Origin of the sequence: Streptomyces pacificus (assembly GCF_011766325.1) — a bacterium.
In the GTDB taxonomy this organism is placed as follows: Bacteria; Actinomycetota; Actinomycetes; order Streptomycetales; family Streptomycetaceae; genus Streptomyces; species Streptomyces pacificus.
The window spans coordinates 288,358-519,043 of sequence record NZ_BLLG01000001.1 but is presented as its reverse complement, the minus strand read 5'-3'; the positions used below and the strand labels follow the sequence as shown (position 1 = coordinate 519,043).

170 protein-coding genes, 7 tRNA genes and 2 pseudogenes (2 of these 179 running past the window's edge) are annotated in these 230,686 nt (G+C 72.9%); 60 read left to right on the top strand and 119 right to left on the bottom strand.

The window, feature by feature from the left end; genetic code table 11:
• The 3 genes from SCWH03_RS02120 to SCWH03_RS02110 all read right to left on the bottom strand — a co-directional run.
• Positions 1 to 111, bottom strand: partial view of a DUF3145 domain-containing protein gene (locus tag SCWH03_RS02120; RefSeq protein WP_173260975.1) — the 5' end (the start) only. It extends 384 nt beyond the left edge of the window; only the first 111 of its 495 coding nucleotides appear in the window; it begins with the start codon at positions 109 to 111; its stop codon lies beyond the left edge, outside the window.
• Positions 112 to 982: 871 nt separating this feature from the next.
• Positions 983 to 1,861, bottom strand: a complete 879-nt coding sequence (locus tag SCWH03_RS02115; protein ID WP_173260973.1) for an EI24 domain-containing protein — start codon at positions 1,859 to 1,861, stop codon at positions 983 to 985.
• 427 nt (positions 1,862 to 2,288) lie between these two features.
• A complete protein-coding gene (locus SCWH03_RS02110) occupies positions 2,289 to 3,308 on the bottom strand; it encodes an NADP-dependent oxidoreductase (protein WP_173260971.1) in 1,020 nt (339 codons plus the stop codon).
• Between the two features lie 89 nt (positions 3,309 to 3,397).
• Between SCWH03_RS02110 and SCWH03_RS02105 the strand changes: the two genes are divergently transcribed.
• Complete coding sequence (locus SCWH03_RS02105; RefSeq protein ID WP_173260969.1) at positions 3,398 to 3,838, top strand: MarR family winged helix-turn-helix transcriptional regulator; 441 nt, start codon at positions 3,398 to 3,400, stop codon at positions 3,836 to 3,838.
• 329 nt (positions 3,839 to 4,167) lie between these two features.
• Here the strand turns inward: SCWH03_RS02105 and SCWH03_RS30055 are convergent, their stop codons facing one another.
• Complete coding sequence (locus SCWH03_RS30055) at positions 4,168 to 4,977, bottom strand: SCO2400 family protein (protein WP_443098652.1); 810 nt, start codon at positions 4,975 to 4,977, stop codon at positions 4,168 to 4,170.
• Positions 4,978 to 5,114: 137 nt separating this feature from the next.
• Here SCWH03_RS30055 and SCWH03_RS02100 point away from each other — a divergent pair, with 137 nt between their 5' ends.
• The 7 genes from SCWH03_RS02100 to SCWH03_RS02070 all read left to right on the top strand — a co-directional run bounded on the left by SCWH03_RS02100 (position 5,115) and on the right by SCWH03_RS02070 (position 12,917).
• On the top strand, positions 5,115 to 5,684 hold the full coding sequence (locus tag SCWH03_RS02100; protein ID WP_173260968.1) for a hypothetical protein: 570 nt from the start codon (positions 5,115 to 5,117) through the stop codon (positions 5,682 to 5,684).
• A gap of 193 nt (positions 5,685 to 5,877) precedes the next feature.
• Positions 5,878 to 6,915 carry a rod shape-determining protein gene (locus tag SCWH03_RS02095; RefSeq protein WP_173260966.1) on the top strand — a complete coding sequence of 346 codons (1,038 nt, stop codon included), beginning with the start codon at positions 5,878 to 5,880 and terminating at the stop codon, positions 6,913 to 6,915.
• Between the two features lie 557 nt (positions 6,916 to 7,472).
• A complete protein-coding gene (locus SCWH03_RS02090) occupies positions 7,473 to 8,954 on the top strand; it encodes an acyl-CoA synthetase (RefSeq protein ID WP_254076521.1) in 1,482 nt (493 codons plus the stop codon).
• Positions 8,947 to 10,311, top strand: coding sequence for a carboxyl transferase domain-containing protein (locus SCWH03_RS02085; protein WP_173260964.1), 1,365 nt, complete (start codon positions 8,947 to 8,949; stop codon positions 10,309 to 10,311). Before SCWH03_RS02090 ends, SCWH03_RS02085 begins: the two co-directional genes overlap by 8 nt.
• Positions 10,312 to 10,607: 296 nt before the next feature.
• Complete coding sequence (locus SCWH03_RS02080; protein WP_173260962.1) at positions 10,608 to 10,859, top strand: DUF6400 family protein; 252 nt, start codon at positions 10,608 to 10,610, stop codon at positions 10,857 to 10,859.
• The gene (locus tag SCWH03_RS02075; protein ID WP_173260960.1) at positions 10,843 to 11,088 is read left to right on the top strand and encodes a hypothetical protein; all 246 of its coding nucleotides are present in this window, start codon (positions 10,843 to 10,845) and stop codon (positions 11,086 to 11,088) included. The genes SCWH03_RS02080 and SCWH03_RS02075 overlap by 17 nt, the downstream gene beginning before the upstream one ends.
• 539 nt (positions 11,089 to 11,627) lie before the next feature.
• Complete coding sequence (locus SCWH03_RS02070) at positions 11,628 to 12,917, top strand: S8 family peptidase (RefSeq protein WP_173260958.1); 1,290 nt, start codon at positions 11,628 to 11,630, stop codon at positions 12,915 to 12,917.
• A gap of 362 nt (positions 12,918 to 13,279) precedes the next feature.
• Here the strand turns inward: SCWH03_RS02070 and SCWH03_RS02065 are convergent, their stop codons facing one another.
• Complete coding sequence (locus SCWH03_RS02065; RefSeq protein WP_173260956.1) at positions 13,280 to 14,020, bottom strand: SDR family NAD(P)-dependent oxidoreductase; 741 nt, start codon at positions 14,018 to 14,020, stop codon at positions 13,280 to 13,282.
• Between the two features lie 300 nt (positions 14,021 to 14,320).
• Here SCWH03_RS02065 and SCWH03_RS02060 point away from each other — a divergent pair, with 300 nt between their 5' ends.
• On the top strand, positions 14,321 to 14,500 hold the full coding sequence (locus SCWH03_RS02060) for a CsbD family protein (RefSeq protein ID WP_173260954.1): 180 nt from the start codon (positions 14,321 to 14,323) through the stop codon (positions 14,498 to 14,500).
• A 2,047-nt stretch (positions 14,501 to 16,547) separates the two neighbouring features.
• Here the strand turns inward: SCWH03_RS02060 and SCWH03_RS02055 are convergent.
• The 10 genes from SCWH03_RS02055 to SCWH03_RS02010 all read right to left on the bottom strand — a co-directional run bounded on the left by SCWH03_RS02055 (position 16,548) and on the right by SCWH03_RS02010 (position 26,387).
• Positions 16,548 to 17,303, bottom strand: a complete 756-nt coding sequence (locus tag SCWH03_RS02055; RefSeq protein ID WP_173260952.1) for a TIGR03943 family putative permease subunit — start codon at positions 17,301 to 17,303, stop codon at positions 16,548 to 16,550.
• Positions 17,300 to 18,439: a permease gene (locus tag SCWH03_RS02050; RefSeq protein WP_371872592.1), complete on the bottom strand. Its 1,140-nt coding sequence runs from the start codon at positions 18,437 to 18,439 to the stop codon at positions 17,300 to 17,302. The genes SCWH03_RS02055 and SCWH03_RS02050 overlap by 4 nt, the downstream gene beginning before the upstream one ends.
• 343 nt (positions 18,440 to 18,782) lie before the next feature.
• A complete protein-coding gene (rpmF, locus tag SCWH03_RS02045; RefSeq protein ID WP_173260950.1) occupies positions 18,783 to 18,953 on the bottom strand; it encodes a 50S ribosomal protein L32 in 171 nt (56 codons plus the stop codon).
• Between the two features lie 316 nt (positions 18,954 to 19,269).
• Positions 19,270 to 21,204, bottom strand: a complete 1,935-nt coding sequence (locus tag SCWH03_RS02040) for an AMP-dependent synthetase/ligase (RefSeq protein WP_173260948.1) — start codon at positions 21,202 to 21,204, stop codon at positions 19,270 to 19,272.
• A 501-nt stretch (positions 21,205 to 21,705) separates the two neighbouring features.
• Positions 21,706 to 21,927, bottom strand: a complete 222-nt coding sequence (locus tag SCWH03_RS02035; protein WP_173260946.1) for a hypothetical protein — start codon at positions 21,925 to 21,927, stop codon at positions 21,706 to 21,708.
• On the bottom strand, positions 21,927 to 23,414 hold the full coding sequence (locus SCWH03_RS02030; RefSeq protein ID WP_173260944.1) for an FAD-dependent oxidoreductase: 1,488 nt from the start codon (positions 23,412 to 23,414) through the stop codon (positions 21,927 to 21,929). The genes SCWH03_RS02035 and SCWH03_RS02030 overlap by 1 nt, the downstream gene beginning before the upstream one ends.
• Positions 23,415 to 23,683: 269 nt before the next feature.
• Complete coding sequence (locus tag SCWH03_RS02025; RefSeq protein ID WP_173260942.1) at positions 23,684 to 24,430, bottom strand: ferric reductase-like transmembrane domain-containing protein; 747 nt, start codon at positions 24,428 to 24,430, stop codon at positions 23,684 to 23,686.
• 1,555 nt (positions 24,431 to 25,985) lie between these two features.
• Positions 25,986 to 26,059, bottom strand: a tRNA-Ile gene (locus SCWH03_RS02020).
• A 177-nt stretch (positions 26,060 to 26,236) separates the two neighbouring features.
• Positions 26,237 to 26,309: transfer RNA gene (locus tag SCWH03_RS02015), tRNA-Asn, on the bottom strand.
• Between the two features lie 5 nt (positions 26,310 to 26,314).
• Positions 26,315 to 26,387: transfer RNA gene (locus tag SCWH03_RS02010), tRNA-Asn, on the bottom strand.
• A 252-nt stretch (positions 26,388 to 26,639) separates the two neighbouring features.
• Here SCWH03_RS02010 and SCWH03_RS02005 point away from each other — a divergent pair.
• The 4 genes from SCWH03_RS02005 (at position 26,640) to SCWH03_RS01990 (ending at position 32,693) form a co-directional block, all read left to right on the top strand.
• Positions 26,640 to 26,939, top strand: a complete 300-nt coding sequence (locus tag SCWH03_RS02005) for a YtxH domain-containing protein (protein ID WP_173260940.1) — start codon at positions 26,640 to 26,642, stop codon at positions 26,937 to 26,939.
• 266 nt (positions 26,940 to 27,205) lie between these two features.
• On the top strand, positions 27,206 to 28,645 hold the full coding sequence (locus SCWH03_RS02000) for an FGGY family carbohydrate kinase (RefSeq protein ID WP_173260938.1): 1,440 nt from the start codon (positions 27,206 to 27,208) through the stop codon (positions 28,643 to 28,645).
• A 389-nt stretch (positions 28,646 to 29,034) separates the two neighbouring features.
• A complete protein-coding gene (locus SCWH03_RS01995) occupies positions 29,035 to 30,768 on the top strand; it encodes an ABC transporter ATP-binding protein (RefSeq protein WP_173260936.1) in 1,734 nt (577 codons plus the stop codon).
• Positions 30,768 to 32,693, top strand: a complete 1,926-nt coding sequence (locus SCWH03_RS01990; RefSeq protein WP_173260933.1) for an ABC transporter ATP-binding protein — start codon at positions 30,768 to 30,770, stop codon at positions 32,691 to 32,693. The genes SCWH03_RS01995 and SCWH03_RS01990 overlap by 1 nt, the downstream gene beginning before the upstream one ends.
• A gap of 102 nt (positions 32,694 to 32,795) precedes the next feature.
• Here the strand turns inward: SCWH03_RS01990 and SCWH03_RS01985 are convergent.
• From SCWH03_RS01985 to SCWH03_RS01960, 6 genes and pseudogenes are all read right to left on the bottom strand, one after another.
• A pseudogene (locus SCWH03_RS01985) lies at positions 32,796 to 33,989 on the bottom strand (RNA polymerase sigma factor); the annotation flags it as partial.
• 284 nt (positions 33,990 to 34,273) lie between these two features.
• Positions 34,274 to 36,181, bottom strand: a complete 1,908-nt coding sequence (dnaG, locus tag SCWH03_RS01980; RefSeq protein WP_173260930.1) for a DNA primase — start codon at positions 36,179 to 36,181, stop codon at positions 34,274 to 34,276.
• A gap of 9 nt (positions 36,182 to 36,190) precedes the next feature.
• Complete coding sequence (locus tag SCWH03_RS01975) at positions 36,191 to 37,459, bottom strand: NAD(P)/FAD-dependent oxidoreductase (protein ID WP_173260927.1); 1,269 nt, start codon at positions 37,457 to 37,459, stop codon at positions 36,191 to 36,193.
• Positions 37,460 to 37,685: 226 nt separating this feature from the next.
• Entirely contained in the window at positions 37,686 to 39,026 is a 1,341-nt protein-coding gene (locus SCWH03_RS01970; RefSeq protein WP_173260925.1) for a deoxyguanosinetriphosphate triphosphohydrolase, read from the bottom strand.
• Positions 39,027 to 39,064: 38 nt separating this feature from the next.
• Positions 39,065 to 40,174, bottom strand: a complete 1,110-nt coding sequence (locus SCWH03_RS01965; RefSeq protein ID WP_173260923.1) for a sirohydrochlorin chelatase — start codon at positions 40,172 to 40,174, stop codon at positions 39,065 to 39,067.
• A gap of 119 nt (positions 40,175 to 40,293) precedes the next feature.
• Positions 40,294 to 40,995 carry a hypothetical protein gene (locus tag SCWH03_RS01960; RefSeq protein WP_173260920.1) on the bottom strand — a complete coding sequence of 234 codons (702 nt, stop codon included), beginning with the start codon at positions 40,993 to 40,995 and terminating at the stop codon, positions 40,294 to 40,296.
• Positions 40,996 to 41,648: 653 nt separating this feature from the next.
• Between SCWH03_RS01960 and SCWH03_RS01955 the strand changes: the two genes are divergently transcribed.
• Positions 41,649 to 43,892: a molybdopterin oxidoreductase family protein gene (locus SCWH03_RS01955; protein ID WP_173260919.1), complete on the top strand. Its 2,244-nt coding sequence runs from the start codon at positions 41,649 to 41,651 to the stop codon at positions 43,890 to 43,892.
• Between the two features lie 48 nt (positions 43,893 to 43,940).
• On the opposite strand, the gene cutA is transcribed toward SCWH03_RS01955, so the two are convergent.
• Complete coding sequence (gene cutA / locus SCWH03_RS01950; protein ID WP_173260917.1) at positions 43,941 to 44,273, bottom strand: divalent-cation tolerance protein CutA; 333 nt, start codon at positions 44,271 to 44,273, stop codon at positions 43,941 to 43,943.
• A gap of 205 nt (positions 44,274 to 44,478) precedes the next feature.
• Positions 44,479 to 45,048, bottom strand: a complete 570-nt coding sequence (locus tag SCWH03_RS01945) for an NADPH-dependent FMN reductase (RefSeq protein ID WP_173261409.1) — start codon at positions 45,046 to 45,048, stop codon at positions 44,479 to 44,481.
• A gap of 273 nt (positions 45,049 to 45,321) precedes the next feature.
• Here SCWH03_RS01945 and soxR point away from each other — a divergent pair, with 273 nt between their 5' ends.
• Together soxR and SCWH03_RS01935 are read left to right on the top strand one after the other, a co-directional pair.
• Positions 45,322 to 45,777: a redox-sensitive transcriptional activator SoxR gene (gene soxR, locus SCWH03_RS01940; protein ID WP_173260915.1), complete on the top strand. Its 456-nt coding sequence runs from the start codon at positions 45,322 to 45,324 to the stop codon at positions 45,775 to 45,777.
• Positions 45,778 to 46,229: 452 nt separating this feature from the next.
• A complete protein-coding gene (locus SCWH03_RS01935; protein ID WP_173260913.1) occupies positions 46,230 to 46,733 on the top strand; it encodes a GVDTG sorting domain-containing protein in 504 nt (167 codons plus the stop codon).
• 248 nt (positions 46,734 to 46,981) lie between these two features.
• On the opposite strand, the gene SCWH03_RS01930 is transcribed toward SCWH03_RS01935, so the two are convergent.
• Positions 46,982 to 47,761: a sulfite exporter TauE/SafE family protein gene (locus SCWH03_RS01930; RefSeq protein WP_173260911.1), complete on the bottom strand. Its 780-nt coding sequence runs from the start codon at positions 47,759 to 47,761 to the stop codon at positions 46,982 to 46,984.
• Between the two features lie 192 nt (positions 47,762 to 47,953).
• Here SCWH03_RS01930 and SCWH03_RS01925 point away from each other — a divergent pair, with 192 nt between their 5' ends.
• From SCWH03_RS01925 to nirD, 3 genes are read left to right on the top strand one after another with little or no spacing between them, the layout of a single operon-like run.
• Complete coding sequence (locus tag SCWH03_RS01925) at positions 47,954 to 49,180, top strand: NAD(P)/FAD-dependent oxidoreductase (protein ID WP_173260909.1); 1,227 nt, start codon at positions 47,954 to 47,956, stop codon at positions 49,178 to 49,180.
• Between the two features lies 1 nt (position 49,181).
• A complete protein-coding gene (gene nirB, locus SCWH03_RS01920) occupies positions 49,182 to 51,692 on the top strand; it encodes a nitrite reductase large subunit NirB (RefSeq protein ID WP_173260907.1) in 2,511 nt (836 codons plus the stop codon).
• Complete coding sequence (gene nirD / locus SCWH03_RS01915) at positions 51,689 to 52,036, top strand: nitrite reductase small subunit NirD (RefSeq protein ID WP_173260905.1); 348 nt, start codon at positions 51,689 to 51,691, stop codon at positions 52,034 to 52,036. Before nirB ends, nirD begins: the two co-directional genes overlap by 4 nt.
• 149 nt (positions 52,037 to 52,185) lie before the next feature.
• Here nirD and SCWH03_RS01910 read toward each other — a convergent pair whose 3' ends face one another.
• The 6 genes from SCWH03_RS01910 to SCWH03_RS01885 form a co-directional block, all read right to left on the bottom strand.
• Entirely contained in the window at positions 52,186 to 53,244 is a 1,059-nt protein-coding gene (locus tag SCWH03_RS01910) for an ArsR/SmtB family transcription factor (protein ID WP_254076497.1), read from the bottom strand.
• Between the two features lie 518 nt (positions 53,245 to 53,762).
• Entirely contained in the window at positions 53,763 to 56,471 is a 2,709-nt protein-coding gene (gene ppdK / locus SCWH03_RS01905; RefSeq protein WP_173260902.1) for a pyruvate, phosphate dikinase, read from the bottom strand.
• A gap of 423 nt (positions 56,472 to 56,894) precedes the next feature.
• Entirely contained in the window at positions 56,895 to 58,040 is a 1,146-nt protein-coding gene (gene dusB / locus SCWH03_RS01900) for a tRNA dihydrouridine synthase DusB (protein ID WP_173260900.1), read from the bottom strand.
• Positions 58,041 to 58,240: 200 nt separating this feature from the next.
• Entirely contained in the window at positions 58,241 to 58,486 is a 246-nt protein-coding gene (locus SCWH03_RS01895; protein WP_173260898.1) for a DUF6158 family protein, read from the bottom strand.
• A gap of 138 nt (positions 58,487 to 58,624) precedes the next feature.
• Positions 58,625 to 58,840 (bottom strand): DUF6243 family protein, encoded by a 216-nt coding sequence (locus SCWH03_RS01890; protein ID WP_173260897.1) that lies wholly within the window; start codon positions 58,838 to 58,840, stop codon positions 58,625 to 58,627.
• A 360-nt stretch (positions 58,841 to 59,200) separates the two neighbouring features.
• The gene (locus SCWH03_RS01885; RefSeq protein ID WP_173260895.1) at positions 59,201 to 60,583 is read right to left on the bottom strand and encodes a glycine--tRNA ligase; all 1,383 of its coding nucleotides are present in this window, start codon (positions 60,581 to 60,583) and stop codon (positions 59,201 to 59,203) included.
• 456 nt (positions 60,584 to 61,039) lie between these two features.
• Between SCWH03_RS01885 and SCWH03_RS01880 the strand changes: the two genes are divergently transcribed.
• From SCWH03_RS01880 to SCWH03_RS01865, 4 genes are all read left to right on the top strand, one after another.
• On the top strand, positions 61,040 to 62,032 hold the full coding sequence (locus tag SCWH03_RS01880) for a metal ABC transporter substrate-binding protein (protein WP_173260893.1): 993 nt from the start codon (positions 61,040 to 61,042) through the stop codon (positions 62,030 to 62,032).
• Positions 62,033 to 62,082: 50 nt separating this feature from the next.
• Complete coding sequence (locus SCWH03_RS01875) at positions 62,083 to 62,853, top strand: metal ABC transporter ATP-binding protein (RefSeq protein WP_173260891.1); 771 nt, start codon at positions 62,083 to 62,085, stop codon at positions 62,851 to 62,853.
• Positions 62,850 to 63,761, top strand: coding sequence for a metal ABC transporter permease (locus SCWH03_RS01870; RefSeq protein ID WP_173261405.1), 912 nt, complete (start codon positions 62,850 to 62,852; stop codon positions 63,759 to 63,761). The genes SCWH03_RS01875 and SCWH03_RS01870 overlap by 4 nt, the downstream gene beginning before the upstream one ends.
• Before the next feature lie 64 nt (positions 63,762 to 63,825).
• Positions 63,826 to 64,236, top strand: coding sequence for a Fur family transcriptional regulator (locus tag SCWH03_RS01865; protein ID WP_173260889.1), 411 nt, complete (start codon positions 63,826 to 63,828; stop codon positions 64,234 to 64,236).
• Positions 64,237 to 64,474: 238 nt separating this feature from the next.
• Here the strand turns inward: SCWH03_RS01865 and SCWH03_RS01860 are convergent, their stop codons facing one another.
• The 8 genes and pseudogenes from SCWH03_RS01860 to leuA form a co-directional block, all read right to left on the bottom strand.
• Positions 64,475 to 65,314, bottom strand: coding sequence for an isoprenyl transferase (locus tag SCWH03_RS01860; RefSeq protein WP_173260887.1), 840 nt, complete (start codon positions 65,312 to 65,314; stop codon positions 64,475 to 64,477).
• Positions 65,315 to 65,450: 136 nt separating this feature from the next.
• A pseudogene (gene recO, locus SCWH03_RS01855) lies at positions 65,451 to 66,194 on the bottom strand (DNA repair protein RecO); the annotation flags it as partial.
• A gap of 72 nt (positions 66,195 to 66,266) precedes the next feature.
• Positions 66,267 to 66,599: an ArsR/SmtB family transcription factor gene (locus SCWH03_RS01850; RefSeq protein WP_109293577.1), complete on the bottom strand. Its 333-nt coding sequence runs from the start codon at positions 66,597 to 66,599 to the stop codon at positions 66,267 to 66,269.
• Positions 66,600 to 66,746: 147 nt separating this feature from the next.
• Positions 66,747 to 67,121, bottom strand: a complete 375-nt coding sequence (locus SCWH03_RS01845; RefSeq protein ID WP_173260885.1) for a hypothetical protein — start codon at positions 67,119 to 67,121, stop codon at positions 66,747 to 66,749.
• A gap of 201 nt (positions 67,122 to 67,322) precedes the next feature.
• Complete coding sequence (locus SCWH03_RS01840) at positions 67,323 to 69,620, bottom strand: tetratricopeptide repeat protein (protein ID WP_254076496.1); 2,298 nt, start codon at positions 69,618 to 69,620, stop codon at positions 67,323 to 67,325.
• A 169-nt stretch (positions 69,621 to 69,789) separates the two neighbouring features.
• Positions 69,790 to 70,758 carry a class A beta-lactamase gene (gene bla / locus SCWH03_RS01835; protein ID WP_173260881.1) on the bottom strand — a complete coding sequence of 323 codons (969 nt, stop codon included), beginning with the start codon at positions 70,756 to 70,758 and terminating at the stop codon, positions 69,790 to 69,792.
• 741 nt (positions 70,759 to 71,499) lie between these two features.
• Positions 71,500 to 72,219, bottom strand: coding sequence for a TerB family tellurite resistance protein (locus SCWH03_RS01830; RefSeq protein WP_173260879.1), 720 nt, complete (start codon positions 72,217 to 72,219; stop codon positions 71,500 to 71,502).
• Between the two features lie 171 nt (positions 72,220 to 72,390).
• Positions 72,391 to 74,160, bottom strand: coding sequence for a 2-isopropylmalate synthase (gene leuA / locus SCWH03_RS01825; RefSeq protein WP_173260877.1), 1,770 nt, complete (start codon positions 74,158 to 74,160; stop codon positions 72,391 to 72,393).
• Between the two features lie 321 nt (positions 74,161 to 74,481).
• On the opposite strand from leuA, the gene SCWH03_RS01820 reads away from it, so the two are divergent.
• Both SCWH03_RS01820 and SCWH03_RS01815 read left to right on the top strand, forming a co-directional pair.
• On the top strand, positions 74,482 to 75,570 hold the full coding sequence (locus SCWH03_RS01820) for a M4 family metallopeptidase (protein ID WP_254076495.1): 1,089 nt from the start codon (positions 74,482 to 74,484) through the stop codon (positions 75,568 to 75,570).
• Between the two features lie 116 nt (positions 75,571 to 75,686).
• A complete protein-coding gene (locus tag SCWH03_RS01815; RefSeq protein WP_173260875.1) occupies positions 75,687 to 75,953 on the top strand; it encodes a protealysin inhibitor emfourin in 267 nt (88 codons plus the stop codon).
• 211 nt (positions 75,954 to 76,164) lie between these two features.
• Here the strand turns inward: SCWH03_RS01815 and era are convergent, their stop codons facing one another.
• The 17 genes from era to hrcA form a co-directional block, all read right to left on the bottom strand.
• A complete protein-coding gene (gene era / locus SCWH03_RS01810) occupies positions 76,165 to 77,121 on the bottom strand; it encodes a GTPase Era (RefSeq protein WP_173260873.1) in 957 nt (318 codons plus the stop codon).
• Between the two features lie 352 nt (positions 77,122 to 77,473).
• Entirely contained in the window at positions 77,474 to 78,532 is a 1,059-nt protein-coding gene (locus SCWH03_RS01805) for a WxL protein peptidoglycan domain-containing protein (protein WP_371872591.1), read from the bottom strand.
• Positions 78,533 to 78,591: 59 nt separating this feature from the next.
• Complete coding sequence (locus SCWH03_RS01800) at positions 78,592 to 79,929, bottom strand: WxL domain-containing protein (protein WP_173260871.1); 1,338 nt, start codon at positions 79,927 to 79,929, stop codon at positions 78,592 to 78,594.
• 334 nt (positions 79,930 to 80,263) lie between these two features.
• Positions 80,264 to 80,617 carry a cytidine deaminase-like protein gene (locus SCWH03_RS01795; RefSeq protein WP_173260869.1) on the bottom strand — a complete coding sequence of 118 codons (354 nt, stop codon included), beginning with the start codon at positions 80,615 to 80,617 and terminating at the stop codon, positions 80,264 to 80,266.
• Between the two features lie 203 nt (positions 80,618 to 80,820).
• On the bottom strand, positions 80,821 to 81,174 hold the full coding sequence (locus SCWH03_RS01790) for an MmcQ/YjbR family DNA-binding protein (protein WP_173261398.1): 354 nt from the start codon (positions 81,172 to 81,174) through the stop codon (positions 80,821 to 80,823).
• A gap of 8 nt (positions 81,175 to 81,182) precedes the next feature.
• Positions 81,183 to 82,451: a hemolysin family protein gene (locus SCWH03_RS01785; RefSeq protein ID WP_173260867.1), complete on the bottom strand. Its 1,269-nt coding sequence runs from the start codon at positions 82,449 to 82,451 to the stop codon at positions 81,183 to 81,185.
• The gene (gene ybeY / locus SCWH03_RS01780) at positions 82,448 to 82,945 is read right to left on the bottom strand and encodes an rRNA maturation RNase YbeY (RefSeq protein ID WP_173261396.1); all 498 of its coding nucleotides are present in this window, start codon (positions 82,943 to 82,945) and stop codon (positions 82,448 to 82,450) included. The genes SCWH03_RS01785 and ybeY overlap by 4 nt, the downstream gene beginning before the upstream one ends.
• A 14-nt stretch (positions 82,946 to 82,959) precedes the next feature.
• Positions 82,960 to 83,991: a PhoH family protein gene (locus SCWH03_RS01775; RefSeq protein WP_173260865.1), complete on the bottom strand. Its 1,032-nt coding sequence runs from the start codon at positions 83,989 to 83,991 to the stop codon at positions 82,960 to 82,962.
• A 403-nt stretch (positions 83,992 to 84,394) separates the two neighbouring features.
• A complete protein-coding gene (locus SCWH03_RS01770; RefSeq protein WP_173260863.1) occupies positions 84,395 to 85,504 on the bottom strand; it encodes a carbohydrate kinase family protein in 1,110 nt (369 codons plus the stop codon).
• Positions 85,505 to 85,930: 426 nt separating this feature from the next.
• Complete coding sequence (locus tag SCWH03_RS01765) at positions 85,931 to 86,932, bottom strand: adenosine deaminase (RefSeq protein WP_173260861.1); 1,002 nt, start codon at positions 86,930 to 86,932, stop codon at positions 85,931 to 85,933.
• Positions 86,933 to 86,962: 30 nt separating this feature from the next.
• The gene (locus SCWH03_RS01760; protein ID WP_173260859.1) at positions 86,963 to 87,871 is read right to left on the bottom strand and encodes a ribonuclease Z; all 909 of its coding nucleotides are present in this window, start codon (positions 87,869 to 87,871) and stop codon (positions 86,963 to 86,965) included.
• Between the two features lie 27 nt (positions 87,872 to 87,898).
• On the bottom strand, positions 87,899 to 88,258 hold the full coding sequence (locus SCWH03_RS01755; protein ID WP_173260857.1) for a histidine triad nucleotide-binding protein: 360 nt from the start codon (positions 88,256 to 88,258) through the stop codon (positions 87,899 to 87,901).
• 419 nt (positions 88,259 to 88,677) lie between these two features.
• Positions 88,678 to 89,268 (bottom strand): hypothetical protein, encoded by a 591-nt coding sequence (locus tag SCWH03_RS01750; RefSeq protein ID WP_254076494.1) that lies wholly within the window; start codon positions 89,266 to 89,268, stop codon positions 88,678 to 88,680.
• Between the two features lie 399 nt (positions 89,269 to 89,667).
• Positions 89,668 to 90,399, bottom strand: coding sequence for a 16S rRNA (uracil(1498)-N(3))-methyltransferase (locus SCWH03_RS01745; protein WP_173260856.1), 732 nt, complete (start codon positions 90,397 to 90,399; stop codon positions 89,668 to 89,670).
• Positions 90,396 to 91,469: a nitronate monooxygenase gene (locus SCWH03_RS01740; protein WP_173260854.1), complete on the bottom strand. Its 1,074-nt coding sequence runs from the start codon at positions 91,467 to 91,469 to the stop codon at positions 90,396 to 90,398. The genes SCWH03_RS01745 and SCWH03_RS01740 overlap by 4 nt, the downstream gene beginning before the upstream one ends.
• Positions 91,470 to 91,746: 277 nt before the next feature.
• The gene (gene dnaJ / locus SCWH03_RS01735) at positions 91,747 to 92,883 is read right to left on the bottom strand and encodes a molecular chaperone DnaJ (RefSeq protein ID WP_173260852.1); all 1,137 of its coding nucleotides are present in this window, start codon (positions 92,881 to 92,883) and stop codon (positions 91,747 to 91,749) included.
• Positions 92,884 to 93,900, bottom strand: a complete 1,017-nt coding sequence (hrcA, locus tag SCWH03_RS01730; RefSeq protein WP_173261392.1) for a heat-inducible transcriptional repressor HrcA — start codon at positions 93,898 to 93,900, stop codon at positions 92,884 to 92,886.
• Between the two features lie 221 nt (positions 93,901 to 94,121).
• On the opposite strand from hrcA, the gene SCWH03_RS01725 reads away from it, so the two are divergent.
• Both SCWH03_RS01725 and SCWH03_RS01720 read left to right on the top strand, forming a co-directional pair.
• Positions 94,122 to 94,844 (top strand): MBL fold metallo-hydrolase, encoded by a 723-nt coding sequence (locus SCWH03_RS01725; protein WP_173260850.1) that lies wholly within the window; start codon positions 94,122 to 94,124, stop codon positions 94,842 to 94,844.
• A 10-nt stretch (positions 94,845 to 94,854) separates the two neighbouring features.
• Positions 94,855 to 95,691: a DUF3097 domain-containing protein gene (locus SCWH03_RS01720; RefSeq protein ID WP_173260848.1), complete on the top strand. Its 837-nt coding sequence runs from the start codon at positions 94,855 to 94,857 to the stop codon at positions 95,689 to 95,691.
• 104 nt (positions 95,692 to 95,795) lie between these two features.
• Here the strand turns inward: SCWH03_RS01720 and hemW are convergent, their stop codons facing one another.
• From hemW to lepA, 3 genes are all read right to left on the bottom strand, one after another.
• Entirely contained in the window at positions 95,796 to 97,028 is a 1,233-nt protein-coding gene (gene hemW, locus SCWH03_RS01715) for a radical SAM family heme chaperone HemW (protein WP_173260846.1), read from the bottom strand.
• 354 nt (positions 97,029 to 97,382) lie between these two features.
• Positions 97,383 to 99,272, bottom strand: coding sequence for an AMP-dependent synthetase/ligase (locus SCWH03_RS01710; RefSeq protein WP_173260844.1), 1,890 nt, complete (start codon positions 99,270 to 99,272; stop codon positions 97,383 to 97,385).
• 251 nt (positions 99,273 to 99,523) lie between these two features.
• Positions 99,524 to 101,395 carry a translation elongation factor 4 gene (gene lepA / locus SCWH03_RS01705; protein WP_173260842.1) on the bottom strand — a complete coding sequence of 624 codons (1,872 nt, stop codon included), beginning with the start codon at positions 101,393 to 101,395 and terminating at the stop codon, positions 99,524 to 99,526.
• Between the two features lie 281 nt (positions 101,396 to 101,676).
• On the opposite strand from lepA, the gene rpsT reads away from it, so the two are divergent.
• Positions 101,677 to 101,943: a 30S ribosomal protein S20 gene (rpsT, locus tag SCWH03_RS01700; RefSeq protein ID WP_173260840.1), complete on the top strand. Its 267-nt coding sequence runs from the start codon at positions 101,677 to 101,679 to the stop codon at positions 101,941 to 101,943.
• A 716-nt stretch (positions 101,944 to 102,659) separates the two neighbouring features.
• Here rpsT and holA read toward each other — a convergent pair.
• Both holA and SCWH03_RS01690 read right to left on the bottom strand, forming a co-directional pair.
• A complete protein-coding gene (gene holA, locus SCWH03_RS01695; RefSeq protein WP_173260838.1) occupies positions 102,660 to 103,646 on the bottom strand; it encodes a DNA polymerase III subunit delta in 987 nt (328 codons plus the stop codon).
• Positions 103,647 to 103,883: 237 nt separating this feature from the next.
• Positions 103,884 to 104,129, bottom strand: a complete 246-nt coding sequence (locus SCWH03_RS01690; protein WP_173260836.1) for a hypothetical protein — start codon at positions 104,127 to 104,129, stop codon at positions 103,884 to 103,886.
• A gap of 407 nt (positions 104,130 to 104,536) precedes the next feature.
• Here SCWH03_RS01690 and SCWH03_RS01685 point away from each other — a divergent pair, with 407 nt between their 5' ends.
• Positions 104,537 to 104,992, top strand: coding sequence for a pyridoxamine 5'-phosphate oxidase family protein (locus SCWH03_RS01685; RefSeq protein ID WP_173260834.1), 456 nt, complete (start codon positions 104,537 to 104,539; stop codon positions 104,990 to 104,992).
• A gap of 9 nt (positions 104,993 to 105,001) precedes the next feature.
• Here SCWH03_RS01685 and SCWH03_RS01680 read toward each other — a convergent pair whose 3' ends face one another.
• The 5 genes from SCWH03_RS01680 to leuS all read right to left on the bottom strand — a co-directional run bounded on the left by SCWH03_RS01680 (position 105,002) and on the right by leuS (position 113,968).
• The gene (locus SCWH03_RS01680; protein WP_173260832.1) at positions 105,002 to 107,515 is read right to left on the bottom strand and encodes a ComEC/Rec2 family competence protein; all 2,514 of its coding nucleotides are present in this window, start codon (positions 107,513 to 107,515) and stop codon (positions 105,002 to 105,004) included.
• Entirely contained in the window at positions 107,512 to 108,171 is a 660-nt protein-coding gene (locus tag SCWH03_RS29745) for a ComEA family DNA-binding protein (protein ID WP_173260830.1), read from the bottom strand. Before SCWH03_RS29745 ends, SCWH03_RS01680 begins: the two co-directional genes overlap by 4 nt.
• 865 nt (positions 108,172 to 109,036) lie before the next feature.
• The gene (locus SCWH03_RS01670; protein WP_173260829.1) at positions 109,037 to 109,882 is read right to left on the bottom strand and encodes a DegV family protein; all 846 of its coding nucleotides are present in this window, start codon (positions 109,880 to 109,882) and stop codon (positions 109,037 to 109,039) included.
• 198 nt (positions 109,883 to 110,080) lie between these two features.
• Positions 110,081 to 110,902 (bottom strand): hypothetical protein, encoded by an 822-nt coding sequence (locus SCWH03_RS01665; protein ID WP_173260827.1) that lies wholly within the window; start codon positions 110,900 to 110,902, stop codon positions 110,081 to 110,083.
• 174 nt (positions 110,903 to 111,076) lie between these two features.
• On the bottom strand, positions 111,077 to 113,968 hold the full coding sequence (leuS, locus tag SCWH03_RS01660) for a leucine--tRNA ligase (protein ID WP_173260825.1): 2,892 nt from the start codon (positions 113,966 to 113,968) through the stop codon (positions 111,077 to 111,079).
• A gap of 626 nt (positions 113,969 to 114,594) precedes the next feature.
• Between leuS and SCWH03_RS01655 the strand changes: the two genes are divergently transcribed.
• On the top strand, positions 114,595 to 116,244 hold the full coding sequence (locus SCWH03_RS01655; RefSeq protein ID WP_173260823.1) for a hypothetical protein: 1,650 nt from the start codon (positions 114,595 to 114,597) through the stop codon (positions 116,242 to 116,244).
• On the top strand, positions 116,241 to 117,827 hold the full coding sequence (locus tag SCWH03_RS01650; protein WP_173260821.1) for an NADH-quinone oxidoreductase subunit NuoF family protein: 1,587 nt from the start codon (positions 116,241 to 116,243) through the stop codon (positions 117,825 to 117,827). Before SCWH03_RS01655 ends, SCWH03_RS01650 begins: the two co-directional genes overlap by 4 nt.
• A gap of 73 nt (positions 117,828 to 117,900) precedes the next feature.
• Here the strand turns inward: SCWH03_RS01650 and SCWH03_RS01645 are convergent.
• The 9 genes from SCWH03_RS01645 to SCWH03_RS01605 form a co-directional block, all read right to left on the bottom strand.
• A tRNA-Ala gene (locus SCWH03_RS01645) sits at positions 117,901 to 117,973 on the bottom strand.
• 142 nt (positions 117,974 to 118,115) lie between these two features.
• Positions 118,116 to 118,349: a hypothetical protein gene (locus SCWH03_RS01640; protein WP_173261390.1), complete on the bottom strand. Its 234-nt coding sequence runs from the start codon at positions 118,347 to 118,349 to the stop codon at positions 118,116 to 118,118.
• A gap of 3 nt (positions 118,350 to 118,352) precedes the next feature.
• Positions 118,353 to 118,514, bottom strand: a complete 162-nt coding sequence (locus tag SCWH03_RS01635) for an IS1 family transposase (protein ID WP_173260820.1) — start codon at positions 118,512 to 118,514, stop codon at positions 118,353 to 118,355.
• Positions 118,515 to 118,755: 241 nt separating this feature from the next.
• Positions 118,756 to 118,828: transfer RNA gene (locus SCWH03_RS01630), tRNA-Ala, on the bottom strand.
• 302 nt (positions 118,829 to 119,130) lie between these two features.
• Positions 119,131 to 119,790 carry a histidine phosphatase family protein gene (locus tag SCWH03_RS01625; RefSeq protein WP_173261388.1) on the bottom strand — a complete coding sequence of 220 codons (660 nt, stop codon included), beginning with the start codon at positions 119,788 to 119,790 and terminating at the stop codon, positions 119,131 to 119,133.
• On the bottom strand, positions 119,787 to 120,221 hold the full coding sequence (gene rsfS / locus SCWH03_RS01620; RefSeq protein WP_173260818.1) for a ribosome silencing factor: 435 nt from the start codon (positions 120,219 to 120,221) through the stop codon (positions 119,787 to 119,789). The genes SCWH03_RS01625 and rsfS overlap by 4 nt, the downstream gene beginning before the upstream one ends.
• A gap of 325 nt (positions 120,222 to 120,546) precedes the next feature.
• On the bottom strand, positions 120,547 to 122,370 hold the full coding sequence (locus SCWH03_RS01615; RefSeq protein ID WP_173260816.1) for an LCP family protein: 1,824 nt from the start codon (positions 122,368 to 122,370) through the stop codon (positions 120,547 to 120,549).
• 19 nt (positions 122,371 to 122,389) lie between these two features.
• Positions 122,390 to 123,010, bottom strand: a complete 621-nt coding sequence (nadD, locus tag SCWH03_RS01610; protein ID WP_173260813.1) for a nicotinate-nucleotide adenylyltransferase — start codon at positions 123,008 to 123,010, stop codon at positions 122,390 to 122,392.
• Between the two features lie 38 nt (positions 123,011 to 123,048).
• Positions 123,049 to 123,210, bottom strand: coding sequence for a hypothetical protein (locus SCWH03_RS01605; RefSeq protein WP_173260811.1), 162 nt, complete (start codon positions 123,208 to 123,210; stop codon positions 123,049 to 123,051).
• Between the two features lie 282 nt (positions 123,211 to 123,492).
• Between SCWH03_RS01605 and SCWH03_RS01600 the strand changes: the two genes are divergently transcribed.
• Entirely contained in the window at positions 123,493 to 124,617 is a 1,125-nt protein-coding gene (locus SCWH03_RS01600; RefSeq protein ID WP_173260809.1) for a M48 family metallopeptidase, read from the top strand.
• Here SCWH03_RS01600 and SCWH03_RS01595 read toward each other — a convergent pair.
• Positions 124,602 to 125,702: an SCO2583 family membrane protein gene (locus SCWH03_RS01595; RefSeq protein ID WP_173260807.1), complete on the bottom strand. Its 1,101-nt coding sequence runs from the start codon at positions 125,700 to 125,702 to the stop codon at positions 124,602 to 124,604. The two genes, SCWH03_RS01600 and SCWH03_RS01595, sit on opposite strands and share 16 nt — an antisense overlap.
• 84 nt (positions 125,703 to 125,786) lie before the next feature.
• Between SCWH03_RS01595 and SCWH03_RS01590 the strand changes: the two genes are divergently transcribed.
• Positions 125,787 to 125,933, top strand: a complete 147-nt coding sequence (locus SCWH03_RS01590; protein WP_173260802.1) for a hypothetical protein — start codon at positions 125,787 to 125,789, stop codon at positions 125,931 to 125,933.
• A gap of 44 nt (positions 125,934 to 125,977) precedes the next feature.
• Here SCWH03_RS01590 and SCWH03_RS01585 read toward each other — a convergent pair whose 3' ends face one another.
• The 10 genes from SCWH03_RS01585 to rplU form a co-directional block, all read right to left on the bottom strand.
• Positions 125,978 to 126,586, bottom strand: coding sequence for an SCO2584 family spore wall biosynthesis protein (locus SCWH03_RS01585; protein ID WP_173260800.1), 609 nt, complete (start codon positions 126,584 to 126,586; stop codon positions 125,978 to 125,980).
• 66 nt (positions 126,587 to 126,652) lie between these two features.
• The gene (locus SCWH03_RS01580) at positions 126,653 to 127,936 is read right to left on the bottom strand and encodes a glutamate-5-semialdehyde dehydrogenase (RefSeq protein ID WP_173260798.1); all 1,284 of its coding nucleotides are present in this window, start codon (positions 127,934 to 127,936) and stop codon (positions 126,653 to 126,655) included.
• A 286-nt stretch (positions 127,937 to 128,222) separates the two neighbouring features.
• Positions 128,223 to 128,789, bottom strand: coding sequence for a DUF8830 family protein (locus SCWH03_RS01575; RefSeq protein ID WP_173260796.1), 567 nt, complete (start codon positions 128,787 to 128,789; stop codon positions 128,223 to 128,225).
• A gap of 141 nt (positions 128,790 to 128,930) precedes the next feature.
• Positions 128,931 to 130,058 (bottom strand): glutamate 5-kinase, encoded by a 1,128-nt coding sequence (gene proB, locus SCWH03_RS01570; protein ID WP_173260794.1) that lies wholly within the window; start codon positions 130,056 to 130,058, stop codon positions 128,931 to 128,933.
• Positions 130,059 to 130,290: 232 nt separating this feature from the next.
• Positions 130,291 to 132,441 carry a hypothetical protein gene (locus SCWH03_RS01565; RefSeq protein WP_254076493.1) on the bottom strand — a complete coding sequence of 717 codons (2,151 nt, stop codon included), beginning with the start codon at positions 132,439 to 132,441 and terminating at the stop codon, positions 130,291 to 130,293.
• Positions 132,442 to 132,595: 154 nt separating this feature from the next.
• Positions 132,596 to 134,095 (bottom strand): bifunctional cytidylyltransferase/SDR family oxidoreductase, encoded by a 1,500-nt coding sequence (locus SCWH03_RS01560; RefSeq protein ID WP_173260790.1) that lies wholly within the window; start codon positions 134,093 to 134,095, stop codon positions 132,596 to 132,598.
• 189 nt (positions 134,096 to 134,284) lie between these two features.
• On the bottom strand, positions 134,285 to 136,390 hold the full coding sequence (locus SCWH03_RS01555; RefSeq protein WP_173260788.1) for a glycosyltransferase family 4 protein: 2,106 nt from the start codon (positions 136,388 to 136,390) through the stop codon (positions 134,285 to 134,287).
• Between the two features lie 564 nt (positions 136,391 to 136,954).
• Positions 136,955 to 138,391 carry a GTPase ObgE gene (gene obgE / locus SCWH03_RS01550; RefSeq protein ID WP_173260786.1) on the bottom strand — a complete coding sequence of 479 codons (1,437 nt, stop codon included), beginning with the start codon at positions 138,389 to 138,391 and terminating at the stop codon, positions 136,955 to 136,957.
• A 179-nt stretch (positions 138,392 to 138,570) separates the two neighbouring features.
• Positions 138,571 to 138,825: a 50S ribosomal protein L27 gene (gene rpmA / locus SCWH03_RS01545; RefSeq protein ID WP_109293632.1), complete on the bottom strand. Its 255-nt coding sequence runs from the start codon at positions 138,823 to 138,825 to the stop codon at positions 138,571 to 138,573.
• A gap of 14 nt (positions 138,826 to 138,839) precedes the next feature.
• Positions 138,840 to 139,160 carry a 50S ribosomal protein L21 gene (rplU, locus tag SCWH03_RS01540; protein WP_173261386.1) on the bottom strand — a complete coding sequence of 107 codons (321 nt, stop codon included), beginning with the start codon at positions 139,158 to 139,160 and terminating at the stop codon, positions 138,840 to 138,842.
• 572 nt (positions 139,161 to 139,732) lie between these two features.
• On the opposite strand from rplU, the gene SCWH03_RS01535 reads away from it, so the two are divergent.
• The 5 genes from SCWH03_RS01535 (at position 139,733) to wecB (ending at position 147,372) form a co-directional block, all read left to right on the top strand.
• A complete protein-coding gene (locus SCWH03_RS01535; RefSeq protein ID WP_173260784.1) occupies positions 139,733 to 140,329 on the top strand; it encodes an acyltransferase in 597 nt (198 codons plus the stop codon).
• A gap of 589 nt (positions 140,330 to 140,918) precedes the next feature.
• The gene (locus tag SCWH03_RS29570; RefSeq protein ID WP_272491038.1) at positions 140,919 to 142,421 is read left to right on the top strand and encodes a D-glucuronyl C5-epimerase family protein; all 1,503 of its coding nucleotides are present in this window, start codon (positions 140,919 to 140,921) and stop codon (positions 142,419 to 142,421) included.
• Positions 142,422 to 142,715: 294 nt separating this feature from the next.
• Complete coding sequence (locus SCWH03_RS01525; RefSeq protein ID WP_216854702.1) at positions 142,716 to 144,098, top strand: glycosyltransferase; 1,383 nt, start codon at positions 142,716 to 142,718, stop codon at positions 144,096 to 144,098.
• A complete protein-coding gene (locus SCWH03_RS01520) occupies positions 144,095 to 146,272 on the top strand; it encodes a glycosyltransferase (protein ID WP_173260778.1) in 2,178 nt (725 codons plus the stop codon). The genes SCWH03_RS01525 and SCWH03_RS01520 overlap by 4 nt, the downstream gene beginning before the upstream one ends.
• On the top strand, positions 146,269 to 147,372 hold the full coding sequence (gene wecB, locus SCWH03_RS01515; protein WP_173260776.1) for a non-hydrolyzing UDP-N-acetylglucosamine 2-epimerase: 1,104 nt from the start codon (positions 146,269 to 146,271) through the stop codon (positions 147,370 to 147,372). Before SCWH03_RS01520 ends, wecB begins: the two co-directional genes overlap by 4 nt.
• A gap of 165 nt (positions 147,373 to 147,537) precedes the next feature.
• Here the strand turns inward: wecB and SCWH03_RS01510 are convergent, their stop codons facing one another.
• The 18 genes from SCWH03_RS01510 to SCWH03_RS01425 all read right to left on the bottom strand — a co-directional run bounded on the left by SCWH03_RS01510 (position 147,538) and on the right by SCWH03_RS01425 (position 176,352).
• Positions 147,538 to 148,821, bottom strand: coding sequence for a nucleotide sugar dehydrogenase (locus SCWH03_RS01510; protein WP_173260774.1), 1,284 nt, complete (start codon positions 148,819 to 148,821; stop codon positions 147,538 to 147,540).
• A gap of 4 nt (positions 148,822 to 148,825) precedes the next feature.
• Positions 148,826 to 150,451 (bottom strand): glycosyltransferase family 2 protein, encoded by a 1,626-nt coding sequence (locus tag SCWH03_RS01505; RefSeq protein WP_173260766.1) that lies wholly within the window; start codon positions 150,449 to 150,451, stop codon positions 148,826 to 148,828.
• The gene (locus SCWH03_RS01500) at positions 150,448 to 151,989 is read right to left on the bottom strand and encodes a glycosyltransferase family 4 protein (protein ID WP_173261384.1); all 1,542 of its coding nucleotides are present in this window, start codon (positions 151,987 to 151,989) and stop codon (positions 150,448 to 150,450) included. Before SCWH03_RS01500 ends, SCWH03_RS01505 begins: the two co-directional genes overlap by 4 nt.
• Positions 151,990 to 152,032: 43 nt before the next feature.
• Positions 152,033 to 153,055, bottom strand: coding sequence for a Gfo/Idh/MocA family protein (locus SCWH03_RS01495; RefSeq protein WP_173260763.1), 1,023 nt, complete (start codon positions 153,053 to 153,055; stop codon positions 152,033 to 152,035).
• Positions 153,052 to 154,170, bottom strand: coding sequence for a DegT/DnrJ/EryC1/StrS family aminotransferase (locus SCWH03_RS01490; RefSeq protein WP_173260762.1), 1,119 nt, complete (start codon positions 154,168 to 154,170; stop codon positions 153,052 to 153,054). Before SCWH03_RS01490 ends, SCWH03_RS01495 begins: the two co-directional genes overlap by 4 nt.
• A gap of 333 nt (positions 154,171 to 154,503) precedes the next feature.
• Positions 154,504 to 158,523, bottom strand: a complete 4,020-nt coding sequence (locus SCWH03_RS01485; RefSeq protein ID WP_173260760.1) for an Rne/Rng family ribonuclease — start codon at positions 158,521 to 158,523, stop codon at positions 154,504 to 154,506.
• Positions 158,524 to 158,758: 235 nt separating this feature from the next.
• Positions 158,759 to 159,547, bottom strand: coding sequence for a TIGR03936 family radical SAM-associated protein (locus SCWH03_RS01480; protein ID WP_173260758.1), 789 nt, complete (start codon positions 159,545 to 159,547; stop codon positions 158,759 to 158,761).
• 726 nt (positions 159,548 to 160,273) lie between these two features.
• A complete protein-coding gene (locus tag SCWH03_RS01475; protein WP_173260756.1) occupies positions 160,274 to 162,199 on the bottom strand; it encodes a TIGR03960 family B12-binding radical SAM protein in 1,926 nt (641 codons plus the stop codon).
• Between the two features lie 80 nt (positions 162,200 to 162,279).
• A complete protein-coding gene (locus SCWH03_RS01470) occupies positions 162,280 to 164,013 on the bottom strand; it encodes a CYTH and CHAD domain-containing protein (RefSeq protein WP_173260754.1) in 1,734 nt (577 codons plus the stop codon).
• A gap of 355 nt (positions 164,014 to 164,368) precedes the next feature.
• Entirely contained in the window at positions 164,369 to 165,568 is a 1,200-nt protein-coding gene (gene rodA / locus SCWH03_RS01465; protein ID WP_173260752.1) for a rod shape-determining protein RodA, read from the bottom strand.
• 3 nt (positions 165,569 to 165,571) lie between these two features.
• Positions 165,572 to 167,740, bottom strand: a complete 2,169-nt coding sequence (gene mrdA, locus SCWH03_RS01460) for a penicillin-binding protein 2 (RefSeq protein WP_173260750.1) — start codon at positions 167,738 to 167,740, stop codon at positions 165,572 to 165,574.
• A 19-nt stretch (positions 167,741 to 167,759) separates the two neighbouring features.
• Positions 167,760 to 168,425, bottom strand: a complete 666-nt coding sequence (gene mreD / locus SCWH03_RS01455; RefSeq protein ID WP_173260749.1) for a rod shape-determining protein MreD — start codon at positions 168,423 to 168,425, stop codon at positions 167,760 to 167,762.
• Positions 168,426 to 168,442: 17 nt separating this feature from the next.
• Positions 168,443 to 169,513 (bottom strand): rod shape-determining protein MreC, encoded by a 1,071-nt coding sequence (mreC, locus tag SCWH03_RS01450; RefSeq protein ID WP_173260747.1) that lies wholly within the window; start codon positions 169,511 to 169,513, stop codon positions 168,443 to 168,445.
• 261 nt (positions 169,514 to 169,774) lie between these two features.
• The gene (locus SCWH03_RS01445) at positions 169,775 to 170,794 is read right to left on the bottom strand and encodes a rod shape-determining protein (RefSeq protein ID WP_173260745.1); all 1,020 of its coding nucleotides are present in this window, start codon (positions 170,792 to 170,794) and stop codon (positions 169,775 to 169,777) included.
• 324 nt (positions 170,795 to 171,118) lie between these two features.
• Positions 171,119 to 171,529, bottom strand: coding sequence for a nucleoside-diphosphate kinase (ndk, locus tag SCWH03_RS01440; protein ID WP_173260743.1), 411 nt, complete (start codon positions 171,527 to 171,529; stop codon positions 171,119 to 171,121).
• Positions 171,530 to 171,644: 115 nt separating this feature from the next.
• Positions 171,645 to 172,007 carry a DUF4233 domain-containing protein gene (locus SCWH03_RS01435; protein WP_173260741.1) on the bottom strand — a complete coding sequence of 121 codons (363 nt, stop codon included), beginning with the start codon at positions 172,005 to 172,007 and terminating at the stop codon, positions 171,645 to 171,647.
• 4 nt (positions 172,008 to 172,011) lie between these two features.
• Positions 172,012 to 173,526: a bifunctional tetrahydrofolate synthase/dihydrofolate synthase gene (gene folC / locus SCWH03_RS01430; RefSeq protein ID WP_173260739.1), complete on the bottom strand. Its 1,515-nt coding sequence runs from the start codon at positions 173,524 to 173,526 to the stop codon at positions 172,012 to 172,014.
• Between the two features lie 177 nt (positions 173,527 to 173,703).
• Positions 173,704 to 176,352, bottom strand: coding sequence for a valine--tRNA ligase (locus SCWH03_RS01425; protein ID WP_173260737.1), 2,649 nt, complete (start codon positions 176,350 to 176,352; stop codon positions 173,704 to 173,706).
• A 141-nt stretch (positions 176,353 to 176,493) separates the two neighbouring features.
• Between SCWH03_RS01425 and SCWH03_RS01420 the strand changes: the two genes are divergently transcribed.
• Positions 176,494 to 177,441: a hypothetical protein gene (locus SCWH03_RS01420; RefSeq protein ID WP_173260735.1), complete on the top strand. Its 948-nt coding sequence runs from the start codon at positions 176,494 to 176,496 to the stop codon at positions 177,439 to 177,441.
• A gap of 166 nt (positions 177,442 to 177,607) precedes the next feature.
• Here the strand turns inward: SCWH03_RS01420 and clpX are convergent, their stop codons facing one another.
• The 5 genes from clpX to SCWH03_RS01395 form a co-directional block, all read right to left on the bottom strand.
• The gene (gene clpX / locus SCWH03_RS01415; protein WP_173260733.1) at positions 177,608 to 178,885 is read right to left on the bottom strand and encodes an ATP-dependent Clp protease ATP-binding subunit ClpX; all 1,278 of its coding nucleotides are present in this window, start codon (positions 178,883 to 178,885) and stop codon (positions 177,608 to 177,610) included.
• A gap of 143 nt (positions 178,886 to 179,028) precedes the next feature.
• Positions 179,029 to 179,712: an ATP-dependent Clp protease proteolytic subunit gene (locus tag SCWH03_RS01410; protein WP_017944895.1), complete on the bottom strand. Its 684-nt coding sequence runs from the start codon at positions 179,710 to 179,712 to the stop codon at positions 179,029 to 179,031.
• Between the two features lie 83 nt (positions 179,713 to 179,795).
• On the bottom strand, positions 179,796 to 180,401 hold the full coding sequence (locus SCWH03_RS01405) for an ATP-dependent Clp protease proteolytic subunit (protein WP_173261382.1): 606 nt from the start codon (positions 180,399 to 180,401) through the stop codon (positions 179,796 to 179,798).
• 402 nt (positions 180,402 to 180,803) lie between these two features.
• Positions 180,804 to 182,258, bottom strand: coding sequence for a trigger factor (tig, locus tag SCWH03_RS01400; protein WP_173260732.1), 1,455 nt, complete (start codon positions 182,256 to 182,258; stop codon positions 180,804 to 180,806).
• 192 nt (positions 182,259 to 182,450) lie between these two features.
• Positions 182,451 to 182,527: transfer RNA gene (locus SCWH03_RS01395), tRNA-Pro, on the bottom strand.
• Between the two features lie 286 nt (positions 182,528 to 182,813).
• Between SCWH03_RS01395 and SCWH03_RS01390 the strand changes: the two genes are divergently transcribed.
• Positions 182,814 to 182,887, top strand: a tRNA-Gly gene (locus tag SCWH03_RS01390).
• A 303-nt stretch (positions 182,888 to 183,190) separates the two neighbouring features.
• Here SCWH03_RS01390 and SCWH03_RS01385 read toward each other — a convergent pair.
• Positions 183,191 to 183,385 carry a hypothetical protein gene (locus SCWH03_RS01385; protein WP_109293662.1) on the bottom strand — a complete coding sequence of 65 codons (195 nt, stop codon included), beginning with the start codon at positions 183,383 to 183,385 and terminating at the stop codon, positions 183,191 to 183,193.
• A 399-nt stretch (positions 183,386 to 183,784) separates the two neighbouring features.
• Between SCWH03_RS01385 and SCWH03_RS01380 the strand changes: the two genes are divergently transcribed.
• On the top strand, positions 183,785 to 184,990 hold the full coding sequence (locus tag SCWH03_RS01380) for an acyltransferase family protein (RefSeq protein WP_173260730.1): 1,206 nt from the start codon (positions 183,785 to 183,787) through the stop codon (positions 184,988 to 184,990).
• Here SCWH03_RS01380 and SCWH03_RS01375 read toward each other — a convergent pair.
• Together SCWH03_RS01375 and SCWH03_RS01370 are read right to left on the bottom strand one after the other, a co-directional pair.
• The gene (locus SCWH03_RS01375; RefSeq protein WP_173261380.1) at positions 184,938 to 185,351 is read right to left on the bottom strand and encodes an HD domain-containing protein; all 414 of its coding nucleotides are present in this window, start codon (positions 185,349 to 185,351) and stop codon (positions 184,938 to 184,940) included. The genes SCWH03_RS01380 and SCWH03_RS01375 overlap by 53 nt on opposite strands.
• Positions 185,352 to 185,502: 151 nt before the next feature.
• Positions 185,503 to 186,645, bottom strand: a complete 1,143-nt coding sequence (locus SCWH03_RS01370; protein WP_173260728.1) for a PP2C family protein-serine/threonine phosphatase — start codon at positions 186,643 to 186,645, stop codon at positions 185,503 to 185,505.
• A gap of 106 nt (positions 186,646 to 186,751) precedes the next feature.
• Between SCWH03_RS01370 and SCWH03_RS01365 the strand changes: the two genes are divergently transcribed.
• Entirely contained in the window at positions 186,752 to 187,981 is a 1,230-nt protein-coding gene (locus SCWH03_RS01365; protein ID WP_173260726.1) for a GNAT family N-acetyltransferase, read from the top strand.
• A 181-nt stretch (positions 187,982 to 188,162) separates the two neighbouring features.
• Here the strand turns inward: SCWH03_RS01365 and SCWH03_RS01360 are convergent, their stop codons facing one another.
• The 3 genes from SCWH03_RS01360 to SCWH03_RS01350 form a co-directional block, all read right to left on the bottom strand.
• The gene (locus tag SCWH03_RS01360; RefSeq protein WP_173260724.1) at positions 188,163 to 188,990 is read right to left on the bottom strand and encodes an Fpg/Nei family DNA glycosylase; all 828 of its coding nucleotides are present in this window, start codon (positions 188,988 to 188,990) and stop codon (positions 188,163 to 188,165) included.
• A complete protein-coding gene (locus SCWH03_RS01355; RefSeq protein ID WP_173260722.1) occupies positions 188,990 to 189,484 on the bottom strand; it encodes a ribose-5-phosphate isomerase in 495 nt (164 codons plus the stop codon). Before SCWH03_RS01355 ends, SCWH03_RS01360 begins: the two co-directional genes overlap by 1 nt.
• 164 nt (positions 189,485 to 189,648) lie before the next feature.
• A complete protein-coding gene (locus SCWH03_RS01350; protein WP_173260720.1) occupies positions 189,649 to 190,245 on the bottom strand; it encodes a biotin transporter BioY in 597 nt (198 codons plus the stop codon).
• 322 nt (positions 190,246 to 190,567) lie between these two features.
• Between SCWH03_RS01350 and SCWH03_RS01345 the strand changes: the two genes are divergently transcribed.
• Positions 190,568 to 192,115 carry an amino acid permease gene (locus SCWH03_RS01345; protein ID WP_254076491.1) on the top strand — a complete coding sequence of 516 codons (1,548 nt, stop codon included), beginning with the start codon at positions 190,568 to 190,570 and terminating at the stop codon, positions 192,113 to 192,115.
• Between the two features lie 260 nt (positions 192,116 to 192,375).
• On the opposite strand, the gene SCWH03_RS01340 is transcribed toward SCWH03_RS01345, so the two are convergent.
• The gene (locus SCWH03_RS01340) at positions 192,376 to 193,011 is read right to left on the bottom strand and encodes a mycothiol-dependent nitroreductase Rv2466c family protein (RefSeq protein ID WP_173260718.1); all 636 of its coding nucleotides are present in this window, start codon (positions 193,009 to 193,011) and stop codon (positions 192,376 to 192,378) included.
• Between the two features lie 182 nt (positions 193,012 to 193,193).
• On the opposite strand from SCWH03_RS01340, the gene pepN (SCWH03_RS01335) reads away from it, so the two are divergent.
• The 6 genes from pepN (SCWH03_RS01335) (at position 193,194) to SCWH03_RS01310 (ending at position 206,474) form a co-directional block, all read left to right on the top strand.
• Complete coding sequence (gene pepN, locus SCWH03_RS01335; RefSeq protein WP_173260715.1) at positions 193,194 to 195,785, top strand: aminopeptidase N; 2,592 nt, start codon at positions 193,194 to 193,196, stop codon at positions 195,783 to 195,785.
• 323 nt (positions 195,786 to 196,108) lie between these two features.
• Positions 196,109 to 197,113: a hypothetical protein gene (locus tag SCWH03_RS01330; protein ID WP_173260713.1), complete on the top strand. Its 1,005-nt coding sequence runs from the start codon at positions 196,109 to 196,111 to the stop codon at positions 197,111 to 197,113.
• 279 nt (positions 197,114 to 197,392) lie between these two features.
• Positions 197,393 to 200,722: a S8 family serine peptidase gene (locus SCWH03_RS01325; RefSeq protein WP_173260712.1), complete on the top strand. Its 3,330-nt coding sequence runs from the start codon at positions 197,393 to 197,395 to the stop codon at positions 200,720 to 200,722.
• 201 nt (positions 200,723 to 200,923) lie between these two features.
• Entirely contained in the window at positions 200,924 to 201,952 is a 1,029-nt protein-coding gene (locus tag SCWH03_RS01320; RefSeq protein ID WP_173260710.1) for an aspartate-semialdehyde dehydrogenase, read from the top strand.
• 303 nt (positions 201,953 to 202,255) lie between these two features.
• Complete coding sequence (gene pepN, locus SCWH03_RS01315) at positions 202,256 to 204,826, top strand: aminopeptidase N (protein WP_173260709.1); 2,571 nt, start codon at positions 202,256 to 202,258, stop codon at positions 204,824 to 204,826.
• A gap of 418 nt (positions 204,827 to 205,244) precedes the next feature.
• Positions 205,245 to 206,474, top strand: a complete 1,230-nt coding sequence (locus tag SCWH03_RS01310) for a S8 family peptidase (RefSeq protein ID WP_173260708.1) — start codon at positions 205,245 to 205,247, stop codon at positions 206,472 to 206,474.
• A gap of 483 nt (positions 206,475 to 206,957) precedes the next feature.
• Here the strand turns inward: SCWH03_RS01310 and SCWH03_RS01305 are convergent, their stop codons facing one another.
• From SCWH03_RS01305 to SCWH03_RS01295, 3 genes are read right to left on the bottom strand one after another with little or no spacing between them, the layout of a single operon-like run.
• Positions 206,958 to 207,200, bottom strand: coding sequence for a hypothetical protein (locus SCWH03_RS01305; protein ID WP_173260707.1), 243 nt, complete (start codon positions 207,198 to 207,200; stop codon positions 206,958 to 206,960).
• A 20-nt stretch (positions 207,201 to 207,220) separates the two neighbouring features.
• Positions 207,221 to 209,473 carry a 4-alpha-glucanotransferase gene (malQ, locus tag SCWH03_RS01300; RefSeq protein WP_173260703.1) on the bottom strand — a complete coding sequence of 751 codons (2,253 nt, stop codon included), beginning with the start codon at positions 209,471 to 209,473 and terminating at the stop codon, positions 207,221 to 207,223.
• A complete protein-coding gene (locus SCWH03_RS01295) occupies positions 209,474 to 209,734 on the bottom strand; it encodes a hypothetical protein (RefSeq protein ID WP_173260700.1) in 261 nt (86 codons plus the stop codon).
• A gap of 256 nt (positions 209,735 to 209,990) precedes the next feature.
• Between SCWH03_RS01295 and SCWH03_RS01290 the strand changes: the two genes are divergently transcribed.
• Complete coding sequence (locus SCWH03_RS01290) at positions 209,991 to 212,921, top strand: glycoside hydrolase family 84 protein (protein WP_173260698.1); 2,931 nt, start codon at positions 209,991 to 209,993, stop codon at positions 212,919 to 212,921.
• Positions 212,922 to 213,065: 144 nt separating this feature from the next.
• Here the strand turns inward: SCWH03_RS01290 and SCWH03_RS01285 are convergent, their stop codons facing one another.
• A complete protein-coding gene (locus tag SCWH03_RS01285) occupies positions 213,066 to 213,602 on the bottom strand; it encodes an HNH endonuclease (protein WP_173260696.1) in 537 nt (178 codons plus the stop codon).
• Positions 213,603 to 213,917: 315 nt separating this feature from the next.
• On the opposite strand from SCWH03_RS01285, the gene SCWH03_RS01280 reads away from it, so the two are divergent.
• The 10 genes from SCWH03_RS01280 to SCWH03_RS01235 all read left to right on the top strand — a co-directional run.
• Positions 213,918 to 214,973 carry a mechanosensitive ion channel family protein gene (locus tag SCWH03_RS01280; RefSeq protein ID WP_173260694.1) on the top strand — a complete coding sequence of 352 codons (1,056 nt, stop codon included), beginning with the start codon at positions 213,918 to 213,920 and terminating at the stop codon, positions 214,971 to 214,973.
• Positions 214,974 to 215,493: 520 nt separating this feature from the next.
• Complete coding sequence (locus SCWH03_RS01275) at positions 215,494 to 217,221, top strand: RICIN domain-containing protein (RefSeq protein WP_173260692.1); 1,728 nt, start codon at positions 215,494 to 215,496, stop codon at positions 217,219 to 217,221.
• A 618-nt stretch (positions 217,222 to 217,839) separates the two neighbouring features.
• On the top strand, positions 217,840 to 219,147 hold the full coding sequence (locus SCWH03_RS01270; RefSeq protein ID WP_173260690.1) for a 6-phospho-beta-glucosidase: 1,308 nt from the start codon (positions 217,840 to 217,842) through the stop codon (positions 219,145 to 219,147).
• A gap of 41 nt (positions 219,148 to 219,188) precedes the next feature.
• Positions 219,189 to 220,337: an N-acetylglucosamine kinase gene (locus SCWH03_RS01265; protein ID WP_254076518.1), complete on the top strand. Its 1,149-nt coding sequence runs from the start codon at positions 219,189 to 219,191 to the stop codon at positions 220,335 to 220,337.
• 427 nt (positions 220,338 to 220,764) lie between these two features.
• The gene (locus SCWH03_RS01260; RefSeq protein ID WP_371872588.1) at positions 220,765 to 222,195 is read left to right on the top strand and encodes a GlnX family signal transduction membrane protein; all 1,431 of its coding nucleotides are present in this window, start codon (positions 220,765 to 220,767) and stop codon (positions 222,193 to 222,195) included.
• 23 nt (positions 222,196 to 222,218) lie between these two features.
• A complete protein-coding gene (locus SCWH03_RS01255) occupies positions 222,219 to 223,496 on the top strand; it encodes a glutamate ABC transporter substrate-binding protein (protein ID WP_254076489.1) in 1,278 nt (425 codons plus the stop codon).
• A 146-nt stretch (positions 223,497 to 223,642) separates the two neighbouring features.
• Entirely contained in the window at positions 223,643 to 224,929 is a 1,287-nt protein-coding gene (locus tag SCWH03_RS01250) for a coiled-coil domain-containing protein (RefSeq protein WP_173261374.1), read from the top strand.
• Positions 224,930 to 225,041: 112 nt separating this feature from the next.
• Complete coding sequence (locus tag SCWH03_RS01245; RefSeq protein ID WP_173260686.1) at positions 225,042 to 228,062, top strand: serine/threonine-protein kinase; 3,021 nt, start codon at positions 225,042 to 225,044, stop codon at positions 228,060 to 228,062.
• Positions 228,063 to 228,147: 85 nt separating this feature from the next.
• On the top strand, positions 228,148 to 229,749 hold the full coding sequence (locus tag SCWH03_RS01240) for a PP2C family protein-serine/threonine phosphatase (protein WP_173260684.1): 1,602 nt from the start codon (positions 228,148 to 228,150) through the stop codon (positions 229,747 to 229,749).
• A gap of 151 nt (positions 229,750 to 229,900) precedes the next feature.
• Positions 229,901 to 230,686 carry the 5' portion of a vWA domain-containing protein gene (locus tag SCWH03_RS01235; protein ID WP_173260682.1) on the top strand. The gene runs 573 nt beyond the window's last position, so 786 of the gene's 1,359 nt are visible here — the first part of the coding sequence; its start codon is at positions 229,901 to 229,903; its stop codon lies beyond the right edge, outside the window.

Genomic DNA, 230,686 nt, shown 5'->3' with positions numbered 1-230,686 from the left:
GATCCAGTCGAGCTGGACCCGTACGCCGAGCACGCCCGCGACCGCCCATTCGACGTGCGGGCACAGCGCGCGTGGTGCGGAGTGGACGTAGAGAACGCCGCGTGTCGTCACCGGGACCTCCAGTGTGGGACGAGGACCACCCTCCCACCGGCCTCAGTAAACGACATCAAGTACGCGATCCCCCCAGGAAGCGGGAGAGGAACGGCATATGACGTGATGTGACTTACTGGGGTCGGCGAACCGGGTGCCTCTGGTTCGACGTGGGCAAAGCTACCGTGCGACCGGGCCCGGTTGTGTCGGACCGCCCCTCGCGGGCCCCGTACGCACCAAGCATTCACCCGCCAGGACGCCTTGGAGGCAGGCACACGCGTGAAATCCCGCGGCGCGCCGTCACCGATGCCGTGGCCCCGGACAGTGGCGATCACTGCGGGACACACCGCGGCCTGCGCATCCGCGCCTCGGTGCCGGATGTCCGCGCCGCGGCCCGGGAGGTCTGCTCCTCGGTGCCGAGGCGGGGACCATGGGGGCCGGTCGCGTCCGGTCACGGCAGCGGGAGAGCCCCCCGCGCCCGGAGACTGCGCAACAAGTCCCCGTCGGAGCACGGCGCCTGACTGCTGCTCACCCGGTTCCCTCAGGCAGGCCGGGTGCCCCGTGCCGCGTCGTCGAATCCGTCCGGGCACATCCGGGAGGGGAGGGCGGCCCTCCGCCCTGCGATGCGCACACACCGGACGCCGCAGACCCCACGTCCTGCGGGCGGACGGAGCACTCTCGCCACGCGCCCCGGGTGCCTCGTCAGGCGACGTACGCCGCGTCGCGACGCCGCACGACCGGCACGGCGACTCGCGGCGTCACCGAATCAACCGGGGCCGAATCAACCAAGTGGGCACACGCCGAGGCCGACGAGGTCGATCCGGCGCCTTGTGATGCACCACACCGCACGCCGCGCCGCGCCTTGACGGGCAGACCCCGCCCGGCACGGCACTCAGAAGCGGGCCTGGTCCTTGCCGAGGTCGTACGGCTCGGCGGGCCGGCTCTGGTCGCGGTTGGCGTACGGGTCCTGGTCGTCCCGCTGCTGTACCCGGGAGCCGGGCTCGGAGTCCGGGTGCCCGGTGTCCTCCGCCCCCCGGTCCTCCACCAGGTCGCGCACCAGCAGCGTGGCGCCCGCGACCGCGCCCGGCATCAGCAGCACCGCGACGAACGGGACGAGGAAGGCCAGGGCCAGCGGGACGCCGAAGCCGAGGGTGAGCATGCGCCGGCCGCGCAGAAGCGCGAGACGCTCCTTCAGCTCCATCCGCCGCCGCTGGAGGGCCACGGCGGTGAGCTCCTCGGCGAGGAAGAAGCCGGTGACGCAGAAGCCGAGCACGGGGACGACGGTCTGACCGAGGACCGGGACGAACCCGAGCGCGAAGAGCAGCACGCCGAAGGCCGCGACACGGACCACGATCCGCAGGCTGTCTCGTGCGGAGATCCACAGCTCGCGCCAGAGCGGCAGCCCGGTCCGCGGGACCTCACCGCCCTCGGCCCGGTCGACGGCTTCGGAGAGCGACTCGTAGAACGGCTGGCCCACCAGCAGGGTCACGGCGGTGAAGGTGACGACGGCGAGGAAGAGGCCGAACACCCACACCAGCGCCGTCAGAAAGCCGCGGAACCCGCCCTGCCACGGCGACTGCCAGTCGTCCGCGAACGGTGTCGCCCAGCCGACCAGGTCGTCGGCACCGTAGGCGAGCCCCACGAGGGCCGCGGCGTACAGCACAAGGGTGATCAGTCCGGGCAGCAGTCCGATACCGAACCACCGGCCGTGCCGGCCGACCCACTGCTGCCCCTTCACCAGATAGCCGAAGCCCGCACCCAGATCACGCATGCGGCATACCCTATACGGGGCCGGAGCCCCCGGACATGGGCGTGTGGGGGCTGGAACCGGAGCCCCGTACGAGCCGGGCGCGGTGCAGGGACCGGGCGTGCGGCCGGAGCGCGGCGCCGGGACCGCCGGCTTCCCCGGGTCCAGCTCGGCGGATGTGCCCGTCCGGTGTCCGATGTCCGGTGTCCGGCACATGGCACCCGGGCACCGGCACCGGCCTGCGCGACGACACGGCTGACGGCACGCTGCCCGGAGGGCGGAGCCCCCGGTCCCTGTGAACGGCTTGTCTTGGTCGACTGCCGGTTCTCCCGGGGCTCCGCTCCTTATATCCGGTTATCCGTGGTATCCGTGGTATCCGGGTACCCGGCGAAACCGCAGCCCTGCGAACCCCGGACGAACCCAGCTGTCCGCAAGCCGAACGGCCTTGTCGCTAGCGGGGGAGCGAGACGACCATCTTGCCGGTGTTCTCGCCGCGCATGAGGCCCAGGAACGCTTCGGCACCGTTCTCGATGCCCTCCACGACGGTCTCCTGGTACTTCAGCTCGCCGGAGCGCAGCCAGCCGCCGACATCGCGTACGAACTCGGGCTGCATGGCCTCGTGGTCGCTGACCATCATGCCCTGCAGACGCAGCCGCTTGCCGATGACCATGGCGAGGTTGCGCGGGGCCGGGGTGGGCTCGGTCGCGTTGTACTGCGCGATCATCCCGCAGAGGGTGACGCGGCCGTGGACGTTGAGCGAGGAGATCGCGGCCTCCAGGTGCTCGCCGCCGACGTTGTCGAAGTACACGTCGATACCGTCGGGGGCGGCGGCCTCCAGTTGTTCGGCGACCGGGCCGTTCTTGTAGTTGAAGGCGGCGTCGAAGCCGTACTCCTCGACGAGGAGCCTGACCTTCTCGTCGGATCCGGCCGAGCCGATGACGCGGGAGGCGCCCTTCAGCTTCGCCATCTGGCCGACCTGGTTGCCGACGGCGCCGGCGGCGCCCGAGACGAAGACCACGTCGCCCTCCTTGAAGGAGGCGACGTCGAAGAGGCCCGCGTAGGCGGTCATTCCGGGCATGCCGAGCACGCCCAGATAGGCCGAGAGGGGGGCGACGGAGCCGTCGACCTTGGTCGCCTGGCGGGCGTCGACCTCGGCGTACTCGCGCCAGCCGAGGAAGTGCAGAACGTGGTCGCCGGGGGCGAAGCCCTCCGCGCCGGACGCGACGACCTCGCCGACCGCACCGCCTTCCATGGGCTGGTCCAGCTGGAACGGCGGCACATACGACTTCACGTCGTTCATACGGCCGCGCATATAGGGGTCGACCGAGAAGTGCAGGTTGCGGACGAGGATCCGCCCCTCGCCCGGTTCGGCCACCGGGGCCTCACGCAGGGCGAAGTCGGTCGGCTCCGGCCAGCCGTGGGGACGGGCGACGAGGTGCCATTCGCGGCTGGTCGCGGGCAGTGCGGACATGTTGGGGGCCTCCTAGAAATGCTTGATTTTCTGAAACAATCATGCGAGTAAATATTTAAGATTGTCAAGTAACTCGGTACGCTGACGGCATGTCCACCCCCCGCAGCGACCCACTGGCCCTGGAAGTCGTCGATCTCATCGGCACCGTCGTGGCGCGCTACCACGAGGAGTACGCGGAGGCCGCGACCCGCCACCACCTGACCGTCGCACAGGCCAGGGTCCTCGCGCTGCTGGCCACGGAGCCCGCCGCCATGCGCAGCATCGCCCGGCAGCTGAGGTGCGAGCCGTCGAACGTCACCGGGATCATCGACCGGCTCGAGGCGCGTGGCCTCGTCGAACGCCTGCCGGACCCGGTCGACCGCCGGGTGAGGATAGCGGCGGCCACGGACGAGGGCCACCGGACGGCCCGCGACCTCGGTGGGGCCCCGAGTTTCGCGCGGGAAGCACTCGCGGAGCTGTCGGCGGAGGAGCTCGGCACGCTGCGGGACCTGCTCAGGCGGATACCGGGCTGCGGCGGGACCGACGTGTAGGCACCTGCCTACGCCCGGGAGGCAGGCCGGGCTCCCCCCGGATCCGCGAGCTCCACGGCCTGAACGGCCGGAGGGCCGCGAGGCCGGGCCGGGGCCACGCCGCCGGGGCCGCGACGCCGGATCCGGGGGCCGGCACTACCGGCAGCGGACGGGCCCGGTGCCCATGCCGCGCGTCCCTCCGGCGGAGGGGCACCCGCGGCGGGTCGGATGCCGTCGGGCGCCCGGCCGAGTGCGGGCAACCGGCCGACTGCCGACTGCCGGCACCGCGACTGCCGGCACCGCGGCTTCGAGGACCATGGCTGCCCGCACCACGACCGCGCACACCGCGGCTATGAGCACCAGAAGATGAGCCGGCAGGTCCTCGTCGGCGTCGGGGACGGCACCGGCTCCGCGGGGGACTGAGGAGGCGGGGACGAAGACGAGGGTTCCTGTGCGTGCGAGGGCTGCCGCGAAGACGAAGGCTGCCGCGAGGGATCCCCCGTCGGGGTCGGGGACGGGCTGCCTTCGCCGCCCGGACCGGGCTGGACCGGCGCCGACTCCACCGATTCTTCGGGCGGCTCCTCGGGCGGCTCCTCAGGCGACTTCTCCGGCGGTTCCCCCGACGGCTGGGAAGCCTCACCCGTCGGCCTGATGCCGCCCCGCCCGCCCGACCCGGTCGGGTGGGCCGCCGCGGGAGCCCCGCTCACCTCGCCGGGCCCCGGCTGCGGTTCCGCACCGCCGGTCGGCCCGGGGGTGTCGTCCACCTCCGGCGTGCCCTGCTCGCGCACCTCGACGGAGGTGCCGTCACCGCGGCCCGACGACTCCCCGGCCAGTTCCGCCAGGCTCAGCGCGCCCGCGGCGAGCGCCAGCCCGAACGTCCCTATGAGCACCTTCCGCCCGCGCCTGCGGCGCGCCCTGCGGGCACCTGCCGCCTTCCGGGCACCCACCGCCCTCCGCATGCCCCCCGCCTTCCGGGTATGGCGGCGTCCGGCCGGCGGCCGGCCCTCGCCGGTGTGCGCACCGCCCGGTTCGACGACGGCATCGCCGTCCGCCGCGGCGGAGGCGGGCGGGAAGGGCTGCAGCTCCTCGGCCGGAGTACCGCACCCGGCGCAAGCCAGGGCCCCGTTGAGGTGTCGGCGACACCGGTGGCAGTAGTCCATGACCCCCGGAGCGTAGGCACGATGTGACCTCTGAGGTAGTCGTGACCGTGAGGATCCTGTGTGGAGGTTGCGTCTCCTCGGCACCTCGACCGGCCGAGGCATGCGCGGTGGCCGCTCCATACGGGCACGATGAGGGCATGGACACCTGGGGACCGCGTGCGTTCCAGCTCGTCCTGCTCCGCCGGATGGCCGACCACCAGCCGGAGCTGGTCGAGGAGGCACGCCGTGAGCTGGGCGCGTCGGCCGCCCAGATGCGCGAAGCGAACCGCCGCTGGCAGGCGGCCGTCCGCTCCCCGCGCACCCGCGGGGCCCTGTCCCGGTATCGCTCCGTGCTCGGTGAGCCCGAAACCTCGGAGCGCCGCAGGATCGGCGATCTGGAGTGCGAGGCGCTGCGGTGGCGCCTGCCTCTGTGGCCGGACCTGCGGTTCGAGGTGCTGGCCGGACCGGGCGGAGCCGTCTGGAACGAATGGCTGGTACGGGCACCGGGGGCCACCGGTCCCCTGCTGTGCACGGCTGACGACCTGCGCCCCTGGTGCTGCACGGTCGACGAAGTCGCCGCCGCCTTCGGCCCGGTACGGCCGATGGAGGGCAGTGCTCCCTCCCGCTGGCGGCTCGCGTTCGGCCTCCCCGACGGGCGGGCGTGCGTGGCGGAGTTCACCTGGGGCCTGCTGCAACGCGTGGCGTACAGCCCCTCACAGAGCCCCTGACAAGGGTCCTTTCGAACCCCTTCCCTGGCACCTTCCCTGGCACCTTCCCGGGCTTCTGGCACGGCGCCGCTCCCAGGCGCCGCACCGGGCCCGCCGCCCTGCCACGTCCACCCCCGACCGGCTCAGCACAGCGCGCGCGACGCGCCCGGTGATCGCAGGATGCGAGGAGGGAACCGTCTCGGGAGGACCTGCCATGACCGTCAGTCTTGAGCAGTTGCGCCGCTGCCATGTCGCCGTCGATCTGGGCGCGGCGCGGACCCGGGTCTATGTGAAGGGCGCAGGGCTCGTCGTCGACCAGCCGAGCGTCGCCGCCGTCAACATCCGCAACGGCGCCCTCATCGCCGTGGGCGAGTTCGCCGAGCAGATGACCGGCCGTACCCCCGACTACATCCGGGTGACGCGCCCGGTCTCCGGCGGCACCGTCGTCGACATCGACATGGCCCAGCGGATGCTCCGCCATCTGCTCGGCGAGAAGCTCCGCCGGCAACTGCGCCGCAAGCCGCGGCTGCGCGCCGCCGCCTGCACTCCGCACGAGGCCGACCCCCTCGCCCAGCGCGCCACCGTGGAGACGCTGGTGGGACTCGGCGCGCGCCGGGTGGAACTGGTCGACACGCTGATCGCCGCAGCCGTCGGCTGCGGACTCCCGGTGGAGCAGCCGACCGCCACGATGATCATGATGTGCGGCGCGGCCACCACGCAGGTCGCCGTACTGTCCCTCGGGTCCATCGTCACCGCGGCCCGTATCCCGGTCGGAGGCGAGGCCGTGGACCATGCCGTCATCCAGCACCTGCGCCACCAGCACGAACTGATGCTGCCCAGCCAGTCCGTACGCCCCCTCCAGATCGCGCTCAGCGAGAACGGCCTCACCCCCCAGGGCCCCTCCACCACCGAGATCCACGGCCGGGACGTGGCGACCGGACTGGCACGCTCGGTACGGGTCGACACCGCGGCAGTCCGGGACGCGATCCACACACCGCTGACCGCGGTACTCGACAGCATCGGGAGAATCCTGCGCGACTGCCCGCCCGACCTGGTCGCCGATCTCGGCGACCGCGGGATCATGATGGTCGGCGGCAGCGCGCTGCTGCCCGGTCTCGACCAGATGCTGCGGGACTCTACCGGGATGCCGGTCCATATCGCCGAACGGCCCGATGTGTGCGCGGTGCAGGGGCTCGGGGAGATGATGGAGGGCAACATCGCCTCGATGGTCCTCTCCCCGCTCACCACCTGATCGTTCCTGTTCCTGTTCCTGTGTCTGCTCCTGCTCCTGCTCCTGCTCCCTGAACGCGAACGGGAACCGGAACGGGGTGCAGCGTGTGGCCGCTCGCAGGGCGGGCCGAGCCGGAAGGCCACGGTGGACGCCCCCGGTGCCGAAACGGCGGATGCCCGTACCACATGTGCGGCAACGACCCGTGCCCCGACCACAGGTGCCGGACGCCACCACTGGCGAACGCGGTGCCGCCGGGCCCAGCCGGAGAGGCCGGGTGCCACCGAGACGGGTGATGGACCTCCTGAGCACTCCCGCCGGGGACGAAGGCTCCATCGGAGGCGACGGCAGCGGCCCGCGGCTTGTTACGCACGGGTAGGCCAGCACGGGGAGAATGGCGGGACCGCGGGCGCCCGCGACCCGGCCCGTGCGGAAGCAACTCCGAAGGAGGACGACCGGTGAGTGCTCTCTTCCCTGCCCTGGCGGCGGCCGCGCACGCCCTGGACGGCACAGCCGTCCCGAACGGAACGACCGCCACCAACACCCCAGCCCCAGCCCCAGCCACAGCCACAGCCACAGCCATCCCGAACGGAACGAACGGCGCAGCCGTCACGGCCGCCGCGGACGGCGGCATAGGGCGCCGGCCCGCGCTGCGCTTCGGCGACCGAGAGCTGACGTACGGCGCCCTCGCCCGCGCCGCCGGGGCTACGGCGGAGCGGATCTCCGGGGCGGACCGCGTCGCGGTCTGGGCCACGCCCACGCTCGAGACAGCCGTCGGGGTGGTGGCGGCACTGCTCGCGGGCGTGCCCGCCGTACCGCTCAACCCCCGCACGGGAGAGCGGGAACTGGCCCATATCGTCGAGGACGGCGCCCCGCGCCTGGTGCTGGCCGGCCCGGACGACGAGCTGCCGCCCGTGCTGGCGGCCCTGGAGCGGATCGACATCGAGACGGCGGTGCCCGAGGACGCGGCCGGGAACAACGACCGGGCCCTGCCCGCCGAGCCCGGCCCGGAGACCGCGGCGCTGATCGTCTACACCTCGGGGACCACCGGCCCGCCCAAGGGCGCGGTGCTGCCGCGCCGGGCGATCGCCGCAACCCTGGACGCGCTGGCGGACGCATGGGCGTGGACCGGCGACGACGTCCTCGTCCAGGCACTGCCGCTGTTCCATGTGCACGGGCTGATCCTCGGCGTGCTCGGCCCGCTGCGCCGGGGCGGCGCGGTGCGGCACCTCGGGCGCTTCTCGGCGGACGGCGTGGGGCGGGAGCTCGGTGCCGGGGCGACGATGCTCTTCGGGGTGCCGACGATGTACCACCGGCTGGCGGAGGCGGTGGGCAGCGACCCGGAGCTGGCCATGTCCCTCGGTCGCGCCCGGCTGCTGGTGTCCGGGTCGGCGGCGCTGCCCGTCCACGACCACGAGCGGATCTTCGCTGCCACGGGCCGGCGGGTCGTCGAGCGGTACGGGATGACCGAGACGCTGATGAACACGAGCGTCCGGGTGGACGGCCGGCCGTCTCCCGGATCGGTGGGGCTTCCGCTCCCCGGGGTGCAGCTGCGGCTGGTCGAGGAGGACGGGACGGAGATCACCGCGCTGGACGGCGAGACGGTCGGCGAGATCCAGGTGCGGGGACCGAACCTGTTCAGCGGCTATCTCAACCGGCCCGACGCGACCGCGGCGGCGTTCGACGGCGACTGGTTCCGCACGGGCGACATGGCGGTCCGGGCCGCGGACGGCCAGGTGCGGATCGTCGGTCGCAAGGCGACGGACCTGATCAAGAGCGGCGGCTACAAGATCGGAGCGGGTGAGATCGAGAACGCGCTGCTGGAGCACCCGCAGGTGCGGGAGGCCGCGGTCACCGGCGAACCGGACGACGACCTGGGCGAGCGGGTGGTGGCGTGGGTGGTGCCCACCGACCCGGCCAGCCCGCCGTCCGGGGACGAGCTGGCCGGGCATGTCGCGTCCCAACTCGCCCCGCACAAACGCCCGCGGACGGTCCGCTTCCTCGACGCCCTGCCCCGCAACGACATGGGCAAGATCATGAAACGGTCCCTCTCCCGTGGCTGACGCGTCGACGGCGCGCGAGGCGGTGGCCCTGGCCTCCGACGCCTTCGAGGAGCACCCATCGGCCGCTGCCGGGGACTCCTCCGGTGACGGCGACGGCCCGCTCAGGTGGGCCGGCTATGCGCGGGCGCGGGAGAGGGCCGCGGCGCGGACCGGCGAGCAGGAGTCCGTCGTGTGGGGGACGGCGGACATCGGTGGCCGGCGCGCGGTGCTGGTGTCGTTCGAGTTCCGGTTCCTCGGCGGGTCGCTGGGCCGGCGGACCGGGAATCTGCTGGAGGAGGCCTACGCCCATGCCCGCGCCGCGCGGCTGCCACTGGTGTCGCTGGTCGCCACCGGGGGCAGCCGGATGCAGGAGGGCATGGTCGCCCTCGGCCAGCTCCACCGGGTGGCGCGGGCGTCCGCGCTGATCCGCGCGGCCGGTCTGCCGCAGATCGCGGTGCTGCGCGACCCCGCCACCGGCGGCGGCTGGGCCACGCTCGGAGCAGGCGCGGACGTGGTCCTCGCACTGCCGGGAGCACAGGTCGGGTTCGCCGGCTCCCGGGTCAGGCCACCGGACGCGGACCCGTCGGCGTACACGGCCGAGGGCCAGCTCGCAGCGGGGCACGTCGACGCGATCGTCCCCCGGGACCGGCTGCGGCCGGTGCTGTCTCTGTGGCTGCGGCTGCTGGCGGGCGGCACCGTGGAGCCGGTGCCGGGTGGGGCGCCCGTCCCGCCGCCGGGGGCCCTTGACGGGGCGCCCGGCGCGGCGGCGACCGGCTGGGAGGCGGTGCGCCGGGCGCGGGCGCCGCAGCGGCCCCGTGCCCGGGCGTATCTCGACGCCTGGTTCGACGAGCGGGCGGATCTCCACGGCGACCGGTGCGGTGGTTCGGACCCGGGAATGATCTGCGGATTCGGGCTGCGCGAGGGGCGGGTGGTGGCGTACGCGGCCCAGGCCGGGACCGCTACCAGGCCGGCCGGGTACCGCACGGCGGCCCGGCTCATCCGGCTCGCCGACCGGTTGGGCATCCCGGTGCTCACTCTCGTGGACACCCCCGGTGCCGCGAACGACGCCGAGGCCGAGCGGGCCGGGGCGGGCGCGGCCATCGCGGACGTCTTCGCGGCGGTGGCGTCGGTGCGCGTGCCGGTGACGACCCTGGTGATCGGCGAGGGCGGTTCCGGCGGGGCGCTGGCGCTGGCCGCCCCGGGCAACACCTGGGTCACCCCCGACAGCTACTTCTCGGTCATCGCGCCCGAACTCGCCGCCGCGATCCTCAAACGCGCCCCGTCCGACACAGCGGCCACCGCCGACCAGCTCCGGCTGCGGCCGCGGGACCTGGTGGAACTCGGGGTGGTACGGGGGATCGTGGCACGGGCCGAGTGATCCCCGCGGCCGGCACGATCCCTGTGCGGCGTGCGGCGGTGCGCCGCAGCCGTCAGTGGCGCGGGGACGGGACATGGCACCGTGGCGGGGCGGCCCCGCCCCGGCGGTCGGAGCGGAGCCGACGGAGCCGACGGAGCCGGCCGGCCGGCGGGGCGGACGGGGCGGCCCCGTCGGCCCCGTCCCATGAGGTACCTCACAGCAACTTAGGTAAACCTTCCCTGAAGCTCGGCTCTCTGGTAGACGTGGCAGTCGGCCCGCAAGGGCACCGCACCGCAGCACCACCGGAAGTGTCACTGATGGACCAGGACCGTTCACCCGACCTCACGCCGTTCGAGATCGACCTGACCTTCGAGGAGGCCCGGCGCAGGGCCGAGGTGGTGGCCGCGCTGGGGCCCGGCTGGGACCCGGTGGCCACGCTGGAGGGCGAGGAGGCCGCGTACACGCTCCTCTACTCCGGTCTCGACGCCGAGCAGCAGCGGACCCACGCCATGCTCGTCGCCGCGGGTGTCCTGCCGGAAGGAGGCCCGGGACGTGGGCCTGCCCATTGACCCGCAAGCGGATATCGCCCGCCGCGCCTGGCTGCCCTGCCCCGCCTGCGACGACGCACGCGACTGCGCCACCTGCGCGGACCGGCGCAACTGCGGCGACCACTGGCGCTACCTCATCTCCAGCCAGGGCACGGTGGTCCATCTGCAGTGCCCCGGCTGCACGCATATGTGGTCCGTCGACACCCGCAGGCGCGCCGCGCGCCCGGCGGGTGACCCACCGCCCTGCTGAACCCGTACCCTCACACACCCTGTGGCGGGGCCCGCATCCTTGCCTCTCTCGCCTCTCTCGCCCCGCTCGCCCCGCTCGCCGCCACCGTTGCCGCGCTCCCCTCGCCCCTCCCCCACCTCGCGGCCCGGCCCCCGGCCCCTCCTCCGCCTCCCCCTCCCCCTCCTGCTCGGCCTTCCCCCTCCTGCCTCGGCCCGCTCGCCCCTCTGCCGGTGCCCCCTGCCGGCATGCTCCCGGGACGGTCTGCCCGCGCACTCCCGCGCCGGCGGTACGGCGGCCAAGCCGCGCCGGGAGGACGCCGGGCGCACGACGGAGCACAGGGCGCACGGAGGGATGTGAGCCGGATGGCGGCGGCCGCGGACGCTCCGGACATATGACACAGCTATAGGGATGACGGATCGTCAGCAATCCGGTGACCCTCCGGATGTCGGACAGGCGGGCGCCCCGGGAACTGCTAGCTGTGGGCGCCGAACGCCTCGACATGGCGGAAGAGGGCCGACGGAACCGGTCGGCCCCTTCGGTTCCCTCAAGAAGGGTCTGGGATGCCCACCATCTTCTGCGCTGTGCTGCTCGGCCTCGCACTCGCCGCCGCTCCGGGCCCCTCCGCGGCCATCGACCCGGCCGGCCTGGCCGGCCGGACTCACGGCCAGAACCAGGGGGAAACCCGCAGCGAGACCGCCGGGCGGTACATCGTGACGCTCAAGGACGCCCCCACCGTCAGCAGCGCCGAGGCGGCCGTGAACACGGCAGTCGTGCGGGCGGCATCCATGGGCGCCACGGTGCTGCACGTCTACCGGCACGCCCTGCACGGCTACGCGGCGTCGATGACCGCGTCTACGGCGGCCGCCGTCGCGGACGGGCCCGGGGTCCGCTCCGTGGAGCCCGACCGCCCGGTGCGGATCGCGGCCCAGTCGGTGCCGACCGGCGTGGACCGGGCGGAGGCCGATCTGAGCCCGACCGCCGCGATCGACGGGAAGGACACCCGGGTCGACGCCGATGTGGCGGTCATCGATACCGGTATCGACGCGGACCATCCGGATCTCGACGTGTACGTGGCCGGAGGCAAGAACTGCTGGCTGCCGAACATGCCGCAGGAGGACGGGCACGGTCACGGCACACATGTGGCCGGCATCATCGGCGCCCTCGACAACGGCACGGGAGTGGTCGGCGTGGCACCGGGCGTACGGCTCTGGCCGGTCCAGGTGTTCAGCCCGTTCGGCTCCGGTAGCACCTCGAGCGTCATCTGCGGCATCGACCATGTCACCGAGCACGCCGACGAGATCGACGTCGTCAACATGAGCCTGAGCGGCGCGGGCAGGGACGACGGCGACTGCGGCAGGACCGACGCCGACGCCATGCACCGGGCCATCTGCAACTCGGTCGCAAGGGGCGTCACCTACGCGGTAGCCGCGGGCAACGACCACGCGGACGCGGCCGGTTTCGTCCCGGCCGCGTACGACGAGGTGATCACGGTCAGCGCTCTGGCCGACCTCGACGGCGAGCCGGGCGGCCTCGGCGCCTCCACGTGCCGTACGGACCGGGACGACACCTTCGCGGACTTCTCCAACTACGGCCGCGACGTGGACCTGATCGCCCCCGGCGTCTGTATCCGCTCCACCTACCCGAACGGCGGCTACGCCACCCTGTCCGGCACCTCCATGGCCACCCCGCATGTGGCGGGCGGGGCGGCCCTGTACCGCGCGACCCACCCCGGCGCCTCCCCCGCCGAGGTGAAGGCGGCCCTGGTGAAGTCGGGCGGCATGGACTGGACGTGGCCGTCGGAGGACCGCGACGGGATCAAGGAGCCGTTGCTGCAGCTCCGCTCCTTCTGACCCGCCGGGCCGGGACACGCCGACCCGCCGGGCGGGGCGCGCGTGGCCTCCGGGACCGTCCGGGCCGCAGGCCGAGCCGCTCCGTGCCAGGAGACCGTGACCGTGTCGCCTGACCCGAAGCCGGTGGTCGGCGCAGACACCCACCGGGGTGCGAGGTCGGCGCGGATGTGCGGGCCGCGGACGGGGCCGGGGTGACCAAGGAGCCACCGGTTGCTGCGGAGCCACCACCCGCAGGCCCGCATACCCGCCTGCCCGTCCACCCGCAGGCGCGCCTGCCCGTCCACCCGCCACCCGTCTGCACGCGCGCCCGCCGCGGCCCCGTCACCATCGGGGGCGGTTCAGCAACCCGCCCGGGACGGTGCTCAGCGCCCCCCGGAGACTCTCAGGACCGTGCCCGTCGTGAAGGAGGCGTCGTCCGAGAGCAGCCAGGAGACGGCGCCGGCGATCTCGGCCGGCTCCCCCGACCGCCGGAGCGGGGTCATCGCGGCCACCTTCGCCGGTCGGTCGGGGTCGCCCATGGCGGCGTGTATGCCGGTGTTCACGGTGCCGGGGGCGACCGCGTTCACCCGAATGCCCTGCGGTCCGAGTTCCCTGGCCAGCCCCACGGTCAGAGCGTCGACCGCCGCCTTGGTCGCCGCATAGTGGACGTACTCCCCGGGGGCACCGAGCGTGGCAGCCACCGAGGAGATGTTGACGATGGCACCGGAACCGCTCGCGGCCATGTCACGGGCGGCTCGCCTGCAGCACAGGAGGCAGCCGAGCAGGTTCACGTCGACCACCCGCCGCAGGTCCTCGGTGCGGGCGTCGGCGAGCCGCCCGAGCGGGCCGGTGACACCCGCGTTGTTGACCAGTCCGGTCACGGTGCCGATTTCCGCGGCCGCGATGTCGAACAGCCGCTCCACCTCGGCCTCGTCGGAGGTGTCCACCCGCACGGCGACACAGCTGCGGCCGGCCGCGCGCACGGCCCGCGCCACCTCCTCGGCGGCCGCGACGTCGCTGACGTACCCGAGGGCCAGGTCGTGCCCGTCGGCGGCCAGCCGTACGCAGGTCGCCGCGCCGATGCCCCGACTACCGCCCGTGACGACGGTGACCGGACGCGCCATGGCACCTCCTCTGCTCGCTCCAGCCCGCGCTTGGTGCCGGGTGTGATACCGCGGGCGTTCAGACGCCCACCCCATCACACCCGGCACCGGGGGCGGAACTCGGGTACGCGGGCGGACCGGGTGGGCGTGCGCGCCGGGGCGCCGGCGCGCCGAGGGGCGTGCACGCCTGGTGGGCAGGTAGCGCGGGGGACGATGTCCGGGTGCGCGGGTTGCGGGGCACCCCGGGTAGGCGCAGGGTGAACAGGCGCGGGGTTAACCGGTGCGTGTACGCACCACTGACCCGAGAGGACACCGATCCTGATGAGCAAGCACAACGCCAAGGCGCGGCAGATCAAGGGCAAACTGAAGGAAACCCTCGGGAAGACCATGGGCGACAAGTCCATGCGGCGCTCCGGCCGGAACGACATGCTGCGCGGCAAGGCGCAGGAGATGGCGGAGAAGGCGGCCGGCCAGGTACGCAAGCACACCAGGCACCACTGAGGCGTCCGGCCTCCGGCACGGGCCGCGGGCACAGCCCCTGCCGGGGGCGGACCGCTGCGGCGCGGGCCGCCCCCGGCCGCCGGACCTGGTGCGACCCACCCGCCCGGCCGGCCTGCCCGCCGGATGCGGAGCATCCGGCGCCACGCGTCGGGGTCGGCAAGGGGTCGGGGTCGGCAAGGGGAGGACGGTACGGGCGAGGGGCGGCACGGGCGAAGGGCGGCACGGACTCGGTGGGTGCACCGCCCGTGCGGCGGCTCGGGCGGTGCGCAGCGGCCCCGCTCGTCGCGCACGGACAGCCGCCCGGGCACCTCCCCCCGGCCGGCTGTCCGGCACGGCGGGGCCGCCAACGGTTCACCTCGGGCGGGAAGTTAGCTGGGCCACGTTGCCGCCGTTTTTTGAACGATCGCCCCGAGGACGTCGTTGACCCCGGTAACCGGTGCCCCGTCAAGACCGGTGAGTGAGCGAGGTCCGTCCATGCCCAGGCCCCTTCCGCACCGTGCCCGGCTCCGCCCCACGCCCGCGGTGCCCCGCTCGGCACACCGGTCGGCGCGGGCAGCGCGTCCGGCACATCCGGCACATCCGGCGGAGCACGCCGGTCTCCCCCGGCCTCCCTACTGAGCGGGTCCGCCCATGGACTACTGCGCGCCCTGCCACCGCCCCCTCAACGGCGCGGTCACGTGCCCCGAATGCGGTGCCTACGATTCGGCGATGGCGGCCACGGCCGCCATCCCGGCGGCCGACCCCCCCATGCCGGGAACCGGCCCGGGGGAGCAGGCGACACCCGGCGGATCTGCGGACTCCCTCCCGTCCTCCGCGGCAACCACGGTTGAGCTCCCCCGGTTCCCCGCCCCCACGGCCCTGCCGGCCGCCGCTGCGGCCACGCTTCAGATCCCCCGGTTCCCCGCCCCCACGGAGCTCGCGGGCCCGGACCGGACGACCGGAACAGGCAACGCACCCGCTCATGCCGCCCCGGACCCATCCGGCACGACCCAGGACCTGACTCCCGTGGAGCCGTTCCAGGCCGTCACCCCGAAAGACGCGTCCGAGGCCGTCACCCCAGGGGGTCCGGTTCCCGCCCGCACGGTCCGGGTCGCCACCCCGGCGGGCACGGCGCAATGCGCCCGGCCAAGGCGGTGGAGGTCCTACGGCGTCCGGGCCGCCGCCGCAGCAGCCTTCGCCATACTCGGCGGCGTGGGTACCTCCTCGCTGCTGGCCGACGGCTCCACCGGCCTTCCGCAGGCCACGCCGAGCCCGGAGCCCGCGTCCTCCGGCGAGCCCCGGCAGGGCGCCGCCTCGCATGGGGCCTCCCGTTCGCCGGAACGTGCAGCCACGCACCCCGCCAGAGGCACCGCCCGTGACCGCGACCGCGGTCTGCCCACGAGCCCGCGCGCCACCGCCACTCCCTCCACACCTGCTGCCGCACCTACCAGACCCGTTCCCCCGGCTACCACGACGCCCCCGGTCACCCGCGCCCCGGAACCCGCCCCCGGAACCACATCACCGCCCGCCACCACGGAGCCGAGTGCGCGCCCCTCCACCAGTGACCGTCCGGGCCCCTCGACCACGCCGACGCCTTCCCTTTCGCCGAGCCCCAGCAGCAGTACGGGAGCCTCGCCCACGGACAGTCCCACGCCCGGCGTCACGGAACCCCCGGCCGCCAGGGCCCTGGGAGCATGGCTGCCGCTCCCGGCGGGCGGGCGTCCGGGCTCCGGCGGCGGTCCCGGGCTCACCGGCGGTCGACCGGACGGAGCCTGGCCAACCGGAACATGACGAGCCAGAACATGACCAACCGGAACACGGCGGACCGACAGATGATCAGCCGCCATATGCCCGGTGGAGAGACAGCCGACCCGAACACGGCCCGGAACAGATGACCGGCCGAGAGACAGCCACCCGGACACGACCCGGCCTGCGGGCACGTCGTCGCCGCCCCATGCACCGGGGACGGGCCGAGCGGCGGCGCCGCCGCGTGCCGAGTGCCGAGCGCGAATCCGCTCGTCCGTGTACGTCGGCCCCGGAAGCGCGACCGGCCGGTGGAGCGTGGGGCTCAGCCTGCGGCGGGAGGTCTGTCGACGTACGGGAGGGGCGGCTCCGGGATCCTGTCGACCGCGGCGGCATCGAGCGCGAGGGCGGCCGAGGTGGTTCCCAGGGCACCGTCCGGGTGCCAGGTGCCGGTGACCGTCACCCAGGTGTCGGCGGGCGGTGCCGTCACGCCGTGCACGGTGACGGCCAGCGACTGCGCGTCGGCCGCGCAGCAGGAGATCAGAAGACGGGCCAGTCGCCAGGTCCCGTCCTCGCCAGGTGTGACGAACCCCTGCAGGACGACGGTGCGCCCCTGGAGGCTCTGCCGCTCCTCCTGCTGCACCCGGGCGATGAACTCGGTCAGGGAGAGCGGGACGGGCCCGCTCGCCGGGAGCGGTGCGAAACTCTCGTACTCCACGACGAGCTGCGGACTGTCCCTCGCGGCGGTGTAGGAGCCGAGCGCCGGCGGGGCGTTGAGGAGCAGGAGGAGGGCGGGTGGCAGCAGAAGCCAGGCGGCGCGCGGCCCGCGGGTGTGGTCGTGCCCGTGGACCGGCGCCGCTTCTCGGTCTTCGGCGCCGCCCTCCTGACGGCGTGCCGGGAAGGGCAGTCCGTCCCGCCGGGCGCCGATCGCGCCGAGGGCGCACAGCGCGATCCCGGACGCGACGAGGTAGGGCTGCAGTCCCTGCTTCACATAGCGCAGGGCGATGTCACCGAAGAGGGACACCCGGAGGACTCCGGCTCCGGCCAGGATCAGCAGCACGGCTTGGAAGGTGCGTCTCACAGCAGCCACCAGCCGGCGAGAGAGCTGGCGGCCACGGCGACGACCGCCGTGGCCGCGGAGAAGCGCAGGGCGAACGCCCGGCCGAAGGTGCCTGCCTGCAGGGCGACCAGTTTCACGTCGACCATGGGGCCGACCACCATGAAAGCCAGCCGTGCGGTGGGCGAGAAGCCGGTGAGCGAGGCGGCGACGAAGGCGTCGGCCTCCGAGCAGACGGCGAGGACGATCGCGAGTCCGGCGAGGAACAGCACCGACAGCCAGGGGGATCCGGAGAAGGCGTCCAGTACCGACCCCGGCACGGCGACGTTGAATGTCGCCGCGGCCATGGCGCCGAGTACGAGAAATCCTCCGGCATGCAGGAAGTCGTGCTGGAAGCCGAGCCGGAACTCCTCCCACCGGCGGTGCCCGTGCCGGTGACCGGTGTGACGGGACGGCATGCGCAGCCACTCCGCGCGCCCGAACCTCAGCCACAGCCAGCCCATCGCCGCCGAGACGGCGAGTGAGGCGACGAGCCGGGCGGCGACCATCTCCGGGCTGCCGGGGAAGGCGACGGCGGTCGAGGCCAGCACAACGGGGTTGACGGCGGGCGCGGACAGCAGGAACGCGAAGGCGGCGGCCGGTGTCACACCCCGCCGGACCAGACTCCCCGCCACGGGCACCGAGGCGCACTCACAGCCCGGCAGCACGACCCCGGCCACGCTCGCCACCGGCACCGCGAGGGCGGGTCTGCGCGGCAGCACCCTGCTGAACACACGCTCCGGTACGAAGGCGTTGACGGCACCGGAGACCATCGTGCCCAGCACCAGGAACGGCAGCGCCTGCAGGGTGATGGCCACGCAGATCGTCTGCCACGCCCGGAAACCGGGGTGGGTCAGCCACTGGGCCGCACCCGCCGCCCAGGCGAGTCCGGCTACCGCCAGCACGGAGGCGGCACCCGCGGCGAGGACGGGCGCGGTGGCGGGGCCCCGGAAGTCCGCGCCCTCTCCCGACCGTGATCCCGCTCGTGATCCCGCTCGTACTCGCCGCCGTGCCCCCGACGGCGTTCCCGGCCGTGCGTCCGGCCGTGTGCCCGGCCCCGTGCCCGGCTGCTTTTCCGACTGCTTTTCCGACTGCGGGGACGTGTCGCGTACGTCCTGCACCGCCCCCCCTGGTTCGTTCACATCGGCTCGGGCCCGTCCGGGAGAGCCCTCATGACAGCGGCGAGACAAGCGCCTCCGGGGTCCTGCCGACCTCCCCGGCGTCCGCAGCCCGCCCCGCCGGCAGCCCAGGGGATCCGGCAGGGGGGCCCGGCCGGGTCGGGCGGTGCCGTGGCTGCGACCACCGCCCGAACCGGAGCATGCACCCGCCCGGTACGCGCTCGGCGTTCCGCGGCTGATCGGACCCGGGGCCGTGCGTTTCCCGAGCGCCCTGGCCCCTGGGCCGTCCAGGTCGTCCAGGTCGTCCAGGTCGTCCTGTTTGTCCGGGTGGCTGTCCGGGTGGTCGTCAGCCCTTGGGGCGCAGCAGACCGCGCTCGTACGCCCTGACCAGCCGCTGCGGCACCAGATAGGTCACTCCGTCCACCGTGACCGGTACGAGCTGTGCCGGGGTGGCCTTCCACCGGGCGCGGCGGTGGCGGGTGTTGCTGCGGGACATCTTCCGCTTGGGAACGGCCATGCGATCGGGCCCTCTCCGGACGACGGTGCGAACTCCGGCGCAGACTACATAAAAATGGATCCCATTTCCACATGGATCCGGCTCGGAGCCGGCGGCGGGCAGAGGTCGGTGGCCTGTGACCGGTCGGGCGGTGGCAGGTGGCCTATGGCCGGTGACCAGTGGCCGGGACCCCTGCCCCGTCGAGGGCGCCGCCGGGGCCGCCGGAAGGAGAAGGCCCGCCCCCCGCACCACGAGCGGTGTGAGCCCGCAGCGGGGCGGCCGGACGGACGGCCCGCGCCGCCGCGCCCCGGCTGCCGGACGGCCGCACTGCGGAGGGTCAGGCCTCGCGGGAACCCTCGTACATCGCCTCGATGACCTCGGCGTAGTCGCGCTCGACGACCGGCCGCTTCACCTTGAGGCTCGGGGTGAGTTCACCGTGCTCGACGTCGAGGTCGCGCGGCAGCACCGCGAACTTCTTCACGGTCTGCCACCGTTGCAGGTCGGCGTTGACCCGCTGGACGAAGCCGTCGATCAGCTCGTGGACCTGCGGCGTGGAGACGACCTCGGCATAGCCGAGGCCGCCGAGGCCGTGGGACGCCGCCCAGGGCATGATCGCGGTCTCGTCCACGGTGATCAGCGCGGAGCAGAAGTTGCGGCCGTCACCGATGACCAGGATGTTGCCGACGAACGGGCAGATCGCCTTGAAACGGCCTTCGATCTCGGTGGGTGCCACGTACTTGCCGCCCGAGGTCTTGAACAGGTCCTTCTTGCGGTCGGTGATCCTGACGAAGCCGTCCTCGTCCACCTCGCCGATGTCACCGGTGTGCAGCCAGCCGTCGCTCTCCAGCACCTCCGCGCTCTTCTCGGGCAGGTTGTGGTAGCCGCGCATGTTGCCGGGGCCCCGCAGCAGGATCTCGCCGTCCTCGGCGACGCGGACCTCGGTACCGGGCAGCGGTGTGCCGACCGTGCCGATCCGGTTGTCGTCGGCGGGGTTGACGACGCAGCCCGAGCTGGTCTCGGTGAGACCGTAGCCCTCGAGGATGCGCACCCCGGCGCCGGCGAAGAAGTAGCCGATGTCGGGGGCGAGTGCGGCACCGCCCGAGACGCTGGCGCGCAGTTTGCCCCCGAAGGCCTCGCGGATCCTGCCGTACACCAGCCGGTCGGCGACGGCGTGCTGGACGGCGAGCGACAGGGGCACCCGGCGCCTCCCGGTGGCCGCCATGCTCTCCTGCCCTGCCCTGGCGTACGCACGGGCGACCTTCGCGGCCCACAGGAAGATCCTGTACTTGGCGCCGCCTTCCGCTCTCGCCCTTCCCGCGATGCCGTTGTAGACCTTCTCGAAGATCCGCGGGGCGGACGCCATCAGGGTCGGTCGCACGGTCGGGAGGTTGGTGACGATGCGGTCGATCCGGCCGTCCACCGCCAGCACGTGGCCGGTCTGTATCTGACCGGAGATCAGGGCCTTGCCGAAGACGTGGGACAGCGGCAGCCACAGGTACTGCACGTCGTCGGAGCGCAGCAGCCCGCGCGCCTGCTGCGCCATGGCCTGGTACGACCAGCAGTCGTGCACCAGGCGCACGCCCTTCGGCCTGCCGGTCGTGCCCGAGGTGTAGATCAGGGTGGCGAGCTGCTCCGGCTCGATCGCCCGGATCGCCTCGTCGACCGCGTCCGGGTGCTCCTCCAGATACACCGTGCCGCGCTTCTCCAACTCGGCGAGGGACAGCACCTCCAGACCCTGGAGGCCCTCCATTCCCTCGAGTGGGGGGCCGGACTCCTCCGCGTCGAAGAGGATGGCGTGGCCCAGCCCCGGCAGTGCGTCGAGCCGGCCGGCCACCTTGGCCAGCTGCGCGGCGTTCTCGGCGAAGAGGGCCCGGCTGCCGGAGTCGGAGAGGATGTACACCGTCTCGTCGGCATTGGTGCTCGGGTAGACGGCGGTGGCCGCCCCGCCCGCGCACATGACGCCCAGATCGGCCAGGATCCACTCCACCCGGGTGGCGGAGGAGATCGCCACCCGCTCCTCGGGCCGCAGCCCGAGGGCGATCAGGCCGGCCGCGATCGCCCTGACGCGCTCTGCGGTCTGCGCCCAGGTCAGCGAGCGCCACCGCTCGGCGCCGGAAGAGCCGGAAGAGCCGGAAGCGCCGGAAGCGGCCTGGCCGGCGATCGGCACGGGATGGCGGTAGGCCTCCCGGTCGGGCGTGGCCGCGACTCTGGACAGGAACAGATGCGCCACGGAGACGGGGCGGTTTTCGAGAAGGGACTGGGCGGAACTCACATCGACCTCCGGGCCCGGGGGCACGCTCAATGACTTGTTAACCGGCAGGTAACTCGCAAGCGATTGGTCGAGACTAGAGCCAAGCCCGCCGGCACGTAAGGGGGAAAGCGGCGGACGAACCCACCCGATGGGCCTTCGGGTGGGCGGTCCGCGAGGATGTGAACGACCCCGGCGCCGCACCACCTGACGTCTCGGGCGTCCGCGGGCCCGCGGACAGTGGTCGGCCGGGAGGGCGGGGTAGCCCCGTGCCGACGCAGCCCGGTGCCGAGGTAGCCCCGTGCCGACGCGGCCCGGTGCCGAGGTAGCCCCGTGCCGACGCAGCCCGGTGGGAGAACAGAAGCCGTACCCGAGCACGCGTCGGCCGGGCATGGTCGTCGATCCAGCCGGTTGCCGCGGCGCGCAAGGACCGGCACCGCTCGGTGTCGGCCACCGGGGTGCCTGCCGTCGGGTGGCATCTGGTGGGAATCGCCCGTCTGGTGCCGCTGCCCGGCCCGGTGTTCCTCAGGGGGACGCGGCGGGCGACGTGCCCGCGGGGGCCCGACCGGGGGGCATGGGCGATGCGGTGATCATGACGTAGGCGTAGAGCGCCATGGCGATCGCCACGATGACGGATATCACGAGCCAGCGCACACCGAGACGCGCGGGCAGGTTGAGCGCCTGGCGCAGTGGCCCGCCGTGGAACGACTGCCGGGCTCGGCGCCGGCGCTGGTCACGCCTCTTCATCAGACCTTCCCGGTGTGCGTCGGGGGCTGCCCGGCAAGGACATCCCCGATGGAGTCCCTGTGCCCGAGCAGTTCCAGCGGCATGTCGAACGCGACAGCGCCCACGATCTGGTGGCCTCGCGGGGTAGCCCGGGTGTAGCGGGTCACGAACCGCTCCTTGCGCAGCGAGCCTTCGACCACCGTGGCGCCGTCCGCCAGCCCGGGCATGCCCACGGCCTGGATCCGAACCCCGTGCTGCTCCGACCAGAAACGCGGTACCGGGCTGAACCGGGCCGCGCTTCCGGGACCGCGCAGGAGCGAGTCGGCGGCGTGCTGCCCCATCTCGACCGCGTGGATGTGGTGCTCGACGCGCCGGGGGACGGTGTCGAAGCGCGTGTTGGGCCATCGTGCGACATCCCCGGCGGCGACGATCCAGGGCATCGTGTTCCCCCGCACGTCCACCGCATGGCAGGTCGGACCGCACAGCACTCCGTCGGAGACCTCGAGTCCGCTGTCCCGCAGCCATTCGGTGCGGGGGACGCCGCCCAGGCCGAGCACGACGAAGTCGCACTCGAGGACTTCACCCGATCCCAGCCTCAGCGACAGCCCGACCCCTTCGTCCCGCCACTCGTCGACGCCCGTACCGAGCTTCAGTTCGACACCGGCGCGTTCCTGGATCGACCCGACCACCTCCCCGACACGGGAGCCGAGCGCACGTCGGAGCAGCGGCGTGCTGTGCACGACGAGGGTGACGTCCATCCCCTGACGGCGGGCCGTGCAGGCCAGTTCGCAGCCGATGAACCCGCCTCCCAGGACGACGAGCCGGCGGGCTCTCGCCACCCGCATGGCGTGCTGCACCACCGCGGCGTCCTCGAGGGTCCGGATGGTGCGTATGCGATCGCTGAACAGCGGCGTCTCGGGTAGCCGCCTGGCGTCCACCCCCGTGGCGAGCACCAGCCCGTCGAAGGGCAGCCGCTCGCCGCCTCTGAGCTGCACCGACCTGCCGTACGCATCGAGGCTCACCAGGGGCGTGTCGAGGAGCCAGTGCGCGTCGACGGACTCGTCGGTGGTCAGTGCCAGTTGCTCCGCGCGGAGGTCGCCCGAGAGGTACTGCTTGGAGAGCGGAGGTCTGCTGTAGGGCTTTCTGCGCTCCTCGCCCACGACGACAAGTTCCCCCTCGAAGCCGCGCTCGCGCAGCCGGGCCGCTGCGCTGAGCCCGGCGAGGCCGCCGCCCGCCACGACGACGCGCTGCGGTCGGTGCCGGCGTGTGCGTGGTGCGGCTCCGTTCCCGTCCTGCGAAGGCCGCGGCGTGTGTGGGGGGCGCCGGACGGTCTCGATCGCCTGCATGGGGCAGCAGCGCGCCGCCTGCCTGGCCTTCGCCGCGAACTCCGCGGGGACGCTCCGCGTGTAGTGGAGCGATCCGCTCTGCGAGACGCGGAAGAGCTCGGGGGCTTCTTGCTGGCAGATGCCGTAGACACGGCAACGGCCGTTGTCGACGCTGAGCCGCACCGGGGCCGGTTCCGGGACGAGCGACGGGGCAGGCGGGCCCGAGTGCCGGACGGGATCCACGGGGTGCTGCCCGGGAGGCATCTGCGGCGACCGCCCCTCAGAGCCCGTAGGCCCGAGGCCGCTCTGCGCGGGGTTGCGGGGTGGCGCCGTCGTCGAGGTGGGCCGAGCGCCGGCGGCTCGCCCGGATGCCGCGCCGGAGGGTGCGGGTGGGGCGCTCCGGAGCTGTGAACCGAGGTGGTGTCCGGTCTGTGGGCCACGGGCGGGAATCGTCACGGTACGACCTCCGAGGGGACTGCGGCAGTGCGCTCGCGCAATCGGGAGCGCGAGGGGAGGACCCTGATGAGGAACGCCAGGAGGCAGGCGCCGGCGCCGCCCGCCACGGAAGCCGCGACAAAGCCGGGATGGCGCGGCTCCGGGTGCACCAGGAATATATGAAGCCACATCAGCAGAAAAGCGGCGTAGGCGAGTTGATGGAACCTGAGCCATCGGTGGTAGCCCAACCTGCGCTGCAGCAGCAGGGAGCAACCGACCGCGATGCCCAACTCGATCCCGAGGACTCCGAGTCCCACGGGGATCCTCTGGAGCCCCCCGGCGAACGGCACCACGAGCTCGGTCGGCCCGATGCCCCAGACCGGCTGGTAGACGAAGGACATGCCGTGCACACCGGCGAAGATCAGCGCGGACAGCCCCATCGTCATATGTGCTCCGTGGACCGTCGCCCGGCTCACCGCGTGCTGCATGAATCTCAGCCGCAGCACTACGCCGAATACGACGGTGGCCACCATCAGTCCGTAGGCGATGAGCGCCGCCAGCCGGGCGATCTCATGGACGCCGATGTCATAGCGGAGTCCCTTCTGATGGGCGTCGAGGGGGGAGCCGGGAATCGGATCGGCCGTTGCCGCGGAGGCCTCCGGGGACTGACTGAGGGCCACTGCGAGGATCAGCAGCGATACGGCGAGTGCGGAGATCACATGTCCGGCGCTCCGAACGGAGCACGATGACGAGGTACGGGTCATGCCTGAGATCCTTGGTCAACTGTTTCGTGTCGAGGGAACCAACTCTCCGTCAGGTCATCTTCCGAGAATTCTGAACGATTTCATCCACCCTTCCTTCGGGAATCTCCGGAGCGGCAAGACCGTCGGCAACCGAAGCGGCGACCATACACGACCCACCTTTCCGGGGGTCTGATCACCGAGCCATGGAGAACGACTCCACTTTCGACGATCGCGGGATCACGAATCGGGGCATATCAACCCGAATGATTACCTCGAACGGAGACAAGACCGGCCCATGTCAGACATGGCATGAAAAGTCTCCGGGGGAGAGTTCGCCTCGGTTCCTGTGAGGTTCGCAACTCGCTTCCGGGAGTACCGGGAAGTCGTCGAAACAGGGCGGACGGCGAAGGTGAATTCGTCCGACGGCCCCTGTCCGCTCGCAGCTCGCCACTGCATGCATCGCACAGCACACCCCTCTCCTTGCGGCAGTCCGCCGGCGCAGTCGAACGAGGCCCGCACACGAGATCCGGTCAGCTCTCAGGACAGGACCGGACAGGGCCGGACGGGACCTCGCGAACAAGCCGTGACGGAATTCCCGCAACCCCGGCCATGACGGTCGATGTGCAGGGGCCACACGGAGAGGCGAGTACCGCTGACGCTATGCGGATGTCGATTGCACCGCTCCCGCTCTGCATACCGCCTCCTCGGGTGACATGAATCACCCCGCATTTCCGGTCCGGTTGCGGTGGGGTTACCCGGGAAACCCATCCGACCTGCGATCCTCCCAACGGGTAAAGAAATCGCAATACCGGGATCCGAAGGCGGGATCTTTGAGATCCACGCCCGGATCTGCTTGGTTCGCACCGTTCGCAGCAGCGATGAACGACGCAGGGCAGACAGCCGACGAACCGCTCGTCCGGCTCGCGCTGGCCGCCGGCCTGCTCCCGGAGGAGGGCGGCGCGCTCGTCGAGGGACCGGCCGCCGTCGTCCTGTACGAAGGGACCCCGGGAGGACTGGCCGGACTCGGCCCAGATCTCCTCGGCTCCCTCCTGGCCCGGCCGGCCGACGCGGTGGCCGTCAGGTGCGGCCCGCAAGACGCTCGGCGACTGGCTGTCCGGTCGCGGCGCCGACGGCTGGCCCGAACTCCTCACCGCGCTCGCCGGCACCCCCCGCCGGGCCGGACGCGGCCCGTCGGCGCGCCCTGCTCGACGCGGCGGCCGCCCCGGTGTCGGCCTGGGCGACCCTGCTCGACGGCCCCGCACTGGGAGAACACGCCGCGCACACCCTGCGCGCTCTCGGCCACCGGACCGACTCCACCCGGGTACCCGAGGCCGCCCGCGCGACGTACCTGACCGACCGGTTCGAGGAGATCCGCCTGGCCGCCGCCCTCACCCCTCGCATGGCCGTCCGCCCCGACACGGCGGATGACGGCGACGGACGACGGCGAGGGAGCGCAGCCACCGCAACGAAGCAGGACAGACCGGAGTCGCCCCCTTCGCCACGCCGATGCGGGGCGATCGCCACCCGCGGAAACACCCCCTCAAGGGCGTCTCCGCGGGTCAGAACGTCTTCTCGGTGGGGCGGGTGGGACTCGAACCCACGGCCGACGGATTATGAGTCCGCTGCTCTAACCGGCTGAGCTACCGCCCCCAACGGCGCGTCGCGCACACTTGTGCGCGCCGTCTGCCGCAGCATAGCCGCTCATACGATCTCCTGCTTCGGATGGTCGGCAACGCCACGATCATGAGGACGGCGCTGCCCGTCCGCGCGGTTCCCCGGGCCGCGACATGAAAAAGGACCCCCCAAGGGGCCCCTCTTTCGCTTCTGCTCCCCCGGCTGGACTCGAACCAGCAACCCTCCGGTTAACAGCCGAATGCTCTGCCAATTGAGCTACAGGGGATCGCGCTCCCCCGACTGGACTCGAACCAGTAACCTGCCGGTTAACAGCCGGCTGCTCTGCCAATTGAGCTACAGGGGATTGCCGCGTGTGCACCGAACGTACCCACCCCGGGTGGTCCCGGGCGGCGCCCGCTCGCTGCGACACATACATTAGCGCAAGCAGGGGGGTGCTCCGCCAATCGGTTCCCCCCGGTGACCACGCGCTGAGCTCCGGACAGGCGCCCGGGGTGATCGCAGGGTGATCTCGGGGCCGCGCGGGTAGGCGAGCACCGCAGCCTCACGGTCCGTATCGAATCGGCGTCGGTGACGACGCCTGCGAAGGGTGGCAGCCATGCGCTACCGGCTCACGTTCATGGCCGGACTCGGTGTGGGATACGTGCTCGGCGCACGGGCCGGGCACGAGCGGTACGAGCAGATGAAGAAGACGGCACGGGAGTTCGCGCAGAACCCCGCCGTGCGGAATGCGGCGGAGTCCGCCGCGCAGTCCGGCCGCGAGATGGCGGGGAAGGCTCTGCACGTGGTGAGCGACAGGGTCGGCGACCGGATGCCGGACGCGGTGGCCGAGCGGGTGCGCTCGCTGCGGGAACGGAGCCAGGGGGGCGGGGACGACTGGGGCACGAGCAATACCTAGTGCCGCGTCAGGCGGCGTTCGCACCGGCGCGGTGACTCGCGACGCTGCCGGGCCCACCGGGCGGGTCCGGAGGAGGCCGGTCCGGAGGAGGCCGGTCCGGTTGCGAGGCACCGCACCGGACGCCGCGCCGCACCGTGGCGGGCGGACCCTGCCCGGCGCGGGACCGACCGCCCGCCCCGGGCTCGGGCATGGCCCGTCCGGGGCCTGGGCCCCGTTCCGCGGCCCTCGGCCGTGGCAGTGACGCGAGTGCGGCAGAATCTGAGGGCATGGGGATAGTTGCCGGGCTGGACAGTTCGTCCGCATTCACACGCATCATCGTCTGCGACGCGGACACGGGCGCCGTGCTGCGCCAGGGGTACGCACCGCACCCCGTCGAGGCCAAGGCCACGGACGTCGATCCGCAGGTGTGGCTGCTCTCGCTGGGCGAGGCCGCCTCCGGGGGCCTGCTCGAAGGAGTGCAGGCCATCGGGGTGTCCGCGCAGCAGCACGGTCTGATACCGCTGGACTCCGCCGGCGGGCCGGTGCGGCCCGCGATGGTCGGCAACGACAAACGCGCCCAGGCCGCGGCCGCCGACCTGGTCGAGGCGTTCGGCGGGCGGCAGGCGTGGGCCGAGGCCGTCGGCTCCGTGCCCCAGGCCGGGCTGCCCGTGTCGAAGCTGCGCTGGCTGGCGCGGAACGAACCGGAGGCCGCCCGGCGCACCTCGCTGGTGCTCCAGCCCCACGACTGGCTGGTGTGGCAGCTGCTGGGCCGGCCCGCGCGCAGGACGACGGACCGCGGTGCCGCGTCCGCGACCGGGTACTGGTCAGCGGGCACGGGCTCGTACCGCCCCGATCTCGTCGAGCTCGCGCTCGGCCACGAGGCGGCGCTGCCCGAGGTGCTGGGGCCGGCCGACGCCGCCGGTACGACCCCCGAGGGGCTGCTGATCTCGGCCGGCACCGGCGAGACCATGGCGGCCGCGTTCGGGCTGGGGCTCGGCACGGGCGACGCGGTGGTGTCCCTCGGAGCCACCGGTTCCGTGATGGCGGTCCATCATGAGGCGCTCACGGACCCCGCCGGAATGATCACCTCGTTCGCCGACGCGACCGGGATGCATCTGCCGGTGGTGCACACGCTCAATGCGGTGCGCGCGCTGCGCGGTACCGCCGAGATGCTCGGCGTCGAGGATCTGTCCGAGCTGTCGGCGCTCGCCATGAAGTCCACCCCCGGGGCCTCCGGCCTGGTCCTGCTCCCCTATCTGGAGGGTGAGCGCACCCCGCATCTGCCGCACACCGCAGGCACCTTGACGGGACTGCGGCGCGAGTCGATGAAGCCCGAGCACCTGGCACGTGCCGCGTTCGAGGGCATGCTGTGCTCGCTGGCCGACGCGCTGGACGTCCTGCGCGGTCGGGGCGTGGTGGTGCGCCGGGTGTTCCTGCTGGGGCAGGCCGCGGAGCTGCCGGCGGTCCAGGCGGGCGCCCCCGCGATCTTCGCCGCGCAGGTCGTCGTGCCGCAGCCCGCCGACTACGCGGCGCGAGGGGCGGCCCGGCAGGCGGCGTGGGCACTCGGCGCGGCGCAGGGGACGCTCGACCCGCACACCCCGCCGTCCTGGCAGGGCGCGGCGGCGCAGGTCTTCGAGGCGGGTGAGGAACTCGCCGTCGGCCAGGCCGTGCGCCAGCAGTACGCGGCGACGCGCGAGCAGATCCACCCGGGGGCGTTCAACCCCTGACCGGCGAGGGGGCCGCGGCCGGTTGATGCTCCGCCGGCGGGGCGGCCCCGGGTCCGCGCCCCGGTGGCCCGTACTCCTTCCGCCGGGGCGGCCCGTCGGTCGGCAGGGGCGGCCCGTCCCGTATGCGTGCCCATGGGCGGAAGTCCGGGTGGGCCTGGACGGGCCGGGCCCACCAGGACTTCCGCCCCGGACTTCCCACTGCCCGGACTTCCCACTGCCCGGACTGCCGCCCGCGCGCCCAGGACTGCCCGGTCCGCCCGGAGACCGCCCGGTCGTCCGTCCACCCGGGCGTTCTTGACCGGGGCTTGGCGAAAACCCTTGGGCACCCGACACTCCGGTAACGGAGTATGGGGGCGACCCCGTGCATGCCCCCGAACCGAGAGACAGCCGTGCTCATACGACTCCTCCGGACGTTCCTGCGTCCCCACCGGCAGGCGATCACCGTGCTGGTGGCGCTGCAGCTGCTCCAGACCGGCGCCACGCTCTATCTGCCCACACTCAATGCGGACATCATCGACAACGGTGTCATTACGGGAGACACCGGTTACATCCTCACGTTCGGCGCGCTGATGACCGGTATCAGCGTCGTCCAGGTCGTCTGCAGCATCGGAGCCGTGTACTACGGCGCGCGGACCGCCGCCGCGCTGGGACGGGACGTACGGGCCGCGGTGTTCGACCGGGTCCAGTCGTTCTCGGCCCGCGAGGTGGCGCACTTCGGCGCGCCGTCGCTCATCACGCGGACGACCAACGACGTCCAGCAGGTCCAGACGCTGGTGCTGATGGCGTTCACGCTGATGGTCTCCGCGCCGATCATGTGCGTCGGCGGCGTCGTGCTGGCCCTCTCCCTGGACGTGCCGCTGTCGGCGGTGCTGCTCGCGGTCGTACCGGTACTGGGTGTCTCGGTGTCGCTGATCGTCAGGAGGATGCGGCCGCTGTTCCGGACCCTGCAGGAGCGGCTCGACACGGTCAACCGGGTGCTGCGGGAGCAGATCACCGGCAACCGTGTGATCAGGGCTTTTGTGAAGGACGGCTACGAGGCAGGGCGGTTCCGCCTGGCGAACGCCGAGCTGACGGACGTTTCGCTGGCGACGGGCCGTCTGATGGCCCTGATGTTCCCCATCGTGATGACCGTCGTGAACGTGTCGAGTATCGCCGTCGTCTGGTTCGGCGCCCACCGCATCGACGCCGGCGCCATGCAGATCGGCGCCCTCACCGCCTTCCTCGCCTATCTGATGCAGATCGTCATGGCCGTGATGATGGCCACCTTCATGTTCATGATGGTGCCGCGCGCCGAGGTCTGCGCCGAGCGCATCGCGGAGGTCCTGACGACCGAGTCGAGTGTGGTGCCGCCGGCCGCCCCGGTCCGCGAGACGGCGCGGCGCGGCCATCTGGAGGTCCGGGATGTCGGGTTCCGCTATCCGGGCGCGGAGCAGCCCGTGCTGTACGGGGTGGACCTGGTGGCCCGGCCCGGGGAGACGACCGCGGTCATCGGCTCGACGGGCAGCGGCAAGTCGACCCTGCTGGGGCTGGTGCCCAGGCTGTTCGATGTCACCGGCGGCGAGGTCCTCGTGGGCGGTGTCGACGTACGGGAGCTGGATCCGGCGCTGATGGCGCGGACCGTGGGGCTGGTGCCGCAGAAGCCGTACCTGTTCTCGGGGACGGTCGCGACGAACCTGCGCTACGGGAACCCCGGCGCGAGTGACGAGGAGCTGTGGCGGGCGCTGGAGGTCGCGCAGGCCGCGGACTTCGTGCGCGAGCTTGACGGTGGACTCGAGGCGCCCGTGTCCCAGGGCGGCACGAACGTGTCGGGCGGCCAGCGGCAGCGGCTCGCGATCGCGCGCACGCTGGTACAGCGGCCTGAGATCTATCTGTTCGACGACTCCTTCTCCGCGCTGGACTACGCGACGGACGCGGCGCTGCGCGGCGCTCTGGCACTGGAGACGGCCGAGTCGACGGTCGTGATCGTCGCCCAGCGGGTGTCGACCATCCGCGATGCCGACCGGATCGTGGTCCTCGACGAGGGCCGGGTCGTCGGCACGGGCCGCCATCACGAACTGATGGACGGTAACGAGACATACCGGGAGATCGTCCTCTCCCAGCTGACAGAGGCGGAGGCGGTCTGATGGCCGGTCCCGGTGGACGCATGATGATGGGCCAGTCCGGCGAGCGGAGCATGGACTTCAAGGGCTCGGGACGGCGGCTGCTGCGGCAGCTGCTCCCGGAGAAGGCGGCCCTGTGGGTGATGGTCGCGGCCGGCGTGGGGAGCGTGGCGCTGTCGGTGGCCGGTCCCTGGATCCTCGGCAAGGCCACCGACCTGGTCTTCGCGGGTGTCGTGGGGCGCGAGATGCCGGACGGACTGTCCCGGGAGGAGGCTGTCGAGGGGCTGCGTGAGCGCGGTGACGGAGGCCTGGCGGACATGCTGTCCGCAGTGGACTTCACCCCCGGCCGCGGAATCGACTTCACGACGGTCGGCGGGGTGCTGCTCGTGGCGCTCGCGGTGTTCGCGGCAGCGGGCCTGCTGATGCTGGTGTCGACACGGGCGTCGACCCGGGTCATCAACCGGACGATGTACCGGATGCGCGAGGAGGTGCAGGCGAAGCTCGCGCGGCTGCCGCTGTCGTACTTCGACCAGGCCAGACGCGGTGAGGTGCTGAGCCGGGCGACGAACGACATCGACAACATCTCGCAGACGATGCAGCAGTCGATGGGGCAGCTGATCAACTCCCTGCTGACGATCGTGGGGGTGCTGGCGATGATGTTCTGGATCTCGCCGCTGCTGGCCCTGGTCGCGCTGGTGACCGTGCCGCTCTCGGTGGCGGTGGCCGCGCGGGTCGGCAAGCTCTCCCAGCCACAGTTCGTCCGGCAGTGGCAGTCCACGGGCCGGCTCAACGCGCACATCGAGGAGATGTACTCCGGCCACACCCTGGTGAAGGTCTTCGGGCGCCAGGGGCAGGCGGCACAGGAGTTCGCCGAGCAGAACGAGGCACTGTACGAGGCGGGGTTCCGGGCCCAGTTCGGCAGCGGGGTCATGCAGCCGCTGATGTACTTCGTCTCCAACCTCAACTATGTGCTGGTGGCGGTCGTCGGCGGGCTGCGGGTCGCGTCCGGCACGCTGACGATCGGCGAGGTGCAGGCGTTCATCCAGTACTCGCGGCAGTTCTCGATGCCGCTGACGCAGGTGGCGTCGATGGCGAACCTGGTGCAGTCCGGGGTGGCGTCCGCCGAGCGGATCTTCGATCTGCTGGACGCCGAGGAACAGGCCCCGGACCCGGTCCGCGGGGCCCGTCCCGGGCAGGCCCGGGGCGCGGTCGCACTGGAGCGGGTCTCCTTCCGCTACGACCCGCTGAAGCCGCTCATCGAGGATCTGTCGCTTGCGGTCGAGCCGGGTCAGAAGGTCGCGATCGTCGGCCCGACGGGGGCGGGCAAGACCACGCTGGTCAATCTGCTGATGCGGTTCTACGAGGTGACCGGCGGCCGGATCACCCTGGACGGGGTCGACGCCGCCGCGATGTCCCGGGACGACCTGCGCGCCGGGATCGGGATGGTGCTGCAGGACACCTGGCTGTTCGGCGGCACGATAGCGGAGAACATCGCCTACGGCGCCTCCCGCGAGGTCACCCGTGAGGAGATCGAGGCGGCGGCGCGGGCGGCCCACGCCGACCGCTTCGTGCGGACCCTTCCCGACGGCTACGACACGGTCGTCGACGACGAGGGGGCCGCTGTCAGCGCCGGAGAGAAGCAGCTGATCACGATTGCCCGGGCGTTCCTGTCCGACCCGGCGATCCTGGTGCTGGACGAGGCCACCAGCTCGGTCGACACCCGCACCGAGGTGCTGATCCAGAAGGCGATGGCCCGGCTCGCCCACGGGCGCACGTCGTTCGTCATCGCACACCGGCTCTCCACCATCAGGGACGCGGACGTGATCCTGGTGATGGAGAACGGTGCCCTCGTCGAACAGGGCACGCACGAGGAGCTGCTGCCGGCGGGGGGCGCGTACGCACGGCTGTACGCGGCGCAGTTCGCTCAGGCGGTCGCCGAGGTCGACTGAGCCGCCTCGGGGCGGAGGCCGGGCGCTCCGGCCGGAGAGTCGGAGCGGCCCGGCATCCGCCATGTCGCGTCCCCACCGTCACCGTCACCGTCACCGTCGCCGTCAGTCGAGATAGCCGCGCAACTGGTCGGCGTAGGTGTGGTCGCGCAGCTTGCCGAGGGTCTTGGACTCGATCTGGCGGATGCGTTCACGGGTGACGCCGAAGATCCGGCCGATCTCCTCCAGGGTGCGGGGGCGGCCGTCGGCCAGCCCGTAGCGCAGCTGCACCACCTTCCGCTCCCGTTCACCGAGCGTGGAGAGCACGGCTTCGAGGTGCTGCCGCAGCAGCAGGAAGGCGGCGGATTCCACGGGTGACGCGGCGTCGCCGTCCTCGATGAGGTCGCCGAGGGCGACATCATCCTCCTCGCCGACCGGCGCGTGCAGCGACACCGGTTCCTGGGCGAGCCGCAGGACCTCGCCGACGCGTTCCGGCGCCAGGTCGAGCTGGGCGGCGACCTCCTCGGCCGTGGGTTCGCAGCCGCGTTCCTGGAGCAGCCGCCGCTGGACCCGCACGACGCGGTTGATGAGCTCCACGACGTGGACGGGGACACGGATGGTCCGCGCCTGGTCGGCGAGAGCCCGTGACATGGCCTGGCGGATCCACCAGGTCGCGTACGTGGAGAACTTGAAACCGCGCGCGTAGTCGAACTTCTCCACGGCGCGGATCAGCCCGAGGTTGCCCTCCTGTACGAGGTCGAGCATGGTCAGCCCGCGCCCGATGTACCGCTTGGCGACGGACACGACGAGCCGCAGATTGGCCTCGATGAGCCGGCGCTTGGCCATCCGGCCCATGACCACGAGCCGGTCGAGGTCGTGGGCGAGCTGGGAGTCGAGGTCGGGGGTGCTGCCCAGCTTCTCCTCGGCGAAGAGACCCGCCTCCACCCGGCGGGCGAGCTCCACCTCCTCGGCCGCGCTGAGCAGCGGGATCCTCCCGATCTCCCGCAGATACTGCCGGAACAGGTCGGAGGAGGGCGGATGGCTGCCCGCGTCCCCGCGGGCCCGCGGCCCGGGGGACCCGACGGGCTCGGGCGGGCCGTCCGTTGCTGCTCCGTCTGCTGCCTCCCTGCCGTCCGGCACCGGTAGGGGCTCGTTCTCGGGGTGGTGCGCTGCCCGGCTCTGCGGCGGGACCGCCGCGAACGGCTCGGCTTCGGTCGGGGTGCGGGTCTGCACGGGGGCGACCTCCAGAGTGGATGCTGCCGGTCGGGGGCAGGCGGCAGCGGGACGGGGACGGCGGCCGGGCCGCCGTCCGTCCCTTACACGATGAGCGGATCCGCGGGATTGGGTGGCCCACCTGCCGTGGGCCGGCCGCGCTCCGGGGACTCAGGCACCGCACCCCAGTGTGGAGTACGGCACATCACTGCCACGAGGGGCGTGCGGTGACTTTTTGCGCCCGTGGTGTGACCGCGCGGTGACCGGCGGACCGGGTGCTGCGCGCGGTCCGCCCCGGCAGGGTGCCGGGGCGCAGGACCGGGCCGCGTCTCCCGGCCGGTCCGACGGCCCGTTGCGCCACGGCCCGGCGCCAGGGGGCCCGGCGCGGCTCGTCAGAGCGCGTCCGCGCCGCGGTTGCGGAGCGACTGGGCGTACTGCTGGAGGACCCAGAGGTCGTTCTGCACGGCGGCGATCCGCTCGGGGTCGGCCTGGGCACCGACACGGGCCAGGGTGCCCTGGACCTCGCGGATGCGGCGGTCGGCGGCGCGCAGCCGGACCTGGACGAGCTGGACGCCCGCGTAGCTCTCGTCGATGGTTCTGGAGTGGACGGATTCCACCGCGAGTTCGGTGACCATCGCGCGGACGGAGTCGTCGGGCGCGGCTTCCCGGACGCGGGCCAGATAGGCGGGAGGGTCCGGCACACCGAACTCCGCGCCGCCCGCGTCGGCGATCGCCCGGCGTACGGCGGCGTACGGCGGGGCCGTGAACTCGTCCGCCCCGTAGGCGTCGAAGGCGGGCGATACCAGCTCCGGATGCTGGAGTGCGAGCTTCAGCAGTTCGCGCTCGGTGCGGTGGGCGGGACTGCGCAGATTGAGCGCCGGCCCGTCCGGGCGCGGGGCGGGGGGGGCGGTGCCGTACCGCGGGGAGTGGGGTGCGGGGGCGGGCCCCCGTCCGCCGCCGGTCCCCCGCTCCCGCGCCCACCGGGCGAGTTGCGCGACGCGGCGCACCACGAACTGCGTGTCGAGGATGCCGAGCAGGCCGGCCAGCTGGACGGCCACCTCGTGCTGGGATGCGCTGTTCTTGATGCGCGCGACGATGGGCGCCGCCTCGTCGAGGGCCGCGGCCCTGCCGACCGGGGTCTCCAGGTCGTACGCCTTCACGATCTGCCGGATCGCGAACTCGAACAGCTGGTCGCGCGGCTCGGCCAGCTCCCGCACGGCCTCGTCGCCCTTGGCGAGCCGCAGGTCGCACGGGTCCATGCCGTCCGGGGCGACGGCGATGAAGGTCTCGGCGGCGAACTTCTGGTCGTCCTCGAAGGCCCGGAGCGCGGCCTTCTGGCCGGCCGCGTCGCCGTCGAAGGTGAAGATCACCTTGGCGCTGCCGTTGTCCATCAGCAGCCGGCGCAGAATCTTGATGTGGTCGCCGCCGAAGGCGGTGCCGCAGGTCGCGATCGCCGTCGTGACGCCCGCGAGGTGGCAGGCCATCACGTCCGTGTACCCCTCGACGACCACGGCGCGGCTGGACTTGGCGATCTCCTTCTTCGCCAGGTCGATGCCGTAGAGCACCTGGGACTTGCGGTAGATCGCGGTCTCCGGGGTGTTCAGGTACTTCGGGCCGTTGTCGTCGTCGCGGAGCCGGCGGGCGCCGAAGCCGACCACGTCGCCCGAGATGTCCCGGATCGGCCACATCAGCCGGCCGCGGAAGCGGTCGATGGGGCCCCGGCGGCCCTCCTGGGAGAGACCGGAGAGCAGCAGCTCCTTGTCGGAGAAGCCCTTGCCGCGCAGGAAGCGGGTGAGGTGGTCCCAGCCGGCCGGGCTGTAGCCCACGCCGAAGTGCTGCGCGGCCGCCTGGTCGAAGCCCCGCTCCGCGAGGAACCTCCGGCCGGTCTCGGCCTCGGCGCCGTCGAGCTGCTCGGCGTAGTACCGGGCCGCGACCCGGTGGGCCTCCACCAGCCGGATGCGCTCACCGCGCTGATGGGCCGGGTTGTACCCGCCCTCCTCGTAGCGCAGGGTGATGCCGGCCTGGGCCGCGAGGCGCTCGACCGCCTCGGAGAACGACAGATGGTCGATCTTCATCACGAAGGCGATGGTGTCCCCGCCCTCCTGGCAGCCGAAGCAGTGGAAGAGGCCCTTGCCCGGACTGACCTGGAAGGAGGGGGACTTCTCGTCGTGGAACGGGCACAGGCCCTTGAGGTTGCCGCCGCCCGCGTTGCGCAGCTGGAGGTACTCGGACACGACGGAGTCGATGGGGACCGCGTCCCGCACCGCCTTCACGTCGTCGTCGTTGATCCGTCCCGCCACGGGTGAATCCTAAGGGGCGGGTGCGACAGCGCTGAGCGCAGTGCCCGGGTCGGCGAGGGCGTCCGTGTCGACGGCGCTGCGGGAGCGGACCAGCTGCTGGATGTCCCCTGTGACGTCCCACACGTTCACGTTCATCCCGGCGAGGACCTTGCGGTCCTTGAGCCAGAAGGCGATGAACTCGCGCTTGCCCGCGTCGCCGCGCAGCACGACCTGGTCGTAGCTGCCGGGCGGGGCCCAGCCGGAGTACTCCATGCCGAGGTCGTACTGGTCGGAGAAGAAGTACGGGACCCGGTCGAAGGAGACCTCGCGGCCGAGCATGGCGCGGGCCGCGGCGGGGCCCCCGTGCAGTGCGTTGGCCCAGTGCTCCACGCGCAGCCGGATGCCGAGCAGCGGGTGGTGGACGGCAGCGACGTCGCCGGCGGCGTAGATGTCCGGGTCGGAGGTGCGCAGGGAGGCGTCCACGGCGACGCCGCCGCCGTGTGCGCGGTCGACGAGCGCCAGTCCCGCGGTCTCGGCGAGAGCGGTGCGGGGGGCGGCGCCGATCGCGGCGAGGACGTGGTGGGCGGGGTGCTCGTCGCCGTCCTCGGTGCGGGCGGCGAGCACCATGCCGTCCTGTCCGACGATCTCGGAGAGCCGGCTGCCGAAGTGGAAGCGGACCCCTCGCTCCCGGTGCAGGTCGGCGAAGAGCTGCCCCAGCTCGGGGCCGACGACCTGGTGCAGCGGAGTGGGCTCGGGTTCGACGACGGTGACCTCGGCCCCGTAGCCGCGGGCGGCAGCCGCGGCCTCCAGCCCGATCCAGCCCGCCCCGGCGATCACCAGATGGCCGTTGTCGCGGCCGAGGGCGGCCAGGACCTGGCGCAGCCGGTCGGCGTGGGCGAGCCGGCGCAGATGGTGGACGCCGGCCAGGTCCGTCCCCGGCACTTCGAGACGGCGGGGCTCGGCGCCGGTGGCGAGCAGCAGTTTGTCGTAGTGCACGGCGGTGCCGTCACCGAGCAGTACGGAGCGGTCCTCCCGGTCCACGGCGGTGACGGTCTGGCCGAGGTGCAGCTCGACGTCGTGCCGGGCGTACCAGGCGGGTTCGTGGACGAAGACGGAGTCCCGCTGGTCCTTGCCGGTCAGATATCCCTTGGAGAGCGGCGGCCGTTCGTACGGGTGGTCGCGTTCGTCACCGATGATGATCACCCGGCCGGTGAAGCCCTCGTCACGGAGGGTCTCCGCCGCCTTGGCCCCGGCGAGTCCCCCGCCCACGATGACGAAAGTCCGATGTGCGTCGACCACTTGATGCCTCCCTGTTCACGGCCGGAGGTCCCGGAGGTGTCCTCCGGGATGCCACAACACGCTACGCCGCCTCACTGCGAGCGTCCCGCACGGACCGTGGTGGCGGAAGAGGGGCGCCCCGGCGGGCATACCGGAAGGGCCTGTTCCGGACCGGTGGACGCGGGCGCACGATCCGGCGCGCAGCGCAGCGCGGGGGCGCGCGGGCGGGCACGGGGACCCCGCCGGATCACCGGGCGCCCCGGCGCAGCCTGGCGTGCAGCGCGCGGGCGGAGGCGTCCGTGAGGGAGGCGATCTGGTCGACGATCACCCGCTTGCGGGCCCGGTCGTCCCGGGCGCCGGCGAACATCGCCCGGAACTGAGGGTCCAGGCCTCCGGGCGCCCGGGCGGCCAGGGCCTCGGCCAGTTCGGCGACGACGATGCGCTGGTCCGCGCGCAGCGCCTCCTGCTCCGCGCGCTGCATCACATAGCGGTCCGCGACCGCCTTGAGCACCGCGCACTCCAGACGGGTCCGCTCCGGGACCACCAGTTCGGCTGCGTACCGGGTGAGCCTGCCGGTGCCGTACGCCTGCCGGGTGGCGCCCTCGGCGGCCAGGCAGAAGCGGCCGATGAGCTGGCTGGTGGCATTCTTGAGCCGGGCCTGGGCGACGGCCGAGCCGTCGTAGCCGTGCGGCCACCACTCCTGGCCGACGAGGCGGTCGAGGGCGTCGGCGAGGGCCTGCGGATCGGTGTCGCCCGGCACATAGCGGCCGACGGCGACCGCCCAGATCGCGCCGCGCTCGCTCTCGGACAGCAGCATGTTCGGGTCGACGTGTCCCGCGTGCAGACCGTCCTCGAAGTCGTGCACGGAGTACGCCACGTCGTCGGCCCAGTCCATGACCTGGGCCTCGAAGCACTTGCGGTACGCCGGGGCGCCCTCCCGCACCCAGGCGAAGACCGGCTGGTCGTCCTCGTACACACCGAACTTGGGCGAGCCGGGGTCGGTGGGGTGGCCGCCCCGGCTCCAGGGGTACTTGGTGGCCGCGTCGAGCGCCGCGCGGGTGAGGTTCAGGCCGACGCCGACCAGCTCGCCGCCCGCCGCACCGGTCGTGGAGGTGTCCGTTCCGGAGCGGACGAAGGCCTTGGGCTCGATCCGGGTGAGCAGCCGCAGCGACTGGGCGTTGCCCTCGAAGCCGCCGCAGTCCCGGGCGACCTCGTTGAGGGCCTGCTCACCGTTGTGCCCGAAGGGCGGATGGCCCAGGTCGTGGGCGAGGCAGGCGGCCTCCACCAGATCGGGGTCGCAGCCCAGGGCCGCGCCCAGCTCCCTGCCGACCTGGGCGCACTCCAGGGAGTGCGTCAGCCGGGTACGGGGGCTCGGGTCCCAGGCCGCGCTCCGCGAACCGGGCGTGACCACCTGCGTCTTGCCGGCGAGCCGGCGCAGTGCAGCGGAGTGCAGCACCCGCGCGCGGTCGCGCTGGAAGGCCGTGCGGCCGGGGCGCTTGTCGGGCTCGGGCGCCCAGCGCGCGGTGGCCGCGTCGTCGTAGTCGCAGCTCTCGCCGGGACCGGTGGGTGTGCTCGTGGTGCCTTCCATGCCCCTGACGGTAACGCGGGCCGTCTCGGCGGCGTGGCTCAGGAGGCGGCCGCCGGGTACGGGACTGCCGCCGGGTACGGGGCGTCCCGGGCCGCGTCGTAGCGGTGGAGGACGAGCCGGGCGAGCGCGGGGTGGTCGCCGAGGGGGGCGGCCGCGACCCACGGCGCCGCGTTGCGGGATGCCGTGGCGAACCGGCCGGGCGCGGTGAAGTAGGAGGCGACCGCGACCCGGTGCCGGCCGCGCGCCGCCAGCGCCCGCAGCGCCTCGGGGACGGTGGGCGAGCAGGCGGAGGCGTAGGCGGGGACGACGGGCACGCCGCCGAGGCGCTCGGTGAGCAGGGCGGCGGTGCGCCGGGCGTCCGCGGCCGAGGCCGGGTCGCGCGAGCCGGCCGCGGCGAGGACCACCCCGGCGCTGCGGACAGCGGTTCCCGCGTCCGGCCAGCCGGCTTCCACGAGCCGGTCGCGGAGTGCCTCGACGAGCAGGGGGTGCGGTCCGAGCGGGGGCGCGAGCCGGGCGCGCACCCCGGCGGCGGTCGCGGCGGCCGGGATGTCGTGCCCGACGTGGCAGCCGCGTCCCAGCAGCAGCGGCACGAGTACGGCCGCGCGGCCCCGCAGCCCGGCGAGGGTGTCGGCCAGCAGCGGGGTGTCGAGTTCGATGTGCCCGAGCCGCACGTCGGCGCCGGGGCGCAGCTCCCGGACGCGCTCCAGCAGGCGGCTGACGGTCCGCAGGGCGCGGGGGTCCCGGCTGCCGTGGGCGACGGCGACGAGTACGGGGGCGACGCGGGATACGGGAGCGGCGCGGGATACGGGAGCGGCGGGTGCCGCGGGTACCGGGGCAGCCGGCGCGGCGGCAGCGCCGGGTACGGCGACGGGTTGGGGGCCGGCCGCGCCGCACTGCGCGGTGGCCGTCGGGGCCGTGGGAGGGCCACCCGCGGCGGCGGGCGGGAGGCCGGAAGGGCAGGGAGGGCCGGGAGGGGGCATGGGTCTGCGCCCTCCGCCCAGCCGGACATGGCGGAGCTGGGCCCCGGGCTGCGCAGTGACACGGGTGAGCAGCCGGGCGGTGCTGTCGAGAGGCGGGGCGCCCGAGAGCGGTGACTCGCGGGGCAGCGAGTCCGCAAGCGGCGACTCGGGGCGGTGTGACGACTCCATGGGCCGATACTGGCGGGCGCGGATTGCCACGCCGTTGCGCCGTGATGACGGGTGTCCACCACCACCTCACCGGGGCGCGGGGGCGCCACGCCGGGGGGCGGGCCGCTCCGGGTACTGCCTCAGTCCGCCAGCCACACCCGCAGCTCGGGTCCGGGCACACAGCCCTGCCTGGCCGCAGCCGACAGGTCCTCCCCGTGCCCGTAGCCGACGACGGGCATGCCGGGCCAGAGGCGGGCGACCGTGGCGAGGCAGCCGGACCAGGCGAGGTCGAGGTCGCCGTCCGCGGCGAAGACGTTCGAGAGGCCGACGGCGTACTCGCTGCGGATGACCACGGCGCCGGCGACGGTGCGGCTGCCTCCGCCGGCCGTGCCGGCGAGGACGGTGACGCTGCGGTCGGACAGGAGGCGCGGGCGGAAGAGCCCGGCCAGCGCCGCGTCGCCCCCCGACCAGGCGGCCTCCCAGCGGTCGAGATCCGGAGCGGTCCGCACGGGGCGCCAGACGACGCCGCCGGGCGCGACCGGCGCGGCGAGCATGGCGGGCCGGTGGATCCAGCGTGCCTGGAGGGCCACCTCGAACCCGTCGGCCGACAGGTCCAGCCTTCCGAAGCTGTCCTTGACCGAGCAGCCCGCCGCCGTACGGTCCACCTGCCCCAGCACCTCGCGGGCCGTGGCGTCGGGGGCGAGGGTGACGGCGTCCGGGTACCGCGGCGGGGTGCGCCGCTCACTGGTCCATGCGCGGTCACCGAACACCCCGGGTATCCCGTGCGCACGGCACATGGCGTGGCACCATTCGGCGTTGTTCCTGGCGGAGACGGCGAGCATGCCCCGATCATGCCTTACTCCCCGCCGCACCGGCCGGGTGCGAGGGATCTAAGAGCGCTGTTCCGCCCCTCTTTACGGTATCTGCGGGTGTCCCCCGACCGTCGAAACGGTGAGACCCCGGGTGTGCCCGCTCACATCGACCCGGACGGGGCGAACCATCGCGCCCCGCCGAACGCGGGAGGGGAGGGGCAGACGAACCAGGGGGGTATCGATGCGGAAGCTCTCGCCGCGGCGGCGGGTGCCGGACGGCACCGTGCGGCACGGGAACGTACCGGGCACGGCACGGCGGCGCGTGCTCGGGACCGGCGGGCTCCGGGACCGGCTCATACGGGACCGGCTCATACGGGACCGGCTCATACGGGACCGGCTCGTACGGGACCGGCTCGCGCCCGGCCGACTCGTGCCCCCGGACCACACGGGGCAGGCGGCGGGCCGTGCCGTTCGCGGCCGGCAAGGCGGCGCTGGACGTCGCGCTCCGGCCGGACCCGCGTTTCCTGGGGCCCCGCGAGCCCGGTGTCACCGAGGCCCTGGCCGCGGCGGCCGGCGCACCCTGAACCGCTCACCGCCGCCCACCCGGCCCCGGGAGGGCGGCGTACCGAGGCCGTAATGCGGCGGGTGGGCCGCCGTAACACGGACGGCGCACCCTGGGACCCATGTCCCACGCACCGGCCCCGGCGCCCGCCTCCGTCCCGACCCACTGCCCTTACTGCGCGCTGCAGTGCGGGATGAACCTGCGCCGCTCGGGGCAGACGGTCGAGGTCGTGGATCGGGACGACTTCCCGGTCAACCGGGGCGCCCTGTGCGGCAAGGGACGTACAGCACCCGCGGTGCTCTCCTCCCGGGTCAGGCTGACCGGCCCCCTGGTCCGACACCCCGCCACAGGCAGGCTCGAACCGGCCGCCTGGGAGGAGGCTCTCCGTGCCACCGCCGACGGACTGCGGCGCGCCCGCGCTCGGCACGGGGCCGACGCCGTGGGCGTGTTCGGCGGCGGGGGCCTGACCAACGAGAAGGCCTACGCGCTCGGCAAGTTCGCGCGGGTGGTACTCGGCACCTCCCAGATCGACTACAACGGGCGCTTCTGCATGTCCTCGGCCGCGGCCGCGCACGGCAGGGCGTTCGGGCTGGACCGGGGGCTGCCCTTCCCCCTGGAGGACGTCCCGCACACCGGCTGCGTCCTTCTCGTCGGCTCCAACCTCGCCGAGACCATGCCGCCCGCGCTGCGGTACCTCACCGAACTGAAGGACAACGGCGGCACGCTGATCGTCGTCGACCCCCGCCGCACGAAGACCGCGGAGCAGGCCGACCTGCATCTCGCGCCGCGGCCCGGCACCGACCTCGCGCTCGCGCTCGGGCTGCTGCACCTGGTGGTCGCACAGGGCCGCACCGACGAGGAGTTCATCCGGGAGCGCACGACCGGGTGGGAGGACGCGAGGGCGGCCGCCATGGCGCACTGGCCCGAGCTGGTCGAGCGGATCACCGGGGTGGGCGTGCCGCAGTTGCGGGCGGCCGCGGCCGCCTTCTGCGACGCCCCGAACGCGATGGTCCTCACCGCCCGCGGGCCGGAGCAGCAGTCCAAGGGCACGGACACCGTCGGCGCCTGGATCAACCTCGCTCTCGCCACCGGCAACGCCGGCCGTCCGCTGGCCGGTTACGGCTGCCTCACCGGGCAGGGCAACGGGCAGGGCGGCCGGGAGCACGGCCAGAAGGCCGACCAGCTCCCCGGGTACCGCAGGCTCGACGACCCGCTGGCGCGCGCACACGTGGCCGGGGTGTGGGGAGTGGACCCCGACTCGCTGCCAGGACCCGGCCGGAGCGCGTACGAACTGCTCGACGCGCTGGGCCGGGACGTACGGGCGCTGCTGCTGATGGGGTCCAACCCGGTGGTGTCCGCGCCCAGGGCCGGGCATGTGGAGGGACGGCTGCGCTCCCTGGACTTCCTCGCCGTCGCCGACGTGGTGCTGTCGGAGACCGCGGAACTGGCCGACGTGGTCCTGCCGGTGGCCCAGTGGGCGGAGGAGACGGGGACGACGACGAACCTGGAGGGCAGGGTGCTGCTGCGCCGCCGGGCGCTGGCACCGCCGCCGGGGGTGCGCAGCGACCTGGAGGTCCTCCACGGCCTCGCCGGGCTGCTGGGGTACGGGAAGGGGTTCCCGACGGACCCGGAGGAGGTCTTCGGCGAACTGCGGCGCGCCTCCTCCGGAGGCCCCGCGGACTACGCGGGCATCAGCTACCGGCGGCTGGAGGAGGAGCAGGGCGTGTTCTGGCCCTGCCCGGAGCCGGGCAGGGCCGGACAGGGGGCGTCCGGGACAGGGGGAACAGAGGGGACAGAGGAGACAGAGGGGGCGTCCGGGACAGGGGGGACGGGGTGCGGGGAGCCGCATCCGGGCACACCGCGGCTGTTCCTCGACCGGTTCGCGACGCCGGACGGGCGGGCGAGGTTCGTCACCGTGGTGCACCGGGAGGCCGCCGAGCCCACCGACGCCGAGTACCCCGTCGTACTGACCACCGGGCGGGTCGTGGCCCAGTACCAGTCGGGGGCGCAGACCCGCCGGGTGGACGAGCTGAACGAGGCCGCCCCGGGACCGTTCGTCCAACTGCATCCACAGCTCGCGGCACGCGTGGGGGTCGCGGAGGGCGAGGCGGTCGCGGTGGTCTCACGCCGCGGGCGGGCGGTGGCGCCGGCCCGGGTGAGCGAGGCGATCCGCCCCGACACGGTGTTCATGCCCTTCCACTGGCCGGGGGCGGGCCGCGCCAACACACTGACCAACCCGGCCCTGGACCCGACGTCGCGGATGCCGGAGTTCAAGGTCTGCGCGGTGCGCCTGGAGCGTCCGGAACACCGGGAGGACCCGGCACACCCGGCACACCCGGCGCACCCGGAACGGGCGACGGGTTGACGGGGCGGCACGGCCGACGCGGGCGTACGGCGGGGGCCCGCGCCGGCCTCACGCCCGCTCTGCGGTCTCCGACGCGATCCACGCCAGGTAATCCGCACTGCCCCGGAGGACCGGCGTCGCGAGGATCTCGGGGGTGTCGTAGTCGTGGTGGGCCAGCAGATGCGCCTCCAACGCGTCGTAGCGCTCCTCGGTGGTCTTCAGCAGGACCTGCCACTCCTCACCGGTCTCGACGGCGTTCTGCCAGTGGTACACGGAGGTGACCGGCGCCGAGATCTGCGCGCAGGCGGCCAGTCTCGCCTCCACCGCGCCGCGGGCCAGCTCCTCGGCCTTGGCGGCGCTGTCGGTCGTGGTCACAACGGTAAGGGCCCGGCTCACGCACACTCCTCGTTCGGCGCAGACCGGCACGTCCGCGCGGCTTCGGTCCCGGCAGGAGCCGGGCCCACGGCCGTACGTCTACCACCGACCGGCCCGGTGATCCAGCGCCCGCCCGGCCCCGCCGTCCCCGGGCCGGCCCGCCGCGGGGCCCGACCGGGCGCCCGCCTGGCGCAGGGCACACGGCGGGGCCGGCGAGAGGGACCCGGCGCCGTCATCCCCCGTACTGCCGGTGGGACTTGGCCTCCCGCAGCGCCGCGCCCCACCAGGCGAGCTGGTCGAGCATCGAGGTGACGGCGGCCTCCGGCGCCGCCGGATCCCGGTGCCGCCCCTCGTCGTCGAACTGCCGCCAGGCGTTGGCGAAGGAGACGGTGTCCCGGACGGTGACGGCGTGCATCTCGGCGAAGACCTGGCGCAGTTGCTCCACGGCGCGCAGCCCGCCGGAGACGCCGCCGTAGGAGAGGAAGCCGACGGGCTTGGCCTGCCACTCGGTGAAGTGCCAGTCGATGAGGTTCTTCAGCGCGGCGGGGAAGGAGTGGTTGTACTCGGGGGTGAGGACGACGAAGGCGTCGGCGTCCCCGAGGCGGGGCGAGACCTTGGCGAGTTCGGCGTGTACGGCGGCGCCCGGGCGGCCGGAGAGCACGGTGGGGAGCTCCACATCGGCGAGGTCGACGACATCGACCGAGAAGTCGTCGCGCGCACCGGCCCGGTCGAGGAACCAGCCGGCCACGACCGGCGCGAAGCGGCCCTCCCGGTTGCTGCCCACGATCAGGGCCAGCCTCAGCGGGTCGGCTGCCCCGCTCCCGGCAGCGGTCTTGGCCCCGGCAGCGGTCTTGGCAGCAGTACTGAAGGCGGTCCTGGCGGTGGGTCCGGGGGCGTACCCGTCGCTGGGGGCGGGCGCGGACCCTTCTGCGGACGGGTCCCCCGGGACGGACGGGTCCCCCGCGGCGGACGGAGCGGCGGATACGGACGGGGCGGCGGATGCCTGCGCGGTCTGGTTCATACGGATCAGCGTGATACTTAAATCATTGTTGAAGTCAAGCACTAGGCTGGGGGCATGTCGCATCTCGCCTGGAACACCAAGGAAGCCACGGTCGGTCAGCTTGCGGAGCGCAGCGGGGTCGCCCCCTCGGCACTGCGCTTCTACGAACGCGAAGGGCTGATCACCAGTCGCCGCACCTCCGGCAACCAGCGCCGCTACAGCAGGGACACGCTGCGCCGGGTCGCGTTCATCCGGACCTCGCAGCGGCTCGGCATCCCGCTGGCCACCATCCGCGAGGTGCTGGGGCTGCTGCCGGACGACCGCACGCCCACCCGGGAGGACTGGGCCCGGATCTCCGAGTGCTGGCGCGAGGACCTGGACGGGCGGATCCGGACGCTCCAGCGGCTCCGGGACAACCTCACCGAGTGCATCGGCTGCGGCTGCCTGTCGCTGGACCGGTGCGCGCTGTCCAACCCCGCCGACGAGCTGGCCGCGCACGGACCCGGCCCCCGCCGTCTGATCGAGGACTGAGCACCGCTCGCCGGCACCGGTGCGGATCCGGCGGCGGCACTGATGACGGCGCAGGACGTCGCACCGGTTCACCGGACCGGCACGACGGAGTCCGCGGGAGGAGTCCGCGGGAGGAGTCCGCAGGGGGGCGAAGAGCTGGTGCGGCGACCGGCCGAGGCGGCTGCGGCGGCCGGCGGGGACAGGGCCCGAACGGGCCCCGCGGGGCGTCCGCAGCGGGCCGCCCGCCCTCTCACTCGTTCGGCGCGGTCATTCACTCCGCCCGGCCAATGGCGCAATCGCACCGCCGTGACCTGCGGCGACAACCCCGGATCAATACGACACGCCGTACGGTGCGGGCGAATCTGATCGCCCATCAGCAGGCGTGGCGGGCTGACTGCGCCTTACCTCTTGAGGTGTAGGAACGGCCTCCGGCACCACGGTCCGGCGGCATCGCCAACACCCCGGAGGACGTCATGCGCACCACCGCCCGCGTGCCGGCCGGACCCGCACCGGTGGCCGCCTGCGCCGGTGCGGCGGCGGCGCCCGGGGCCTGGGCGGCGGACCCCGCCCCCGCCGGAAGCACCGCCGGCGCCTCGGTGACCGCGCATACCAGCGCGTGCGGCAGGCACGGTCACGGTGCGGGCGACGCCGGGGCGCTCGACATGGGCGGGTTCGATCCGGCACCGGGCGCCGGCGAGGGTGCGGCGGGCTCCGCGGTCGGCGGGTTCACCGCATCCGGGGACACCCGGCCGGGGACGTACCCGGTCTCCGCGCTCCGCGACAACGGCAAGAAGGCCCCCGGGGATCTCGTGGTGCGGGCCCACGGGTATGAACCGAGCGGCCATGTGACGACGGGAGCCGGCGGCAGCGCCGGCCCCGGCGTCACCCAGATCGCGGCGGGGGCGGCCGTCCCGGCCGCGGCCGCCGTCGGCGGGACCTGGCTCCTGCGCCGTCGGGCGAGCGGCGCGCAGGGCTGACGGAGAGCGTTCGCGCTCGGCCTCCACCGTCCCTCGGACCGCCGTCCCCGCCCCCGTCACGCTTCGTCCAGCTGACGGGGGCGGGGAGCTTCCCCCTTCCCGGGCCGGCGGAGTCGCCCCCGTCGGCTTCGTCGTGGCCCCGAACCCGCGTGCGGCCGCCGGACCGCGCTCCCCGCGAGCTCCCGGCGCGACCAGGACCCGGCCTCAGCCCGGCCAGAGCCCGGCCTCAACGCGGCCAGGGCCCGGCCTCAGCCCGACCACTGGTCGAACGCCAGCTTCGCGACCAGCGAGAACACGACCACGAGCAGCACGCCGCGGACGAACTCCGCACCCCTGCGCAGAGCCGTCCACGCCCCGAACATGCCGCCCGCCAGGTTGAACACCGCCATCAGCGCGGCCAGTCGCCACAGCACCGTCCCCTGGTAGGCGAACATCGCGAGGGCGCCCGCGTTGGTGCACACGTTGACGATTTTGGCGGTGGCGGAGGCGGTGACCAGGTCCAGATGGAGTACGGCGGTCAGGGCGAGCACCAGGAAGGTGCCGGTACCGGGCCCGAACAGGCCGTCGTAGAAGCCGATCCCGCCGCCGACGAGGACGACCGCGGTGGCGATCCGGGCGCGGGTGACCGGCCCCCGGTCCCCATGGGTGCCGAAGGACGGGCGCAGCAGGACGAACGCCGCGACGCCCAGCAGCACCACCATGATCACCGGCCGGAGCACGTCGCTGCCGATGCCCGCCGCGAAGAACGCCCCGCCCATGGAGCCGGCGAGCGCGGTCAGTCCGATGCGCAGCGCCGTTCCCACCTGCACCGGGGCCTTGCGGACGTAGGTGGCCGCAGCGCCGGTGGTGCCGACGATGGCGACCGCCTTGTTGGTGCCGAGGATCTGCGCGGCGGGCACCTGCGGCATGCCGAGCAGCAGCGCCGGGAGGAGCAGCAGCCCGCCGCCGCCGACCACCGCGTCGATCCAGCCGGCCGCCAGCGCGGCGACACACAGGAGGACGAGGGTGGTCAGCGATATGTCAGGCATGGGGTGACCCTACGGAGACGATGCATGCACCGTCCATCGAACCCGTGAGTCTTGAGCTGCCTCTGAGGTTCCCCGGGCCGCGGCCGCCGGCCGGGCCCCTCACACCCCGGGCGGGCGGGGGCTGAGGGCAGTGTTCCGCGCGGGAAACAACCGGGATGCCGACGGGTAACACCCACCCCTCAGTCTGCATCCATGGATGCGAGGATCGTGGTGGTCGGCGCCGGGATGGCGGGAGCGCGGCTGGCGCGGCAGCTCGCGCCGGCGTACGACGTCACGCTGCTCGGCGAGGAGCCGCACGCCCCCTACAACAGGGTGCTGCTGGCCGATGTCCTGGCAGGCCGGTACGGCCCCGAGGTGATCGCGCTGCCCCCGGTCCCGGGGGACGCGGCGGCGGTGCGGCACGGGGTGCGGGCGGTGCGGATCGACCGCCGGGCGCGGACCGTGCACTGCGCGGACGGCACGGTCGCGGGGTACGACCACCTGGTGCTGGCGACCGGCTCGAACCCGGTGCTGCCGCCGCTGCGGGGGCTCGACGGCGGGCTGCCCGGCGGCGTGCACCCCTTCCGCACCCTCGACGACTGCCAGGCGCTGGCGGCCGCGGCCCGGCCCGGCAGCCGGTCGGTCGTCGTCGGCGGCGGGCTGCTCGGCGTCTCGGCCGCGCGGGCGCTGGCGGAACGCGGTACGGACGTGGTCGTCGCCCACCAGGGACCCACCCTGATGGACCGCCATCTCGACCCGGAGGGCGGCGGCCTGGTGCGCCGCCATCTGGAGGGGCTCGGCGCGGAGGTCCACACCGAGTGCCACGCCCGGGGGCTGCGCCACCGCGGCGGTGCCGTCACCGGCGTCGAACTCGCCGACGGCTTCGTCCTCGACGCCGACCACGTCGTCCTCGCCTGCGGCGTCCGGCCCCGCGCCGGCCTCGCGGCGGACGCCGGCCTCGCGGTCCGCCGGGGTGTCGTCGTCGACGACACCCTGACCACGTCCGACCCGCGCGTCCACGCCGTCGGCGACTGCGCCGAACACGCCGGCACCGTCTACGGGCTGGCGGCCCCCGCCCTGGAGCAGGCCGACGTGCTCGCCTCGGTCCTGGCGGCCGGACCCGTACCGGACACGGGACCGGGGGGCCGGCGCTACACCGGCACCCGGTCCCTCACCCGGCTCACCCTCGGATCCGCCGGCGCCTTCGACATCGCCGCGTTCGGGGAGCCCTCGCCGCGGCCCGGGGACGACGTCGTCCGCCTCGCCGACGCCACCCGCGGCGCCTACCGGAAGGTCGTCGTCCGCGGCGACCGGCTCGTCGGCGGCGTACTCCTCGGCGACCTCGCCTCCGTCGGCGCGCTCGCCCGGGCCTGGGAGGGCGGCGAGCCGCTCCCGGACGCACCCCTGCTCCACCTGCTCACCACCGATGGAGGACTCTGAGATGACCACCCCCACGATCGTGCTCGTCGGCCACGGGATGGTCGGCCAGCACTTCCTGGAGGCCCTCGCCGAGCGGGGGGTCACCGGTCGCGCCCGGGTCGTCGTGCTGTGCGAGGAGCCCCGCCCCGCCTACGACCGGGTCCGGCTCACCTCGTACTTCTCCGGCCGGACGCCCGACGAGCTGTCCCTCGTCGAGGACGGGTTCCTGGCCCGGCACGGCATCGAACTCCATCTGGACGACCCGGCGGAGCACATCGACCGCGCCGCCCGCACGGTCACCTCCCGCAGCGGGCGGACCTTTCCCTACGACTCGCTCGTCCTGGCCACCGGCTCCCACCCGTTCGTGCCGCCCGTCCCGGGCCGCGACGCCGAGGGCTGCTTCGTCTACCGCACCATCGAGGACCTCCTCGCGATCGAGGAGTACGCCAAGACCTCCCGCACCGGGGTGGTCGTCGGCGGCGGACTCCTCGGGCTGGAGGCGGCCGGCGCGCTCAAGGGCCTGGGCCTGGACACCCACATCGTGGAGTTCGCGCCCCGGCTGATGCCGGTGCAGGTCGACGACGGCGGCGGTGCCGCGCTGCTGCGCACCATCGAAGACATGGGCCTGACCGTCCACACCGGCACCGGCACCCGGGAGATCGTCGCCGACGGCCCCGCCGTCACCGGCATGCACCTCTCCGACGGCTCGTCGCTCGCCGCCGACCTGGTGGTCTTCTCCGCCGGCGTGCGCCCCCGCGACCGGCTGGCCCGCGACACCGGCCTCGCCGTCGGCGAGCGCGGCGGCATCGCCGTCGACGCGCACTGCCGCACCTCCGACCCCGACGTGTACGCGATCGGCGAGTGCGCCCTCGCCGCGGACGGGCGGGTCTACGGGCTCGTCGCACCCGGCTACGAGATGGCCAAGACCGTCGCGGACGTCCTCGCCGGCGAGGCTTCCGGCAGCGTCTTCACCGGCGCCGACACCTCCACCAAGCTGAAGCTCCTCGGCGTGGACGTGGCCTCCTTCGGGGACGCGCACGGCACGGCCGACGGCTGCCTCGACGTGGTCTACTCCGACTCCCGCTCCGGGGTCTACAAGAAGCTGGTGGTCGCGGCGGACGGCGCGCTGCTCGGCGGCGTCCTCGTCGGCGACGCCGCGTCCTACGGCATGCTCCGCCCCCTCACCGGCTCCGTACCCCCCGTACCGCCCGAGCAGCTGGTGCTGCCCGCAGGCACCGGGGCGCCCGCGGCCCTCGGCCCGTCCGCGCTGCCCGACGAGGCCGTGGTCTGCTCCTGCCACAACGTCACCAAGGCTCAGATCCGCGCCCACACCACCCTGCCCGAGGTGAAGAAGTGCACCAGGGCGGGCACGGGCTGCGGAAGCTGCGTCCAGGTCATCGGCCGGCTGCTGCCGGGGGCCGCCGACCAGGGCCTGTGCGGCTGCTTCTCCTACACCCGCAGCGAGCTGTACGAGATCGCCCGCACCCTCGGCCTCGCCACATACGCCGAACTGCTCGACTCCCACGGGCGCGAGGAGGCCCGCGGCGGCGACGGCTGCGAGATCTGCAAGCCCGCCGTCGGCTCCATCCTGGCCGGCCTCGGCGGCGGCTATATCCTCGACGGCGAGCAGGGCGCCCTGCAGGACACCAACGACCACTTCCTCGCCAACCTCCAGCGCAACGGCTCCTACTCGATCGTGCCGCGCATCCCCGGCGGCGAGATCACCCCCGGGAAACTCATCGTGATCGGCGAGGTGGCCCGCGACTTCGGCCTCTACACGAAGATCACCGGCGGTCAGCGGATCGACATGTTCGGCGCCCGCGTGGACCAGCTGCCCGCCATCTGGACGCGGCTGGTCGACGCCGGCTTCGAGTCGGGCCACGCCTACGGCAAGTCGCTGCGCACGGTCAAGTCGTGCGTGGGGCAGACCTGGTGCCGATACGGGGTGCAGGACAGCGTCCGCATGGCGATCGACCTCGAACTGCGCTACCGCGGCCTGCGCGCCCCCCACAAACTGAAGTCGGCGGTCTCCGGCTGCGCCCGCGAGTGCGCGGAGGCCCAGTCCAAGGACTTCGGCGTGATCGCCACCGCCCACGGCTGGAACCTGTACGTGGGCGGCAACGGCGGGGCCACCCCGCGCCACGCGGACCTGCTCGCCCAGGACCTGTCCGACGCCGAACTCGTCCGGCTCATCGACCGGTTCCTGATGTTCTACATCCGCACCGCGGACCGCCTGGAGCGCACCTCGGTCTGGCTGGAGCGCCTGGAGGGCGGACTCGGCCACCTGCGGGACGTCGTGGTGCACGACCGGCTCGGGCTCTGCGGCGAACTGGAGGCGATGATGGCCCGCCATGTGGCCGGCTACCGCGACGAATGGGCCGAGACCCTCGACGACCCGGACCGGCTGCGCCGCTTCGTGTCGTTCGTCAACGCCCCGGGGGCACCGGACCCCTCCGTGAGGTTCGTCCCCGAGCGGGAGCAGATCAAGCCCGACCTCACCGTACTCACACCGGAAGGGACACCCGCCCGATGACGGTCCAGGACGCACCCCCCCTCACGCTCCAGATCGAACTGTCCGGCAGCTGGCTGCCCGTCTGCGAGATCGCCCGGCTCACCCCGGGCCGCGGCATGGCGGCCCTGCTCCCCGGCGGCCGGCAGGCCGCGGTCTTCCTGGACCGTGCCGGGACCGCGTACGCGATCGGCAACCGCGACCCGTTCACCGGCGCGCAGGTCCTGTCCCGGGGCCTGCTGGGCTCCGCCGACGGGCGGCCCTTCGTCGCCTCCCCGCTGCTGAAGCAGCGGTTCGACCTGGCCACGGGCCGCTGCCTGGACGACGACGGGGTCTCGGTGCCCGTATACGCGGTGCGCCGGGTCTGACGGGGACGGCGGGCGGGCCCCGCGGTACGGCGGCATCCGGCCGGGACGCGATCGGCCCCGAGGGCCACCGGCCCCGCCCCTCGCGCCGGACGGGCGGCGGCCGCGCGCCTGCGGCCGGCGGGGCGCCGGCAGCGGCCCGGCCGGCGGCATCACCTGCGAGGCGACGGCACCGCTGCGGACGTGAGTCCGGTCGCAAGCGGTCCGGTCGCAAGCGCTCCCGGCGGCTCCGGATCGCGCTGGGCGCGGCCTCTCAGCAGGGCCGTGCCCAGCGGTGTCATCGTGTGCAGCACGGCGTTCCCGTTCCGCAGCGTGACCACGAGCCCGGCCTCCCGCAGGACGCAGGCGTGCTGGCTGGCGGAGGCGAGCGACACCCCCGCCCGGCGGGCGAGTTCGCTCGTGGTGCAGCCGCTGCCGATGGACCGGAGCACCGCCGAGCGGGTGTGCCCCATGAGCCTTCCCAGCGACATCCCGCCCCCCTCCCAGGTCATCGGCGACCCGGTGTGCGTCACGGGGTAGACCAGCACCGGCGGCAGCTCGGGGTCCCGGCGGACCACGGGCGTGCCGCGGCAGAAGTACGACGGCTGCAGCAGCAGCCCGCGCCCGCGGAGCCGCAGCTCGCGCTCCACCGGGTAGTCGGCCTCCAGCACCGGCCCGCGCCAGCGCAGCATCGGCGGCAGCGAGGCCAGCAGCTCGTCCGCGCCCCCGTCGAGCAGGGCCCGGCCCCGCACGGCCCGATCGGCCTCCACCGCCGCCTGGATGTGCGCCCAGTACGGCTCGACCGCGGAGCGGTGGTAGCTGCGGAGCACCCCGACGAGCCGGTCCATCGGCCCGTCGGCGCCTTCGGCGAGGCCGGAGAGCCGGCCCGCGGGTACGGCGTGCGGCCGCTCCGCCGCGAGGAGCGCCAGCTCCGCCGCGAGTCTGGGCCCCGGCGTCGCCCGCACCGCCTGAAGTCCCTCCTCCAGTCCCTCCAGCGCCTCGGGCGGAGTGAGGAAGTCCGGGAAATAGCCGCGCTGCGGGACGAGCGCCGAGAGGAGCCGGGTTTCGCCGTTCAGCCGGGCCCGGGTCTCCGTCCGCCATTCGCCGAAGACGGTGGCGCCGCGCCGGTCCCTCAGGCGGTGGAAACTCAGAATCGTTTCCCACAGAACATCCGGTCTGGCCGCCATCCGCACCCTGGCGAGGTCGTCACCGGTGAAGTGGATTCGCAGCACGGAACCCCCACTGTTGCATCCGCAATCGCCCCCGTCACTGAGTATGCATGCAATCACAGGACGTTACCACGGTGTTTCAGCCACAGTTGAAACGCATCGCGTAACAGGGCAGCGAACCGAAAAGCTGTACGACGTCGGGCACGAAACCTTCGGGTACCGAGGGGCGAGGCAAAGACCGTGGGGGGCTTTCCACGCCTGGCGGCGGTCGGCGGAGGTTGCGGCTCCGTGTCCGACATCGGGAATGGAGCGCGGCCGGCGGGTGGGGATCCGTCGGCCGCGCTCCGCCTGTTCTTTGCTCAACGAATGGCGCGAATCACCTATGCCTCCGCCCGGCCCGTCTCCTTCGGCGGCGCGCCGGCGGGCGGCACCGCCAAAGGAGACGGGCGGGACGGGCACCTCCGCACAAGGTGCCCGTCCCGCCCGTCTCGTGGTGCACCGGGACCGCCGGCCGGTCGGTGAGGGTCGGGGACCACCGACGGCCCCGGGGCCGGGGCCGGCCGCGGGTGCGGCCGGATGGATCAGCGGCTGTCGCTGCCGGAGGGCCGGGCCGCCGCACGGCCCGCCTCCAGCCGTGCCACGGGGATCCGGAAGGGCGAGCAGGAGACGTAGTCCAGTCCGGCCTCGTGGAAGAAGTGCACCGACTCCGGGTCGCCGCCGTGCTCGCCGCACACACCGAGCTTCAGGTCCGGGCGGGTGGCCCGCCCTGCCGCCACCGCGTTGCGCACCAGCGAGCCGACACCGTCCTTGTCGATCGTCTCGAACGGGCTGACACCGAAGATGCCCTTCTCCAGGTACGCCGTGAAGAACGAGGCCTCCACATCGTCCCGGCTGAAGCCCCAGACGGTCTGGGTGAGGTCGTTCGTACCGAAGGAGAAGAACTCCGCGGCCTCCGCGATCTGACCGGCCGTCAGTGCCGCGCGAGGCAGTTCGATCATCGTGCCGAGCGCCAGTCTCAGTTCCACGCCCGTGGCCGCCTCGACCTCGGCGATGACCTGCTCGGCCTCCTCCCGTACGATCTCCAGCTCCTGCACGGTGCCCACGAGCGGGATCATGATCTCGGCACGCGGGTCGCCCTTGCCGTCGCGGCGCTCCGCCGCGGCCTCCGCGATGGCCCGCACCTGCATCGTGAACAGCCCCGGGATCACCAGGCCGAGACGGACTCCGCGCAGGCCCAGCATGGGGTTCTGCTCGTGCAGCCGGTGCACGGCCTGCAGCAGGCGCAGGTCGTTCTCGTTGGCGTCCTTGCGGGCCTCGGCGAGCGCCACGCGCACCGAGAGCTCGGTGATGTCCGGCAGGAACTCGTGCAGCGGCGGATCCAGCAGCCGCACCGTCACCGGCAGCCCGTCCATCGCCTCGAACAGCTCGACGAAGTCCCTCTTCTGCAGCGGCAGCAGCGCCTTCAGCGCCTCCTCCCGCTCGGCGTCGGTGTCGGCCAGGATCAGCTTCTCCACCATCCCGCGGCGCTCACCGAGGAACATGTGCTCCGTACGGCACAGCCCGATGCCCTGCGCACCGAAGCGGCGGGCGCGCAGCGCGTCCTCGGCGTTGTCGGCGTTGGCCCGCACCCGCAGCCGGCGCATCCGGTCCGCGTAGGCCATGATCCGGTGCACGGCCCGGACCAGTTCGTCGGCGTCGTCGGCACCCGCGTGCATCCGGCCCTCGAAGTACTCCACCACCGGGGACGGCACGACCGGGACCTCGCCGAGGTACACCTTGCCGGTGGAGCCGTCGATGGACACGACGTCGCCCTCCTCCACCACCGTGCCGCTCACCGTCATCCGGCGGCGCTTGGTGTCGACCTCCAGCTCCTCGGCGCCGCAGACGCATGTCTTGCCCATGCCCCGGGCGACGACGGCGGCGTGCGAGGTCTTCCCGCCGCGGGAGGTCAGGATGCCCTCGGCCGCGATCATGCCGTCGAGGTCGTCCGGGTTGGTCTCGCGGCGGATCAGGATGACCCTCTCCCCGGAGCGCGACCACTTGACCGCCGTGTAGGAGTCGAAGACGGCCTTGCCGACCGCAGCGCCCGGGGAGGCGGCGATGCCCCGGCCGAGCCTCTCGACCCGGGCCGTCTCGTCGAAGCGCGGGAACATCAGCTGCGCCAGCTGGGCGCCGGTGACCCGCTGCAGGGCCTCGGCCTCGTCGATGAGCCCCTGGTCCACCAGCTGGGTGGCGATCCGGAAGGCGGCGCCCGCGGTGCGCTTGCCGACCCGGGTCTGCAGCATCCACAGCCGGCCGCGCTCGATGGTGAACTCGATGTCGCAGAGGTCCTTGTAGTGCGTCTCGAGCCGCTCCATGATCTGCATCAGCTGGTCGTAGGACTTGTTGTCGATCGACTCCAGGTCCGCGAGCGGCACGGTGTTGCGGATGCCGGCCACGACGTCCTCGCCCTGCGCGTTCTGCAGGTAGTCCCCGTAGACGCCCTGGTGGCCCGAGGCGGGGTCGCGGGTGAAGGCGACGCCGGTGCCGGAGTCCGGGCCGAGGTTGCCGAAGACCATGGAGCAGATGTTGACCGCGGTGCCGAGGTCGTGCGGGATGCGCTCCTGGCGGCGGTAGAGCTTCGCCCGGTCCCCGTTCCAGGAGTCGAAGACGGCCTTGACGGCCAGGTCCATCTGCTCGCGCGGGTCCTGCGGGAAGTCGCGGCCGGTCTCCGACGTGACGGTCTTCTTGAACTGCTTGACCAGCTTCCTCAGGTCGGCGGCGTCCAGGTCGGTGTCGACCGTGACCTTCTTGGCCTCCTTGGCCGCCTCCAGGGCGTCCTCGAACAGCTCGCCGTCGACGCCGAGGACCGTCTTGCCGAACATCTGGATGAGCCGGCGGTAGGAGTCCCACGCGAACCGCTCGTCGCCGGCCTGCCGGGCGAGGCCCTCCACCGACGCGTCGGACAGGCCGATGTTCAGGACGGTGTCCATCATGCCCGGCATGGAGAACTTGGCGCCGGAGCGCACGGACACCAGCAGCGGGTCGTCGGCCTGGCCGAGCTTCTTGCCCATGCGCTGCTCCAGCGCATCGAGGTGCGCACTCACCTCGTCACGCAGTGCCGCGGGCTCCTCGCCGCTGTCGAGGTAGACCTTGCAGGCCTCGGTGGTGATGGTGAAGCCCGGAGGGACGGGCAGACCGAGGTTGGTCATCTCGGCGAGGTTCGCGCCCTTGCCACCGAGGAGGTCCTTGAGCTCCTTGTTGCCCTCGGTGAAGTCGTAGACGAACTTCTGATCTCTGATTTCCGACACGGGTCTCGACTCCTCGAGGACTCGGTGGCTGCCCTGACGGCGAGGAACATACCCAGATCGAAGGAACGTGGGTACGTCCACTTGTCCGTCATTCGGCCGTAACCACCCGTCCGCCAGCAGATCCCAGGTCTCTGACCGTGCAGCGGTGACTCGACGCACCTTCACCCCTCGAAGAGCCCTTGACCCGAAGCGGAACATCTCCGCTCAAATGAGCAGCGTTCAAGGCATTTGAGTTAACCTCTTGAATACGGAAGGGGTGGCACTGCGTGCCACCCCTTCCGAAGTCACAGCAACCCCAGGAGTGCTCATTTGAGCGTAACCTCTATCAGGGGTGGTGAGAATCACGCCGCCGGGACGACCGGATCCCCTCATCCGGACCCGCTCGCACCCGGACCCTGCCGGGCCTCGCCGAGCGCCTCCCGGTCAGCCCCCGGACGTGTCCAGCTCGGCGTCCTCGCCCACACCCGCGCAGTCGTACGGATCCCTCAGCCAGCCGTCCGGGAGCACCACCCGGCCGTTCCCCGACGTACGCCCGCGCGGGCCGTCCGCCCCCGACGGCCACGGCTGCTCCAGGTCCAGCATGCCCAACCCAGCGGTCAGCTCCTCCAGCGACGAGGTGACCGCCAGCTCCCTGCGCATCTGCGACCCGACCGCGAACCCCTTCAGGTACCACGCCACATGCTTACGGAAGTCGATCACGCCACGGGACTCGTCCCCGATCCACTCCCCCAGCAACCGCGCATGGCGCACCATCACCTCCGCGACCTCCCGCAGCGACGGCCGCGCACGCGCCGCCGACCCCTCGAAGGCGCCGACCAGATCGCCGAACAGCCACGGCCGGCCCAGACAGCCGCGCCCCACGACCACCCCGTCGCAACCCGTCTCCCGCATCATCCGCAGCGCGTCGTCCGCCGACCAGATGTCGCCGTTGCCCAGCACCGGGATCTCCGGCACATGCTCCTTCAGCCGGGCGATCGCGCCCCAGTCCGCCGTGCCGCCGTAGTGCTGAGCCGCCGTGCGCCCGTGCAGCGCGATGGCCGTGGCACCCTCCTCGACCGCGATCCGCCCCGCGTCGAGATAGGTGGTGTGACCGTCGTCGATACCCTTGCGCATCTTCATGGTGACCGGCAGGCCCCCGGCGTTCCCGACCGCCTCGCGGAGGATCGCCCGCAGCAGGTTCCGCTTGTACGGAAGCGCCGAGCCGCCGCCCTTGCGCGTCACCTTGGGCACCGGGCAGCCGAAGTTCAGATCGATGTGATCGGCCAGGTCCTCGTCCACGATCATGCGGACGGCCTTGCCGACCGTGACCGGGTCCACCCCGTACAACTGGATCGAACGCGGCCGCTCCGACGCGTCGAAGTGGATGAGCTGCATCGTCTTCTCGTTGCGCTCGACCAGCGCCCTGGTCGTGATCATCTCGCTGACGAACAGCCCCTTGCCCCCGCTGAACTCGCGGCAGAGGGTACGGAACGGCGCATTGGTGATGCCGGCCATGGGTGCGAGCACCACCGGGGGCCGCACGGCATGCGGGCCGATGGACAGCGTCGGGGACGGGGCGAGCGTGGTCATTGCGCCATTGTCGCGCACGGTGGGACACACCATCCATGGCCACCGGACGGGGTGCCGGCGCGGGGCCGCCGGGGCGCATGGGCAAGTGAGGGGTGCGACCGCCGGCGGCGGATCCGGGGCGCGCGCCGCACGGCGGCCGGCCGGCGTGCACCAGCGTCAGGGGCGAGGCCGGGACGGACACCGCTGCCGCGGAGCCCGCCTCAGGCGTCACCGCACGTCCGGGCCCTTGCGCCCTCCCGGGTCCGGCCCTTCGACGTGGCCCGCCGGGGATGGCGGCGGAGGTACTCGGCCTCAAGAGCGCCCATCCGGGAGGTGTGGGTCTCCAGGGCATCGTCGGAGCCGTACAGCAGGGTCTCGTGGCGCGTGCGGTGGATGGCCTCCAGCTCCCTCAGCAGCAGCCCGTCCTCCAGCCGCTCGGGCGGCACTCCGCGGTCCAGCTCCGCCATGTCACACACCTCCGGTAGGTACGCCCCTTCCATCATGGCTCCGGATTCCGCGACCGCATCCGCGAAGCCGCAGGTGCCCGGACCACCGGGTGGTCCGGGCACCTGCGGCGTGAACCGGGCACCCGCGGCGTGCAGGTGTCAGTCCTGTGCGCTGTCCTCGGTCCGGGACGCCTCGCCGCGGGCGTCGCCGGCGGGCCGAGCGCGCTCACGCATCCTGCGCAGGAGTTCCTGCTTCTGCTCGGCGGCCGCCCGGCGGTCTGCCCGGCCCGCCGGGCCGTCGTCCCGCCGGTCGGCTCGGGACAGCCTCCCGCGCTGCCCGCCGACGCCGAGAAGGTTGTTGCGGCTCTTGGCCACGGGGTTCTCCCCTCGTGTGGAAAGTGGTCTGAGGTTCAGCTGGTGGGGACGGGACGCGCCCGCCGCACTCTCACTCGTAGATCAGCACGAAGGAGGACATGCGACGACGGTACCGAGTCCGGCTTGATCGAACACCTGGTTTTCCAGCCCGGCCCGGGGTCATGTCCGCGCCGGCACCGGCCGCCAGCCCCAGCCGGCCGGTGCCGGGCGGTGCCGGGCGGTCGGCACCGGGCCGGCCCGCCTACCGGTGGTCGGCGCCATGGGGCCCGCCTGCGGTGGTCGGCGCCATGGGGCCCGTGTGCGCGAAGCCCCCGGTTCCGGGTCCGGAACCGGGGGCCCCCGCCGTCGCGACGGTGGACGTCAGCAGCCGAGGAGGCGGGTGGCGAGATAGCCCTGGATCTGGTCCAGCGAGACGCGCTCCTGCTTCATGGTGTCGCGCTCGCGGACGGTGACGGCGTTGTCGTCGAGGGTGTCGAAGTCGACGGTGACGCAGTACGGGGTGCCGATCTCGTCCTGGCGGCGGTAGCGGCGGCCGATGGCGCCGGCGTCGTCGAACTCGATGTTCCAGTTCTGCCGGAGGTCGGCGGCGAGGCCCTTGGCCTTCGGGGAGAGCTGGGGGTTGCGGGACAGCGGCAGGACCGCGACCTTCACCGGGGCGAGGCGGTGGTCGAGGCGCAGGACGGTGCGCTTCTCCATGACGCCCTTGGCGTTGGGCGCCTCGTCCTCGTTGTAGCCGTCGAGGAGGAAGGCGAGCATGGTGCGGCCGACGCCGGCGGCGGGCTCGATGACGTACGGCGTCCAGCGCTCGCCGGCTTCCTGGTCGAAGTACGACAGATCGGTGCCGGAGGCCTTGGAGTGGGCGCCGAGGTCGTAGTCCGTGCGGTTGGCGACGCCTTCGAGCTCGCCCCACTCGCTGCCGCCGAAGTGGAAGCGGTACTCGATGTCGGCGGTGCGCTTGGAGTAGTGGGAGAGCTTCTCCTTGGGGTGCTCGTACCAGCGCATGTTCTCCTCACGGAGTCCGAGGCCGGTGTACCAGTTCCAGCGCTGCTCCATCCAGTACTCGTGCCACTGCTCGTCCTCGCCGGGCTTGACGAAGAACTCCATCTCCATCTGCTCGAACTCGCGGGTGCGGAAGATGAAGTTGCCGGGGGTGATCTCGTTGCGGAAGGACTTGCCGAGCTGGGCGATACCGAAGGGCGGCTTGCGGCGGGAGGTCTGCTGGACCTGGGCGAAGTTGGTGAAGATGCCCTGGGCGGTCTCGGGGCGCAGATAGGCGACGGAGCCGGAGTCCTGGGTGGGGCCGAGGTGGGTGGAGAGGAGACCGGAGAACTGCTTGGGCTCGGTGAACTGGCCCTTGGTACCGCAGTGCGGGCAGTTGATGTCGGCCAGGCCGCCGGCGGGGCTGCGGCCGTGCTTCTCCTCGTAGGCCTCTTCGAGGTGGTCGGCGCGGAAGCGCTTGTGGCAGGAGGTGCACTCGGTGAGCGGGTCGGTGAAGGTGGCGACGTGGCCGGAGGCCTCCCAGACCTCGGTCGCCAGGATCACCGACGAGTCGATACCGACGACGTCCTCGCGCGAGGTGACCATGTAGCGCCACCACTGGCGCTTGATGTTCTCCTTGAGCTCGGTGCCCAGCGGTCCGTAGTCCCAGGCGGCGCGCTGGCCACCGTAGATCTCGCTGCTGGGGTAGACGAACCCACGGCGCTTGCTCAGGTTGACGATCGTGTCGATTTTGTCGGCGGCCACGGTGCTCTCTTCATTACGACGACGAAGTGCGAATGCCTCAGATTACCGGCGCCCGTACCCCCTGTATCAAATCGGTTCGCCACCCCGTTCAGGGCAGTGGAGGGGCCCGGGACGCGCCGCTGGATCCGGGGTGCGGTGCCCGTGTCCGCCCCGTCCGATCATGTCCGGTCCCGTCCGGTTCGATGCCGGTCCCGTCCGGTCCCGTCCGGTCCGGTCCAGTGCCGGTCCGGTCCAGTGCCGGTCTGGTGCGGTGCGGGCGCGGAAGGGCATGCGGGCGCGGCCGGCAGGTGGCGGGCGACGGGGTGGCGGGGTGGCGGGGTGGCTCACGATCCGCCGCAGCCACGGGGAGGGCGCGCACGGGCCGCGTCGAGGAGAAGGCGGGGCCGGCGGTCACCGTCTGATCGCGATCGATGATTCAATTGACAATCGTTTCCACATTTGTTGAAAATGACTGTCATGAACGTACGCCGCCGTATATCCACCGCCGCTCTCGCCGGATCGACCGTGCTGGGGCTTGTCACACTCTCGGCCTGCTCGGGCACCTCCTCGGCAGCGGGTGGCGGCGAGGACGGCGGCAAGCTGGACGTGGTCGCGTCGTTCTACCCGATGCAGTACCTGGTCGAGCAGATCGGCGGCGACCACGTCGAGGTCAGGACGCTGACGCAGCCGGGGGTCGAGCCGCACGACCTGGAGTTGCAGCCCCGGCAGGCGTCGCAGCTCCGCCAGGCCGACTACATCCTCTATCTGAAGGGCGTGCAGCCCGCCGTCGACGAGGCGATCGCGCAGTCCGGGGTCGAGCACACCGTCGATGCCGCGACGCTGACGACACTGGAGGACCACGGCACCGACGTCGGTCACGACCACGGCCACGAGGACGAGGAGCATGCGGACGAGGACCAGGCGGGCGGGGAGCACGGCGCCGAGGCAGGTGGCGACCCGCACATATGGCTGGACCCGGTGAAGTACGCGGAGGTCGCCCAGGGCGTCGGGGACTCGCTGGCGAAGGCGGACCCGGACCGTGCCGCGGACTACCGGAAGAACACCGAGACACTGGTCGGCAAGCTGAAGGCGCTGGACACCGAGTTCGCCGACGGCCTGCGGAACACCACCACCAGGACCTTCATCACCGCCCACTCCGCCTTCGGCTACCTGGCCGAGCGGTACGGCCTGGACCAGCACGGCATCGCCGGTATCGGCCCGGAGTCGGAGCCGAGTCCGGCCCGGATCAAGGAGCTCCAGTCGGTCGCCGAGCAGGAGAAGGTGTCCACCGTCTTCTTCGAGACGCTGGCCAGTGACCGCACGGCGAAGGCACTCGCCGCGGACACGGGCCTGCGGACGGACGTCCTGGATCCGCTGGAGGGCATCACGGACAAGTCCAGGGGTGACGACTACCTGGCGGTGATGGAGTCCAACCTCGCCGCGCTGCAGAAGGCGCTCGGCGCCAAGTGACAGCAGCGACCCCCGCCGTATCGGCACGAGGAGCATCGGAGGCGCAACCCGTGGAGCCGACCGCAGATCCCGTCATATCCGTCCGCGGAGCCCGGGCGACACTGGGCTCACGTCCCGTGCTGCGCGGGGTCGACCTCACCGTGGAGCGCGGTGAGGTGGTGGCGCTGCTCGGCGCGAACGGCTCGGGCAAGTCGACGGCGGTGCGCTCGCTGATCGGCCAGGTGCCGCTCACGGCCGGTTCGGTGGCCTTGTTCGGTACGGAACTGCGCCGTTTCCGCGCATGGTCGCGGGTGGGCTATGTGCCGCAGCGCACCACGGCGACGAGCGGGGTGCCGGCGACGGTCCGCGAGGTGGTGGCGTCCGGCCGGCTGTCGCACGCAAGGCTGGGGCTGCTGTCGAAGCGCGACCGTGCGGCGGTAAGGCGGGCGATCGGGATCGTCGGGCTCGCCGACCGGGCCGGGGACCCGGTGGGCGCGCTCTCGGGCGGGCAGCACCAGCGGGTGCTGATCGCCCGGGCGCTGGCCGCCGAGCCGGAACTGCTCGTCATGGACGAGCCGATGGCGGGTGTGGACCTCACCAGTCAGGAGGTGCTCGCCGGGACGTTGCGGGAGCAGGTCGCCGCGGGGGCGACGGTGCTGCTGGTACTCCATGAGCTGGGGCCGCTCGAGCCGCTGATCGACCGGGCGGTGGTGCTGCGGGACGGCTGCGTCGTCCATGACGGACCACCCCCGCGTGCCGTGGGCCAGCATGCGCTGCCCGGTCACGACCACGTACATCCGCATGCGGCCGACGAGCCGCTCCGCACGGGACTGCTGACCTGATCATGGAATTCCTTCAGGACCCCTTCATGCAGCGGGCGCTGCTGGCCGCGTTGCTGGTGGGTGTCACGGCCCCGGCCGTGGGCATTCATCTGGTGCAGCGCCGGCAGGCGCTGATGGGCGACGGCATCGGCCATGTCGCGTTGACCGGTGTCGGCCTCGGCTTCCTCCTGGCCACGAACCCGGTGTGGATGGCGGCGCTGGTCGCGGTGGCCGGTTCGGTGGCGATGGAGCTGATCCGGGCCTACGGGCGGACCCGTGGCGATATCGCGCTGGCCATGCTCTTCTACGGCGGTATGGCGGGCGGTGTGATGCTGATGAACCTCAGCGCCACGGGCTCCAACGCCAATCTGACGTCGTACCTGTTCGGTTCGCTGTCCACCGTCTCGGACGACGACGTCGTCGCGATCTGCCTGCTGGCGGGATTTGTCCTGCTGGTGACGGTGGGGCTGCGGCGGCAGCTGTTCGCGATCAGCCAGGACGAGGAGTTCGCCCGGGTCACAGGCCTGCCGGTGCGGGCCCTGAATCTGCTGGTGGCCGTGACCGCCGCGGTGACGGTGACGGTCGCGATGCGGGTCGTCGGGCTGCTGCTGGTGAGCGCGCTGATGGTGGTGCCGGTGGCGGCGGCACAGCAGGTGACCCGCTCGTTCGCGGTGACGTTCGTGGTGTCGGTGGCGACCGGGGTGGCGGTGACACTGGCCGGCACGGTGACCTCGTACTACCGGGACGTGCCGCCGGGTGCGACGATCGTGCTGCTGGCGATCGCGGTGTTCGTGCTGTTCACGGCGCTGGCGGCGCCGCTGGCGCGGCGGCGGTCGAAGGTGCCCGCTGCTGCTGCGGGGAGCGCGGGCGCGGAGTGCGATGTGGACGTTCCGGCGACCCGGCGCCCGGCGGGTGATGCCGCGGTCTGACCTGGCCCGCGGGCGGGCCTGGCAGAATGGCCGACGAGGAGCGGCGGAACGTAAGGAGGTACCTGTGGCGACGGCTGGACCCCCCGTGCGCGGCCGGTCGACCCGGCAGCGGGCCGCGGTGGCGGCGGCGCTGGACGAGGTGGACGAGTTCCGCAGTGCGCAGGAACTGCACGACATGCTCAAGCACCGCGGCGATTCGGTCGGCCTGACGACGGTCTACCGGACGCTGCAGTCGCTCGCCGATGCCGGCGAGGTCGATGTGCTGCGCACGAGCGAGGGCGAATCGGTGTACCGGCGTTGCGCGTCGGGTGAGCACCACCACCATCTGGTGTGCCGGGTGTGCGGCAAGGCGGTCGAGGTCGAGGGCCCTGCGGTGGAGCAGTGGGCGGAGACCATCGCGACGCAGCACGGCTATGTGAACGTGGCCCACACGGTGGAGATCTTCGGTACCTGTGCGGAGTGCGCGAAGAATTGAGCGTTCGGCCGGTGACCTGAGGTAGCGCGCCCCGGCCCCGGTGGCGGGGGCGCGCGAGACGCTGTGTCCGGGGCCCGTAGCGGCCGGCGGTTCTGAGGAATCGTCGGCGCTACGGGCCCTGCGCCGTCCGGTGCCTGTCGTGGGGCTCCTCATGAAGCTCGTTCACGGGGCTCGTCGCGGGGTGTGCCGGTGCGGGCGGCGGTGTCCGTGCGGTCTTCCCGCCGCGCGTGTGCGGGGTCTACCTCTTGTCGAGTTCCTTCTCGATGCGGGCGAGTTCCTCATTGGGGACGGCGCCCCCGAAGCGGCGGTCGCGCTGGGCGTACTCCAGGCACGCACGCCACAGGTCGCGGCGGTCGAAGTCGGGCCACAGCACGTCCTGGAAGACCATCTCGGCGTAACTGCTCTGCCAGATGAGGTAGTTGGAGGTGCGCTGCTCGCCGCTCGGCCGGAGGAAGAGGTCGACGTCCGGCATGTCGGGGTAGTACAGGTACTTCTGCAGCGTCTTCTCGCTGACCTTGGAGGGGTCGAGTCGGCCGGCGGCCACGTCCTCGGCGATCTTCTTCGCGGCGTCGGCGATCTCGGCGCGCCCGCCGTAGTTGACGCAGAAGTAGAGCGTCATGGCGTCGTTGGCCCTGGTCTGCTCCTGGGCGACCTGGAGTTCCTGGACGACGGACTTCCACATCTTGGGCATGCGGCCGACCCAGCGGATACGGATGCCGAGTGCGTCCATCTCGTCGCGGCGGCGGCGGATGACGTCCCGGTTGAAGTTCATCAGGAAGCGCACCTCCTCCGGGGAGCGCTTCCAGTTCTCGGTGGAGAAGGCGTACAGGGAGAGGTTCCTGACGCCCATCTCCAGACAGCCCTTGAGTACGTCGAGCACGACGCCCTCGCCGACCTTGTGGCCCTCGGTGCGCGGCAGACCGCGCTCCCTGGCCCAGCGCCCGTTGCCGTCCATGACGACGGCGACGTGCTTCGGCACGAGGTCGGCGGGGAGCCTCGGGGGGAGCGCCCCGGACGGGTGCGGCTCGGGGACCTTGTACTCGCGGCGGGATCGTCCCAGGATTCCGCTTCGTGCCATGGGGGTCACACTCACTTCATCTCGGCGTGCTTGTCGGCATGTTCGTCGGCATGTTCGTGGGCATGCTTGTCGGCATGCTGTCGGGGTAGGCGCCGGGGCGCTTGTCGGGGTGCCCGCCTGCGTGCTTCCCGGAGTGCTTCTCCACGTACCGCAGCGAGCGCAGGCCGCGTTCCAGGTGCCAGTGCAGATAGGCGGACACCAGTGCGCTGCCTTCCCTGACGTGGCGCGCCTCGCACGCCTCCGCGGTGTCCCAGTCCCCGGTCAGCAGCGCACCGAGCAGGCCGATCGCCTCGGCGGAGGGTACGACGCTGCCGGGGACGCGGCAGTCGCCGCAGACGACGCCGCCCCCGGCGGCGGAGAAGAACCGGTTCGGCCCGGGCATCCCGCAGCGCGCGCAGTGGGAGAACGACGGAGCGTAGCCGTTGACGGCAAGGGAGCGCAGCAGGAACGCGTCGAGGACGAGGTGCGGCGGGTGCTCTCCGCGGGCGAGGGTGCGCAGCCCGCCGACCAGCAGCAGATACTGCTGGACGGACGGCTCGCCCTCGTGGTCGGTGAAGCGTTCCGCGGTCTCCAGCATGGCGGTGCCCGAGGTGTAGCGGGCGTAGTCGGTGACGATGCCGCTGCCGTACGGGGCGATGGTCTCGCACTGGGTGCACAGCGGCAGGCCGCGGCCGACCAGGTCACTGCCGCGGGCGAAGAACTGCACGTCGACGTGTGAGAACGGTTCGAGGCGGGCGCCGAACTTCGACTTGGTGCGGCGCACTCCGCGGGCGACGGCGCGAACCCGCCCGTGCCCGCGGGTGAGGATCGTGATGATGCGGTCCGCCTCGCCCAGCTTCTGGGTGCGCAGCACGATGCCGTCGTCGCGGAACAGGGTCATGGGGCCATTGTCCCGCACCGGCCGGGCGGTACCGGGGCGGGTCCGGTGGGCCGCCGCCCCGGCCGGCCCGTCTCATACGTCGGCCTGGCGGAGTTCCTCCAGGAGTTCGTTCTGGCCCACGAGGAGTTCGGTGAGGATCCGGCGCGCCGCGCGCAGCAGTTCCGCGACGTCGCCACCGGCGAGGGCGTAGCTGACGGTCGAGCCGTCGCGTATCGACACCACGATGCCGGAGCGGCGCAGCACGGCCAGTTGCTGGGAGAGGTTGGACGGTTCGACCTCGATGGCCGTGAGCAGGTCGCGCACTGGGACCGGACCGTTCTGCAGAAGCTCCAGCACCCTGATGCGGACGGGGTGCCCGAGCATGCGGAAGAACTCCGCCTTGGCCTGGTACAGCGGTACCTGCATGTGATCGCTCCTGGTGAATCGACGATTACGGGCCGATCCTCCCGCCTCCGGGCGCCCCCCTCCCAGAGGGTTCAGCCCATCGGGATCTCGCGAATTGCAGATTTCTTCAATTCGTGGGCAGCCGGAGACGAGAAGATCGTCAGGGCGCTACAGCTCGAGGTCGGCTTCGATGCGCTTGAGCTGGTGGCGGGCCATGGCGAGGTTGGCGTTGCCCTTGTCGAGGACCAGGTACAGGAAGAGGCCGTTGCCTCCGCGGCCCTTCAGCAGCCTTATGAGGTGGTACTGGGTGCCGAGGGTGATCAGGATGTCGTCGATGTCGTCGGTGAGTCCGAGGTGCTCCATGGTGCGGGTCTTGGCACGGATCACGTCCGTGTTGCCGGCCGCGGCCACCGCCAGGTCGAGGTCCTTGCCGCCGCCCAGGGTTCCCAGAGCCATCCCGCTGGTGTAGTCCACGAGCGCCACCCCCAGCGCCCCCTCGATCGATGTCATGGACTCTTTCAGGGAAGTCTCCACGTTGGCCATCGCTGCGCTCACTCCTCATCAGTGCATACGGTCGGATGCCGGTGCACGGACGGACTGACCGCGCGGCCGACAGGTGACGCGAACGCTACCCAGGGTGAGAGGGCCGTGGAGAGGAGTTGGCGGAACATGCCATCATCAGGCCGAAAACGAACCCCGGCCCGCGAGGTGAGCCGGCGGGTGAGCGGAACGCATCCGCCCTGCTCAGACCCCGAGCTTGCGCCGGACCTCGGCCTCGCGGACATGATCACCCAGCAGTCGGTGGGCGTCGGCGGCCCTGCGGTACTCCACGCCGGCCCCCGACGGGTCCCCCTGCAGCAGCAGGCTGTCGCCCACCGCCTCGGCGGACGACGCGACCCCGGCGCCGAGACCGGCGTGTTCGAAGGCGGCCAGCGCCGCGCGGTGCAGTTCCACTCCCGCGCCGTGGGCGCCGCGCCGCTCTTCCAGGCGCCCCAGCTCGCTCAGCGCCCTGCCCTCCCCCGCCGACTGGCCTTCCCGGCGGTAGAGCGCGAGAGCGGCACGCAGATGGCGCTCACCGGGCACGAGACCACCGGCCTGGGCGTAGGCCGTGCCGAGTCGGCGCCGGGTGTCGGCGAGCGCCACCGGGTCGCCGCCGCGGTGGCGGGCGAGCAGAGGCAGCGCCCGCTCCAGGCAGTCGATGGCCTCGTCGGGGCGGCGCCTGTCCAGGTGGAGCGCGCCGAGGCGGAGCAGGGCCTCCGCCTCGGCCTCGGTGTCACCCGCCTCCCGGCAGTCCTGCGCGGCGGTGTTCAGCTCCCGCAGGGCCTCCTCATAGCGGCCCGCGTCGTGCAGGACCACCCCCAGCAGCCGCCGGGTGGTGGCCTGCCCGGTGCGCACGGCGGCGTGCGGGCCGAGGCCCGCCGCCATGCGCAGATGGTCCACGGCCTGGTCGAGCCGTCCTTCTTCCGCGTACGCGGAGCCGAGGCCGCGCAGTGCCTGCTCCGCCCAGCCCTGCTCTCCTGAGCGGCGGGCCGCTTCGAGCACGGCGGTCCACATGGCGGCGCGTGGGTCCTGCCCCGGCCGGCCGGCCAGCCAGGGGTCGGCGGCGACGGCGAGCGCACGGGCGTGGCCGGGCAGTCCTTCACGGACGGCCGCGCGGACGAGGCGGGGGACGGCGAGCTGCTCTGCGGCGCCCCAGACACGGCTGCCCTGGGCACGGCTGCCCTGAGCACGGCTGCGCTGGGCGGCGGCGTCCTCGGTGCAGGCCGCCAGGATCCGTGCGAATGCCGCCCGCCGGTCGGCGGGTGCCGTTTCGTGGTCGAGGCGCTCCGCGGCGAGCATACGGACCAGGTCGTGCAGCCGGTACGCCTCGGGGCCGACCGGTCGGCCGAGTTGGGCGTCGGCGAGGCGCTGGAGGCCGCTCCGTGCCTCGGCGGGGTCGAGGTCCGCGACGGCGGCGGCGATCCGCACGGTGACGCGGCCCGCCGGGCAGGCGCCGAGCGCGCGCAGCAGGGCCCGGTCGGCCGCGCCGAATGCCGCGTAGGCGGTTTCGAAGGCGGCGCGGACGGCGAGGTGGTCCATGCGCAGATGGTGCAGACGGTCGCGTTCGGCGGTGAGGCGGGCCGCCAGGGCCGGCAGCCGTCCGGCCGGCTGGGAGCGCGACACGCCCGCCGCGGCGCGGACGGCGAGCGGCAGCAGCCCGCAGGTACGGACGGCGGTCCGCGCGTGGTCGGTGTCGGCGGAGCCGGCCGCGGCCCCGCCGACGGCGGCGAGGAGGGCGAGCGCATCGGCTTCGGTGAGCGGGCCGAGGGGGACGGGCGCGGCCTCGGGCAGGTTCCGGAGCGCGTCGCGGCTGGTGATGAGGGCCAGGCAGTGCTCACCCGCCGGCAGCAGGGCGCGGGCCTGCGTGGCGTCCGCCGCATCGTCCAGGAGCAGCAGGATCCGCCGGCCCGCTGTACGGCCGCGAAAGCGGGCAGTCAGGTCGGCGACCGTGCCCGACCGCTCCTCGCCGGGGGCGCCGAGGGCGGCGAGGAATCCGGACAACACGGCGGCGGGCGGCGGCGGTTCGCCGTGACCGCCGCCGAGTTCGGCGTACAGCCGCCCGTCGGGGAACAGCGGCCCGAGTTCATGGGCGAGGCGGACGGCGAGCGCGGACTTCCCGGTGCCCGGCGCACCGGTCACGGCGATGGCGCGGTGGCCGGCCCGGACCAGGCGCAGGAGCGCTTCGGTCTCGGCGGTCCGGCCGGTGAAGTGGTCCACGGGGGGTGGGAGTTCACTCGGTTCCGGCGGGGAGGGAGCGGTGGCCGGGGTGGGCGCCGCGGGGCCGGCGGCCGGGACCGGCGGCACCCCGCGGGGCCGCCGGCCCCGGGCCAGGCGCACCGCGGCGCCCGCGGCCGCTGCTGCCGCGAGCGGCCAGAGGAAGGACGCCGGCGGGTCGAGGAGCGGGGAGGGAGCGGACGTGCCGCAGGCAGCCGCGTGCAGGGCGAGCGCGAGGGGAACCGGCAGCAGCGCCGATCCCGTGACCAGCACGGCAGTCGCACGCATGCGCAGCACGCCTCCCCCGTCCCGGTTCCCTCTCCCCTGCGGCCGGCGCCCTGGTCCGTGCCCACGCCGCACCTGTGGGTGACATTCTGGCCCCTGCGACGTCCGACGCGCCCGCTCGGGACGGGGATTTCGGGGCTCAGCGCACGAAAAGGCCGCCGGGCGGAGGCTGTCAGCCGAGTTCGTCGGCGAGCAGTTGGGCCGTGCGGGCGACCAGTTCGTTGTCGGGGGCGGCATCGGGTTGCGGCTTGGTCGTCAGGACGGCGAGGACGACGGGGGAACCGTCGGGGGTCCAGGCGATACCGACATCGTTGTTCGTGCCGTATGCGCCGGCGCCCGTCTTGTCCCCCAGGGTCCAGTCGTCGGGGAGTCCCGCGCGCAGGCGCAGCGTCCCGGTGGTGTTGTTCAGCAGCCATCCGGTCAGCCGCTGCCGGTCCGGGCCGGCGAGTGCGTCGCCGAGGACGAGCCGGGAGTAGGTCTCGGCGATGTGCCGCGGATCGGTGGTGTCCTCGGCACGCCAGGGCTCGGCCGAGTTCAGCCCGGGCTCCCATCGGTCGAGCCGGGTGACGTCGTCCCCGAGGGAGCGGCAGAAGCCGGTGACGGCGGAGGGGCCGCCGAGTTCGCGCAGCAGGAGGTTGGCCGCGGCGTTGTCGCTGTAGCGGATCGCGGCGTCGCAGAGCTCTTCCACGGTCATGCCGTTGGCGAGGTTCTCCGCACGGCCGGTGATGACGGCGTAGCCGGACTCCTCGGTGTCCTGCTCGGTGTAGTGGATGCGCTTGCCGAGGAACTCGCCGTTGCGGTCGAGGTCCCTGAGGACGGCCGCGACGGCCGGTGTCTTGAACACCGAGCACATGGGGAAGAGTTCGTCGGCGCGGTGGGCCACGGTCCTGCCCGTCCTGGTGTTGCGCGCGAAGACTCCGAGCCGGGCGGAGTGCGTCCGCTCGAGTTCGCTGAGACGGAGGGAGATCCCGTCGGTTCGGGACCTGCCGTGCCGGTCGGCGCCGTGCGGTCCGCCGGCGGATGGCCCGTCCCGTCGCTCCGTGGCCGCCACCGCGGCCGAGGGCAGGCTCGCGGCCAGTGCGGCCGCCGCACCGGCGGTGAGCAGTGTGCGGCGGGTCCGTTGGGCCCGTGAGGTTTCCAAGGTCGTGCTTTCCTCTCGTCTGCGGCGCCCCGGCCCGCATGCGGCCGGGTACCGCTGCGTTCCGCGGTCGCCTCCGGCCGCGTGGCACCCCTCCTCCGAGCGGTGCCGTCGCCCCCGGTGCGTGCGTGCTGACTGACTGGCTGGCTGGCTGCTTCTGCCTCTGTCTGCCCCGGTGCCTGCTCCCCCCCTCGTGCCCGTGCGTCTGCGTCTGCGTCTGCATCGCGAACCTCCGGGCCCGCGGTGCTGCCGGTCCACGGCCTGTCGACCGGGCGCGCGGCCGCTGTCCGGCCCCGCGCCCGGCTCCGGCGGAGGCATCCGCCGACGCCTGTGGGCCGGTGACGATCACTGTCCAGGACGACGGGCCGGCCCGATCGGTTCCGGGTGCCCGTCTGCCGCCCGTCCGGCCGTCCTTCCCCACCGCTCCCCCGCCGGCCTCGGGGCCGGAGGGCGCCGAGGGCCGTCGAGGGCCGCCGAGGGCCGCCGGCAGGTCCGTGCCGCTCGCGCCCGCGTCCACACGTTCCCGGGCACTCTGCCCACGCGGAGCTCCCTCCCGACCGGGCCGGGCGTACGGTCTTCCGTGCGGCGACGGAGACGGCGACGGAGATCCGGCCGGTCGGCAGCCGTCGTGCACCGCGCGGCCGGACGTACGCCGCACGGCCGGGATGCCGATCGGCGCCGGTTGTCCGGCTGGACGGCGTACGTGCCGAGAGGCCGGGGACCGGGGCCGGGATGCCCCTACGGCTACGGGGACGGCGTGCGGGCGGCGGCGAGCAGGCGTGCCGTGTCGTCGGCGCACAGCTGCAGCGCGCTGCCGACCGTGGTCAGTACCTCCCGCTCCGCCGGGGTGTAGGGCCCGTCGGCGAGGGCGATGCCCGCGCCCTGCAGCAGGATCGACTCGCGGCCGGCCGGGGCCAGATGCGGGGTGAGCGGCTCCAGCGCCTCGTGGAGTTCGATGGCGAGGGCCGCGCCGCAGGGTCCCGCGTCGGCGATGAAGCGGCCGGTGTCGGCGGCGAGTGCCTCCACCAGGGCCGTCAGCTGGTCCTCGGTGCAGTCGCTGATCCCGGCGGCACGGACCGCGGCGACCGCGGTCCGCCGGACCGGGCGGGCGGAGGTTCCCCCGGCGGCGAGGACGGCGAGCGCGACGGTGTGCACGGCGTCGCGGAGCATCGCGGAGAAGCGGCCGGTGGTGGGGTGGTCCAGGGCGTCGGTGCCGAAGTGGCTGTGGCAGGCGGTGCATTCGACGACCGGACCGGCGTGTCCGCGCGGGAGGACGGGGACCCCGAGGACGGTGAAGCGGCGACGGCCGGTGCGGCGGCGGTAGTTGCGGTCCCCTCCGCATTCGGGGCAGAAGAACTCGCCGTCGCCGACCGTGGTCCACGAGGTGCGCGTCCCGAAGACACGAAGTCCACGATAGCCGTGGATGGGCGGTTTCCGGCCGCTCTGTCCGCGGGCTGGCAGCACGTCGCACCTCCGTGACCCTCCGGCAACATTGCCGCGTTGACGTGATGTTAGCCACATCGCGGAGGTGGCGTCAGTATCCGGACGCCACATCACCCGGACATGGCCGAACCCCGCCCCTGTGCGGGTGGCGGGGTTCGGCGGGCCGCGGGAGGCCCCGAGGGGCCGGGGGCGTCAGCGGCAGGCGCGGTTGACGGCCGAGACGAGTGCCTTCAGCGAGGCGCGGGTGGTGTTGGCGTCGATGCCGATACCCCACAGGACCTTGCCGTCGATGGCGCATTCGATGTAGGAGGCAGCCTGTGCGGAGGCGCCCTCGCTCATGGTGTGCTCCTGGTAGTCCAGGACGCGCGCGTCGACTCCGATCGAGTTCAGGGCGTCGACGAAGGCGGAGATGGGGCCGTTGCCGCTGCCGTTCAGCACCGTGTCGCGGCCGTCCACGACCGCGTCGACGGTGAGGGTGTCGGTGCCGTCGGTGTCGGAGGTGGTCTGGCCGGAGCGCAGTCGGACGCGGCCCCAGGGGGCGGCCGGGTTGGGCAGGTACTCGTCCTGGAAGACGGACCAGATCTCCTTCGGGGTGACCTCGCCGCCCTCGGCGTCGGTCTTGGCCTGAATGATGCGGGAGAACTCGATCTGCATCCTGCGGGGCAGGTCGAGCTTGTGGTCGTTCTTCAGCACATAGGCGATGCCGCCCTTGCCGGACTGCGAGTTGACGCGGATGACCGCCTCGTAGGAACGACCCACGTCCTTGGGGTCGATCGGCAGGTAGGGGACGGCCCACGGGATGTCGTCGGTCGTCACGCCGGGCCCCTGGGCGGCCGCGTCGGCCTCCATGGCGTCGAAGCCCTTCTTGATGGCGTCCTGGTGGGAGCCGGAGAAGGCGGTGTAGACGAGGTCGCCCGCGTAGGGGTGGCGCGGGTGGACTTCCATCTGGTTGCAGTACTCGCTGGTGCGGCGGATCTCGTCGATCTGCGAGAAGTCGATCTGCGGGTCGACGCCCTGGGAGAACAGGTTCATGCCCAGGGTGACCAGGTCGACGTTGCCGGTGCGCTCCCCCTGGCCGAACAGGCAGCCCTCGATGCGGTCGGCGCCCGCCATGATCGCCAGTTCGGCCGCGGCCACGGCGGTTCCGCGGTCGTTGTGCGGGTGGACGGAGAGGCACACGTACTCGCGGCGGGTCAGCCGCCGGGACATCCACTCGAAGCGGTCCGCATGGGTGGAGGGCGTCGAACGCTCCACGGTGGCGGGCAGATTCAGGATGATCTCCCGATGGGGGCCGGGCTGCCAGACGTCGCAGACCGCCTCGCATACCTCCAGGGCGAAGTCCAGCTCGGTGTCGGTGAAGATCTCCGGACTGTACTGGTAACCGAAGACGGTCTCGTCGCCCAGCAGTTTGTCGGCGTACTCCATCACCAGCCGGGTACCGTCGACGGCGATCTGCCTGACGTCGTCCCTGGAGCCGCGGAAGACGACGCGGCGGAACATGGGGGCGGTCGCGTTGTACAGGTGGACGGTGGCGCGCCCGGCACCGACGATCGACTCGACGGTGCGCTCGATCAGGTCTTCGCGGGCCTGGGTCAGAACGGAGATCGTCACGTCGTCCGGGATCGCCCCCTCCTCGATGATCGAGCGCACGAACGCGAAGTCCGTCTCGCCGGAGGAGGGGAAGCCGACCTCGATCTCCTTGTAGCCCAGCCGGACGAGCAGGTCGAACATCTCCCGCTTGCGGGCCGGCGACATCGGGTCGATCAGGGCCTGGTTGCCGTCCCGCAGGTCGGTGGACAGCCATCGCGGGGCCTTGGTGATCCGCCGGTCGGGCCAGCTGCGGTCCGGGATGTCCACGGCCTCGTAGGGGCCGTACTTGTGGACCGGCATGCCGGACCGCTTCTGGGTGTGCGTGGCATTGGTGATCGGCGTGGGACGGTCGTTCCACTGCGACTGCGACATGGCGTCGGGCTCCTCGGGGTCCTGCGGGCTGGGATCCCCCGCGCCCTGGGGCGGGGGTAGGAGGCCGACTGTCAACGCAGCACCAGACGCCGCGGGGAGGGGGTCGGCCTACGACTACAGGCCCTCGCCGCGGCGGCTAAGAAGAAGCAGCCCGAAACGCATGATGCGGATGAGCCTAGCGGAGCCCGGGCCCGGGCACCGGCCCCGTTTCAGTATGCGGGACGATCGAACAGCAACGCCCGGATATGACAGATCACTCTATTTGATCCGTCATCGTGGCAACCGGTGACAACTGCACGGCGCAGTGCCACATTGCCGGACATGGACTCCTTCATGCCCGCTTCCCGCCTCATGCCCGTCTCCCGCCCCATGCCCGTCTTCTGCGGCATCGTGCCGCCGCATCTGCTCGACCGGCTGGCCCGTGCCGGTGACCCGGCCGTCGCCGCTGCGGCCCGTCGAACACTGGTGGCGGACGCCGCGCACCGCACCGGCCGCCGCCTCACCACCGTCACCGGCGCCCCTCCCCCGGCCCAGGAGGTCGTCCCCGGCCCGCAGCGCACCCTGTACGACGCCGGGAACAGGACCGTGCTGCCCGGCACACGGGTGCGCTCCGAAGGCGACGGGCCCGTCCGGGACGCCACCGTCAACCGCGCGTACGCCGGCCTCGGCGCGACGTTCGAGCTGCTGCTGACGGCGTACGGCCACGACTCGATCGACGGCGCAGGGCTGCCGCTCGACGCCACCGTGCACTACGGCGAGGACTACGGCAACGCGTTCTGGAACGGCGAGCAGATGGTCTTCGGCGACGGTGACGGCGAGATCTTCCTCGACTTCACCGGGCCGGTCGACGTCATCGCCCACGAACTGGCGCACGGCTTCACCCAGCACTCGGCGAACCTCGCCTACTTCGGCCAGCCCGGTGCGCTGAACGAGTCGGTGTCGGACGTCTTCGGCTCCCTGGTGAAGCAGTACACGCTGGGCCAGACCGCGGACCGGGCCGACTGGCTCATCGGTGCCGGGCTGCTGGCCCCCGGGGTCGGCGGGGTGGCGCTGCGGTCGATGAAGGCGCCGGGCACGGCGTACGACGACGACGTCCTCGGCAAGGACCCCCAGCCTGCGACGATGGCCGACTATGTCCGCACCGGCCGGGACAACGGCGGTGTCCACATCAACTCGGGCATCCCCAACCACGCCTTCCACCTGCTCGCCGTCCAGCTGGGCGGCAAGGCGTGGGAGCGGGCCGGCCGGATCTGGTACGACACGATGACCTCGGGAGGGCTGCGGGCCGACGCGTCGTTCACCGACTTCGCCGGGGAGACGGTCGCGGCGGCCACGGCGCGCTACGGCAGAGGCGAGGAGCGCGAGGCCGTGGTCAAGGCGTGGTCCCAGGTCGGTGTGCGCGCCGAGTGAGGTCGACGTGCCCGGCCGCGGGATCCGGTGCACCCGCCGACCCCGACCGGTATACGCCCGCCGACCCGGACCGGTACGCCTGCCGGCCGACCGCGATCCGTACTAGAACAGGAGGCATGCGCATCCAGGTACGACGCACGGGCGGGTTCGCCGGCATCGAGCGGGTCCGCGCGATGGACACCTCGGGGCGGCCCGACGCCCAGGAGTGGCACGCCCTGGCCGAGCAGGCGATGAGGGACGGCCGGGACAGCCCGCCGGCGGGGGTGCCGGACGGCTTCCGGTATCAGCTCACGGTCGACGGCAGGACGGTGTACTGCGCGGACCCGCGGCTGTCCGAGGCGCAGCGGAAGCTGATCACCCGGCTGCTGAAGGAAGGCGCCTGAGGCGCGGCAGGAACGGCGGCCAGGAGGCCCTAAGGCCCGGGAGCAGTTGCCGCCACGCCGGGGGCCGGGCCCCGATCCGGTGCGTGCCGGCCGGGACCCTGCGGTCTGCCCCACCCGGACGGGGCCGGGCCGGCGGCTGCCGAGCCGGGGCTGGTGGCCACCGGACGGGGCCGGGCCGGCCCCCACCCGCGGGGTGCCACCGGCACCCTGGTCAGAAGCCCAGCCTGCGCAGCTGCCTCGGGTCCCGCTGCCAGTCCTTGGCGACCTTGACGTGCAGATCGAGGAAGACCGGCGTGCCGAGGAGCGCCTCGATGTGCTTGCGGGACTTGGTCCCGACCTCCTTGAGGCGGCTGCCCTTGGGGCCGATGACGATGCCCTTCTGGCTGGGCCGCTCGATGTAGACGTTGGCGTGGATGTCGAGCAGCGGCCGGTCCGCCGGGCGTCCCTCGCGCGGCAGCATCTCCTCGACCACCACCGCGATCGAGTGGGGCAGCTCGTCGCGTACGCCCTCCAGCGCCGCCTCCCGGATCAGCTCGGCGACCATGACCTGTTCCGGCTCGTCCGTGAGGTCGCCCTCCGGGTAGAGCGGGGGGCTCTCGGGGAGCAGCGGGACGAGGAGGTCGCCGAGCAGGGTGACCTGCCGGTCGCCGACGGCCGACACCGGGACGATCTCCGCCCACTCGATGCCCAGCTCGCTGCCCAGGCGGTCGACGGCGAGGAGCTGCTCGGCCAGGGCCTTGGAGTCGACGAGGTCGGTTTTGGTGACGATCGCCACCTTGGGGGTCTTTCTGATCCCGGCCAGTTCCTTGGCGATGAAGCGGTCGCCGGGGCCGATCTTCTGGTCGGCGGGCAGGCAGAAGCCGATCACGTCGACCTCGGCCCAGGTGGTGCGCACGATGTCGTTCAGCCGCTCGCCGAGCAGAGTGCGCGGCTTGTGCAGGCCGGGGGTGTCCACGAGGACGAGCTGGGCGTTCAGGTCGGGCCGGTGGACGATGCCGCGGACGGTGTGCCGGGTGGTCTGGGGCCGGGTCGAGGTGATGGCCACCTTCTGGCCCACCAGAGCGTTCGTGAGGGTGGACTTGCCCGCGTTGGGGCGGCCGACGAAGCAGGCGAAGCCGGCGCGGTGCGGGGCCTCGGATCCGGGGGTGTGAACGCTCATGCGGGCCATTCTCCCCGATCCGCGGGGCGTGGACGTACCAGATGCCCGGCGGGGCGGACCGGGGCGACCGCCGGGGGGGGGCGAGTATGCCCCGGGGCCCCGGGGCCCGGCCCGTACGGGACGCCCCCGGGCCCCGCCCCGGCGGCGTTCGCGCGCCGCCCCTGGGCCGGCGCGCGGTGGCGGGCGGCAGGCCGCTTGGGCGAGCGCACCCGCCGGCCGCACGTGGCCGGGGCGTCCCCCGCCTTCCCGGCGCCGTCCCGCACCCGCCCCGTACCGCCGCGGCGGCTCGTTTCCGCGAGCCCGCGCGCCCCGGCGGGAGGACGGGGGACGGGGCGGGCGGGGACGGCCGGAAGGGCGGGCGTCAGCCTCCCCGTACGGCCCGGCGCCGTGCCCGGAGCCACAGCCGCAGGAGCGCCCCGGCACCGGCGGTGGCCAGGGCGGCCGCGAGCAGCCAGGGCACGGCGAGAAAGGACACCGCGCCGGATCCGGTGACGTCGCCCGCAGCCGCGGTGAGGGTCACTTCGCCCCGGTCGAGCTGCGGGGCTCCGGCCCAGTCCGCGGTGAGCCGGATCTTCTGCCGGGGCAGCAGTTCGCCGGGGACTCCGGTCAGCTCCCGGGCCAGCAGGGTGCGGCCGAAGAGGCCCTCTGCACGCAGGGTGACCTTCGGGTCGAGGGTGACGTTGCCGCGGTTGTGCAGTGTGTACGAGATCAGGGCGCTGCTGTCGCCGGTACCCGGCACCAGGGGTTTGTCCGCGCTGTAGCGGACGTCCTCGACGGCGAGCGCGGGCACGGCCGGCCCGTTCACGCGGAGGTGGACGCGGGCGCCGACGGCCCGCTGGATGCCGACGCCCACGGCTCCCCCGGGCCCGGCGGCGACGCGTTCGTCGAGGGCGACCAGCGCCCCCGGGTGGTCTCCGGGTTCTGCGTCCTCGGGGACGGTCAGGGTGTAGGGGACGGTGACGGAGGAGCGGGCGGGCACGGTCACCCTGTCGCGGTCAGGCTCGGCCCAGGCGCCGACCCCGCGCTGCCTCTCCTGGCGGGTGCGGACGGCGAAGCCGCCGTCCCTGGGGGTGTTGTGGGCGTCCGCCGCATACAGCAGGAACGTCATCGGCGCGGTGGTCTTGTTGGTCACGGTGACGCTGTCGGTGAGCGTGGTGCCCGGATCGGCGGAGAGGTAGAAGTACGGGCGGCGGCCCGGTCCTGAGGCCGCGGGTTCGACGGACCACTCACCGTTGTCGGCCGCGGGAGCGGCGGGGGCCCCGGGAGCGGCGGGGGCCCCGGGAGCGGCGTGCAGGAGCGCGGCCAGCGCGAGGAGGGTCGCAAGCAGCGGGAGGAGAGGTGCGGGCCGCGGAAGGACGCGTGCAGGCTCCCGCAGCAGGAGCACGGAGCGCCGAAGGCCGGGCGCGGGCAGTCTTCGCACGGGTGCGGTCCTCCGGGTCGGGCGGGCCGGCCGGGTGCGCGCCCGGCCCGCGGTGGGTGTCAGGTGAGGGTGAGGGTCAGTACGCCGGAGTAGGCGCCGGGGGCGGTGAACGCCGGCACGTCCAGCGAAACCTCCGCTCCCGCGGTGAACTCGCCGCCGCTGAGGGCCGCGTCGGGCGTGGACGCCAGGGTGGCGCCTGCGGTGCCCACGACGCCGGCGGAGCCCGCCGCGCAGGTGCTCGGGCTGCCGGCCTCGGTGGTGCAGGCGGGTGTCCAGCTCAGCCGGCCGGCGTCGATCTTCCCGCCGGGGCCGGTGAAGTCGGTGACCTTGCCGGTCAGGGACCAGCCGGCGGGCCCACCGCGGAAGTCCTTGACGGTCACCGTGTGGAGGTCCCCGGTGGCGGCGCCGCCCTTGCCGAAGTCGACGGACGTCAGCCGGACGGTGTCACCGGCCTGCGTCATGGACAGGGTGCCTGCCGTGATCGCCGTGGAGAGCTTCTGGCTGTCCGGGGGGACGGGGGTGTCGTCGACGACGGTGTACGCCGCCGGGCCCGCGCCCTTGGCGTCGTTCCACACGGTGCCCTCGTAGGCGACGACCCCGGTGGTGGCCTTGTCGGCGACCGCCAGCCGCGTGGAGAAGGTGCCCGTCGCGCTCGCCTTGACGGTCACCCTGTCCCCGGTCTCGGCCGGGCCGGCCCGGCCGGCGACGGTGACGTCCGCGAGCGGGGTGAACTTCGCACCGGTGACGGTCACCTCGTCGCCCGGTCCCCCGGAGGCCGTACCGAGTTGGATGGACCGTTCGTTGGCGCCGGGTTGCTCGGTGGCGACGATCGTCCGCGAGACGGGCGCGGGCGGGTCCGTCACCGTGCAGGGCGTGTCCAACTCCATGATGTAGCTGGTGTGGATGTTGTAGTCGCCCGGGGAGAGAGTGATCGAGCCGGGCGCGGTGACCGTGAAGGTGCCGGTCATGGAGAACGGCGGGAACGGTGCCTTGCCGGGGACGGGCGGGTTCTTCTTCGGCCCGGCGACGCTGACGCTGCCGGACTGGGCACCGCCGAGGGCCACTGTGCCGGTGGGGGTCATGATGTCGGCGGGCAGGGCGAGGTCGACGGGGTTGCCCGCGGCGGGCTTGGCGACCGTGTAGGTGACGGTGACCTCGTCGCCCACTCTCGGCGCGGCGTTGTCGACGGTGATCTCGCCCGTGGTCGTGCCGTTGATGGGCGGGAGGCCGGAGATCGGCGGAGGGATGCAGCGCGTCGGGAAGTCGACCGCCTGGGCCGTCCCCGTCTGGGCCGCGGCGGAGGGCGCGAGGAACCCGCCGCCGGTGGCCATGAGCGCGCTCACCCCCAGCAGCGCCGTCCAGCGGCGTCTTCGTGGTGTGGATGGCAGGGATGCCATGCGCTTCCCCCTTCGCTCTGCCTCAACTGGGTGGCCGTCATTGACGGGGCGGGGAGAGGAGAAGTCAAGGGAATCCGGACACATCGACTGATGGCCCATCAGTTGATGTCATCGTCCCGGCCGTCACGGGCGCGGGAACGGCAGTCGGCGGGTCTGCGCACCTCACGGCCGGGCGCCGCGGCTCGCGGGGGAGCGGCGGCACGACCGCCCGGCCCGGTCCGCACGGGTCCGGCCCTGTCGATGCGGCGGCCGAAAGCAGCCGGAAGCCGTCAGGTGCGCGCGGGGAGGGGGAGGGACGGGGAGGGGCCGGTGTCCGGATGTGCTGAAGGGCGCGTCAGCCCGCCGGCTGGGTCGCCCGGAGCACACCGTCGGGCCCGGCGAGCAGCACCGGCGTACCGGGGCCCCCGAGGTCCCGGACGGCGGCGCGGTCGGCGTCGGCGACGGAATCGGCGTCGGTGACGACCGCCGCGGCCTCCAGTGAGGTGGCGCCGCTGGCCACGGCCATGGCGACCGCCGTCTGAAGAGCGGTCAGCCGCAGCGATTCAAGCGCCACCGTGCCCGCGACGTAGGTGCGCCCCGTCTCGTCCCGCACCGCCGCGCCCTCGGGAACGCCGTTGCGGGCGCGGGCGCTGCGCGCCAGCGTAATGATCTTGCGGTCTTCGGGGGCGGGTCCGGGGCTGTCGGTCATGGGACGAGCATAGTCCGCGGCACGGACCCGCCCGGCGGGCGGCCGGCACCGGGCGCACAGCCGGGCCCAGGTGGAACCCACGACGGAAGCCAGATGGGGCGGTGCGGGGGGCGCGGGGTGTCCGCAGCCGAACCCCGCGGGGGTGCGGGCCGGCCGCGGAGGGTGAGGCCGGCCGCCGGGCGCAGGGGTTCCGGCGGACGGCCTCAGGGGCGGTCGAGGCGGAGCCGCCGCTCCTTCGGCAGGCCGGCGACGACGAGGTCGTAGGAGTCCTCGATGAGCTCCCGGACCATCCGGGCCGGGAGCTCCCCCACCGTGACGGTGTTCCAGTGGCGCTTGTTGAGGTGGTAGCCGGGGACGATCGCCGGGTAGTCCGCGCGCAGCCGGACCGCTTCGTCCGGGTCGCACTTCAGCGACACCGCCAGCGGGACGGCCGCCAGGGCGGACAGGGCGAACACCTTCCCTGCGACCTTGAAGACCGAGACATCGGGACCGAACGGGAAGTCCTCCACCGCGGCGTTCTGCTCCAGGCAGAACTCCCTCAGCCCGCGGGGCGTCAGCGGGCCGCTCACGCCGGTTCCACGAGCACGGTGACGATCTTGTTCCGGCGGCCGGCGGGCGACTCCGCGGTCAGCCGCAGGACGCGGCCGTCCGGGAGGTCGACCTGGACGCTGGCACCGGCGATGGGAACCCGGCCGAGGGACTTGGCCAGCAGTCCGCCGACGGTCTCCACGTCCTCGTCGTCGTAGGCGTCGAGGCCGAACAGCTCGCCGAGGTCGCCGATGTCGAGCCGGGCGGTCACGCGGTAGCGCGAGTCGCCGAGTTCCTGCACGGGCGGCAGCTCCCGGTCGTACTCGTCGGTGATCTCGCCGACGATCTCCTCCAGGATGTCCTCGATCGTGACGATTCCGGCGGTGCCGCCGTACTCGTCGATGACGACGGCGACGTGGTTGCGCTCCTGCTGCATCTCGCGCAGCAGATCGCCCGCGTTCTTGGTGTCGGGCACGAAGGCCGCCGGACGCATGGCCGTGGAGACCAGCTCGGTCTCCGCACCCCTGTTGATATGGGTCTTGCGGACCAGGTCCTTCAGATACACGATCCCGACGACGTCGTCCTCGTTCTCCCCCGTGACCGGGATGCGGGAGAAGCCTGAGCGCAGGGCGAGGGTGAGCGCCTGACGGATGGTCTTGTACCGCTCGATGGCCACGAGGTCCGTCCGCGGGACCATCACCTCCCGGACGAGGGTGTCTCCGAGCTCGAAGACGGAGTGCACCATCTTCCGCTCCTCGGCCTCGATCAGGGACTCCTGCTCGGCGAGGTCGACCATCGCGCGCAGTTCGGCCTCGCTGGCGAACGGGCCCTTGCGGAAGCCCTTGCCCGGCGTCAGCGCGTTGCCGATGAGGATGAGCAGCTGCGGGATCGGGCCCATGATCCGGGCCAGCGGCAGCAGGACGTACGCGGCGGCCGTCGCCGTGTTGAGCGGGTGCTGGCGGCCGATGGTGCGCGGGGAGACGCCGACGGCGACATAGGAGACGAGGACCATCACGGCGATGGCGACGGTCAGCGCCTGCCAGGTCTTGTCGAACTCCTGCAGGCAGGCGTAGGTGACCAGGGCCCCGGCCGCCATCTCGCAGGCGACCCGCACGAGCAGCGCGACATTGAGGTAGCGCGTGGGGTCGGAGGCGACCTGGGCCAGGCGGGCGGCGCCGCGCCGCCCGGACCGCAGCGCCTCGGCGGCACGGAAACCGGACACACGGGCGATGCCGGCCTCGGCGCAGGCCGCGAGCCAGGCGACGACGACCAGGGCGACGGCCCCGATGACAAGCGGGACGCTCATGAGACGGTCGGCGCCGGCGACGGTCCGGTCAGGCCCTTCTCCGCCCTCCAGCCGTCGACGATCGCCGCCTGCAGACCGAACATCTCGGCGCGCTCGTCGGCCTCCTCGTGGTCGTACCCGAGGAGGTGGAGGACCCCGTGGACGGTGAGCAGCCGGAGCTCCTCGTCCATGGAGTGGCGGGTCGGCGCCTCCTCGCCCTGCTTCTTCGCGACCTCGGGGCAGAGCACGATGTCGCCGAGGAGCCCCTCGGGGGGCTCCTCGTCGTCCTTGGCGGGCGGACGCAGTTCGTCCATGGGAAAGGACATGACATCCGTGGGCCCTGGCAGGTCCATCCACTGGATGTGGAGCTGCTCCATGGCCTCGGCGTCCACGACGATCACCGAGAGTTCGGAGAGCGGGTGGATGCGCATCCGCGCGAGCGCGTAGCGGGCGATGTCGAGGATCGCCTGCTCGTCGACCTCGATGCCGGACTCGTTGTTGACGTCGATCGACATGGTGCTGACCGGTTTCACTTCCCGTTGCTGCCGTTGCCGCCGCTGCGGCTGTCGTACTGCTCGTAGGCGTCGACGATACGGCCCACCAGCTTGTGCCGGACGACATCCCGCGATGTCAGCAGGGAGAAGTGCACGTCCGGGACGCCGTCCAGGATCTCCCGGACCTGGCGCAGACCGCTCTTGGTCCCGCCGGGCAGGTCGACCTGGGTGACGTCACCGGTGATCACGATCTTCGAGTCGAAGCCGAGACGCGTCAGGAACATCTTCATCTGCTCGGGGTTCGTGTTCTGCGCCTCGTCGAGGATGATGAAGGCGTCGTTGAGCGTGCGGCCGCGCATATACGCCAGCGGCGCCACCTCGATCGTGCCCGCGGCCATCAGGCGCGGGATCGAGTCCGGGTCGATCATGTCGTGCAGAGCGTCGTACAGCGGCCGCAGATACGGGTCGATCTTCTCGTAGAGCGTGCCGGGCAGGAAGCCCAGCCGCTCGCCCGCCTCGACCGCGGGCCGGGTGAGGATGATCCGGTTGACCTGCTTGGACTGCAGCGCCTGCACGGCCTTGGCCATCGCCAGATACGTCTTGCCGGTACCGGCGGGTCCGATACCGAAGACGACCGTGTGCTTGTCGATGGCGTCGACGTAGCGCTTCTGGTTGAGCGTCTTGGGGCGGATCGTGCGGCCGCGGCTGGAGAGGATGTTCTGGGTGAGTACCTCGGACGGGGTCTCGAGCGCCGGGCCTCCGTCCTCCCCGCGCAGCATGGCGATCGAGCGCTCCACCGCGTCCTCCGTCATCGGCTGCCCGGTGCGGAGCACCAGCATCATCTCGTCGAAAAGGCGCTGGACCAGCGCGACGTGCCGCTCGTCACCGACCGCACTGATCACATTGCCGCGGACATGGATGTCCACGGCCGGAAACGCCTTCTCGATCACGCGCAGCAGAGAGTCGCCTGATCCGAGCACGGTCACCATGGGGTGCTTCGCGGGGACGGTGAAATGGGCTCGTGCCCGCCCGGGCGCGAGGGTCTGGTCTGTGGGTGTCTGAGTCATGGGCCGGCTCTCTGGCCTGCGCGTACCTCCCGTTACCGGGTTCTCGCTGCTCGACAACCCCTGGGGTACCAGCGTACGACCCCGCACGGACAGTGCCTAAGCGCTTTTCCGCACCCCGGACGACCGCCTCCCCGGATCCCCTGCTCAGGGCTCCCCGCCTCCGGGGGCTCGGAGCGGCGGGACCGGGCAGTCCTGCGGCGCGGATCGGTGCGGGGCGGCTCGGTGCGGGCTGGGGCCGGGGTGGGAGGGGCCGGGGCCGGGGAAGAAGACGGGGACGGGAGCAGAGTTGCGCACGCAGGTCGGTACGGCGGCGTGGACCGGTACGGGACCGCGCCGCGGGGCGGACACGGGAGCGGGGGGGGCGGAACGGGTCGAGAACGGGAACGCCGGGTCTCCTGCGGTGTCAGGCCGACCGCCGGAAGCCGATCGTCGGGAGCGCGCGGCGCAGCGGCCAGGGGCGGTCGGGGGCGGGAAGGAGCCCGGCCAGGAAGGCGTAGCGGGCGAGCGCCTCGGGCTCCTGTCCCTCGCAGCCCCGGACGTACTGCCACCACGCCGCCACCTCGGTCCAGCCCGGTGCCGACAGCGAGCCGCCGAACTCCTGCACGGACAGCGCCGCGGTCAGGCCGGCGAAAGCGAGCCGGTCCGCGAGCGGCCAGCCGGCGAGGGTGCCGGTGACGAAGCCCGCCATGAAGACGTCGCCGGCACCGGTGGGATCCAGCACCTCGACCCCGATGGCCGGGACCTCGGCCGACTCTCCCGATGCGCCGTCCACGGCGTACGCGCCGTCGGAGCCCAGCGTGACGACCGCGAGGGGCACCTTCCCGGCCAGCACCCGGGCGGCCGCGCGGGGGCAGTCGGTACGGGTGTAGCGCATCGCCTCCTCCGCGTTGGGCAGGAACGCCTCGCACAGGTCCAGGTCGTGCAGGGCACGCAGATCCCATCGGCCGGACTCGTCCCAGCCGACATCGGCGAAGATCCGGGCGCCCCGGCCGGCGGCCTCCGCGATCCAGGGCTCGAGGCGGCCCGGCGCGAGCGAGGCGACGGCGGCCCTGGCCCGGGGCGCTGCCGCGGGGGCGGTCTCGGACAGGGGGGCCTCATGGCCGTGCGACACCATCGTGCGCTCGCCCTCGTACGCCATGGAGACCGTCACCGGGGAGTGCCATCCGGGCACGGTCCGCGACTGCGACAGGTCGATACCCTCGCCCTGCTCCAGGGCGTCCCGGCAGTAGTCGCCGTAGAAGTCGTCGCCGAAGGCCGCGGCCAGGGAGGTGCGCAGGCCGAGCCGCGCCAGTGCGGTGGCCATGTTCGCGACGCCGCCCGGGCTCTGGCCCATCCCCCGCGCCCAGGTCTCGGTTCCGCGTACCGGAGCGGTGTCGAGCCCGGTCAGGACGATGTCGAGGAAGACCGTGCCGGTGAGGAACACATCCCAGGGCGGGTCCCCGGCGGCGCGCAGGGCGGCCAACGGGTCGATGTGCGCGGTGTGTTGCTGTTGCACTCCGTCGGTCGTGATCACGGTGGCTCCCGGATTGCCGTGCGGCGCGGGCAAAGAGCGGTCCGCATCATGACAGTGTGCCCGATCCGGGCCCGCGCACGGCCCGCACGGCATGTGCCGCCGGGAGGATTCACCGCTGCCCTGCGAGGTGTTCGCGGGGCCCCGGGCCGGGGCCCCGCGCAGCCCACGCACGCCCTTCCCCTGAAGCCGGGGACCTTCGGGGCCCACGCCCGGCCTCCTGGGCCCGGGGCGGCGGTGCGGCCCTTGGGAAGCACCCCGCCGCCCCGGCCGCGCGCGTCCGGACCCGGCGCCGGGCAGAACGGCCACCGGTGCGCCCGGGCGCCGGCGGTGCAGGCGGTGCAGGCGGTGCAGGCGGTGCAGGCGTCGGGCCGGCCGATGCGGGATCAGCGCGGCCGGGCCCGCTCTCGCACTCGGCGGCCCCCGGAGTCACTCCCGGTCGAAGTCGTAGTCGGCGACCTCGGCGAGACAGCGCTCACGGCGTGCCTCGTCCTGGTCCAGAAAGGCCGCGCGGAAGGAGTTGCGGGCCAGTTCCCGCAGTTGCTCCTGGGTCAGGCCGAGCGCCTCGCGCACCGCGTGGAAGGTGTCGCCGACGTAGCCGGCGAAATAGGCGGGGTCGTCGGAGTTCACCGTGACCAGCAGACCGGCGTCCATCATGGCCCGCAGCGGATGCTCCTCCAGGGTGTCCACGGCCCTCAGGCGGACGTTGGAGAGCGGGCAGAGGGTGAGCGGGATGTGCTCGCGTGCCAGCCGATCGACCAGTTCGGGATCCTCGAGGGACCGCAGTCCGTGGTCGATCCGTTCGACGCCGAGGACGTCCAGCGCCTCGCGGACGTACCCCGGCGGCCCCTCCTCCCCGGCGTGGGCGACCTTCCGCAGACCGAGGGACCCGGCCGCCGCGTACACCTCGCGGAACTTCGACGGCGGGTGGCCCGCCTCGGCGGAGTCGAGACCGACCCCGGTGATGTGGTGCAGATAGGGCTTCGCGGCCTCGAGCACCTCCATCGCGGACTCGGCCGACCGGTCCCGCAGGAAGCACATGATGAGCCGGGTGGACACACCGTGCCGCTCCTCGGCGCGGTCCAGCGCGTGCGCGAGACCCTCCACGACCGTGCCGAGGGGGACGCCGCGTTCCATGTGGGCCTGCGGGTCGAAGGAGATCTCGGCGTGCCGTACCCCCTGGGCCGCGGCCCGCACCAGATAGGCGTCGGCGAGTTCGGTGAAGTCGTCCGCGGTGCGCAGGACGGCCGTCATCGCGTGGTACAGGTCCAGGAAGGACTCGAGATCGCTGAACAGATGCGCCCTGCGCAGGTCTTCGATGCCGTCGTAGGGCAGCTCGACGCCGTTGCGCTCGGCCAGGGTGAAGGCGAGTTCGGGTTCGAGGGTGCCCTCGATGTGCAGATGCAGTTCGGCCTTGGGGATCAGTGACATCGGGTGCTCGCTCGGGCGTCGGCGGGTGGATCAGGCTGCGCGCCTGGGCACCGGGACCCGTGCGAGGTCCCGGGCCACGGACAGTTCACCGTCGAAGCCGGCGGCACGGGCCTGCCGCGCGAACTCGTCGGGTTCGCCGTAGCGCTGGGAGAAGTGTGTCAGCACGAGGTGCCGTACGCCCGCAGCGCGCGCCACCCGGGCCGCCTGTCCCGCCGTGAGATGACCGTGGTCGCCGGCCAGCGCGATGTCCTCGTCGAGGAAGGTCGACTCGATCACCAGCATGTCGCAGCCCTCGGCCAGCTCGTACGCCCCGTCGCAGAGCCGGGTGTCCATCACGAACGCGAAGCGCTGCCCGCGCCGTACCTCGCTGACCTCCTCGAGCGCGACCCCGCCGAGGGCGCCCTCCCGCTGGATGCGGCCCACGTCGGGTCCGCTGATGCCGTGGGCGGCCAGGCGCCCGGGCAGCATGCGCCGGCCGTCGGGCTCGGTCAGCCGGTAGCCGAAGGACTCGACGGGGTGGTCGAGGCGGCGCGCCTCAAGCGTGTACGAGGGCGTCTCGGCCAGGACGCCGCCGCCCGCGACCGGGGCCTCGGTGAGCCGGACCGTCTCGCGGTAGGCCGTCGCGTACCGCAGCCGTTCGAAGAAGCGCTGCCCGCTCGCCGGGTAGTGGGCCGTGACCGGGTGCGGCACCTGGTCGAGGTTGATGCGCTGGATCACCCCCGCGAGACCGAGGGAGTGGTCGCCGTGGAAGTGGGTGACGCAGATCCGGTCGATGTCGTGCGCGGCGACCCCGGCCCTCAGCATCTGCCGCTGGGTGCCCTCACCGGGGTCGAAGAGGATGCCCTGGCCGTCCCAGCGCAGCAGATAGCCGTTGTGGTTGCGGTGCCGGGTGGGGACCTGGCTGGCCGTGCCGAGCACGACCAGTTCGCGTACGGACAAGAGGGGCTCCGTGCCTGTCGGTGCGCTCTACCCGGGCGGCCATTGCAGGCCGCGCCCGCCGAGGACGTGCGCATGCGTGTGGAATACGGTCTGGCCGGCCCCGGCGCCGGTGTTGAAGACGATCCGGAAGCCGGAGGCGTCGATCTTGTCCATGGCGGCGACCTCGGCGGCCTCGCGCAGCAGGTCGGCCGCGACGCCCGGCTCTGCCCCGGCGAGGGTGGCGGCGTCCGGGTAGTGGACCTTGGGGATCACCAGCACATGCGTCGGCGCCTGCGGGTTGATGTCCCGGAAGGCGAGGGTGGTCGGCGTCTCGCGGACGACGGTGGCCGGCACCTCCCCCGACACGATCTTGCAGAACAGGCAGTCGGCTTGCGGTTCTCCCGCCATGGTCCGGCCCCTTCACGGCTCCGACGATCAGTGGAACTGCATGGTATCGAGGCCGGGACGCGCACTCTCCCCGGGTGCCGGGGCGCCGCCTCCGCCGGTGCCGTGCGGCGCGGGCGCTCGCCGGCCCGGGCGCGGGGCGCGTGCCTCCCGCCACCGGCCTCGGGTCCTGCCCCCGATCCGGCGCCCCGGGCCCGGGAGACCTTCCCCGGCCGGGGAGGGTCCGTGCAGTGCCATGCCCGTCCCGTCCCGTGCCGCCCTACGCCGCCCTACGCCGCAGCGTGCCGTCCACGCCGCCCGCCCGGCGGGCGGAACCCGGCCCCGGCCGTCAGCAGAGCCGAGGCCGGGGCTGATCCGGCCCGGGCCAGGACCTGCCCGGCGGCCGGGGGCCCGCCCGGCGGGGATGCCGGCCCGGCTTCCGCCTACCCGGCGAAGGTACGGGTCTCGGTCACGGTGACGGTCACGGTGACCGTGGGCCGCGGGGCCCCGCCGTTCCCGGGCGCGGGAGGGAACGACCACGGCGGCCTGGTGGAGGTGGGCAGCGGGGCGTTGCAGTCACCGAGGACATAGGCCCGGAAGACCCGGCGGCCGTCGGACTTCGCCGTGAGGTCACCGTGCACGCACCGGCCGCCGATCTCCTGGGTGACCGTGCCGTTGATGGTGACCCTCCCGCCGTCGCCGGTTCTGCCCTCGCAGTCGACACCGGCCGCCGCACGAGCCGAAGGGGAGGCGCCGGCCGCGCTGTTGAGCCGCGCTGAGCAGCTGAGCCAGCGGACGCGGACGCCCTCCTCCTCCAGCGCCCGCGTACCCGCCCGGTCGGTGGTGTACGACACCGCCATGGCGCTCAGTCCGCCGGAGGTCCCGGGGTCGCACGCCACGAGGCCGGCAGCGGTCAGGGCCGCGCAGGCGGACGCGAGGAGGGCGCGGAGGGGGCGGAGTCCGCGGAGAGGGCCGGCAGGTCGGGGGAGGCGGAGCAGGCGCGGCACGGGGAACAGGCGGAGAGGGGCCGTCATGGGCGGCAGAGTGCCAGGGTCGGGAGGGGGGCGGTAGTCCGTTTGCGGCCAACGCCCCCTTTATGTACGCCGCATGTACGCCGTATGGGTGACTCCCCGGGCCCCCGTGCCCCGGCGGGGCACCGCCGGGGCACGGCTCGGGCCGGATCCGAACCGGGTCCGAACCGGGTCCGGGACCCCGCATGAACCGGGGGCTTTCGCGCGGCACCTCTGCCGGAGGCGCGACGGCGCGGGCGCCACCGGCCGGGACCTCGGCGCTGCCGGAGGCGGACCGGTGCCCCGGTGCCCGTACGCGCGCCCGTACCGGTGTCGGTGACGAGGGCCGGTGCCGGCCGCAGGTGCCTTCCGGTGGCACCCGCACCCCCGGCGGGACAGCGGGCGGCACACGGCGTACCCGGTTCAGGACCAGCGACCGGTGCGGCCGAGCAGCAGGGCGCACGCCGCCGTCCCCGCGGTGGATGTCCGCAGGACACTCCTGCCGAGGCGGCAGGGCCTGGCGCCCACCTCGGCGAACGCGGCCGACTCCTCCGGCGAGACGCCCCCTTCGGGACCGACCACCAGCACGATGTCGCCGGAGGGCGGCAGCTGTGCGGTCGCGAGCGGCTCCGCACCCTCCTCGTGCAGCACGACCGCGAGGTCCGCCCCGGCGAGCAGCCGGGCCACCTGCCCGGTCGCCGCCGTATCGGCCACCTCGGGGAAGCGGAGCCGGCGTGACTGCTTGCCCGCCTCACGGGCCGTGGAACGCCACCTGGCCAGCGACTTGGCGCCGCGGTCGCCCTTCCACTGGGTGATGCAGCGGGCGGCCGCCCACGGCACGATCACGTCCACGCCGGTCTCGGTCATCGTCTCGACGGCGAGCTCGCCGCGGTCGCCCTTGGGCAGGGCCTGGACGACCGTGATCCGGGGCGCGGGTTCCGGTTCCTCGCGCAGTTCCGTGACGACGACGTCGAGGCGGTCCCTGCCCTCCACGGCGGCGACGGTGCCATGGCCGCCGGTGCCCCGGCCGTCGGTGAGGACGATCTCCTCTCCCACCCGCAGCCGGCGCACGGAGACGGCGTGCCGCCCTTCGGGACCGTCCAGGGTGACGGTGCCGGTGCGGACCTCGCCGACCAGGAACACGGGGGCGGTCACGACGGGTCCCGGAGCGCGAGGTCCAAGGCCGCCGCGGCCGTCTCGGCGGCGAGGACCTCGACGAGCCGCCCGGCGGGAAGGGCGCGGGCCAGCCGGTGTCCCTGGCCGGCCCAGAGGGCCATGGCCTGCGGGTCACCGGCCTTGGCCGCGGCCTTGCGCAGGCCGGTGGTGAGGTGGTGCACCTCCGGGTAGGCGGCGGGCGCATACGGCCCGTGCTCGCGCATGAACCGGTTGACGAGGCCGCGGGCGGGGCGGCCGGAGAACGCCCGGGTCAACTCGGTCCTGCCGAACAGCGGACTGGTCATGGCCTGCTTGTGCAGCGTGTTCGCGCCGGACTCCGGGCACACCAGGAAGGCGGTGCCGAGCTGGGCGGCCTCGGCCCCCGCGGCGAGGGCGGCGGCGATCTGCCCGCCGCGCATGATGCCGCCCGCCGCGACGATCGGCAGACCCACGGCCTCGCGGATCCGTGCGATCAGCGTGAGCAGGCCGATGCCGGCGCCGTCGCCTGCGGGGTCGTCGCGATGGGTGCCCTGATGGCCGCCGGCCTCGACACCCTGCACGCAGACGGCGTCGGCGCCCGCGTTCTGCGCGGCCAGCGCCTCGTCCACCGTGGTGGCGGTGACGACCGTGAACGTCCCCGCGTGCCGCAGCCGGGCGACGGCGTCGGCGGTGGGACAGCCGAAGGTGAACGACACCACCGCCACGGGGTCGTCCCGCAGGACGGCCAGCTTGGCCTCGTAGCCGTCGTCCCGACCCGAGTCGGGGTCCCCGAGCGGTGTGCCGTACCAGCTGGCCTCGCCGGCGAGCTGGTGCCGGTAGACGTCGACGGCCGCGGAGTCGGCGTAGGCGGGCTGCGGCATGAACAGGTTCACCCCGAACGACCGCCCGGTGAGACCGCGAAGCTGCTTGATCTCCTGGTACATCCCGTCCGCGGTCTTGTAACCAGCGGCGAGGAACCCGAGTCCGCCCGCCTCGGACACGGCGGCGGCCAGCTCCGGGCAGGAAGCGCCACCCGCCATGGGGGCCTGCACGATCGGGTGACGGCAGAAATCGGTCAGCGCGGAGGACATGCCCCGCATGGTGCCATGCCCCGCCCCCGCGTCCGAATCCCGGCCTCCGGCGGCCCCACGGACACGCCCTGGGCGCGGCCGCGACGGCCGGCGGGGACCGGTGCCGGGCGGGGGCGCGGCGCCCGTCCGGAGTGCGGACCACCGCAGGTCCCCGCGGGAGGGCGGCACGGCCCCGTGACCGCTCCCGGCCCGCAGACCGGGCTGCCGGGCCGGGCTGCCGGGCCGGGGTCCGGCAGGGTCGGCCCCCGGCCCGCGGTCCGGCGTCACCGGTGCGGCGTCACCTGCCGTTGAACGCGTCCTTGAGGCGGGAGAACAGCCCCTGCTGTCCTGGCTGGAACTGACCCGTGGGCCGCTCCTCACCGCGGAGCTTCGCCAGCTCCCGCAGCAGGCGTTCCTGCTCCGGGTCGAGCTTCGAGGGCGTCTGCACCTCGACATGGACGATCAGATCGCCGCGCCCCCCGCCGCGCAGGTGGGTGACGCCGCGGCCGTGCAGCGGGATCGACTGGCCAGACTGGGTGCCGGGGCGGATGTCGATCTCCTCCACGCCGTCGAGCGTCTCCAGCGGCACCTTCGTGCCGAGGGCGCCCGCGGTCATGGGGATGGTCACCGTGCAGTGCAGATCGTCGCCGCGACGCTGGAACACGGGGTGCGGCAGCTCGTGGATCTCGACGTACAGGTCGCCCGCGGGGCCGCCGCCCGGGCCCACCTCGCCCTCGCCTGCGAGCTGGATGCGGGTGCCGTTGTCCACCCCTGCCGGGATCTTCACGGTCAGGGTGCGGCGCGACCGGACCCGGCCGTCGCCGGCGCACTCCGGGCACGGGGTCGGGACGACGGTCCCGAAGCCCTGGCACTGGGGGCACGGCCGCGAGGTCATGACCTGGCCCAGGAAGGACCGGGTGACCTGCGACACCTCGCCGCGGCCACGGCACATGTCGCACGTCTGCGCCGACGTACCGGGCGCGGCGCCCTCCCCGGAGCAGGTCGTGCACACCACGGCGGTGTCGACCTGGATCTCCTTCGTGGTGCCGAACGCGGCCTCGTCGAGTTCGACCTCCAGCCTGATCATGGCGTCCTGGCCGCGCCGGGTCCGCGACCTCGGCCCGCGCTGGGACGCGGTCCCGAAGAACGCGTCCATGATGTCGGAGAAGTTGCCGAAGCCGCCCGCACCGAAACCGCCCGCGCCACCGCCGTTGGCGCCGGACAGCGGATCGCCGCCGAGGTCGTAGACCTGCTTCTTCTGCGGGTCCGACAGCACCTCGTACGCGGCGTTGATCTCCTTGAAGCGCTCCTGCGTCTTCGGGTCCGGATTCACGTCCGGATGGAGCTCGCGTGCGAGCCGCCGGAAGGCCTTCTTGATCTCGTCCTGCGATGCGTCGCGGCGTACGCCAAGTACGGCGTAGTAGTCCGTGGCCACTTACGACTCCGCCAGGATCTGTCCGACGTAACGTGCCACTGCGCGTACCGCTCCCATCGTTCCGGGGTAGTCCATGCGGGTCGGTCCGACCACGCCGAGTTTGGCGACTGCCTCGTCGCCCGAACCGTAGCCGACCGCGACGACGGACGTGGAAGTGAGCCCCTCGTGGAGGTTCTCGTGCCCGATCCGTACGGTCATGCCCGGGTCCTGGGCCTCTCCCAGCAGCTTCAGCAGCACGACCTGCTCCTCCAGCGCCTCCAGCACGGGCCGGATGGTCAGCGGGAAGTCGTGGCCGAAGCGCGTCAGATTGGCCGTACCGCCGATCATCAGCCGTTCCTCCGTGTCCTCCACCAGCGTCTCCAGCAGGGTGGAGAGCACCGTCGCCACGGTGCCGCGGTCCTCCAGGTCGAACGACTCCGGGAGGTCCTGGACCAGCTGCGGCACGTCGGTGAAGCGCCGTCCGACGACACGGCTGTTGAGCCGGGCCCGCAGATCGGCGAGCGAGGTGTCGGAGAACGGCGCGGGGCAGTCGACGTGCCGCTGCTCGACCCGTCCGGTGTCCGTGATCAGCACCAGCATCAGCCGGGCCGGCGCGAGCGCCAGCAGCTCCACGTGCCGGACGGTGGAGCGGGTGAGCGAGGGGTACTGAACGACGGCGACCTGCCGGGTCAGCTGCGCCAGCAGCCGCACCGTGCGGGCGACGACGTCGTCGAGGTCGACGGCGCCCTCCAGGAAGTTCTGGATCGCGCGGCGCTCGGGCGACGACAGCGGCTTCACCCCGGCGAGCCTGTCCACGAACAGGCGGTAGCCCTTGTCCGTGGGGATGCGGCCGGCGCTGGTGTGGGGCTGGGCGATGTAGCCCTCGTCCTCGAGCACCGCCATGTCGTTGCGCACGGTCGCCGGCGACACGCCGAGCCCGTGCCGCTCGGTCAGGGCCTTGGAGCCGACGGGCTCCTCGGTGCCCACATAGTCCTGGACGATGGCGCGCAGCACCTCGAGTCTGCGTTCGCTGAGCATGGCGCGCACCTCCAGCTGCGGTTCCTCGGCGGTCCTTCGGTCCTGGTCTGGCACTCGGCCTCACTGAGTGCCAGCTTTACCCGGCCCAGTGTACGGCCGGGAGGTACGTCCCTAGCAAGGGCTGCCTGACACGTCCCCGGCAGGGGTGGCCGGCTCGCGCCCCGCGGCGGCGGGCTCCGGTCACCGAGACGGCGCCGGCCGCTCCGGGATAGCGTCGCCGTATGGACGTCCGTTGGGAAGACCTCGGCTGGGAACGCCTCGCCGGCGGCGTGGGGCGGCGCCGGCTGCCCGTCTGGGACGCGACGGCGGGCCTGGTGGCCGGGGAGGCCGCGGCGCTCCTGTTCGACACGGGGGCGACGCTCCGCGAGGGGGCGGAGCTGCGGGAGCAGACCGAGGCGCTCCTCGGCGGCCGAAGTGTGACGCACATCGCGCTCAGCCATCCCCACTTCGACCATGTGCTCGGCACGGCGGCGTTCCCGGAGGCCGAGGTGTACGGCGCGGTCGGCGTCGACAGCGTCCTGCCGCGGGACCGGGCCGCGCTGCGCGACGACGCGATCCGCCACGGGGTGCCGCCCGAGGATGCGACGACGGCCGTCGACGCCCTGGTCGTCCCGCGGCACACCGTCTCCGGCGAGTGGACGATCGACCTCGGCGGCGTCCGGGTGATGCTGGCGAACGCGGGCCCGGGCCACAGCGGCCACGACCTGGTGCTGCTGGTGCCGGGCGACCCCGAGGTGGTCTTCTGCGGCGACCTGGTGGAGGAGTCGGGAGACCCGCAGGCCGGACCGGACGCCATCCCGTCCCGCTGGCCCGCCGCACTGGACCGGCTGCTCGCCCTGGGCGGGGAGGACGCGCTGTATGTGCCGGGGCACGGGGCCGTGGTGGACGCCGCGTTCGTACGCACCCAACGCGATGAACTGGCCCGGCGGTTCGGGGTGCCGTAGCGTCTGACCGATGCGCAGCTACCGCCCCGATCTGACGCCCCCGTGGAAGCGGCCCGCTGCCGTGCCGGAGGTCCCCGCCGAGTCCGGCCTGGTGGTCGAGGAGGCCTCCACCGGCTTCTGCGGCGCGGTGGTCCGGTCCGAGGCGGGGGCGGTGACGCTGGAGGACCGCTTCGGCAAGCACCGGGTGTTCCCGATGCGGCCACGGGGGTTCCTGCTGGAGGGCAAGCCCGTCACCCTGGTCAGGGCGGCATCCGGTGGGACCGGGGGGCGCGGTGGGACCGGGGGGCGCGGTGGGACCGGGGGGCGCGCCCGCACGGCCTCCGGATCGGTCGCGGTGCCCGGAGCGCGCGCCAGGGTCGCCCGCGCCGGCCGCATCTACGTGGAAGGCCGGCACGACGCGGAGCTGGTGGAGAAGGTCTGGGGCGACGACCTGCGCATCGAGGGCGTGGTGGTCGAGTACCTGGAGGGCGTCGACGACCTGCCCGCCGTCGTCGCCGGGTTCGCCCCGGCAGCCGACGCCCGGCTGGGCGTGCTCGTGGACCATCTGGTGCCGGGCTCCAAGGAGGCGCGTATCGCGCAGTCGGTGACCGACCCGCACGTCCTGGTGGTCGGCCACCCGTACATCGACGTGTGGGAGGCGGTGAAGCCGTCGTCCCTGGGCATTCCCGCCTGGCCGTCGGTGCCGCGGGGGCAGGACTGGAAGACGGGCGTCTGCCGGTCGCTCGGCTGGCCGTCGAACACGGGCGCCGCCTGGCGGCACATCCTGTCCCGGGTGCACGGCTACCGGGACCTGGAGCCGGCGCTGCTGGGACGGGTCGAGGAACTGATCGACTTCGTCACGGCCTGAGCAGGCGCCAGAACGCCGGCCGGGGGCCGGGCCGGCGTTCTGGCGCGAGCCGGGCGGCGCAGACAGGGCGGGGGCCGGGCGGAGCCGGGGCCGCGCCCCGCCGGTCAGTCCACCAGGTCGCGGACCACCGCGTCTGCCAGGAGCCGGCCGCGGAGCGTGAGTACCGCCCTGCCCGCCCCGTACGGCCCGGGCTCCAGCAGGCCGTCCCGCACGGCGCTGCGGGAGGCGGCGAGTCCGGCCGGGCGCAGCAGGTCCAGCGGGCAGCCCTCGCGCAGCCGCAGTTCGAGCAGCACGCGCTCCACCCGCCGGTCCTCCTCCGGCAGGACCTCGCGGCCTGCGCCGGGCGAGCGGCCGCCGGTCAGGGCCGCCGCGTACGCGCCGGGGTGCTTCACGTTCCACCACCGCACCCCGCCGACGTGGCTGTGGGCGCCGGGCCCCGCACCCCACCAGTCGGCGCCGCGCCAGTACAGCTCGTTGTGCAGGCAGCGCCCGGCGTCCGAAGCGGCCCAGTTGGAGACCTCGTACCAGTCGAAGCCCGCCGCGGCCAGCACCTCGTCGGCCGTCAGATAGCGGTCGGCGTGGACGTCGTCGTCCGTCATGGGCACCTCGCCGCGGCGGACCCGGCGGGCCAGCCGGGTGCCCTCCTCCACGATCAGGGCATAGGCGCTCACATGGTCCGGGCCCGCGCCGATCGCGGCGTCGAGCGAGGCCCGCCAGTCGTCGTCGCTCTCGCCGGGCGTGCCGTAGATGAGGTCGAGGTTCACGTGTTCGAAGCCCGCCGCCCGGGCCTCGGCGACACAGGCCTCGGGGCGCCCCGGGGTGTGGGTGCGGTCGAGTACCCGCAGCACGTGCCGCCGGGCGCTCTGCATGCCGAAGGACACCCGGTTGAAGCCCCCGGCCCGCAGTTCGGCCAGGTAGGCCGGGTCCACGGACTCCGGGTTGGCCTCCGTGGTGATCTCGGCGCCGTCGGCGAGACCGAACTCGTCACGGACGGCGCCCAGCATCCGGACCAGGTCGGCGGCGGGGAGCAGGGTGGGTGTGCCGCCGCCCACGAAGACCGTCCTGACCTGCCTCGGATCGTCTCCGAGGACCTTGCGCGCGAGCCGTACCTCCGCCACGAGGGTGTCCGCGTAGTTGTCGCGGGAGGCCAGGACACCGCCGGTGCCGCGCAGCTCGTTCGCGGTGTAGGTGTTGAAGTCGCAGTAGCCGCAGCGCGTGGCGCAGTAGGGGACGTGCAGATAGAACCCGAGGGGCCGGTCGCCCGCGCCCGCGAGGGCGTGCGGGGGCAGTGCCCCGTCGACGGGCACGGGCTCACCGTCAGGGAGTGCGGAAGGCATGCGTCCCATTGTCCGGTACGCGAGGGGCGGCCCGGCCGGGGCCGCCGGCCCGGCGAGGAGCGGCGGACCCGGCGAGGAGCGGCCCGGCCGACGCGGCTCCTCGCCCACGGATCCGCGCGACGGCCCCCCGCCCGCCCGGCACGCACCGGCGTCACGGGTGGGGTGCCGCCGGGACGGAGGGCGCCGCCGGGGATGGGATGCCGCCGGGGCGGGGCAGTGGACCGCGGGTGGCAGCGTGCGGCCGCCCGTCGCGGCAGGCGCCGGGAGACGGGCATCCGAGGGGTGGCACCCCGCCCTGCAGGCATGGCGCGCCACCCCTCGCCCGCACCGGCGTCACGCCGCGCGGGCGGCCGGTCATGCCTCGCGCGCCCCCGTGTACATGCCTTCGATGAGGTCCCTGTACGCGCGCTCGACCACCGGGCGCTTCAGTTTGAGGCTGGGCGTCAGTTCGCCGTGCTCGACATCGAGGTCGCGCGGCAGCAGGCGGAACTTCTTGATGGTCTGCCAGCGCTGCAGCGTCTCGTTGAGTCGCTGCACATAGCCCTCGACCAGCCGCTCGGTCTGCGGGTCCGCGACGACCTCCGCGTACGGCTTGCCCCCCAGGCCGTTCTCCTCGGCCCAGCCGAGGAGGGCGGCCTCGTCGAGCGCGATGAGCGCCGTGCAGTAGTTGCGGTCCGCGCCGTGCACCAGGACGTTCGACACGAACGGGCACACCGCCTTGAACCGGCCCTCGACCTCGGCGGGCGCGATGTACTTGCCGCCGGACGTCTTGATCAGGTCCTTCTTGCGGTCCGTGATCTTGAGGTAGCCGTCGGGGGAGAGCTCGCCGATGTCCCCGGTGTGGAACCAGCCGTCGGGCTCCAGGACCTCGGCCGTCTTCTCCGGCAGCCCGTGGTAGCCCTCCATGATCCCAGGGCCGCGCAGCAGGATCTCGCCGTCGTCCGCGATGCGCACCTCGCAACCGGGCAGCGGCTTGCCGACCGTGCCGGTGCGGTACGCCTCGCCGGGGTTGACGAAGGACGCGGCACTGGACTCGGTGAGGCCGTAGCCCTCCAGGATGTGGATGCCGGCGCCGGCGAAGAAGAAGCCGATCTCGGGCGAGAGGGCGGCGGAGCCGGAGACCGCGGCCCGGAGACGGCCGCCGAAGGCCTCACGGAGCTTGGCGTAGACGAGCGCGTCGGCGGCCTTGTGCTTCATCGTGAGGCCGAGGGACGCCGAGGCGCTGCCGGTGCGGCGGTAGTTGTCCTGGGACTCCTTGGCGTAGTCGCGAGCGACGCCGGCCGCCCACTGGAAGATCTTGTACTTGGCCGCTCCGCCGGCCCGCGCCTTGGCGGCGACCCCGTTGTAGACCTTCTCGAAGATGCGGGGGACGGCCGCCATGTACGTCGGCTGGACCACCGGAAGATTCTCGATGATCTTGTCGACCCGGCCGTCGACCGCGGTGACATGGCCGACCTCGATCTGGCCGGAGGTGAGCACCTTGCCGAAGACGTGCGCCAGCGGCAGCCACAGGTACTGGATGTCGTCCTTGGTGACCAGCCCGGTCAGGGCGATCGCCTTGGCCATGTAGGACCAGTTGTCGTGGGGCAGCCGGACACCCTTGGGACGACCCGTGGTGCCCGAGGTGTAGATGAGAGTGGCGAGCTGGTCGGCGGTGATCGCCTCGACCCGCTCCTTGACCGCGCCGGGGTTCTCGGCGAGATATCCGGCGCCGCGCGCCTCCAAGCCGGCGAGCGAGAGGACCCACCCCTCGGGGTCGCCCTCGGCCGGCTGCGCACCCGCCTCGTCGATCACGACCACATGTCTCAGCCGCGGCAGTTCGGCGCGCCGCTCCCGGGCCTTGGCCAGCTGGTCGGCGTCCTCGGCGATCAGCACCCGGCTCTCGGAGTCGGCCAGGATGTACGCGGACTCCTCCGCGTTCGTCTGCGGGTAGACCGTGGTCGTGGCGGCGCCCGCGCAGAGGATGCCGAGGTCCGTGAGGATCCACTCGACCCGGGTGGACGAGGCGAGCGCCACCCGCTCCTCGGGGCGGACGCCCAGCGCGATCAGTCCCGCCGCGATGGCGTAGACCCGGTCCGCCGCGTCCTGCCAGCTCAGCGACCTCCACTCGTCGGGGCCCTGCCCCGAGGCGGCGGGAACCGGGTGGCGGTAGGCCTCCGCGTCGGGAGTGGCCGCCACCCGCTGCACGAAGAGCGTCGCCACGGAGGGCGGTCGGTTCTCGATCAGATTCTGTGTGTCGGTCACGACATCCTCCGGGCCTGCTGCGGCGTAGCTGCACGACTGGCTGATCGCCCCACTGGTCACGGTTGTCCCACTCGATTGTTTAACTCGCCAGTAACCCTCGGGCCCGATCAGCGTAGAGCGCCGCACCGCACCGCGTAAGAGGCCGCAGGCCGCCGCTTGATAACGAACGGGCCCGTGCACCGGGGACGCACGGGCCCGTCGGCACCGCTCGGACGGAAGGGCGCCACTGGTGCTTTCGTGTGACCCCCGCGCTACTTCCTCGCCTTGCCGCCCGCCGAGTCGTCGCTGGACAGCACGGCGATGAACGCCTCCTGGGGGACCTCGACCGAGCCGACCATCTTCATCCGCTTCTTGCCCTCCTTCTGCTTCTCCAGCAGCTTCCGCTTGCGGGAGATGTCACCGCCGTAGCACTTGGCGAGCACATCCTTGCGGATGGCCCGGATCGTTTCGCGGGCGATGACCCGGGAGCCGATGGCCGCCTGGACCGGCACCTCGAAGGCCTGGCGCGGGATGAGCTCCTTGAGCTTGGCCACGAGCCGCACGCCGTACGCGTACGCCTGGTCCCGGTGGGTGATGGCCGAGAAGGCGTCGACCTTGTCGCCGTGCAGCAGGATGTCCACCTTCACCAGCTGGGCGTCCTGCTCGCCGGTGGGCTCGTAGTCCAGGGAGGCGTACCCGCGGGTCTTGGACTTCAGCTGGTCGAAGAAGTCGAAGACGATCTCGGCGAGGGGAAGGGTGTACCGGATCTCCACCCGGTCCTCGGAGAGGTAGTCCATGCCGAGCATCACTCCGCGGCGGCTCTGGCAGAGCTCCATGATCGAGCCGATGAACTCGCTGGGGGCCAGGATCGTCGCGCGCACCACCGGCTCGTGGACGTCGGAGATCTTCCCCTCGGGGAACTCGCTCGGGTTGGTGACGGTGTGCTCGGTGCCGTCCTCCATGACCACCCGGTAGACCACGTTGGGGGCGGTCGCGATCAGGTCCAGGCCGAACTCCCGCTCCAGGCGCTCCCGGATGACGTCGAGGTGGAGCAGTCCGAGGAAGCCGACGCGGAAGCCGAAGCCCAGGGCGGCGCTCGTCTCCGGCTCGTAGACCAGCGCCGCATCGTTGAGCTGAAGCTTGTCGAGTGCGTCGCGCAGCTCGGGGTAGTCCGATCCGTCGAGCGGGTAGAGGCCCGAGAACACCATCGGCTTCGGGTCCTTGTAGCCGCCGAGAGCCTCGGTGGCGCCCTTGGACTGCTGGGTGATGGTGTCGCCCACCTTCGACTGGCGGACGTCCTTCACACCGGTGATCAGATAGCCGACCTCGCCGACGCCGAGACCGTCGGCCGCCAGCATCTCCGGGGAGTTGGTACCGATCTCCAGCAGCTCGTGGGTCGCGCCCGTGGACATCATCCGGATCCGCTCGCGCCGGTTGAGCTGGCCGTCGACGACCCGTACATAGGTGACGACACCCCGGTAGGAGTCGTACACCGAGTCGAAGATCATCGCGCGGGCGGGGGCGTCCTTGACTCCGACCGGGGCCGGCACCTCACGCACCACCCGGTCCAGCAGCGCCTCCACACCCGTGCCCGTCTTGGCCGAGACCCTCAGGACGTCCGAGGGATCGCACCCGATGAGGTTGGCGAGCTCCTCGGAGAACTTCTCGGGCTGTGCGGCCGGCAAGTCGATCTTGTTGAGCACCGGGACGATGGTGAGGTCGTTCTCCATCGCCAGATAGAGGTTGGCGAGGGTCTGCGCCTCGATGCCCTGGGCCGCGTCCACCAGCAGGATCGTCCCCTCGCACGCGGCGAGCGACCGGGACACCTCGTAGGTGAAGTCGACGTGGCCCGGGGTGTCGATCATGTTGAGGATATGGGTGCGGCCCTGCTCGTCGCCCGTGGTGGGCGCCCAGGGCAGACGCACGGCCTGGGACTTGATCGTGATACCGCGTTCACGCTCGATGTCCATGCGGTCCAGGTACTGGGCGCGCATCTGCCGCTGCTCGACCACGCCGGTCAGCTGGAGCATCCGGTCGGCAAGCGTCGACTTGCCGTGGTCGATGTGCGCGATGATGCAGAAGTTGCGGATCAGCGCCGGGTCCGTACGGCTCGGCTCGGGCACATGGGTAGGGGTCGCGGGCACGCAGGGTCCTGATTCTTGAGCGCCGAGCGCTCGTCTCGGGTCGATGTCGGATCGATACGCAGCCTCCATGCTCCCATGGCTGCGGGGCTGCGCTCGGTTTGGGCCGGTCGGAGCTGCACTGGTAGGCTGGCCAGCTGTGTCTCGCGTGTCCTCTCCGGAGGCACCTCCCGCACCCGGAAGGGTCATGCGCTCGGAAGAGTCGTGTCCTCGGAAGGCCGTCCCGGAAGGTCGTGGGTGAGGGGCACGCCTTCAAAGATCATCAATCCTGAAAAGGCTCTTTCGTGGCGAACATCAAGTCCCAGATCAAGCGGAACAAGACGAACGAGAAGGCGCGCCTGCGCAACAAGGCCGTCAAGTCCTCGCTCAAGACCGCGATCCGCAAGGCCCGTGAGGCTGTCGCAGCCGGTGACACCGAGAAGGCCACCGCGGCCGCTCGCGAGGCGTCCCGCAAGCTCGACAAGGCCGTCTCCAAGGGTGTCATCCACAAGAACGCCGCCGCCAACAAGAAGTCGGCGCTGGCGTCCAAGGTTGCCTCCCTCCAGGGCTGAGCTCCCACCCCGGTCGACCCCGGGACCTCCGGCAGCCGCCTCCTGGGCCACCCGCCGGACGACTTGACCGCCGGACCGGACCAGACGGGCCCTCTCTCATCCGTCCCCGGCATCCCGGCACCCGGACTCGCACGCGGCCTGCGTTCGCCACGCGGGTGCGAGTCCACCGGCTTCCCGGCCTCGGCCGGGCCCGAAGACCCCGCCACCCCGTTCTTCCCCGGTTCGGGAGGGCGGGGTTTTCGCGTCGGAGCCCCACCGCGGCGTCCGGACCACCGAGCACACGGCCGGGCCGGGCGTTCGGGACGGGGCGGACGGCCGCTCCCGAGGTACGGAGGCGAACCGCGCAGGAGGCAAGGAGCGTGCGGCGCGGGGGAGAACCACACGACGCACGGGGACGCCGAGGGGCAGGCGCACAGGGCAGAGCCGCATCGCGCACGGGGCGGGCTCGCACGGGGCAGAGAGGCACCGGGAAGAGAGGCACCGGGCAGAGAGGCGCGGACCCGGCAGAGGCGGGAAGGAGCAAGGGGGCGGCAGCCGCAGGGCGGCTCCGCAGGACGTTCATGAGCAGGTCCGCACCGGGACACGCGCGGCGAGGACGCCCCGGGCGGTCGCGCAAGGGGGCCGGCGACGCAGGAGCGGGCCACGCCGGGGGCCGGCGACGTGAACGGCAGGCCCTGCCAGGGAGCCGGCACGCATGAGTGCGGTCGGTCCAGGGGTCAACGGCGCAGGCGTGCCGCACGGGCGACCGCCACCACCGCCTTCTCCAGCGCGTACTCCGGGTCGTCGCCGCCCCCCTTCACACCGGCGTCCGCCTCCGCCACGGCGCGCAGTGCGAGGCCCACACCGTCCGGCGTCCAGCCGCGCATCTGCTGGCGGACGCGGTCGATCTTCCAGGGCGGCATGCCGAGTTCACGCGCGAGATCCGCCGGCCGGCCGCCACGCGCGGACGACAGCTTGCCGATCGCCCGCACCCCCTGCGCCAGTGCGCTGGTGATCAGGACGGGCGCGACACCGGTCGAAAGCGACCAGCGCAGAGCCTCCAGCGCCTCAGCCGCGCGTCCCTCGACCGCCCGGTCGGCCACGGTGAAGCTGGACGCCTCCGCGCGACCGGTGTAATAGCGGCCGACGACGGCCTCGTCGACCGTGCCCTCGACATCCGCGGCCAGCTGCGAGACGGCGCTCGCCAACTCCCGGAGGTCACTGCCGATGGCGTCGACGAGGACCTGGCACGCCTCGGGGGACGCGGAACGCCCCAGCGCGCGGAACTCGGAGCGCACGAAGGTCAGTCGCTCCGCCGGCTTCGTCGTCTTGGGGCAGGCCACCTCACGCGCGCCCGCCTTGCGTGCGGCGTCGAGCAGCCCCTTCCCCTTCGCACCGCCCGCGTGCAGCACCACCAGCGTGATCTCGTCGACCGGTGCGGCGAGGTAGGCCTTGATGTCCTTGATCGTGTCGGCGGAGAGGTCCTGAGCGTTCCGCACGACGACGACCTTGCGTTCGGCGAAGAGCGAGGGGCTCGTCAGCTCGGCGAGCGTGCCGGGCTGGAGCTGATCGGAGGTGAGGTCGCGGACGTCCGTGTCGGCATCGGCGGCCCGGGCGGCCGCCACCACCCGCTGCACGGCGCGGTCCAGCAGCAGATCCTCCTGGCCCACCGCGATCGTGACGGGGGCGAGGGGGTCGTCGTCGGTGTTCTTCCTGGTGGCCATCGCGGTCCAGCATCCCACGGGCCACCGACACCGGCGGCCCCTGCCCGGCGCTCGCGGTGCCGGCACCGACGGCCCTGTCCGGCGCTCGCCGCCCCGGCACCGGCACCGGGGCGAAGCACGCCCCTCCCGGCCCCGGAACGCAGCCCGCGAACGGTGGGTACGCGAACGGTACGCAGACATTCGGCGCGCGTTCGACGGGTGTTCGGCGGACGTTCGACGGGCGGGCTGCCGGAGCCGCTAGGGCTCCTCCCGCCAGCCGTCCCAGCCGGCCACGAAGTCGTCCAGTTCGGCGGGGCTCAGCCTGGCTTCCGGGTCCTCGACGACCACAAGCCACTGTGCGTCCTCCGCATCGTCCTCCCCCGCCAGGGCGTCGCGCACCAGCCGGGGCTCGTCGTCCACGCCGAAGCGATCCCCGATCGCCTCGAGGACCTCTTCTGCGGCGTCACGGTCCGGCAGGACGAGCACATGTCTCACATCACTCACCGCCACATTGTGCCGTGCTCCCGGCGAGCGCCCTGCCGTCCCGGCAGCGGCGAGGAGAGGCGACCGGTGACCCCCCGGGGGGCGTCGCGGTGTTCCCCCGGCACGGACCCGCCCCTGCCCCTGCCCCTGCCCCTGCCCCTGCCCCTGCCCCTGCCAAGAGTCTCGCGGCACCTCCGAGTCGGCCCGGCCGGGGCGGTCGGCCCCGATGCGGCGGGGACGCTGCCCACGGCCTCCGGCCGAGAGGCCGCCCTGCCGCGGGGAGGGCCTCGCCGTGTGCGCGGGTGCGGTCCCTGCCGCAGGCGCTGACCGCACCCGCCATACGTCAAAGGTCCTAGGACGTCGGGCGGAGCCGCCTCCGTCCGCTGCCTGACGTGCCGGAACGCACCCGCGGCGTACGCTCTCAGGTCATGATGAGCCCCGGGCCGGTCCGCAACCGTGCGCAGCGAAGGAAGGACACCCTCAGCCGACTGACGCAGGACCGTGACGCCTGGGTCGCCACCTCATCGGCGAACGGCAGGCCCGCACTCGTGCCCTTGTGGTTCCTGTGGGACCGGGGCACGCTGCTGATGTGCACCCGGCGCGACACCGTGACCGCCCGCAATCTGACACCGCGCGGCGAGGCCGTCGTCACCGTCGGCCCGGCCACTGACGTCGTGCACCTGTCCGGCACCGCCGAGGTCGTGGAATGCGACGCCCTGGCAGCCGACTCCGCCCGTGCGTTCTCGGCGAAGCTCGGTTGGGACCCGCGCGACGGGGCCCAGTGCGTCTTCCTGCGGATCACCCCTCACACGGTCAAGGCCTGGCGGGAGGAGAACGAGCAGCCGGGCCGTCTGCTGATGCGCGGCGGACAGTGGCTGGACTGACGAAGCCGTTCATGGCGCCCTCGAAGTCCGGGAGCCGCGTGGTACTGCTCGCAGATCTCCCCCGGAGCCCATGACGGCGATCGCCCCGTCCCTGTCTGTACGCAGCACCAAGGCGCCCTGGGACCGCAGAGCGGCGACGGTCCGGGGCGACGGGTGCCCGTACGGGTTGCCCCGGCCGCAGGAGATGAGCGCCAGCCGGGGCCGGGCCGCCGCGAGCAGAGCCGGATGCTGGAAGCCCGACCCGTGGTGCGCGACCTTGAGCACGTCGACGCGCGAGAGGGCCGGATGGGCCCTCATCAGCGCCTGCTGCGCGGGGGGTTCCAGATCCCCGAGGAGCAGCAGCGACACCCCCGCTTCCGTCCGCGCGAGCAGGGTGACGCTCGCGTCGTTGGGCTCCGACGGCTTTGTGCCGGTTCCCGTCCCGGGCACCGGCCAGAGCACCCGCCAGGTGAGGCCTCCCACACGCCGTCGCTCCCCCGGTCCTGGACGGATCAGGGGCACACCGGCAGCATCGGCGGTCCGGTGCACGAACTCAGCCTGTTCGCGCGGCTCTTCGAGGCCCGTCGTCTGGATGGCGCCGACGCTTCTGCCCCGCAGGGCACCGGGCAGCCCCGCCACATGATCGGCGTGGAAGTGGGTCAGCAGCAGCAGAGGCACCCTCCTGACACCCAGTTCGTGGAGGCAGCGGTCGGTCAGCGCCGGATCGGGCCCGGCGTCCACCACCACGGCCGTCCCTTCACCCGCGGCCAGAACCGCGGCGTCGCCCTGGCCGACGTCGCACACGGCGAACGACCAGCCGGACGGCGGCCATCCGGTGACGATCCTGGTCAGCGGGGGCGGCCGCAGCACCACCAGGACGAGCAGCAGGACACATCCCACGGCGGGCCAGGGGCCCCGGGGCACCCTGCGTGCCATCAGCATCCCGGCGGCGATGACCGCGGCCAGCAGCAGCGCACCCCGCCAGCCACCGGGCCACTCGGCCTGTGCGCCGGGGAGGCCGGCGCCGGTGCGGGCGACTCCGGCGATCCACTGGACCGGCCAGCCGGCGCAGCGTGCCAGCAGTTCGGCGACCGGTATCGAGACGGGTGCGGCGGCGAGCGCCGCGAACCCCAGCACCGTGGCGGGCGCCACGGCGGGCTCGGCGAGGAGACCGCAGGGGATCGCCACGAGGCTGATCCGTTCGGCGAACACGACCACGACCGGTGCGCACACCGCCTGCGCCGCGGCGACGGCGGCGAGGGCCCCTGCGCATCGAGCCGGCACTCCGCGCTGTCGCAGGCCCACGCTCCAGCGCGGGGCAAGGGTGAGGAGCGAGCCGGTGGCCAGCACGGAGAGCAGAAAACCGAAGGTACGGGCCGACCACGGGTCCCACAGAACCAGCAGCAGTACGGCAGCCGCCAGAGCCGGGAGCAGCGATCTGCTCCGGCCGGTGCCGATGGCGAGCAGGGTGATCGCTCCGCATGCCGCGGCGCGCAGCACGCTCGGTTCCGGCCGGCACACCACGACGAATCCCAGGGTGAGTACGCCGCCGAACAGCGCGGTCGCGCGCAGCGGGACGCCCAACCGGGGGGCCAGACCGCCTCGTTCCGCTCTGAGCGCCCTTCCCGGTGGGCCGATGAGCAGGAACAGGACGATGGCCAGGTTGCTTCCGGAGACAGCCAGCAGGTGCGTGAGGTCCGTCGCCTTGAACGCCTCTTGCAGTTCGGTGCCGATGCGGGAGGTGTCGCCGACGACAAGCCCCGGCAGAAGGGCGCGCGCGTCCGGCGGCAGTGCCTCGGTCGCCTGCCTCAGCCCCGCGCGCAGATTCCCCGCCAGGCGCTGCGCCGTGGTCGGCGGTCCGGTGATCCGGGGTGGTCCCGTGCCCCGGGCCCTCAGTACGGCCGCGAACCTGCCCTCCCCCTCCGTCGGCGGCTCCGCCCGCGCGTCGAGGGTGAGCCGCGTCGACGGCAGCAGGCTCAGCCATGCGCCGGCCGCCGCCCCCGGCCGGACGATCACCAGCACCGGCGCCCTGGTGGCCATCGGCTCCGCGTGCGCGGTGGCGACCCGGACGACCCGCGCCTCCAGCATGACGGCCGGCTGCTTCGCACGATCACCCCATACCTGCGGCCGGGTCGCACGCGGATCGGTGACGACGGTCAGTTCCGCGGTGATCAGGCCGTACGTGCCCGCTGCCGCGGGCACCGGGCCCCGGTACAGGTCCGCGCCGCGCAGTGCGCCCGCGGCCGTGCCGGCTGCTGTGCACAGCAGCACCGCGGCGGCGGCAACCCTGTTGCCGGCGCCATGCCAGGAGCGGCGGCGCGCCACCCGGACGGTCAGGGACAGTACGAGGGCGCCCGCAGCCGCGAGGCAGCCCAGCACCGTCACACCCGGCCAGGGCGCCCGAGCCGTCAGACCGACGGCCGCGGCGCCCCAGGCGGCGAGTGCGGGCAGCACCAGACGCAGATCGGCCGGACGCTCCTCGACGGCGTCGGCCACTCCCGGCCCCGGCTCGGTCCCGGGGGGCCCTGCCGCCGTCTGGGTCATGGGCGCACCAGCGGTCGCAGGTCCTCGAACCGGCGGTCGCCGATCCCCTTCACCTCGCGGAGTTCGCCGACCGAGCGGAAGCCGCCGTGCTCTGCGCGGTAGTCCACGATGTGCCGGGCGAGCACCGGGCCCACACCCGGCAGGGTGTCGAGTTGCTCCGCCGTGGCGGTGCTGAGGCTGAGCGGCCCCCCGCCCGGAGCGCCCCCGTCCATCGGCCCGTGCAGCCCGGGGGCCGGCCCGCCGGGGGCCTGAGGAACACCCACGGCCACCTGCTCGCCGTCCATGAGCACCCGCGCCCGGTTGAGGCCGGCGAGGTCGGTGCCCGCCTTGACCCCGCCGGCCGCCCGCAGTGCGTCGGCGACCCGGGCCCCCGCCGGCAGGTGGAGGACGCCCGGCCGCAGGACTCCCCCGCTCACGTCGACGACGATGCGCCCGGTGGGCTTCGGCACGGGCGGCGGCCCCGGCGAGGGCCCGTGCGGGGTGGTGCCCGGCGTCGCAGGAGGCGCGCCCCCGACGAGTTGCGGCGCGGGCACCGGCTCCGGCCGGCCGGCCCGGAAGTGCTGCGCGGCGAGAACCACCCCGAGGGCCAGGACCACCGTGAGCGCGGCCAGCGTCCTCGGTGCCAGCCCGCAGCGCATCCGCACCCACGACGGCATCCGCTCGCCCCAGGCCAGACGTGTCCGCTCACCCAGCGACAGCCCGGTTCCGGTCGGTCGCGCCGATCGTGACGGATCGCGCGAGCCGGGCGCTGGCGCGGCCCGGCCACCCCCTCGCTCCGGCGGAGCGGCCGGCTCCCGCATCCCGTCCTGCCCGACGGTCGGCTCCCGGCCCTGTGCCGTTGCCTGCACGGCAGCCGGCTCCCGGAAGCGCCCGGGTGGCGGCCCGCCGCCCGCCCGGGGTGCGTCCGAGGCGGGGAAGAGGGCTTGGGCGCGCAACCGCACGGCCGATGGCGCTGCCGTGCACGTGGCCGAGGATGCGCTGGACGGGTCCGGCGCCGGCCCCTTCCCCGGCCGCAACCGCTGCCGGCGATGACGGGCACGGCCGTCCGAGGCGGGAGCACGTCCCGGGCCGCTGGTCGCAGAGCGTGATCGGTCGGTCATGACACCCGACGTTAGGGAGTGCGGCGAAACTCCGCTCAGCAGCGTCAATTCCGGTGGGAAACCCGGCCGTTGTGGAAAACTTCGTCACCCTCAGGAGTGACCGCTGTGCTCGTTCGCCCCACCACTGCGCCTCTTCCGCGCCACTACCGCGCCACCACTGCCCCATGGCTGCCCCACCACTGCCCGGAACCACCGCCCCATGGCTGCCCCACCACTGCCCGGAAGGACCGCCCGCGTCCTCACACCAGCGGGGACCGGGACCCGTCGTCAACCAGGCGAACAACCTGCCCGCCGCCGCGCTGCGCCTCGGCACCGAACCGACAGGGCCCGTACGGCCGTCGTCCGGGCTCCGGCCTCCTCGCGGCGTCTCCTCCTCCCGCAGACCCCGGCCCCGGCCCCGCCGCGCCGTGACCGCGCGTCCTCACCGTGCCGAGACCACGGCCCCCAGCAACCCGGGGCCCGTGTGCGCGCCGATCACCGCGCCCACCTCGCTGACGTGCAGCTCGCCCAGGTTCGGCAGCCGCAGCCGCAGCCGCTCGGCCAGTGCGGACGCCCGGTCGGGAGCGGCAAGATGGTGCACCGCGATGTCCACGGGGCCGGTACCGGCGCGCTCAGCCGCGATCTCCTCGAGCCGGGCGATCGCCTTGGAGGCCGTACGCACCTTCTCCTTGAGCTCGATCCGGCCGCCTTCGAGCTGCAGCAGCGGCTTCACCGCGAGCGCCGATCCGAACAGCGCTTGAGCGGCGCCGATCCGGCCGCCACGGCGCAGATAGTCGAGAGTGTCGACGTAGAAGAAGGCGGATGTGCGCGCGGCCCGCTTCTCGGCCGCGGCGACCGCCTCGTCGAGGGAGCCGCCGGCGTCGACCGCCCCGGCCGCTGCAAGGGCGCAGAACCCCAGCGCCATCGCCACCATGCCGGTGTCCACCACACGGACCGGGACGGGTGCCTCCTCCGCCGCCAGCACCGCCGCGTCGTAGGTACCGGAGAACTCCGAGGACAGATGCAGCGAGACGATGCCGGTCGCACCGGCCTCCGCGACAGCCCGGTAGGCGGCCGCGAAGGTTCCCGGGCTCGGCCTGGACGTGGTCACGGCACGGCGCCTCCCCAGCGCCTGCGCGAGGGATCGGGCCGAGATCTCGGTACCCTCCTCGAGCGCCTGGTTCCCGAGCACGACGGTCAGTGGCACCGCGGTGATTCCCTGCGCCTCCATCGTCTGCGGCGGCAGGTAGGCCGTGGAATCGGTGACGATCGCGACATGGCGGGACATGAGCGGGAGGTTACCCGCACCGGGGGCGGCACGGCAGCCCGACCCCGCCCCATCCTTCACTGCCGTATCACGGACGGCTGCCGTCCCGGGGCAGCCCCTACGGCCGGCGGGCAGCACACGGCGCCCAACGGACCACCGGGGCGAGCGGCACCGCCGACCCGCCCCGGCGCGCACACCCCGCCCGGAGAACACGCGGCACTACCGCGTGTTCTCCGGGCGGGTGGTCTTGTCCCAGGGGTAGCGGGTCGAAAGGCGCGGGTCTCGCGGCGGGATCGCCCGCGGCTCCCGGGTACCCCTCCCGGGCCCTGCATTCCCCGCATCCCCCGCATCCCCCGGTGCCCCTTCCCCTGGTCCCCGTTCCTCCGGTGCCCCCGCGGACGCGGCAGGACGCGGTGCCGGCGCGGAGGGCGCCCAGGGCCCCCGCGCCGCCGTCGGCGGAGGGTCCTCCGCCGCGGGCTCGGGCCGCACCGGCTCGCTGCGCGACCAGTCGCGCAGCGCTCCCGCCTCCATGTCGATCTGGGTGGCCAGGAACTCCAGGTCGTCCTCGGCGAAGGAACGCGCGCGGTCCCTGGCGGCCCAGCGCAGGGACTCGGCGGAGTGGGTGATCCGCTCGACGCGCTCACGCAGCTGCGGCAGCCGCTCCCTGGTCCTGTCGCGGTCCGGCTCGTACTCCAGCCTCCGGAGTTCCTCGTCCAGTTCCCGCCCGTGCACGCTGAGCCGGTCGAAGAGCCCGATCGACTCCCGCAGCGACGCGTCCTCGGCCGCCCCGGCGTGCAGGTCGTCCTGTGTGGCCTTCATCGACGTGCGCAGACGCACTCTCAGCTGGGCCAGTTCGCCGGCCACGCCTACCTGCCCGAAGCTCTTCGCCCGCAGTGTCGTGTCCTCGACGGCGCGCCGCGCCTGGCTGATCGTGCGGTCCACCCCTCGCTTGGCAGCGCCGACCGCCTTCACTCCCGCGTACACCCCGAGGGCCACGAAGGCGGCGAAGAGCAGCGCCAGGATCAGTACGGCGGTTTCCATGAGCGCCCCTCCGGGTGGTGTGCGGCAGGTCTCCGGGTGGTGTGCGTGCGTGCTTCCACCGTAAACGGAGCGGGCGGGGCGAGGGCTCCGGTGGAACCCCCAACCTGCCCGTAGGGGGAACGTCAGGGCCGGGGCCCGGCGGTCCCCCGGGCCCCGGCCAGTGGGCGGTTCCTGCTACGCCGGGACGATGTTGACCAGCTTCGGTGCCCGCACGACCACCTTGCGCACGCCCGCGCCGCCCAGCGCCGCCACGACGGCGGGATCGCCCACGGCCATCGCCTCCAGTTCCGCGTCACCGATCGACGGGGAGACCTCCAGTCGGGCCTTCACCTTGCCCTTGACCTGCACGACGCAGGTCACGGTCTCGTCCACGACGTAGGCGGGGTCGGCCACCGGGAAGCCCTGGTGCACGACCGAGCCGGAGTGGCCCAGCCGGTGCCACAGCTCCTCGCCGATGTGCGGCGCCAGCGGGGCGATCAGCAGCACCAGGCGCTCCGCGACCGAGCGGGCGACCGGGCCGCCCGTCTTGGTCAGATGGTTGTTCAGCTCGGTGATCTTGGCGATGGCGGTGTTGAAGCGCATCGCCGCCATGTCCTGCCCGACACCGTCGACGGCCTTGTGCAGGGCGCGCAGCGTCGCCTCGTCCGGCTCCGCGTCCACGACGGTGACCTCACCGGTCGCCTCGTCGACGACGTTGCGCCACAGTCGCTGCAGCAGCCGGTACTGGCCGACGACGGCGCGGGTGTCCCAGGGGCGGGAGACGTCCAGGGGCCCCATCGCCATCTCGTACAGGCGCAGGGTGTCGGCACCGTACTCGGCGGCGATCTCGTCCGGGGTGACCGCGTTCTTCAGGGACTTGCCCATCTTGCCCAGTTCGCGCTTGACGGGTTCGCCGCCGTGGACGTACCCGCCGTCGCGCTCCTCGACCTCGGCGGCGGGAACCGGGAAGCCGCGGGCGTCCCGGTAGACGTGCGCCTGGATCATGCCCTGGTTGTACAGCTTGTGGAACGGCTCGGCGGAGGAGACGTGCCCCAGGTCGTACAGCACCTTGGACCAGAAGCGGGCGTACAGCAGGTGCAGCACGGCGTGCTCGGCGCCGCCCACATACAGGTCCACACCGCCGTGCGGCTGCCCCTCGCGGGGGCCCATCCAGTACCGCTCGATCGCCGGGTCTACCATCCGGTCGGCGTTGTGCGGGTCCAGGTAGCGCAGCTCGTACCAGCATGAACCGGCCCAGTTCGGCATGGTGTTGGTCTCGCGGCGGTAGCGCTTGGCCCCCTCGCCCAGGTCCAGCTCGACCTCTACCCACTCCGCGTTGCGCGACAGCGGGGTCTCGGGCCGGGTGTCGGCGTCGTCCGGGTCGAAGGTGCGCGGCGAGTAGTCGTCGACCTCGGGAAGCTCCAGCGGCAGCATCGACTCGGGCAGCGGGTGGGCCACACCGTCCTCGTCGTAGACGATCGGGAACGGCTCGCCCCAGTAGCGCTGCCGGCTGAACAGCCAGTCGCGCAGCCGGAAGTTGACGGTCGCTTCGCCGACGCCCCTGGCCACCAGCCACTCGGTGATCTTCGTCTTGGCCTCGGCCACCTCCAGGCCGTCCAGGGAGATCTCGTCGTTCGAGGAGTTGATCGTCGGGCCCTGACCGGTGAACGCCTCACCCTCCCAGCCCTCCGGGGGGCGCACGGTGCGGACGATGGGCAGGCCGAACGCCTCGGCGAACTCCCAGTCCCGCTCGTCCTGGCCGGGGACGGCCATGATCGCGCCGGTGCCGTAGCCCATCAGCACGTAGTCGGCCACGAAGACCGGGATACGGGCCCCGGTGACCGGGTTCACCGCGTAGGCGCCGGTGAAGACACCGGTCTTGTCCTTGTGTTCGGTCTGGCGCTCGACGTCGCTCTTGGTCTGGGCCTTCTTGCGGTACTCGGCGACGGCGCCGGCGGGGGTGGCGGCACCGCCGGTCCAGGCTTCCCTGCCCCGGGCGTCCTCGGGCCACTCGGCGGGCAGGATCGAGTCGATCAGCTCGTGCTCGGGCGCCAGCACCATGTAGGTGGCGCCGAACACGGTGTCCGGCCGGGTGGTGAAGACGGTGACGCGGGCGTCGTCGCGGCCGTCGACGGTGAAGGCGATGCGTGCGCCCTCGCTGCGGCCGATCCAGTTGCGCTGCTGCAGCTTGATGGCCTCGGGCCAGTCCAGCGCGTCGAGGTCGGCCAGCAGCCGGTCGGCGTAGGCGGTGATGCGCATGTTCCACTGCCGCAGGTTGGCCTTGAAGACCGGGAAGTTGCCGCGCTCGGAACGGCCCTCGGCGGTGACCTCCTCGTTCGCCAGCACGGTGCCCAGCCCGGGACACCAGTTGACCGGCGAGTCCGAGGCGTACGCCAGGCGGTGGCCGCCCAGGACGTCGGCGCGCTCGACGGCGCTCAGCTCACTCCAGGGGCGCCCGGACGGGGTGGCGCGCTCACCGCTCTCGAACTGGGCGACCAGGTCCTCGATGGGACGGGCCTTGCCCGCCTCCTCGTCGTACCAGGAGCCGAAGATCTGCAGGAAGATCCACTGGGTCCACTTGTAGTAGTCCGGGTCGATCGTCGCGAAGGAGCGGCGCCTGTCGTGGCCGAGCCCCAGCCGGCGCAGCTGGGTCTTCATGTTCTCGATGTTGGCCTCGGTGGACACGCGCGGGTGTGTGCCCGTCTGGACCGCGTACTGCTCGGCGGGCAGGCCGAAGGCGTCGAAGCCCAGGGTGTGCAGCACGTTGTGGCCGGTCATCCGCTGGTACCTGGCGTAGACGTCGGTCGCGATGTAGCCCAGGGGGTGGCCGACGTGCAGGCCGGCACCCGAGGGGTACGGGAACATGTCCATGACGAATTTCTTGGGCCGTGCCACGACATCGGCGCCGCCGGCCAGATCACCGCTCGGATTGGGCGCCTCGTACGTGCCGTCGGCGTCCCAGAAGTCCTGCCAGCGCGCCTCGATGTCGGCGGCAGCGGCCGCCGTGTAGCGGTGGGGTGCGGCCGCCTCGGCGGAGGGAGCCCCATCCGTGCCGGAGGCCGTCGGGGAGGAATTCTTCTCGCTCATGATCCTTAAAGCTCCATCGATCGTCTCTGCCTGCGATTGCCCGAAATGAAAAATCCCCTCGCACAGGAGGGGACGCCGCGCCGATTCCGACCGGGTGGGTCACCGGCCGGGACTGATCAGCGCGGCCCGCTAAGCAGAAGGCGTACGGCACGCATGGCGCCAGGGTACCGCAGGCCTCCTTCCCGCCGCACGGAACAGCCGCCCACCGGAACGGCCGGGGACGGCCGGGGACGGCGGAAGCACCCGCACCGCGAGCAGGCCGGGAACCGGACCCGGACCCCGGGACGCACCGCCTGCCAGGCGGCCGCCGCCGGGCGGTCTCCGAAGGACGGCCTCCGAAGGACGGCGAAGGACGGCAGAGGACGGCAGAGGACCGCCAGGTGAGCGGACGGCACCGCCTCCGGGCACGCAGAACCGTTTCGCAGGGCGTGGGTTACTCGGCGTATCACCCCTATCCGGGGCAACCCCAGAGTCAGTTGTCGGCCAGGCTGACCACTAAACCTCGAAAACTCGTACCCATGGGAATGACGCCACTTAGAGTGCGACGACGGGACCGCTTTCCCGCACCATTCGGAGCCCCCATGAACCCTCGCCGCAAGATCCGTTCGTCGCCCGGTGACCCGGGCTTGAGCCGCCAGGCACAGGGCGGACTGATCGCCGCCGCTCTCGTGCTCATCCCGCTGCTCGCGATCCTTGGCAACGATGCCTTCCGGGCCGCGCTGGACTTCGCCGCCGGCGTGCTGTCCCTGGTCTCCCTGACCGCGTCGGTCGCCTGGGGCCTGATCGCCACCGACCGCGTGTTCCTCTCCACGCGCCACCGCCTGCTCGCCCAGGCCATCCACAGAAGCACCGCTGTCGCCTCGCTCGGCTTCCTGCTGCTGCACGCCACGATCAAGATCTCGCTCGACCACGTCGAACTGCTGGCCGCCCTGGTGCCGTTCAGTCTCGGCATCACCGGCACGTCCGGGCTCATCGGCTTCGGCTCGCTCGCCGGTCTGCTGATGGTCGTCGCCGGCTCGACCGGCGCCGCGCGCAGCGCACTCGCCGGCAACGGCCGCTTCGCGGGACGCTGGCGGGCGCTGCACATGCTGGCGTACCCGGCCTGGTGCCTCGCTCTTGTGCACGGCCTCTACGCGGGGCGCCCCGCCGACGGCTGGGTCACCGTGATGTACAGCCTGGCGCTGCTCGGAGTCGCCGCCGCAGTGTCGCTGCGGCTGCTGCCGCTGCCGGTGAAGAGGCGGATCGTGGAGCAGATCACGAGCCTGGCCGGTGCCGCCCGGGACGTCCCCGGAGCCGCCGGGCAGAACACCCGCGACATGGCGTCGTCCCCTCTTCCCGGCGCGTCCGGCATCCCCGCACAGCCCCGGGCCCGCTTCGAGCGGGGGTTCCCGCCCGGCGGCGCCGACCTCGGCGACCCACCGGGACGGCGGCCGGGGCAGCCGCTCGGAGCCCCGCTGGGCTCGCCGCTCGGAGCCCCGCTGGGGCAGCCGGTCGGAGCCCCGCGCGGCGAGCCGCGCACGCTCGCTGCACCGTCACCGCAGCTGTACGAAGCCACCCAGCAGCTCCCCAGCACGGCATCTGACCTGCCGTCCGGGCCGGTCTCGGCCACGGAGCCCTTCCCCGGCGCCGGACCGGTCATCGGCGGGCCGCTGTCCGGCGACGGCCCGGGGACGGGGATCTCCGCCGCCTATCGCGCGGTCTCCCGGGCGGGTGACGCCTCCCCGCGCACCGGAGCACCGACGGCGCCGCAGGGGCGCTCCGCCGACGATGTGCCGTATGCCGAGCGCATCCCGATGACCGAGGAGCTGCCGGTCGTCCCCGACGACCCCGCGCCCCGGCCGGCGAGCTGGCCCACGCCCTCCCCACCACCCCCGGCCCAGGCCTTCCCGCAGCCGCCCGCAGACTCCCCCAGCAATCACAGCAATCACAACGCTCCAAACGGCCACAACAGCCAGAACGACCACAACGAACCCCGTGGTTCCGGCAACCCCGGCGACCCCTACCTCCCCCACGGCACGGCCGAGGCCTCCGGCTACAGCGAGCCGTACGCGGCTCCGCCCGGCGGCGGTTTCGACCCCGCGGGCTCGTTCGGCGGCACGGGCTCGTTCGACCCCGCGGCCTCCTTCGGCGCCGCGGGCGCTCCGGGCCGCTACGACGGCCCACCGTCCGCCGAGCCGCTCCAGGGCTCGAGCAACGAGACCCGATCGCAGCCCGGTCCGCTGTATCCACCGACGGCCGGTGAGCCGTGGAACGCACCCGCAGGAGAACGACCGTGAACGCCCCGCTCCCCGATGTCCCCGAGGTCCGCGTCGTCGGCCTGCCCCAGCTCACCCAGGGATTCGACCTGGTCGAGCGCCTCGACCTGACCATGCACCTGAAGGTGCACGGCCCGCTCGAACCCATGAGCGGTGAGCGGCTGGCCCAGCTGGCCGAGAACATATCCCTGCGCGGCCGCGGCGGCGCGGGCTTCCCGTTCGCCCAGAAGCTGCGGGCCGTGGCGAAGGCCGCCATCCGGCGCGGAGTGCGGCCCGTGGTGGTGATCAACGCCAGTGAGGACGAACCCGCGTGCCGCAAGGACACGGTGATGGTCAACCGGGCGCCCCACCTGATCCTGGACGGGGCGCTGCTGGCCGCCGAGGCGCTGGGCGCGCGCACCCTGGTCGTCGCGGTGACCCGCAACTCCACGGAGGTCTCCATCCGGGCGGCGCTGGCCGAGCGCGGACTGTCCGACCGGCGGGGGCAGCAGCTGCGCGCACGGGTGCAGCGCAACCCCGAGCGCATGGTCTCCGGCGAGGCCTCGGCGATCATCCGGGCGATCAACGGCGGCCCCGCGCTGCCTCCCGGGCGCCGTGAGCGCGCCGCCGAGTCCGGTGTGGCGGGGGCACCGACACTGCTGTCCAACGCGGAGACGTTCGCCCAGCTGGCCGTGTCCGCGCGGATCGGGGCCCGCCGATACGGACACACGGGCTTGGAGAACGAACCGGGCACGGTGATGCTCACGGTCTCCGGGGCGGTGGCGCGTCCGATGGTGATCGAGGTGCCGACCGGAGTGCCGATGCGGTACGTGCTGCAGCTCGCGGGGGCACCGCCGGTTCCCCAGGGCGTGCTGACCGGTGGCTACCACGGCAACTGGATCGACGCCGCCGCCACCCACGAGGCCGTGATCTCCCGGGAGTCGCTGGCCAATGTCGGCGGGGCGCTCGGCGCCGGCGCGATCCTCCCGATCGGCCAGGAGACCTGCCCGCTGGGTGAGGCCCAGCGGGTGGCCAACTGGCTCGCCGCCGAGACCGCGGGCCAGTGCGGACCGTGCAAGCTCGGCCTGCCCGCGGCGGCCGGCGGCCTCTCCGACGTGATCAACGGTGGCGGTCCGGCCGCCCTGGAGGCGCTGCGCGAGGTGACACAGGCGGTCAAGGGCCGCGGAGCGTGCAAGCACCCCGACGGTTCCGCCCGGTTCTTCGCCTCGACCCTGTCGGCGTTCACGGACGACCTGGCCGCGCACGTCCTCCACGGCGGCTGCGGCCGGGAGACGGTCGGCGTGCTGCCGCTTCCCGGTCCCGTCGGCCAGGAGGCGCAGGAGTCCATCCCGAGCGGTGAGAAGCTCGCGGTGGACTGGACGCTGTGCCAGGGCCACGGGATCTGCGCGGAGATCGTGCCGGAGCTGATACGCATGGGCGCCGACGGCTACCCCTCAGTGGCGGAGGCGGCGGTTCCGACGCATCTGCAAGGCCGCGCGCAGCGGGCCGTGCGCCGCTGTCCCGCGCTGGCACTGCGCATCGAGCAGGCACCGGCTGCACGGAGCGCGAAGCCGGCCCTGCCGCCGGGCGGCGACCGCAAGGCGCTCGGCAGCGGCCGGGGTTGACACATGGAGGAGGGCCATCCGATCGGATGGCCCTCCTCCATGTGCTCTGCCCGTGTACTCTGACGAGCCGCTGTGGAGCTAAGGAGAATTGAACTCCTGACCTCTTGCATGCCATGCAAGCGCTCTACCAACTGAGCTATAGCCCCTTGCCGTCCGCCGTCTTGCTTCCCGGGGTCTCCCCCGCGGCGACACCGAGAACACTACACGGTTCCCCCGGTGGTCCGCCAAATCCTTTCCCGTGCACATCGATGCGGGTGCTGACGTGCGCTTCCACGGCCGGGAAGGACGTCATGCCCTGGCGAACGAGTAGAAGCGCTTCAGCGCGCAGTGCTCGTCCAGCAGCCGTCCGTAGATCGGCTCCCCCTCGAGCTCACGATAGGTCTCGATGGGATCGCCCTTTATGATCAGCGCCCGCGCGCACTCCTCGCACCAGTACTGGTATCCGGGATTGACCGGGTCCATGTCCCGGACGATCGGCGTGCCGCTGCCGCACCAGTCGCACTTCCTCCGGTGTGCACCCATCATTCAGCTCCAGCTGTGGCCGCAGGCGGTGCACACGTACGAGATACCTCCGTTGTCGCCGAGCACTTGGGCAACGTGGAACGAACCGCAGGAGGGGCAGTTGAGGTGAGTCCGGACTTCGGCAGCGAGGAGCCGTTCGTCGCCCTCGTCGCCGCCTCCGGGCATCGCCCCTCCCTCCCGTCCAGGCCTTCGCCCCCCTTCAGCCGTCCCGATTCTGCCATGGCGGGGCGAGGGGGACACCGGCGTCGGCGAACCCGTGCCGCCGGGTCGGCGGAGGTCGCCGCGGGCACCGGGTGGGGCTCTCCGCGGACCGCGGAAACACGGAATCCCGCCCCCTGCCGGGGACGGGATCCGGATGACGCTGACGATGGCGACCGTGAAATCGACGATGACGCCTGCGAAAACGTGGAGCTAAGGAGAATTGAACTCCTGACCTCTTGCATGCCATGCAAGCGCTCTACCAACTGAGCTATAGCCCCTTGCGTTCTTCGCGCTCCGCGCTGCGAACAAGAAGAACCTTAGCCTGTGACCAGCCGGAAAGTGAAATCGGCCGGCCCCAGGGCCGTCCGCACCAGGCACACCGCCCGCACCGCCCGCACTGCCCGCACGCCCCGGGCCGCTCCCGGTCGCCACGCGCCGGGCCGCTTCGGGGCCGGGGCCGGGCGGTGCGCCGCCGGAGGCGGCTTCGGGGCGCTCGTGGCGGGACACGGGCCCGGGGCGGACTCCGAAGGGCTCCGGGCGCCGTGGGTGCCCGCTTCCCGGTACCGGCCGTACGGCGCCGTCAGTCGTCGTCGCCGAGGACCGGTTCGGGGAGCGTGCCCGCGTTGTGCTCCAGCAGGCGCCAGCCTCGGGCGCCCTCTCCGAGTACCGACCAGGAGCAGTTGGCGAGGCCGCCCAGTCCCTCCCAGTGCCGGGCCTCCAAGCCGAGCAGCCTGCCGATCGTCGTGCGGATGGTGCCGCCGTGGCTCACCACGACGAGCGTGCCGCCGCCGGGCAGCTTGTCGGCGTGGCGGAGCACGACCGGCGCCGCCCGGTCGGCGACCTCGGTCTCCAGCTCGCCGCCGCCGCGGCGCACGGGCTCTCCGCGCTTCCAGGCGGCGTACTCCTCGCCGTGGCGCTCGACGATCTCCTCATGGGTCAGCCCTTGCCACGCGCCCGCGTAGGTCTCGCGCAGCGCGGGGTCCCGGGTGACCGCGTGGCCGGTGATCGAGGCCAGCTCGTCGGCCGTCGCCGCCGCCCGGCTGAGGTCCGAGCTGACGATCGCGTCCGGCTTCAGTGAGGCGAGGAGCCTGGCGGACCGCCGGGCCTGGCTGACGCCGGTGCCGGTCAACTCGATGTCCGTGGAGCCCTGGAACCGGCGTTCGAGGTTCCAGGCGGTCTGGCCGTGCCGCCACAGGACGATGCGGCGGCCCCGGCCCTTGCCGGTGTCGCTGCGGCTCAGCTCAGCTCACCGTCCGATCCACTGCCGGTGAGCCTGGCGTGCTCCTCGGCCCTGCCCCGGGTCTTCGCGGCGTCCTCGGGCAGCGGAAGCTCCGGGCAGTCCTTCCACAGCCGCTCCAGGGCGTAGAAGACCCGCTCCTCGCTGTGCTGGACGTGGACCACGACATCGACGTAGTCGAGCAGGATCCAGCGCGCGTCACGGTCGCCCTCGCGGCGCACGGGCTTGGCGCCCAGCTCCTTGAGCAGCTTCTCCTCGATCTCGTCCACGATCGACTTGACCTGGCGGTCACTCGGGGCGGAGGCGAGCAGGAACGCGTCGGTGATCGACAGCACTTCGCTGACGTCGTAGGCGATGATGTCGTGCGCGAGCTTGTCCGCCGCCGCCTGTGCGGCGACGTCGATGAGCTCGAGGGAACGGTCCGTAGCGGTCACAAGCAGGCTTTCGTCGGTGGTCGGAACCCTTACAGGGTCTCACGGACCGCGGACGGCCCACGCGGCAATTCACCGCGGGACGGCGCTCGCCCGGCCCGCGTCCCTCCGGACCACACGGACGGACCGCACAGACGGGCGGCACGGAAGGGCGGCACAAACAGGCGGCGCGGAAGGGACGGGAGGGCGCAGGGACGGGAGGGCGCAGGGACGGGAGGGCGCAGGGACGGGAGGGCCCGCAGCGCGCGGACACGTCGCACCCGGGTCGCTCACCCGATCACCCGGGACCGCGGGCGGCCCCGGCACCCCGCTCGCAGGCCCCGTCGGCTCACCGGGGCTCGTAGTCCTGGCCGAGAACGACCAGCACGTCGGCGTTCGGGGCCGCCTCGCCCTTCGCGACCGCGGTCTCGTCCAGGCCCAGGGTCTTGGCGACCTCCACGGCGTTCTGCTGCTGCGCCGCGTCGCCGTAGACGACCCGCGTCGACGGCCCGGGGTCGGCCCTGCCCCCGTCAACGAAGGCGTATCCGCCGTTCACCAGGACGATCCTGGTGCTCTCGGTGGCGCCGTCGCCGCCGCTGCCGTCGCGGACGGCCACCCGGACCGCCCCGCCCTGCTCCGGTGCGCTGACGCGGCCGCCAAGGACGTCCTTCACCAGACCGTCGGCGACGTCCCGGCTGAGCGTGCCGTCGTCCTGGACGGGCAGCACGGCGGTCTGGTAGTCGCCGCCCTTGGCGCGCTCGGCGAGCCTGGCGAGCGACGCTCCGAGGTCCTTCTCGGGCAGCGACGGGTCGAGGATCTGGGCCAGGGTCTCGACGGTCACCGTGGCGGCGCCGGCGTCGCTCGGCATCTTCCGCAGCACGCCGTACACGACCTGGCCGAATCGCTGCAACTGCTCGGCCTCCGCCTCCGCGGGGGCGCGGTAGGTGGCGTAGGCGACGGCCGAGCGCCCGTTGAGCGTCTGGTTCTCACCCTGCCGTACCAGGGGCGCGTCGCCCTTCTGCGCCCCTGGTACGGCCGTATCGGTGGTGATGTCGATACCGCCGACCAGCTCGACGAGGTTCTCCAGGTAAGGGGTGTCCAGGCGCCAGGTACCGGTGACCCGGGTGCCGAGCAGGGTGCCGACGGCCTCGCGTGTGCCGGTGGTGCCGTCCTCGTCGACGGACTTGCCGAGGGTGGTGGCGACCCCCTCGTCGTCGGCGACGGACAGCGCGTTCGGCAGCAGCACGGTGGTGCCCTGCCCGGTGGTGGCGTTGTCCACGAGGAGGGCGGTCGACGTGCCCTCCTGCCTGGTGTTGTGGAGGTGGAGCACGATCACGTCCCGCTTCTGCGAACCGGTCGCGGTGGTCTGTGCGCCCCCGGGGTCGGGGGTGCCGGGCAGCTTGCCCGCGTACCAGAGGTAACCGGCGCCGCCGGCGACGGTGAGGGAGAGGACGGCGGCGAGTGCCACGATCCGGTGGCGACCGCGCCGTTTCGCCTCCTCCCGGCGCTCGGACCGGCTCTCGGTGAACTTGAGCCAGTCGATGACGTCCTCGGAGTCGCCGTCCGGCTCCTCGACGAAGGAGAACTGCTCGGTGCGGTACTCGCCGTCGGCACCGGCCGGGGCACGGCGCTGCCCGGGCAGGGCCTGGCCGCCCAGGTCCGGCCCGGCCGGGGCGGGATCGCGGTGCTCGCCGTGCGACTGCGGGGCGGGGGGCCGCTGGGGGAAGGCGGGCTGCTGGGACGGCAGGCTCCCCTGCGGACCGGTGCCCGCGGGAGCCCCCGGGCCCGCTTCGTGGCCTGGGCCGTCGTGGCCTGGGCCGTAGCCGTGGTGGTACCCGGGACCGAGGTCGTGGCCGTCCTGGGGCGGTTGCTCCCGGCCGTAGAAATCGTACGGCCGCGTCTGCTGCTCCGGCTGCTGCGTGGCCTGTGTCTGCTGCCAGGGCTGGACGTAGGGCTCGTAGCCGTACCCGGGGGAGGCCGGGGACTGCTGCGGCTCGTGCTGCGGTCCGTTCGGGTCCGGGGAGTACCGGCCGTACGCGTCGTGGCCGTGGGACTGCGGGACGTGCCGGAGCTGCTGGTAGACCGGCTGCCCGTACGCGTCGTAGCCGACGATCTGCGGCTGCTGCGGGGGGTCCGCATCGTACGGGTCGTACGGGTACTGCTGGTCGTTCACCGGTGCCCCTCTCCGTGGCCTACTCGCCGCGGTACAACTGGCGCTTGTCGATGTAGCGCACCACACCGTCCGGCACCAGATACCAGACCGGATCGCCCTGCGCGACCCTCGCGCGGCAGTCGGTGGACGAGATCGCCAGCGCGGGCACCTCCACCAGGGAGACGCCTCCCTTGGGGAGCCCGTCGTCCGTCAGGTCGTGACCCGGCCGGGTCACGCCGATGAAGTGCGCGAGGGAGAACAACTCCTCGGCATCCCGCCAGGTGAGGATCTGGGAGAGCGCGTCGGCCCCGGTGATGAAGAAGAGCTCCGCATCGGTGTTGAGCGCCCGCAGGTCCCGGAGGGTGTCGATGGTGTACGTCGGCCCGCCGCGGTCGATGTCGATGCGGCTGACGGAGAACTGCGGGTTGGAAGCCGTGGCGATGACCGTCATCAGATAGCGGTCCTCGGCAGGCGACACCGCCTTGTGCCCCTTCTGCCACGGCTGTCCGGTCGGTACGAACACCACCTCGTCGAGGTGGAACAGGGCCGCCACCTCGCTGGCGGCCACCAGGTGTCCGTGGTGGACCGGGTCGAACGTCCCGCCCATGACGCCGAGTCGGCGCTTGCCGCGGCCGGCCGTAGGCACTTCCTGCTGTCCCATGCGTGCAGAGCCTACTGGCACTGCCGTTCGGATCCGGCTCAGCGGTCGCGGTTGAAGCGGGTGGTGATCCACAGCAGCAGGAGCAGCGCGCCCAGCGCGCCGAAACCGGTGAGGTAGGCGCTGAGGCTTTGGTGGCTGCCACCGTGCTCGGCGTCCTCGGCGAGAGTGACCAGGGTGGCGGCGGTGCTGGTGAGACTCATCTTCTGCAGGCCCTATTCTCGGAGTCGGAGCGGAGACTTCGGACACATCGTATGCGGGCGCTCCGGGCACGCTCACCCCGACTCGGTCGACTCGGCCGGCCCCCGGTCGCCGGCCGGGTGCGGCGCCCCACCGGGCGGTCGCCGCCCGGTGGGACCGGGCCCGGGCGGAGTTGTCCACAGGCCCCGCCGCAGAGAGACCGCAGCGCTTAGTGTGGGGTCTGTCAGGGGGACGGGGCACGTCCCCTGACGACGGCAGGACGTGTCGAGAGGCCAGGGGGCACCATGACCGACCGCAGTTCCGAGAACGTGCCGGGCAGGCGCCGCACACGCTTCCCGGGAATCTCCTCGCGTGCGTACGAGCACCCGGCGGACCGTTCGGCGCTGGTCGCCCTGCGCAGGCTGAGCGGGTTCGACACCGTGTTCAAGGCGCTCAGCGGACTGCTCCCGGAGCGCAGCCTGCGGCTGCTGTTCCTGTCCGACTCGGTGCGGGTGAGCGAGACCCAGTTCGCGCACCTGCACACGATGCTGCGCGACGCCTGCTACATCCTGGACCTGGAGAAGGTCCCGCAGATGTACGTCACTCAGGACCCGAAGCCGAACGCCATGTGCATCGGCCTGGACGAGCCGATCATCACGGTCACCACCGGTCTGGTGGAACTGCTCGACGAGGAGGAGATGCGGGCGGTCGTGGGCCACGAGGTGGGGCACGCCCTGTCCGGCCACTCCGTCTACCGCACGATCCTGCTGTTCCTCACCAGTCTCGCGGTGAAGGTGGCCTGGATCCCGCTGGGCAACATGGCCGTCATGGCGATCGTGACCGCGCTGCGGGAGTGGTTCCGCAAGTCCGAGCTGTCCGCGGACCGGGCCGGGCTCCTGGTGGGCCAGGATCTGCAGGCCTCGATGCGGGGTCTGATGAAGATCGCCGGTGGCAACCATCTCCACGAGATGAACGTGGACTCCTTCCTGGAGCAGGCCGAGGAGTACGAGGCAGGGGGCGACCTGCGGGACTCGGTGCTGAAGATCCTCAACATGCTGCCGAGGACGCACCCGTTCACCACCGTGCGCGCCGCCGAGCTGAAGAAGTGGGCGGAGAGCCGCGACTACCAGCGGATCATGGACGGTCACTACCCGCGGCGCACGGAGGACGGGGACGCCTCCGTCACCGATTCGTTCCGCGAGTCCGCCTCGCACTACGCGGACTCGGTGCGCGGCAGCAAGGACCCGCTGATGAAGCTGGTGGGGGACATAGCCGGCGGCGCGGGGGATCTGGGCGGCCGGCTGCGCGACAGGTTCACCGGGGCCGCGTCCGGCGGGAGCCGCGGCGGCGGTGGCGGAAGCGGCCCGGGGGACAGAGGAACCGGTCCCGGGGATGACGGGCCGGAGGCGACGGGTCAGCGCGGCGGCTGACCGGCGCTCGAGAGGGTCCCGCAGACCGCCGCTGCGGCGCGGCCGGATTGGTACGGGTCGGTCCCGGCCGGTCCCTTGCCGGTCGCCCGCTGGCCGGCCAGCAGCGGCTGCATCACGGCGGCAGCGTCGGCCGAGCAGGACATCGGGCCCGCCTCCGTGTGACTGAACAGCAGCTCGGCCCGGTGGGCGCGCAGGTCGTCGCGGTCGAACCGGAAGTGCAGCTGACGCCGCACGGTGAAGAGGGAGGCCCCGTCCGCGGTCGGGCCGTCCGCGGCGGCGGTCGCGCCCCCTCCCGCCCCGGCCGGGCGCACCGTGTAGGCGAAGGTGTGGTCAGCGGTCACCTCCAGCGCGTCGGGGCCGGCCTCGGCGAAGGCCAGTGAGCCGCGGACCCGTACCTCCGGGCCGGCCAGCGCGACGCGGTCGGGGTCGAAGCGGACGAGCCAGCCGGTCGCCGCGTGGCGGCCGTCGTCCTCGGGTTCGTTCATCGACCGGTCGAACTGGGCCAGCTGGCCCGGGTCGAGCAGCACCCGCACCGGCCGTACGGTGCCCTGCCCGAGGACGGCGGGGTCGACGGAGGACTCCACCAGATAGTCCTTGGCAACGGTCAGCGCGGTCATCACCTGGCCGTCGGAGAAGTTCCTGGTGTGCCGTACGGCCGGAAGGGTGATGCCGGCGGCTCCGGTGCGGAAGTCCGCCGCGGGGCTGCGGGCGTACAGGCCGGCCGGATCACCGCCCGGCACGGTTCCCTCGGGGGCGAGCGGCACGACGGTGCTCCGCAGCGCCTGGACGGGCCGGCTCTCGGGCGGCCGGTAGGGATGGCGCGCACCCATGTAGAGGACGGCACCGAAGGCCATGGCGATCAGCAGCACCAGCACCAGGAAGTGCCGGGGCCCGTTGCGCAGCCCCCATCCGGGTCGGCTGCGGACGGCCCTGGCGTGGTCTCCCATCCGCTCCTGCGCCGAGAACTCCTGGAGGCGGGCGGCGCGGACGAATGATTCGTCGAACACGACCGAGCGGTACTCGTCGTCTTCGCCGCCGGGGAGCCCCTCGGGTGTCCCCTCAGGTGGGTCTCCACGCCCTGCCATACCTTCCAGGGTAGGCCCGGGCGGTCCGCGTGAGCGCGGCACCGGATGCCGGGGCGCCCTCGCCGGGGCGGGCCCGGTCAGCGCGTGCGGGGAACCGCGGAGACGGCCGGCGCGGAGTACTCCGCCGACGCGGACGGGCTCGCCACACGCTCCGGGACGATGCCCCCGCCCGGCATGTCGACGCCGCTGGTGGTCGGTGTGGGCACCCGGTCCTGGCTGCGGTCCGCGTGAGCGCGGCACCGGATGCCGGGGCGCCCTCGCCGGGGCGGGCCCGGTCAGCGCGTGCGGGGAACCGCGGAGACGGCCGGCGCGGAGTACTCCGCCGACGCGGACGGGCTCGCCACACGCTCCGGGACGATGCCCCCGCCCGGCATGTCGACGCCGCTGGTGGTCGGTGTGGGCACCCGGTCCTGGCTGCCTCCCGACGCTCCCCGGTACACGGCCGTGAAGGCCAGGGCCACCATGCCGACGCCCATCACCACGGCGAGGACCCAGGCGACCGGACGGTGCCAGCGGGCGGAGCCCCGGTAGGGCCTCAGTGCGCCGCCGTGTGGCCCGTAGGGGTCGGCGTAGCCGTCGAGACCGTCGGGGTCGATGTCGCCGGGGTCACGCTCCCGGCCGTATCCACCGCCAGGGCCGCGGCCGTCGTCGCAGAACTCGTCGTCGGTGGGGGCGAGGCCCGATCGGGCGCGAGCCGCCTCGGCCTCGGCGCGGGCCTGTGCGGCGGCGAGCAGCCGCTCCACGGCACTCGGTTCATGGACCTCCGCCGCCCGGACGAAGTCCTCGTCGAACACCACGGAGGCGAAGTCCTGGTCCGCGCCTCCGCGGTCGTCGTCAGGCTCCCAGCCGTCCGGGAACGGCCTGCCCCCCACGTCGTCCGGCACGCCTTCAGGGTAGACCTGGGCGTGGGATTTCGTCAGGGAGTGGGGGCACCCGGCCACACCCGGCCGTCACCGGGTGTGACCGTCTCCCGTCACGATGTACTTGGTCGAGGTCAGCTCCGGCAGACCCATCGGGCCGCGGGCGTGCAGCTTCTGCGTGGAGATCCCGATCTCCGCACCGAAACCGAACTGACCGCCGTCGGTGAAGCGGGTGGACGCGTTCACCGCCACCGTCGTCGAATCCACCAGCCGGGTGAAGCGCCGGGCCGCCGCCTGGGACGTGGTGACGATGGCCTCGGTGTGCCCGGAGGACCACAGGCGGATGTGCTCCACGGCCTTGTCGAGGGAGTCCACCACGGCGGCGGCGATGTCGTAGGAGAGGTACTCGGTCTCCCAGTCCTCGTCCGTGGCGGCCACCACCGCGGCCTCGGAGCCCTCAGCGAGCGCGAGGGTGCGCTCGTCGGCGTGGACGGTGACACCAGCCTCGGCGAGCGCTGCGAGGGCCCGGGGCAGAAATGCCTCGGCGATGTCCTGATGGACCAGGAGAGTCTCGGCGGCGTTGCAGACGCTGGGCCGCTGGGCCTTGGAGTTGACCAGGATTGCGACGGCCATGTCGAGGTCGGCCTGAGCGTCGACGTAGACATGGCAGTTGCCGGTGCCGGTCTCGATGACCGGGACGGTGGACTCCTCGACCACGGTCCGGATCAGGGAGGCCCCGCCGCGCGGGATGAGGACGTCGACGAGACCCCGGGCGCGCATCAGCTCCCTCACGGAGTCGCGGCTCTCACCGGGGACGAGCTGTACGGCGTCAGCGGGCAGCCCGGAGCCGCCTACGGCGTCCCGTACCACCCTCACCAGGGCGGTGTTCGAGGCGTACGCGGAGGAGGAGCCGCGGAGCAGCACGGCGTTGCCGGACTTGAGGCACAGCGCGGCGGCGTCGACCGTCACGTTCGGCCGGGCCTCGTAGATGATGCCGACGACGCCGAGGGGGACGCGGACCTGGCGCAGGTCGATCCCGTTGGGAAGGGTGGAGCCGCGGACGACCTCGCCGACCGGATCGGGCAGCGCGGCGACATGCCGGACATCCGCCGCGACGGCCCGCACCCGGTCCGGGGTCAGGGTGAGCCGGTCGACGATGGCCTCGCTGGTGCCGGCCTCCCGGGCGCGGGCGATGTCCTCGGCGTTCGCCTCGACGATCTCGCTGGTGCGCACCTCGAGTGCGTCGGCGATCGCCAGCAGGGCGTCGTCCTTGACCGCCCGCGGAAGTGGCGCGATGTCGGTGGCCGCGGCGCGGGCACGGTAGGCGGCACGGGTGACCGGGGTCAGGTTGTCGTACGGCGAGAGCGAGGTCATGACCGCAGGGTAATGCGCACGCTGCGGACATCCCTCAGGTATTCCGCACTGCGAGACGTGAGGGACCGGGCGCCGGTACGGGGCGGGGGCCTTCCTCCCGGTGGCGTCCGGCCCGCCCCCGGACACCGCCTCCGCCGACCGGGCTCGGTCTCGGTGCCAGGCCGGCCCCGGTCCCGCCCGCCGGTGACGCCCCGGCCGGTGACGCGGCTTGCCCCTACCCCCATCCCACGCCCCGTCGTTGCGCCCCGTCCTACGCACCGGTCCTACGCCCCGGTGGCCGCCGTCGTCAGAAGGGGTGCACTCCGACGGGAGTGGCCGGGGGCGGCCCGTACCCCTCGGCGATGCGCTGGTGGTAGGTCTCGCGGTCGATGACCTCCAGGCCGACGATCTCCCAGGGCGGCAGCCTGGCCGTGGACCGGTGCTCGCCCCACAGCCGCAGGGCGACCGCGGCGGCGTCGTGCAGGTCCCGGGCCTCTTCCCAGTAGCGGATCTCCGCGTGGTCGTCGGCGTACCGGCTGGTCAGCAGGAACGGGTGGTCGTGGGCGAGCTGCTCCAGCCCCCGCCTGACCTCCTGCAGCGGTGCCCGAGCTCCCGAGACGCGCAGCGTGATGTGCCAGAGCCGGGACACGGCCCGGTCACCGGCCCGCGGCTCGGTTTCCTCGCCTGCCTGGCGTTCCTTCCGGCGGGTCCCGGCGGCCCGGGTGAGGCCGTCCCGGGCGCCGAGTTCCGCGGGCCGTTCGAGATCGGGGCCCGCTTCCACACTGCTCAGGGCACGCTGTTCCCCAACGGACCTGCGGGTGTGCGTAGTTGCCCGTGTCCCACGGGGCGCCGCCCCTGGGCGCGCTCGTCTCACCGGCGGCCTCCTGTCGATGCGTCGTGGTGCCGAACCCCGCCTTGCCCTCTGACAAAGTTGACCAGTCCAGGGCCGGTGGCGGGGCGGTTTTGATGAAGGTCCCTGCCGGATGGCCGGACTTTCAGCCGTTTCAGGGTGACATCAGGAGTTCAGGACGACGAGGTCGTCCCTGTGTACGACCTCCCGCTCGTAGGCGGGGCCGAGTTCCCTGGCGAGATCGCGGGTGGAGCGGCCCAGGAGGAGGGGGAGTTCCCGGGAATCGTAGTTCACCAGACCCCGGGCGACGGCCCGGCCCTCGGCGTCCCGCAGCTCCACCGGGTCCCCGGCGGTGAAGTCGCCGTCGACCGCGGCGATTCCCGCGGGCAGCAGCGACTTGCGCCCCTCCACCACGGCCCGTACGGCCCCGTCGTCGAGGGTGAGCGCGCCCCGCGGGGTGGAGGCATGGGCGAGCCACAGCAGCCGGTCGGCGGATCGCCGCCCGGTGTGGCGGAAGTAGGTGCCGGTGTCCCGTCCGGCGAAGGCGTCGGCTGCATGGGAGGCGGAGGTGAGGACGACCGGGACGCCCGCCGCCGCGGCGATCCGGGCCGCCTCCACCTTGGTGACCATGCCACCGGTGCCGACTCCGGCCTTGCCCGCCGCGCCGATCTCCACACCCGCCAGGTCGGCGGGCCCGCGGACCTCCTCGATCCGGGAGGTGCCGGGCTTGGCCGGGTCGCCGTCGTAGAGGCCGTCCACGTCGGAGAGCAGCACCAGCAGATCGGCGCGGACGAGGTGCGCGACGAGGGCCGCGAGCCGGTCGTTGTCCCCGAAGCGGATCTCGTCCGTGGCGACGGTGTCGTTCTCGTTGACGACCGGGACGGCGCCCATGGCGAGCAACTGGTCGAGGGTGCGGTAGGCGTTGCGGTAGTGGGCGCGGCGGCTGGTGTCGTCGGTCGTGAGGAGTACCTGTCCGACGCGGACGCCGTAACGGGCGAAGGAGGCGGTGTAGCGGGCGACCAGCAGTCCCTGGCCGACGCTGGCTGCGGCCTGCTGACGGGCCAGGTCCCTGGGCCGGCGGGCCAGCCCGAGCGGCGCGAGCCCGGCGGCGATGGCTCCGCTGGAGACGAGCACTATCTCCTTCTCGCCGCCGCTTCGGGCCTTGGCCAGCACGTCCACGAGGGCGTCCACCCGGTCGGCGTCGAGTCCCCCGGAGGCCGTGGTGAGCGAGGACGAGCCCACCTTGACGACGACTCTGCGTGCTTCCGTCACATACTGCCTTGCCACTGTCACGTGGCGAATCTATGTCAGGCGCGGCTCTCGGCGCGCCTTCGTTTCGCCGGCTGGACGAGCCCACGGACGAGCCCACGACGAGGACAGGGACAGGGCGGCGGACCCCGCCCGCCCACCGGGTCGCGAGAGGACGCCGCCCGGCCCGTGCACGAGCCACCTCGCGGAAGGGCTCGCGCACGGGCCGGGCGGACGGGCCCCGGCCGTCGGCCCAGCGGGCCGGCGGGCCGGCGGCTCAGCGACCGGTCGTGGCCGCCGCCCCGGCGCCGTCGGTGCCGCCCGCTCCGTTGCCCTCGGCCTCGGCGCCCTGGGCGGTCCCGCCGGCGCCGCCTGCATCGCCGGCATCCGATTCCCGGTCGAGCTCGCCGATGGCCTGCTCGCCGACGCGCTGCCGCACTCCGGCGTTGCGGAACTCGGCCTTGGCCGCGAGGGCGCCCACCGCGGCGTCGAACTGCTCGATCGACGAGGGCTCGTCCGGCCCGAGGAGGTACTTCCTCAGTTCGGCGCGCGCCCCCGCCAGGGTGTCGGCGGCCGGGTCGGATACGGCCGCCAGCAACCGGTCCAGTTCCCCCGCCCCGTTGGAGAGGACGACCGCCGCGCGGACCGCGGTGTTCTGGCGCCTGAACTCCTCCGCGCCGAGCTCCGCGGAGTCGGTCACCGCGTACGGCTTGCCGCTGGCGATGAAGTCCGAGACGACGCTGGAGATGTCCGAGACCATGGCGTCGGACTCGTTGAAGCAGTCGTACAGCGCGGGCCGGGGGCCGCTGACGACGGTGTGCTCCCACCACCCGAAGGAGCGCCAGTAGGCGTCGTTCCACTCGGCCCGCAGGCTCTTGATCTCGGCCAGGCGCTCGGGGTCGGCGAGGGAGACGCGGGACTGCTCGGCCTGGTCGCCGCCGGCGCGGCCGGGTTCGGTGAGTTCGGTGAGCCGTGCCTCGGTCCGGGCCAGCGCGGCGCGGGCGGCGGCGCGCTCCCCCTGCGCGGCGGCGGCCTCCCCGGCCCAGCGCGGGTCGGCGGCGCGCTCGGCGGCGGCCTTCCGCACCATCGCCGTGATCCGCTCGTGGGCGGCGAGGGCCTTCTTGTTGCGGATTCCGGTGAAAGGGTGCGGCTTGTAGATCAGGCGTACCGGGGGCTCCGCCTCGAGCAGCCGCCGGACGATGTTCTCGCCGGCGAGCAGCAGGGAGGTGTTTCCGGGGGCGTTGTCCCAGCCCTCCCAGGTGGGGGCGTAGAGGATGGTGGGGACGGGGTGCTTCGGCGCGCCGCTCCAGGGCCGGATGGGGGCCAGCTGCGGGCGGCCGACCTCGACGATGTCCTCGTCGCGGACGCCGACGTCGGCGATCGCGTACCGGTCGCGGCCGGCCCGGCCGGCGGTCCACACCTCGTCGTAGACCTTGGAGAAGGGGTTGACGCTGGCGAGCTTGTCGCTGTCGCCGTGGCCGATGAAGACGTGCTTCATGGTCGGGACGCGCAGCAGGTGGATGTTCTTGCCGACGTTGGCCGGGTAGAGCGCGACCCGGACCGAGTCGAACCTCATCTGCATCAGGTGCTGGGCGCTCGGGACGCACAGTACGGGCACGGAGGTCTGGTGGAGCTTGGCCACGAGGCCCCGCTCGCGCATGATGACGATCGGCCGTCCCTCGAGCTGCTCCATCGTCTCGAGCCACATGTTGACCTGGTAGGCGGAGTCCTCGGAACCGGAGAAGTAGAGCGCCACGGTGGGCTGGTACTCGCCGAGCCACTTCTCGACGGCCTTGAGTACGGCGGGGCGGGAGGGCACCCGGCGCCTGCGGCGCAGATACGGCACGAGTGCCGCGGTGTAGCCGAGGCCGAGGGCGATGCTCAGGGCGGTACCGGCGTAACCGATGACGTCGTTGCCGGTGGCGGCCGCGACGACGACGCCCGCCATCGCGGGGATGTCGAGGTGCAGCATCTTCAGGCCGGAGCGGTGCAGCAGGGCGCGCGGCGGGGCGTCCGGGATGCGCACGGCGTGCAGGTCGACGTTGCGGGTGACCACCGGCATGGTCCGGCGCAGCCGGATCAGGGTGGTGAGCGCGCCGTGCGGGGCCTGCAGACCGTAGAAGAGCAGGAAGAACGCGACGGCCGCGTAGAACAGCGGTTCCTCGGCGAGTCCGAGGCGGGCGAGCAGCAGGATCAGCAGCAGCTGGCGGAGCATGAAGCGGATCGGCAGACCGGCCCGGACCTTTTCGAGGCGGTTGACCAGGTAGCTGCCGCGCTGGTGCAGGTACCAGTCGGCGGCGTAGGTCACGGCCGCGGCCGCCGTGAACATCCAGATGTCCGGGATCAGCGCGGCGATCATCACGCAGGGATAGCCCAGGCCCAGCAGGACCGCTGCGGCCAGCTCTGACCTGCTGCCCACACGTGCCATACGAATGGCGGTCGAAATCACGTAGAACCTGCTCCGAAAGTGCCGGTTGATTCACATTGGAGGAAATTGTGAGGGCGGTCCCTCACGCACTCGGGCCCCTGGGGGTCGTGGTGACGATCCCAGAGGCCCGAGTCAGCTCATTGACGCTGGAGTATTACACATCCTCCTGGCGGTCGAGTACGGATGCCAGAGCCTGCTCGAATCCGGAGGCCTCTCCGGCCCCGCGGGTCGGGTCCTGCTGGCGTACGTCGATCACATGGCCGGTCAGCTCGGACAGCAGCACGTCCAGCGAGGTCCGGGCCACGGCCTCGGAGGACAGCAGCGAGTCGGCCGGCTCCTGGCCGAAGGCCTTGGTGCGCATCGGCGTGGCCGTGCGCTCGGGGTTGACGCAATTCACCCGGATTCCCTCAGCCGCCCATTCGTCGGAGAGCGCCTGGGTGAGATTCACCATAGCCGCCTTGGTCGACGAGTAGAGGCTGTATTCGGCGCGGCCCCTGGTGTAGCTGGAGGAGGTGTAGAGGAGCAGCTGCCCCTTGCTCTCCGCGAGGTATTTGTAGGAGGCGCGGGCGATCTGGACGGGCGCCAGGTAGTTCACGTTCAACGCTTCCTGGATGGTCGCGTTGTCGGTCTCGGCGAGCTTGCCGATGCGCAGCACGCCCGCGGTGTTGATGACGTAGTCGATGCGTCCGGTCTCCGCGTACGCCTGGGAGAGGGCGTCGTCCACGTGCTCCGGGTTCTCCACATGGGTACCGGTGGTGGAGCGGCCCAGCGCGTAGACGTTCGCGCCGTACTCCCGGGCGAGGGTGGCGATGTCGGCGCCGATGCCGTACGAGCCGCCGAAGACCACCAGGGTCCGGCCGGCGAGCAGCTCTCGGTAGGCGGCCTCGTCGGCCTGGCGGGGCGCAGCGGTGGAGGCGAGCTGGAACAGCTTGTCGGCGATGAAGACGTCGACCGGCTGCGTCACCTTCATGTTGTACTCGTCGCCGGCGACGACGTAGATCGGCACATCGGGGAGGTACTTGAGGACGACGCTGCAGTCGTCGGTCGCCTGGAATTTCGGGTCGCCCGCGGCGATCTCGTACGCCCGGCGGATCGTGGAGAGCTTGAACGCCTGCGGGGTCTGGCCGCGGCGCAGCCGCGAGCGGTCCGGGACGTCGGTGATGAACTCGCCGTCCCCGCCGTGCGTGCGGGTCACGATGATGGTGTCGGCGGAGGGAATGGCCACGTCCACGGCCTGGTAGCGGTCCAGGGCCCGCACGCAGTCCGCGATCACCCGCTGCGACAGAAGCGGGCGCACCGCGTCGTGGAAGAGGACGTTGACGTCCTCGCCCTCCGCAAGGCCCTCGCCGAGGGCCGCGATCGCGCGCTCGGTGGTCTCGTTCCGGGTCGCGCCGCCCTCGATGACCCGGCGTACCTTGGTCAGCCCGGCCTTGGCGATGATCTTCTCCACGTCGGGCACGAAACCGGGCGCCATCAGGACGATCACATCGTCGATCGCCTCGGCCCGCTCGAAGAGCGTCAGCGTGTGCTCGATGACGGCCTTGCCGGCGATCTTCAGCAGCTGCTTGGGGATCGCGAGCCCCACACGCTGGCCGGTACCACCGGCGAGCACGACAGCGGTGGTGCGGGGCTTGGCTTCGTGCGGCACGGACACAGACGACCTCTACCTTGCGGTGACTGGGGACGGTGTGATGGTCGCACTCTGCGTGACCGTACCGCAAGGCGCTCCCCAAGGACTCCGCACCGCCTGGAAACCCCGTGTTCACCATGCGGTCAGCGGCGCCTGCGGGGCGAGCCGGCAGGAGAGGTGACCGACACCACAGGCCGAAGCCGAGGCGCGATGTCACTTCGCTGTCCTGTCGACGACGTCGAGGGCGAGTTCGTTCCCCGCACCGAAGAAGATCTTCACCGATACCTGCTGCGGTGCGCGCAGGCGAAGCCTGTCCAGCGCGGCTCGGACGCGCGCGAGAGGGCGCTTCTTGAGGAGGACGACGGCGGGGTACGGGAAGACGCCGCCCTTCTCCACCACGTCGTCGAGGACCCGGCCGATCCGCACCGGCGCCGCTCCTGGCGCATGGCGCAGCCAGAGGTCCCAGATGTCGTGTCCTGATGCCTGGACCCGGACCGGCGCGGCGAGCGGGATCGCACAGCGGAACCCGTCGGCCCCGACGCGGGCGCCGGGGAACTCCAGGTGCCCCTCGTCCACTCCGCGGCGGCGCAGCAGCAGCACCGGGTCCCCCACCGGACGCACCTGCCCGAGCAACCGCCCGGACACGGTGATCCGCCGGGCGCCGACGGTGATCCGGCCGGACTCGGCATGGGCCGGTCGCACCCAGGAGCGCAGGGCGAGGCCCCCGTGGCGTACATGGGGCACGAGGGTGTGCACGGGCTCCCCGGGCCGGACACGCTCGGCGGCCCGCATCGCTCCCCGCTGGTCGACGACCCTGGCGACGAGCCGGGAACGGGCCTGGGCGGTGTCCCGCGCAGCGGGGGCCGCACCGGCAGCGGGGGCAGCGGGAGCGGCAGCGGGAGGGGGAGGGTCGATACGGCAGGTCCAGACCCCCTCGGCCAGACCCGCGTCCGCGGGGATCACGGCCCGGCCGGCCGGGCCGAAGGGGAAGACCCGGTCGGGGACGGCGGCATCGGGGTGGGAGCAGACGAGGGCCGCCCGCCCGCCGCGCTCGCCCGAGAGGAGCACGGTCACCGCGCCGTCCTCCTCGGCGGCACAGTCCACCAACGGGCCGGGGGCCGACCGGTCGTCCCCGGTGACGGCCGTGGGGGCAGTCCCCTCGGGGCGGGTACGCCTGCCGGCGCCGAGGGCCGCGAACAGTTCCTCGTACCGCTTCGCGATCGGCCCCGGGTCGAAGCGGGCGGCGTGGGACCGGGCGGCGGCGCCCATGCGGCGGCGTAGCGGCTCGTCGTCGATGAGGCGGAGAAGAGCGGCGGCGACAGCCCCGCGGTCTCCGACGGGGACGAGCAGACCGTCGACGCCATCGGCCACGATCTCGCGCGGGCCGTAGTCGCAGTCGGTACTGACCACGGGCAGTCCGCACCGCATCGCCTCGACCAGGGTCATACCGAAGGACTCGTGACGGGACGTGGAAACGGCGATGGCACCCTTCGCCCACTCCGGGTCGATCGGTGAGCGGGGCCCCATCAGATGGACGTGGTTGTAGAGACCCAGCTCGTCTATGCGCCTGCGGAGACGCTCCTTCTGCCTGCCCCAGCCGCAGATGCGCAGGGTCCACTCCGGCCGTACGGCCACGACCTCGGCGAAGGCCTCGATCAGGACGTCGTACTGCTTCTCCGCGGCGAGCCGGCCGGCCGCGACGACCGTCGTCCCGGTGAGATCGGAGACGGCCACGGAGGGTTCGGGAACGCTGTTCGGTATGGCCAGCACCTGGGTGTCCGGCAACGGCATACGCTCCCGCCACACGGCGGCGTCGCCCTCGGAGACGGTCACGAACGCGTCGAGTGCGGCGAGATGCCGGTGCATCTCGGCCCGCAGTGCGGGCTTGTGGTGATGGTGCGTCATGTGCTCTTGGCCGATGAGCACGGCACGGGCTGGTGCGCACCGCGCGACATATGCGACGAGCCCGGGCCGGGTGCCGATGACCACGTCCGCGTCGGAGGCGGCGTAGTGGTCGGACACGCGCCGGTCGGTGAGCCTGCTGTACTCCTTGAATCTCGCCTCGTGGGCGGGGACGCACTCGGCGGGCTCCAGCGCGAGGGGGTGCCTCGTCTCGTCGCCGGGGGACGAGGGGCGGGTGTCCACCAGCGGGACGACGGTGATGCGCGGGTCGATCGCGAAGAGCGGCTCGTCCCGGTGCCGGAAGACGGAGACGATCTCCACCTCGTGGCGCGAGGCGAGTTCCTCCGCGAGATTGAGCGTGGTGCGGATGGTGCCACCGATGCCGTAGATCGTGTGGATGAGGAAGGAGACCTTCATCAACGCTCCGTTCGACCGTAACGGGGCACCTCTGCTGCCCCACCTCCGCGTAGTACGGGGAAAGGCGGGCGAGGTCTCACCGCACGGATCAGAGCGAGGGCCCGTGGCCGCGACGGCCCGGCCGGGGTGAACGGCGCAGCCCGTAACGGGGAGGGACGCGCACACGCCCCTGGGCTGCCCTTCAGAGCAGCCAAGGGGCGCGCACACCGGCCCCGGGATCCTGGTGGCGCGCGGGACGCGCCCGGCGGGCTCGGGAGGGTGCCGCTGGAGTGACGCGGCTACGGCATACCGGAACGCCCGGGGCACGGAGGGCACCCGGGGCGCGGGGCGCGGGGCCGGCACCCGGGGCACCCGGCACCCGGCACGCGGCACGCGGCACGCGGCACGCGGGAACAGCACCGGGGTCACCGGGGAGGACGGGCCGGGGCCCCGGCACCTCAACCCCGCGAGCGGGCCCGGCCCAGGACGGCCCGGAGGTCAGGCACAGGCGGACACCGGACACGGCCCCCGGGCGGTCCGAGGGCCGCTGCCGCCGACCCGGGTGACTGCCGCCTCCCCGCTGGGTCAGAACGGCTCGAAGTCGTCGTACTCGCGCGTGGCGTCGTCCCGCTCCGCCTGGCGGTCCTTGCGGCGCTGCGCCGCGGGGCGCGGGGCCTCGAAGCGGTGGTCCTCGCCACGGCGGCCGAGCATTTCCGCGCCCGCCATCATCGTCGGCTCCCAGTCGAAGACGACGGCGTCGTCCTCGGGGCCGATCGCCACGCCGTCACCGGACCGCGCACCGGCCTTCGTCAGCTCCTCCTCGACGCCGAGGCGGTTCAGCCGGTCCGCGAGGTAGCCCACGGCCTCGTCGTTGTTGAAGTCGGTCTGACGGACCCAGCGTTCGGGCTTGTCGCCGCGTACCCGGAAGAGGCCGTCCGCCTCCCGGGTGACGGTGAAACCGGTGTCGTCGACGGCCTTCGGGCGGATGACGACACGGGTCGCCTCCTCCTTCGGCCTGGCCGCGCGCGCCTCCGCGACGATACCGGCGAGCGCGAAGGACAGCTCCCTCAGCCCGGTGCGGGCGACCGCCGACACCTCGAAGACGCGGTAGCCGCGCGCCTCCAGATCAGGTCGGATCATGTCGGCGAGGTCCTTGCCGTCCGGGATGTCGACCTTGTTGAGGACGACGATCCGCGGACGGTCGTCCAGACCGCCGTAGTGCCGCAGCTCCTCCTCGATGACATCGAGGTCGGAGACCGGGTCGCGGTCGGACTCCAGCGTCGCCGTGTCCAGCACGTGCACCAGAACCGAGCAGCGCTCCACATGGCGGAGGAACTCCAGGCCCAGGCCGCGGCCCTGGCTGGCGCCGGGAATCAGGCCGGGTACGTCGGCGATGGTGTACACGGTCGAGCCGGCGGTGACGACGCCGAGGTTCGGCACCAGCGTGGTGAAGGGGTAGTCCGCGATCTTCGGCTTGGCGGCCGACAGCACCGCGATCAGCGAGGACTTGCCGGCACTGGGGTAGCCGACGAGCGCCACGTCCGCGACCGTCTTGAGTTCCAGGACGATGTCACCGGACCGGCCGGGCTCGCCGAGCAGGGCGAAACCGGGCGCCTTGCGACGGGCCGACGCGAGCGCCGCGTTGCCGAGCCCGCCGCGGCCGCCCTCGGCGGCCACATACGTCGTCCCGTGCCCGACCAGGTCGGCCAGCACATTGCCCCGCCCGTCGAGGACGACGGTGCCGTCCGGCACGGTCAGCACCAGGTCCTGGCCGTCCTTCCCGGAGCGGTTGCCGCCCTCGCCCGGCTTGCCGTTGGTCGCCTTGCGGTGCGGCGAGTGGTGGTACTCGAGCAGCGTCGTGACGGACTGGTCGACCGTGAGGACGACATCGCCGCCACGTCCGCCGTTGCCCCCGTCGGGCCCGCCGAGGGGCTTGAACTTCTCGCGGTGCACGGAGGCGCAGCCGTGGCCCCCGTTACCCGCGGCGATGTGCAGCTCGACGCGGTCCACGAAGGTGGTCATGGTGCTGTGCCTCCAGTACGAGAGTGGCGGGGTGCCGAGCACGGCGACCCGTGCGGAAACGGCAGAAACGCCAGAAACAGTAGAAACGGTGAATACGGCGGATATGCCCGTCTGTCAATAAACGAAAGGCGGACCCTCTTCCCGCCCGGGGAAGTGGTCCGCCCTCGCAAGAACTCCGGTCAGGCGACCGGAACGATGTTCACGACCTTGCGGCCGCGGAAGGTACCGAACTCCACGGCACCGGCCTGCAGCGCGAACAGCGTGTCGTCGCCACCGCGGCCCACGCCCGCGCCCGGGTGGAAGTGGGTGCCGCGCTGGCGGACCAGGATCTCACCGGCGTTGACGACCTGACCGCCGAAGCGCTTCACACCGAGCCGCTGAGCGTTGGAGTCGCGACCGTTCCGGGTGGACGATGCGCCCTTCTTGTGTGCCATCTCTCCTCAGTCCCTTACTTCGCAGCCGTGGGGATCGCCGTGACCTTGATCGCCGTGTACTGCTGGCGGTGGCCCTGACGACGGCGGTAGCCGGTCTTGTTCTTGTAGCGCAGGATGTCGATCTTGGCGCCCTTGTGGTGGTCCACGACCTCGGCCTGCACCTTGATCCCGGCCAGCACCCACGGGTCGCTGGTCACGGCGTCGCCGTCGACGACGAGCAGGGTCGAGAGCTCGACCGTGTCGCCGACCTGGGCGGTGGAAATCTTGTCAACCTCAACGATGTCGCCGACAGCAACCTTGTGCTGGCGACCACCGCTGCGCACGATGGCGTACACGCGGATCTCACTCTCACTCGTCACGGATACCCCTGATGCCAGCCGTCCGTGCGGGCCGGGGCCCGGACTGTCCGCTGGGGATGGACGGCCTCTCCGGATCACGGACCCGGAGGGAGGTGCTCAGAAGCTGGCGCATGGAGACACGCCGACGGTCAAGGTTACGGGCAGGTCCGCAGGGGGTCAAACCAGCCCCGTGGGCCACCGGGCAGCAGCGAAACCGGCCACCCCGCCTCCCCGTCCCGGGACGCCACCGCCCACACCCCGCCCGCACCGACCGGTTCCCGCAGGGACCGCCCGCCCCCCATTCACTGCGCACAGCACACCGCCGATCATCGAGCGCCTTCCCCGGCGAAGCGCCCTCCGCCCCCTGATCGCCGGCAGGGCCCGACAGCGCCGGCGGACTCTCCCCTTCCCCTGCCCCTTCCCCGCCCTTCCCCAGTCAGCCTCCTCAGTCAGCCTCCTCGGTCCCCGCCGGCAGCACGCGCGACCCTGAGGGCCTTCGCTTCCGGCCGCAGCGCCCGGACGGACGGCCCGTATGCTCGGCCGGAGGCCAGACACCGGAAGGCAGAGAAGTGAACTACAGGGTCCAGCCCAGCGCCCAGGTCGACGAGACCGCGGAGATCGGCGCAGGCAGCAGCGTGTGGGATCTCGCGCAGGTCCGCGAGGGCGCCCGCCTCGGCCAGGGTTGTGTGATCGGACGGGGCGCTTACGTCGGCACGGGCGTCCGCATGGGCGACAACTGCAAGCTGCAGAACTACGCGCTGGTGTACGAGCCGGCCGAACTCGGTGACGGCGTCTTCATCGGCCCCGCCGTGGTGCTCACCAACGATCACAACCCGCGTTCCGTCGACCCCGAGGGCAGGCAGAAGCGCGGCGGCGACTGGGAGGCCGTCGGTGTGACGATCGCCGACGGGGCGTCGATCGGCGCGCGCTCGGTGTGCGTCGCCCCCGTCGCCGTCGGCCGCTGGTCGCTGGTGGCTGCGGGCGCGGTCGTGACCAAGGACGTCCCGGACTTCGCGCTGGTCGCCGGGGTACCCGCACGGCAGATCGGCTGGGTCGGCCGGGCCGGTGTGCGGCTCACCGAACGGGAGGGCGAGCCGGGGGTGTGGGAGTGCCCGCAGACCGGCGCCCGCTACGAGGAGAAGGACGGCGTGCTCACCGAGCGCTGACCCCCACCGCGCGCTCGACACCGCCCGCCGGACGACCGCGACCACACGCTCCATGCTGCCCCGCCGGCCCGCCGCCACAGGGGCCGGCGGGCACGGCCCCGGCCCTGCGGGTGCGCCGGGCGGCGCGGCCCGGCAGCCACCCGCCATGTGACGGGGCCTGCTCGACCGGCCGAACGAGTCGGCCTCCCGGCTTCCGCGTGTCCGTAGCGGATTCCACCCGGGACGTCCGCATAGGATCCGCAGCCATCGCCGATCTTCCCCGGGGGCTCCAGGCATGGCCGAGAACGGTGGCACCGCACGGAACCGTTACGCACCGGAACACCGCGCACCGGAACGCCTTTCACCGCAGCGCCCTTCGCCGGAACGGCCGGCACTGGACCGCAGAGCGTTCGTCCGGCTTGCGGGCGGCGCCGCGCTCGGCACCGCCCTGACCGGCGCCGGGGCGGGTTCGGCGCAGGCCGCCCCGGACGCACCGGCGTGGGCTCAGCCGCTCCCCCGGGCCGCACTCCCGCGCCTCTCCACGCACCTCTCCACGCTCCCGCCTCTCCCGCCTCTCCCTCCCCTGCCCGACCAGCTCTCGGGAGGAAAGGTGACTCCCCCCGCGCCCTCCGTCCGCGGTCCCCGCCCGGGCGGGGCTCCCGCCGCCACGGTACGCACCGCGGCCCCGGGCACCCTCCCGTTCACGTTCCACGGCTACGGCTACACCGCGATGGACCTGCCGGAGCCGCTGCGCCCCTGGCGCGACCGGCCCACACCGTGGTCGGCCGTCACCCCGGACACCACGCACACCTATCTCGACCCCGACGGCGTCATCATGTACCGTCCACGCCGGTCGGCCCCCGGTTACGACCAGCCCGTCACCCAGATCCAGTTCGGTCTCGGCTGCGCCGCCGCCTACCGCACCGCCGCGGACCCGGCCCGCAGGGCGCTGTACCTCCGGCGCGCCAAGGCCCAGGCGCAACGCCTGATCGACCGGCGCGTCGAGGCCCGCGGCGCCTGGTACTTCCCGTACCCGTTCGACTTCACGCACGGCGGCCACAGCGGCATCTCGTACCGGGCGCCGTGGTTCTCGGGAATGGCGCAGGGCGAGGCGATCAGCCTCTTCGTGCAGCTGTCCCTGCTCGACGGGGTCACCGCGCAGGAGCGCGCGCTGTACCGGCAGGCCGCCGACGGGGCCTTCGCCTCGCTGCTGCTCGGTGACGACGGCGAGCCGTGGGTGGTGAACAGGGACGAGGCAGGCTACCTCTGGATCCAGGAGTACCCGGTGGACGCCCCCGGCACGTCCGACCGCACATACAACGGCATGATCTTCGCCATGCTCGGGCTGTGGGACTACGCCAGGATGACGGGGGACGCGCTGGCGGCCCGGCTCTACGACGGGGCATGCACCACGGTCGACCACTACTTCCCCACCCTGCGCAACCGGCACTGGGCTTCCTACTACTGCCTGACGCACCGGATCCCCACACCCTCGTACCACCAGCACCACATCAACCTGTACCGGCAGTTGCACTGGCAGACCGGCAGTCCACGCTTCGCCCATATGAGCGATCTGCTCACGGACGACCACCCCTCGGGCGTCCTGCCGGAGGGGTCACCCGTCGTACTCGCCGCCGGCGCGCACACGCTGTACCGCTACGACACCGACGCGGACGGCGACTTCGTCGCGGCGAAGGGCGACGCCGAGCTCTCCCGCAGAACCGTCACCCTCTCCCGCACCAGCCGGGCCACCGCGAACCGCCGCCGCCGGATCCGGGGGCGCGGCGTCGCCTACCGGATCGACTCGGGCCCCTACGCCGGCTGGTGGGCCGGCGAGTCCCACCCCAGGTGCCGTCTGCTCGGGGAGTACCTCCCCACCGACTACCGGCCGAGCCGGACGCTGGCCTTCCCGGCGGGCCGCACGGTGGCCTGCCACCGCTACGGCGTGGACGGCGCCACCACCGCCACCCGCACCGTGGCGTTCGACCGGGCGTCCCGAGCACCCTTCGACCGGCGGTCGGTCGTCGACGGGCGGCCGATGTGCCGGATCGCGGGCGGGGCGCTCGACGGCTACTGGGTGTACGCCGGCGACATCGTCACCGACGGGCGCTGAGCGCCGGGGGACGGCACACGGAGCGGACCCCACCGCGCCGACGGCGCAGGGCATTCCCCTCCCTGCGCCGCGGAGCGCCCGCATCGCGGCGGGTGAGCCGCGCCTTGATATGACGTGGCATCACCCCCTGTCACCCGTATGGATTAACAGTCCGAATCAGGACATCCCGCCGTGCTAGCGTCGCCGCTTATGTCAGCGTCTCCCAGGTCCGCCCTGCCCGCGGAAGGCGGACGGCCTCACCTTGTGTACCTCGCCATCGGGTTCCCGCCGGCCGCCAAGAGCTGTGCCTACCGTATGCGCGAGACCGCGAACCAGTTCGTCGAGGCGGGTTGGGACGTCACCGTCGTCACCATCGCCCGGGAATCCTGGGAGCGGGACTCCGGCGTCGATCCGACCCTGTTGGAGCAGGTCGACCCCAGGATCGAAGTCGTCGAGCTGCCGCTGGCCCGCGAGGATCTGGAAACGGACATCCGCCGCTACGACGAGGCACGTGCCCTCAACCCCAACGGATGGGTCGCCGCACTCCGCCGCCGCCAGACGAAGCCCTTCCCCGAGCCCAACTTCGGCGAGTGGCGGGGCGATCTGGAGCAGGCCGTGCTGGGGGTCCACCGGCAGCGCCCGGTCGACCTGCTGCTGGCGAGCTGCGTGCCGTATGTGAACCTCGCCGCGGCCTGGAAGCTGTGGGAAGAGGAGCGGGTCCCGTACGCCGTCGACTTCCGCGACGGCTGGTCCATCGATGTCATCGAAGGCATCGAAGCCTTCGGCCGTGCCTCCGAAGAGGGCCGCTGGGAACAGCGCGTACTCGAGCGGGCACTCGCACTGTGGGTGGTCAACGACCCGATCGCGGAGCACTACCGCACCCGCTACCCGGACATCGCAGATCGGGTGCACGTCGTGCGCAACGGCTACGACTCCGAGAGCACACCGGACCGCGTCCGCACCGCGGATCCCGGGTCCGGCCTGGTGTTCGGCTACCTCGGTACCGTCAACTTCCCCGCACAGCACCTGGAGGCGGTGCTGAACGCCTGGAAGGCGGCGCGGGAGAGGGAACCCCTGCTGGCCAACGCGCGCTTCGAGGTGCGCGGGCACATCGGCAGCGGCGCGGACCGCGGGACGAACCGCCACGCCGAGATCCTGCGACAGGCCGAAGCCGACGGCGTCCGCTTCGGCGGCCCCGCCGCGAAAGCCGAGGTGGCCACGGTCTACGCCGGCTGGGACGCACTGGTGCTGATCCTGATCGGCGGGCGCTACGTCACCTCAGGCAAGGTGTACGAGTACATGGCCACGGGCCTGCCGATCGTGTCGGCGCACGCCGTCGACCACGACGCGTCGAACGTACTGCGGGGGCACCCGCTGTGGACGGGCCCCGTCGGCATCGACGAGGACGCTCTGACCGGTTCCTTCGTGAAGGCCGCGCACATGGCGGTGGAGACGGTCGCCGGAACGCACGCCGAAGCCATGGCCCACGCCGACCAGTTCACCCGCGAGGCGTTGATGACCGTCGCGGTGCGGAGCCTCGTCGAGCGGTTCGAGGCGGACCGCGAAACCGGGGCGGACCTCGAAACCGGGGAAGCGCCGGGGCCCGAGCCCGGTGAGGCGGCGGCCCCGGCGCCCGGGGCCGCCGACCCGAAACCACGTGCCGAGAAGTCGACCGTCGCCGGAGGTTCCGCCCCGTGACCGAAGTCCTGCTCATCGCCGCTGCCAAGCCGCAGCTCGGTGTGCTCGCCGACTCCGTGCGCAGGTTCAACTCCCACGGCGCCAGGGTGCGCCTGGCGGGGACGTTCCACCTGGAGTCCTCCTCGGAGGAGATCGCCGCGCTTGACCTGACGGAGCTGCACCAGCTGCCGAGGAGCCTCACCCACCGCAGCCAGGCTCTGCGCCGCAAGGCGCGAACCTCGACCGTCGGCATGCGGGTATGGCTCCAGGCACGGCGCAACCCGTGGCTGCGCTCCCACGCGCGGGGGGCCGATGTCCTCGTCGCCCTCGACCCCGGCGCCGTGTACACCGTGTGGCGGCTCTCCCAGTACAACCGGAGCGCGGAGGCCCTGTTCGGTCTGACGCCCGCGTTGAAGGCCGTCGAGCGCCTGGGGGCGCGGGGCGTCGCCGCCCGCCGCCCGGTCCTCCCGCCGCTCGGCGCCCTGGCCCGCGATGTGCGCCGGTCCGTGGACGGGCTGCCGGCGGCGCTGCTGCGGACCGCGACCGCACGGCCCGTGATGCGCTCCACGGTCGGCGCCCGGCTGTGGCGCGGCGCCGTCACCGCTCCCGGTCTGCCGACCAGGGTGCGCACCGTGACGGCCCGCTATGTCGCCGAGGGCATGCAGTGGGCGGGGCGCACGAGCGGAGCGGCCATGGTGCTGGCGGACGCCGCGTCGAGAACCCGTGACCCCGCGCTCAGGGCGCAGCTGCTCGACGAGGGCGCGACGAAGGAGCTCTCGAACGGTGTCGCCCCACGGCATCTCGACAGAGCCCTCGCCGCCCTGCTCTCCCACGCCGACGGGGAGTTCGCCGCCGGCCGGCCGGGAACCGCCGCCGCGGCGCTGGACCGCGCACTGGTCCTGGCCTTCCACCGAGTCCTGCACATCGACCAGTTGTCCTCGCCCCTGGCGGTGGACGCGGAAGGCTTCGTCGCCCCGCTCCACGGCGCGGAGACGATGCGGGAGCTGAGCCGCGGGCAGGGCAGGAGGACGCCGCCCGAGCGGGCACCCGGGCACCGCCCGCTGCGGCTGCTGGTCACGACGAGCGCCAACGACAACTTCCTCCACCACGTCCTGGAGCACTTCGGCAACCACCCCGATGTCGAGCTGCGCTATCTGGACCTGGCCGCTTCGAAGCATCTGAAGCGGATCGCCTGGGCGGGCCGCCGGATGCTGGAGGACCGGCTGTCGGGCGGCACGAGCGACTTCCAGGAAGAGGTGGAGCGGCTGATGCGCCCGTACCTCGACTGGGCCGACACGGTCTTCCTGGACTGGTCCGTGGGGCCCGCCCCGATACTGACCACCATCGACCCCGGCACGACCCGGATCGTGGTCAGGCTGCACAGCTACGAGGCCTTCACCCGCTGGCCCCACATGACGGACTTCTCCCGGGTCGACGATCTCGTCTTCGTCGCGCCGCACGTCCGCGACCTGGTCACCTCGCTCGTGCCGCAGCTGCGCGGGGGGCAGGCGCCCCGTACGCACATCCTCGACAACGCGATGGACCTGACGGCCTTCGCACGCCCGAAGCCGGCCGAGGCGCGCTTCGACCTGGGCCTGATCGGCGTCGGCCAGGTCGCCAAGGACCCCCGTTGGGCCGTGGACGTCCTGGAGCGGGTGCGCAGGCACGACGACCGCTACCGACTGGTCATGGTCGGCGGTGACATGGACGCGAAGACCAGCCGTGCGACCCGCGAGTACCGCCGTGCGTTCGAGAAGGAAATCGCTGCGCTGAGCGAGTCCGGTGCGGTGGTCCGGCGCGGTCCGACCGACGACGTCCCGTCGGAGCTCGCCGGGATCGGCACCATCCTCAGCTCCTCCGTCCGCGAGGGCTGCCACGTGGGCCTGATGGAGGGAGCGGCGAGCGGCGCCGTCCCGGTCGTCCGCGACTGGCCGTTCTACGCGGGCAAGCCGAACGGGGCACGGACGCTCTACCCCGAGGACTGGGTCGTCGGCTCGCCCGAGGAGGCGGCGGAGCGCGTCCTGCAGACCACGGCCACCGAGGAGGCGTGGCGGGAGGCGGGCAAGCTGGCGGCCGAGCACGCACTGTCGGTGTGGGACTGGTCCGTGGTGAGCCGGCAGTTCGACAAGCTGCTCCTGGAGGGCGACCGTGACGCACCCGCCCAGGCCCCGACTGAGAAGAAGAGTGCTCGGTGAAAGTCATCAGCATCGTCGGAGCCCGTCCTCAACTGGTGAAACTGGCCCCCATCGCGGCGACGTTCGCGGAGACCGGGCACGAGCACCTCATCGTGCACACCGGGCAGCACTACGACGCCGACCTCTCGGACGTCTTCTTCGACGGGCTCGGCATCCCGGACCCTGATGTGCACCTCGGGGTGGGATCCGGCAGCCACGGTGTGCAGACCGGCTCCGTGCTCTCCGCCCTGGATCCGGTCCTGGAGCGCGAGAGGCCCGACTGGGTCCTCGTGTACGGGGACACCAACAGCACGATCGCCGGCGCGCTTTCCGCGGTGAAGATGCACCTTCCGGTGGCACACCTCGAGGCGGGCCTGCGCTCCTTCAACCGGCGGATGCCGGAGGAGCACAACCGCGTCCTCACCGACCACTGCGCCGATCTCCTGCTCGCTCCGACACAGACGGCGATGCACCACCTCTCGGGCGAGGGCCTCGCACACCGGGCGCGGCTCGCCGGCGACGTCATGGTCGACATCTGCCTGAAGGTCCGGGACGCCGTACGGGCCGGGGAACACTCCGCCCTGGCGCTGCCCGAGGGCATCGACCCCTCGCGGCCCTTCCTGCTGGCGACGCTGCACCGCCCCGACAACACGGACGACCCCGACCGGCTCTCCTCGATCCTGGAATCGCTGGGGAAGCTGCCGGTTCCGGTGGCGCTGCTCGCCCATCCGCGTCTGGTCGCACGGGCCGGGACGCACGGCATCAACCTGGCCCAGGGCGGCGTGCACGTCGGTCGGCCGCTGCCGTATGCGGGGCTGGTGGCGGCCGTGCTCGCCTCCAGCGGTGTGGTCACGGACTCCGGCGGGTTGCAGAAGGAGGCGTTCCTGCTGAGGCGCGTCTGCAGCACGGTCCGCCCGGAGACCGAGTGGGTGGAAACCGTCGAAACGGGCTGGAACGCTCTTGTTCCCGACCCGTATGCCCTCTCCCCCGCGGAGTGGGCCGCGACGGTGACCCGTACCGCGCCGACCGCCGATCCCGGTACCCCCTACGGCGACGGCAGGGCCGCCCGGAACGTCGTCCGGATCATAGAAGAGTGGAAGGGGTGCGGCCGGCGCACCTGACGGCGCAGCGCCCGCACCACCCCCGGGGCCACGACGGGCGAAGCGGCCTCCGGTCTTCTGGTTTCCGTACCCGTCCCTGCCACTCTGGGGACGGGCCCTGCCCCACGGGCGTGCGGGACGGGGCCGTCGCCTGCCGAGCCGGGCCGGTCCCCAGCAGGCCGTCCGTCAGCCGCCGATGACGACGCGGCGGACGCCTTCCCAGCGGGCCGGGTCGGTGGTGCGGCGGCCGTCGACCAGGACGGTGACGTCGGGCAGGTCGGAGGCCGCCAGCTCGCGGTACTCGGCGTGGTCCGCCTGGAGGACCGCGGCGGTGACCTGCTCGCCCCGGTGCGGGGTGAGGCCGTGCGCGGCCAGTTCCTCGGCGGTGTACATCGGGTCGGAGACGAACGGCACCGCGCCTCGGGCCTTGAGGGCCTCCACCGTCCCGAAGACGCCGGAGAACGCGGTCTCCTTCACACCGCCGCGGTAGGCGGCGCCGAGCACGAGCACATGGGCGCCCGCCAGGTCGCCGTAGGCGGCGGCCAGCAGGTCCACGGCGTACTCCGGCATGGCGGCGTTGGCCTCGCGGGCCGACCGGACGACGGTGGCCTCCGGGTCGTTCCACAGGTACATCCGCGGGTAGATCGGGATGCAGTGGCCGCCGACGGCGATGCCCGGCTGGTGGATGTGGCTGTAGGGCTGCGAGTTGCAGGCCTCGATGACCTTCTTGACGTCGATGCCGTTCTTGTCGGCGAACCGGGCGAACTGGTTGGCGAGGCCGATGTTGACGTCGCGGTAGGTGGTCTCGGCGAGCTTCGCGAGCTCGGAGGCCTCGGCGGTGCCCAGATCCCACACGCCGTTGGGCCGCGGGAGGTCGTCGCGCTCGTCGAAGTCGAGGACCTGCTCGTAGAACTCCGCGCCCCGGCGGGTGGACGCCTCGTCGATGCCTCCGACCAGCTTGGGGTAGCGGCGCAGGTCGGCGAAGACCCGGCCGGTGAGGACCCGCTCCGGGGAGAACACCAGAGGGAAGTCCTTGCCCGCGGTGAGGCCCGAGCCCTGCTCCAGCATCGGCGCCCAGCGGGTGCGGGTGGTACCGACCGGCAGGGTCGTCTCGTACGAGACGAGGGTGCCTGGCCTGAGGCCCTTGGCGATGGCCTGGGTGGCGGCGTCCATCCAGCCGAAGTCCGGGGTGCCCTCGGCGTCGACGAACAGCGGGACGACGACCACGACCGCCTCGGACCGCGCTACGGCCGCCGCGGTGTCGGTGGTCGCGGACAGCAGCCCGGCGTCGACGGCCTGCTTCAGCCTGACGTCCAGGTCGTGCTCGCCGGGGAAGGGCTCGGTGCCGGCGTTGACCAGCTCCACGACCTTCTCGTTGACGTCGGCGCCGATGACCTTGTGGCCCTTGGCGGCGAACTGCACGGCGAGCGGAAGCCCGATCTTGCCGAGCGCGACTACACAGATATTCATCGGGTCATTTCCTCTTCACACGGGACATCAGGTGGCGCAGCCGGCCGCCCCCGCCGGACGGCGGGGACTCCCAGAGCGGGGCCGTGGTGATGACGAGCCGTCCCTTGGCATTGGCGTTGGCGGAGACACGGTACGGGACCCTCTCCCGCCAGCGCCGGGCCAGCGGCAGCGGCCGGTCGAGGGTTCTCACCGGGACCTCGTACGTCGAGCCCGCCACGTCCAGATAGACCCGGACGCCGAGTTTCGCCCTGACGGGCTCGATGGGGATGCGCGCGGTGAGCACCGTCCCGGTGCCGTCGCCGGTGGTGCTGCGGCTCAGCTCCCCCGCCGGCGCGGGCAGTCCGGTGCCCGTGGGCAGCCTGCGGGCCCCCGGCTTGTCGGCGCTCTTCGGCATCGCCTTGTCCGCGAGACGAACGACGGCGTGGTCCGTGTCGCCCGTGACGGGGACGCGGACCGAGAGGACGGCGGTCAGGTCCCGGCCCTGCCGCTCCCACCGCGCCGAGACCAGCCCGGTGCCGCCGGCGAGCTGTTTCGGCACGGCCTCGCCGATCACCTCGTACAGCCGGTCGGGCAGCGCCAGGGCCGGGTCGCGGAACCCGGGGTAGCGAAGGAACGCCCGGCCGTCCTCCAGCAGCAGGGAAGGGGGTCCGGCGGCGGCCTCCTCCTCGATGGCGCGGACCAGTTCGGCGACGGCGCCGCGCTGGGCCAGCGCGATCCGCACCCGCCGCCTGACGTCCATCGCGTCGCGGAGCGCCTCGGTGAAGTAGTCGTCGCTGAGGGCGGCGATGCCGGCGCAGACCTGGATCCGCGTCTCCCGGTCGAGGGCCGGGAAGTCGTCCTGGACGAGTTTGGCGAGTTCCCAGGTGAAGTGCCGCTTGAACACCGCGTCACGCCGGGGCCCCGCCTCGATGAGACCGGCCGTGTGCCGCATGATCTGGGCAACGCAGCGCAACCTCTCCAGATGGCCCGCCCGGTAGGTGATGTTGCTCGCGTCGCCGCGCTTCACCGCGTAGTAGTACGTGTAGTCCGCGAGGACCGAGATCTTCCGCGCCCGGACACAGGCCTCGATCGTGAACGGCTGGTCGCTGCCCACCGGAAGGTCCTCCGGGAAGCGCAGCTTGTGCTGCTCGACCAGTTGTCGCCGGAACAGCTTGGTGTTGGCCAGGGTGAAGGGCAGCGCGGAGCCGTACAGGCTGACGTCCGGGTCGCTCTTGCTGTAGAGCGCCTGGTGGACATAGCGGCCGTTGGTACCGACCATCTTGCCCACGACGACATCGGAGCCGTGCTCGTCGGCGCAGGCCACCATGCGCCGGAGCGCGTCCTCGCCGAGGCGGTCGTCGGAGCCGACGAAGTAGACGTAGCGGCCGGTGGCCGCCTCCAGGGCCCGGTTGCTGGGCGCGGCCGGGCCGCCGGAGTTGGCCTGGTGTATCACCTTCACGGTGCCGGGGTAGCGCTCCGCGAAGCGGTCGAGTTCCCTACCGCTCTCATCCGTCGAGCCGTCGTCGACGGCCACCACCTCCAGCCGGTCCACACCGATGCTCTGGTTCACCAGCGACTCGAGGCACTCGGTGAGATAGGGCATCGTGTTGTAGACGGCCACGACGACGGTGACGTCAGGGGTCGGCGTCATACACCCGCCCTGTCCGGGAGTTGCGGAGCTTCGGAAACCGCGGCGGCCTGGCGGCGCTCACTGCCCGGCAGCAGGCGCGTGTACAGACGGTCCAGGGTTTCCGCCTGGGCCTCCCAGGTCCACTCCTTCAACAGCTCGGGAGTGTACGCGTCGCGGTACCTCCGAGGATCGGCGAGCACGGCCCCGACCGCCCGGACGTAGTCCTGCACGTTCTCGGCCTCGAAGACCTCGCCCTGGCCGGTCTGCCGCACCATCGCGCTCATCGTCTTCACATCGCTGACGACGAAGGGCAGTCGCGCGTGCGAGTACTCGAAGAACTTGGTGATCAGAGCGATCTCGTGGTTCGGCCAGTGATGGATCGGGATCACACCGATATCGGCCGCCGCAAGGAAAGGGACAACCTGGTAGTGCGGCACATAGGGCAGTATGTGCAGCCGCTCGCGGACGCCCAGCTCCTCCGCACGCTGCGCGAGTTCCGTCATGTACTTGGACTCGGGACGCAGAACGACGAACGCCACATGCGTCCCGGGCAACTGGGGCAGCGACTCGACCATGATGTCGAGACCGCGCTGCGGCGCCGCCGCACCACTGTAGACGGCAAGAGGCACCTCCTGGCCGATGCCGCACAGCTCGCGCAGGTCGGGCACCGGCTCCACCGCATGCTCGGGCGACGTCTCCCCCTCGGGGGCGTTCAACACCACCGACGGCTTCTCGTCGAGGCCATGAGCCTCGGCCAGCATGTCCGCAAGGGTGTCCGACACGGTCACCACGGCGTCGGCGTGCTTGGAGTACTCGCGCTCGTGCGCGATCTGGGCGACGTGCCAACGGGGATGCGGATCCCATGGCTTGATGCCCGACACCAGTTCGTGGGCGTCCCAGACCAATTTGACGTGGCGGCGCGCGGCACGGGCTCTGAGTGCGGCACGGGCGCCCACACCGAGCATGCGGAAGTCATTGGCGTGTATCAGATCAGGCTGAAGCTCGTCGATGACCTTCCCGTACGCCAGTTCGAGGTCCCAGAGAAACGGGTCGAGCCTGCGCCAGGCCCGGTCCCCCATCGCCTTCAGCCAGAAGGCCGTCGTGAACCGGTCCAGCGGGGAGACCATCTGCTTGCGGCGCCGCTCCAGGCTGCGCGTCTGCCTGACCCGGAGCCCTATCCAGCGGGCCTGTACCTTCGCGACCGCCCGCGGCACGACCAGCCCGAGCCTGGCCGCGGCCGAACCCCGCTGCTGGGCCACGGTGCGCCTGTAGTTGAGGTCCACCCGCCATGCCTTGGACTTCTGCCTGCGGTATGCGGCGAGCGGGCCCGGCGGGTACGCCAGCGGCGCACGCAGCACGGCCCGGCGGTACTCGTGCCGACGGCGCTTCAACGGTCCGGGCACCCACAGGAGCCGGACCTCGGCGTCGCCGAGCATCCAGGACTGCTCCTTCTTGGTGGGCGACTTGCCGAGGAGGATGACCTCCCAGCCGGCCGCAGCCGCCGATCGCGCCTCCTTTTGGACGCGCGAGTCACCGTTCACTCCGTTGTCCACGAGCATGACCACACGCCCGCGGGTCCTTCCCTGCTCACCGGGCTTACGGTCAGGTTCCATCCGGCGTATCCGCCTCTCTCTCCACGGCCACGGTGGCCCCGCTCGACGCGGACTCGATAACTGCGGCGGCGACCTCGACCGTCCGCAGGCCCTGGCGCAGCGTGCAGATGTCCTTGGACTTGCCGAGCACCGCGTCCCGGAACAGCTCGTGCTCGACGAGGAGCGGTTCGCGCTTCGGGATCGCGTAGCGGATCATGTCTCCCTCGGAGACGCCGCGGAAGGCCTGGAGGGCCTCCCACTCGGTCGTCACGGCCGCGTTCGAGTAGAACGTCAGGTCCGCGGTGAGGGTGTCGGCGATGAAGCAGCCGCGCTCTCCGGTGACCGAGGTGAAGCGCTCCTTGAGCGGGCTCAGCCAGTTGACGAGGTGGCTGACCATCGTGCCGTCGGAGAGCTTGCCGACGGCCGAGACCATGTCCTCGTGCGGGCGGCCCGACTTGGAGACGGTGTGCGCCGCGATCGACGTGTACTGCTGGCCGGTGACCCAGGCCGTCAGGTCGATGTCGTGGGTGGCGAGGTCCTTGACCACGCCGACGTCGGCGATGCGGTGCGGGAAGGGGCCCTGGCGGCGGGTCACGACCTGGAACACGTCCCCGAGCTCGCCGGCCTCCAACCGGGCGCGCAGGCTGCGCAGGGCGGGGTTGCAGCGCTCGATGTGGCCCACGCCGGCCACCAGGCCGCGGCTCTCGAAGGCCTCGACCAGCCGGCGGGCGCCCTCGACGGTGTCGGCGACCGGCTTCTCGATCAGCGCGCCGGTGCCGGCTTCGGCCAGCTTCAGGCCGACTTCCTCATGCAGTGCGGTCGGGCAGGCCACGACGGCGTAGTCGATGCCGAGCGCGATCAGCTCGTCGACGGTGGACAGCACGGGTGCGTTCTGCGCCCAGCCGTTCTTGTCCCCCATGGGGTCCACGACGGCGACGAGTTCGACGCCGTCGAGCCCGGCCAGTACGCGGGCGTGGTGGCGCCCCATGGAGCCCAGGCCGATCAGGCCGGCCCGCAGTGCGGTGGCGGTCACAGGCCCTCTCCCAGCGCGTTCACGGCGGTGGCGATGCGCTCCAGGTCGCCCTCGGTCAGCGAGGGGTGCACGGGCAGCGACACGACCTCGGCCGCCGCCCGCTCGGTCTCGGGCAGGTCCCAGTGGCGGCCCGCCTTCTGGTCCGGCTCCCAGTACGGCTTCAGCCGGTGGATCGGCGTCGGGTAGTAGACGGCGTTGCCGACGCCCGCCTCGGTGAGCTTCGCCATGGCGGCGTCGCGGTCGCCGCGGACCCGGACCGTGTACTGGTGGTAGATGTGGCGTGCGCCCTCGGCGACGACCGGCGTCACCACGTTCGCCGCGGTGATGTTCTCGGAGAGGTACGCGGCGTTGGCGATGCGCCGGTCGGTCCAGCCGGGCAGCTTGGCGAGCTGGACGCGGCCGACGGCCGCGGAGACGTCCGTCATGCGCACGTTGGCGCCGACGATCTCGTTCGCGTACCGCTGCTCCATGCCCTGGTTGCGCAGCAGGCGGAGAGTGCGGGCGATCTCGGCGTCGGCGGTGGAGACCAGGCCGCCCTCGAGGCTGTGCATGTTCTTGGTCGGGTAGAAGCTGAACGTTCCGCCGGAGCCGAAGGCGCCGACCGGGGTGCCGTGCAGCGCGGCCGCATGCGCCTGGCAGGCGTCCTCGACGACGGCCAGCTTGTGCCGGTCGGCGATCGCCGTGATCCGGTCCATCGCGGCCGGATGGCCGTACAGGTGCACCGGCATGATCGCGGCGGTGCGCGGGGTGATCGCGGCCTCTGCGGCGCCCGGGGAGAGGCAGTAGGTGTCCGGGTCGATGTCGGCGAAGACGACGTCGGCACCGACCAGGCGGACCGAGTTCGCCGAAGCGGCGAACGAGAACGACGGGACGATCACCTCGTCACCCGGACCGATACCGAGAGCCATCAGAAGGAGGTGCAGCGCGGAGGTACCGGAGTTGACGGCCACGCAGTGCCGTCCGGCCACCAGCTCCGAGAAGCCCTCCTCGAACGCGGCCACCTCGGGGCCCTGGACCACCCGGCCGCTGCGCAGCACGCGTACAGCCGCCTCGATCTCCTCTTCACCGATGACCGGACGGGCAGCGGGGATGGGCTGCGCGTTGCTGCTCGGCATTGGACGTCCTCCTTGAACACCGCGAGAGCTCTTTGTGGCAGAGGTCAGGGGTCTGCGGGGCGCCCACGGGCCGCACGAACCCCTCCGGCACGATGGCCGGCGCCCTACCGAGGAATGCTGGGACCGGTCAGTCCCCCAACCGGGCCGGTCACCGGCCGCAGTCTCCGGGTGGGTCCACGGCACGGCAGCGACCGCCGTCACATTATCAGGGATTTTTCAGGCAATTCCCGGCCTGTTTACGGGCTCAGGCATCAATTTCGAAACAAATGACGTGTCCCGCCCCCGAGTCCGCGGGGGCGGGACACGAACATTCAACCACCGGCCATGGATTGTTCAGCTCTCCGTCGAAGCCGACACGGTCGGCGGGCTCTGCTGCTCCGCGGCGGCGGTCTTCTTGGCAGCCGTCTTCTTCGTGGCCGCCTTCTTGACCGTCGCCTTCTTGGCCGCGGTGGTCTTCGTGGCCGCCGTCTTCTTCGTGGCTGCCTTCTTCGCCGTGGCCTTCTTGGCCGCGGTCGTCTTCGTGGCCGCCGTCTTCTTCGTTGCCGCCTTCTTCGCCGTGGCCTTCTTGGCGGTCTTACGGGCCGTCTTCTTGGCCGGGGCCTCCACCTGGTCCTCAGCGGCCTCCTCGGAGGGTGCCGGGGCGGCCTCCGCCTCGGACTCCTGGGGGGCGGCGACCACGACGACCGCCGCGGCGTCCTCCGCGCCGGACGGCGAGCCCGCCGGGGCGGTGACCTTGCGGGTCACCCGGCGACGGGCCCGCGGCGGAGCGGCGGCAGGGAGCTGCTCGACCGCGGCCTCCGGGGTCGCGGCAGCGGGCGCCCCGACCGGGACCTCAGCGGTCTCGGTCACCGCCTCCGCGGTCCGGGCCGTCTCCGCGGTCTCGGTCACGATCTCGGCCGACTCGCTGCCCTTGGGGGAACCGGCCGGAGCCGACGCCTTGCGGGTGGCCCGGCGGCGGGTACGGCCCGTGGCGACCGGCTCCTCAACCGCGACGGGCACGGCCACCGGTTCGGCGGCCGCCTCGGCGGTCTCCGCAGCCGGCACCTGCTCCGCCTGCTCGGCCCCGACCGGCGCTGCCGGCTCGGCCTGCCTCGGCGCACCGGCGGCGGCCGTCGCCTTGCGGGAGGCCCGGCGGCGGCCTCGGCGGGAGGCGGCGGCCTCGGCCTCGGCGGCGCTGCTGTAGAGCTCCTCGTCGGGGGCGAAGGCCGGCTCCGGCAGCGCCGCAGGCGCCGCCACCTCGGCCTCGACCTCGGCCTCCTCGATCCCGCTGGACGGGGTCTCGGCGCCGGGCGCCCCGACAGCCACCTCGTGCTCGTGTACGTGCTCGGCACCGCCGCGGCCGCGCTTCCTGCGCTTGCCGCCACCGCCACCGCCGGCGGCCGTCGGCTGCTCCATGTGCACGATCACACCGCGGCCGTTGCAGTGGACACAGGTCTCGGAGAAGGACTCCAGCAGCCCCTGGCCCACCCGCTTGCGGGTCATCTGCACCAGGCCCAGCGAGGTCACCTCGGCCACCTGGTGCTTTGTGCGGTCCCGGCCCAGGCACTCCAGCAGGCGCCGCAGCACCAGGTCGCGGTTGGACTCCAGGACCATGTCGATGAAGTCGATGACGACGATGCCGCCGAGGTCCCGCAGCCGCAGCTGTCGCACGATCTCCTCGGCCGCCTCCAGGTTGTTCCTGGTGACGGTCTCCTCGAGGTTGCCGCCCTGGCCGGTGAACTTGCCGGTGTTGACGTCGACCACGACCATCGCCTCGGTCTTGTCGATCACCAGCGAACCGCCGGAGGGCAGCCAGACCTTGCGGTCCAGCGCCTTCATCAGCTGCTCGTCGATCCGGTGCACGGCAAACACGTCGGTCTCGCTGGTCCAGCGCTGCAACCGGTCCGCCAGGTCCGGCGCGACGTGCGACACATAGCCGTGGACGGTCCCCCACGCCTCGTCGCCGCTCACGATGACCTTGGAGAAGTCCTCGTTGAAGATGTCGCGGACGACGCGGACGGTCATGTCCGGCTCACCGTAGAGCAGCGTCGGGGCGTTGCCGTTCTTCGCCTTCTTGCGGATCTCCTCCCACTGGGCCTGCAGCCGCTCGACGTCACGGCGCAGCTCGTCCTCGCTGGCACCCTCCGCGGCGGTGCGCACGATGACGCCCGCGTCCTCGGGGACGATCTTCTTCAGGATCGTCTTCAGCCGGGCCCGCTCGGTGTCGGGGAGCTTGCGGCTGATGCCCGTCATCGAGCCTTCGGGCACATACACCAGGTACCGGCCGGGCAGGGACACCTGGCTGGTGAGCCGGGCACCCTTGTGGCCGATCGGGTCCTTGGTGACCTGCACCAGGACCGACTGGCCCGACTTCAGCGCGGACTCGATACGGCGCGGGCCGTTGGAGAGGCCGAGCGCCTCGAAGTTCACCTCGCCCGCGTACAGGACCGCGTTGCGGCCCTTGCCGATGTCGACGAAGGCGGCCTCCATCGACGGCAGGACGTTCTGCACCTTGCCCAGGTAGACATTGCCGACGTACGACGTCGACTGCTCCTTGTTGACATAGTGCTCGACCAGCACGTTGTCCTCGAGGACGCCGATCTGGGTGCGGTCGCCGTGCTGCCGTACGACCATCACGCGCTCGACGGCCTCGCGGCGCGCCAGGAACTCCGCCTCGGTGATGATCGGCACCCGGCGGCGGCCCTGCTCGCGGCCCTCGCGACGGCGCTGCTTCTTCGCCTCAAGGCGGGTGGAGCCCTTGATCGACTGGACCTCGTCGGACGGCTCCGCCTTGGGACGGGGCTCCCGGACCTTGACGACCGTACGCTCCGGCTCGTCGGCACCGGGCTCGGGCCCGTCGCCGTCACCGCTGCGACGGCGACGGCGGCGGCGACGGCGGCTGCTGCTGGTCCCCGCCACGGACGGGGTGGTGGCCTCCTGGTCCTCCTGGTCCTCTTGGTCCTCCTCGTCGCCCTCGGGCTCCGGCTCCTCCTCGGCCCGGGCCTCGTCCTCGGGTTCCTCGTCGGTCCCGGCGTCCCCCGCGTCGGCCGGCTCGCCACGGCGGCGGCGGCGGCCACCGCGGCGGCGACGGCGGGACGGGCGGCCCTCGTAGTCGTCGGAGTCGTCGGGGTCTCCGGTGTCCCCGGCGGCCTCGGGCTCCGGCTCGTCGGACTCCACCTCGGCCTCGTCGGCCGGCTCGCTCTCCACGGCCTCCACGGCCGGCGCGGACTCACCGCGACGGCGCCGACGGCGGCGCTGGGCGCCCGTGGCGGCCGGGATCTCGATCTCCACCGCCTCCTCGTCCCCGTCCCCCTCCCCGGCTGCCGCTGCTGCGGCGGCCGCAGCAGCGGTCTCCGGGGTCTGGAACACCGGCTCGGTGAAGACGGGGGCTTGGAACACCGCCACCGCGGGCCTTCCGGCACGGCGTCCGCGGGCGGACGGCCCGGGCCTTCCGCCGCGCTCCCCCCGCGCGGTCGCGGTCCCTCCCCCGCGCGCCTCGCTCTCCGCGCGCTCTTCATCGGCACGCTCGTCCTGATCGGCGCGTCCGTCCCGCGCGGGCGTGACGGCGGCGCGCTCGGCAGCGGCCCGGCGGCGCGTGCGGCCCCGTGTGGCGGCCTTCTCCGCCGCCTCGACCTCGGCCTCGTCGGCTGCGATACGCGCGACGGTGTCCGCGGGAAGGCTCTCACCCGTCGCGGACTCGTCCTCCCCGGCGGCCTCGGGCGCGGCCGCGGGAGCGACGGCCCGGCGCGTGGCACGACGACGCGTACGCACACGCGGCGCCTCCTCCGCCACCTCACCGGCGGCCGACGCCTCGACGGCAACCGGCTCGGCGGCCCCGGCAACGGCCCCGGCGGACTCACCGCCCTCCTCAGCCGCCCCGGCGGCCTGCGGCGCGCCCGCGGGGGCGGTCGCCCGGCGGCGGGTACGGCGCACGGGCTCCTCGGCGGGCCCGGTTTCCGCGGCGGTCTCGCTCACGGCACCTTCCTCGATGTCTTCGTCGGCGGCGACGGCCCCGGCCGCATGCGCCGCAGCAGGCGGGGTCGCGGGCGCTCCGGCGGAAGCGGGCTCCGTCACGGCCTCGATGGGATCCGGCGAACCGGCAGGCGCGGCCACCTTGCGCGTCGCACGACGGCGAGCACGCGGCGCGGACGCCTCCACGGCGCCCCCGGCCGCCGCGTCCTCCGCGGACGGTATGGCGGCCGAGCCGGTCGCCGTCACATCGGCGACGGTCTCCACCTGCGCGGAACCCGCCGGCGGGCCCGCCGGACGCGACGCGGCGCGGCGACGGCGGCGCGGGGGCAGCGTGTCGCTCGGAGTGGAGCTGTCGTTCTCTTCGGTGTCCCCGGTCGTACCGGGGTCCTTCGGTTCGAGCATGCGGGCGGTTCTCCCGTCACGCTCCCGGGCGCCGAGCCTCGATCCGGTCCGGTGGCGCGTCCCGCGTGTTGAGTGCGGGGCCTCCGTCCGGGGCGCGGGCGCCGCACGGGAGCTGTATGTCTGGCTCGCCGGTTCCGTACGCTCGGTACGCACGGCCTGGCGAAAGTCTTCTGGTCAATGCGCTGCCCGACCCAGGTGGCTCCCGAGTACGAGGGCGGCGCTACAACGACTGCCCCTACGCGGAACCGGTACCCGCGGGCACCGTCGCGGCGGCTTCGGCGGCCCCTGAGCGATCTGCCGGGGCCACCGTGAATGCCTCGCGGTCGGGCGCGAGCGGGTCGGTCACCGTGCCGGACTCCTCGTCGAAGAGCCCCTGCGCCAGCCTGGTCACCGCTGCGGGGACCGGCGGCGCCAGGTCGGCCACAGCTCGAAGACCGGACAGGACGTCGTCGGGTCGCACGGCAGGTGTCACGTGCCGAACAACCAGCCGCAGTATCGCACAGGGCTCCTCTTCAGGCCTATCAGGCTGTGGGCAACTCGTTTTCAGGTCGACCACCGCACCACGGCTGTCGAAGGTCCGCATCCCGTTCTTGGTCCTGCGCCGGACCTCGACGGTGTCCGCAGCGACGAACACGGCGACCGCCCTCCTCGCCTCCTCCACCGGGACACCGTCCAGCCGCAGCTCCCACACGGACGCCGTCAGCCGGTCGGCCAGCCCGGACGTGCGGGCCTCGACGGCGTCGACGATGTCGAGCCCCTCGGGCAGCGACTCGTCGAGGAGCGCACGCAGCCCTGCCGGGTCACGGTGGTCGGTCAGTGCGATCTCGACGTACTCGGCCTCGGAGCCCGTACCCGTGGGGGCGGCGTTGGCGTACGACACCTTCGGGTGCGGGGTGAAGCCCGCCGAGTACGCCATCGGTACCTCGGCGCGGCGCAGCGCGCGCTCGAAGGCGCGCTGGAAGTCACGGTGGCTGGTGAACCGGAGGCGGCCTCGCTTGGTGTAGCGCAGTCGGATGCGCTGCACCGCGGGTGCGGGCGGTGGGCCTTCGGGCTGTCGCTTGCCCAGTGGTTCCTCTCCTCGGTGCGGGGCGTACGCCTTCCTGCGCCGCCCTTGCCGGCCTTCGCCCCCTGTGCGCGGCCCGCCCGGTTCACCCCAGTGGTACGGGGAGAACGCGGGCCCGGGCGCCGCGCCGGGGCAGTCGGTGTGTGTTGCTCACCACCCAGGTTACGCGCCCGGACGGCCGCGGGTTCCCCGCCCCGGGCCTCAGGCGGCCGCTCAGCCGGTACATGCCAGACGCCCCGCGTGCCCAGGCCCGTCAGCCGCTGCCCCCGGAGCGCACCGGGACCGGCGGCCGAGCACCCATGGGCGATTGCGCGCGAGCGAGTGGACGCAAAGCCAGATCCGGGTACCGGCCGCGGACGGATCCGGGGAGCGGCCATGCCACGGCCTGCCGCATCGCTCCCGGCAGGCCCCGGCTGCGCCTGCCCGGACGCCTCCCGTCGGCCACACCCACCGGACCGCCGAGACGACGCGCGGATCCTGCCGGGAGCGGGGAGCGGGGAGCGGGGAGCGGGGAGCGGGGAGCGGGGAGCGGGGAGCGGGGAGCGGGGAGCGGCGTGCGCCGCGCGGGGCGGGGAGCCTGCACACGCTGCTTGGTCCCCAGTCCCCGAGAGCATCTCGGTACGCACCGCCGCGCTCGTGCCCCCGAGCGTCTCGGCCGCCGGCGGACGGCCTCACCGGCGGCCGCGGCTACTTCTTGACCGTGAGCGGGAGCAGCTTCTTACCCGTCGGGCCCGTCTGCGGCCATGTGTCGAACTGCGGACACACACCGCAGTCGAAGCACGGAGTCCAGCGGCAGTCCTCGACCTCCGTCTCGTCCAGCGCGTCCTGCCAGTCCTCCCAGAGCCAGTCCTTGTCGAGACCGGAGTCCAGGTGGTCCCAGGGCAGGACCTCCTCGTAGCCGCGCTCGCGGGTGGTGTACCAGCCGACGTCCACGCCGAACCCGGGGAGCGTCTTCTCCGCGCACTCCATCCAGCGCTCGTAGGAGAAGTGCTCGCGCCAGCCGTCGAAGCGGCCGCCGTCCTCGTAGACGGCGCGGATGACGGCGCCGACCCGGCGGTCGCCGCGGGAGAGCAGGCCCTCCACGATGCCGGGCTTGCCGTCGTGGTAGCGGAACCCGATGGAGCGGCCGTACTTCCTGTCACCGCGGATCTTGTCGCGGAGCTTCTCGAGACGGGCGTCGGTCTCCTCGGCGGAGAGCTGCGGCGCCCACTGGAAGGGCGTGTGCGGCTTGGGTACGAAGCCGCCGATGGAGACCGTGCACCGGATGTCGGGGGAGCCGGAGACCTCGCGGCCCTTGGCGATGACGTTGACCGCCATGTCGCCGATCTGCAGCACGTCCTCGTCGGTCTCGGTGGGCAGGCCGCACATGAAGTAGAGCTTCACCTGGCGCCAGCCGTTGCCGTAGGCGGTGGCGACGGTGCGGATCAGGTCCTCCTCCGACACCATCTTGTTGATGACTTTGCGCATCCGCTCGGAGCCGCCCTCGGGGGCGAACGTGAGGCCCGAGCGGCGGCCGTTGCGGGTCAGCTCGTTGGCCAGGTCGACGTTGAAGGCGTCGACTCGGGTCGAGGGGAGGGACAGGCCGATCTTGTCCTCCTCGTACCGGTCGGCGAGGCCCTTGGCGATGTCGCCGATCTCGCTGTGGTCGGCGGAGGACAGCGAGAGCAGGCCGACCTCCTCGAAACCGGTGGCCTTGAGGCCCTTGTCGACCATCTCGCCGATGCCGGTGATGCTCCGCTCCCGGACGGGTCGCGTGATCATGCCGGCCTGGCAGAAGCGGCAGCCGCGGGTGCAGCCCCGGAAGATCTCGACGGACATCCGCTCGTGGACGGTCTCGGCGAGCGGGACGAGCGGCTGCTTGGGGTAGGGCCACTCGTCGAGGTCCATGACGGTGTGCTTGGACACCCGCCACGGCACGCCCGACCGGTTGGGCACCACGCGGCCGATGCGGCCGTCGGGGAGGTACTCGACGTCGTAGAAGCCGGGGACGTACACCTCGCCCGTCCTGGCCAGGCGGAACAGCAGCTCCTCGCGGCCTCCGGGGCGGCCCTCGGCCTTCCAGGCGCGGACGAGGTCGGTGATCTGCAGGACGGCCTGCTCCCCGTCACCGATCACCGCGGCGTCGATGAAGTCCGCGATCGGCTCGGGGTTGAAGGCCGCGTGGCCGCCGGCGAGGACGATCGGGTCGTCGGCCGTGCGGTCACCGGCCTCAAGCGGGATGCCGGCGAGGTCGAGGGCCGTGAGCATGTTGGTGTAGCCGAGCTCGGTGGAGAAGCTCAGGCCGAGGACGTCGAAGGCCCTCACCGGGCGGTGGCTGTCGACGGTGAACTGCGGGACGCCGTGCTCCCGCATCAGCTCCTCGAGGTCCGGCCAGACACTGTAGGTCCGCTCGGCGAGGACGCCCTCCCGCTCGTTGAGCACCTCGTAGAGGATCATGACGCCCTGGTTGGGGAGCCCGACCTCGTAGGCGTCCGGGTACATCAGCGCCCAGCGCACGTCGCAGCTCTCCCACGGCTTGACCGTGGAGTTCAGCTCACCACCGACGTACTGGATGGGCTTCTGCACATGCGGGAGCAGAGCTTCGAGCTGTGGGAAGACCGACTCGGCAGACATCAGGAACCTTCGTGGGCGGGCAGAGGAGGACTCTCAAGCGTAACCCGATCGTGAGGAGGTCCCGGCCGCCCGGGGCGCAGTCAACCCTTGAGCCCGGTGCGGTACTCGGGCCGGGAGGCCTCCGCCCAGACACCGGGCAGCTCACGCTCCCGGTCGGCGGCCGTGGCCTGCTCGCACCCGAACAGCAGTCCCCAGGTGAAAGCGGACTCCCCGGCGGCATGGGCCTGGACCGCGAGGTCGCGGAGGGTCTGGCGAGCGACGACGCTGTCCTGGTGGTCGCCGAGGACGGTCTGGACGGCCTTCATCCGCTTGGCGAGCTTCCCGGCGGACTTGCCGAGGGCGGGGGTGGCGGCCTCGGCCGCGTACCGGGCGCGCTTGGCGGCCTTGCGTGCGTCGTGCATGGCCGTGTCGCGGTCGTGGCCCGCGGGGAGGCCGAGGGCGTGTGCGACGCGGGCGGCGAGCCGGTCGTAGTCCTTGAGCACGGCCTTGGGCAGGGCGGCAGCGGGCTTCGCGGTGGCGGCGGGAAGCAGCGGCGGCTCGTCGAGGAGGGTGTCGAGGGTGTCGAGGAGGGCGAGGTAGCGCCCGTTGTCGAGCACCGCGACGGAGCGCCGGCGCGCGCCGGCGCGGTGGGCGGTGGCCCAGATCCGGAGCCGGCCGCGGACGGGACCGAGCCGGAGCCGGCCCGGCAGGGCGTCCAGGCGGGCGCGCAGCCGCTCGGACATCACTTCCTGGTCGCGGGCCGCGCCCAGTTCGCCCGCCAGCCATTTCAGCTCGTCGCCGATCGGGCCGGTGGCCTTCGGATCGACGACCTTCCGGAAGGTCCTGAAGGCGCTGCGCATACGGCGGGTGGCGACCCGCATCTGGTGGACCGCGTCGGGGAGGTCGCGGCGTACGGCGGGGTCGAGGGCGACCAGGGCGTCACGCTGCTCTCGCAGATAGGCGAGGACGTATTCGCCTGCGTGCGCGGGCTCCAGCCGGGTTCCCCGGTGACGGACGCTCTTGGCCGCCTCGGGAGCCTTGGGAGCGCGTCCGGCGCCGTCGGGCGCGAAGGCGTCGGCGTGCCGGGAGGAACCCCGCTCATCGGTCGGTACGGGAGCGGAGGGCGTGCGGTCCTCCCCGGCGGAGGCGGTGCGGCCCCCGGTGGTGGCCGCCTGCCCGGCCGGGGCCGCGGCGGCGGCTGCCGTGGCCGCGGTGCCGCTGGTCGCGGCCGGGCCCGGTTCGGTCTCGGCGAGGGCCCTGGAGAGCTTGGAGGGGGAACCTGCGGGTGTGATGCCGGCCTTGCGGAAGCGCTTCTCGACACGGTCCAGCAGGACGGGGTCGGCGCCGTCGGCGAGTTCGACCTCGATCTCGGTCCACCCCGCCGTCCCGTTGCCGTCTCCCAGGCGCTCGGCGTGCACGGTGTCGCGGGAGAGCTCGGCCAGCAGCCGGCCGTGCTCGTCGACGAGGTGGTGCATCTCGCGGGAGGTCCGGATACGGACGACGGCGGTGAGGGGTGCGGCCCGGGTGCGGGAGCGGACGAGTCCGGCGAGGGTGCGGGGCACCCCCTCGGCGAGGGGGGCGTGGATCTCCTCGCGGATGCCGGTGGTGACGGGGAACTTCAGGTGCCAGCCCTCGTCGGTGCCGCCGGTGCGGCGGCGCAGCGTGATGCCGTCGGCGGCGAGGCGCAGGCCGGGGGTGTCGTAGTAGTCGGCTTCGAGTTCGCGCACGCCCTTCGCGACGGCGTCCGCGATCCCGGCCGCGCCCGTGAGGTCGGGGATCCCGGTGCCGGGTGTGGCTTCGTACTTCCGCTCGATCTCTCGCTTCGTCTCCGCCATGAACTGAATCTATCCGCCCGGTGTCCTTCTAAGCGGTCGCGGCCCAAGCGGTCGCGGCCGGGTCCTGCGCTGGTCCCTGGCCCCCTCCCGCGCGGGCAGCGCGGGAGGGGGCCGCGATGCGCCGGGCGTGGGTCTCGGCGCACCGGCCCGACCAGCGGCCCGGAGCGGCCCCTCCCACCCGCACGGCCGCACGGGCCCGGCCGGCCGGAACGCCCCGGAACAGCCCGGCGGCAGAGACGCCCCGGCGGCCCGGCGGCCGTGGAGGCCCGGGACATCCCCACGCGCGGCCCGGCAGATCCGCCGCGCCTTCGCATCCGCGCGGGCACCGGCCCGGAACAGGGATGAGCAGCACGGGTCAGGCGGACATCGGTCGCTGCACCTTGATGGACTGCAGCAGTCCGACGGCCACCCAGACGGCGAACATCGACGAGCCGCCGTAGGAGACGAACGGCAGCGGCAGTCCGGCCACGGGCATGATGCCGAGGGTCATCCCGATGTTCTCGAAGGACTGGAAGGCGAACCAGGCGATGATGCCGGCGGCGACGATCGTGCCGTACAGCTCGGTGGTCTCGCGGGCGATCCGGCAGGCACGCCACAGGACGACGCCGAGCAGGACGATGATGAGGCCCGCTCCGACGAAGCCGAGTTCCTCACCGGCGACGGTGAACACGAAGTCGGTCTGCTGTTCGGGGACGAACTGTCCGGTGGTCTGGGAGCCCCGGAACAGCCCGGTACCGAGCAGCCCGCCGGAGCCGATGGCGATGCGTGCCTGGTTGGTGTTGTACCCGACCCCGGCCGGGTCGAGTTCGGGGTTGGCGAACGCGGCGAATCGGTTGATCTGGTACTCGTCGAGCAGGCCGAGCGCGGTGACCAGTACGGCACCGCCGACCCCGGCGCCGATCAGTCCGAAGATCCAGCGGTGGGAGGCGCCTGAGGCGAGCAGCACGCCCAGCACGATCACCACCATCACCATCACCGAGCCGAGGTCCGGCATCAGCATCACGATGATCATGGGGAGGACCGCCAGGCCCAGCGACTTGGCGACGGTGCGGTGGTCGGGATGGAGCTGGTCGCCGGCGTCGACCTGGGTCGCCAGCAGCATCGCCATGCCCAGAATGATCGTGATCTTCACGAACTCGGAGGGCTGGAGGGAGAAGCCGCCGCCGAGCACGATCCATGCGTGGGCGCCGTTGATGGTCGCGCCGAGCGGGGTGAGCACCAGGGCGACCAGCACCAGGGAGACTCCGTACAGCACGGGCACGGCGCCGCGCAGGGTGCGGTGCCCGAGCCAGACGGTGCCGACCATCAGGGCGAGCCCGATGCCGGTGTTGAGCAGGTGACGCAGGAAGAAGTAGTACGGGTCGCCGTCGTTGAGCTCGGTGCGGTTGCGGGTCGCGGACCAGACGAGCAGGGAGCCGAGCAGCGACAGGGTGAGCGCCGAGGTGAGCATCGGCCAGTCGAGCCGGCGCACTATCGAGTCGCGGGCGAGGAGTTTGGCGAGGCTGCCGCGCTCCGGGGCGTACCGCGAGACCGAGAAGCCGTGGGGTCCGGCCATACGTCAGTCCCTCCGTCCGGTGGCCGGGGGCGGGCCGGCCAGGGAGGTGCCCTCCTCGGGCTCGGCCGGCGCATAGGGCGCGATCTTCGGCGCGTCGATGGAACCGTCGGGCTGGACCTTCGGCAGCGTCTTCTGGGGCTGGGGCAGCAGGGCCTTCTTCAGGTCCTGGTTGCCCTCCATGTCCAGTCCGTAGAGCGCGTTGTAGATGTTGCGCACGGCGGGACCGGAGGCACCGGAGCCGGTACCGCCCTGGGAGATCGTCATGACGATGGCGTAGTCCTCGGTGTAGGTGGCGAACCAGGACGTCGTCTGCTTGCCGTGGACCTCGGCCGTGCCGGTCTTGGCGTGCATCGGGATCTTGTCCTGCGGCCAGCCGCCGAACCGCCAGGCGGCGGTGCCGCGGGTGGCGACTCCCGCGAGGGCCTCGTTCATCAGCGTGCGGGTCCTGGCGTCCATCGGCAGCTTGCCGTGGGACTCGGGTTCGATCTCGCGGATGCTCTTGCCGTCGGCGCTGACGACCGCCTTGCCGACGGTCGGGTTCCACAGGGTGCCGCCGTTGGAGATCGCCGCGTAGATGGTCGCCATCTGAATCGGGGTGACCAGCGTGTCGCCCTGGCCGATGGAGTAGTTGACGGAGTCACCGGCGCGCATGAGATTGCCTTCCAGGCAGTTCTCGTACGAGAGCTGCTGGATGTAGTCGCCGCCCTTCTTGCCGATCTTGCACCAGTAGTCCTTGTTGGCCTCCCAGAACTTCTGCTTCCAGCGGCGGTCGGGGACCCGGCCGGTGACCTCGTTGGGCAGGTCGATGCCGGTCTCGGCGCCGAGGCCGAACTGGTGCGCGGTCTTGTAGAACCAGTCCGCCGGGTCGTCCTTCGGCTTGAGGCCGCCGTCCTTCTTCCACTGCTGGTGGGCGAGGGCGTAGTAGACGGTGTCGCAGGAGACCTCGAGAGCCTGGCCGAGGGTGATGCTGCCGTGGCCCTGGGACTCGAAGTTCTTGAAGACCTGGTTGCCGATGGAGTAGGAGCTGGGGCAGGGGTAGCGGCCGTTGAAGTCGTAGCCGGCGTTGACCGCGGCGGTGGTCGGGACGACCTTGAAGATGGAGCCGGGTGCCGCCTGGCCCTGGATGGCGCGGTTCAGCAGCGGGAAGTTGGACTTCTTGCCGGTGAGCCGCGCGTAGTCCGTGGCCGAGATGCCGCCGACCCAGGCGTTCGGGTCGTAGGTGGGCAGCGAGGCCATGGCGACGACGCGGCCGGTCTTGGCCTCCATCACGACGACGGCGCCCGAGTCGGCCTTGTAGTTGGTGCCGGTGTTGTCGTCGAAGACCTTGCGGGCCTCCTTCATCGCGTGGTCGAGCTCCCACTCGGCGACTGCCTGGACGCGGGCGTCGATGGAGGTGACGACGTTGGCGCCGGGCTCGGCCTTGTCGGCCTGGGCCAGGCCGATGACCCGGCCGAGTTTGTCCACCTCGTAGCGGGTGACGCCGGCCTTGCCGCGCAGGTCCTTGTCGTAGGCGCGCTCGAGCCCGGAGCGACCGACCTGGTCGGAGCGCAGGAACGGCGAGTCGGTGTCCTTGGCCTTCTCGATCTCCTCGTCGGTGACGGGCGAGAGGTAGCCGAGGACCTGGGCGGTGTTGGCGTTCCCGGGCGCGGCGTAGCGGCGTACGGCCATCGGCTCGGCGGTGATGCCGGGGAAGTCCTCGGCGCGTTCGCGGATCTGGAGGGCCTGCTGGGTGGTGGCCTCGTCGGTGACCGGGATGGGCTGGTACGGGGAGCCGTTCCAGCAGGGCTGGGGGGTCTTGGCGTCGCAGAGCCGGACCTTGTCCATGACGTCCTTCGGCTTCATGCCGAGGACCTCGGCCAGGCGGGTGAGCACCCCTTTGCCGTCGTCCTTCATCCTCATCAGGTCGGTGCGGGACGCGGAGACGACCAGCCGGGTCTCGTTGTCCGCCAGGGGCACGCCTCTGGCGTCCAGGATCGAGCCGCGCACGGCGGGCTGGACCACCTGCTGGACGTGGTTGCCCTTGGCCTCGTTCGTGTACTCGTCGCCGTTGCGGATCTGGAGGTACCAGAGGCGCCCGCCGAGGGTGGCGAAGAGGGAGAAGACGAGGACCTGGATGACGATGAGCCGGATCTGGACACGCGGGGTCCGTCCCGTCTCGGGAATGTTGCTCACGCTGCCGATACCCCCTCGGTCACAGTCGTTTGACTCCCCTGATGCGGCCGGCGCGGGAGGCCCGCGTCCTGGCCGCCCTGATCCGCAGCCCGCCGCGCTGGCGGCCGATTCGCAGTCCGGTGCCGGAGGTGGCCCAGCCGCTGGAGACGTCGCCGGCCCCGGCCTGGGGCTCGGCGAGCGGATCGCCGTCGGCGCGTCTGGCCAGCGCCATGATCAGCGGCACGGTGAACGGAGCGAGCAGCAGGTCGTACAGGGCCGCCGTGAACAGCAGCGAACCCAGGCCGACATGGCGTGCGGCGGTGTCGCCGACGAGGGCGCCGACGAGCGCGTAGAGCAGGGTCGAGCCGACGGCCGCCGCCACGACCACCGCCATCGGGCCGGTGGCGGAGGTCAGCCGACCGTTCTCGGGTCGGGCGAGTCCGACCAGGTAGCCGATGACGCACAGCACGAGGGCGTAGCGACCGGCGGCGTGGTCGGCGGGCGGAGCCAGGTCGGCGAGAAGTCCCGCGCCGAAGCCGACGAGGGCGCCGCCGGTGTGGCCGTAGACGAGCGCGAGGGCAACGACGGTGAGCAGCAGCAGGTCCGGCACGGCTCCGGGGAGCTGGAGCCGGGCGAGGACGGCGACCTGGACGACGAGCGCGACCACGACGAGCGTCGCGGAGAGGAGCATCCGGTTGAAGCGCATGTGTTCGACTCCTCCTGCTACTCGTCGTCGCGGCCGGTGGCGGCCGCGGTGCTGTCCGCCCGCGGGGTCTGCCCGCCCGGGTCCTGGTCCTGGTCCTGGTCACGTTGCTGTTCCCGGTCCCGGTCCTGTTCCCGGTCCGGCTGCTCCGGTGCGCCGGTCTGCGCCCGGACACCGCCGTCCGCGGAGGGGGTGACGGTGACGGTCACGGTGGGCGTGGGTGTCGGCTTGGGCCTGGGGGGAAGCACCGCGTCGCGCGGGTCGGTGCGGGGCGCCTGGACGACGACCCCGACGATGTCGAGCTTGCTGAAGGCGGCGTACGGCCGGACGAAGACATTGCGGGTCAGCGCGCCGCCGGAGGGGTCGACCCGGACGACCTCGCCCACCGGCACGCCGGGTACGAACGGCTTGTCGGCCTGCGAGCCGAAGGTGACCAGCCGGTCCCCCTTGCGCACCTTCGCCTTGCCGTTGAGGAGTTGCACGGACAGCGGCTGGTCGCCCTGGCCGGTGGCGAAGCCCAGCTCGTCGGTCCGCTCCATACGGGTGCCGACGGTGAAGTCCGGGTCGTTGGCGAGGAGTACGGTCGAGGTGGTCGGGCCGACGGTGGTCACCCGGCCGACGAGGCCGTCACCGTTGAGCACGGTCATGTCGCGCTGGATGCCGTCGACCGAGCCGGCGTCGATGGTGACCGTCCAGGAGAAGCCCTGGGCGGCTCCTATCGCGATGACCTCGGCCCCCTTGATGCCGTACTGCCCGTTGGCCGCCTTCTTCAGCATGCTGTCGAGCTGGCGGATCCTGCTGCGGTTGCGGTCATCGCTGCCGAGTCTCGCCTTGAGTGCGGCGTTCTCGCGCTCGAGGACGGAGATGCGGTCGTGCCGCTCGCCCGAGTCGCGGATCGCTCCTATGGCGTTGCCGACCGGATCGACGGCGGAGGCCACGCCGTTCTCGACCGGGCCGAAGACGGCGGCCGCGGCCTGCCGGGCGCCGTCGACCGGTGACTCCTCGCCACCGCGGATGTCCACCGTGATCAGCGCGAACGCGATGGCGATCAGCAGGACCAGGAGCAGCCGGCTCTCTTTCGTGTCCCTCACGTGCGGCGGCCGTGCCTTCCTCGTCGGAATCTCGTCGGAATGTGGATGCCGGGCTCTGCAGTGCGTGGCGGTGCATGGTGGTGTGTGGCGGTGCATGGTGGTGCGTGGCGGTGGGCCGTGGTGCAGGTGGTGCAGGTGGTGCGTGCTGGTACCCGGTGGCGCGTGGTGTTGCGTGTGGCGCCTGTCGTGACGTGTGCTGTTGTACGGACGACCGGCGGAGCGGGGCCGAAGGACACCCGAACGGCCCATCGCGGACCGGCGCTAGCGGCGGGGCTGGGCGTCCAGCACCTGCTGGAGCGCCTCGAACTCCTCGACGCACTTGCCCGACCCGAGCGCCACCGAGTCCAGCGGGTCCTCGGCGATGTGGATGGGCATGCCCGTCTCGCTGCGCAGCCGCTCGTCGAGCCCGCGCAGCAGCGCACCGCCGCCGGTGAGGACGATGCCGCGGTCCATGACGTCGCCGGACAGCTCCGGCGGGCACTTGTCGAGGGTGGTCTTCACCGCGTCGACGATCGCGTTGACCGGCTCCTCGATGGCCTTGCGGACCTCGGTGGCGGAGATGACCACGGTCTTCGGCAGCCCGGAGACCAGGTCGCGCCCGCGGATCTCGGTGTGCTCGTCCTGGTCCAGGTCGTAGGCCGAGCCGATAGTGATCTTGATGCTCTCCGCGGTCCGCTCACCCAGCAGGAGGCTGTACTCCTTCTTGACGTGCTGGATGATCGCGTTGTCCAGCTCGTCGCCGGCCACCCGGATGGACTGTGCCGTGACGATTCCCCCGAGAGAGATCACGGCGACCTCGGTGGTGCCGCCGCCGATGTCCACCACCATGTTGCCGGTGGCCTCGTGGACGGGCAGACCCGCTCCGATGGCGGCCGCCATCGGCTCCTCGATGATGTGCACCTGACGGGCGCCCGCCTGGGTGGACGCCTCGATGACCGCGCGGCGCTCGACCCCGGTGATACCCGAGGGCACGCAGACGACGATGCGGGGCCGGGCCGCCCACCGGCGCTTGTGGATCTTGAGGATGAAGTAGCGGAGCATCCGCTCGGTGATCTCGAAGTCGGCGATCACGCCGTCCTTCAGCGGGCGCACCGCGACGATGTTCCCGGGCGTGCGGCCGATCATCTTCTTCGCCTCGGCCCCCACCGCGAGGATGCCGCCGGTGTTGGTGTTGATGGCGACCACGGACGGCTCGTTGAGGACGATCCCCCGGCCCCTGACGTACACCAGCGTGTTGGCGGTCCCGAGGTCGACAGCCATGTCACGGCCGATGAACGACATAGAGTTCCCCTTGTGTCCCATGAGGATGCGTCGGGCCTTCCCAAATCGAGCTTTGACGGCTTTTCAGGCAGGCGAGGAGGGTGATTGCGCGGATGCCACGGCGTGAAGGCCTCCATCGTAGTGCCGCCGGCGGCGACTACGCGCGCTGGCCCCGCCCCAATAAGGGTGACGACGAGTCGGACCGATGCGTTCCCGGTATCGGGCGGCCTATGCCGAAGGGCGACCGAGATTCCTTCGGTCGCCCCAGGGGCCGAGCGCTGAACGGCTGACTGCCGGTCACTGATCCGGCGGGGGTGCGGCGAGGGCCCTGCGGGGCCGGGAGCCTCAGCGCCCCGGGAAGAAGATCTTCAGTTCCCGCTCGGCGGACTCCTCGGAGTCCGAAGCGTGGATCAGGTTCTCGCGGACGATCGTGCCGTAGTCGCCGCGGATGGAACCCGGCGCGGCCGCGATCGGGTCGGTCGGACCGGCCAGCGCGCGCACCCCCTCGATGACCCGCTCGCCCTCCACCACGAGGGCGACGACGGGACCGGAGGCCATGAAGGCGACCAGCGGCTCGTAGAACGGCTTGCCCCGGTGCTCGCCGTAGTGCTGCTCCAGGGTCTCCTGGTCCAGTTCGCGCAGTTCCAGCGCGGTGATCCGCCAGCCCGCCTTGCGCTCGATCCGACCGATGATCTCGCCGACCAGGCCGCGGCGTACGGCATCGGGCTTGAGCAGGACGAGCGTGCGCTGGCTCACAAAGGGCTCCTTCGAGTGCGGGTCCCGGGATTTCCTGGCTGAGGGAGAGTCCGCAGGATGAGAGGACGAACGGTCTTGCCGGTGCTCAGAGGCTACAGGGCCCCGCAGGCACCGGTCACACAGCGTCAGGCTCGGGACCCGCCGCGCTCTGCCGCTCCGCCCAGCGGGCCCTGGCCTCGTCGACCTTGCGGCCGTAGTGCACCGAGGCCCACCACAGGCCGGCGAACACGGCCCCGAGGGCGAACATGGTCGGGACCACCAAGCCGCTCGCGATGAGGCCGATCTGCAGCGCCCAGCCGAGCGGCACCCCGCCGGGGCGGGTGACCATCCCGCACAGCACCAGTGCCAGCAGCATCGCGACCCCGCTCACCGTCCACACGGCGGCCGCGGACAGATCCGGGTCCTTCATCGCCACCAGACCGGCGAAGCCGATCACGAAGAACTCTCCGATCAGCGTCGACGCGCAGAGCGTACGCATGGACTCAGCCCCTTCCCAGCAGCAGCCGGGCCTCGCCGACCGTGATCACGGAGCCGGTCACCAGGACGCCGGCGCCGGCGTACTCCGCCTCCTCCTCGGCGAGTGTGATCGCCGCTTCCAGGGCGTCGTCGAGGCGGGGCTCGACGACCACCCGCTCGTCGCCGAACACCTCCACGGCGACCGCCGCAAGCTCGTCGGCGTCCATCGCCCGATGGCTGGAGTTCTGGGTGACGACGATCTCGGTGAAGATCGGCTCGAAGGCCTCCAGCACCGCCTTCACGTCCTTGCCGGCACTCGCGCCCACGACTCCCACCAGCCGCGAGAAGCCGAACGACTCGGTGACCCCCTCCGCGGCCGCCCGGGCACCGGCCGGGTTGTGCGCGGCGTCCAGGACGACGGTCGGGCTGCGCCGCACGACCTCCAGCCGGCCCGGCGACACCACCGAGGCGAACGCGGAACGGACCGTCTCCGCGTCCAGCGTCCGCGCGTGCTCCGCGCCGATGCCGAAGAACGCCTCGACCGCCGCCAGCGCCACCGCCGCGTTGTGCGCCTGGTGGGCGCCATGCAGCGGCAGGAAGACCTCGCCGTACTCGCCGCCGAGGCCGCGCAGGGTCAGCAGCTGCCCGCCGACGGCGACCTCCCGTGACACCACCCCGAACTCCATGCCCTCGCGGGCCACCGTCGCGTCCACCTCGACGGCCCGCTTCAGCATCACCTGGGCGGCGTCCACCGGCTGCTGCGCCAGGATCACCGCCGCGCCCTGCTTGATGATCCCGGCCTTCTCTCCGGCGATCTCGGCCGCGGTGGTGCCCAGCCGGTCGGTGTGGTCCAGGTCGATGGGGGTGACCACCGCGACCGAACCGTCGATGACGTTCGTCGCGTCCCAGCTGCCGCCCATGCCGACCTCGACGACGGCCACGTCCACCGGTGCGTCGGCGAAGGCGGCGTAGGCCATGCCGGTGAGCACCTCGAAGAAGGAGAGCCGGTGCTCCTGGGCGGCGTCGACCATGTCCACGTACGGCTTGACGTCCTGGTACGTGGCGATGAACCGCTCGGGGCCGATCGGGGCGCCGTCCAGGCTGATCCGCTCGGTGACCGACTGGACGTGAGGCGAGGTGTACCGGCCGGTGCGCAGCTCGAAGGCGCTCAGCAGCGCCTCGATCATGCGGGCGGTGGAGGTCTTGCCGTTGGTGCCCGTGATGTGGATCGACGGGTAGGCGCGCTGGGGCTCCCCCAGCACGTCCATCAGTGCGGTGATCCGGCTGACGGACGGCTCCAGCTTGGTCTCGCCCCAGCGGCCGGCCAGCTCCTGCTCGACCTCGCCGAGCGCCTTGTCCACCTCCGGGTCGGCGGGCCGCCCCGGCACCTGGTCGCCCCGCGGCGGCCCGGCCTGGGTGCGCAGTGTGCGGCTCCCGGCCTCGATCACCGCCAGATCGGGGTCGCGGTCGGTCTCGGCGTCGACGATCGCGTCGAACTCGTCGCCGGTTGCGTCGAAGGGTTCTGGCTGCTGGTCGCTCACGACCGACAGTCTACGGAGCGCCGCCGACACCCGGACCGACGGCCGGTCCGTGCCAGGTCCGGGGCAGGTCCGTGCCAGGTCCGGGCGCCGCCCGGAGCCGCGTGCGAAGCCGCGGCCCCCGGCCGGTCGGACCCGCCGGGCTCCGGAGGCCTCGCACGGTGCGGCGGCCGCCGCGGATCAGCCCCGGGGCAGGTTCGCGAGCTGGATGCCGATGCGCTCGACGGCCTCCTCGGCCCTGGCCAGCCGTCCGCGGATCTTGTCCACGACGTCGTCGGGCGCCTTGGCGAGGAACGCCTCGTTGCCGAGCTTCGCGGTCGCCTGGGCCTTCTCCTTCTCGGCTGCCGCGAGGTCCTTGGCCAGGCGCCTGCGCTCCGCGTCCACGTCGATCGCTCCGGAGAGGTCCAACGCGACCTCGGCGCCCGCGACCGGCAGCGTGGCCGTGGCGTGGAAGGAGTCGCCCTCCGGCTGCAGCCGGAGCAGCTGCCGGATCGCGCCCTCGTGGGGAGCGAGGGCCGTGCCGCCCAGCGTCAGCCGGGCCGGGACCTTCTGGCCGGGTTGCAGGCCCTGGTCGGAGCGGAACCGTCGGACCTCGGTGACGACGCGGCGGACGAGCTCGATCTCCCGCTCGGCGGCGGCGTCGCGGAAGCCCCCGGGGGCTTCGGCTCCGGGCACGGCCACCGCCCCGGGCCAGTCGGCGACGACGACCGACTCGCCGCCCGTGAGCGCGGTCCACAGCGTCTCGGTGACGAACGGGACCACCGGGTGCAGCAGCCGCAGCGTGACGTCGAGGACCTCGCCGAGCACCCGGGCTGACACCTTCGCGGGCTCGCCGCCGGCCAGGAACGTGGTCTTGGAGAGCTCGACGTACCAGTCGAAGACCTCGTCCCAGGCGAAGTGGAAGAGGGTGTCCGACAGCTTCGCGAACTGGTAGTCGTCGTAGTACGCGTCGACCTCGGCGACCACCGCGTTCAGCCGCGAGAGGATCCAGCGGTCCGCCGCCGACAGCCGCTCGTGCGCCGGCATCGGGCCCTCGACCGTGGCGCCGTTCATCAGCGCGAAGCGGGTCGCGTTCCAGATCTTGTTGGCGAAGTTGCGCGAGCCCTGGACCCAGTCCTCGCCGATCGGGACGTCGACGCCGGGGTTGGCACCGCGGGCGAGCGTGAAGCGCAGCGCGTCGGAGCCGTACGTCTCCATCCAGTCCAGCGGGTTGACCGCGTTGCCGAAGGACTTCGACATCTTCTTGCCGAACTGGTCGCGGACCATGCCGTGCAGGGCGATGGTGTGGAACGGAGGGGTGCCGTCCATCGCGTACAGGCCGAACATCATCATCCGGGCGACCCAGAAGAAGAGGATGTCATAGCCGGTGACCAGGACGGAGTTCGGATAGAACTTCGCCAGGCTCTCGGTCCGCTCCGGCCAGCCCAGGGTGGAGAAGGGCCACAGCCCGGAGGAGAACCAGGTGTCCAGGACGTCGGTCTCCTGGTGCCAGCCCTCCCCGGACGGGGGCTCCTCGTCGGGACCGACGCAGACGACCTCGCCGTCCGGGCCGTACCAGACCGGGATGCGGTGGCCCCACCACAGCTGGCGTGAGATGCACCAGTCGTGGAGGTTGTCGACCCAGTCGAAGTACCGCTTCTCCATCTCCTGCGGGTGGATCCTGACCCTGCCGTCGCGGACGGCGTCACCGGCCGCCTTCGCCAGCGGGCCGACCTTGACCCACCACTGCAGGGACAGCCGCGGCTCGATGGTGGTCTTGCAGCGCGAGCAGTGGCCGACGGAGTGCGTGTACGGGCGCTTCTCGGCGACGATCCGGCCCTCGGCGCGCAGCGCGGCGACGATGGCGGAGCGGGCCTCCAGGCGGTCCAGGCCCTGGAAGGGGCCGTGCGCGGTGATGACCGCGCGCTCGTCCATGACGGCGAGGTTCGGCAGTCCGTGGCGGCGGCCGATCTCGAAGTCGTTCGGGTCATGGGCGGGCGTCACCTTGACGGCGCCGGTGCCGAACCCGGGGTCGACGTGCTCGTCGGCGACGACCGGGATGCGGCGGCCGGTGAGCGGCAGCTCGATCTCGCGGCCGACGAGGTGCCGGTAGCGCCCGTCCTCGGGATGGACCGCGACGGCCGTGTCACCGAGCATCGTCTCGGCGCGGGTGGTCGCGACGACGATCGCCTCGTCGCCCTCGCCGTAGCGGATCGAGACCAGCTCGCCGTCGTCGTCCTGGTACTCGACCTCGATGTCGGAGATGGCCGTCAGACAGCGCGGGCACCAGTTGATGATGCGCTCGGCGCGGTAGATCAGCTCGTCGTCGTAGAGCCGCTTGAAGATGGTCTGGACGGCCCTGGACAGGCCCTCGTCCATGGTGAAGCGCTCACGGGACCAGGCGACGCCGTCGCCGAGGCGCCTCATCTGACCGGAGATCTGCCCTCCGGACTCGGCCTTCCACCGCCAGACGCGCTCGGTGAACGCCTCACGGCCGAGGTCGTGGCGGGACTTGCCCTCCTTGGCCAGCTCGCGCTCGACGACGTTCTGCGTGGCGATGCCCGCGTGGTCCATGCCGGGCTGCCACAGCGTCTCGTGGCCCTGCATCCGCTTGCGGCGGGTGAGGGCGTCGATCAGCGTGTGCTCGAAGGCGTGGCCCAGGTGGAGGCTGCCGGTGACGTTGGGCGGCGGGATGACGACCGTGTACGGGGGCTTGCCGCTCTGCGCGTCCGCCTCGAAGTAACCGCGCTCTACCCAGCGCTCGTACAGCTTCCCCTCCACCTCGGCCGGCGCGTACTGGGTCGGCAGTTCGGGGGTGCTGACTGGCTGCTGCTGAGTGTTCTCGGTCACGGGCCACAGTTTAGAGGGGTCGCGGTCCCGTTCCGAAACGGGAAGGTTCGGTAACGGTACGGGCCCCGGTGGTCACGGAGCCGGGCCCGTTCCGCCAGGATGTCGGGAGCGCACGAGCATCTCTGGAGGGGGAACCCAGGAATGAGCCACAACGAGCCGGGCCCGTACGGCGGTCAGCCCCGGCAGCCCGGACCGTACGACCCGCCGCCCCAGGGGCCGCACGGGGCGCCGCAGCCCGGATACGGACCGCCCCGGCAGCCGGGGGGTTTCCCCCCGCCGCAGCCGGGCCACGGCTACGGCCACCCGCAGGCCCCGCAGCCCGGACCGTACGGCCCGCAGCCCCAGGGCGGCGCGGGCCCCGGCGCCTACCCGCCCCCGCCCGCGGCACGAACCGGCGGCCGGAGGAAGGCGCTGGTCGCGGGTGGCGCGGTCGCCGCCCTCGCGGTGGTCGCGGGCGGCACCTGGTGGCTCACGTCGGGCGGGTCCGGCTCCGGTGTCGCGGCGGACACGAAGGGCTACCGGCTGACGCCCGCGGCGTCGGCCGGGGAGTTCAAGAAGGAGAGGGACAGCACCGACGGGCTCTCCGCGAAGGAGAAGTCGGAGGCCGAGGCCCTCCTCGGCATCGAGGGCGCCCGGCAGGCGGGCGCCAACTACACGTCGGGGGACCCCGAGCAGCCGCTGACCGGCAGGGCGCTGAGCCTGACCGGCCTCTGGGGCGAGATCGACGACCCGGAGAAGGCGCTCGACGGCTGGTTCCGCAAGCTGGAGGAGAGCGGCGGGGACGGCTCCGCCGATGTGCGCATCGAGTTCGTCGGCGAGGCCTCCGACGTCGAGCCCGCGGGCTTCGAAGGCGCCCTGATGAAGTGCCGGACGGCCAGGCTCACCCCCACGGGCGACGCCGCCTCGGCGGGCCTGGGCGCGAAGGCGTTCGAGGTGCCCATGTGCGCCTGGGCCGACTTCAGCACGATCGCCGGGGTGAACGTGGTCGACCTGTCCCAGGTCCTGGGCGGCGGAGGCAGGGCCGTGCCGCAGAGCGAGGTGGCCGAGCTGACGGCCGAGCTGTACGGCACCTCGCGCACAAGGGTCTGATTACGCCCCGGCGCCCGTGGTGCAGGGCGTGACCGGCCCGCGTGCCCGGGGCCGGGGCCACCGGGCCCGGTGACTTCCCGCGCAGCAGCAGCGGGACCAGCGCAGAGGGCGTTCCGACCGCGGGGGCGGGGGGACGGTTCGGTGAACCGGCCCCCCGCGTACCGCGCTACGCGCTCTTCTCGTGACGGCCGTCGTTCTTCACGATCCGCGGTACCAGCGTCGGGTTGACGTTGTTGTGGACGACGTCCGCCGTGATCACGACGCGGGCGACGTCCTTGCGGGACGGCACCTCGTACATCACCGACATCAGGACCTCCTCCATGATGGCGCGCAGCCCGCGCGCGCCCGTGCCGCGAAGGATGGCCTGGTCGGCGATGGCCTCGAGGGCGGGGCGGTCGAAGTCCAGCTCCACTCCGTCGAGTTCGAAGAGGCGCTGGTACTGCTTCACCAGCGCGTTGCGCGGCTCCACCAGGATCTTCAGCAGGGCCTCGCGGTCCAGGTTGTGGACCGAGGTGATGACCGGCAGGCGGCCGATGAACTCGGGGATCATCCCGAACTTCACCAGGTCCTCGGGCATGACCTCCTGGAACTGGTCGCTGGCGTCGATCTCTCGCTTGGAGCGGATCGTCGCGCCGAAGCCGATGCCCTTGGCCCCCGCCCGGGACTCGATGATCTTCTCCAGCCCCGCGAACGCACCGCCCACGATGAACAGCACGTTCGTGGTGTCGATCTGGATGAACTCCTGGTGCGGGTGCTTCCGTCCGCCCTGCGGGGGGACGGAGGCCGTCGTGCCCTCCAGGATCTTCAGCAGGGCCTGCTGGACGCCCTCGCCCGACACGTCCCGGGTGATCGACGGGTTTTCGCTCTTACGGGCGACCTTGTCGATCTCGTCGATATAGATGATCCCGGTCTCGGCCTTCTTGACGTCGTAGTCGGCGGCCTGGATCAGCTTCAGCAGGATGTTCTCGACGTCCTCGCCCACGTACCCGGCCTCGGTCAGGGCCGTGGCGTCGGCGATGGCGAACGGCACGTTGAGCATCCGCGCCAGGGTCTGGGCGAGCAGCGTCTTGCCCGAACCCGTGGGGCCCAGCAGCAGGATGTTGGACTTCGCGAGTTCGATGGCGTCGTCCCGGCCCTGGCCGTTCTCACCGGCCTGGACGCGCTTGTAGTGGTTGTACACCGCGACCGAGAGGGCCTTCTTCGCGGGCTCCTGCCCGACGACGTACCCCTCGAGGAACTCGTAGATCTCGCGCGGCTTGGGGAGTTCCTCCCACCGCACCTCGGAGCTCTCGGTGAGCTCCTCCTCGATGATCTCGTTGCAGAGGTCGATGCACTCGTCGCAGATGTACACCCCGGGGCCTGCGATGAGCTTCTTCACCTGCTTCTGGCTCTTTCCGCAGAACGAGCACTTGAGCAGGTCGCCGCCATCACCGATGCGTGCCACGAGGTGCTTCCCCTTCGCCTGGGAGCGCTTGGTTCAGCGGCTCCTGGTGCCTCATATCCGACGGTACCTTGCCGGGCCCCCGGTTCGGGCCCCCCTTGGCGCGGTTCACATCGACGTGTACCGCGCCAAGGACAGGCCGCACGTCAGGCGGCCGCGGCGGCCGCGCTCTTGCGGGTCGACACGATCTGGTCGACCAGGCCGTACGCCAGCGCGTCCTCGGCCGTGAGGATCTTGTCGCGCTCGATGTCCTCGCGGACCTTCTCGATCGGCGTGGAGGAGTGCTTGGCCAGCATCTCCTCGAGCTGCTCGCGCATGCGGAGGATCTCGTTGGCCGCGATCTCCAGGTCCGAGAGCTGCTCCCGGCCCGTCTGCGAGGACGGCTGGTGGATCAGCACCCGGGCGTGCGGGAGGGCCATCCGCTTGCCGGGGGTGCCGGCGGCGAGCAGCACAGCGGCGGCGGATGCCGCCTGGCCCATGCAGACCGTCTGGATGTCCGGCTTCACGAACTGCATCGTGTCGTAGATGGCGGTCAGCGCGGTGAACGAGCCACCGGGGCTGTTGATGTAGATGGAGATGTCGCGGTCAGGGTCCATCGACTCCAGGCACAGCAGCTGCGCCATGACGTCGTTGGCGGACGCGTCGTCGATCTGCACCCCGAGGAAGATCACACGCTCCTCGAAGAGCTTGGCGTACGGGTCGTACTCGCGCACGCCCTGGGAGGTGCGCTCGACGAAGCGGGGGACGACGTACCGGTTGTCCACCTGCGGTCCGGTGTAGAGGCCGCTCGCGGAGGCTGCGGGGAACTGGTTCATGGTCGTGTTCACCATCCTGGTGGCGTTCGGTGGGCTGGGGCTTCGGGAGCGGGCGGGGCGGCGTCCCGGTGCCGGGGGCGGCGTCCCGGCGGCCGGACTCAGGCGCCGGTGCCGCCGCCGCCCGGAACGCCCGAAGCGGCGGAGATGATCTCGTCGAGGAGCCCGTAGTCCTTGGCCTCCTCGGCCGTGAACCACCGGTCGCGGTCGCCGTCGCGGATGATCCTCTCGACGGTCTGGCCGGAGTGGCGGGCGGTGATCTCGGCCATGCGCTGCTTGGTGCGCAGCAGGTACTCGGCCTGGATCTTGATGTCCGATGCGGTACCGCCGATACCGGCCGAGCCCTGGTGCATCAGGATGTCGGTGTGCGGCAGGGCGAAGCGCTTGCCGGCGGTGCCACCGGTGAGCAGGAACTGCCCCATCGACGCGGCCATGCCCATGCCGATGGTGACGACGTCGTTCGGGATGTACTGCATGGTGTCGTAGATCGCCATACCGGCCGACACCGAGCCACCGGGGCTGTTGATGTACAGGTAGACGTCCTTCTCCGGATCGGCGGCCAGGAGGAGGAGCTGTGCCGTGATCTTGTTGGCGATGTCGTCGTCCACCTGCTGGCCCAGGAAGATGATGCGCTCGCCGAGCAGCCGGCTGTAGACCTGGTCACCGAGGCCTCCACCGATGGACGGCTCACCGGCGGCGTTAGGCATCAGAATCGTCACGTAATCCACCTGCTCGTCTCTGACGGCTGCGGCCGTCTCAGCGTCTGGGAACCTGGAGGCGGGGAGATCCCCCGCGGGCGGGTAGTCCCCTGCCCTCGTATTCATGGACCCTAACGCGCTGGTGGGCGGGCGCCATCCCGGTTCAGGAACTGTTCGCTGGCAGCGCAAGCTCAGGGCCCCCGTCGTCCCCGGTGGATCAGCGCCCGGCGGACCTTGCGGGGCCCTTGCGGGACTGCGGGGTCGCGCGGTCGGCTCCGCGACCGTGCCTCCGCCCGGGCTGGACGCGGCGACGGGCCCTGAGCTGCGCCGGCGCAGCTCAGGGCCCGTCGTACGGGTGTCCGTCGGGCAGGGGCCGGCGCGCCGGCCCGTGCCCTCCCGGAGTCAGGTGACTCAGCCCTCGGACTTCTGCTCGTCACCGGTGGCTGCGGCGGAGGCCTCGGCGGCCTCGGTGGCCGCGGCGGCCTCGGTGGCCGCGGCGGCCTCGGTGGCCGCGGCGGCCTCGGTGGTCTCGGTGGCCTCGGTGGTCTCGTCCTCGTCGTCGCTCAGGTCGACGACCTCGCCCTTGGTGTCCTTGACCACGGCGGCCTCGACGACCGTGGCAAGGGCCTTGCCGCGGGCGACCTCGCCGACGAGCATCGGCACCTGGCCGCCCTCGACCACGGCCTGCGCGAACTGGTCGGGGGACATGCCGGAGGAGGCGGCGCGCCGCATCAGGTGCTCGGTGAGCTCCTCCTGGCTGACGCTGAGCTTCTCCTTGGAGACCAGCTCGTCGAGGACGAACTGGGTCCTGATGCCCTTGACCGCCTGCTCCTTGGTCTCGGCGTCGAACTCCTCCTCGGTCTTGCCCTGGAGTTCCAGGTACTTCGCGAGGTCGAGGCCCATCTGACCGAGCTGGTGGTGCTCCAGGTTGTGCCTGCGGGTGCGGATCTCGTCCTCGAGGAGCTTCTCGGGGATCGGGACCTCGACCAGCTCCAGGAGCTTCTCGAGCACGCGCTCCTGGGCCTGGGTGGCCTGGTCGTACTGCTTCGTGTTCTCCAGGCGCTTGCGGCTGTCGGCCTTCAGCTCCTCGAAGGTGTCGAACTCGCTGGCCATCTGCGCGAAGTCGTCGTCCGGCTCGGGAAGCTCACGCGCGGCGACCTGGGTGACCTTGACGGTGACCTCGGCGTCCTTGCCCTCGGCCGAGCCGCCCTTCAGCTGCGAGGTGAAGGTGGCCTCGCCGCCGGCCTCCAGACCGGTGACGGCCTCGTCGATGCCGTCGAGAAGCTCACCCGAGCCGATCGTGTACTGCACGCCGTCGGCGACGCCGTCCTCGAGGACCTCGCCGTCGACCTTCGCCTCCAGGTCGATCGTCACGACATCGCCCTCGGCCGCGGCGCGCTCCACCGGAGAGGTGGAGGCGAAGCGGGTACGCAGCTGCTCGACTGCCTTCTCGACGTCTTCGTCGGACACCTCGACGGCGTCGACCTCGATCTCGATGCCGGAGTAGTCCGGGATCTCGATGGCCGGGCGGACATCGACCTCGGCGGTGAAGTTCAGCGTCTCGCCGTCCTTCAGCTCGGTGATGTCGACCTCGGGCTGGCCGAGCGGGTTGATCTCCGCGTCGTTGACCGCGTCGGTGTAGAACTTCGGGAGCGCGTCGTTGACGGCCTCCTCCAGCACCGCGCCGCGGCCGAACCTCTGGTCGATGACGCGCGCCGGGACCTTGCCCTTGCGGAAGCCCTTGACCGTGACCTGCTGGTTGATCTTCTTGTACGCCGCGTCGAGGCTGGTCTTGAGCTCCTCGAAGGGCACCTCGACAGTGAGCCGAACCCGGGTCGGGTTCAGGGTCTCCACGGCGCTCTTCACGGTTCGGTCTCCTTGGTGGCTGAATTCTGGGGCTCTGCTGGGTCCACCACGGAGGATCGTCCTGCGGCGGAGCAGCGGATCGGGCCCGGCGCCTCGGACACTCGGTCGGACACACGGGCACACGGATTGCATAGTAACCGCAAGCGGGATCGGCCCCACAATGCGATCTTCACCCAGGCCTGATCGCGATGTTGGTCGGGGTGGCGGGATTTGAACCCACGGCCTTCCGCTCCCAAAGCGGACGCGCTACCAAGCTGCGCCACACCCCGTCGGTGCGAACGTAGGGTACATGGCCCCAGGCAGCGGCCAGGCCCCTTTCCCGAGGAGACCGGGGATCCAGGGGCGTCCAGGGGCGTCGGCGGGCACCGGCCGGGGAACCAGGGGCGCGCCCGGGGACAATCCGGGAGGCGTCCGGGAGGCGTCGGGGGATCCGCTCGGGGACATCCCCGCCGCGACGGCGGGGACGCCACCGGGGCAACGGGTGTGCGGTGCACGCGCGGGACCCGCTACGATGCTCTTCGTGCCGCCGTCACCACGACCTGCGGTGCGGTGCTTGCGGGCGTAGCTCAATGGTAGAGCCCTAGTCTTCCAAACTAGCTACGCGGGTTCGATTCCCGTCGCCCGCTCCAGTCGGCTCAGGGCCAGGTCAGAGGAGGAGTCCTCGGCCTGGTCCTGATGCGTTCACCATGCTCTTCACGGTTCTTCACGTTCTTCACGTTCTTCACCGTTCATCGCGGTTCATCGCGGTTCATCGCGCTGCGGCCTTCGCCGGGATCCCCACCGGGCCGTTCACCTGGCCGCCCGTCCGGTGCGCGCGCCGGACGGCACAGGGGCAGCACAGCGGCCGGGACCGGAAGAACGTCCGCCCCGACCACTCCCGACCGCCCCGACGCCCCGGCCACCCCGAACTCAGGAACGAAGCAGGAAGTCGTTCAGAATCTGATCGCATTGATCGAATCGGCGAGCGAGTTCAGAAAGTTGTCGATCGACGGCGCCATACCGCTCGAGGCGAGGAAGAAGCCGAACAGTGCCGCGACTATCGCGGGACCGGCCTTGATCGAGCCACCGCGGATCATCACCACGAGGATGATCGCCAACAGCAGCACCACAGACAGTGAAATGGCCACAACTGATCACACCCTCGTTCGGTCCGCCTTGCCCGCCGGGGGCGTACGGCCCGGCACGCCCCCGTCCCCACCCATGGTGCCACCAAGACCCGGGGAGGCGTGACCGACTGACAGATCGTCAGTGAATGGATCCGGTCACACCGCGCCGCCCCGGTCGGCGACCGGGCGGCACGCAGGCCCATCCCGCCACCCGGCGGCGCGCAATGCACACATGCAGGTCACAGGTAATCCATAAAATACCGGTAAGGAAATTCACCGACGCCTCGTCGTTCACCATTTCACACCGTTTGAGCAGGACTAATGAGGGCATACCGGACACATTGCAGGCGTCTGTGCCGAATGCCGGAGATCTTCCGGCGAGTTTTACGAATTCCCCGTCATCCGGTTAGGGTCCCTCAAATGTTCCACGCTCCGAATGGACTGCAGAAGGATCGCGCCACCGGCGCCTCCCGAGAGCCGGAACCCCTCCAAAGGAGGACGACGACGGCCGAACCCGCACCGCCCGCGCCCCCTGCGTCCCCGGTGCCGCAGGACGCACCGGGGACGGCCCCGGTCAAGAGACGCGACGCCTACTTCGACAACGCCAAGTACCTCGCCATCGTGCTGGTGGCGGTGGCGCACGCCTGGGAGCCGGTGATGGAGGGCAGCCGCGCCACCAGGGCGGCGTACATGCTCGTCTACGCCTTCCACATGCCGGCGTTCATCGTCATCTCCGGCTACTTCTCGCGCAGTTTCCAGGCCCGGCCCGACCAGCTGAAGCGTCTGGTCAGCGGGGTCGTCGTGCCCTACGCCGTCTTCGAGATCGCCTACACGCTGTTCAAGCGGTGGGCCGACGACGACCCCGACTACCCGTTCAGCATGAACGACCCGATCTATCTGACCTGGTTTCTGATCGCGCTGTTCGTGTGGCGGCTCACCACACCCCTGTGGCGCTCGGTGAGGTGGCCGCTGGCCATCGCCCTCGCCCTCGCGGCACTCGGCACGCTCACCCCGGGGATGGGCCAGAGCCTCGACCTCCAGCGCATCCTGCAGTTCCTGCCGTTCTTCGTGCTGGGTCTGTCGATGCGGCCCGAGCACTTCCAGATGCTGCGGCGCCGCGAGGTCCGGCTGCTGGCGCTGCCGGTGTTCGCGGTCGCCGCGGTGTCCGCCTACTGGGTGGCACCACACCTGCGCATGGGCTGGTTCTACCGCTCCACCAGCGCCGTCGAACTGGACGCGCCCTGGTGGGCGGGCCCGCTGATGACCCTCGTCCTGTTCGGCTGCGGGCTGCTGCTGACGGCTGCCTTCCTCGCCTGGGTACCGCGGCGCAGGACGTGGTTCACCGTGCTCGGCGCGGGCACCATCTGCGGCTACCTGCTGCACGGCTTCCTCGTGAAGTCCCTCGAGTACTGGGGGCTGGTGGCGCGGTACCCGTGGCTCGCGGAGCCCGCCGGGGTGATCGCGGTCACCGTCGCCGCCGCGGCGGCCGTGACGCTGCTCTGCACGCCGCCGGTGCGGCGCGCCCTGCGGTTCGCGACCGAGCCGGAGCTGTCGTGGGCGTTCCGGCAGGACGTCACCCGGTTGCCGGACGGAGCAACCGACGCAGCGTCGCGTACGTCGCGCTGAACCGGCCACGGGTCGGCTCGTCGAGCAGGGCGAGCCGGTCCGGATCCGCGTGGTGGGCGAGGTCCGCCTCCTTGACGAGGCGGGCGCCCGGGGTGGCCGGAACGCGCCGGGCGCCCGACTCCGCGCCCTCCCGCGGGCGCCTGGTCATCGCGTCCACCAAGTCCTCGACCCGCTGGGGGAGTGCGGCGGCGAGCTGCTCCCGCGACAGCACACCGTCCTCCACCGCGTCGTGCAGCCAGGCGGCGGCGATCTGCTCGCCGGTGCCGCCCCGGTCCCTCACCCCGTCTGCCACCGCCTGGAAGTGCTCGGCGCAGGGCCGGCCCGCCTTGTCCGTCCGGTGTGCGTGGGCGTTCCGGGCGATCGCCTCGACCTGGGCGACCGTGAGGTTGTGTCGACCGTGGGGTTGTTCGGCGTGTGCACGCCTCCCCGAGGGCCGCCCGAGGACTACCCCAGCGCCGGGCCGCCCGCGTGGCCGCCACGGGCGCCCGGGGGCCGGTGACGGCGCCCGGCCGTCACGGCCGCCTGCGGATCAGCAGCAGCGCCCGGTCGTCGTTGACGTCCTTCGCCACGGCCTCGATGAGGTGCCAGGCGGCACCCTCGAAGCCCGTCCCCACATAGCGGTCCGCCTCACCGGTGAGCCGGTCCATGCCCTCGGCGATGTCCCGGTCGTTCGCCTCGACGAGACCGTCGGTGAAGAGCATCAGCACGTCCCCCGGGCGCAGCGTGCCCTTGACCGGGTCGAACTGCGCGCCCTCGTACACCCCGAGCAGCGGCCCCTCCCCGGCCTTCTCCTCCCAGCGGCCGCTGCCCGCCTGGAGCTGCAGCGCGGGCAGATGCCCGGCGGAGAGCAACTCGTAGTCGCCGGAGTCCAGGTCGAGCACGAGGTGGACGGAGGTGGCGAAGCCCTCGTCCCAGTCCTGGCGCAGCAGATAGCCGTTGGCGGCGGGGAGGAAGCCGTGCGGGGGAAGGGACCCGAGGAGGCCGCCGAAGGCGCCGGACAGCAGCAGGGCGCGGGACGCGGCGTCCATGCCCTTGCCGGAGACGTCGGTGAGGACGACCTCGAGGGTGCGACCGCCGTTGGTGCGGGCCGCGACGACGAAGTCGCCTGAAAACGACTGGCCGCCGGCCGGGCGCAGCGCCATCTCGCGGTGCCAGCCCTGCGGCAGCCGCGGCAGGGCGCTCTGCACCCGGATCCGTTCGCGCAGGTCGAAGAGCATGGTGCCGCCGCGCCGCCAGGGCACCCCGACCCGGGCCCGGAACTGGGCGATGAGCAGCCCGAACAGCCCGCAGGCCGCCACCACGAGCACGGTCCCCGGGGTGACCCGGGCCGGGCCCTCGGTGTACGGGCCGAGCACCAGTGACTCGACGATCAGCGCGAGGGCCGCTGCCGCGTAGAGAGCGAGCAGACTCGCGGGGCGCAGCAGCAGCCCACCCGCGACGATCGGCAGGACGAGGGCGGCCGGAGCACACCAGACCGGCGTCAGGATGGTGCCCCAGGCGATCGCCGGGACGGTCAGCAGCAGTCCGGCCAGCGCGATCCAGTCGGAGCCGTCGCCGCGGAAGTAGTCGACCCCGGACTTGCGCAGCGCCGTGCGGGCCCGGTGCGTCGCTTTCCGCATCCGGGCCGTGTACGAGTCCGCTCCGCCACGTGCCATCGTCGGCGACCCTATCCACACCGCGGTCCGCCGTGGAGGGGGACCCCATGACATTGCGTTCGAAATCGGGTCGCGACGGGACGCGGTGCGCTGGTAGGCATGGCGCATGACGACTGAACTGCGGGTACTCCGTCGCGAGGAGTGGGATCAGTGGTACGGGAGACTGGAACGCGCCTTCGGCGGCGTCCCGGTGCCCCCCGAGGAACGCGCGCTCTGGAGCGAACTCACGGAACACGGGCGCTCGGTCGGCGCCTGGGAGGGCGGCGAGTGCGTCGGTACGGCCGGGGCCTTCACCTTCCGGGTGTCCGTCCCGGGCGGCTCGTTCGTGCCCGCGGCCGGGGTCACCATGGTGAGCGTGGCCCCGACCCATCGGCGGCGCGGCGTGCTCACGTCGATGATGCGGCGCCAGTTGGACGACGTCCGTGCGCTGGGTGAGCCGCTAGCCATGCTGACGGCCTCGGAACCGGAGATCTACGGCCGGTTCGGGTACGGCGTCGCGAGCTACCAGCTGGGCATGGACATCGACACCGTCCGTGCGGGAATCACCGCGCCGCCGGGGGCGGACGGCGTACGGCTGCGGTTCGCTCCGGTCGGGGAGTCGGCCGCGGCATGCGAGGCGGTGCACCGGAGCGGGCTCGGCTCGAGGCCCGGGATGCTCGCCTGCCCACCCGGCTGGGAGCGGCTCGCTCTGCTCGACCCGCCCGCGAACCGCGAGGGCGCGTCGGCGGCGCAGTGCGTGCTCGCGGAGCGGGACGGCGAGGTCGTGGGCTACGTCCGCTTCCACAACAAGCCGGAGTGGGAGGAATCCGGGCCCAACGGCTCGATCCTGCTGCGGGATGTGGAGGCTCTGGACCCGGTGGCCTACGCGGCGCTGTGGCGGTTCCTCTTCGGCATCGACCTGACGTCGCGGATCCGGGTCCGCAACCGCCCGGTGGACGACCCGCTGCTGCATCTCGTCACGGATGTCCGGCGCTGCGGTGTCCGGGTGCGGGATGCGCTGCATATGCGGCTGGTCGATGTCGGCGCGGCGCTGGTGGCCAGGACCTACCGGGCGTCCGTGGACGTCGTGTTCGAGGTGGAGGACCCGTTCTGCCCCTGGAACGAGGGCCGCTGGCGGCTCTCGGGGGACGCCAAGGGCGCCACGTGCGAGCGCACATCCTATACCGCCGATCTGGCCCTGAACGTACGGGACCTCGGTGCCGCGTTCCTGGGCGGGGTGACGCTGTCGTCCCTGGCGGGGGCGGGCCGGGTGCGCGAGCTGCGCGGAGGTGCGCTGGCGGAGGCGTCGACGGCCTTCGCCTCCGACCCGGCGCCCTGGCTGCCGCACAGCTTCTGAGTATTCTCCGGGGCTCTTCGGGGCTCTTCGGGCCGGCCTGGGTCTGCGGTCCTCTGGGGCCCTGCGGTCCTCTGGGGCCGTTCTGGTCGGGGGCCCTGGGATGCCGGGTGGAGCCGACCGGCACACGGGCGCCGCCCCGGTGGTGGCGCTGCGCCGCGGCCTCGCGGTCCCCGGGGGAGCGTCAGGCGGGTTGGCAGCCCGCGCACCAGAAGAGGTTGCGGGCGGCGAGGGCGGCGGTGCGGATCTCGCCGCCGCAGACGTGGCAGGGCAGCCGCGCCCTGCGGTAGACGTAGACCTCGCCGCCGTGGTCGTCGACGCGCGGCGCCCGGCCCATCGCCTCCGGTGTGTGCTCGGGCCGGACGGTGTCGATGCGGTTGTCCCGTACGCCGTGGCGCATGAGGGCGGTCAGATCGGCCCAGAGGGCCCGCCACTCGCGCTCGGTGAGGTCCCTGCCCGCGCGGTAGGGGTCGATGCCGTGCCGGAAGAGGACTTCCGCGCGGTAGACGTTCCCGACGCCCGCGACGACCTTCTGGTCCATCAGCAGCGCGGCAATCGCCGTCCGGGAGCGGGAGATCCTGGCCCAGGCCCGGTCCGGGCCGTCGTCCGGCCGGAGCGGATCGGGACCGAGCCTCGCGTGTATCGCGGCCTTCTCACCGTCCGTGATCAGGGCGCAGGCCGTGGGTCCGCGCAGATCCACGTATGACCCGGAGTCCGCGAGCCGGAGCCGCACGGTGCCGGTGGGCGGCGGGGCCGGCGCCTCGCCGAAGTCCACCGTGCCGAAGAGGCCGAGGTGGATGTGGATCCACTGACCGGCGTCCCGGCCGCCGAAGCCGCCGAAGCCGAGGAAGAGGTGCTTGCCGTGGGCCTCGGTGCGCTCCAGCACCCTGCCGTCCAGCAGCTCCGCGGAGTCGGCGAACCTGCCCTGCGGACTGGTGACCCGCACGGGCCGGCCGCCGAACCGTTCCCGGTAGTCGGCGGCCAGCCGGTGGATGGTGTGCCCTTCGGGCATCAGGCGGTCGGCTCCTGGGGGTGATGCGCCGGGACGGGGGGCAGCTCACCGGTCGTCTCGTACCGCTCGAGCATCTCGATGCGGCGGGTGTGGCGCTCCTCGCCGGAGTACGGGGTCTTGAGGAAGACCCCGACGAAGGCGGTGGCCTCGTCCGTCGTGTGCATCCGGGCGCCGACGGCGACGACGTTGGCGTTGTTGTGCTCCCGGCCCAGGGCCGCAGTCTGCTCGCTCCAGGCCAGCGCGGCGCGGACGCCCCTGACCTTGTTGGCGGCGATCTGCTCGCCGTTGCCGGAACCGCCGATCACGATGCCGAGGCTGTCGGGGTCCGCGGCCGTCCGCTCGGCAGCGCGCAGGCAGAACGGCGGGTAGTCGTCCTGGGCGTCGTAGATATGGGGACCGCAGTCGACGGGCTCGTGGCTATGGGCCCTGAGCCACTCGACGAGGTGGTTCTTGAGTTCGAAGCCGGCATGGTCGGAGCCGAGGTAGACGCGCATGGTCCGAGTGTGGCACGCGGGAGGCCGCAGGGACGGCAGCGGGGTAGGGCGTTGCAGCGACGGGCGGGGGCGGGCTGGGACGGGGGCGGGAGCGGGCGGCGGCGTCCGCCACCGGGCGGTCCGGCGGTGCGTCTGCCGGGCGGCGGGCGCGCACCGGGGGGGCCTCAGCCGCGGCGGCCGGCGAGCTTCCAGGCGGCGGGCAGCGCCCCCATGGCCAGGGCGGCCTTGAGCGCGTCGCCGACCAGGAACGGGACGAGGCCGGCCGCCGCGGCCTCGGGGAGTGCCATGCCGGTGGCGAGCGCCAGGTAGGGCACACCGAACGCGTAGATGATCGCGGAGCCGAGGACCATCGCACCTGCGGTGCGCGGGACGGAGCGGTCCGCGCCGCGCCGGGCGAGGGCGCCGACGACGGTGGCGGCGACCAGCATGCCGAGGATGTAGCCGAGGGACGGCATGGCCCAGCCGGAGGACGCCTCGGCGAACCACGGCATGCCGGCCATTCCGGCGAGGGCGTACAGCGCCAGGGAGAGGAAGCCGCGCCGCGCCCCGAGCGCGGTGCCGACGAGGAGGGCGGCGAAGGTCTGGCCCGTGACCGGGACCGGGGAGCCCGGCACGGCCACGGAGATCTGTGCGGCGGCTCCGGTGAGCGCGGCGCCTCCGGCGACCAGGGCCGCGTCCACCGCGGACTTGGCGCGCGAGGCGGGCAGCAGGTCGGCGAGGACCAGCCCCTGACGGGGGACAGAAGCGGCGGCAGTGCTCATGGGGACTCCGGATGCGAGGGCGGCGGTGACGTCCTTGTGGACATGGCGACGCTAACCCAGGTGTGAACGGCCGATCACCGTCAGCTCACGACAAAGCGCCGCTCGGGCCCGTGGTCGGGTTCGCATAACTCGGCCCGGGCAAGCACCGGGGGCGCGTGATGCTCGTCACCGAGGCGCTGACCGGGCAGGCCCGCGTCGAGTGGCGGGGGTGACATCTGCGCCCTGTGTCAGCATGGTGTCCGTATAGCGGGTACCGGTGCTCGGTGAGCGGTGGGCCCTCCAGACTGACGACCGCCCCATCCGCTCATGAACAGGCACTCCCATGGCCCCGACCCCGACATCCACGCCCGTCGGCAACCGAACCGGCGCGCCTCTCGCCCACGGCCTCAAGCAGCGCCATCTGTCGATGATCGCCCTGGGCGGTGTGATCGGCGCCGGGCTCTTCGTCGGCTCCGGCGCGGGCATCGCCGCCGCCGGCCCCTCCATCGTCGTCGCCTACGCGCTGTCCGGCCTGCTCGTCATGCTCGTGATGCGCATGCTGGGCGAGATGTCCGCGGCGAACCCGGCCTCCGGTTCCTTCTCCGTGCATGCGGAGCGGGCGCTGGGCCCGTGGGCGGGCTTCACCGCGGGCTGGTCCTTCTGGGTGCTGCTGTCCGTCGCCGTCGGCCTGGAAGGCATCGGCGCCGCGAAGATCGTCAGCGGCTGGCTGCCCGGCACCCCGGAGTGGGCCTGGGTCGCGCTGTTCATGCTGGTGTTCTGCGTCACCAACCTGGCCGCCGTGCGCAACTTCGGTGAGTTCGAGTTCTGGTTCGCCGCGCTCAAGGTCGGCGCGATCACGCTGTTCCTGATCCTCGGCGGCCTGGCCATCCTCGGAGTGCTGCCGGGGACGGAGGCGCCCGGTGCCGCCAACCTGACCGGCGACGGAGGGTTCCTGCCGAACGGGGCGGAGGGACTGGTCATCGGCCTGCTCGCGTCGATCTTCGCGTACGGCGGCCTGGAGACCGTCACCATCGCGGCGGCCGAGTCCGAGCACCCGGTCCAGGGCGTCGCCAAGGCCGTGCGTACGGCGATGTGGCGCATCGCGCTGTTCTACATCGGCTCGATGGCGGTCATCGTCACGCTGGTGCCGTGGGACGAACCGGACGTCGCCGACCCCGACAAGGGCCCCTACGTCACCGCACTGAGCCACCTGGGCATCCCGGGTGCCGGCCTGGTGATGCAGATCGTCGTACTGGTGGCGCTGCTGTCCGCGATGAACGCCAACATCTACGGCGCCTCGCGAATGGCGTACTCCCTGGTCGCCCGGGGCCAGGGCCCGAAGGCGATCGGCAGGGTGTCGGGCGGGGTGCCCCGGATCGCGGTGCTGGCCTCCTCCGCCTTCGGCTTCCTCTGCGTGCTGCTCAGCTACTGGCGGCCGGACGACGTCTTCCCGTGGCTGCTGAAGATGATCGGCGCGGTCATCCTCGTCGTCTGGCTGTTCATCGCGGTCTCGCAACTGGTGCTGCGGCGCCGCACGGAGCGCGAGGCCCCGGAGAAGCTCGTGGTGCGGATGTGGCTGTTCCCGGGGCTGACCTGGGTCGCCGTCGCGGGCATGCTCGCCGTCTTCGTCCTGATGCTGCGCGAGCCAGGCACCCGTGACCAGCTGATGGCGACCGGGGCGATGACGCTGGTGCTGGCCGCATCGGGCGCCGCGCTGCAGCGCAGGCGCAGGGCCGGGCACCCGGACGGAGACCCGGACGGGGACGGGCGCGGGGGCGCCGGCCGGGACCCGGACAGGGGCCCAGACGAGATCACTGACAGCAACACCGGCGGGAGCACCGGCGGGAACACCGAGCGGGAGTCGGCACCTGCGGGCGCCGCCGGGGACTGAGCGGGGCACGCCCCCGCGCGCAGGACCGCGCACCGGACCCCCGGGCCGCCCCAGGGCCCGGGGGTCCCGGCGTACCCGGAGTGCGGACATCCCGCGCCGGTTCCCGATCCGATCGCCTTGGGCGACGCCCGCACGGGGTACGGCCGGCGCTTCGGTCCCGAGGCCGGCCATCGTCACGATGTCGCCACGGACGTCCCGGCCCGACCGCGAGCGCCTGCGGCGCGCAAGCGCACGGCCCCACCGGGCGCACGGCCGGGCCGTCAGGAGAAGTCCGGGCCCTTCGTCCGGGTGCGCTTGATCTCGTAGAAGCCGGGAATCGACGCCACCATCAGCGTGCCGTCCCAGAGCCTGGCCGCCTCCTCGCCCTTGGGCGCCGGGGTGACGACCGGGCCGAAGAACGCGATCTGCTCCCCGTCCGCGCCCGGAACCGCGATGACCGGCGTACCGACGTCCTGGCCGACCTTGCCGATCCCCTCGCCGTGGGAGGCGCGCAGCTCGGCGTCGTAGGTGTCCGAGTCCGCGTAGTCCGCGAGCTCGGCCGGCAGGCCCACCGCGTCGAGAGCCTCCAGGACCACCTCGGGCTTGTTGCCGCGGCCCTCGTTGTGCATGCGGGTGCCGAGGGCGGTGTACAGCGGGCCCACGACCTCGTCGCCGTACTTCTGCTGGGCGGCGGTCACCACGCGTACCGGCCCCCAGGCGCGCTTCATGGAGCGGCGGTACTCCTCGGGGAGTTCGTCCAGCCTGTTCTCGTTGAGCACCGCCAGGCTCATGACGTGCCAGCGCACCTCCACCGGCCGCACCTTCTCCACCTCGAGCATCCAGCGCGAGGTCATCCAGGCCCAGGGGCACAACGGGTCGAACCAGAAGTCGGCGGGGGTCCTGCCGGTGTCGGACATGTCACTCCTCGTGCTCGTGCGCGGGGTCGCTCCCCTGGAAGCGAACACCGGAGCCCACCAGCCGCATTCCCCGATCCTCCCGGCGGCGGGCGCGTGCGAGGATCGGTCGTGCCCGAACGAGATGCGCAGGACGCGCAGGACGCACAGGACGCACAGGACGCGAAGGACGCGAAGGAGTGGACGTGCCCGGAGAGAATCTGTCCCGCGACGAGGCCCGCGCCCGGGCGGAGCTGCTGTCCGTCGACGGGTACGAGGTCTTCCTCGACCTGCGGTCGGCGACCGCGGAGAGTGAGGAGGCGCTGCCGCGGACGTTCCGTTCGGTCACCACGATCCGGTTCCGCCGCACCGGCGCGGGCGACGGCACTTTCGCCGACCTCGTCGCGCCTTCGGTGAACGCGGTGACGCTGAACGGCCGCCCGCTCGACCCGGCCGAGGTCTTCGACGGCTCACGGATCGCGTTGAGCGGACTGCGGGAGGAGAACGTCCTGGTGGTGGACGCGCAGTGTGCGTACAGCAGGACCGGGGAGGGCATGCACCGCTTCGTCGACCCCGAGGACGGCGAGGTCTATCTGTACACGCAGTACGAACCCGCCGACGCCCGGCGGGTCTTCGCCGACTTCGAGCAACCCGACCTGAAGGCGCCCTTCCGCTTCGAGGTCGCCGCGCCCGAGGGCTGGACGGTCTGGAGCAATGCCGCGGTCGCGTCGCGGGAGGGCGCGACCTGGCGGTTCGCCGAGACCACGCCGATCTCCACGTACATCACGGCCGTCGTGGCTGGCCCGTACCACTACGAGAGCGACCTCTACACCCGCGTCCTCGGCGACGGGCGGCTGCTGGAGATCCCGCTCGGCGCCCTGTGCCGCAAGGGGCTCGCCAAGCACTTCGACGCCGACGACGTCTTCCTCGTCACCAAGCAGGGCCTGGACTTCTTCCACGACCACTTCGACTACCCGTACCCGTTCGGGAAGTACGACCAGGCGTTCGTGCCCGAGTACAACCTCGGCGCGATGGAGAACCCGGGCTGTGTGACCTTCCGGGAGGAGTTCGTCTTCCGGGGCAAGGTGACGCAGGCGTCGTTCGAGCGCCGGGCGAACGTCATCCTGCACGAGATGGCGCACATGTGGTTCGGCGACCTGGTGACCATGCGGTGGTGGGACGACCTGTGGCTCAAGGAGTCGTTCGCCGACTTCATGGGCGCGCTCTCGCTCGTCGAGGCGACCCGCTTCCAAAACGGCTGGGTGACGTTCGCCAACAACCGCAAGGCGTGGGCGTACCGGGCCGACCAGCTTCCCTCCACGCATCCCGTCACCGCGGACATCCACGACCTGGAGGACGCCAAACTCAACTTCGACGGGATCACCTACGCCAAGGGCGCCTCGGTCCTGAAGCAGCTCGTGGCCTACGCGGGGCGCGAGGCGTTTATGGAGGGCGCGCGGCGGTACTTCAAGCGCCACGCCTACGGCAACACCAGCCTCGACGACCTGCTGGCGGTGCTCGAGGAGACCTCCGGGCGGGACATGAAGGCCTGGTCGCGTTCGTGGCTGGAGACCTCCGGCGTCAACACGCTGACGCCCCAGCTCATCTGTGACGCGGGCGACCGGATCACCGAGCTGGCCGTCGTCCAGGACGGCGGCGCAGCGCCCGGTGCCGCGGCCCCGGCCTCCCCCCGGCCCCACCGGGTGGCCGTCGGCCTGTACCGGCACGAGGGTGCCGAGCTGGTCCGCTACGCACGGGCCGAGGTGGACGTCAGCGGACCCCGGACGGTCGTGGCGGAGCTGGCGGGCCGCGAACGCCCGGCGATGGTGCTCGTCAACGACGACGACCTGACCTACTGCAAGGTCCGTTTCGACGAAGGGTCGCTGGACACCCTGCGGGGCCACCTCGGGTCGGTCGCGGACCCGCTGGCGCGGGCCGTGTGCTGGTCGGCGCTGTGGAACCTGACGCGCGACGCGCTGATGCCGGCCCGGGACTTCATCGGACTCGTCCTGGACTTCGCCGGTCGGGAGTCGGACATCGGCGTGCTGCAGACGGTGCACGCGTGGACGCGCACCGCGCTCGTCCACTACGCCGCGCCCGAGTGGCGCGCGGAGGGCGGGCGACGGCTGTCGGAGGGGGCGCTGCGCGAGCTGCGGCTCGCCGAGCCGGGCAGCCAGCACCAGCTGACCTGGGCGCGGTTCCTCGCGTCCGCGGCGGCCACGGACGCGGATCTCCAGCTCCTCCAGGGGCTGCTGGACGGTACCGCGAAGATCGACGGGCTGGAGGTGGACCAGGAGCTGCGGTGGGCGTTCCTGGAGCCGCTCGCCTCGCACGGGGTGGCCGACGAGTCGGCGATCGGCGCGGAGCTGGCGCGGGACGACACCGCGTCCGGCAGGCGCCACCAGGTGCGCTGCCTGGCGGCCCGGCCCTCCGGGGCGGTCAAGGACCAGGCATGGGCGCAGGTCGTCGAGTCGGAGGCACTGTCGAACGCACTGGTGGAGGCGGTGATTTCGGGCTTCGCCCAGGCGTCGCAGCGGGAGCTGCTCGCACCGTACGCCGAGAGGTACTTCGCGGCGATCGAACGGGTCTGGGCGGAACGGTCGATCCAGATCGGCATGGAAGTGGTCCGCGGTCTGTTCCCCGCGCTCCAGGACGACGAGGCCACCCTGCGGGCGACGGACGCGTGGCTCGGCTCCCACCCGGACGCGCCCGGGGCGCTGCGCCGGCTGGTGCTCGAGTCCCGGGACGACCTCGCCCGGGCCCTGCGGGCCCAGTCCTGCGACGCGGCGGCCGGCTGACGGCCCGAACCCCCGGGCGCCGGCCCCGCCCCCGCCGGGTCCGCGACACGCGGTGGGCGCGACCGGCGGATCCGCGACCGGCGGCGGGGTGCGACGGGTCCGGCCCCGCCCCCGCGCCCACCGCGCGGCGCGACCGGTCGGGGCGCGGAGGGGCCGGAGAGGCCGGAGAGGCCGGAGAGGCCGGAGAGGCCGGAGAGGCCGGAAGGGCGCGGCAGAACTGATCGGCCGTCGAACTCCCGTACTTTAGGACGGTGATGTCCTGAATTGTCGACGGCTGTGTAACAGCGGTTAGGGACCTGCCGCCGTGAGGGAATCTGCGGGACATGAACCACAACACCCCCATCTCCCCCCGTCCGTTGAGCGACCTCTCCGATGTACGGCGCCGCGTGCTGTCGGGCGCGCAGCTGCGCGCCCGGGGCGTGACCGCCGAGCAGGCCGCCGAGCGGTGCGGCCCCGGCGGCCCCTGGCAGCAGATCCTGCCGGGTGTGTTCCTGCTGCACCCGGGAACGCCCACCAGCGAGGAACGGCTGCACGCCGCGGTGGCGTACGCGGGCCGGCCCGGCGCGGGCGAGGCCATGGTGACGGGGCCGGCGGCGCTCGCGCTGCACCGGTTCGCCTCCGCGCCGTCCCTGACGGCGCTCGAGCGGATCGATGTGCTGGTGCCGCATACCCGGCGGCTGCGCTCGGTGGGCTGCGCCCGGCTGATCCGCACTCAGGCGCTGCCGGCTCCGGACGTGGTGACGGGACTGCCCGTCGCCCCGGTGGAGCGCGCGCTGGCCGACACGGTCGCCCGGCTGGGCGAGCCGGCGGCGGTGCGCCGGCTGCTGACCGAAGCCGTGAGCGGCGGCCACTGCGAACCTGGGTCCGTGGTGGCCGAGTTGACGCGTGCCCGGCTGCTGTCCCGCCCCCATGTGGTGAGCGCCGTCGACAGCCTCCTCGCCGAAGGGCGTGCGGTCGCCGAGGGGCGCCTCTACGACCTGGTGCGGATGTACGGGGTTCCCGACCCGGTGTGGAACGTGGTCCTGCGCCTGCCCGGCGGGCCGCGTCTGGGCGGTGTCGACGCCTACTGGCCCGACGAGGCCGTCGCCGTCGAGCTGGGCACCCGCGCGGCGCGCGCCGCGTCCGCCCATGACGGGCCGGGCGCGGACCCGCGGCGGTCGGCGTCCGGCCGCCGGGGGGAGTTGGAGCGCCTCGGGATCACGGTCGTCCGGATCGCGCCGCGCGACCTGCGGGACGCCCCCGTGCAGCAGGCCATGGTGCTGCGTGCGGCTCTGACGGCCTGCCGCGACCGGGAACCGGCGCCGTATGTCGTCGTACTCCCCCGTTAGGGCGGGTTGCCCGGCCGCGCTGCCGGCCAGAGAGCTCCGGCCGGCGCCGCATCCGCCGGTCGGCCCGGGGAGCCGTCCGCTCCCGAACGGCCGGGGGGCCGGATCGACCGGATAGGCACCCCTTTGTTCCGCACGGCGCGTGTTCCGCCACTGGCGGATTTCCGCCACGAACACATCACACCTCGGTCAACACTCCACAAAGCTGCGTCACTTGCGAAAGGCTGAGCGGTCATCCGGTACCGAATTCCGGACCTCACTTTCACCCACACAGGGATGCTGATGACAACCCTCGAGTCGCAGGGCTCCATAACCGGGCCAAGACGCGTGGCACGTATCGCCGCCGCCGCAGGCCTCGTGGCCGCGCTGGTGGCCACCGGCGCCGCCCCCTCCTTCGCGGCCACCTCGGTGGACGATCCGGCCGGCGGCCCGGTCAAGACCGCCGAGAAGCCGACCGACAAGCTCGGCGAGGCCGACGCCCGGCTCCTCGCCGAAGCCGAGGCGAAGGGCCAGAAGACCGTCACCGTGATGGTCGCCACCGTTCCCGGTCAGACCGAGCAGGTCGCCGGTCAGCTGGACGCCGTCCCGGGCGCCGTCGTCGGCCGGCAGGACGACAAGCTCGGCTACGTACGGGCCACCCTCCCCACCGGCAGGGCGAAGAGCGCCCTCGGCAAGGCCGGTGAACTCGACACGGTCCAGGGGATGGACCTCCAGCGCGAGATCAAACTGGACGATCCGAGGCCGGACGCGGGCGCCGGGGGTACCGCCTCCGCCGCCTCGGCATCGGCCGCCTACCCCGGGCCGGGCAAGAAGACCAAGGCGAAGAACCCGTACAACCCGTCCCACGAGACGGGTGCCGTGGAGTTCGTCGAGGACCACCCGCGGGCCGACGGCCGCGGCGTGACCATCGGCATCCTCGACTCCGGGGTCGACCTCGGCCACCCGGCCCTGCAGAAGACCACCACCGGCGAGCGCAAGATCGTCGACTGGGTGACCGCGACCGACCCGGCCACCGACGGCGACGGCACCTGGCGGCGGATGGACACCGGGGTGACCGGTCCCGTGTTCACCGTGGGGGACCGCAGCTGGAAGGCGCCGGCCGGCGCACACCGGTTCAGCGTCTTCGAGGAGCGGGCCACCCTCGGCGGCGACATGGCCGGGGACCTGAACCGCGACGGCGACACCACCGACACGTGGGGCATCCTGTACGACGCCGCCGCCGGTACGGTCCGCGTCGACCTGGACGACGACGCCGACTTCACCAACGACGTCGCGATGAAGCCGTACAAGGACGGCCACCAGTTCGGGTACTTCGGCACCGACGACCCCGCCACCGAGATCGCCGAGCGCATCCCGTTCGTGGTGGAGATCCGCAAGGACGTCGAGTTCGAGGCAGGGAAGTTCTCCGACTACGTCAACATCGGCGTCGTCGAGGGCTCGCACGGCACCCATGTGGCCGGTATCGCCGCCGCCAACGGCCTGTTCGGCGGCCGGATGAGCGGAGCGGCGCCCGGCGCCAAGCTGGTGTCGTCGCGCGCCTGCACCTGGACCGGCGGCTGCACCAACATCGCACTGCTCGAGGGCATGCGGGACCTGGTCGTCGACCGGGGTGTGGACATCGTCAACATGTCCATCGGCGGTCTGCCCGCGCTGAACTACGACGACAGCGAGCGCGGCGACGACGCCGACAACGCGCGCGCCCTGCTCTACAACCGCCTGATCGACACCTACGGCGTCCAGCTGGTCATCTCGGCCGGCAACTCGGGCCCCGGTGTCAACACGATCGGCGACCCCGCCCTGGCCAACAAGGTCGTCTCGGTCGGCGCGGCCGTCTCCCGCAGCACCTGGGCCGCCAACTACGGCTCGCAGGTGGCCAAGCGGTACAACATGTTCAACTTCTCCTCCCGCGGCCCGACGGAGAACGGCGGCTTCACGCCGACGGTCACCGCACCCGGCGCGTCGATCAACACGATCCCGACCTGGCAGGCGGGCGCCCCGGTGCCCGAGACCGGCTACCGCCTCCCCGCGGGCTACGGCATGCTGAACGGCACGTCGATGGCCGCGCCGCAGGCGACCGGCGCCGGTGCGCTGCTCATCTCCGCCGCCAAGCAGCGCTCTGCCACGCTCTCCCCGCTCACCCTGCGGACCGCGCTGACCAGCACCGCCAAGCGGATCCCCGGAGTGCAGGCACACGAGCAGGGTGCGGGTCTGATCGACGTCGAGGAGGCGTGGGAGTCCATCAGGGACGGCGCCACCGCCCACTCGTACACGGTCAAGGCGCCGGTCGACACCGCGCTCGACCACCTGCTGAAGCCGGAGGCCGGCTTCGGAGCGGGCGTCTACGACCGCGACGGCGGGCTGAAGCCGGGCCAGCGCAGGACATACGACGTCACCATCACACGCACGAGCGGCCCGAACCGGCCGATCGAGCACGAGCTGGACCTCCGCAACAACGACGGCACGTTCCGTATCGTCGGCGACGACGAGGTGGACCTGCCGCTGAACCAGCCGGTCACCGTGAAGGTGCAGGCCAAGGCCGGCTCCACCGGTGTGCACAGCGCCATCCTGGAGCTGGACGACCAGCGCACCGAGGGCGTCGACAAGCAGATCCTCACCACCGTGGTCGCCTCCAGCGAGCTGGTGAAGCCCGGCTACTCCCACTCCGCCGAGGGGTCGGTGCAGCGCAACAGCTTCACGTCCCACTTCGTCACGGTGCCGGAGGGCGCCAGGACACTGGAGGTCGCGCTCGGCGGTCTCGCCGCGGGCAGCCAGACCCGGTTCATCTCGATCCACCCCTACGGCGTGGCCGTCGAGAGCACCTCGTCCACGGTCTGCTACGCGAACTACGACAATCCGGCCGACACCTGCCGGCCGGACGTGCGCTCCTATGCCGACCCGCAGCCGGGCGTCTGGGAGATCGAGGTCGAGTCGCGGCGCACCTCCCCGATGCTGGACAACCCGTTCACACTGGACGTCACCCTGCTCGGCGCCTCCTTCGACCCGGCGGTGAAGACCCTGCCGGAGGCGGAGGCCGGCACGCCCGCGGCGGTCGACTGGCAGGTCACCAATGACGCGGCCGCGCTGGAGGGCAGGCTGAAGGGCGGCTCGCTCGGCTCCGCGATGACGGCGGCGCCGACCATCGCTCAGGACGAGCGCCAGGTGTCCACGGTCACCATCGGCACCGGCGTCGAGCGGCTGGACGTGGTCATCGGGAACACCTCCGACAAGAGCGCCGACCTGGACCTCGCGGTCCTCAAGGACGGCCGTCTGGTCGGCCAGTCCGCGGACGGCGACTCCGAGGAGTCGGTGTCCCTGGCCAACCCGGCAGCGGGCACGTACACGATCCTCGTCGACGGCTACGCGGTGGCGCCCGGCGGCACCACGTACGACTACAAGGACGTGTACTTCTCGTCCGCGCTCGGCACCGTCGAGGTCGACGAGTCCGCGACGGTCTCGCTGGCCAACGGCGCGAGCGCGCAGGTCTCCGCCGAGGTGGTGGTCGGCGGTTCCGCACCGGAGGGCCGCCGGTTCTTCGGCGAGGTCCGGCTGGTGAACGCGCGCGGCACTGCGGCGGGCACCGGCAGCGTGGTGATCGAGAAGGTCGTGCCGTAGCGGTCCGACGCGGTCACGGGGGCGGGCGGCCGGCGGGCCGCCCGCCCTCCGCGCATCCGGGCGGCGCCTCGCGTGTGAGGAAGGCCATGCCTCCCGCCCCTCGGACAAGGGATTGGACAAAACGGCCGTGGACAGACGCATCATGGAAGGCGTCCAGGCCAGCAGGCCGGGCAGGCTGCACAAGCGTACGGAGGAGTCCCCGTGAAGGTCGGAATCGTCGGAGCCACCGGGCAGGTCGGCACGGTCATGCGCAGGATCCTCGCCGAGCGGAAGTTCCCGGCCGACGAACTGCGGCTGTTCGCGTCCGCCAGGTCCGCGGGATCCACGATCGAGTGGCAGGACCGGGAGATCACCGTCGAGGACGCCGCCACCGCCGACTACTCCGGCCTGGACATCGTGCTCTTCTCGGCCGGCGGCGCGACCTCCCGCGCCCTGGCCGAGAAGGTCGCCGCCCAGGGCCCCGTCGTGATCGACAACTCCTCCGCCTGGCGCCGGGACCCCGAGGTGCCGCTGGTCGTCTCGGAGGTGAACCCGCACGCGGTCAAGGACCGCCCGAAGGGGATCATCGCCAACCCGAACTGCACGACCATGGCCGCCATGCCCGTGCTGAAGCCGCTCCACCGGGAAGCCGGGCTCACCGCGCTGGTCGCCACCACGTACCAGGCGGTCTCCGGCTCCGGCCTCGCCGGTGTCGCCGAGCTCGACGGCCAGGTGAAGGCCGTCGCCGAGCGGGCCGCCGAGCTGACCCACGACGGCGCGGCCGTCGTCTACCCGGAGCCGGCCGTCTACCAGCGCCCCATCGCCTTCAACGTGCTGCCGCTGGCCGGTTCGATCGTCGACGACGGCTCCCACGAGACCGACGAGGAGCAGAAGCTCCGCCACGAGTCGCGCAAGATCCTGGAGATCCCGGATCTCAGGGTCTGTGGCACCTGCGTCCGCGTCCCCGTGTTCTCCGGGCACTCACTGCAGGTCAACGCGCGCTTCGAGCGTCCGCTGAGCGTGGAGCGGGCGCGCGCGCTGCTGGCGGAAGCGGAGGGCGTCGAGCTGTCCGACATCCCGACCCCGCTGCAGGCCGCGGGCAGGGACGCCTCCTACGTCGGCCGCATCAGGGGCGACGAGACCGTCGAGAACGGCCTGGCCCTGTTCGTCTCGAACGACAACCTGCGCAAGGGTGCCGCGCTGAACGCGGTCCAGATCGCCGAGCTGGTGGCGGACGAGCTCAGGGGCTGATCCGCCCGGGGCCGCCGCGGGGCGGGGTCGCGTGCCGAGCGCACGGGGCCCCGCCCCGCCGTCGCACCGGCCCCAGCCCCGGCCCCGGCCCACCGCCGGTGCGCCACCCGCCCTCGGGGGAGTCCGCCCCGCCGCCACGCAGGCCCCGCCGCGCCCTCGCGCGCCACCCGCCCCCGGGGCCCCGCCCCGCCGGAGCCCGCCCGGTGGGGAGAGCTCCCGGGGGACCGGCGGGCCGCGGGGGGCCCGTGGAAGGATGAGCCGGAACGTCGCATACCGAGGACGCAGAAGCGAGGAGATGACCGGGTGCCTGGCACAAACCTGACCCGCGAAGAGGCACAGGCGCGGGCGCGCCTGATCACCGTTGACTCGTATGAGATCGACCTCGATCTCACCGGGGCGCAGGAGGGCGGCACCTACCGGTCCGCGACCACCGTGCGCTTCGACTCCGCCGAGCACGGCGCGGAGACCTTCATCGACCTGGTGGCTCCCGCGGTGCACGAGGTGGTGCTGAACGGCCACCCGCAGGACGTGGCCGCGGTCTTCCGGGACTCGCGGATCGCCCTGCGGCACCTGCACGAGGGCCCGAACGAGCTGACCGTCGTCGCGGACTGCGCCTACACCAACACGGGCGAGGGCCTGCACCGGTTCGTCGACCCGGTGGACCAGCAGACCTACCTCTACACCCAGTTCGAGGTGCCGGACGCCCGCCGGGTGTTCGCCAACTTCGAGCAGCCCGACCTGAAGGCCGCGTTCCGGTTCACCGTGAAGGCGCCGGAGGGCTGGAGCGTGGTCTCCAACTCACCGACGCCCGAGCCCGAGGACAACGTCTGGCGCTTCGAGCCGACCCCCCGGATCTCCACATACATCACCGCCCTGATCGTCGGTCCGTACCACTGCGTCCACAGCTCCTACGAGAAGGACGGGCAGAGCGTCCCGCTCGGCATCTACTGCCGCCCGTCGCTGGCCGAGTTCCTGGACGCCGACGCGATCTTCGAGGTCACCCGGCAGGGCTTCGACTGGTTCCAGGAGAAGTTCGACTACGCCTACCCGTTCGCCAAGTACGACCAGCTCTTCGTACCGGAGTTCAACGCGGGCGCGATGGAGAACGCGGGCGCGGTGACCATCCGCGACCAGTACGTGTTCCGCTCGAAGGTGACGGACGCGGCGTACGAGACGCGCGCCGAGACCATCCTGCACGAACTGGCGCACATGTGGTTCGGCGACCTGGTCACCATGGAGTGGTGGAACGACCTCTGGCTGAACGAGTCGTTCGCCACCTACACGTCGGTCGCCTGCCAGGCGCACGCGCCCGGCTCGAGGTGGCCGCACGCGTGGACGACGTTCGCCAACTCGATGAAGACCTGGGCGTACCGGCAGGACCAGCTCCCGTCCACGCACCCGATCATGGCCGAGATCGGCGACCTGGACGACGTACTCGTCAACTTCGACGGGATCACGTACGCCAAGGGCGCCTCGGTGCTCAAACAGCTCGTCGCCTATGTCGGCACCGACGAGTTCTTCCGCGGCGTACAGGCGTACTTCGAACGGCACGCCTTCGGGAACACCCGGCTGACCGATCTGCTGACCGCGCTGGAGGAGACCAGCGGACGCGATCTGAAGACCTGGTCCAGGGCCTGGCTGGAGACCGCGGGCATCAACGTGCTGCGGCCGGTGGTGGACACCGACGCGGCCGGGACGATCACCTCGTTCGCGGTGAAGCAGGAGGCGCCGGCGCTGCCGCCGGGCGCGAAGGGCGAGCCGGTGCTGCGCCCGCACCGCATCGCGATCGGCGCCTACGATCTGGACGAGGCCGGGCGGCTGGTGCGCACCGGCCGCGTCGAGCTGGACGTCGACGGCGAGTTCACCGCGGTGCCGGAGCTCGTCGGCAAGCCCCGCCCGGCGGTGGTGCTGCTCAACGACGACGACCTGACGTACACCAAGGTCCGCCTCGACGAGGAGTCACTCAAGACGGTCACCGAGCACCTGGGCGACTTCACCGACTCGCTGCCGCGGGCCCTGTGCTGGGCCTCGGCGTGGGACATGACCCGCGACGGCGAGCTGCCGGCCCGCGACTACCTGGCGCTGGTGCTGTCGGGCATCGGCAAGGAGTCGGACATCGGCGTGGTGCAGTCGCTGCACCGGCAGGTGAAGCTCGCCCTCGACCTGTACGCGGCGCCCCAGTGGCGCGAGACGGGGCTCACCCGGTGGACGGAGGCGACACTGGCGCATCTGCGCGCCGCGGAGCCCGGCAGCGACCACCAGCTGGCGTGGGCGAGGGCGTTCGCGGCGACCGCGCGCACCCCGCAGCAGCTGGACCTGCTGCAGGCGCTGCTGGAGGGCCGGGACTCGATCGGGGGTCTGGCCGTGGACACGGAGCTGCGCTGGGCGTTCCTGGAGCGGCTGGCGGCGACCGGGGTCTACGGCGAGGAGGAGATCGCCGCCGAGCTGGAGCGGGACCGCACGGCCGCCGGTGAGCGGCACGCGGCGACGGCCCGGGCGGCCCGTCCGACGCCGGAGGCCAAGGCCGAGGCCTGGGAGTCGGTCGTCGAGTCCGGCGAGCTGCCGAACGCGGTGCAGGAGGCGGTGATCGGCGGGTTCGTCCAGACCGACCAGCGCGCGCTGCTGGCCCCGTACGCGGAGAAGTACTTCGCGGCGGTCGGGGGTGTATGGGAGTCGCGTTCCCATGAGATCGCCCAGCAGATCGCGGTGGGTCTCTACCCGGCGCTCCAGGTGTCGGACCAGACGCTGGACGCGACGGACGCGTGGCTGGACTCGGCCGAACCGGGCGCCGCGCTGCGCCGGCTGGTCCTCGAGTCCCGCGCCGGTGTCGAGCGGGCCCTGAAGGCCCGCGCGGCGGACGCGGCGGCGTCCTGACCCGCGGGGCGGCGAGCCCCGCACGGCGTACCGGAGGGCGTACCGGGACCATCGGGTCCGGGGCGCCCTCGCGCGTTTTGCCGGGCCCCTTCAGTTCGGCGGTCCGCCCGGGGTGCGACCGGGCGTCGGCGGCCGGGCGTACGCCCGAGCCCTCGGCGCCGTGGCACTGCCGCCGCCGGATCCTGCCGCCGCCGGATCCGCCCCGCCCCGGCCGGTGCCGATCGCCCCGGCTCGGTCAGGGCGGCCGGCCGGTGCCGGAACGCCTCACCGGGTTTGGAACGCCCCACCGGGTGCCGCCGCCGTCGCGCGTCTGCGGATCGGGGTCCCGGACGGGCGATCGGCTGACAAGCACTCAAGCGTCGGCGCGGCCGGGTCGAAAAACGGTGATGTGATCATCATCGACCGGATGGGAGTGCCCATGCGACTGTTTGCGCGCCGCGCGGTCGCCGCTCTGCTGCTCGCCGCGGCCGCGGCAGCCCCCGGAGCGGCGGCGGAGGCGGATACGGAGGGGCCGGTCCCCGCCCCGCTGTACCGGTCGTCCGAGCCGGTGAAGGGCAGCTACATCGTCTCGCTCCGGGAGGGCGCCGAGCCGGCCGCGGTCGCCGGGGACGCGGGGGTGAAGCCCCGATACACCTACGAACGGGCCATGCGCGGGTTCTCCGCGACGCTGAACGCGGCCCAGCTGGCGGCCTTGCGGCTCGCACCGGGCGTGGCGGCCGTGGAGGAGGACGCGCGGGCCTCCGCGCGTCGGTTCCCCCGGGAGCCGCATGTCCCGTCCGCGGACGCGCTCCCCGGCCCGGGCGTCGCCGCGGCGTTCCGCCGGCAGGCCGCGAGCTGGGGACTGGACCGCGCCGACCAGCGGGTGCTGCCGCTCGACGGGCGGTTCACCGCGACGTCCACGGGCTGGGGCGTCACCGTCTACGTCGTCGACACCGGGATCGACTACGGTCACAGCGAGTTCGGCGGCCGCGCCGTGGCCGGGTTCGACGCCATCGGCGACGGCCGCCGCGGCCAGGACTGCGAGGGCCACGGCACCCATGTCGCGGGGACCGTGGCGGGGGCGGTGTACGGGGTGGCTCCGCAGGCCCATGTGGTCAGCGTCCGGGTGCTCGACTGCGAGGGCGAGGGCGCCTGGTCCATGATCATCGCGGGCCTCGACTGGGTGGCGGGGAACGCCCGGCACCCCGCCGTGCTGAACGCCTCGCTCGGGGGTCCCCCGTCCCCCTCCGCCAACGCCGCCGCCCGGGCCGTCTTCGACAGCGGGGTGCTGCCGGTCGTCGCGGCGGGCAACTCCGCGGAGGACGCGTGCGCCGTCTCGCCCGCGAGTGCCCCGGGCGTCATCACGGTCGGTGCGACCGACAGGTCGGACGCCGAGACCGACTTCAGCAACTACGGCCGGTGCCTCCGGCTGTACGCACCGGGCAGCGACATCGTCTCCGCGCGGATGGGCGGTGGCACCACCTCGATGAACGGCACCTCGATGGCGGCACCGCATGTGGCCGGCGTCGCCGCGCTCTTCAAGGCGGCCCATCCCGCGGCCGGCCCCCGGGAGGTCGCCGACTGGCTCGTCGCACAGTCCACGAAGAACGTCGTGAGAAGCATCTCCCGGGGCTCACCGAACCGGCTCCTGTTCACCGGCGGACTGTGATTCCTCCCCTTCCTCAAGCCAAGGGGCGGGGATTCCCGGCTCACATCGGCCGGGGCGTCCTCAAAGGCAGCAGGTGAGCGGTCCGCCGTCGCCCGCTCCGCGGGGGCCGCCTCGCGGTGGGCGGAGGAGTGCGGGCCGTCCGCCCGGGATGCCGGCGGCCCGCGCCCATCGGTTCGGCCCGGCCGAACGGCCCGGCGAACGGGGGAACAGCCCGGCCCGCGTGGAAGCGAGGGGTCGGGGGTGCGAGCGCGGCGGTGGGGCGGGGGTGCGCGGCGGCACGGAGGGGCCGGGCCGTCGAGCGGGAGACCACAGAGCGGTGGCCGCGGTGGCGGTGGCCGCGGGCCCCGGAACACCGCAATGCCCGGCCGCGCCCGGAGGACCACGCGAGGGCGCCGCACGGCGGGCGTCCCGTACGAAGACCGTGCGGGGGAGCCGGGTGCGGCGCCGCGTGCCGGGCCCGCAGTCCCGGGCCCCGCACCGGGGTCAGGCCTGCTTCCCGCCGGACCGGTCGGACTTGTCGAGGACCATCACCAGGCCGGCGATCAGCGCGAACAGCGCGATCGGCGCCACGACGAACAGGCCGATCGTCTCGGCCGCGCTCAGACCGGCACCCGGGTCGTCGCCGTCGTCGCGGGTCAGCGCGAGCGCAGGAGACGACATGAGCAGCATCATCAGCGCCGTACCGGCCGCGACGGCGCCGGCGCGCAGGGCGTTCTTCTTGTCCACGGTGCCAACGTAGCGAACGGCTAGGACGGCCGCGCATCCGGGGTGCCCGTACGGCGGGCGGGCGCCGGCCGGAACACGTCCATGAGCGCATGCAGCCTCGGCGAGGCGGCCAGGTCGTCCAGGGTCGTCGGGCGGCCTGCGGCGTCCGCGACGGGCAGCCGCCAGTTCGGGTACTGGTCCCAGGTGCCGGGCAGGTTCTGCGGACGGCGGTCCCCCACGGCGTCCGGCAGCCAGACGCCGACCATGCGGGCCGGGGTCCGGAGCAGGAACCGGTACACCGCACGGATCCCGCCCTCCTCGTCGTGGGTGCCCTCCGGCAGCAGACCGAGCCGGGCCAGACAGGCATGCCATTCGGCCACCTCGGCCGCGTCCTCCCAGCGCTCCCTTTCCAGCGGCCTGGCGAGCAGGCCCAGCCGGTGGCGCAACGCCACGTGCTCGCCCGTGAGGCGGGCGGCGGTGGACGGAAGGTCGTGGGTGGTGGCGGTGGCCACACAGCCCTCGCGCCAGTCCTCGGGCGGCAGCGGCCGGCCGCCACCGGCCCAGTCCCGTTCGAACCAGAGGACGGACGTGCCGAGCACCCCCCGGCGCGACAGCGCCTCGCGCACCCCGGGCTCGACGGTGCCGAGGTCCTCCCCTATGACGACCGCCCCGGCGCGGCGGGCCTCCAGCACCAGGACGGCGAGCATCGCCTCGGCGTCGTAGCGGACGTATGTGCCTTCGGCGGGCTGGGCCCCGACGGGCACCCACCAGAGCCGGAACAGGCCCATGACGTGGTCGAGGCGCAGCGCGCCCGCATGCCGCAGGAGTCCGCGGAGCAGCGCCCGGAAGGGGGCGTAGCCGGAGGCGGCGAGCATGTCGGGCCGCCAGGGCGGCAGACCCCAGTCCTGGCCGCGGGCGTTGAACGCGTCGGGCGGGGCGCCCACCGACATGCCCGCGGCGAACGCGTCCTGCTGGGCCCAGGCGTCCGCGCCGTCCGGGTGCACGCCGATCGCGAGGTCGTGCACGATCCCGACGGCCATCCCGGCGCCGCGGGCCGCCTCCGCGGCCGCCGCCAGCTGCCCGTCGGTCAGCCAGGCGAGCCGGCAGTGGAAGTCGACGCGGTCCATGAGGTCCCCGCGGGCACGGGCCGTCTCCGGGGAGCGCGGGTCGCGCAGGCCCTCGGGCCAGGCGTGCCAGTCGGAGCCGTGGATCTCGGCGAGGGCGCACCAGGTGGCGTGCTCGTCCAGCGCCCGGCCGCCCTCGGCCAGATAGGCGCAGTACGCGGCCCGGCGGCCGGGGCCGAGCGGAACCCGCACCACCAGTTCCAGCGCCCGGGCCTTGAGCCGCCACACGGCGTCGCGGTCGATCAGCGCGCCCTTCTCCAGAACCGAGGCGCGCAGTTCGGCGGCCTCCTTCAGGACGGCGTCCAGCCGGTGCCGGTCCCGGCCGGTGACGTACGCGTACTCGGGGATGTCCTCGATCCGCAGATGCACGGGATCGGGGAACCGGCGCGAGGAGGGGCGGTAGGGGGACGGGTCGGTCGGCCGGCCGGGCACGGCCGCGTGCAGCGGGTTGACCTGCACGAATCCCGATCCGATGGTGTGGCCGGCCCAGGACGCCAGTTCGGCGAGGTCACCGAGGTCGCCCATGCCCCAGGAGCGGCGGGACAGCAGCGAGTACAGCTGCACCAGGAAGCCGTGGACCCGTTCGGCGGGCCGGTGCACGGCATCGGGGGCGACGACGAGCGCGGCGCTGCCGGTGCGCCCGCCGCTCGTCCGCACGGTGAGCCGGTGCACCCCGGGGGGCAGTTCGGGCCAGCGGGGCGCGGCGGGCGGCCCACCCCCGGCGGGGGGACGCCCTCCGGCGACGGGACGCTCCCCGGCCGCGGAGCCCTGCGTCTCGGCGGCAGGGCGCTCCCCGGCGGGTGCGCGGCCGGACTGCCCGGCCCGTGTGCCGCCGGGCTCCGCCGCGGATGCGCGGGGGATCGGTTCGCGCCATTCGAGCAGGCCGCCGCCCTCGAGGTCCACACGCACGCGGGAGTCGGGCGGGACGGGGACGGGCGGCGGCCCGGTGGCGGGGAGCCATGCGACCACGGTCGGCGGGAGCAGCCGCTCCCCGGCGGCGGACTCGGCCGCCGCGAGGGCGGCGCGGACCGCTTCCGGCGTGGCGGCGTCCACACCGAGGGCGGCGAGCACCGTGACGACCGTGGAGTCGGGGACGGGCACGGTGACGCCCTCCGAGGGCGAGTACGTGGTGGCGACACCGTGCAGCGCGGCCAGCCGGGCCAGGCCCATTCAGACTCCTGGGGACTCCGAGCCTCCGGCGTCGCCGGTGGCGGTGGGTTCGCTGGTGAGGGGGGCGGCGTCGACGAGAGGGGGCTCGCTGGTGAGCGGCGGTGCGGCGGCGAGCGGCGGCTCGCTGGTGAGCGGACCGGCGACGGGGAGCGGGGCCCCGCCGGTCAGGGGCGGAACGGAGGTCAGCGGCGGCCCGCTGGTCAACGGGCCGAGAACCTGTTTGGACAGGGCGGGGAGCAGAAGCTGTGCGGGTGCGGCCACGAAGGGCCTCCTCACAATGGGCAACAGGACATTCGGAGCCCTACCCACTGGGCACGGCCGCAGACGTACACCTCTCGTCAACGTGTTCCGTGTCACATTCTGCTTCACGCGCGGGAGTTGGAGGGGTGGGCGCCGGCTCTCAGCGCGCCGATGGGCAAATACGACACAACCGTCAGCCGCATTGACACCTTCACCACAGCGGTGGTGGGCTCGGTTCCGGTTCACGGGGGCACGGTGAGTCGAGGGGAGACCGGACGTGCGGTTCGGGCGCAGGAAGCAGACGGCGACCGCCGTCGCCGTCGCCGTGATCGGCGGGCTGCTCGGTACGGCTCCCGGGGCCCTCGCCGCCCCGGAGGTACCGGGTACGACCACTGCGGCCCACCCCGACCGGAAGACCGCCGGAGCCCCCCCGCAGGTCTGGCCCCGCCCCCAGACGCTCACCACCACCGGCCCCGCCGTGCCGCTGGGTGAGGACGTGACGCTGCTCGCGGCCGAGGACGCCGACCCGTACGCCGTCCGGACCGTGCGCGAGTCGCTGCGCGCCGCCGGGGTCCGGACCGTCCACACGGAGCTGCCCGGCCGCGGCCCGCTGCTCCGTCTCGGCGGAACCGGAGCACTTGAGGCGCTGCGCGCCCTGCGGGTACCCGAACGCGCCGATCTGCCCCGGGGCGGCTACCGGATCGGCACCGGCCGGGTCGCGGGACGCGACACCGTCGCCGTGGACGGAGTCGGCGCGGACGGCCTCTTCCACGGCGCCCAGACACTGCGGCAGCTCGTCGTCGACCGCACCGTGCCCGGTGTGGTCGTACGGGACTGGCCGGGCACGGCGGTACGCGGGGTGGCCGAGGGCTTCTACGGCCGGCCGTGGAGCCATCAGCAGCGGCTGGCGCAGCTCGACTTCATGGGCCGCACCAAACAGAACCGCTACCTCTACGCACCGGGCGACGACGCGTTCCGGCAGGCCCGCTGGCGCGATCCGTACCCCGCGGCGCAGCGCGCCGAGTTCCGCGAGCTGGCCGAGCGGGCCCGGCGCAACCATGTGACGCTCGCCTGGGCCGTCGCCCCCGCCCAGTCCATGTGCCTGGCCTCCGACGACGACGTGAAGGCGCTCAAGCGCAAGATCGACGCGATGTGGGCACTCGGTGTGCGGGCCTTCCAGCTGGAGTTCCAGGACGTCAGCTACAGCGAGTGGCACTGCGACCGGGACCCCGGCGCCTTCGGTTCCGGACCGGGCGCCGCGGCCAAGGCGCACGCCAGGGTCGCCGGGGAGATCGCCGGGCACCTCGCCGAACGCCACCCCGGCGCGGAGCCGCTGACGGTGATGCCCACGGAGTTCTACCAGGACGGCAGGACCGAGTACCGCACCGCGCTCGCCGAACTGCTGGACCCCGGCGTCCAGGTCGCCTGGACAGGGGTCGGGGTCGTCCCGCGCACCATCACCGGACGGGAACTCGCCGGAGCCCGGCAGGTGTTCGGCCGCCCGATGGTCACCATGGACAACTACCCCGTCAACGACTACGCGCAGGGCCGCATCTTCCTCGGGCCCTATACCGGACGGGAGCCGGCCGTCGCCTCCGGTTCCGCGGCGCTGCTCGCCAACGCCATGGAGCAGCCGACCGTGTCCCGGATCCCGCTGTTCACGGCCGCCGACTACGCCTGGAACCCGAAGGGCTACCGGCCCCAGGAGTCCTGGAGCGCGGCGATGGACGACCTCGCGGCCGGCGACCCGCGGACCCGGGAGGCGCTGGGCGCGCTCGCCGGGAACCACTCCTCGTCCATCCTCGGCTCCACCGAGTCCGCGTACCTCCAGCCCCTGATGGCCGAGTTCTGGCGTGCGCGCACCACCGACGACGCCAAGGCGGGGGACGACGCGGCGCGGCGGCTGCGGGCGGCGTTCACCGTGATGCGGGAGGCCCCGGAGCACCTGTCCCCGCTCGGCGCCGAGGTCGGTCCCTGGCTGGACCAGCTGGCACGCTACGGCACCGCCGGAGAACTCGCCGTCGACCTGCTGCAGGCCCAGGCGCGCGGCGACGGCGAGACGGCCTGGCGGGCGTCGCTGGCGCTCGCCCCCGTGCGCACCGGGATCGGCGAGGGGAAGGTGACGGTCGGCAAGGGCGTGCTCGACCCCTTCCTCGACCGGGTGGCGAAGGAGTCCGCGGCGTGGACGGGCGCCGACCGGCAGCCGGGCGCGGCGACCACCAGCGGCGACAGCTACACGATCCGGCTGGACCGCGCCCGTCCCGTGGAGGCCGTGACCGCGATGACCGAACCCGGTCCTGAGGGCGCCACGGGCACGCTGGAGGCGCATGTACCCGGCCAGGGCTGGCGGACGCTCGGCGGGCTCGCGGCCTCCGGCTGGACCCAGAGCCGCCTGCGGGGACTGCGCGCGGACGCCCTGCGCATCACCGGGGCGCCGGCGGCGAACGCCGTGCACGCGCTGGTGCCGTGGTTCGCCGACGAGCCCCGGGCCCGGCTCGCCCTCGACCGGGGCGAGCTGGACGCGCCGATCGGCGGCGGCCCGCAGCGCACCGAGGCGTACGTCGCCGCCCAGCGGCCCGACGAGGTGCGCGGCACGCTCACCGCCGAGGCGCCCGAGGGCATCACGGTGGCCGTGCCGAAGGAGGTCCGGGCGCCCCGCGGCCGGCATACCGCCGTGCCCGTCGAGGTGACGGTGCCGCAGGGGACCCCGGCGGGCGAGTACGAGGTGCCCTTCGCCTTCGGAGGGGAGGAGAGCACGCTGACCGTACGGGCCTACCCCGCAACCGGCGGCCCCGACCTGCTCCGTACGGCCGCGGCGTCGTCCTCGGGCGACGAGACCCCCGACTTCCCGGCGTCCGCCGCGACCGACGGCGACCCCGGCACCCGCTGGTCCTCCCCCGCGGAGGACGGCGCCTGGTGGCAGGCGGAGCTTCCCCGGCCGGTCCGGCTGGGCCAGGTGGTCCTGCACTGGCAGGACGCGCACGCCTCGCGCTACCGCATCCAGGTCTCGGCCGACGGGCGCAGCTGGCGCACGGCCGCGACCGTCCGCGACGGCAGGGGCGGCCGCGAGTCGGTCCGCCTGGACGCGCCGGGAACCCGCTTCGTCCGGGTGCAGGGGGACGCGCGGGCGACGCGCTTCGGCTACTCGCTGTGGTCGGTCGAGGGCTACGCGGTGTCGGAGCAGCGGGAGGACGGCGCCGAGCCCTGACCACCCCGGCGGCCGGCGGCCTCCCGGCGGTCCGCGGCGCCCGGCGCGCACGAGCGGCTCCCGTCCCCCCGTCCCCCCGGCCCGCCGGGGGGACGGGGGAGCGGCCCGGCGGACGGAGCGCGCACATGACAGAGGCCCGGATCCTCAGGCGGAGATGCCGTCGATCCGGGCCATCGCGTCGTCCGCGCCGTACGGCTGCAGATATGGCAGCCAGCGCGGGTCCCTATGCCCGGTGCCGATGATGCGCCAGGCGAGGCCGCTCGGCGGGGCGGGTTGGTGCCGCAGCCGCCATCCCAGCTCACGCAGGTGCCGGTCGGCCTTGACGTGGTTGCAGCGGCGGCACGCCGCCACCACGTTGTCCCAGACGTGCTGACCGCCGCGACTGCGCGGAACGACGTGGTCGACGCTGGTGGCGACGCCACCGCAGTACATGCAGCGGCCCCCGTCGCGGGCGAACAACGCACGGCGGGTCAGAGGAACGGGCCCCCGGTAGGGGACCCGGACGAAACACTTGAGCCGGACCACGCTGGGCGCGGGGATCACCCGGGTCGCGCTGTGCATGAAGGCGCCGGACTCCTCGAGGCATACGGCCTTGTTCTCGAGGACGAGGACGAGCGCGCGGCGAAGCGGTACGACGCCGAGCGGCTCGTACGACGCGTTGAGGACCAGGACGTGCGGCACGGATGCCTCCTTGTACGCCGGCGGCGCGTGGCTCGCGCCGGGACGATCTGCACTCAGTCTCTCCTCATGCCTGCTCGAAGCGCCACTACGTACCCGTAACGGGCCGGAGGGATTTTGTGTGTGCTCGGGCACACCCGGAAAATCACCCCGATGCGGCTCGTCTCCCCCGTGCGGCGACCCCCGCCACTCGCGCGCGGCCGAGCCCCGCCGCTCCCCCGCGGTGAGCCTCGTCTCTCCCTTCGGAGAACGCCGGAGGCCGGGCGTATGCGCCGATAATGTGGAGGGTCAGCCGATCGCACCCCCGGAGGTTCCCCCGTGTTCCTGGCCGCCGATCCGTCCGATCCGCCCGTCAGTCTCGACGAGGCCGCAGAGCGGGCCAACGAGGCGGCCGGATGGGTGGAGCAGAACTGGGCCACCTGGCTGAACACGGGCCTGCGGATCCTGCTGATCGTGGTGATCGCGGTCATGCTGCGGATCGCCGTCCGCCGGGCGCTCACCAAGCTCATAGAGCGCATGAACCGCAGTGCCCAGGCCGTGGAGGGCACTGCCCTGGGGGGTCTGCTGGTCAACGCCGAGCGGCGCAGGCAGCGCTCCGAGGCGATCGGCTCGGTGCTGAGGTCGGTCGCGTCGTTCGTGATCCTCGCCACGGCGGGGCTGATGGTCCTCGGCGCCCTCAATATCGACCTGGCCCCGCTGCTCGCCTCCGCCGGTGTGGCGGGCGTGGCCCTCGGCTTCGGCGCGCGGAACCTGGTCACCGACTTCCTCTCCGGCGTCTTCATGATCCTCGAGGACCAGTACGGCGTCGGCGACTCGATCGACGCCGGGGTCGCCTCGGGCGAGGTGATCGAGGTCGGCCTGCGGGTGACGAAGCTGCGCGGTGACGACGGCGAGATCTGGTACGTCCGCAACGGCGAGATCAAGCGGATCGGCAATCTGAGCCAGGGCTGGGCTACCGCTTCGGTGGAGGTGAACGTGCCACCGACCGAGGACCTGGGCAGGGTGCGCGAACTCATCGAGCAGGCCGCCGCAGCGATGGCCAAGGAGGAGCCCTGGAACGAGCGGCTGTGGGGTCCGGTCGAGGTGCTGGGTCTCACCGAGGTGCTGACCGACCGGATGACGGTCTCCGTGTCCGCGAAGACCATGCCGGGCAAGGCGCTGGGCGTGGAGCGCGAGTTGCGCTGGCGCATCAAGCGCGCCCTCGACGAGGCCGGGGTGCGGATCGTCGGAGGCGCACCGCAGGAGTCCGGCGGGGAGCAGGCGGCGCCCGACCCGACGGCCGCTGTGGCGGCCCCGTCCGCCTACGCCTCCGCCACATCGCCGCAGTCGGTGGCGGCGTCCCCGATCACCCCGACGGCCCCTCTCGCGAAGTAGGGCCGCGGACGGTGGCGGCGTCCCCGATCGCCCCCGCGGCACCCCCGGCACGCCCGGCACCCCCGCCGGCGTAGGCCCGCGGGCGGGCACGGCGCTCCCCCAACGCACGTCCGCGCGGCCGTGCGGCAGAGCGCTCCGATCCGCACGGTGGCGGCTTCCCCGGCCCCCGGCGGCCCCGCCCCTCGCCGGCGGGCCGGTCCGGCGGTGCGGCCCGGCCCCGGCGGCGCGCTCTCCCCGGGACCGATCAAGCCCCCCGCCCCCTCCTCCGCAGGGGCCGAGCCCTTGCCCGGCACCCCGCGAGACTCCCGGGGCAGCGCCTGCCCGTACCGGCCGGCGCGGGGAACGCACCGACGGAGCAGTTCCCCTCGGCGCCTCCCACCCGCACCATGAGGCCTTCCCGGCCGCAATACGCGATGCGGGAGTTGAGCGCAACGCACCGTTTCCCCGTAATCCCCTGTAACCAACGTCTCCGCGGCGCCCGAAGCACCAGGGGCGCGGGGTGCGGCAAGTGAGGGGTCCGATGCCTGAGCTGCAGAAGGTCGTTAAGGCGACTGCGTCCTGGGAGAGCGGCTGCTCGCAGGCCACGGACTCGGAACTCGCCGAGCGCATCCGCTCCCGAGGCCCGGCCGACCGCCAGGCCGAGAACGAGCTGAGGCAGCGCCATATCGCCTACGCCCTGGTCTTCGCCCAGCTGTGCACCCGGGGCCGGGTGGCCGCCGACCGGCTGGCGCGTGAGGCGCTGGGGCGGGCGGCAGAAGCGGCGCGCTCCGGCTTCGACCCCGAAGGCACCTGGCGCGACTTCGTCCTGACGTGCGTGCACCACACGGCCCTGAGCTGGGCCGGAGGCGGTAGACGGGCCCTGCTCGAACCCGCCTTCCTCGGCTGGGCCGACAGCCGCGGCGAGAGCCGGGCCGACGGCCACGGCCACGACCGCGGCGGACGCCCCGCCGGGCCGGCGCGGGATACCGGGCAGCAGCCCGCGACGGGCCGCCGGCACATGGCAGCACCGCGGCAGTCGACGGGGCGGCAGCAGGCCGCCGGGCAGCAGCAGGCGCTCAGAGAGGGCTTCTTCGCCCTCCCCGAGGCCGCAAGGGGTGTCCTGTGGTACTCGCTGGTGGACCAGGAGCCGGACGAGCGGGTCGCCGCCTACACCGGGGTGGCGGCGGACGCCGTTCCGGCGCTGCTGGCCAGGGCCCGGCAATCGCTGCACGGCGCCTTGCTGCAGGCATACGCAGAACGCGCCGGCGACACCCGCTGCAGCGGATTCCGGCGCCTCGTCGAGGCCGCGGCGGTCGCCGGCGACAACCCCCGTTGCGGCGACCTCGCCGACCACCTCGACACCTGCCTCGACTGCGAGGGACTGCTGACGCAGCTGATCCTGCTCTCGGACGACCTGCGCACGGCACTGGCCGACGGGCTGCTCGTCCGCGACGGAGCGGCGTACGCGTCCGCCCTCGCCCAGGGGCTCCCGGCGCCGGTCCCCGGTCCCCCGCCGGGCGCAAGTCCGGGAGACCGGGACGGCAGACGGTGGAACGCCGCCCCGGAGGTGCACCCCCATCACACCCGCCGGCCGCGGCACCGGCCGAGGCGCGGGGCGCGCGTAGCCGGTGCGGTGGCCGCGGTGGCCGCCGTATCGGTCCCCCTGCTGCTCATCGCCGAGCGTCAGTCCGGCGAGGCACCCGGACCCGGCCGCGGCCGGGTCGACGCCCGCCCGGCCGCCCCGGCCGCCCCGGCGTCCCCGACCGGAGCCACCACCGGGCCCGCGCGGCCGGAGACCGGGAGCACGCCACCACCCGGCGATCTCGTCTACGGGCGGATCGTGCACGCGGGCAGCGGGCTGTGCCTGGACATCGAGGACGGACTGATCGTCAAGCGCGGCGGAACCGTGGCGGCCGGATGCACCCAGGCCCCCACGCAGCGGTGGGCTCTGGACGCGCAGGGACGGCTCCGCAACCTCCACGACTCGACGTTCTGCCTGAAGGCGGACGGGGACGGCTCGGAGGTCGGCGTCCGCCCATGCGACTCGGACAGTCCGGAGAAGCTGGACAAGATGACCTTTCTCGTCGAGCCGGTGGGGCCGATCCTGCCGAAGACCGACCCGAAGGTCGCGCTCGTCCCGGACCCGGACTGGGTGGAGAACCCACGGCCTCTGGCGCTCCGTGCCCTGACCGGTAGCACCGATCAGAACTGGACCGTGGAGCCACTCGTGTCGCCGCCACGGGGCGGCGCTACGGCCGCCGGGCCATGACATCCGACGGGCCCCCGGACACCCGCCCCACGCACACCCGGACACCCGGACACCCGGCCCACGCACACCCGGACACCCGGACACCCGGCCCACGCACACCCGGACACCCGGCCCACGGACACCCGTACCCTCGCCGGTACGGGCTACGGCCTACCGGTGCGCGACCGGGCGGCCGCGCCCGGCTCCGCGTCCCGGGTGAACGCCCTTCAAGGGCGCCATCCGTCACACGCGCCTCCCGCCAGAGGTGCCACGCGTCAACAGCGCACAGCGTCAAGGACATCACCCACAGGGACGCTTCCCCGCCGCTGCGGGTGACGCCGCGGCGGTGAGGTCTTCGACGCGGACCCCCGCGCACCTCACCGCCACCCTGCGGGCCTGCGGACGTTCCGGCAGTCCCGCAGCGAGAGCCCACCGGACCGACACGAGCCCGGCGGCGGGCGCGACGGGCGAGCACCGGAGAGAGAGGTCGACGGCGACCGCGGGGCCGTGCACCCGGAAGACCGGCACGGCAGAATCACCGCGACCGGGGCGGCCCTGGCACCGGTGATCGCCGGATACTCCCCGCAGAGGCCTTCGCCGAGGGCGTCGGACCGACCGGAGTGAAGGGCTGAGACGCACATGCCGCACACCACAGCGGGCCACCGCCCGGCCCCCCGGCAGGCGAAGATCGCCGTCGTCGGCGGCGGATCCACCTACACACCCGAACTGATCGACGGGTTCGCCCGGCTGAGGGAGGCCCTGCCGCTCCGCGAGCTGGTGCTGATCGACCCGGCAGCCGACCGGCTGAACCCGGTCGGCGGGCTCGCCCGGCGGATCTTCGCCCGCCAGGGCCATCCCGGGACCGTTTCGACCACCGCCGACCTGGACGCGGGCGTGGCCGGCGCCGACGCCGTGCTGCTCCAACTGCGCGTCGGCGGTCAGGCCGCGCGGGAGCAGGACGAGACCTGGCCGCTGGAGTGCGGCTGCGTCGGGCAGGAGACGACCGGGGCAGGCGGGCTGGCCAAGGCACTGCGCACCGTGCCCGTGGTGCTGGACATCGCCGAACGGGTACGGCGCACGGCCCCCGGCGCATGGATCGTGGACTTCACCAACCCGGTCGGCATCGTGACCCGTGCGCTGCTGCACGCCGGGCACCGGGCCGTCGGTCTGTGCAACGTCGCGATCGGCCTGCAGCGGAAGTTCGCCGCGCTGCTGGACACCGCACCGGGCCAGGTGCACCTGGACCATGTGGGTCTCAACCATCTGACCTGGGAGACGGGTGTCCGGCTGGGCGGCCCGGAGGGCGAGAACGTCCTGCCGCGGCTGCTCAGCACGCACGCGGGCACCCTCGCCGGAGACCTGCGGCTCCCGCGGGAGGTCCTGGACCGCCTCGGCTCGGTGCCGTCGTACTACCTGCGCTACTTCTACCGGCATGACGCGGTCGTCCGGGAGATGAGGAACGCGCCGCCCCGGGCCGCGGAGGTCGCCGCCCTGGAGGAGCGACTCCTGGCGATGTACGGCGACCCTTCGCTGGACGAGAAGCCGGCACTGCTCGCCCGGCGGGGCGGCGCCTACTACTCGGAGGCCGCCGTCGACCTCGTCGCGTCGCTCCTGGGGGGAACGGGCAGCCCCTACCAGGTGGTCAACACCTACAACGACGGCACACTGCCGTTCCTCCCCGACGACGCCGTCGTCGAGGTGCAGGCGGCCGTCGGCACCAGGGGTGCCGTGCCGCTGCCCCCGCCCGGCGTCGATCCGCTGTACCGCGGGCTGATCGCCAATGTCACCGCCTACGAGGAGCTGGCGCTGGAGGCGGCCGTCCGCGGCGGCCGGGACCGCGTCTTCAAGGCGCTGCTGGCGCACCCGCTGGTAGGCCAGTTCGCAGACGCAGAAGCCCTCACGGAGCGGCTGGTCGCTCACAACCGGGAGCACCTTCCGTGGGCGTGAGCGATGCGGCGGGGCGCGCGCCGTCCGCGCCCGGCTCCGCGGTGGGACGCCCCCCTGCCGCGGTCCTGGCCATCGACGCGGGCAACAGCAAGACGGACGTGGTGGTGGTCGACGCGGGGGGCTCGGTCCTGGGCTCGGCCCGCGGCGGCGGCTTCCGGCCGCCGCGGGCGAGCCCGGCGAGGACGGGTGAGGGGCCCAACGGGGCCGACGAACCGCGCGGCCCCAGCCGACCCGCCGGACCCGCCAGACTCGACGGACCCGCCGGACTCGACGGACTCGACGGACTCGACGGACTCGACGGCACGGTGCACGAGGCCCTCCGCAGCGCCGGGCTGACCACCGTCGCGCATGTCTCCGCCTGTCTCGCCAACGCCGACCTCCCGACCGAGGAGGCCATGTTGGCGACGGCGGTACGGGCTCGCGGCTGGGGTGCCACGAGCGAGGTCCGCAACGACACCTTCGCGGTCCTGCGGGCCGGGGCCGACGGGTCCAGGGGCGTCGCCGTCGTCTGCGGGGCAGGCATCAACTGCGTGGGCGTGGCGCCGGACGGACGCACCGCGCGCTTCCCGGCCGTCGGCAGGATCTCCGGGGACCGGGGAGGGGGCGCGGCGCTCGCGGAGGAGGCGCTGTGGTTCGCCGCAAGGGCCGAGGACGGTCGCGGTGAACCGACCGAACTGGCCCGGACGCTGCCCGCGCACTTCGGTCTGCCGTCGATGTACGCGCTCATCGAGGCGCTGCATCTGGGGCACCTCGCCGCGGGACGCAGGCACGAACTCGTCCCGGTCCTGTTCTCGACCGCCGCCGCGGGCGACGCCGTGGCCGGCGCCATCGTCGACCGGCTCGCGGAGGAGGTCGTCCTCATGTCCACGGTGGCGCTCGGCCGGCTCGGGCTGCTGGAAGAGGAGGTCCCGGTGGTCCTCGGCGGCAGCGTGCTGGCGGCGCGGCACCCCCGGCTGCACGGCGGGATCGAGGCGTCACTGGCCGTCCGGGCGCCGAAGGCGGTCCTCTCCGTGGTGACCGCTCCGCCCGTCCTGGGCGCGGCACTGCTCGGACTGGACCGCCTCGGAGCTCCGGCCGGGGCGCGGTCCCGGCTGCGGTCACGGTACGGGGAGCAGATCTCCACGGCAGGGGCCTCAGCAACGGAATCAGGCTCCCCGCCCCGACGAACCACTGAACCCCCGAACCACTGAACCCCTGAAACCGGATCACCAAGACCACTCACACCACCGAACCACCGAACCACCCGACCGCCGGCGCCTGAACCGCCCGGCCGCCGAGCCGCCGTACCACCGACCGGCCGGCCGGCCGGAAGCGGCCCAACGGGGCGCACTCCCGCACATAGTGGCGCTCCGGGACGCTCCGGGACGCCCTCATCTCCGTTCGCGCGTCCGGCGCGCCGCACCCGCGAACGGAACCGATGGTCCGTCAGCGGCGTGTTCAGCACGGGACGTTCCAGGATGGGCGGCATTGACGCGACACGCCGGATGACACAGGATCCTGGGGACTCCAGGGCGTGGAATGTCCGCTCCCGTGGCCATACTTCTGGCGAGGAGCCGGTCCCCACCCGCAGGAGGTGGGACACCGTCAGGTGACCGAGGGGGAGGTCAATTGACACACATGCCGGGCTCGACGGACCCGCCCTCGCCGGTACCGCATGTCCCGGCGCGGCCGGGCCCGGCACCCGCCCCGAAGTCGCCCCCCTCCGCCGACCGGTCAGCGCGGCCACCGGAGCCGCCCGCAAGGCGCAGCGCCTGGGCGGAGACCTCGTCGCGGCTGCGCGCCGCCGCGACGACGGAGCCCGGTCGGCTGCGGATCATCGGCGCCGTACTGGCCGCGCTGGTGCTGGCGTTCGGCGCCGTGACGGCGGCCGAGACCGCCGGCCGTTCCGAATCCGCCGAGGCCGTGGTCGGCCGCAGCCAGCCGCTCAGCGCCGATGCGGCGAGCATCTACCGCTCACTCGCCGACGCCGACACGGCCGCCGCGAGCGGCTTCCTGGCCGGGGCCCAGGAGCCCGCCGCGGTGCGCGAGCGCTACCGCGAGGACGTCACCGGCGCCTCTCGGCTGCTGGTGAAGGCCGCCTCGAACACGGACGGTTCGACGACATCGCAACGCTGGATCACCGTGCTCAGCGAACAACTCCCGCGGTACACGGGCCTCGTCGAGCGAGCCCGGGCCGGCAACCGCCAGGGCCTCCCCCTCGGCGGGGCCTATCTGCGGTACGCGAACGAGCTGATGACCATCGAGCTGCTGCCGGCGGCGCAGCAGCTGTACGAGGAGGAGACCGCCCGGCTCGACGACGACCACGGCAGCGCCCGGGCGTGGCCCCTGATGTCGCTGGGGCTGGGAGTGGTAGCGCTCGGCAGTCTGGTCTGGGCGCAGCGCCGCGACTACCGCCGTACGAACAGGGTGTTCAGCCCCGGGCTGCTCGCCGCCACCGCGGCGTGCACGGTGACGCTGCTCTGGCTCGGCGCCGGGCACGCGCTCGCGAGAGCGGGGCTCGACGAGGCCCGGGCCGAGGGACAGCGGTCGCTGACGGTCCTCAACGACGCCAGGATCAGCAGCCTGAAGGCGCGTGCCAACGAGAACCTGACCCTGGTCGCGCGGGGTGCGGTGCTCACCGAGGACGGCAAGGGCGACAAGTACGAGGCGGACTACGCCTCGGGGATGGACAGGCTCACCGTATCGCTCCGCCGTGCCGGGCAGCTCGCCGGCGACGGCGCGGGCCGCGCACCGGTTGCGCAGGCCGTCTCCGCGGCGTCGGAGTGGAGAAGCAGGCACTGGCAGGCCGGTGAGAGCGACCGGGCGGGCGACTACGACGGCGCGCTGGCCAAGGTGATCGGCGGCGAGGGCTCCACGGGTCAGTGCTTCGACCGGGTGGACGCCGCACTGGAGAGGGCGCTGGCTTATGAGCAGGCCGAGTTCACGGAGGCCGCCGAGGGCGGCCGGGGCGCGCTTGCGGGCCTGCCGGCCGGCGCCGTGGTGCTGTCGGTCCTCGGCGCGGCCGGCGCCGTCCTGGGCATCGGCCGCCGGCTTTCGGAGTACCGGTGAGAGGGGGAGGAGTGGCTGGCCCTATGCCGGACCCGGCACTCGGCGGCACACCGGACACGGCACCGAACGAGACACCCGACGGCACACCGCACACCGCGCTGAACAGGACGCGGGACGGGATGCCGCACACGGCACCCGAGGGGACACCGGACGGCGCACCAGACCGGACACCGGGGGCCGGGACCTCGGGGCGGGCCCTGCCCCGTGCTCCGCTCGGGAGGGAGTCCGCCGCACCGGGGCTGCGCTGCCGGGGCGGTGCCGCCGGGACGGCGGCGGCCCTCGCGCTCACCACCGCCCTCGCTCAGCTCCCGCTCTCGATCCCGCTCTCGATCCCGCTCTCGAATCCGCTCTCGAATCCGCTCTCGATTCCCCGGGCAGGGCCGCCGGCCGGCGCGCTCCGGGGTGCCGAGCCGGCAGCCGCGCCGATCGCGGAGGCCAAGGAGGCGATGGAGGCCGCCAAGGCAGAGGACTGCACCAGCCCGGAGGCGTCGCTGCGGCCGTCGGCGGCGGACGGCCCGGCGGTCGAGGAGATCAGACAGCGCGGCCGGCTCATCGTCGGCATCGACCAGAACAGCTACCGCTGGGGCTACCGTCGGGCGGACGGCGAACTGGAGGGCTTCGACATCGATCTGGCCCGGGCGATCGCCCGGGACCTCCTGGGAGACCCCGAAAAGATCATCTTCCGGGCGGTCCCGACCAACCAGCGGATCGCCGCGCTCGACAACGGCACCGTAGACCTCGTCGTACGGACGATGACCATCAACTGCGCCCGGATCGAGCAGGTCGCCTTCTCCACGGCGTACTTCCGCACCGGCCAGCAGGTGCTCGCGCCCCGGCAGTCCCCGATCACCGGCTTCGACGAGTCGCTCAGGGGCCGGCGAGTCTGCTCCGCCGAGGGGTCGACGGCCTACGACGCGCTGGAGAAGGACGCACACGGAGCGCTGTTCAGGGACGAGGACGACGGCGGCCCGGGCGACCGGAACCGGCTGACCGTCCCCAACCAGCTGGACTGCCTGGTCCGTCTGCAACTGGGCGAGGTGGACGCCGTCGTGACGGACGCGGCTCTCGCCGCGGGCCAGGCCGCTCAGGATCCGTCCGTCGAACTCAAGGGCGACGGGCCGTTCACCACCGAGTACTACGGCGTGGCCGCCAAACTGGGCAGGGACGACCTGGTGCGCCGGGTCAACAGGGTGCTGGAGCAGTACCGGGCGGGCCCCTGGACACAGGCGTACGTCACGTGGCTGAAGGAGGATCTGCCCGGCATACCCGGCCCCCCGGCACCGAAGTACCGGGAGGATTGACGCCGTCAGGCGGGAGGCCGGACGCCGTCGCCGTCAGTCGGGCGGTCCGGCGGGAAGGCCACACCGGCGTGGACGCCGGGCAGCGGTGGCGGGTACAAGAAGCGGAGAGGTGATCGATGAGCGTCGCGGGACTCCCCGGGCCGGTAATGGACCGGGACGAGGTGGACCGTGCGCTGGCGCGGCTCGGGGAGGAGCACGAGGCGATCGAGACCTCGCTCCTCGCCCTGCAGGACCACGCGGGCCGAAGGCTCCTGGAGGGAGCGGAGCTGACCGGTGTCACCAGGGACCGCTGGGCCTCCACCGAGCAGGCGATCGCGCTGCTGTGGGGCTGCTTCGACGCCTACGCGGGGGCGCTGCGCTCGGCGCGCGAGCTGCGGGCCCGGCGGCGCTGGCCGAGCCGTGACGACCTGGTGGCGCTGACGGACCGGCTGCGCGGCCCCAGCGTCACCGTCGCGAGTGCCGCCGCCCATGCCGCGCCTTCCGTGGGCGCCCCGGCCAAGCTCTCTGAACGGTTCACCCTGGAGGGCCTCGTCAACCGGATGAACACGCTGTACGCCCGCTCACTGGACGTGGTGGTGGCCGCCGACACGGTGTGGTCGGCGCTGCCCGCGCGTATCGATCTGCTGGCGGCGGAGTTGCAGCGGACCCGTTCGCTGGCCCACTCGGTCGGTGTGCGGCCCGGCGAGCACCCGGCCGGGGACGAGCTGGAATCGATCACTCGGGAACTGTCCGCGCTGAGAGCGCAGGTCGTGTCGGACCCGCTGGCGTTCTGGTCGCCGGCGACGGCGAGTTCGGCACCCGGCGGCGGCCGTCCCGACACGGGACGCTACGACCGGGCGGCGCGTTCGCTGGAGGAGGTCCGCCGCGAGATCGAGGCCGTCCTCGCGGTGCGGCAGGACTCGGAGACTCGGCTCCTGCGTTTGCGGGACGTGCTTTCCCGCGCAGACCGCACGCTCGCCGAGGCACGCGCCGCGCGGGGCGAGGTACTGGCGAAGATCGCCGCGTCCGAGGTCCCCGCGGTCAGCGGCCCGCCGACCGTGCTGCAGGAGCGGCTGGTCACCGCGGCCGGGTACCGCAGGCACGCCCAGTGGCACCGGCTGTCCCCGCTGCTGGAGTCACTGGAGCGGGAGGCCGAGGACGAGTTGCTCCGTGCCCGCGAGTCGTTGACGGCCGTGACGGCGCCGCTGGCGGTACGGGCCGAGCTGCGCGGCCGGCTCGACGCGTACAAGGCGAAGGTGGCCCGGCACGGCATGGCCGAGGACCCGCTGCTGGTCGAACGGTACGACGTGGCACGCCGGATGCTGTGGAGCGCGCCGTGCGATCTGCGCGCCGCGGAGCAGGCGGTGCTGCGCTACCAGCGGGCCGCGGCGGAGGTCCTGGTACCGCGGCAGCCGGGATCCGCGGACGGCGGCGGCCACCGGGGTGAGTCGTGATCCGCGGACGGGCCGGCAGCGCGAGGCGGTCGTCTGCCGCGGTCTCGGCGACCGGGCCCGACGGGCAGGGGGACGGGCAGAGGGACGGGCAGAGGGGCGGGCAGGGGGAATCGTGAGCGACCTGACGGCGTGCGGCCGCCCGGGCTGCGACGGGGCCTACGAGGACGTCGGCGGCGGCGAACTCTACTGCGGCACCTGCGGACTCGCCCCCGAAACCGGGCGGAGTGCCGCCCCCGCGGCCGGGAAGGCCACGGACCCCGGCTCCCACGCGCCCGCAGCCGCAGCGGCACCGGCACCGGCACCGGCACGAGCCTGCCAGCGCCCGGGCTGCGACGGGGCCTACGAGGACGTCGGCGGCGGCGAACTCTACTGCGGCACCTGCGGACTCGCCCCGGTCGTCGCGAGGCGGGGAGCGCCGTCCTCACCCACCAGCGGTCCCTCGGGGGACGGCCGGAGCGGGAGCAGCGGCTCGGTACCGGGCTCCCACTCGCACCGCTCGCCCCACTTGTCCCGGCCGGCACGGTCGGCACGGTCGGCACGCTCCTCCACATCACGGCGATCGGTCTCGGGGCGGCTGTCCCGTTCGCTGTCCGGCCGCAGCCCGGACCGCTCGGTGTCGGTCCGCAGTTCGGGCTCCTCGGCATCGTCCTCGGGCCGGCACCGTCTGGGCGCCGGGCTGGTCGAGGTCCCGGACGTCCCGCGCCCCGACCCGCGTTCGGCGGTGATGGCGAAACCGGAGGTTCCCGAGCGGAAGCGATTCTGCAGCCGCGGCGACTGCGGGTCCCCGGTGGGACGTGCGCGCGGCGGCCGCCCGGGCCGTACGGAGGGTTTCTGCACCGAGTGCGGACACCCGTACTCGTTCGTCCCCAAACTGCGCGAGGGGGACATCGTCCACGGGCAGTACGAGGTGATGGGCTGTCTGGCCCACGGCGGCCTCGGCTGGATCTACCTCGCCGTGGACCGGGCGGTGTCCGACCGCTGGGTCGTCCTCAAGGGCCTGCTGGACACGGGTGACCAGGACGCCATGGCCGCGGCCATCTCCGAGCGCCGGTTCCTCGCGGAGATCGAGCACTCCAACATCGTCCGCATCTACAACTTCGTCGAGCACCTGGACCAGCGGACCGGGTCCATGGACGGCTACATCGTCATGGAGTACGTGGGGGGCAAGTCCCTCAAGGAGATCGCCGACGAGCGGCGCGGCCCCGACGGCAGACGCGACCCGCTGCCGGTCGAGCAGGCGTGCGCCTACGGCATCGAGGCACTGGAGGCGCTCGGGCATCTGCACAGCCGGAACCTCCTGTACTGCGACTTCAAGGTCGACAACGCCATCCAGACCGAGGACCAGCTCAAGCTCATCGACATGGGCGCCGTGCGGCGGATGGACGACGAGGAGTCGGCGATCTACGGCACCATCGGGTACCAGGCGCCGGAGGTGGCCGAGGCCGGCCCGTCGATCGCGTCGGACCTCTACACGGTGGCCCGCACCCTGGCCGTGCTGACGTTCGACTTCCAGGGCTTCACCAACGTGTTCGGCGACTGCCTCCCCGACCCGGACAACATCGGGGTGTTCCGGACGTACGAGTCGTTCTACCGGCTCCTGGTCCGCGCGACCGACCCCGAACCGGCGCGCCGGTTCGCCTCCGCGCAGGAGATGGCGGACCAGCTGACGGGCGTCCTCAGGGAGGTCGTCGCGCTGCAGACGGGCCGGCCGCACCCGTCGCTGTCGGCCCTGTTCGGTCCGGAGCTGCGCGTCGCGGACACGGAACTGTTCGCCGAAGTCCACGGCGAGGTGTCGGCTTTGGGCGCCGTGCGGCCACCGCGGCGGGGCAGCCGCATGCCCGCGGCGATCCGCGCCCGGCAGACGCAGGCGCCCTCCGGGGGTCCTGCACCCGCACGGCCGGCAGCAGCCGCCCGTCAGGGGCCCGCGCAGGGGCCGCTACGGGTGCCCGGGCCGTTGCAGGGGCCCGCGCAGGAGCAGGGGCAGGGGCAGGGGCAGGGGAACCTGCCGCACACGGCCGGACCGGGTACCGCCGCACCGCACACCGCTGGAGCGGGAGGAGCGGGAGGAGCGGGGACCCGAGGTCCCGATCCGGCTCCCGGCGGCCCGTATCCGTACCGCCCCGGCCCGACGGGCGTCCCGCCACCGGCCGCGCCACCGGCCGCGTCTGCGGCACGGCACGGGGACGAGGCGCCGGACGATCAGCCACGCCTCACGGACCTGGACGTCCTGGCGACCGCTCTGGCACTGCCCGTCCCCCGCGTCGACCCGGGCGACCCCAACGCGGGATTCCTCGCGGGGCTGCCGGCCTCCGCGCCCGCCGAGCTGATCGCCGTACTGGGCGGCGCGCCCACGGACTCCCTGGAACTGCGGCTGCGCGAACTGCGGGCACGGCTGGAGGCGGGCGAACTCACCGCCGCGGCAGCCTCCCTGGCCGATCTCGAGGCCGGGCACCCCGAGGACTGGCGGGTCGTCTGGTACCGCGGCGTCGCCTCGCTCGCCTCCGGCGACGACGAGACCGCCGCGCTGTCCTTCGACGCGGTCTACGACGCCTTCCCGGGCGAAGCCGCGCCCAAGCTGGCGCTCGCCCTGTGCGCCGAGGCGCTGGGCCAGTCGGACAACGCCGCGGAGTACTACCGCCTGGTGTGGACCACGGATCCCGGCTTCGTGAGCGCCGCGTTCGGGCTGGCCCGGGTGCAGCTCGCGGCCGGCGACCGGGCCGCGGCCGTCCGCACGCTCGACTCCGTCCCCGAGTCGTCGATCCACTACACGGCCGCCCGGGTCGCAGCGGTGCGGGCGCGGCTGAGCCGACGCGCCGCGGAGGATCCGCTCATCGACGACCTCTCGGCCGCAGCCGACCAGGTCACGGCGCTGGAAGGGCTGGGACTCGACCCGGTGCGGCGCGAGCGGCTGTCCACGGAGGTTCTGGGTACGGCCCTGGACTGGGTACTCTCCGGCGGTGTCGGCAACCGGCCGGCGACAACCGTCCTGCTCGGCAGCGAACTCGACGAACGCGGGCTGCGGTTCGGCCTCGAACGCTCCTTCAGGGTGCTTGCCCGGCTCGCGCCGGACGGCGAGGAGCGCATCGAACTGGTGGAGCGGGCCAACCGCTACCGCCCGCGGACGTGGGTGTGATGCCGCGCCGTCGGGGGGACACGACCCCGGACGTCCGGCGGAAGGACCTGGGCGCGCCCGGTACATCAAGGCGAGGTGGAAGCGAATGACGCCGCAGATTCCCCAGCAGGCGGCCTGCTCGAAGTGCCCCGGTTGCGAGGAACCGTTCGAATCCGGCGATCTGTTCTGCGGAGCGTGCGGGTACGACCTCTCCGCCGTGCCCCGGCCGCCCCGGGAGCGCCCCGCCGTCGCCTCGGGAACCCGGGTGGACTGGCCCGAGGCACCCCTGGTCTCCGAAGCCGGGGGCTCCGGAGTGCCGGCGACGCCACAGCGGCCCGGAGAGCTTCCCGGTACCGACTCGGGCGGCCGTGAGCTGCCCATTGCTCCGCTCCGCCCCGACCGCCCGGACGCGCTGCCGGTCTCCGCCGCGGCGTTTTCGCCGGTCCGGCAGGCCGGCTCTGAAGCGCGGTTCGGACCGGCCGCTCCGGGCGGACCCGTGCCCGGCGTACCCGGTCCTGCCCCGGCCTGCGGACCAGGGCGCGCTCCGGGCCCCGGCACCGCCTCCGCCCCGGCTCCGGGACCGGGACCGGAACCGGGATGGAGCCCGAGGTCCGCCCCGGCACCGGGTCCAGGGTCCGGCGGCTTCCAGCCGGCCGCGCCCGGACCCCGCGTCGGCGGGCACCCCGGAGGAGGCTCCGCAGGGGACGACGGCCGGGGCTCCGGAGGACACCCCGGTGGATACGCCGCCGGCCACCCGGGCACGGGCCCTGCCGCGCCCCCACTCCCCACGCAGCCCTGCGTCGCGTGCCGCGCCGACCGGGTGGATCCCGACGGCTACTGCGGGCACTGCGGGCACGCCCAGCCGCGCGAGCGCGACCACATGGAGCGGGAACTGTCCGGCGTGGCCGCGGTCAGCGACCGGGGACTGCGGCACCACCGCAACGAGGACTCGTTCGCGGTGTCGTCCACGACGCTGCCCGACGGCTCACCGGCCGTGATCGCGATCGTCTGCGACGGCGTGTCCTCGGCCACCCGGCCCGACGAGGCGTCCCTGGCCGCGGCCGGCTCCGCCGGCGAGTACCTGCTGGAGTCGCTGCCTCGGGGCACGCATCCGCAGCAGGCCATGCACGAGGCGATCCTCGCCGCCGCCTCCGCGGTCGACTCCCTCGCGGCCGGGCCGGGCACGGCGATGGAGCACGGCCCGCACCGCCACCGCAACCCTCCCGCTTGCACGCTGGCGGGCGCCGTCGCCGCCGGTGAGCTGCTGGTGGTGGGCTGGGTCGGCGACAGCCGGGCGTACTGGATCCCGGACGACCGGAGCGGCCCGCCCGCCCGGCTCACCGAGGACGACTCCTGGGCTGCCCAGATGGTCTCCGCCGGCCTGATGAGCGAGGCCGAGGCGTACGCGGACGAGCGCGCGCACGCGATCACCGGCTGGCTCGGCGCGGACGCGTGCGAGCTGGAACCCCACACGGCCGCGTTCAAGCCGGACCGGCCCGGTGTGGTGGTGGTCTGCACGGACGGCCTGTGGAACTACGCGGAGGCGCCTCGGGAGATGGCGCGGGTCCTGCCGCCCGATGCGGCGAGCCGCCCCCTGCACGGGGCACGGGTGCTGGTCGGCCATGCGCTCGACGGCGGGGGCCACGACAACGTAACAGTGGCCGTGCTCCCGTTCGCGATGCGGCGGCGGGGGGCAGGATCGGCCTGAGCCCGAGCACGGTCAAGCACCCTGTCCCTTCGTCCCTTCGTCCCCTCGTCCCCTCGTCCCCTCGTCCCCTCGTCCCCTCTCACCCCCGCGTCCGTTCGGCACCCCCACACCGCGTCTGTCTGCCCAGCTGAGCATCGAGGAGCCAGTTCGGATGGCCGATTTCCCCCAGGCGAACGCGCCGCGGTTCTCCATCGAGGTGTACCAGAACGAGTTCCTGCCCGAAGGCGGACGCGAAGTGAACGCGATCGTGACGGTCACCTCCAGCGGCGGCGGCACCACGTCCGGTGCTCCCTCCATCGGAGCTTCCGCTTCGGCCGCCTCCCCGCCGGGACGCCCGACGGGAGCCGCCGTGGTCGTGATGGTCGACTGCTCGGGGTCCATGGACTATCCGCCCACGAAGATGCGCAACGCGCGCGACGCCACGGCCGCGGCCGTCGACACCCTGCGCGACGGCACCGCGTTCGCCGTGGTCTCGGGAACGCACCTGGCCGCGGAGGTGTACCCGGGCGGCGGCCGGCTGGCGAAGGCCGACGCGACGACCCGGGCCTGCGCCAAGGAGGCGCTGCGCCGGCTGAGGGCCGGTGGCGGCACCGCGATCGGCACCTGGCTGCGGCTGGCGGACCGGCTGCTGGGGGGTGCCGACGTGTCGATCCGGCACGGCATCCTGCTCACCGACGGCCGCAACGAGCACGAGACGCCCGAGGACTTGCGTGCCGCCCTGGATGCCTGTGCGGGGCGCTTCACCTGTGACGCGCGCGGCGTGGGAACGGACTGGGAGGTCGAGGAGGTCACCGCGGTCGCCTCCGCGCTGCTCGGCACGGCCGACATCGTCGCGGATCCGTCCGGGCTCGCCGCCGACTTCGCACGGATGATGGAGAACGCGATGGGCAAGGAGGTCGCGGACGTCACCCTGCGGCTCTGGAGCCCGGTCGGTGCG

Excerpts from the sequence above, each read along its gene's own strand:
- SCWH03_RS01370 (WP_173260728.1), bottom strand. The coding sequence starts at position 186,645 with ATGGCACGTGGCGGAGCGGACTCGTACACGGCCCGGATGCGGAAAGCG.
- SCWH03_RS01740 (WP_173260854.1), bottom strand. The coding sequence starts at position 91,469 with ATGTCCTCCGCGCTGACCGATTTCTGCCGTCACCCGATCGTGCAGGCC.
- SCWH03_RS29745 (WP_173260830.1), bottom strand. The coding sequence starts at position 108,171 with ATGCCGTCGTGGGTGCGGATGCGCTGCGGGCTGGCACCGAGGACGCTG.
- SCWH03_RS02060 (WP_173260954.1), top strand. The coding sequence starts at position 14,321 with ATGAGCAAGCACAACGCCAAGGCGCGGCAGATCAAGGGCAAACTGAAG.
- SCWH03_RS01860 (WP_173260887.1), bottom strand. The coding sequence starts at position 65,314 with ATGGCACGAAGCGGAATCCTGGGACGATCCCGCCGCGAGTACAAGGTC.
- hemW (WP_173260846.1), bottom strand. The coding sequence starts at position 97,028 with ATGCCTTCCGCACTCCCTGACGGTGAGCCCGTGCCCGTCGACGGGGCA.
- SCWH03_RS01635 (WP_173260820.1), bottom strand. The coding sequence starts at position 118,514 with ATGCCCGGAGGCGGCGACGAGGGCGACGAACGGCTCCTCGCTGCCGAA.
- SCWH03_RS01490 (WP_173260762.1), bottom strand. The coding sequence starts at position 154,170 with ATGCCGAGCAGCAACGCGCAGCCCATCCCCGCTGCCCGTCCGGTCATC.
- SCWH03_RS01720 (WP_173260848.1), top strand. The coding sequence starts at position 94,855 with ATGCGCAGCTACCGCCCCGATCTGACGCCCCCGTGGAAGCGGCCCGCT.
- SCWH03_RS01365 (WP_173260726.1), top strand. The coding sequence starts at position 186,752 with ATGACGACTGAACTGCGGGTACTCCGTCGCGAGGAGTGGGATCAGTGG.
- SCWH03_RS01350 (WP_173260720.1), bottom strand. The coding sequence starts at position 190,245 with ATGAGCACTGCCGCCGCTTCTGTCCCCCGTCAGGGGCTGGTCCTCGCC.
- SCWH03_RS01595 (WP_173260807.1), bottom strand. The coding sequence starts at position 125,702 with ATGGCAGGGCGTGGAGACCCACCTGAGGGGACACCCGAGGGGCTCCCC.
- obgE (WP_173260786.1), bottom strand. The coding sequence starts at position 138,391 with ATGACCACCTTCGTGGACCGCGTCGAGCTGCACATCGCCGCGGGTAAC.
- SCWH03_RS01965 (WP_173260923.1), bottom strand. The coding sequence starts at position 40,174 with ATGGAGTCGTCACACCGCCCCGAGTCGCCGCTTGCGGACTCGCTGCCC.
- SCWH03_RS30055 (WP_443098652.1), bottom strand. The coding sequence starts at position 4,977 with ATGGACTACTGCCACCGGTGTCGCCGACACCTCAACGGGGCCCTGGCT.
- SCWH03_RS01820 (WP_254076495.1), top strand. The coding sequence starts at position 74,482 with ATGGACTCCTTCATGCCCGCTTCCCGCCTCATGCCCGTCTCCCGCCCC.
- SCWH03_RS01815 (WP_173260875.1), top strand. The coding sequence starts at position 75,687 with ATGCGCATCCAGGTACGACGCACGGGCGGGTTCGCCGGCATCGAGCGG.
- SCWH03_RS01240 (WP_173260684.1), top strand. The coding sequence starts at position 228,148 with ATGACGCCGCAGATTCCCCAGCAGGCGGCCTGCTCGAAGTGCCCCGGT.
- nadD (WP_173260813.1), bottom strand. The coding sequence starts at position 123,010 with ATGGGACAGCAGGAAGTGCCTACGGCCGGCCGCGGCAAGCGCCGACTC.
- SCWH03_RS02095 (WP_173260966.1), top strand. The coding sequence starts at position 5,878 with ATGACCGTCAGTCTTGAGCAGTTGCGCCGCTGCCATGTCGCCGTCGAT.
- SCWH03_RS01925 (WP_173260909.1), top strand. The coding sequence starts at position 47,954 with ATGGATGCGAGGATCGTGGTGGTCGGCGCCGGGATGGCGGGAGCGCGG.
- SCWH03_RS01680 (WP_173260832.1), bottom strand. The coding sequence starts at position 107,515 with ATGACCCAGACGGCGGCAGGGCCCCCCGGGACCGAGCCGGGGCCGGGA.
- ybeY (WP_173261396.1), bottom strand. The coding sequence starts at position 82,945 with ATGTCGATCGACGTCAACAACGAGTCCGGCATCGAGGTCGACGAGCAG.
- SCWH03_RS01355 (WP_173260722.1), bottom strand. The coding sequence starts at position 189,484 with ATGCGCGTCTACCTCGGCTCCGACCATGCCGGCTTCGAACTCAAGAAC.
- SCWH03_RS01935 (WP_173260913.1), top strand. The coding sequence starts at position 46,230 with ATGCGCACCACCGCCCGCGTGCCGGCCGGACCCGCACCGGTGGCCGCC.
- SCWH03_RS01845 (WP_173260885.1), bottom strand. The coding sequence starts at position 67,121 with ATGGCCAACGTGGAGACTTCCCTGAAAGAGTCCATGACATCGATCGAG.
- rpmF (WP_173260950.1), bottom strand. The coding sequence starts at position 18,953 with ATGGCCGTTCCCAAGCGGAAGATGTCCCGCAGCAACACCCGCCACCGC.
- SCWH03_RS01435 (WP_173260741.1), bottom strand. The coding sequence starts at position 172,007 with ATGCGTACGCTCTGCGCGTCGACGCTGATCGGAGAGTTCTTCGTGATC.
- SCWH03_RS01600 (WP_173260809.1), top strand. The coding sequence starts at position 123,493 with ATGACCGACCGCAGTTCCGAGAACGTGCCGGGCAGGCGCCGCACACGC.
- SCWH03_RS02035 (WP_173260946.1), bottom strand. The coding sequence starts at position 21,927 with ATGAAGAGGCGTGACCAGCGCCGGCGCCGAGCCCGGCAGTCGTTCCAC.
- SCWH03_RS01990 (WP_173260933.1), top strand. The coding sequence starts at position 30,768 with ATGGCCGGTCCCGGTGGACGCATGATGATGGGCCAGTCCGGCGAGCGG.
- SCWH03_RS02100 (WP_173260968.1), top strand. The coding sequence starts at position 5,115 with ATGGACACCTGGGGACCGCGTGCGTTCCAGCTCGTCCTGCTCCGCCGG.
- SCWH03_RS01410 (WP_017944895.1), bottom strand. The coding sequence starts at position 179,712 with ATGGTGAACACGACCATGAACCAGTTCCCCGCAGCCTCCGCGAGCGGC.
- mreD (WP_173260749.1), bottom strand. The coding sequence starts at position 168,425 with ATGCGCTTCAACCGGATGCTCCTCTCCGCGACGCTCGTCGTGGTCGCG.
- SCWH03_RS01255 (WP_254076489.1), top strand. The coding sequence starts at position 222,219 with ATGCCGGACCCGGCACTCGGCGGCACACCGGACACGGCACCGAACGAG.
- SCWH03_RS02065 (WP_173260956.1), bottom strand. The coding sequence starts at position 14,020 with ATGGCGCGTCCGGTCACCGTCGTCACGGGCGGTAGTCGGGGCATCGGC.
- SCWH03_RS01795 (WP_173260869.1), bottom strand. The coding sequence starts at position 80,617 with ATGACCGACAGCCCCGGACCCGCCCCCGAAGACCGCAAGATCATTACG.
- SCWH03_RS01640 (WP_173261390.1), bottom strand. The coding sequence starts at position 118,349 with ATGGGTGCACACCGGAGGAAGTGCGACTGGTGCGGCAGCGGCACGCCG.
- SCWH03_RS01345 (WP_254076491.1), top strand. The coding sequence starts at position 190,568 with ATGGCCCCGACCCCGACATCCACGCCCGTCGGCAACCGAACCGGCGCG.
- SCWH03_RS02080 (WP_173260962.1), top strand. The coding sequence starts at position 10,608 with ATGGACCAGGACCGTTCACCCGACCTCACGCCGTTCGAGATCGACCTG.
- SCWH03_RS01685 (WP_173260834.1), top strand. The coding sequence starts at position 104,537 with ATGATGAGCCCCGGGCCGGTCCGCAACCGTGCGCAGCGAAGGAAGGAC.
- SCWH03_RS01340 (WP_173260718.1), bottom strand. The coding sequence starts at position 193,011 with ATGTCCGACACCGGCAGGACCCCCGCCGACTTCTGGTTCGACCCGTTG.
- SCWH03_RS01310 (WP_173260708.1), top strand. The coding sequence starts at position 205,245 with ATGCGACTGTTTGCGCGCCGCGCGGTCGCCGCTCTGCTGCTCGCCGCG.
- SCWH03_RS01755 (WP_173260857.1), bottom strand. The coding sequence starts at position 88,258 with ATGGCGGGAGAACCGCAAGCCGACTGCCTGTTCTGCAAGATCGTGTCG.
- SCWH03_RS01955 (WP_173260919.1), top strand. The coding sequence starts at position 41,649 with ATGTCCCACGCACCGGCCCCGGCGCCCGCCTCCGTCCCGACCCACTGC.
- dusB (WP_173260900.1), bottom strand. The coding sequence starts at position 58,040 with ATGACCACGCTCGCCCCGTCCCCGACGCTGTCCATCGGCCCGCATGCC.
- SCWH03_RS01500 (WP_173261384.1), bottom strand. The coding sequence starts at position 151,989 with ATGCTCGTGGACAACGGAGTGAACGGTGACTCGCGCGTCCAAAAGGAG.
- SCWH03_RS01420 (WP_173260735.1), top strand. The coding sequence starts at position 176,494 with ATGAGCCACAACGAGCCGGGCCCGTACGGCGGTCAGCCCCGGCAGCCC.
- SCWH03_RS01505 (WP_173260766.1), bottom strand. The coding sequence starts at position 150,451 with ATGACGCCGACCCCTGACGTCACCGTCGTCGTGGCCGTCTACAACACG.
- SCWH03_RS01775 (WP_173260865.1), bottom strand. The coding sequence starts at position 83,991 with ATGACTCAGACACCCACAGACCAGACCCTCGCGCCCGGGCGGGCACGA.
- SCWH03_RS01470 (WP_173260754.1), bottom strand. The coding sequence starts at position 164,013 with ATGGCGGAGACGAAGCGAGAGATCGAGCGGAAGTACGAAGCCACACCC.
- SCWH03_RS01840 (WP_254076496.1), bottom strand. The coding sequence starts at position 69,620 with ATGCGTGCGACTGCCGTGCTGGTCACGGGATCGGCGCTGCTGCCGGTT.
- SCWH03_RS02110 (WP_173260971.1), bottom strand. The coding sequence starts at position 3,308 with ATGTCCGCACTGCCCGCGACCAGCCGCGAATGGCACCTCGTCGCCCGT.
- SCWH03_RS02070 (WP_173260958.1), top strand. The coding sequence starts at position 11,628 with ATGCCCACCATCTTCTGCGCTGTGCTGCTCGGCCTCGCACTCGCCGCC.
- nirD (WP_173260905.1), top strand. The coding sequence starts at position 51,689 with ATGACGGTCCAGGACGCACCCCCCCTCACGCTCCAGATCGAACTGTCC.
- SCWH03_RS01765 (WP_173260861.1), bottom strand. The coding sequence starts at position 86,932 with ATGTCACTGATCCCCAAGGCCGAACTGCATCTGCACATCGAGGGCACC.
- SCWH03_RS01850 (WP_109293577.1), bottom strand. The coding sequence starts at position 66,599 with ATGCAGGTACCGCTGTACCAGGCCAAGGCGGAGTTCTTCCGCATGCTC.
- SCWH03_RS01275 (WP_173260692.1), top strand. The coding sequence starts at position 215,494 with ATGCCTGAGCTGCAGAAGGTCGTTAAGGCGACTGCGTCCTGGGAGAGC.
- rodA (WP_173260752.1), bottom strand. The coding sequence starts at position 165,568 with ATGGCCGGACCCCACGGCTTCTCGGTCTCGCGGTACGCCCCGGAGCGC.
- SCWH03_RS01485 (WP_173260760.1), bottom strand. The coding sequence starts at position 158,523 with ATGCTCGAACCGAAGGACCCCGGTACGACCGGGGACACCGAAGAGAAC.
- SCWH03_RS01725 (WP_173260850.1), top strand. The coding sequence starts at position 94,122 with ATGGACGTCCGTTGGGAAGACCTCGGCTGGGAACGCCTCGCCGGCGGC.
- SCWH03_RS01800 (WP_173260871.1), bottom strand. The coding sequence starts at position 79,929 with ATGGCATCCCTGCCATCCACACCACGAAGACGCCGCTGGACGGCGCTG.
- SCWH03_RS01260 (WP_371872588.1), top strand. The coding sequence starts at position 220,765 with ATGCCGGGCTCGACGGACCCGCCCTCGCCGGTACCGCATGTCCCGGCG.
- SCWH03_RS01325 (WP_173260712.1), top strand. The coding sequence starts at position 197,393 with ATGACAACCCTCGAGTCGCAGGGCTCCATAACCGGGCCAAGACGCGTG.
- SCWH03_RS01665 (WP_173260827.1), bottom strand. The coding sequence starts at position 110,902 with ATGGAAACCGCCGTACTGATCCTGGCGCTGCTCTTCGCCGCCTTCGTG.
- SCWH03_RS01475 (WP_173260756.1), bottom strand. The coding sequence starts at position 162,199 with ATGTCTGCCGAGTCGGTCTTCCCACAGCTCGAAGCTCTGCTCCCGCAT.
- SCWH03_RS01565 (WP_254076493.1), bottom strand. The coding sequence starts at position 132,441 with ATGGCACGTGTGGGCAGCAGGTCAGAGCTGGCCGCAGCGGTCCTGCTG.
- leuS (WP_173260825.1), bottom strand. The coding sequence starts at position 113,968 with ATGAGCGAGAAGAATTCCTCCCCGACGGCCTCCGGCACGGATGGGGCT.
- SCWH03_RS01270 (WP_173260690.1), top strand. The coding sequence starts at position 217,840 with ATGCCGCACACCACAGCGGGCCACCGCCCGGCCCCCCGGCAGGCGAAG.
- SCWH03_RS01555 (WP_173260788.1), bottom strand. The coding sequence starts at position 136,390 with ATGAAGGTCTCCTTCCTCATCCACACGATCTACGGCATCGGTGGCACC.
- SCWH03_RS01605 (WP_173260811.1), bottom strand. The coding sequence starts at position 123,210 with ATGAGTCTCACCAGCACCGCCGCCACCCTGGTCACTCTCGCCGAGGAC.
- SCWH03_RS02000 (WP_173260938.1), top strand. The coding sequence starts at position 27,206 with ATGGGGATAGTTGCCGGGCTGGACAGTTCGTCCGCATTCACACGCATC.
- SCWH03_RS01895 (WP_173260898.1), bottom strand. The coding sequence starts at position 58,486 with ATGGCGGAGCTGGACCGCGGAGTGCCGCCCGAGCGGCTGGAGGACGGG.
- SCWH03_RS01510 (WP_173260774.1), bottom strand. The coding sequence starts at position 148,821 with ATGAATATCTGTGTAGTCGCGCTCGGCAAGATCGGGCTTCCGCTCGCC.
- SCWH03_RS01405 (WP_173261382.1), bottom strand. The coding sequence starts at position 180,401 with ATGCCTAACGCCGCCGGTGAGCCGTCCATCGGTGGAGGCCTCGGTGAC.
- SCWH03_RS02115 (WP_173260973.1), bottom strand. The coding sequence starts at position 1,861 with ATGCGTGATCTGGGTGCGGGCTTCGGCTATCTGGTGAAGGGGCAGCAG.
- leuA (WP_173260877.1), bottom strand. The coding sequence starts at position 74,160 with ATGTCGCAGTCGCAGTGGAACGACCGTCCCACGCCGATCACCAATGCC.
- nirB (WP_173260907.1), top strand. The coding sequence starts at position 49,182 with ATGACCACCCCCACGATCGTGCTCGTCGGCCACGGGATGGTCGGCCAG.
- SCWH03_RS01380 (WP_173260730.1), top strand. The coding sequence starts at position 183,785 with ATGTTCCACGCTCCGAATGGACTGCAGAAGGATCGCGCCACCGGCGCC.
- holA (WP_173260838.1), bottom strand. The coding sequence starts at position 103,646 with ATGGCCACCAGGAAGAACACCGACGACGACCCCCTCGCCCCCGTCACG.
- SCWH03_RS01360 (WP_173260724.1), bottom strand. The coding sequence starts at position 188,990 with ATGCCCGAAGGGCACACCATCCACCGGCTGGCCGCCGACTACCGGGAA.
- SCWH03_RS01525 (WP_216854702.1), top strand. The coding sequence starts at position 142,716 with ATGCGCGAGACCGCGAACCAGTTCGTCGAGGCGGGTTGGGACGTCACC.
- SCWH03_RS01930 (WP_173260911.1), bottom strand. The coding sequence starts at position 47,761 with ATGCCTGACATATCGCTGACCACCCTCGTCCTCCTGTGTGTCGCCGCG.
- SCWH03_RS01970 (WP_173260925.1), bottom strand. The coding sequence starts at position 39,026 with ATGGAAGGCACCACGAGCACACCCACCGGTCCCGGCGAGAGCTGCGAC.
- SCWH03_RS01670 (WP_173260829.1), bottom strand. The coding sequence starts at position 109,882 with ATGTCCCGCCATGTCGCGATCGTCACCGATTCCACGGCCTACCTGCCG.
- SCWH03_RS01250 (WP_173261374.1), top strand. The coding sequence starts at position 223,643 with ATGGACCGGGACGAGGTGGACCGTGCGCTGGCGCGGCTCGGGGAGGAG.
- SCWH03_RS01330 (WP_173260713.1), top strand. The coding sequence starts at position 196,109 with ATGAACCACAACACCCCCATCTCCCCCCGTCCGTTGAGCGACCTCTCC.
- SCWH03_RS02005 (WP_173260940.1), top strand. The coding sequence starts at position 26,640 with ATGCGCTACCGGCTCACGTTCATGGCCGGACTCGGTGTGGGATACGTG.
- SCWH03_RS01750 (WP_254076494.1), bottom strand. The coding sequence starts at position 89,268 with ATGACGGCCCCTCTCCGCCTGTTCCCCGTGCCGCGCCTGCTCCGCCTC.
- soxR (WP_173260915.1), top strand. The coding sequence starts at position 45,322 with ATGTCGCATCTCGCCTGGAACACCAAGGAAGCCACGGTCGGTCAGCTT.
- SCWH03_RS02105 (WP_173260969.1), top strand. The coding sequence starts at position 3,398 with ATGTCCACCCCCCGCAGCGACCCACTGGCCCTGGAAGTCGTCGATCTC.
- SCWH03_RS01960 (WP_173260920.1), bottom strand. The coding sequence starts at position 40,995 with ATGCTCGCCGTCTCCGCCAGGAACAACGCCGAATGGTGCCACGCCATG.
- SCWH03_RS01580 (WP_173260798.1), bottom strand. The coding sequence starts at position 127,936 with ATGACCTCGCTCTCGCCGTACGACAACCTGACCCCGGTCACCCGTGCC.
- hrcA (WP_173261392.1), bottom strand. The coding sequence starts at position 93,900 with ATGCTCAGCGAACGCAGACTCGAGGTGCTGCGCGCCATCGTCCAGGAC.
- era (WP_173260873.1), bottom strand. The coding sequence starts at position 77,121 with ATGGCCCGCATGAGCGTTCACACCCCCGGATCCGAGGCCCCGCACCGC.
- rpmA (WP_109293632.1), bottom strand. The coding sequence starts at position 138,825 with ATGGCACACAAGAAGGGCGCATCGTCCACCCGGAACGGTCGCGACTCC.
- SCWH03_RS01785 (WP_173260867.1), bottom strand. The coding sequence starts at position 82,451 with ATGAGCGTCCCGCTTGTCATCGGGGCCGTCGCCCTGGTCGTCGTCGCC.
- malQ (WP_173260703.1), bottom strand. The coding sequence starts at position 209,473 with ATGGGCCTGGCCCGGCTGGCCGCGCTGCACGGTGTCGCCACCACGTAC.
- SCWH03_RS01445 (WP_173260745.1), bottom strand. The coding sequence starts at position 170,794 with ATGTCGTTCATCGGCCGTGACATGGCTGTCGACCTCGGGACCGCCAAC.
- SCWH03_RS01880 (WP_173260893.1), top strand. The coding sequence starts at position 61,040 with ATGAACGTACGCCGCCGTATATCCACCGCCGCTCTCGCCGGATCGACC.
- SCWH03_RS02025 (WP_173260942.1), bottom strand. The coding sequence starts at position 24,430 with ATGACCCGTACCTCGTCATCGTGCTCCGTTCGGAGCGCCGGACATGTG.